A 229,483-nucleotide genomic window follows, 5' to 3' on the forward strand; every position below is an offset into this window, starting at 1 on the left:
GACGGCCGGATCGTCCAGAACGGCTCGGCCGAGGACATCCTCGTACGGCCGTCCAACGACTACGTCGCGTCCTTCATCCAGGACGTCGACCGCACCCGGGTGCTGACCGCCGGCGCGATCATGACGGACGTGGCGTCGGTGCTGGGCAGCAAGGACGCCGACGGCACGGAGATATCCACCGCCGAGCAGTTCCGCGCCGCGGCGCCCGCCACGGTCACCAAGGACACCCCGCTCGCCGACCTGTTCGCGCCCTGCTCCGCCAGCGCGGTGCCGGTGGCCGTGGCCGACGCGGCCGGGGAGCTCATCGGCGCGGTACCGGCGCAGCAGCTGATGGCCGCGCTCGGCGAGCCCCAGGCCCAGGACGCCGTCGCCGCCGTCCCCGCGCAGCCCGCCCCCGAGGACGCAAAGCCCGAGGTCAAGGACGAGAAGCCCGAGGCCGAGGACGCAGCGGCCGAGGACACGGACGGCAAGGACGCCGACGAGAGCAAGGTGATCGCCGGTGCCTAGGATCGAGATCGGCACGTGGGCCGCCGACGCCGTCAAGTGGCTGCAGTCGAACGTCGACTGGCTCTTCGGCTTCATCACCCATGTGCTCAACGCCGTCTACGGCTTCTTCCACATGGTGCTCGCCGCGTCCGAGCCCCTGATGCTCGCGGGCATCCTCGCGGTACTCGCCTGGTGGCTGCGCGGCTTCCTCGCCGCGGCCCTCACCTTCCTCGGCTTCGCACTGATCGACTCGATCGAACAGTGGGGCGCCACCATGGAGAGCCTCTCCCTGGTCCTGGTGGCCTGCCTGGTCATCGTGGTCATCTCGGTGCCGCTGGGCATCTGGGCCGCCCGTAACCGCGCGGTCAGCGGCGCGGTGCGCCCGGTGCTGGACCTGATGCAGACGATGCCGGCGATGGTGTACCTCATCCCGGGCATCCTCTTCTTCGGCCTCGGCGTGGTCCCCGGCATCGTGGCGACCATCGTCTTCGCCATGCCGCCCGCCGTCCGCATGACCGAGCTGGGCATCCGGCAGGTCGACGAGGAGCTGGTGGAGGCGGCCGACGCGTTCGGCACGCACCCGCGCCGCACGCTGTTCCGCGTGCAGATCCCGCTCGCGCTGCCCACGATCATGGCCGGTATCAACCAGGTCATCATGCTGGCGCTGTCCATGGTCGTCATCGCCGGCATGGTCGGCGGCGGCGGTCTGGGCTCCTCCGTCTACGACGCGATCAGCTCCGTCGACGTGGGCCTGGGCACCGAGGCCGGTCTCGCGGTGGTCATCCTCGCGATGTACCTGGACCGCATGACCGGCGCCCTGAATCAGAGGGTCTCGCCGCTCGGCCGGCGCGCGCTGGCCAAGGCGCAGGCCGCGCTCGGCGGTCTGAAGTTCCTGCAGTGGCGCCCGGCGACCTCGCTGGCGATGTCCGGTGTGGTCGTGCTCGCGCTGGCCGCGGGCGGCATGAACGCCTTCGGCTCCAAGGGCGAGGGCGGCGCCGCGAGCGTCGGCAACGGCCACCAGATCAACCTCGGCTACGTCAACTGGGACGAGGGCAAGGCCACCACGTACCTGTGGAAGGAGCTGCTGGAGCAGCGCGGCTACCAGCCCAAGGCGCAGGCCCTGGAGGCCGGCGCGCTCTACACGGGCCAGGCCCAGGGCGACATCGACGTCCAGACCAACTCCTGGCTGCCGGTCACCCACGAGTCCTACTGGAACAAGTACAAGGACAAGCTGGAGGACTACGGCGCCTGGTACGACAAGACCTCGCTGGAGATCGCCGTACCGTCCTACGTCAAGGGCGTGAAGACGCTCGACGACCTCAAGGGCAAGGGCAAGGAGTTCGGCGGCAAGATCGTCGGCATCGAGCCGGGCGCCGGCGAGATGAAGATCGTCAAGGACAAGGTCCTCAAGGACTACGGCCTGGACGGCGAGTACAAGCTCCAGTCGTCCAGCACCTCCTCGATGCTGGCCGAGCTGGACCGCTCCATCAAGGAGAAGAAGCCGGTCGCGGTGACCCTGTGGTCCCCGCACTGGGCGTACAGCAAGTACAAGCTGACCAAGCTCAAGGACTCCAAGGGCTCCTTCGGGTCCGGTGACGGCATCCACACGCTCGGTCGCAAGGGCTTCGCCAAGGACGAGCCGCAGGTCGCCTCGTGGATGAAGAACTTCCACCTGGACGAGAAGCAGCTCACCAGCCTCGAAGCGGAGATCCAGGACGCCGGCAAGGGACACGAGCAGGACGGCGTCAAGGCCTGGCTGAAGAAGAACCCGGGCATGGCCGACAAGCTGGCTCCCGCGCCGGGCGCGTACGCCAAGGGCAAGGACGCGGGCGCCGCGCCGAACATCGGCTACCCGTCCTGGGACGAGGGCATCGCCACTTCGTTCCTGTGGAAGTACGTCCTGGAGCAGCGCGGCTACAAGCCGAAGATGCGCAACCTCGACGTGGGTCCGATGTGGACCGGGCTGTCCACCGGCCAGGTCGACGTGGAGATGGACGCCTGGCTGCCGGTCGCGCAGAAGCAGTACTGGGACAAGTACAAGAAGGATCTCGTCGACCTCGGTGCGTGGTATGACAAGACGTCTCTGGAAATCGCGGTGCCTTCCTATGTGAAGGGCGTGAAGACCATGGACGACCTGCGCAAGCACAAGGACAAGTTCAAGGGCAAGATCATCGGTATTGAGCCGGGCACCGGCCAGATGAAGCGCCTGAAGAGCAAGGTCCTGCCCGCGTACGGCCTGCAGAACATGAAGGTCACCGAGGCCGGTACCAGCGCCATGCTCGCCGAGCTGGAGCGGGCGATCGGCAAGAAGGAGCCGATCGCGGTCGTCCTGTGGTCGCCGCACTGGGCGTACGACAAGTACGACCTGACCAAGCTGAAGGACCCGAAGGGTACTTGGGGCGCCAACAACCAGATCAAGACGCTGGCGAACAAGAAGTTCCCCAAGAAGTACCCCGAGTTCAGCAAGTGGCTGAAGGACTGGCACATGGAGCCCGAGCAGCTGGCGAGCCTGGAGACGGCCGTCAACGAGGCGGGCACCGGCCACGAAGAGGAAGGCGTCAAGAAGTGGGTCGACGCGCACCCGGGCATCGTCGATGAGATGGCCCCGGTGAAGTGACGCGGTACCGGTACTGACCGGCCGTCACGCCCCTTCCGGAACGGGCCCCGCCACCGCAGTTCGGTGGCGGGGCCCGTCCGCGTACGGTGGTGCGATGACCTATGGCGCTCCTGTACGCAAGGTGGTCTCGCTCGTCCCGTCCCTGACCGAGGCGGTCGCCGTCACCGCGCCGGAGCTGCTGGCCGGTGTCACGGACTGGTGCAGCCACCCCGCCGGTCTGGACGTGCCGCGCATCGGCGGCACCAAGAACCCCGACACCGCGCGGATCGCCGCCCTCGCCCCCGATCTCGTGATCGCCAACGAGGAGGAGAACCGCCCGGCCGACCTCGCCGCACTGCGCGCCGCGGGCCTGAATGTCCTGGTCACCGAGGTCCGCGACCTGCCGCAGGCGTTCCGCGAACTGGACCGCGTACTGGTGCGCGGCTGCGGGCTGGCCCGGCCGGACTGGCTGGACGCGGCCGAGGCGGCGTGGCGGGAGCTGCCGGCGCTGTCGGTCGGGGAACCGCGGTGGGCCGCCGTGGTGCCCATCTGGCGGCGGCCGTGGATGGTGCTCGGCCGGGACACCTTCGCCGGTGACCTGCTGGCGCGGCTGGGCGTACGCAATCTGTACGCGGATCACCCCGACCGCTATCCGCGCATCCCCTTGGACGAGCTGAACGACCGCGGTGCCGACCTCGTCGTACTCCCCGACGAGCCGTACCGCTTCGCCGCCGACGACGGGCCCGAGTCCTTCCCCGGCCTGCCCGCGGCGCTGGTCAGCGGGCGCCATCTCACGTGGTACGGGCCGTCGTTGGTGGAGGCGCCGGGGGTGTTGGGGGCGGAGTTGGGGGCGGCGGGATAGCGGAACGGCGGTGCGCTGGGGGCGGTGGCATGGCTGAACGGCGGTGCACCGGGGGCCGTGGGTCGGTGCACCGCCGGTATACGGGCGCGGTTGCTCAGACGGTCGCTCAGACGGTCGCCGGCTTCGGGGCCGGGGCCGACGCGGGCGGGGCGAGGAGCGTGCCGCGGAAGAGGCCGCGCGCGGTGTACGTGAAGGCCGTCAGCCAGCCCGCCACCAGGAGCAGGTACAGCCCGACGGTGAGCCAGTCGTACAGGCCCAGCCCGGTGTGGCCGGCCAGCCCGGCCGCGCCGGTGACACACGTACCGACGGGGAACGTGAAGGCCCACCAGGTCATCGAGAAGCGCATCCCGCTCCGGAAGGCGCGGACCACCATGGCGGCGGACAGCCCCAGCCACAGCAGCGCGAAGCCCATGACCGGCACGCCGTACAGCACGGAGAAGGCGGTCATCGCGTCGGCGTAGGAGGAGCCGGCGGCGGGCGCGGCGTTCGCGAGGTTGCTCACCGCGGTCGTGGACTGGCCGAGCGGGCCGAGGACCAGGATCAGCGCGGGCGTCGCGGCGAGCGGCAGCGGCCCGTGGTGGATCAGCCGCGAGAGCACCAGCGGCAGCATCGCCAGCACGGTCAGCAGCGACAGTCCGAACATGGCGTAGCAGCCGAGCAGCATCGCGGAGCGCCATTGGCCGGTCGGCAGATGCGGGATCAGGCCGGGGCCGATGGCCGCGGAGACCATCGGGGCGACGATCGGCAGCAGCCAGGCGGGGGAGGCCGTCCCCGCGTCTATCCGGTGCCGGGTCACCATCAGGTACGGAATGGCCGCCGCGGCGACCAGGCCGGTGATGGTCCCCGCGACCCACAGCACGCCATCGACCGCTGCCGCAGCGGACACGCCGATCACATCCTTGCCGACGGCGAGCGTGCCGCCGCCGACCGCCAGCATGGCCATCGCCAGACAGCCGTAGAACGGCGCCACCATCGGGTCGAGCAGGTGGGCCCTGGCCTGGTCGGTGTGGCGTACCCAGTGCGCTGCGCGGGCGACGAGCAGCACCACCAGCATGACGGCCGACAGCCCCCAGACGACCTCGTACACGGCATGCAGCACACCACTCTGCACCGGGAGCGTGGCGCCGGCATTGGCGATGATCGCCGTGCCCATGACAGCCGCGTACCAGTTGGGGCCGAGGTGCCGTACTGAGCCGCGGGTGCGGCCTTGGGGGCCCGTCACGGGGCGGGAGCGAGGTTGCGCGAGGGTAGCCATGCCTCCAGAATTCCGTCGCCCGCCCGCCCCCACCAGGGACATCAGGTCTATGAGGGCATAACCTGGTTTTATGAGCGAAGCGGAACGGAGACCGGGAAACGGCGCTACGGAGGGGACGGCGGAGGGGACTGTGAAGCGCATGGCGGAAGGGACCGGGACGCAGGCGGCCGGGGCGGAAGGGGCGGCGGGACCGCAAGGATCGCCGGGACCGCCGGGACCGCCGGGACCGCAAGGGGCGCCGGACGGACGGCTGGCATACCGCGTCCCGGACCTGGCAGCCCTGGAGCTGCTGCTCGCCGTGGCCCGGCTGGGCAGCCTCGGCCGGGCCGCCAAGGAACTGGGCATCTCCCAGCCCGCCGCCAGCAGCCGAATCCGCTCCATGGAACGCCAGTTGGGCGTCGGACTCGTCGAACGCTCACCCCGCGGCTCGCGCCTGACCGACGCGGGCACACTCGTCACGGACTGGGCCCGCCGCATCGTGGAGGCGGCCGAGGCATTCGACGCGGGCGCCCAGGCGCTGCGCGGCCGCCGCGACTCCCGCCTCCGCGTGACCGCGAGCATGACCATCGCCGAGTACCTCCTGCCCGGCTGGCTGATCGCCCTGCGCACCCAGCGCCCGGACACCGCGGTGTCACTCTTCGCGGGCAACTCCGCGGTGGTCGCGGAACGCGTCCTCTCCGGCGAGGCGGACCTGGGCTTCGTAGAGGGCCTGGACATACCCTCCGGCCTGGACGGCGCAGTAATCGGCCACGACCGCCTGGTAGTGGTAGCCGCCCCCTCCCACCCCTGGTCCCGCCGCCGCACCCCCCTAACGGGCCGCGAACTCGCCGCCACCCCCCTGATCCTCCGCGAACAGGGCTCCGGCACCCGCCAGGTCCTGGACGCAGCCCTAGCCGCCTGCGGCCCCCTGGCACCCCCCCTCCTCGAACTGGCCTCCACCACCGCAGTAAAAGCCGCAGCGGTCAGCGGCGCCGGCCCCTCAGTCCTCAGCGAACTCGCGATCGGCGAGGAACTGGCAGCGCGGCGGTTGGTGGAGGTACCGGTCCCGGGCATCCGCCTGGGCCGCGACCTGCGCGCGGTATGGCCAGCGGGGCAACGGCCTTCGGGGCCGGCGCGGGAGTTGTTGGGGTTGACTCGGGGGGTGGGGTGATCCTTCGGCCGAGCACCGCTCTCCTGATGCGAAAGGCAAGGATTCGGTTAGGCGGCTGAGTGAAGGGGAAGCCCCAGGGGGTCGGCCGACCCTGGGGCTTCCTTTCTTCCCTTGCTCAAAACCAGTACGCAGCGACGTTCACTGGTGCATCATCACACCATGCTTGCGAGTCTGCTTCCAGGGTTCCGGCACTTCAGAACACCGTTCGCTGTTGGCGTCCTGTGTGTGTTCCAGGTTTGGATGCTCTTCGGAGACGTCATACCTAAGCGTGACGAAGCATCTGGGGTCATTCAACGCCTATACACCCTTGGGAATTTAGTCGGACGCCCCATAGTGGTGGCCTTCATCGCCTTCGTTTTATATCTGATAGGCGACATTATGAAGCTGTCACCAATACAGGTAGCCGCATGGACCTCCGAGCGCAGGCATGCACGCTGGCTACCCCAGTCAGTGCGTCGGTGGCTGTTTCGCCAATCGCCAATCTCGGTAGGTACTTTCCATTTGCTGCACGAGTTGGCGAACAGGGTCCGCGATGACAGGGACACCTACCCAGCGGATCTGGTTGATAACCTATTGCGCGAGTTGCCTGAAGTAAGAATGCGCCTCATTGCGAACCATTTAGACGTTTACCTGGAGCACGATCGCCTCAACTCGGAATCTGAGTTCCGGGTTAACCTCGCGATCTTCTCTGTCACCTTATGGATCGTACTGGCGGCAACCTTGTCCCCTTGGCTTCTGCTCGGGTTCGTCGTCTCGACAGTGCTGTTTCTGAATGGAATACGGGCCCTTCGGGAGGCGAACGCAATACTTGTGCAGGGGCTTGTGGCGGGCGTCGTGGATTCGCGCGTTTATGCGGAAGAAGTGCATCGACATCACTCGCATTCGCACGGTGAATAAGACCGCGCCAACGCTATCTGTTGGCGGTCCCGGTCGGATACCTGCGATCATCGCCAGGTGCATTCAGTGGAATCGGCCGAGGCTCGCTCGATCGCGGTATTGCATGATTGGCGCCAGGCTGATGACGCCGCTGGCCAGCCTGGCACCCTCGATTGGCATTGTTCCGTCCACCGCCCCTGACGGCAGTTGTCGACGGCAACCGCGGCGCACGTCGCCACACCGAGGAACCTTCCGCACATGCGCGGGGCAGGGCCGGGACACGCAACTTCAGCCCCGAAGGCTCTCAGAAAGAACTCCTGAAGCGGGTGTCGCAGATTCGAGGACTGCCTGGGCCGGTTTTGATCCGGCGAAAGGAGGGCGGGGAGGGGAGTCCCCCGCCGCCAGGTCACGGCACTTGTGCCTGCACGATGAGGGTTCCGATGTGGTTCTCTTTCGGTGCGTTCAGCACGGTCGCCGATGCGGTGGCGAAGCCCGCGCCGGTCAACAGCCGTTCCCAGACCGCGGGTCGGTAGCTGTAGCGGTAGGTGAACATCGCTTTGCCTGCGAAGCCGCCCTTGTACATGCCCTGCGGGCCGTAGGCGCCTGGGATGGCGGGCGGTTGGGAGAAGGCGAATACGCCGCCCGGGTTGAGGCGGGCGCGTACGAGTGGAAAGAGCCGGCCGGGGTCGGTGAACCAGGCGGCTCCGAACACCGAATAGATGGCGTCGTACGTGGCATCATGCGCCGCGAGGTGTTCCAGCACGTCGCCGTGGTGGAACGTCGCGCCGGTGTCCGCCCACCGTTCCGATGTCTTCTTGACCATGACCGGGGACAGGTCGACCCCGTGTGCCTCGACACCGCGTGAGGCGAGGTAGGCAAGAGCGCGACCGGTGCCGCAACCGATCTCCAGTACGGCCGTCGGCTTGCCGAGGAGTTCCGGGCCGGGGCCGTGCCCGGTGTACTGCGTCCAGTTGAAGACCGGCTCGGCGTCTTTCTTGAACGCCGACTCGGCGTAGGCGTCCCACAGTTCGGCTTCTGCGGCGAGGTCGTGAGGTACGGGCATGGAGTCCCCTCGGAGTCGTACGGACGAAGGTGCCCCTGCTCCGCGGCGAGGCGGCAGCAGGGGCACCGTATCGGGCATCAGTGGCTGTCGGGGACCTTGTTGTCGCACGGCGAGCAGTCGGAGCCGTCGATCTCCCACAGCTCTTCGTCGATCGCGAACCCGATCGACTTCAGGAAGTCGGCGGTACGCAGGCACAGGCCGTCGCCGCGGCGCTCGATGAACGGGGCGTGGTGCTTGTAGGCGCCGCCGTTGTAGACGTCGCAGATCGCCCACCAGACCGGCGTGTCGAGGATGAGCTGATGTACGCCGATGTCCACGAGCTTGCCGACGCCGAGGTGTACTTCGGGGTGCTCGATCGAGGCCATGGTGTACATCACCGCGTTGCCGAGGATGCGCTCGGCCATGTCGCGGACCATGGTGTGATCGCGCAGCAAGAGTGCAATCTCGCGATCCCACAGGGCCATACCGCTGTCGAGGACGTTGACGGTGAGGTGACTGATGTGCGGCTGTACGGCGTTGAGCAGTTCCTTCGGGTCCCGCGTACGCGTGACCGCAGGGTCTTCGAGGGTGATGGTCATCGGTGTGTCTCCTACTAGGTGAGATGTAGAAGTGCTGCATTTGCCGACACGCAGCTCGGCGCGTACGTGCTTTCCCCAGTGGCGGATATCGGTCTTCCAGCAGTCCGCCATCACATCCACCAGGTAGAGGCCGCGCCCGCCTTCTGCGTCCTGCTCTGGGATCTGGCAGGCCGGGAGTTTCGTCGACCTGTCCGAAACGGTGATGAGGACCGACTCGGGCTGTGGGCGGGTGATGCTCACCCGCACGGCTCGGGACTGGCTGTGCTCAACCGAGTTGGTGACCAGCTCGGACACGATGAGCTCTCCCCGGTCCACCAAACATTCGAGTCCCCAGGCACTCAAAGCTGCATTGACCAGGCGTCGAGCACGGCCGACCGTCTGTGGCTCACAACGCCACGTCTCGCTGTAGCCAGGAGGTCCTGTCGTGTGGGGCCGAGTCACGGTCGTGGTCACGGGGCTTCCCTCCGGGGTGGTGGAACGCCCGCTGGGCGCAGCCGGGGCGCTCTCCTCCGACACCGGGCCGGGCCCGGCGGCATCACGTGGATGCGGGAACGAACGTAGAGCGCGCCGGAAGCAACCCCCAAGGAGATTGCGGGAGTTTGCAGCACCAAGTTTGACGGGGTTGAACCCCTGCTCGACCATCGCTGTCACGCGCAAATCAGCGCAAGGCAGGAGACAGGAGATCGACCATGCAGCTACGGTTCCTTGGTAAAGACTCCAAGAGCGGAGACTGCCCGACCCTCTATGCCACGGATCGTGGCACCTACCTCGTCCAGGGTTGGAGAATCTTCGCGAACGACCTGCTGATGCAGCTCACCGTCCCCGAGGGCGAAACGGCCGTGGAGGTGCCCACCGAGCTGTTCGACCACCTGAAGAAGGACGGCTTCCCTTCCGGCGAGTTCAGGCGCCTCGAAGACCCCCTCATGGTCCTCACTCCCGGGGGCACGTACGTTGTCCAGGGCCTGGAGGTGACCGACCGCGAGGCCCTGGCCCAGATGAATATTCCGGACTATGAAACCGTGGTCGAGGTCTCCAAGGCCGCGATCACCGCGCTACTGGAGGAACCGCGTGGAGCTGATCTCCAGCGACGAGCGCAACCAGCTCTTTGAGAGCTTCGCGCACGACGCCTTCCATTTGGAGCTGAGGGACGATTACTCAGTCCCGAATGAGGAGGGCCCGTTCGAGAGCTGGCTCGCCGGGGAAGACGACGACGACTCGTTCATGGAGCCGTGGTTGCAGCTCATGAAGCGCGTCACCGACTCCGGGAGGACCGTGCGCCGAGTGCGAGTCGTCACGGAGCCGCACACTCCGTACATTCAGTGGGAGCACGCCACCACTGATCTCAACGAAGAGGCCGGCGAGTCCATCCGCTGGCTGCCGCGCCACAAGCTGCCCGAGGGCCTGGTGTTCCCCGTAGCAGGTAACGACTGGTGGCTCTTCGATAACAAGCTCTTGGCTGTGGGGCATTTCGACAACGAAGGGCGCGTCCTGGGTTCGGAGATCATCGAGACCCCCTCCGTTGTCGCAGAGTGCATCCGAGTCCGGGACCTGCTCTGGGACATGTCCATCCCGACCAACGAGTACAAGCCCTGAGCGTTCAGTGAGCAACCAAGCACAAGAGACCCGCGAGGCATTGGGGGCCCGACTGCGCGGATTCCGCAAGGATGCGGGGTTCAGCAGTGGCCGGACCTTCGCCGCGGCGACTGGATGGCAGGAATCCAAGGTCTCGCGCATCGAGAACGGCAAGCAGAACGCGAGCGAGGACGACATTCGCCTGTGGTGCCGGCTGACTGGTCACGAGGCCGACGCCAACGACCTGATCGCGACAGTCCGCCACATTGACGAGCTGTGGATGGAGTGGCGCCGTATGCTCGCGGCCGGGGCCGAGAACCGCCAGAAGCGGTCCTTGCCGCTTTACCAAAAGGCCAAAGTGTTCAGGATCTGGGATCCCGCTTGCATCTGGGGCACCATCCAGACCTCCGAGTACGCGGCGAACATCTTCCAGCAGTCATCGAGTTTTCACGAGTCGCCGGCCGACACGGAAGCCGCCGTTGCACGGCGCCTCGAACGGCAGAAGTACCTCTACGAGGGAAGCCGGATCTTCAACGTGCTCCTTGGTGAGCAGGCCCTTTACTCGAATCACGGTGGTTCGGAGGTCATGAGGGCTCAGCTCGATCGACTGATGGCCGTGATGGCGCTCCCTCGTCTCAGCCTGGGTATCGTCCCGCGGTCTGCTCCCCTCGCCCTCTGGATCGGGGAAGCGTTTTCGATGTTTGATGACAAGCTGGTGCAAGTCGAGACGTATTCCGCGGAAATGACCGTTACGCAGCCGAGGGAAGTCGAGCTTTACCGCAAGGCATTTGAGCTTCATCGGCAGTCAGCCGTGTATGGACAGGCCGCTAGGGACCTCATATTGACTGCTGTCGACCACTTCGAGCGCATGGGACGGGAAGGTCGGGGCTGACCAGCGCGGACAGCGTGTGCCGGGGGACGTTGAGTCAGTCGGCACACGCTGTCCAGTAGCGGTCGTCATGCGCAAGGGTCTCGCCGAGTGGGTGCCGGCCTACCTTCGGTGCCGGGTGAACAAGGCCGTAAGTACCACCGCCGTGATCGCCCCCGCAGGTACCCCGCTGCCGAAGAGGGTGCGGGCCCAGGTCGGTAGGGGGGTGTAGAGGTCGGGGGAGAGGACGGGGAGGAGGCCGGCGAGGAGGGTTAGGGCGATGATGGTGGTTGTTGGGCCCTCGAAGGTGGGGGTGCGGCGGAGCATGCCTATGCCCATGGTGGCGATGACGGCGTAGATGACGAGGCCGGCGCCGCCGACTACTGGGGTGGGGAGGGTGGCCAGGAGGCGGGAGACGGGGGCGAGGAGGCCGATGAGGACGAGTAGGGCGCCGGCGGCGGCGGTGACGAAGCGGCTGCGGACGCGGGTGAGTTGGACGATGCCGATGTTTTCCGCGCTGGTCACCATGATGGAGGTGCCCAGCAGGCCCGCGGCGAGGGAGGTGAGTGCGTCGGCGCGGACCGTGCGGGGGACGTCGCGGGCGGGGTCCGGTTCGCGGCCCACCGCCTCGCTGTTCAGGACCGTTTGGCCGGTGGCCTCGGCGAGCGAGGCGAGGGTGAAGACGATGAGGGGGACGGCGGCGAGCAGGTCGAAGTGGGGGGCGCCGTAGGGGAAGGGGTGGGGGAGGGCGATGAATGGGCCACTGTTGGAGACAGTGTTCATGCCCGTACCGGACAGGAGTGCGGTTGCCGTGCCTGCGGCTATGCCCACCAGTACGGACATCTGGCGCCATACGCCGGGCAGTACGAGGTAACAGAGTGCCGTGGCGCCGATGGTGACCAGGGCGAGCCAGGTGTCGTGGGCGATCATCGGCGCGGTGACGTTGATCATGTTGATGCCGATGAGGAGGACCGTGGTGCCGAGGACGACCGGGGGGAAGAAGCGGACGATGCGACCGTAGAGGGGGAGTACGGCGAGGAGGAAGGCGGCCGCGATGAGGACGGCGCCGGAGGCGGTGGCGGGGCCGTGTTCCTCGGCGGTCTGGAGGAAGATCGCGACGGCGGCGCCGCCCGGCAGCATGACGAACGGCAGTCGGGCGCCGATGCGCAGGACGCCGAAGGATTGCAACAGCGCCCCGGCGCCGCACAGTACGAGGGTCGCGCTGAGGAGCGCTGCTGTGCGGTCTGGGGGCAGGTCGAGGCCGGTGGCGATCAGGAAGGCCGTGGAGACCGGGGCCGCGAGCATCGCGAGGACGTGCTGCGCGGCCAGGGGGAGGAGGCGGAGCAGCGGGAGCCGCTCGTCCACCGGGTGGACCGACCGGCCGCCGGGGCCGGGCGGTCCGCCGTCAGGGGTGTCGCCTCCGGTACGGGTGGTGCCGGCGGGGGCGGCCACGGCTCATCCCCGACCCGGCAGCCAGGGCAGGTCCTCGGCGCCGTAACGATACGCGCGGAACAGGGCGTTGTGCTGGGCCGGGAAGATCCGGCCGACCTCCGGCTCGCGGTAGCCGCCGAAGTGCGGGACGACGTACTCCCAGCAGAGGTACCCGTCGGCGGTGACCTCGAAGATCCGGCCGGCGGGGGAGTCGCAGATCAGGGTATTGCCGTTCGGGAGGCGCTGCGCGCTGCCCATGAAGGGGGCGAAGAACGCCTCGCGGGCCGGGTCGTGGTACTCCCAGACGATCTTCCCCGACGACCGCTCGACCTCGATGACGCGGGAGAAGGGGACGTCCCAGTGCGGGCGGAAGACGCCGTTGTCGAAGATGAGGATGTTGCCGTTGGCGAGCTCGGTGGGGTTGTGCTGCTGGGAGACGACGCCGGGCTCGGTGCGCCAGAGGATGTCGCCGGTCCCGCGGCTGATGACGATGACCGCTGAGGCGCTGCGGAGGCTGGCCAGGATGTTGCCGTCGGCGAGCGGGAGGACGGCGTTGATGAGGGGGTAGTGCTCGCGGGAGTAGTCGGGGTGGAGGGGGTACTCGTCGCGGTCGAGGTGGTCGGAGACGCGCCAGGACCACAGCTCGTTGCCGTCCGCGTCGACCTCCTTGATGGTATCGGCCCAGACGGTGGGGCCATCGTCGGTGACCGGCTCGGAGCCGGGGACGCCGCCGCGTACCGCTGCCGCGCGCTCGCCGGTGAGCGGTTCGAGGGCGGCGTAGAGGATCCGGCCGTCGCCGCAGTGGTGTGCGTCGTGGTGCTGGAGCGGGTCGATGTGCTCGCGGACGACGGTGCCGTCGGGGGTGATCTCCTGCATCACGCCGCCGCGGTACTTGTGCCACATCGGGAACAGCGCGTCCTGGTCCGGGAGCACGCCGTTGTAGGCGAGGTTGCCGTTGGGAAGTATGCGGGCGTGCCGGCCCGGACGGTAGGGGAGGTTCCACTGGTGGACGACCTCGCCGTGCAGGTCGACGAGGTAGACCTCGCCGGTGCCGGTGAGCGGTGCGTAGAGCGTGTAACCGGGGTACGCGGCGTCCTCGTCGAGGGCGAGCAGGCCGGTGCCGCGGCGGCGGCGTGTGTTTTGATCGACAGCGGTCATGGCGGGTCCCTTGCTTCTCGGCTTGTTCAGCTGCTCATCAAACTTTGTTTGATGGCGTCAAACAGGTTCGAGGGTAGGGGCTGCTTGTTGCAATGCCGTGAACGTGGCGATAAAGGGGAGAGGGAGTGCGGAATGCGTGAAGATCAGGAGGCGCCGCGGGTCGGCCGGGCGGTGCGGCGCCGCCGTCGCGCGCTGGATCTGACGCTCGCCGAGCTGGCCGGCCGTACCGGCCTGTCCAAGCCCTTCCTGAGCCAGGTGGAGAACGACCGGGCCCGCCCCAGCATGCGCTCGCTCCAGCGCATCGCCGACGCGCTGGGGACCACGGCGGTCCAGTTGCTCGGCGCGGCGGAGGACCGCCGGGCCGTCGACGTGGTCCGCGCGGAGACCGGGGCCGCGCTGGAGGACGGCGCGGCGAGTACGGTGCGGCCGCTGGTCCGTGGTCAACAGCAGCTGCACGCACTGGAGTTCACCGGCGCGCATGAGTGGGGGCGGGAGTTCCGGCACCCGCACGACGAGCTGCTGTATGTCGTCGAGGGGGCCGTGGAGGCGGAGGCCGAGGGGGAGCGGTACGAGCTGGGGCGCGGCGACACGCTCTACTGCACGGGTGGGGTGACGCACCGCTGGCGTGCCCTGGAGGCGGGCACGCGGGTGCTTCTGGTCGGCGTCGCGGACGACTTCAATACCTGACAGTGCGTCAGTGAGTCAGTGGGCGGTGGCCGCCGATACCAGGGCGTCCATGACCCGGGTGTCCGTGCCTGCCTCGGGGTGCCACTGCACGCCCAGCGCGAAGGCCGGTGCGTCCGGCACTTCGAGCGCCTCGACCGTGCCGTCCTCGGCGTACGCGGAGGCCAGCAGCCCGCGGCCGAGCCGGTCGACGGACTGGTGGTGGTACGTCGGTACGGAGACGGGCTCGGGCAGGATGCCGGCGAGCCGGCTGTCCGGCACGGTGGTGACCTTGTGGTGGTCGAAGACGCCGGGCGGGCCGCCGTGGCCGTCCAGGTGCTGGTGGAGCGTGCCGCCCAGCGCGACGTTCAGCAGCTGCATGCCGCGGCAGATGCCGAGGAGGGGTGTGGCGGAGTCGAGGGCCGCGTGGATCAGCGCCGTTTCCCAGGCGTCGCGGGCGAGGGCCGGTGGGCCGGTGCGCGGGTCGGTGTCGGCGCCGTAGCGGTCGGGTCGCACGTCGGGACCGCCCGCGATCACGATGCCGTCGAGGCGGGCCACGACCGCGGCCGCCGCTTCCTTCGCCTCGTCCCGGTCGAGGTCCGGCTCGTGCGGCGGCAGCATGGCGGCGAGGCCGCCGGAGTTCTGTACGAGGCGGTGGTAGCCGGCCGGGAGGAGTGCGGCCGGGAGGGTCCAGACGCCCCAGCGGGCCTCGGCCTCCAGATAGGTGCTGATGCCGATGAGGGGCGGTGTGGGCACGGGGCCTCCTTGAGGTGGGTGGGGGGCGGTGCTGTTCGTTGGGGCTGCTCGACGTGACGATGTCCTCAAACACCGGACGGGCTTGAATGTGCCCGGACGGGCTTGATTTTGCCGGGCTTGATTATTTGTCCAGTTCGGCCTCCGCAGCCGCCAGGGCCGCGAATTCCTCCTCCGGGGCCGCCGCCACCAGTCGGTGGCGGGAGTAGAACGCGAAGTACGCCAGTGCCACCGCGTACACGCCGAGTGCGATGACCGCGGCCGTCACGTCGACCAGGAACGTCGCCACCAGTGCGGAGCAGGCGAGGACGAGGGCGACGGCGGAGGTCACGGCCCCGCCGGGGGTGCGGTACGGGCGGGGGAGTTCCGGCTCGCGGCGGCGGAGGACGATGTGGGAGAGGGCCATCAGGGCGTAGGAGATGGTGGCGCCGAAGACGGCGACGTTCAGCATCCGGGCGCCGTCGCCGGTCGCGGCGGCGAGGGCGAAGCCGAGTGCGCCGGGGACGAGAAGCCCCAGGTAGGGGGCCTTGCGGCGGCTGGTGAGGGAGAGGAAGCGGGGCAGGTAGCCGGCTCGGGAGAGGGCGAAGAGCTGGCGCGAGCCCGCGTAGATCAGGGAGAAGAAGGACGCGACCAGGCCGGCCAGGCCCGCGTAGTTGACGATGCGTGAGGTGACCGTCGGCTCGCCGTGCGGCTGCAGGGCCTGGACCAGCGGGTCGCCGACGGACTGGAGTGCGGCGGCGCCGCGCGCTCCGGTCGCGGTGAGGAAGGTGACCAGGGCGAGGAGGAGCAGGATGCCGATCGCGGCGGCCATGGCCTTCGGCAGCGTACGGGCCGGGTCCTTGGTCTCCTCGGCGGCCAGCGGCACACCCTCGACGCCGAGGAAGAACCACATGCCGAAGGGGAACGCCGCCCAAATGCCGAGTATCCCGAAGGGCAGCCAGGAGGAGGCGCCGAAGGCGTCCTTGTCGGCGGGGATGTCGTTCAGGGCGCTGACCTGGAAGTCGGTGACCGCGGCGAGCGCGAAGACGACCAGCGCGGCGACCGCGATCGCGGTGACGATCAGGCTGAAGCGGAGCGCCTCGCCGACGCCCCACAGGTGGATCCCGATGAAGATCACGAAGCAGGCGAGGTAGACCGGCCAGCTGGACGTCAGGCCGAAGAGGCCGAGGGACTCGACGTAGTCGCCGATGAAGATGGAGATCGCGGCGGGCGCGAGGACGTACTCGATGAGGATGGCGGTACCGGTCAGGAAGCCGCCCCAGGTGCCGAGCGCGCGGCGCGCGAAGCCGTAGCCGCCGCCCGCCGTGGGCAGCACGGACGCCAGCTCCGCGAGGGCGAAGACCAGACAGGTGTACATCAGGCCCATCAGCAGGGCCGCCAGCGCCAGGCCGCCGAAGCCGCCCTGGGCCAGGCCGTTGTTCCAGCCGGAGAAGTCGCCCGAGACGACGTACGCCACGCCCAGACCGGTGAGCAGCAGCGGCCCGGCGCTGCCCCGGCGCAGCGAGCGCTTCTCCAGGTAGGCGTCATCGGGCGCGGCCCCGGGTGGCGGGGGAGTGGGCGGTGCGGTGCGCGGTTCCGTGCTGTCGGCCATGAGCCGCTCCTGCCTCGGCGGGATAAAGGTTTAGCGCCATACCTTTGTCGTCGGGGGCGGAAGGCGCAAGACCTGCGCCGTAAAAGAACGGTTACGGCGCAGGCGGCGGGCCCGTGAGGAAGCCGCGCAACAGGGCCGCGGTGCCGCAGCAGTGCTCCCGCATGACTTCCCGCGCCCCGTCCGCGTCACCCTCCAGCACCGCCTCCACCAGCGCGGTGTGCTGCGCCTGGGAGTGCTCCAGGTTCCGCACCAGCAGCGGGATGCAGTCCAGCAGGTCGTTCACGGTCGCCCGGACGGCCGCGTACTGCGCGGCGAGCGTGGCCGAGCCCGACAGCTCGGCCAGCGTCAGGTGCAGCAGCGTGTCCCGCCGCCGGTAGTCCGAGAGCGGCGCGTCGTGCGTGGCCGCCAGCGCGTCCCGCAGCCGCTCCGCCTGCTCCCCGTCCAGCCCGTACGAGGCGCACAGCCCGGCCGCGCCCACCTCCAGCACCTCGCGGAACCGCAGCGTGTCCTCGACGTCGACCTGCGCGATGCGGCGGCGCAGCTCGTCCTCGCCGGGGGTCTCGGCGCGTTCCCGTACGAACGTGCCGCCGTACCGGCCGCGTCTGCTCACCACCAGCCCCTCGTCCTGCAGCACCTTCAGTACCTCGCGCAGGGTGACCCGGCTGATCTGCAGCCGCTCGGCCAGTTCGCGCTCGGCCGGCAGCCGCTCGCCCCGGGGGACCAGCCCCAGCCGCACGATCTGGAGTATCTGCTCCAGCGCCTCCTCGAAACCGTTGCCCGCCCGCACCGGGCGCAGCACCGGCGCCAGCCGGTCCGCCGCTCCGTCCACCGCTACCCCTTCCCAACCAATGGTTCGTGTGCCTACCTTATGACCTCCGGATGCAGCGACAGGAGGCACCACCGTGGCAGACCGCACGCCCCCGCTCTCGGTCGAGGAGCTGAGAAGGCTCGTCGACACCGGGGAGATCGACACTGTCGTCCTCGCCTTCACCGATATGCAAGGCAGGCTCCAGGGCAAGCGGTTCGCGGCCCGGTTCTTCCTCGACGACGTCCTGGCCCATGGCTCGGAAGGGTGCAACTACCTCCTTGCCGTGGATGTCGACCTCAACACCGTCGACGGCTACGCGATGTCCTCCTGGGAGCGCGGCTACGGCGACTTCTGCATGCACGGTGACACCGCGACGCTGCGCCGCACGCCCTGGGCGCCCGGTACCGCGCTGCTCACCGCCGACCTCGCCTGGCACGACGGCAGCCCCGTCGTCGCCTCCCCGCGGCAGATCCTCCGCCGCCAGCTGGACCGGCTCGCCGAGCGCGGCTGGCGCGCGTACGCCGGTACCGAGCTGGAGTTCATGGTCTTCAAGGACACCTACGAGGACGCGTGGCGGCGCGGATACCGGGACATGAGCCCGGCGAACCTCTACAACGTCGACTACTCCGTGCTCGGCACCAGCCGCGTCGAGCCGCTGCTGCGCCGCATCCGCAACGAGATGGGCGCGGCCGGTATGACGGTGGAGTCCGCCAAGGGCGAGTGCAACCTCGGCCAGCACGAGATCGCCTTCCGTTACGACGAGGCGCTCACCACCTGTGACCAGCACGCCGTCTACAAGACCGGCGCCAAGGAGATCGCCGCGCAGGAGGGCATGGCGCTCACCTTCATGGCGAAGTACGACGAGCGCGAGGGCAACTCCTGCCACATCCATCTCTCGCTGCGCGACGAGGACGGCGCCCCGGTGCTGGCCGACCCGGACGGCGAGTACGGCATGTCGCCGCTGATGCGGCACTTCCTCGCCGGGCAGATCGCCGCGATGCGCGACTTCACGCTGCTGTACGCGCCGAACATCAACTCCTACAAGCGCTTCCGGCCCGGCTCCTTCGCGCCCACCGCGGTCGCCTGGGGCCCGGACAACCGCACCTGCGCGCTGCGCGTCATCGGCCACGGCCACGCCCACCGCTTCGAGAACCGCCTCCCCGGCGGCGATGTGAACCCCTACCTGGCGGTGGCCGGCATGGTCGCGGCCGGGCTGTACGGGATAGAGCACAAGCTGGAGCTGCCGGACGCCTGTACCGGCAACGCGTACACCGGCGACGCCCAGCACGTGCCCACGACGCTGCGCGAGGCCGCCGACCTGTGGGAGAAGAGCCCGATCGCGCGCGCCGCCTTCGGTGACGAGGTCGTCGAGCACTACCTCCACATGGCCCGGGTGGAGCTCGACGCCTACGACTCCGCCGTGACCGACTGGGAGCGCTTCCGCTCCTTCGAACGCATGTGAGGACCAGTCACTTGCTTTCCGAGCACGAGAACCCTGCCGAGCACCAGATCCTGAACCCGGCCACCGAAGAGGTCATCGCGACCGTCCCGGCCACCACCCCCGCCGAGGTCGACGCCGCCGTCGCACGGGCCGCCAAGGCCCAGGCACAGTGGGCCGCGCTCGCGCCCGGCGACCGCGCCCGGCTGCTGCGCCGCTTCGCCGCCACCGTCGACACCCACCTCGAAGAGCTCGCCCAGCTGGAGGTACGGGAGGCCGGCCACCCGGTCGGCAACGCCCGCTGGGAGGCCGGCAACGCCCGCGACCTGCTCGAATACGCGGCCGGCGGCATCGAGCGGCTGACCGGCACGCAGATCCCGGTCGCCGGCGGCCTGAACATCACGCTCCACGAACCGCTCGGCGTCGTCGCCGTGATCGCGCCGTGGAACTTCCCGATGCCCATCGCCGCCTGGGGCACCGCGCCAGCCCTCGCCGCGGGCAACGCCGTCCTCCTCAAGCCCGCCGAGACCACCCCGCTCACCGCCCTCCGCCTCGCCGAACTGGGCCTCGCGGCGGGCCTCCCCGAGGGCCTCTTCCAGGTACTGCCCGGTGCCGGGCCCGTGGCGGGCAACGCGCTGGTCGAGCACCCCGGCGTCGCCAAGGTCGTCTTCACCGGCTCCACCGGCGTCGGCAAGCAGATCATGGCCAAGTGCGCCGACGGCGTGAAGCGGGTAACCCTCGAACTCGGCGGCAAGAGCCCCAACATCGTCTTCGCCGACGCCGACATCGAGAAGGCCGCGGCCGCCGCGCCCGGCTCCTTCCTCGACAACACCGGGCAGGACTGCTGCGCCCGCAGCCGCATCCTCGTCCAGCGCTCCGTGTACGACCGCTTCCTGGAACTGCTGGAGCCCGCCGTCAAGGCCGTCACCGTCGGCGACCCGGCCGACCCCGCCACCGGCATGGGCCCGCTGATCTCCGCGGCCCAGCGCGAGCGTGTACGGTCCTACGTCCCCGACGGCGCCCCGGTCGCCTTCCGCGGCGAGGCCCCCGAGGGCAAGGGCTTCTGGTACCCCGCGACCGTCCTGGAGGGCCGGCCCGAGGACCGCGCGGCCACCGAGGAGATCTTCGGCCCCGTCGCCGTCGTGCTGCCCTTCGAGGACGAGGCCGAGGCCGTACGGCTCGCCAACGCCACCGACTACGGGCTCTCCGGCTCCATCTGGACCCGCGACGTGGGCCGCGCGCTGCGCGTCTCCGGCGCCGTCGCCGCCGGGAACCTCTCCGTCAACTCGCACAGCAGCGTCCGCTACTGGACCCCGTTCGGCGGCTACAAGCAGTCCGGCCTCGGCCGGGAGCTGGGCCCCGACGCGCTCGCCGCCTTCACCGAGACCAAGAACGTCTTCATCAGCACCGAGGAGCAGTGACATGACCGACCAGACCGCTGAGACCCCCGTGTGCCGCCGACTGGTCGGCCGTACCGCCGTGATCACCGGTGCCGGCAGCGGCATCGGCCTGGCCACTGCCCGCCGCCTCGCCTCCGAAGGCGCGAATGTCGTCTGCGCCGACATCGACGAGACCGCGGGCAAGGCCGCGGCGGCCGAGGTCGGCGGCCTCTTCGTCCAGGTCGACGTGACGGACGAGGAGCAGGTCGAGGCGCTGTTCAAGACCGCGTACGACACCTACGGCTCGGTCGATGTCGCCTTCAACAACGCGGGCATCTCGCCGCCCGACGACGACTCCATCCTCACCACCGGGCTGGATGCCTGGAAGCGGGTCCAGGAGGTCAACCTCACCTCCGTCTACCTGTGCTGCAAGTACGCCCTCCCGTACATGCAGCGCCAGGGCAAGGGCTCCATCATCAACACCGCCTCCTTCGTCGCCGTCATGGGCGCCGCCACCTCCCAGATCAGCTACACCGCCTCCAAGGGCGGCGTACTGTCGATGTCCCGCGAGCTGGGCGTGCAGTTCGCCCGCGAGGGCATCCGCGTGAACGCGCTCTGCCCCGGGCCCGTCAACACCCCGCTCCTCAAGGAGCTGTTCGCCAAGGACCCGGAGCGTGCCGCGCGTCGTCTGGTGCACGTACCGGTGGGCCGGTTCGCCGAGCCCGAGGAGATGGCCGCCGCGGTCGCCTTCCTCGCCAGCGACGACTCCTCGTTCGTCAATGCCTCCGAGTTCCTCGTGGACGGCGGCATCGCGGGGGCATACGTCACGCCGATGTAACCCACAGGTAAGGTCCGAGACCGACCGGGACCGGCGGCACGCGCGTGCCGCCGGTCCCGGCGTTACTGTCGCCTGAATCCGGAGAACGCATGCGAAATCGGCACACCGTCGCCACCGTCCTGGCCCTGGCCGTCACCGCGTCCCTGGCGGCCGCCGTCCCCGCCACCGCGGCCCCGACCGACGCGCCCGGCACCTGCCCGCAGCTCTCGAAGAGCCTGAAGTGGTACGGCGAGAACCGCGAGCAGCTGCAGGAGATGATCGACGAACGGGGCAGCTGCTCCGACCCGTCCGGTCCCCGCCCGGTCGCGGCGTTCGACTGGGACAACACCATCGTCAAGAACGACATCTCCGAGGCCACCCTCGCCTGGACCCTCAAGCACGACAAGCTCCTCCAGCCGGCCGACTGGCGCGCCACCAACAAGTGGCTGACCGCCGCCGCCGACCGGGCGCTCACCGAAGCCTGCGGAACCGATGTCCCCGCCGGCGAGCCGCTGCCCACCTCCAAGGACACCGGCTGCACCGACGAGATCCTCGACATCTACAACACCGCCGAGACCTCCGACGGCAAGCCCGCCTTCGAGGGCGAGTGGAACCACCGCCGCACCGTCCCCGAGTACGTCTGGCTCACCCAGCTGTTCGCCGGACTGAAGCCGGCCACCCTCACCTCGTACGCCCGGCAGGCCCGCGCCGAGAACCTCGCCGCGCCCATCGGCCACGAACAGACCGTCGGCACCCACAAGATGGCCGGTTACGTGCGCTACTACGAGCAGCAGCGGGACCTCATCCGCACGCTGCGCAAGGCCGGCTTCGACGTGTACGTCATCTCCGCCTCCATGGAGCCGATCGTCGACGCCTGGGCGGGCGGCGCCGGCTTCGACCGCGCGCACACCATCGGCATCCGCAACCTCGTCGAGGACGGCAAGCTGGGGTACGACGTCGAGGGCTGCGGCGACGTGCCCGACGGCGGCGGCGAGGCGCTGACGTACATGGACGGCAAGCGCTGCTGGATCAACCAGGAGATCTTCCACGTCAAGGGCGCCGACGCCTGGAAGAAGCAGGACCGGGCGCACCGCATCGCCTTCGGCGCCGGGGACGCCGAGACCGACGTCACCTTCGTCGACGACGCGACCGCAGGGCACCTCGCGATCAACCGCAATAAGCCCGAACTCATGTGCCGCGCCTACGACAACGCCGACGGACGCTGGCTGGTGAACCCCATGTTCATCGAGCCGCTGCCGCGCAAGTCCGGGACGTACCCCTGCTCCACCGAGGGGTACGCCGAGCCCGAGGGCGGCTCCGGGCCGATGCACCGCGCCGACGGCAGCGTGGTGCCCGACCAGCGGGACAGTGTGTACGGCGGCTGATTTCGCGCCATAAAGTGTCCGGCGTGAGCATGACGACACCGCCGGGCTGGTACCCGGACCCCGGGCACACAGGCAACGGTCCCGCGCCCGAACGCTGGTGGGACGGCTCGGCCTGGACCGACCACACCCGCGCGGCACAGGCTGCCGCCCCGGCGGCGTACGGGTATCCGCAGCAGGGCACGCCGGGCGCCTACGGGTATCCGCAGCAGCAGTCGGGCTACGGATACCCGCAGGGCGCGCCCGGCGGGTACGACCCCGCGCAGCCTGGTGGTCCGGGGCAGGGCGGCGGTGGCCGGAAGCGCGGCCCGATGATCGCCGCGATCGCCGGTGCCGTGGCCGTCGTGGCCGCCGCCGGCATCGGCATCGCCGTCGCGCTCGGCGGCGACGAGCCGCACGACGACCCGAAGCCCCGCCCCACGGCCACGGCGAGCGAGAGCCCGTCGCCCGAGCCCGCCACCACCTCCGCGGCGCCCGAGCCGGCCCCCACCGACGACGAGGACACCCTCGTCGACGCGCTGAACAGCATCGCCATCCCGGTGCTGGACGGCTGGCACAAGGACGACTTCGGCAACGAGATGGACATGTACATCGGTCCGTACGAGTGCAAGGGCGACTTCACCGAGCAGTGCATGCGCGGCAAGGTCCTCTCCGAGACCGCGGCCGGCTTCACCGAGACCACCGCCAAGGGCATCGCCAAGGCCGACATCGAGAAGCACGTCGAGGAGACCTACGGCAAGGACCAGTACGACGACAAGGACAAGTACGGCGGCATCGACCAGCACGAGGAGCTGAAGTCGGAGAAGGTGACCGTCGCGGGCCGGCAGGGCTACCTGGTGCGCTGGAAGGTCACCAACAAGAAGGGCCCGGACGGCATCGCCCAGTCCGTCGCCTTCCCCTCGCCCGGCGGCTCCGGCTCCATGGTCGTCGTCCGCTTCCACTTCGACGTCGGCGGCCAGGCCCCGCCGCTCGCCGACATGGACAAGATCCTCAAGGGCATCAAGCCGACGGTGTGACGCGTACGGGGCGGCCCGCGCCGCCCCGTCCCGCGCCCTACAGGAACGTCTGCCCCTCGCCCCGGTACGTCGGTACGGTCGCCACCACCCGGTCCCCGTCCACCAGCCGCAGCGCGTCGAAACGCTCGCACAGCTCACCGGCCTTGGCGTGCCGGAACCACACCTTGTCCCCGATCCGCAGCCGGTCGGCGGCCGCGCCCAGCAGCGGGGTCTGCACCTCGCCGGCCCCCTCCTGCGGGTCGTACGCCAGCCCCGCCGGCAGATACGGCTCCGGCAGCCGGTCCGGGCCCGCCACGCCGGACGCCGGATAGCCGCCGCCCAGTACGGTCACCACGCCGGGCCCGGGGCGCCGTACGACCGGCATCGCGAACAGCGCCGCCGGACGCCCGCTGAACGAACGGAAGTTGTCGAACAGCCGCGGCACATACAGCCCCGAACCGGCCGCGACCTCCGTCACCGCCGCCTCCGCCGCGGTGTGCTGCACGCTGCCCGTCCCGCCGCCGTTGACGAACTCCAGGTCCGGCGCCTCGGCCCGCACCGCGCGCACCGCCTCCCAGCGCCGCCGCGCCAGCTCCTTGCGCGCCGCGGCCTGCATGACGCGCACCGAACGGGAGAAGAGCGGCCGCCCCGCCACCGCGTCCCCCACGCCCGCCACATGCCCCTCGTACGCCATCAGGCCGACGACCTTGAAGCCCGGGCGGCGCGCCACCAGCCGCGCGAATTCAGCCAGTTGTGCCGGGTCGCGCAGCGGCGAGCGGCGGGCCCCCACCCGTACCCGGCCGCCGCCCGTCCGGAAGGACGTGTCCAGCTCCAGACACACCCGGATCTCCGCCCGGCCGCCGCCCCGCGCAGCGTCGATCAGCTCCAGCTGCGCCACGTCGTCGACCAGTACCGTCACCGCGGCGGCCAGCTTCGGGTCGCCCGCCAGCTCGGCGAACGCGGCCCGGTCAGCGGACGGATAGGCCAGCAGGACGTCGTGGAAGCCGGAGCGGGCCAGCCAGAGCGACTCCGCGAGCGTGAAGCTCATGATCCCGGCGAACCCGACCCGGGCCAGCACGCGTTCCAGCAGGGCGCGGCAGCGTACGGACTTGCTCGCCACCCGCACCGGCTTGCCGTGCGCGCGCCGCACCAGATCCGTGGCGTTGGCATCGAACGCCGCGAGGTCGACGACGGCGAGCGGTGCGTCGAGATGAGCGGTGGCCCGGTCGTAACGGGCCCCGAGATCATGGGAATCTGAGGAGAACCGGTGCATGACGGCAGCCTGCCAGACCGCATTACCGCAGGGTAGGGGAGAGATCGCGACAGACCGGACACACCCAGGGGACCGGTACCGGACACGAGTTGCGGCAGGGGGCGCGACAGCCCGTAAAGTGGCGCAGGCCGCGGCCCGCAGACCCGCGGCACCTGGTCTGATCCATATGACGTCCCGCCCCGCACGCCGCCCGGGCACGGGGCAGAACTGCGCGAGGGGGAGCGCGGGTGAGCACCGAAGCGAACTACGTCGGCCGGCGCCGCGTGCCCTCGATACCTCCGCCACCGCCGTACCGGCCGGCAGCCGCCCCGGACGCCGCCCGCGAGGAATCCGCACCGGACACCACCGCCGTGCCGCCCCCGCCCCCGGTCCCGCCGAAGCCCAGCCGTCCGGCGCCGCCCGGCTACCGGGACACCGCGTCCTTCCACCTCGCCCAGGGAGCGGCCAACTGGCACGGCGCGAAGGGCGCCAAGGCACCGGCCGCGAAGGCCGCACCGGCCGCGCAGCCGGCCGGACCGCCGGTCGGACCGCCTCCAGCGGAAACGTCCCCCCAGAGGCAGCGCGCCGCGTCGCGCGCGCCGCTGCCGCCGGAGAAGGGACCGCTCGGCAATCCCGCCGCCCCGCCCGTCACGCCGCCGACTGCCCCCGTCCCGACTGCCACCGCGCCGACCGTGGTCGCCCCGTCGCGCCGCCACGCGCTGCGCACGGCCGCCGCCACCGCCTGCCTCGTCCTCGGACTCGGCCTCATCGGCGGGGCCGCGGCCGGCAGCTGGCTCGCCGGGGGACCGGGCGGGGACCAGGCCGCGGCCGCCGCGTTCACCGACGCCCGCGACCTGTGGCACAGCGTCCCCGTGCGCGCGCTCTTCCCGCAGACGCTGCAGGGCACGGCCGCCGGTCCCGGGGGCGCGGACCGCACCTGGCACCGCATCGCGGTCGCGCCCGACAGCGGCTGCACCAAGGCGTTCGACCCGCTGCTGGCCAAGGCGCTGGCCCCGGCCGGCTGCAAGCGCCTGCTGCGCGCGGACTACGTGGACGCCACCCACAGCAGCGTGATCACCGTCGGAGTGGTCACCACCAGGACCGACCTCGCCGGGATGCGCGCCCTGAACAAGCGGTTCAGCACCGAGCGGCTGGCCGCCCGCCGCGACCTGATGCCCCGCCCGTACACCGCCCCGGGCACCCCCGCCGCGGACTTCGGGCCCGACCAGCGCGCCAGCTGGCGCGTCCAGGTGCTGCCCGACGCGCCCTTCGTCGTGTACGCGGTCTCCGGCTTCGCCGACGGCCGCGCCGTACCCGACCCGCGCCCGGCCGACGAGGCCACCCGTACCGGCGCCACCTCCGCGCCCGCCCAGGCAGGACTCGGCCACGACGCCGCCGGGGTCGCGGACGGCATCGAGCGCACCTTCCGCGCGCAGCTGGCCAAGGCCACGGAGGCGGACGGATGACGCTCCGGACCCGCGCCGTCCGGCGCACGCCCCGCGCGCTCGCCGTCGCGCTCACCGCCACCGCCGTGGCCGCCCTGACCGTCGCCCCCGCCCGGGCCGACGGCATCCGCACACAGGAATGGGCGCTGGACGCCCTGCACGTCGAAGATGCCTGGGGGACGACCAAGGGGGACGGCATCACGGTCGCCGTCCTCGACACCGGCGTGGACGCCACCCACCCCGACCTCAAAGGCCAGGTGCTCCCCGGCAAGGACCTGATCGGCTTCGGCGCCGAGCGCGGCGACAAGACCTGGGCGGACCACGGCACGGCGATGTCCGGGATCATCGCCGGGCACGGCCACGGCCAATCCGACGGCGTGCTCGGCATCGCGCCCGAGGCGAAGATCCTGCCGGTCCGCGTGATCCTCGAAGACGCGGACCCGGAGCGGAAGAAGGCCCGCACCGAGCGCGCCAACGCCCTCGCCGACGGCATCCGCTGGGCCGTCGACCACGGTGCCGACGTCATCAACCTCTCCCTCGGCGACGACAGCGACTCGGCGCACCCGGAGCCGCGCGAGGACGCCGCCGTCCAGTACGCGCTGCGCAAGGGCGTCCCGGTCGTCGCCTCGGCGGGCAACGGCGGCCAGCACGGCGACCACGTCTCCTACCCGGCGGCCTACCCCGGCGTGATCGCGGTGACCGCGGTGGACCGCTACGGCACCCGCGCCCGCTTCTCCACCCGCCGCTGGTACGCCACGGTCAGCGGCCCCGGCGTCGACGTCGTCATCGCCAACCCGGACCGCAAGTACTACGAGGGCTGGGGCACGAGCGCGGCCTCGGCCTACGTCTCCGGCGCGGTGGCCCTGATCCGCGCGGCCCACCCCGGCCTGAGCCCCGCCCAGGTCAAGGAACTCCTCACCGAGACCGCCCAGGACACCCCCGCACACGGCCGCAACGACGACGTGGGCGCGGGCCTGGTGGACCCCGCGGCGGCCATCAAGAAGGGCGCCCCCACCGAGCTCCTGAAGAGCGCCCGCACCACGTACACGAAGCGCTACTTCGGCGCGGGCCCCGACGGCCACTCGTCGAGCAGCACCGGCTCCTGGCTCCCCTGGACCGCGACGGCCGCGGGCGCCGCCCTGGTGGCCACGTCAGTACTGCTCTGGCGCCGCCGCGTCTGACCCCGTCCGGCCGCCGACGGCGCGGCCGATAGGCTCAAGCGCGTGACGCTGAAGAACATCCCCGACCCCGGCTTCTCCGACGACGACGGCACCGCCGATCCCGAGCTGACGGCGGCCCTCGCCGCCTGGTCCGGTGACCGTACGGACCCCGCCGCCGAGCCCCGGCTGCTCGCCGCGCTCAAGGGCGCCCGGCTGCTCGTACCGGTGGTGGCCCTGCTGGGAGAGGTGGAGACCGGACCGGACGGGCTCCAGCGCGAGAAGACCAGCGACATGGCCGTGCCGACCCTGCAGGCCCCGGACGGCCGCCGCGCGCTCCCCGCCTTCACGTCGATCGAGACCCTGCACCGCTGGCGCCCGGACGCCCGCCCCGTCGCCGTACCGCTCCAGCAGGCACTGCTCGCCGCCTCCCACGAGAAGGCCGACACGATCGTCGTGGACGTCGCGGGCCCCGTGACGTACCCGCTGACCGGCGCGGCCCTGCGCGCCCTCGCCGAGGGCCGGACCACCGGCGATCCGCTCGCCGACCCCGCCGTCACCGACGCGCTGCGGACGGTCCTCGCGAACGAGCCGGGGGTCCGGGTCGCCCATCTGGCGGCGTCCGCCGACACCGATGCCACGCTCGCCCTCGGCCTCGCCCCCGACGCCCCCGCCGGCGAGGTCGCGCAGCGCCTGGCCAACGCGCTGGCCTCGGACGACGTGCTGCGCGAGCGCCTGGTGAAGGGCCTCGACCTGGCCCTCCTGGCGCCGGACGCGACCCCGCAGGGCGCCCCGCTCTTCAGCCGCTGACCGGCCGCCACCAGGCGCTTCGGGCGGCGCCTCGAGAGGCGGTGACCTCGGAACGGACGCACAATCGCAGCAGGTGCAAGATCCATTCGAGGAAGGCCCTGCATGGACACCATGGACACCCCGGAGACCCGCTCGGTCGTGGCCGAGTTCCTCGGCACGCTGCTCCTGGTGTTCTTCGCGGTCGGCTCTGCCGTGCTGGCCGGGGAGTACATCGGCACCTTCGGCATCGCCCTGTCCTTCGGCTTCACACTGCTGGCCCTGGCCTACGCGCTCGGCCCCATCTCCGGCTGCCACGTCAATCCCGCGGTGACGCTCGGGATGCTGGTGGCCCACCGCATCACCGTCCGTACGGCAGTCGAGTACTGGATCGCCCAGCTGCTGGGCGGCATCGTCGGCGCCGCGCTGCTCTTCCTGGTGGCCAAGCAGGTGCCGGGCCTGAAGACCGACGGCGCCTTCGGCAGCAACGGCTTCGCCGACCGCTCGGCGGTGCACATCAACCTCGGCGGCGCGTTCGTCGCCGAGATCGTGCTCACGTTCCTGCTGGTCTTCGTCGTCCTCGCGGTGACCCACAAGGTGGCCCTGGTCGGCTTCGACGGCCTGGCCATCGGCATCGCGCTGGCCACCATCCACCTCATCGGCATCCCGCTCACCGGTACGTCCGTGAACCCCGCCCGGAGCTTCGGCCCGGCGCTCTTCGCGGGCGGCGGCGCGCTCTCCCAGCTCTGGCTGTTCATCGTGGCGCCGCTGATCGGCGGCGTGCTGGCGGCCCTGGCCCACCGGCTCACCCACACCCCGTACAGCCCGCTGCATCCGGCGGACGAACCGCCCGCGGACGAACGCTCGGCGATCTGACCGCCCACACGACGGTGGCCCCCTGATCCACGCACTCCGTGGATCAGGGGGCCACCGTCATACCGTCTCCGGCGGGCCGCTCAGCCGAACACCGGCCCGGTGTACTTCTCGCCCGGCCCCTGGCCCGGCTCGTCCGGCACCACCGAGGCCTCGCGGAAGGCCAGCTGCAGCGACTTCAGCCCGTCCCGGAGCGGCGCGGCGTGGTACGAGCCGATCTCCGTGGCGCTCGCGGTCACCAGCCCGGCCAGCGCGTGGATCAGCTTGCGTGCCTCGTCCAGGTCCTTGTGCTGCTCGCCCTCCTCGGCGAGGCCGAGGTTGACCGCGGCCGAGCTCATCAGGTGCACCGCGACCGTCGTGATCACCTCGACGGCCGGCACGTCCGCGATGTCGCGGGTCATCGCGTCGAAGTCCGCGGGCTGCGCGTCCGGGGCGGCTGCGGAGTCGGAGGAGGGAGGGGTGGCGTCGCTCATGGCTCTCTATCTGTCCGTACGATCGGTGCGCCCGCTCCGTGCGGCCGGTGCGCTGCCCTCAGAGTAGGCCCCGGCGCGCCCGCGCCCGCGCGTGGGGCGGCGCCCCGCGCGCCCGCCGGAGGCCGTACGAGCGGAGGCCGGTACAGGTCCCGCCCGGGTCATGTACCATTGACTTCGACCGGCCGGTCACCTATGTGTCCGGCCCACAAGTGGAGGCTCCGATCTCCCACCCGATTCCAGCCCCCAGGGCAGGCGGGTCACGGTCAGGCTGCGCCCCGCGGTGACATCGCGGCGGTGCTCCCCGATCTTTTTGAGGAGCCCCGCGTGTGTCCCGTCCGGGGCGTTTTTGCGTGTTCCGGCGAGATGGTCACACCGAAAAGACGTTACGCGGCTGTCCGCCAGGCGGTCGTGTGGTGCTAAACCGAGGAGGATCCATCAGCGCCGAGCCCCGCATCAACGACCGGATTCGCGTCCCCGAGGTGCGACTCGTCGGTCCCAGTGGCGAGCAGGTCGGCATTGTGCCGCTTGCCAAGGCCCTGGAGCTTGCGCAGGAGTACGACCTCGACCTGGTCGAGGTGGCGGCGAACGCCCGTCCGCCGGTCTGCAAGCTCATGGACTACGGAAAGTTCAAGTACGAGTCGGCCATGAAGGCCCGTGAAGCGCGCAAGAACCAGGCGCACACGGTCATCAAGGAGATGAAGCTCCGGCCGAAGATCGACCCGCACGACTATGACACCAAGAAGGGTCACGTCGTCCGGTTCCTCAAGCAGGGTGACAAGGTCAAGATCACGATCATGTTCCGTGGTCGCGAGCAGTCCCGTCCGGAGCTCGGTTTCCGGCTGCTGCAGCGGCTCGCGGAGGATGTCCAGGACCTCGGTTTCGTCGAGTCGAACCCGAAGCAGGACGGCCGGAACATGATCATGGTCCTCGGTCCGCACAAGAAGAAGACCGAGGCGATGGCCGAGGCCCGCGAGGCGCAGGCCGCCCGCAAGGCGGAGCGCCAGGGTGTTGCCCCTGCCGAGCAGGAGCAGGCCGCCGAGGAGCCCGCCGAGGCGTGATCCAGGGGCGTACGCCCCGGAGAGCGCCGGGGTCACCGCCCCGGACACCAACCGAAACAACTGACGCTCCCGTATGCCGGCCCACCGGCCGGCGGGAGCGCCACCGACGAGGAGAGAACGGCGCATGCCGAAGAACAAGACGCACAGCGGCTCCAGCAAGCGCTTCAAGGTCACCGGCTCCGGCAAGGTGCTGCGCGAGCGCGCCGGCAAGCGCCACCTGCTCGAGCACAAGTCGTCCAAGCTGACGCGTCGCCTCACCGGCAACGCCGAGATGGCCCCGGGCGACGCCAAGAAGATCAAGAAGCTTCTCGGCAAGTGAGTCGCCGCGCCCCTGGAAAGGCGGCGCGCGACCTCGACCGGGACCTGAATCGAATCGGGCCGTGTGCCGACCACCACGGCCCCGCTACAAGGAGTTAACAAGTGGCACGCGTCAAGCGGGCAGTCAACGCTCACAAGAAGCGCCGGGCGATCCTCGAGCAGGCCAGCGGCTACCGCGGCCAGCGGTCGCGCCTCTACCGCAAGGCCAAGGAGCAGGTCACCCACTCCTTCGTCTACAACTACAACGACCGCAAGAAGCGCAAGGGCGACTTCCGTCAGCTGTGGATCCAGCGCATCAACGCCGCTGCCCGCGCCAACGGCATGACCTACAACCGCTTCATCCAGGGTCTGAAGGCCGCCAACATCGAGGTGGACCGCAAGATCCTGGCCGACCTCGCGGTCAACGACCAGAACGCGTTCGCCGCGCTGGTCGAGGTGGCGCAGAAGGCGCTGCCGAGCGACGTGAACGCTCCCAAGGCTGCCTGAACCTCAGCCTGAGGAAGTCGTCGAGCGGACCCGCAGGCCCCCGGCCTGCGGGTCCGCCGCCGTTTTGCACCACCACCCCTTACGACGAAGTGAGCCGCCGCCCATGGGCACCCCCGAGCTGATCTCCCCGCGTTCCGCACGCGTCGCCGCCGCCCGGCGGCTGGCCCGCCGCAATTTCCGCGGCAAGGAGCGCCGGTTCATCGCCGAGGGACCGCAGGCGGTCAGAGAGGCCGTCCGGCACAGCAGCGGCGGCGAGCCGACGCTGATCGAGGTCTTCGCCACGCCCGAGGCGGCCGAGCGGCACGAGGCGATCGTGGCCGCGGCGCAGGACGCCGGGGTGCGCGTCCTGCTCGCCGACGACGACACCATCGCCGACCTCTCGCAGACCGTGACCCCGCAGGGCCTGGTCGGCGTCTGCCGCTTCCTGGACTCGCCCTTCGAGGAGATCCTCGCCGCCCGGCCCAAGCTGGTCGCCGTACTGGCGAACGTCCGCGACCCCGGGAACGCCGGCACGGTACTGCGCTGCGCGGACGCCGCGGGCGCCGACGCCGTGGTGCTGACCGATGCCTCCGTGGACCTGTACAACCCCAAGTCGGTACGGGCCTCCGTCGGCTCGATCTTCCATCTGCCGGTCGCCGTCGGCGTCCCGGTCGAGCGGGTCGTCGACGGGCTCAAGGGCGCGGGCGTACGCATCCTGGCGGCGGACGGCGCGGGGGAGGACGATCTGGACGCCGAGCTGGACGCGGGCACGATGGGCGGCCCGTCGGCCTGGATCTTCGGCAATGAGGCATGGGGGCTCCCGGAGGAGACCCGGGCGCTGGCCGACGCGGTCGTGCGCGTCCCCATCCACGGCAAGGCCGAGAGCTTGAACCTCGCGACCGCGGCCGCGGTGTGCCTGTACGCCTCCGCGCGCGCCCAGCGCACGCCCGGAGGGTGCCGCTCCGCCGTCGCGGGCTAGTAGGGTGGCGTGCCCACATCGGAAGGGGGCAGCGGGATGAATGTGCGGACTTCCGGCACTCGCGCGTCCGTGGTGGACATCTGCCTCTCCGGCGACCCCGGCGAGAACCCTCCGCTCCCGTACGACCCGGCAGGGCCGGCCGCCGGGCTGGATCCGGACGAGCTGCCCGACGGCCTGGTGGTGGCCGACGAGAGCGGCCGGGTGGTGTGCTTCAACGCCGCCGCCGCGCGGCTGACGGCCGTCGACCCCGGTGACGTACTCGGGCTGCCTCTGGAGAGCGCGCTGCCGCTGCAGGACATCGAGGGCCGCCGCTGGTGGCAGCTGACCGACCCGTACGGCGGGCTGGCCATCCGCACCGGCCAGCCGGAGCGCAATCTGGTGCTCGGCGGCCGGGAGCTGCTGGTCTCGGCACGGTACGTACGCGACCGGCCGCTCGGCTCGGTGCGGCGCCTGGTCGTCACGCTGCGCGGCACCGAGGCGCGGCGGCGTACGGAGCTGAGCCATGCCGAGCTGATCGCCACCGTCGCGCACGAGCTGCGCTCGCCGCTGACCTCCGTGAAGGGCTTCACCGCGACCCTGCTGCAGAAGTGGGAGCGCTTCACCGACGATCAGAAGCGGCTGATGCTGGAGACCGTCGACGCGGACGCGAACCGGGTGACGCGGCTGATCGCCGAGCTGCTGGACATCTCGCGGATCGACTCGGGGCGGCTGGAGGTGCGCCGGCAGCGGGTCGACATGGCCTCGGCGGTACGGCGGCACGTCCAGGCGCAGATCACGGCGGGCCAGCGCCCGGACCGCTTCCTGATCCGCATGCTGGAACCGCTCCCCGACATGTGGGCCGATCCGGACAAGGTCGATCAGGTACTGGGCAACCTGCTGGAAAATGCGGTGCGGCACGGCGAGGGAACGGTCACCATCGAGGTGGCACCGACACCCATGACGACCGGCACGGAGGGAACGACCGTCACCGTGAGCGACGAGGGCCCCGGCATCCCCGAGGAGTCGATGAGCCGCGTCTTCACCCGCTTCTGGCGGGGCAGCAAGCGCGGCGGCACCGGCCTGGGCCTGTACATCGTCAAGGGCATCGTCGAGGCCCACGGCGGCACGATCACGGTCGGCCGGGCCCCGGCCGGCGGCGCGCAGTTCCGATTTACCCTGCCCGTCGGCACCCCGGCCTTCATGGCCTGAGCGGGACCGACGGGCGCCGTCCTGCCAGGGGCGTCGGTGAGGCGTGGCAGCGATGCCCCTTAGACTTGACCTTTGGCACCTTTGGCATTCAAGCGTCGGGGGCAAGCCGCGCGCCAAGACCACCGGAAGCACGGGAAGAGATGTCCGCACCCAATAAGTCGTACGACCCTGTTGAGGTCGAGGCCCTGAAACCGGAAGAGATCGAGCGCATGACGGACGAGGCGCTCGCCGCGTTCGCCGCCGCGACCGACCTCGACGAGCTCGCTCACGCGAAGACCGCCCACACCGGCGGCACCTCGCCGCTCGCGCTCGCCAACCGGGAGATCGGCGCCCTGCCCCCGCACGCCAAGGCGGACGCCGGCAAGCGCGTCGGCCAGGCCCGCGGCCGCGTGAACCAGGCCCTCAAGGTCCGCCAGGAGGAGCTGGAGGCCGAGCGGGACGCCCGCGTGCTGGTCGAGGAGGCGGTGGACGTCACGCTGCCGTACGACCGCGTACAGGCCGGCGCCCGGCACCCCCTCACCACGCTCTCCGAGCGCATCGAGGACGTCTTCGTGGCGATGGGCTACTCCGTCGCCGAGGGCCCCGAGGTCGAGTCGGAGTGGCTGAACTTCGACGCGCTGAACATCGCCCCGGACCACCCGGCCCGCACGATGCAGGACACCTTCTTCGTCGAGTCGGCCGCCGACGGTGACGAGAAGCAGACCGGTGTGGTGCTGCGCACGCACACCTCGCCGGTGCAGATCCGCTCGATGCTGGACCGCGAGCCGCCGCTGTACGTGATCTGCCCGGGCCGCGTCTACCGCACCGACGAGCTGGACGCGACCCACACCCCGGTCTTCAACCAGGTCGAGCTGCTCGCCATCGACGAGGGCCTGACCATGGCGGACCTCAAGGGCACCCTGGACCACATGGTGCAGGCGCTGTTCGGCGAGGGCATGGAGACCCGGCTGCGCCCGAACTACTTCCCGTTCACCGAGCCGTCCGCCGAGATGGACATGGTCTGCTACGTCTGCCGTGGCGCGTCCGTGGGCGACCCGGAGAACCCCTGCCGTACGTGCTCCAGCGAGGGCTGGATCGAGCTGGGCGGCTGCGGCATGGTCAACCCGCGGGTGCTGACCGCCTGCGGCGTCGACCCGGAGAAGTACAGCGGATTCGCCTTCGGGTTCGGCATCGAGCGGATGCTGATGTTCCGCCACAACGTCGAGGACATGCGAGACATGGTCGAGGGTGACGTGCGCTTCACCCGGCCTTTCGGGATGGAGATCTGATGCGGGTCCCGCTTTCTTGGCTGCGGGAGTACGTCGACCTGCCGGCCGAGGTAACCGGCCGTGACGTGCAGACCAAGCTGATTGCCTCCGGTCTGGAGGTGGAGACCGTCGAGCAGCTGGGCGCCGGCATCGAGGGTCCGCTGGTCGTCGGCCAGGTGCTGACGATCGAGGAGCTGGAGGGCTTCAAGAAGCCGATCCGCTTCTGCACGGTCGACGTCGGCCAGGCCAACGGCACGGGCGAGCCGCAGGAGATCGTCTGCGGTGCCCGTAACTTCGCCGTCGGCGACAAGGTCGTCGTGGTCCTCCCGGGCGCCACGCTGCCCGGCGGCTTCAAGATCTCCGCGCGCAAGACGTACGGCAAGAAGTCGCACGGCATGATCTGCTCCGGCGACGAGCTGGGCATGGGTGACGACGGCTCGCACGGCATCATCGTGCTGCCGCCCGAGATCGAGGTCGGCACCGACGCGATCCAGCTCCTGGAGCTGGTCGACGAGGTACTGGACATCGCGGTCACCCCGGACCGGGGCTACTGCCTGTCCATGCGCGGCGTCGCCCGCGAGACCGCGACCGCGTACGGCCTGCCGCTGCGCGACCCGGCGCTGCTGGACGTGCCGCCGCCGAACAGCTACGGCTACCCGGTCAAGGTCACCGACCCGATCGGCTGCGACCGCTTCACCGCGCGTACGGTCGTCGGCCTCCAGCCCGAGGCCCGCTCGCCGATCTGGCTGCAGCGCCGCCTGCAGAAGGCCGGCATGCGGCCGATCTCGCTCGCCGTCGACGTCACCAACTACGTGATGCTCGAACTGGGCCAGCCGCTGCACGCCTACGACCGGTCCCTCGTCGAGGGCCCGATCGGGGTCCGCCGCGCCGAGCCCGGCGAGAAGATCACGACGCTGGACGGCACGAAGCGCGTCCTGGACGCCGAGGACCTGGTCATCACGGACAACCGCGGGCCGATCGGCCTGGCGGGCGTCATGGGCGGTGCCAACACCGAGATCGCCGACCACGTAGAGGGCCAGGGCACGACCGAGGTCGTCATCGAGGCCGCGCACTTCAACGCGCTGACCATCGCGCGCACGGCCCGCCGCCACAAGCTGTCCTCCGAGGCGTCCAAGCGCTTCGAGCGCGGCGTCGACCCCGAGGCCGCGTCCGCCGCCGCGCAGCGGACCGTCGACCTGCTCGTGCTGCTCGCGGGCGGCACCGCCGAGGCCGGCGTGACGGAGATCGTGGCGCCCAGCGGGCCGCACACGATCACCATCCCGGCGGACCACCCGGACAAGGTCGCGGGCGTGGCGTACGGCCGCGAGACCGTCGTCCGCCGCCTGCAGCAGGTCGGCTGCGACGTGTACGGCCAGGACGAGCTCATGGTCACGGTGCCGTCCTGGCGCCCCGACCTGACCGACCCGAACGACCTCGCCGAAGAGGTCATCCGGCTGGAGGGCTACGAGAACCTGCCCTCCACGCTGCCGACGCCGCCCGCGGGCACCGGCCTGACCGAGCGGCAGCGGCTGCACCGCCGGGCCGGCCGCGCGCTGGCCGGCGCCGGGTACGTCGAGGCGCTGAACTACCCATTCATCGGCGAGGCGGTGCTCGACCAGCTCGGCATCGAGGCGGACGACCCGCGCCGCCGTACGGTGAAGCTGGTCAACCCGCTCTCGGACGAGGAGCCCTCGCTCCGTACGACGCTGCTGCCGGGCCTGCTGTCCGCGCTGCGGCGCAACGACGGCCGCGGCGCGCACGACCTGGCGCTCTTCGAGACCGGCCTGGTCTTCCGGCCGACCGGTGACGAGAAGCCGGCCGCCCGGCTGCCCGTCGACCGCCGCCCGACCGACGCGGAGATCGCCGCGCTGAACGCCGCGCTGCCCGAGCAGCCGCGTCGCGCTGCCGTGGTCCTCGCGGGCGCCCGCGAGCAGGCCGGCTGGTGGGGCAAGGGCCGCCCGGCGACCTGGGCCGACGCCGTCGAGGCGGGCCGCCTGGTGGCCCGTGAGGCGGGCGTGGAGCTGATCGTCCGCCAGGACCAGCAGGCGCCCTGGCACCCGGGCCGCTGCGCCGCGCTGCTCGCGGTCGTGGACGGCGCGGAGGTGCTCGTCGGCAACGCCGGTGAGCTGCACCCGCGCGTCATCAAGGCGCTGGGCCTGCCGGAGCGGACCTCCGCCATGGAGATCGACCTGGACCGCCTGGAGCGGGCCGGTGCGGGCGTGGTGCCCGCCCCGCGCATCTCGACCTTCCCGGTCGCGACCCAGGACGTCGCCCTGATCGTCGACTCCGCCGTCCCGGCGGCCGACGTCGAGGCGGCCCTGCGCTCCGGCGCCGGCGAGCTCCTGGAGGACCTGCGCCTCTTCGACGTCTTCACCGGCGAGCAGGTCGGCGAGGGCAAGAAGTCCCTGGCGTACGCGCTGCGCTTCCGCGCGGCCGACCGCACGCTGACCGCCGACGAGGCCAGCGCGGCCCGTGACGCGGCGGTGGCGGCGGCCGTCGAGCGGACGGGCGCGAGCCTGCGCGCGTAAGGACGTCGTCCTTCCGCGCGGAGCACCGCGATGGTCCCGGTGGCGGGCCCCCGACTCAGGTCGGGGGCCCGCCACCGGCGTTTTCAGGACCGGGGAAGCGTCAACTCCGCGTGTCACTCGATCGGGTGAGAGGGCGGCGGTGGACGGCGGCCCCGGCGCCCCGCGTCGCCACAATCGATCACGCCGCGCGGCATTTATGCGCCGGCACGCGACCACGCGACGGCACGGCGGAGGGGAACCATCCGGATGAACCGCAGCTGGGCGCGGTGGCGCGGCACGGCCCGCCACTGCGTCCGGGCGTGGCGCCCGCTGCCGCCGGTGGAGGACGAAACGTTACGCGGCTTCGTCCGCCGGCTCTTCGTCCTCGTCCTCCCCGGGATCTGGGTCGCCGTGATCCTCACCTGGGAGCTGACCGGTACCGGCCACGCCCAGCCCCTCCAACTGCTCGCCGCGGCACCGGCCATCGCCTGCGCAGGGACCGGCCGCCGGGAGTGCGTCGTACTCGGCGGCCTGTGCGCGCTGATCGCCCTCGTACCGCTCGGCGCGGCCGGCCAGGACACCGCGACCGCGACCCGGCTGGGCACCTGCGCCGCCATCCTCGTCGTGGTCGCGGCCAGTTACCTGACCGCGGGGCGGCGGGCGCGGCTGCTCCGCGAGCTCGCGCGCACCCGGGACGTCGCGGAGGCGGCGCAGCGGCTCGTGCTGCGCCCGCTCCCGGAGCGGATCGGCCCGCTTCGGGTCGCCGCCGGGCACCTGTCGGCGGGCGAGGGCACGCTCATCGGCGGCGACCTGTACGACGCGGTGCCGACGCAGTACGGCCTGCGGGTCGTCATCGGCGACGTACGCGGCCACGGCCTGGCGGCCGTCGGCACGGTCTCCGCCATGCTCGGCTGCTTCCGCGAGGCCGCGCACGACGAGCCGGAACTGTCCGGGGTGTTACGCCGCCTGGACCGCGCGCTGGCCCGCCACCTGGCCGAGCCGGGCGGCCGCCCGGCGGCGGAAGCGGCGGAGACCGCCGAGGAGTTCGTCACCGTACTGCTGCTCCAGGTCGCCCCCGGCGGCGAGTACACCGCACTGAACTGCGGGCACCCCTGGCCGTACCGCTTCAGCAGCGGTACGGCCGAGCCGCTCGCCGAGGACGAACCGCTGCCCCCGCTCGGCCTGTTCCCCCTCCCGGACCGGCTTCACCCGCTCTCCGGGCGGCTGGCCGACCGCGAGGGGCTGCTGCTCTACACGGACGGCGCCGAGGACGCCCGTGACGCGCACGGGGCGTTCTTCCCGCTCCGCACCGAACTGCTCGCGTGCCTGTCCGAGGCCGCCCCGCACCCGCTCGCCCCCGGCGCCCTCGTCGCCGCCGTGCGCGACCGGATCGTCCGGCACGCGGGCGGCCGCCTCAGCGACGACGTGGCCCTGCTGGCCCTCACCGGCCCACAACTTTCACACCCCGTGTGAACTCCCGCTGTTTACGCTGGTGATGAGGCGAAGCGCGCCCGCGACGAGCCAGGGCGCGGATCAGGAGGGGGCCATGGAGCCCAACACCCTGCTCGATGCGATCCTGGACGAGGCGGGCATCTCGCACGCCGGGCTGGCCGTGCACATCAACCAGCTCGGCCGCCGGCGCGGCCTGTCCCTGCGGTACGAACACACCGCCGTGGCCCGCTGGCTGAAGGGCCAGCGGCCGCGCGGCCAGGTCCCCGACCTGATCTGCGAGATCCTCAGCGACCGGCTGCACCGCCCGGTCGGCCTGGACGACATCGGGCTGAGCAGGCCCGGGACCCGCCGCGCCGCCGACACCCCGCTCTCCGGCTTCGTCGAGCGGGCCACCGCGCTGTGGCGCTCCGACGAGCAGCAGCGCCCGCACGTCCTCAGCGCGCCCGCGCTGACCGGGACTTCGGCGGTCATGCCCGTATGGGAGTGGGAGAACCCACCGGAGGACTCCGACGTCTCGCGCAGCGGCCTGACCCGGGTGTCCATGGCCGACATCGAGATGCTGCGCTCGGCGCGCACGCACTACGAGCAGATGTACCGCAAGGCCGGCGGCGTCGCGACCAGAGCGCGCATCGTCGGCTTCCTCAACACCGAGGCGGCGCCGCTGCTGCGCGGCAGCTACACCGACGCCACGGGGCGCCAACTCCACCGCGCCACGGGCGGGTTGGTGGCCGTCGCGGGCATCTGCGCGTACGACTCGGACGCCTTCGGGCTCGCGCAGCGCTACTTCCACCAGGCGCTGCGGCTGGCCAAGGCGAGCGGCGACCGGGGGCTCGGCGCGTACATCATCGCGCTGCTGGTGAACCAGTCGCTGTTCACCCGCGAGTACCGCCAGGCGGTCGCCTTCGCCGAGGCGGCGCTGCGCGCCGCGGGCCCGCACATCACCGCGGCGCTCGCCGCCGACCTGTACGCGATGCAGGCGAAGGCGTACGCGCGGCTGGGCGACGGCGCCGGCGCGCTGTCCTGCATCCGCCGGGCCGAGGCCGCGGCGGAGCGGATCCGGCCGGGCCTGGAGCCGGACGAGACCGGCTACGTCCAACCGGGCCTGGTCAACGTACAGGTGGCGGAGGCGCTGCTCAGCCTGGGCGACCTGCGGGCCGCACAGGAACAGGCCACCGCCGCCGTCGACACCCCCGCGCACGACCGCGGCCGGGTGCACCGGCTCGCCATGCTCGCGCACATCGAGCTGAGACAGGGAGAGGCCGAAAAGGCCGTGGCCAGCGCGACGCAGATGGCGGAACAGGCACGGGGCATGGAGTCGCAGCGGTTACGGGACCGCCTGCGGGCGGTACGCGAACTCCTTGCCGGAACCGGAAGCAGCGCCACCGACGCCGCGGCCGACTTGATCGATGAGGCGTTGCGCGTTCCGCTCTGACGGATGGCTCGTGTCCACGTGCCATCTCTTCGGCGGAAGGTGGCAGGCACGTGCGATGGAAAAATCTCATGGAGCAGACCGTGTACGAGAACCGCTGGTTCCGGGTCAACCTCGCTGATGTGGAGCTCCCGGACGGGCGGCATCTGGACCACTACCTGATCCGGATGCGGGCGGTCGCGGTGGCCACGGTGGTCAACGAGGCGAACGAGGTGCTGCTGCTGTGGCGGCACCGATTCATCACCGACACCTGGGGCTGGGAGCTGGCCGCCGGGGTGGTCGAGGACGGCGAGGACGTCGCCGTCGCGGCCGCCCGCGAGATGGAGGAGGAGACCGGCTGGCGGCCCGGCACCCTCCAGCACTTGATGTCCGTGGAGCCGTCCAACGGCCTCACGGACGCCGTGCACCACATCTACTGGTCCGACCGGGCCGAGTACGTCGGCCACCCCGAGGACGACTTCGAGTCCGACCGCAGGGAGTGGGTACCGCTCAAGCTCGTGCCGGACATGGTGGCGCGGGGTGAGGTGCCGGCCGCCAACATGGCGGCGGCGCTGCTGATGCTGCACCACCTCCGCCTGGGCTGAGCCCCGGCCGGGCGCGCCCGTCAGGGTCCTGGGCGGGCGCCGCCCGGCGCCGGTCGTTCTCGTGGCGCCGGGCACCCGTCAGTTCGTCAGGACCTGCCACACGGCGACCGCCAGGGCCGCGATCCCGGTGAGCGCGGCGACGGACGGCAGTGGCCACCGTCCGTGTTCGATGCGCGTGAGCCTGCTGGCGAGCTCCTCCGCGTCGCGCTCGTAACTCTCGGTGCGCTGCGCGAGCAGGGCGAGCTGGCCGTCGACGCGTGCGGTGCGCACGTCACAGCAGCGCCTGAGCTCCGCCACATCGGTGGCTACTAGGTCGGTTTCAGGGTGGGCGGTCACTGTCCGCTCCTCATTCCTCTCGGAAACTCGGTGTTTTGCGTACTACAGACAGTGAACAGCCTTGTGGGGCAGGGCGGGAGAGTGTGCGGGAGGAATATGCGTGTCAACGCCGCACACCCCGTGTGAATTCAGTGCGGCCGATGCCGGGGCGAGGGGTGCGCGGACTTCACACGGGGTGCGAATCGCGCACCCGAACCGGGGCCTTTCACACGGTGCCGACCATGGCGGCCGAGGAGTTGACTCAACAGGGCCACGGGGGCAACAGCCGGCGGAACGGGCGCCCGCCGGCGGAGTCCGACCGCCGTCTTTCCCCCGAGCGGCGGCGGACGGCCGGACGGCCCACGCCTTCTGACGCCGTCCGGCGCCCCCGTGGATCAGGGACTCAGTACGGGTAGAAGCCCGAGCCCGTCTTGCGGCCCAGCCGGCCCGCGTCGACCATCCGCTGCAGCAGCGGGGGAGCGGCGTACAGCGGCTCCTTGAACTCCTCGTACATCGAGTCGGCGACCGAGGCGACGGTGTCCAGACCGATCAGGTCGGCCAGCTTCAGCGGACCCATCGGGTGGGCGCAGCCCAGCTCCATGCCGTTGTCGATGTCCTCGCGGTTCGCGGTGCCCTGCTCGAACATCCGGATCGCGGAGAGCAGGTAGGGGATCAGCAGCGCGTTGACGACGAAGCCGGAGCGGTCCTGGGCGCGGATGGCGTGCTTGCCCAGGTGGTCGTGGACCAGCGCCTCGGCGCGCTTGATGGTCTCCTCGCCGGTGGTGAGCGCCGGGATGATCTCGACCAGCTTCTGCACCGGTGCCGGGTTGAAGAAGTGGATGCCGATGACCTGCTCCGGGCGGGAGGTCGCGACGGCGAGCTTCACCAGCGGGATGGAGGAGGTGTTGGAGGCCAGGATCGCGTCGGGGCGCGTCACGACCTGGTCGAGCACCTGGAAGATCTCGGTCTTGACCTGCTCGTTCTCCACGACCGCCTCGATGACGAGGTCGCGGTCGGAGAATTCGCCGAGGTCGGTGGTGAAGCTGAGCCGGCCGAGCGTCGCGTCGCGCTCCGCAGCGGTGATCTTGCCGCGCTCGGCCGCCTTGTCGAGGGAATTGGTCAGGCGGGTGCGGCCGATTTCCAGGGCCTCGCCGGTGGTTTCGGCGACCATGACCTCCAGGCCGGCCCGCGCGCATACCTCGGCGATGCCGGCGCCCATCTGGCCGCAGCCGACCACTCCGACGCGTTCGATGTCGGTCACATCGTGCCTTTCGCTGATCTTCGGGACCGGCGGGGGCCGTAAGGGTGCGACGCCCGCCTCGGCCCCGACGTTACTCCGCGCGCTGGTGCGCAGGGGCGGGCGGGGCGGGCATTCTGAGCGAGGAGAGCCGGACGCACCGGACGGAAGGGGCGGCGCTATGCGACGACGGCGAATAGGTGAAATCGCCTGGAGTGGTGCTACACGGAGAGGCTTCACGGTGGCGGCGCTGGGGGCGGCGTCCTCGATGCTGTGGACGCCGGGCGCGGCGGCGAGCACACCGGGCGGGGCCGGGAACCCTGTCGAAAGCGCAGGTCAGGGGCGGGGGAGGGGTGGCGCGGCCGGCCGCAGGCCGGAGTTCCGGGGGATGTGGCTGGCGACCGTGGTCAACCGCGACTGGCCCTCCAAGCCGGGCCTGACCGCCGCCCAGCAGCAGGCCGAGCTGGTGGCCTACCTCGACAAGGCGGCCGCCACCCGGCTGAACGCGGTGATCTTCCAAGTACGCCCCACCGCCGACGCGCTGTGGCCCTCCCCGTACGAGCCGTGGTCGCAGTACCTCACCGGCGTCCAGGGCCGCGACCCCGGCTGGGACCCGCTGGACTTCGCCGTCCGGGAGGCCCATGAGCGCGATCTGGAGCTGCACGCGTGGTTCAACCCCTACCGCGTCGCCAACCACACCGACCCCGCGAAGCTCGTCCCCACCCACCCCGCCCGAGTGCACCCGGAATGGGTGCTGCCCTACGGCGGCAAGCTCTACTACAACCCCGGCCTGCCGGAGGTCCGCGCCTTCGTCCTCGACGCGATCATGGACGCGGTGCGCCGCTACCCCGTGGACGGCGTCCACTTCGACGACTACTTCTACCCCTATCCGGTCGCGGGCCAGGTCTTCGACGACGACGCGGCGTACGAGGAGTACGGGGACGGCTTCCCGGACCGGGCGAGCTGGCGCCGCGACAACATCGACCAGCTGGTGCGCGAGCTGGGCGAACGGGTCCGCGGCACCCGGCGCACGGCCCGCTTCGGCGTCAGCCCGTTCGCCGTCTGGCGCAATCAGGCCACCGATCCGACGGGCTCCGACACCCGAGCGGGCGTACAGACGTATGACGATCTCTACGCCGACACCCGGAAATGGGTCCGCGAGGAGTGGCTCGACTACGTCGTCCCGCAGGTGTACTGGAACATCGGCTTCGCCGCCGCCGACTACGCCAAGCTCGTGCCCTGGTGGGCCCGGACCGTGGACGGCACCCGTGTGCACCTCTACATCGGCGAGGCGCTCTACAAGGCCGGCGACCCGGCCCAGCCGGCGCCCTGGCAGAACCCGAAAGAGCTCTCCCGCCACCTCACCTTCGACGCCGGCTACCGGCAGGTGCGCGGCAACGTCTACTTCTCCGCGAAGGAGGTGGCCACGGACCGTACGGGGGCGATGGCCCGGGTGGTGGCCGACCACTATCCGTCACGGGTACGGCCGCCGCGCTGACCGTACGTGACCCGGCCGGCGCCGCTCCGGTACGCCGATGGCCGATCGCAGACGGCGCCCGGAACGGACTCCGGGCCTAAACTGGCCGTAGGGCGCGCGGCTCCCCCAGCGGCACGGCTCAGCGCCCGCGACGACTGCGTGCCGGCGTGTCCGGGCGCATACCGACCATCCGGACGGAGGTCATCTCTGATGGAGGCCCAGAAAGGCGACCGGCTGTTGATGCACGGCAGGATCGTCGGCCAGCACGACCGGGTCGCCGAGGTCGTCGAAGTACTCGGCACAAACGGGACCCCGCCGTACCGCGTCCGCTTCCAGGACGGCCACGAAACGATCATGTCGCCCGGCCCCGACACCGTCGTACAGCACGAGAAGATGGCGGACGGCTGACGGCGACCGACAGCGAGCTACCAGGCAGGGGCCCGGCGGGAGACCGCCGGGCCCCTGTCCTGTACCGGCCCACGGGGTGGGAAATCCGCTCGACGGTCCGGTGACCGTGTGCCAGGCTCCGGCCATGATCGACAGCCCCGGCCCGCCGCTGCCCGCCCCCGACGGCTACGACATCTCCACCGACCCCGCGCGCCTGGACCGCGACCTGGTCCACCACTGGCTGGCCACGGACGCGTACTGGGCGCTGGGCCGCAGCCGCGAGAAGCAGGACCGGGCGATGGACGGGTCCGTGAACTTCGGGGTGTACGAGACGGCGTCGGGCCGCCAGGTCGGGTACGCCCGGGTGGTCACCGACCATGCCACCTTCGCCTGGCTCTGCGACGTCTACATCGACCGCGCCGCACGCGGCAAGGGGCTGGGCGGCGCGCTGGCCGCCGCCGTCCGCGACCACCTGGCGCCCGGCGGACTGCGCCGGATCATGCTCGCCACGGAGGACGCGCACGGCGTGTACGAACGCGTCGGCTTCCGGCGGGTCGCGGACACGGAGAAGTGGATGACGCTCGGGGCGGAACATCACGCTCCGGCGGTCAATGCCGAACATGCCCCGTAAATATGTGACTTCACGGGTTCCCGGCGGCGAGAGCGCTCTTACCATCACCGAATGACTGTTCGCCTCACGCTGGTCGCTGCCGGGCGCAGCTCCTCGTTACTCGAAGCGCGCTTCGACGACGACCGGCCGCTGGACGCGATGGGGTGGCACGAAGTCGAGCGGGCGGCGCCCGCGCTGAGCCCGCTGGCCGCCGCCGAGCTCCGCTACTGCTCGCCCTCGGCCCGCAGCCGCGAGACCGGCGAGCTGCTCGGCCTCACCCCACTGGTGCAGCCCGCGCTGCGCGACTGCGACATGGGCCGCTGGCGCGGGCGCACGCTGCGCGACGTGGCGGCCGCCGAGCCGCAGGCCGTGGACGCCTGGCTGGCCGACCCGCGCACGGCCCCGCACGGCGGCGAGTCCCTGCTCGCGTTCATCATCCGGGTCGGCAACTGGCTGGACACCCGCCCGGTCGGCGACGGCGGCAGCGCCCTCGCCGTCGCCGACCCCGGGGTGATCCGCGCCGCCCTCATCTACGCCCTCAAGGTCCCGCCCCACGCCTACTGGCGCCTCGACGTCCTGCCCCTCTCGGTGACCGCCCTGCACGGCCACCCGGGCTCCTGGACCCTCGTACTGTCGTCCTGAGAGCCCGCACTGCTCTGCGCTCTCAGAGCGTGACGTCGACCGTGAGCGGCGCCGGGCCGGGGCGTTCTTCCGTACGTGCGATCCGTCCCGCCGCGCGGACATCCGCGGCGACCAGGGCGAACGCCTCCAGCGCCGGGGCCGGCCCGGTGATCGCCGCCCCCGCCACCGTCGTCCGCATGGACACCTTGGCCGCGGACTTCGCGCGGCGGACCGCGGTGAGGACCTCCGTCGCCGTGTCGAGAAGCGCGGGGTCCGCGCCGCCCGCGAGCGCGCGCAGCGGGTCCGCCGCCGGCCAGGGCGCGCGGTGCACCGAGCCGGGCGCCCACCACGACCGGACCTCTTCGGTGACGAACGGCAGGACGGGTGCGAAGAGGCGCAGGAGGGTGTCCAGCGCGGTGGTCAGCGCCGCCCGCGCCGAGGCCGCCCCCGCGGCACCGGCGTCCCCCGTCCCGTACGCCCGGTCCTTGACCAGCTCCAGGTAGTCGTCGCAGAAGCGCCAGAAGAACCGTTCCGTGTGGTCCAGCGCGCGGGCCTGATCGAAGTCCTCGAAGGCGGCGGTGGCTTCCTCGACCGTCGTGGCCAGGGCGGCGAGCAGCGCCCGGTCCAGCGGCTCGGTGACCGGGGTGCCTTCCTCGACCGGCGGGAAGCCCAGGACGAACCGGCTCGCGTTGAGGATCTTGCTGGCCAGCCGACGGCCGATCTTCATCTGGCCGGTGTCGAAAGCAGTGTCCGTGCCGGGGCGCCCGCTCGCCGCCCAGTACCGCACCGCGTCCGATCCGTGCTGCGCCAGCAGGTCCAGCGGTGTGACGGTGTTCCCCTTCGACTTGGACATCTTCTTGCGGCCCGGGTCGAGGATCCAGCCGGAGATCGTGGCGTGCCGCCAGGGCAGCGTGCCGTGCTCGGCGTGCGCGCGGACGACGGTGGAGAACAGCCAGGTACGGATGATCTCGTGCGCCTGCGGCCGGACGTCCATCGGGAAGACCCGCCCGAAGAGATCGGGGTCGGCCGGCCAGCCGCCCGCGATCTGCGGGGTGAGGGAGGAGGTCGCCCAGGTGTCCATGACGTCCGGGTCGCCGATGAAGCCGCCCGGGGCGCCGCGCTGCGCCTCCGTGTACCCGGGCGGTGCCTCGGCGCTCGGGTCGACGGGCAGCGCCGCGGTGTCGGGGACGAGGGGCTTGTCGTAGTCCGGCGCGCCCGTGCCGTCCAGCGGGTACCAGACCGGGATCGGCACGCCGAAGAACCGCTGCCGGCTGATCAGCCAGTCGCCGTTCAGGCCGCCGACCCAGTTCTCGTACCGGACCCGCATCCGGTCGGGATGCCAGCTCAACTCCGCGCCGCGCCGCAGCAGTTCCTCGCGCAGCTCAGGGTCGCGGCCGCCGTTGCGGAGGTACCACTGACGGGTGGTGACGATCTCCAGCGGCTTGTCGCCCTTTTCGTAGAACTTCACGGGGTGGGTGACCGGGCGCGGCTCGCCGATCAGCGCACCGCTCTCCCGCAGCAGGGCGACGACCCGCTCGCGGGCGGTGAAGGCCGTGGCCCCGGCCAGCTCCGCGTACGCCGCCCGGGCCCGCTCGCTCTCCAGCGCGGCCGGCGGTTCCGCGGCGAACCGGCCGTCCCAGCCGATGACCGGGCGGGTCGGCAGCGCCAGCTCGCGCCACCACGTCACGTCCGTGGTGTCGCCGAAGGTGCAGATCATGGCGGCGCCGGTGCCCTTCTCCGGGTCGGCGAGCCGGTGCGCGAGGACGGGCACCTCGACCTCGAAGAGCGGGGTGCGCACGGTCTTCCCGAACAGCTCCTGATAGCGCGCGTCGTCCGGATGCGCGACGACCGCGACGCAGGCGGGCAGCAGTTCCGGACGCGTCGTCTCGACGAGGAGGGGCGCGCCGGTGGCCTCGCCCGTGCTCGCGAACGCCAGCCGGTGGTAGGCGGCGGGCCGCTCCCGGTCCTCCAGTTCGGCCTGGGCGACCGCCGTACGGAACGTGACGTCCCACAGCGTGGGCGCCTCGGCCAGGTACGCCTCGCCGCGTGCGAGGTTCCGGAGGAAGGCGTACTGGGAGACCGTCCGCGCCGTGTCACCGATCGTGCGGTACGTCCGCGTCCAGTCGACCGACAGGCCGAGGCGCCGCCACAGCTCCTCGAAGGCCTGCTCGTCGACGGCGGTCAGCCGCTCGCACAGCTCGATGAAGTTCCGCCGGGAGACGGGTAGTTGACGCTTGCCGGGCTTCTCGGGCGGGGCGAACTCCGGGTCGTACGGCAGCGACGGGTCGCACCGCACCCCGAAGTGGTGCTGGACGCGCCGCTCGGTCGGCAGCCCGTTGTCGTCCCACCCCATCGGGTAGAAGACCTCCCGGCCGCGCATCCGCTGGTAGCGGGCGACCGCGTCGGTGTGGGTGTACGAGAAGACATGGCCGATGTGCAGCGAGCCGCTGACCGTGGGCGGCGGGGTGTCGATCGAGAAGACCCGCTCCCGCGGGACGGAGCGGTCGAATACATAGACGCCCGAGGTCTCCCAGTGTGCGGACCACTTGTCTTCCAGCCCGTCGAGGACGGGCCGCTCGGGAACGGCGCGCGGGCGCTGCGGGAGCTGAGGGGGCGTCATGCGGATCCATGCTAGTGACGCCCCCGCGCCCGCCGCCCGGCAATTTCCGCCCCGCGCGCCCTCAGCCCAGCTGCCGCACCGGCGCCCCCGCCACGAACGCCGCGATGTCCTCCACCGCCTGCTGGAAGTACCCCTCGTAATTGCGTCGCGTCACATAGCCCAGATGCGGTGTGGCCAGCAGATTCGGCAGCGACCGGTACGAATGCCCGGCGGGCAGCGGCTCCTGGTCGAACACATCGACCCCCGCGCCCGCGATCCAGCCGCCGCGCAGCGCCTCCGCGAGCGCGTCCTGGTCGACGATCGCGGCCCGCGAGGTGTTGACGAGGTACGCCGTCGGCCGCATCCGCCGCAGCTCCGCGGCGCCGAGCAGCCCCCGCGTCCGCTCCCCGAGCACCAGGTGCACGGAGACGAAGTCGCTGCTCTCCAGCAGCTCCTCCTTGCTCGCCAGGCGCTGCACCCCGGCCGCCCGTGCCCGCTCCTCCGTCAGGTTCTGGCTCCACGCCGCCACGTCCATCCCGAAGGCCTGCCCGACCGCGGCCACCCGCGTCCCGGTCTTCCCCAGTCCGAGGATGCCGAGCCGCCGCCCGTACAGATCGGCGCCCACCGTGCTCTGCCACGGCCCGCCCTCCCGCAGCGCGGTGTTCTCCTGAACGAGGCCGCGGGCCAGGCCGAGCAGCAGCGCCCAGGTCAGCTCGACCGGCGGCTCCGTATTGCTGGCCGTACCGCAGACGGTCACGCCGTGCCGGGCCGCCGCTGCCAGATCGATCGCGGCGTTGCGCATACCGGAGGTGATCAGCAGCCGCAGCCGGGGCAGCCGCGCGAACAACTCCTCGGGGAACGGGGTGCGTTCCCGCATCACGACGAGGATCTCGCAGTCCCCGACCGCCTCGACCAGCCGGTCCCGGTCCCCGATGTACTCCCGCACGACGCGTACGTCGACGTCCTCGGCCACCGCGCTCCAGTCCGCCATGGACAGCGCGACGCCCTGGTAGTCGTCGAGCACCGCACACCGCAGCTTCATCCCGGCCCCTCCCATGTCGATCTTCGTCTTGGTTATGTGGAGACACTACAACATCCGCTGGCCGGACTCCGTTGATCGCGCTATCTGTCGTTCCGTAATTCCCTTGGCAAAGTGGCTGATGAGCCGACAGCTCGCCCCGTCTCGGGTCTGTTGGGCCGCACGGGGAGTTGTCTCGTTACTACAAAGGGGACCCGCTCATGAGCATGAACACCCACAACGTCGTGGTCACCGGTCTGGGCGCCACCACGCCGCTCGGCGGGGACGCCGCGTCGACCTGGAACGCGATGCTCGCCGGACAGTCCGGCATCGGCCCGCTGGAGGAGGAGTGGGCGGCCGCACTGCCCGGCCGGATCGCGGGCCGGCTCGCGGTCGAGCCGACCGAGGTACTGGACCGGGTGCAGGCCCGCCGGATGGACCGCTGCGAACAGGTCGCGCTCGTCGCGGCCCGCGAGGCATGGGCCGACGCGGGCACGCCCGAGGTCGACCCGGAGCGGCTGGCCGTGGTGATCGGTACGGGCACCGGCGGCGCGCTCACCCTGCTGGGCCAGGACGACGTACTGGAGGCGTCCGGTGTGCGCCGGGTGTCGCCGCACACCGTCCCCATGCTGATGGCGAACGGCCCGGCCGCGATGGTCAGCATCGAACTCGGCGCCCGCGGCGGCGCCCACACCCCCGTCAGCGCCTGCGCGTCCGGAGCCGAGGCGATCGCCATGGGCCTGGACCTGATCCGGCTCGGCCGCGCCGATGTGGTCGTCGCGGGCGGCGCCGAGGCGTGCATCTGCGGGCTGACGATGGCGGGCTTCGCGCAGGCCAAGGCCCACTCGACGCGCAACGACGAGCCGCAGCGCGCGTCCCGCCCCTTCGACGTGGACCGGGACGGCTTCGTCATCGGCGAGGGCGCGGCCGTGGTGGTACTGGAACGCGCGGAGTTCGCCGCCGCCCGGACGGCCCGCGCCCACGCCGCCCTCGCGGGGGCCGGTGTCACCTCGGACGCCTTCCACATCACGGCCGCGCACCCGGAGGGCCAGGTCCGGGCCATGCGCCGGGCGCTGGCCGAGGCCGGGCTCACGCCGCAGGACATCGGGCTCGTGCACGCCCACGCGACCTCCACGCCCAAGGGCGACCTCGCCGAGGCGCAGTCGGTCACCGAGGCGATCGGCAGCCACCCGGCCGTCACCGCGACCAAGTCGATGACCGGTCACCTCTTCGGCGCGGCGGGCTCCCTCGGCGCGCTCGCGACGATCCTCGCGGTGCGCGACGGCGTCGTGCCCGCCACCCTGAATGTCGAGGCGCTCGACCCGGAGGTGAAGCTCGACGTCGTCACCGGTGCCGCGCGCCGGGTCGCCGTCCCGGCCGGCCTCACCAACTCCTTCGGCTTCGGCGGCCACAACGCGTCGCTGGTCTTCACACCGGCGCCCTGATCCCCGAGGTCGGCCCCCGTTTATTCCGTCGCCCCGCGGGCCCCCACGACTCAGAATGGGGGCCATGACGACCAGTACCCCCACCACCTCCGCCTCTTGGCGTACCCGTCCCGAGGCGTCCGGCGACGCCGCCGCCGTACGGAAGGTCAACCTCGCCGCGTTCCCCACCGCCGAGGAGGCCGACCTCGTCGACGCGTTGCGCGCCGACCGGGACGCGTGGCTCGACGGCCTGTCGTGGGTGGCGGAGGCCCCGGACGGCACGGTGGCCGCGCACGCGCTGCTCACCCGCTGCCACGTCGGTGGGGAGCCCGCGCTGGCGCTCGCCCCGTGCGCGGTGCTGCCCGAGCACCAGCGTGCGGGGGCGGGCTCCGCGGCCATCCGTGCCGCGCTGGACGCCGCCCGGGCGCGCGGCGAGCGCCTCGTGGTGGTGCTCGGGCACCCCGGCTACTACCCCCGGTTCGGCTTCCGCCCGGCTTCCCGCTGGGGCATCAGCGCCCCGATGGAGGTCCCCGACGAGGCGATGATGGCCCTCCCGCTGGACGCGCCCGGCACGGATCCTGCACGGCCGGTCCCCGCCGGAGTCATCCAGTACGCGACCGCCTTCGGCCTCTAGAGGGGCCACTCAAGGGGCTGCTCAGAGGGGTTACTGGGGCGGTGCCAGCAGCCCGGTGAGGACCCGGCGCATCGTCCGCTCGAACAGCGCCTGCGGGTCCTCCGCCGGGCCGGCTCCGGGCCGTTCCGCCAAGGCGGCCGCGAGGTGCGGATGGTCTCCCCGGGCGGCCGCCGCGCTCAGATAGGCGGCCTGCGCCGCCCGGCGGCCGCTGTCCGCGCCGCCGCCCTGCAGCTCTGCCCGGGCGAACTGCGCTACCAGGGCGTTCAGCAGGGCGACGACCTCCAGCCCGGTCCCGCCCGGCAGCCCGGCGGGTGCCATCGCCCGCAGCGCGTACTCCAGGTAGTCCAGCCCCCGGGGGCCCAGCCGGAGCGGTTCCGGCGGGATGTCGGACAGCCAGGGGTGCCGCAGCTGGACGGCCTTGGTGCGGGCCGCCAGGGCGGCCAGATCCGCGACGGGATCACCGCTGAGCGGGACGTCGAGGTCGATCTCTCCGGTCACCGCGTCCGTCATCAGGTCGAGCAGATCCGCACGGCCGGCGAGATAGCGGTACAGCGAAGCCTGGCCCGTGCCCAGCGCCTTGGCCACCTGCCGCATCGACACCGCCGACAGGCCGCTCCGGTCCGCCAGCTCGACGGCGACGGCGGTCAGCTCGGCGCGGCTGTGCACCGCCGCCGGGCCGCGGGCGCCGCGCTCGGGCCGCGCCCAGACGGTCACAGGTTCCCGGTCCACTCCGCCACCCGCTTCCTCCCGTTCCCACGCTGCATCCCCTATCCTAGAAACTGCGAACACCGATCGCAGTTACGGGAGGTTCTCATGTCCGCATCGCCGACGGATGCGCCGACGACATCGCCGACGAACCCGTGGAGCCCGGTCCGCTGGGCCGAGAACGGCCCGGTGCGACTGGCCTTCGACCAACTGGCCGAAGGGGCCGACGGCGAGCCGCTGCTGCTGGTCACGGGGCTGGGTGTCAATCGGCTGTGGGTTCCCGACGGACTGTGCCGGCTGCTGGCCGCGCAGGGGTTCGCGGTGGCCCGGTACGACCAGCGCGACGGCGGGGAGTCGACCCATCTGCCGCCCGCCGCCGCGGGCAATCCGCTCTCCGCGCTGTTCGGCAGGCGCGGCGAGGCGTACACCGCCGAGGACATGGCGGACGACGCCGTCGCGGTCATGAATGCGCTGGGGTGGCGGTCGGCGCACCTGCTGGGCGTCTCGCTCGGCGGCGCCGTCGCGCAACGCGTGGCACTGCGCCACCCGGACCGGGTCCGCACGCTCACCACGATGGCCGCCGTCCCCGCGGACGTCTCCGGGCTGCGGACCCTGCGGTACATAGGGAAGCGGACCCTGGCGAAGTTCGCCCGGCTGAGGTTCCCCGACACACGCGAGGGGGCAGTCGCGGCCGGCCTCGGCGTCTCCCGGCTCCTCGCCTCGCCGCACCGCCCCTTCGACGAGCGGGCCGCCCGGGAGGCCGCCGAGCGCAACGCCGACAGCGGCATGCACGACCGGCAGGCCCAGAGCCGCCAGATCGGCGCCCAGTGGCACGGCCCGCCGATCAGCACCATCGCACGCCCCACGCTCGTCCTCCACGGCGCGGACGACCCCCTCATCAAGCCCACCGCAGCCCGGGCAATCGCCTCCCGGATCCCCGGCGCCCGCCTGGTCCTGCTGCCCGGCGTCGGCCATGAACTCCCGGAACACGCGTGGGACGGCCTCGTCACCGCACTCCGCGGGCCGGCGGACGCCTCTCGCCGCTTGTGACGGAGGCCGATCGCGACGCTGCCGCGCGGCGGGGGAGCAGCAGCGGGGTCGCCAGCAGGAGCACGCCGGCCAGCCCGATGGCCGCACGCGGACCGAGGAGACCGCCCAGTACGCCCCAGACGGCCGTCAGGAGCGCGGTCGAGGCCTTGGTCGTCACCGTCCAGGCGGACAGCGTGCGGACGACCCGGTCGGTCGCGGTGCGTTCGAGGCGGTAGGTGGCGTATACGGGGTTGAAGACGCCGCAGCAGAAGATGAGCCCGAGCTCGACGCCGATGACCAGCAGCAGCCCTCCGGTGCCCGGCCCCACGAAGGCCAGGCCGACGGGCCAGATCGCGCGCAGCGCCCCGGTCGCGACCAGGACCCGGTGCTGGCCGAACCGGGTGACGAGCGGCCGGGCCAGCCGCGAACCGAGCAGCCCGGCGATCGAGGGTGCGGCGAAGGCGAGGCCGTACTGCCACGGTGCGAACCCGAGCCGGCCGAGCATCAGGACGGCCAGCAGCGGCTGGGTGGCCATGACCAGGCCGTTGAACAGCGCGGTGTTGAAGAACAGTGGACGCAGCGCCGCGTCGGTGAGGATGTGCCGCCAGCCGTCGAGCAGGTCCCCGGCCCGCAGGCGCGCGGCCTCCCGGCGCTCGGGCCGCGGCTCGTGCCCGCCCGCCGCGCGGATGCCCAGGGCCGAGAGCAGGTAGCTGACCGCGTCGGCCAGCACCGTCGCCACCGGGCCGAGGAGCCCGATCGCCGCGCCGCCCAGCGGCGGTCCGATGATCGTGGTCGTCCAGGTCGTGGACTCGAACCGGGCGTTGGCGACGAGCAGGTCCTCGGCCGGCAGCAGCGTCTTCAGGTACGCGCCGGAGGCGGCCCGGAAGGAGATGTCGGCCGCCGCGACGACGACCGAGACCAGCAGGAGCTGCAGGAAGGTGAGCGCGCCGAGCGCGTACGCGGCCGGGATCGTCAGCAGCGCCGCGCACCGGACCAGGTCCATCGCGATCAGCACCGGCCGCTTGCGGCGGAACTCCACCCACGGGCCGAGCGGCACCGCCACGAGCGCGCCCACCGCGGCCCCCACCGAGGAGAGTGCGGCGACCTCGGCCGGTCCGGCGTGCAGCACCTGGATGGCGATCAGCGGGAACGCACCGAAGGCGAGCCACGTGCCGAGCGCGCTGGTCCCGTACGCCCCCCAGAGCCACCCGAACGGCCGCCCCAGCCGGTGCCCGCTCCCCATGCCCGCCGCCCCTCGCTTCCGGGGACGCCCAGGCTTACCGTTTCGCCCCGCCCTTCCCCCATGGGGGTGTCGCGGGTCCCCTTCTCAACACAGTACTGGGGGTCACTGACATCGAAGCGAGCACCATAACTGGCGATCGATCCGATGCCCCCGCCCACCTACATTGCATAAACGTGCCGCGGTCCGTATAGTCATGCCATCGATGAGGAGGGTTCGATGACTGTACGAGCGGCCGTGGCCGGGGCCAGTGGGTATGCGGGCGGGGAAGTCCTGCGGCTGCTGCTGGCGCACCCCGAGGTCGAGATCGGGGCGCTGACCGGGAACTCCAACGCGGGACAGCGACTCGGCGCGCTCCAGCCGCACCTGCTGCCACTGGCCGACCGGGTGCTGGAGCCGACCACCACCGAGGTGCTGGCCGGGCACGACGTCGTCTTTCTCGCGCTGCCGCACGGGCAGTCCGCCGCCGTGGCCGAGGAGCTCGGCCCGGACGTGCTGATCGTGGACTGCGGAGCGGACTTCCGGCTGACGGACGCGGGGGACTGGGAGAAGTTCTACGGCTCGCCGCACGCCGGTACCTGGCCGTACGGCCTCCCCGAGCTTCCCGGGGCGCGCGCCGCGCTGGAGGGGTCCAAGCGCATCGCCGTTCCGGGTTGTTACCCGACCGCCGTCTCGCTCGCGCTGTTCCCGGCGTACGCGGCGGGGCTGGCCGAGCCGGAGGCCGTGATCGTCGCGGCGTCCGGCACCTCGGGCGCGGGCAAGGCGGCCAAGCCGCACCTGCTCGGCTCCGAGGTCATGGGCTCGATGAGCCCGTACGGCGTCGGCGGCGTGCACCGGCACACCCCCGAGATGATCCAGAACCTGAGTGCCGCGGCCGGCGAGCCGGTCAGCGTGTCCTTCACGCCGACCCTCGCGCCCATGCCCCGCGGCATCCTCGCGACCTGCACGGCCAAGGCGAAGCCGGGGCTGACGGCTGCGGACCTGCGGGCCGCGTACGAGAAGGCGTTCGGCGACGAGCCCTTCGTGCAGCTGCTGCCCGAGGGGCAGTGGCCGGCCACCGCGGCCGTGTACGGCTCGAACGCGGCACAGCTGCAGGTCGCGTACGACGCGGCCGCCGGGCGGATCATCGTGATCTGCGCCATCGACAACCTCGCGAAGGGTACGGCCGGTGGTGCCGTACAGAGCATGAACATCGCCCTCGGGCTCCCCGAGGACACGGGACTTTCCACGATCGGAGTCGCGCCGTGACGGTTACGGCAGCCAAGGGATTCACGGCGGCGGGCATCGCCGCCGGGATCAAGGAGAACGGGAACGCGGACCTCGCCCTCGTGGTGAACACCGGTCCGCGACTGGCCGCCGCCGGCGTCTTCACCGCCAACCGCGTCAAGGCGGCGCCGGTCCTGTGGTCGCAGCAGGTGCTCAAGGCCGGGCAGGTCAGTGCCGTCGTACTGAACTCCGGCGGGGCGAACGCCTGCACCGGGCCGAAGGGGTTCCAGGACACCCACGCGACCGCCGAGAAGGTCGCCGAGGTGCTCGGCCAGAACGCCGGGGAGGTCGCGGTCTGCTCGACCGGGCTGATCGGCGAGCTGCTGCCGATGGACAAGGTGCTGCCGGGCATCGAGAAGGCGGCCGGTGAGCTGAGCGCGCACGGCGGCGAGAAGGCCGCCATCGCGATCAAGACCACCGACAGCGTGCACAAGACGGCGTTCGCGGAGCGCGACGGCTGGGTCGTCGGCGGCATGGCCAAGGGCGCGGGGATGCTCGCGCCGGGGCTGGCCACCATGCTCGTCGTGCTGACGACGGACGCCGACGTGCCGGCGGAGCAGCTGGACACGGCGCTGCGCGGCGCGACCCGTACGACGTTCGACCGGGTCGACTCCGACGGCTGCATGTCGACCAACGACACCGTGCTGCTGCTCGCCTCGGGCGCGTCCGGCGTGACCCCGGAGGCCGCGGAGTTCGCCGCCGCCGTCACCGAGGTCTGCGACGACCTCGCGCGGCAGCTCATCGGTGACGCCGAGGGCGCCAGCAAGGACATCCGTATCGAGGTGATCAACGCGGCGAGCGAGGACGACGCCGTGGAGGTGGGCCGGTCCATCGCCCGGAACAACCTGCTGAAGTGCGCCATTCACGGCGAGGACCCGAACTGGGGCCGGGTGCTCTCGGCGATCGGTACGACGTCCGCCGCCTTCGAGCCGGACCAGCTGAACGTCGCGATCAACGGCGTGTGGGTCTGCAAGAACGGCTCGGTGGGGGAGGACCGCGAGCTGGTCGACATGCGGTACCGGGAGGTCCGGATCACCGCCGACCTCGCCGCGGGCTCCGAGTCCGCGGTCATCTGGGCCAACGACCTCACCGCCGATTACGTCCACGAGAACAGCGCGTACTCCTCATGAGCGAACCGACCACCGCACGCAAACACACCGCGCTGCCCAAGGCCCGCATCCTCATCGAGGCGCTGCCCTGGCTCACCCGGCACCACGGCAAGACCGTCGTCATCAAGTTCGGCGGCAACGCCATGATCGACGAGGAGCTGAAGGCCGCCTTCGCGCAGGACGTGGTGTTCCTGCGGCACGCCGGGCTCCGCCCGGTCGTCGTGCACGGCGGCGGCCCGCAGATCAGCAAGCAGCTCGACGCGCTCGGCATCGAGTCGGAGTTCAAGGGCGGGCTGCGGGTCACCTCGCCCGAGGCCATGGACGTCGTACGGATGGTGCTGGCCGGGCAGGTCCAGCGGGAGCTGGTCGGGCTGCTCAACCAGCACGGGCCGCTCGCCGTCGGCATGACCGGCGAGGACGCCCACCTGATGACCGCGACCAAGCACTACGCGGACATCGACGGCGAACTGGTGGACATCGGCCGGGTCGGCGAGATCTCCGCCATCGACCCGGGCGCGGTCCAGGCGCTGCTGGACGACGGCCGGATCCCGGTGATCTCGTCCATCGCCCGGAGCGCGGACGACGGACACGTGTACAACGTGAACGCCGACACCGCGGCCGCCGCGCTCGCCGCCGCGCTGAACGCCGAGACCCTGATGGTCCTCACCGACGTCGAGGGCCTCTACGAGGACTGGCCGAACAGCGACGAGGTGATCTCCCGGCTCACCGCGACCGAGCTGGAGAAGCTGCTGCCGGACCTGGCCAGCGGCATGGTGCCCAAGATGCGCGGCTGCCTGCACGCGGTACGCAACGGCGTGCACACCGCCCGGGTGATCGACGGGCGGGTCCAGCACTCGATCCTGCTGGAGATCTTCACCGACGAAGGCATCGGCACGATGGTCGTGCCCGACGCGCACGAGGACGAGGGGGCGGCATGACGAACGGACCGGGCAACGCGGCGCTCACCCAGCGGTGGCAGGGCGCCATGATGGACAACTTCGGCACGCCCCGCGTCCCGCTGGTACGCGGCGAGGGCGCCAGGGTCTGGGACGCCGACGGCGCCGAGTACCTCGACTTCCTCGGCGGCATCGCGGTCAACGCGCTCGGCCACGCGCACCCGGCCGTCGTCCGCGCCGTCTCCGACCAGGTCGCCACCCTCGGCCACGTCTCGAACTTCTTCGTCGCCGAGCCGACCGTCGCGCTCGCCGAGCGGCTGCTGCAGATCGCCGGCGGCCGCCCGGGCCGGGTGTACTTCTCCAACTCCGGCGCCGAGGCCAACGAAGCCGCCTTCAAGATCGGCCGGCTGACCGGCCGGACCCACATCGTCTCCACCACGGGCGGCTTCCACGGCCGGACCATGGGCTCCCTCGCGCTGACGGGCCAGCCCGCCAAGCAGGACCCGTTCCGGCCGCTGCCCGGCGACGTGACGTACGTACCGTACGGCGACACCGAGGCGCTGCGGGAAGCCGTCACCACCGAGACGGCGTTTGTGATCCTGGAGCCGGTGCAGGGCGAGAACGGCGTCATCGTGCCCCCGGCCGGGTACCTCCAGGCCGCGCGCGAGATCACCGCGGCCACCGGCACCCTGCTCGTCCTGGACGAGATCCAGACCGGCATCGGCCGGACCGGGCACTGGCTGGAAGCGCAGGCCCAGGGCGTCGAGGCGGACATCGTCACGCTCGCCAAGGGGCTGGGCGGCGGACTGCCGATCGGCGCGACCCTCGCGTACGGCAGGGCCGCCGAGCTGCTCACGCCCGGCGCGCACGGCTCCACGTTCAGCGGAAACCCGGTCGTCTGCGCCGCCGCGCTGGCCGTCCTGGACACCATCGAGGCGGACGGGCTGCTCGATCACGTGAAGCGGGCCGGGGAGCGGCTGCGGGACGGGATCGGGGCGCTGGAGCACCCGCTGGTCGGCTCGGTCCGCGGCGCGGGCCTGCTGCTGGGTATCGTCTTGACGGGGCCGCACGCGCCGAAGGTGCAGCAGGCCGCCCAGGACGCGGGTCTCCTGGTGAACGCCTGCGTGCCGGACGTGGTCCGGCTCGCGCCGCCGCTGATCGTCTCGGACGCTGAGGTGGACACGTTCCTCCAGAAGCTCCCCGGTGTCCTGGACGCGGCCGCGGAAGCGGCCGACGGGGAACGACGATCCGGAGACTGAGCAGAACGATGACCGAGGCGCAGGACAACGATTCGCTGCACGGCCCTGCCGTACCGCAGACACGGACCGCCCGGCACCGCCGGATCGTGGACATCCTCAACCGCGAGCCGGTCAGGTCCCAGAGCCAGCTGGCCAAGCTGCTGGCCGACGACGGGCTGAGCGTCACTCAGGCGACGCTCTCCCGGGACCTGGACGAGCTGGGCGCGGTGAAGATCCGCAACACCAACGGCGAGCTGATCTACGCGGTACCGAGCGAGGGCGGCTTCCGCACCCCGAAGGCGCCGCTCGGCGAGTCCGCCAAGGAGGAGCGGATGCGCCGCCTCTCCGGGGAGCTGCTGATCTCCGCGGAGGCGTCGGCGAACCTGGTGGTGCTGCGTACGCCGCCCGGTGCGGCACAGTTCCTGGCCTCGGCCATCGACCAGGCCGAGCTGCACGTCATCCTCGGCACCATCGCCGGTGACGACACGCTGCTGCTGATCAGCCGCGACCCGGACGGCGGCCAGGCGCTCGCCGACCACCTGCTGCGACTGGCACAGCGCAACGGCTGAGCCCGGCACGCCACGGCCCGCTCCCCTCGGGAGCGGGCCGTACGCATGTCAGGAGGACGGCAGCGGGGGCAGCGGCAGGGGCAGCCCCGGCAGCCCGTCGATGCTCTGCGCGATGTACTCCTTCTTCTCGAAGTACGCGCTCAGGCTGTCGTCCGTCTCCCGTGCGAAGCGCGAGGCGTGCAGCGTCCGGTCCTCGTCGTAACTCATGAACGGCACGCCGTAGCCGCAGGTGTCCCGGACCAGCTGGGCGGTGACGACGATGATCGCGCGCAGGCCGTGCGCGGACCCGTCGATGCCGGGGAAGTGCGCGAGCAGGTCGCCCCACCGCGGGTCGTCGCGGAAGACGGGCTCGCCCTTGCCGTGTACGCGGACGATGTTCGGCGGCCCCTCGAAGGCGCACCACATCAGCGTGATGCGGCCGTTCTCCCGCAGGTGCGCGATGGTCTCGGCGTTGCTGCCGGCGTAGTCGAGGTACGCGACGGTGTGCTCGTCGAGGACCGCGAAGGACCCGGACAGGCCCTTGGGTGAGAGGTTGACCGTGCCGTCCCCCGAGAGCGGCGCGGTCGCGGTGAAGAAAATCTTCTGCGCCTCGATAAAGGTGCGCAGCCTGCCATCGATGCGTTCATATTCTTTCCCCATACGCCCCAGTATCCGCCCGGCCGCAACGGAGTTGGGACGGCCGTAAACCTTCGCTCCGGAAACGCCTGCCACCCGAGGCTCTCCAAAACCTCCCGACCGTGGCAGAGTGTGCGGACACCCGCCCGAGTGGCGGCGGATCAGGTCGGCGCTTCCGGGCGGCGAGCCGAACGAGGAGGCAGCGGCATGGACCGGCGGATGCGCCCCGCGGCCGCCCTGCGGGCACTGCTCGCGGTCTTCGCGCTCGTCTTCAGCGGGCTGACCCCCACCGCGGCGAACACGACGGACCCGTACGCGGACCTCGCGTCGTACGTCTCCCTGAACCCGGAGGGCCCGCCGCACGCGCACGACGGGTCGGCGCACCCCGCGCACCTGAACGCCGTCCTCCGGACCGGCGGCCGCACCGCGCCGGCCGAACAGCACGTCGCCCACCCGGCACCGGGCCTCGGCCCGGCCGGCCGCCACACCGCCCGGCCACGGGCCCTGTCCTGGCTGCCGGTGAGCCGGGACACCACCGACGGGCACCAGTTCTCGGCCGGCCGCCGCCCGGCCCGCGCCCCGCCGCTCTCCAGCAGCTGACACCTCCCACCACGGCACCCCTGACCCGGCCATCGGCCGCGGGGGCGTTCGCCGTGCTTCCCGCCGTGCCCGTACGAACCGGTTGCGGCGTTCCCCGCCGTGCCCGCACGCCCGCGCGTGCCGGTACGGATCTCCGCCGCGCCCGTACGCAACGAGCCGCGCGGCACCGCCTGCTGGAGGCCCCTTCCCATGAAACGCGCATCGAGGCTGCGCGCGCTGCTCGCGCTCGCCGTCCTCGCCCTCTCGCTCTACCTCTCCCTCACCCAGACCCCACGCCTCGGGCTCGACCTGCGCGGCGGCACCCAACTCGTCCTGGAGACCCGGGACTCGCCCACCACGAAGGCCGACCGCGCGGCCACGGAACGCACCCTCGAAGTACTGCGCCGCCGCGTCGACGGCCTCGGCGTCTCCGAGCCGAACCTCGCCCGCTCCGGCGAGAACCGCATCGTCGTCGAACTCCCCGGAGTCCAGGACCCCCGCGAGGCCGCCGAGGTCCTCGGCCGCACCGCCCAGCTCACCTTCCACCCCGTGCTCGGCGCGGACCCGCAGGGCCCCGGCAACCCCGGCCCCAAGGACAAGCGGACCCTGCGCGACGAGTCCGGTCAGCCGCTGCGCGTCGGCCCGGCCGCACTCACCGGCGAACAGGTCGACGGCGCCGAGGCCGGCTTCGACGCCGAGCGCGGCAGCGGCTGGTACGTCACCGTCGACCTGCGCGGCAGTGGCGAGCAGAAGTGGGCGGAGCTCACCGGGGACGCCGCCTGCAAGCCGATGGGCGACCCGGCACGCCGGGCCGCCATCGTCCTGGACGACAAGGTCATCTCCTCGCCGCAGGTGAACGAGTCGGTGGCCTGCGGCACCGGCATCACCGGCGGATCCACTCAGATCACCGGCAACTTCACCCAGCAGGAGGCCCAGGGCCTCGCGCTGCTCATCAAGGGCGGCGCGCTGCCCGTACCGGTCGAGCTGATCGAACAGCGGACCGTCGGACCGACGCTGGGCGCCGACGCCATCGAGGCCAGCGCCGAGGCCGCGGTCATCGGCATCTCCCTCACCGCGCTCTTCATCACCGTCGTCTACCGGCTGCTCGGCATCCTCGCCGCGCTGGCCCTGGGCTGCTACGCGCTGATCTCCTACGCCGCGCTGCTCGCGCTCGGCGCCACCCTCACCCTCCCGGGCCTGGCCGGCTTCGTGCTGGCCATCGGCATGGCGGTGGACGCCAACGTCCTGGTGTTCGAACGCGCCAGGGAGGAGTACGCGGCCGGGCGGAAGAAGAAGCGGCGCGGCGGCGCGGACAACGGCGCGCCGCCGAACATCCGCACCGCCCTGACCGCCGGCTTCCGCAACGCCTTCAGCGCCGTCGCGGACTCCAACATCACCACCCTGCTCGCCGCCGGACTGCTGTTCTTCTTCGCCTCCGGGCCGGTGCGCGGCTTCGGCGTCACCCTCTCCATCGGCGTCCTCGCCTCGATGATCAGCGCCCTGGTCGTCACCCGCGTCCTCGCCGAATTCGCCCTCGCCCGTGACCTCGTACGGGCCGCGCCGCGCCTCACCGGGCTGGCCGACGAGGGCCGGGTCCGCACCTGGCTCACCCGCCGCGGCCCCGACCTGATGCGCCACCGGCGCCGCTGGCTCGCCGCCTCCGCGCTCGTCCTCGCCCTGGCCGCGGGCGGGATCGGGCTGCGCGGGCTGGACTTCGGCGTGGAGTTCACCGGCGGCCGGATGGTCGAGTACGCCACCGCCACCCAGGTGGACCCCGGCGCCGCCCGGAAGGCGCTCGCCGAGGCCGGCTTCCCGCGCGCCGTGGTCAACTCCTCGGGCGAGGGCGATCTCACCGTACGCACCGAGAAGCTGACCGCCGCGCAGGAGGACGAGGTCCGCAAGACCGTCGCCGGGCTGGGCGGCAAGACCGAGAAGGTACGGGACGAACTGATCGGGCCGAGCCTCGGCGACGAACTGCGCCGCAACGCACTCATCGCCCTCGGCGTCGCGCTCCTCGCACAGCTCGCCTACCTGGCGGCCCGCTTCCGCTGGACCTTCGGGGCCTCCGCGGTCGCCGCGATGGCCCATGACGTACTGATCCTGGTCGGCGTCTTCGCGTGGCTCGGCAAGCCGGTGGACGGGGTGTTCCTGGCGGCGCTGCTCACCGTCATCGGGTACTCCGTCAACGACTCCGTCGTCGTCTTCGACCGGGTGCGCGAACTGTGGGGCGCCAACCGCAAGGCGCCGTTCGACCGGATCGCCAACTCCGCGATCCTGCAGACCCTGCCGCGCACGGTGAACACGGGCATCGGCGCCGTGCTGATCCTCGCCGCGCTCGCCTTCCTCGGCGGCGACTCGCTCACCGACTTCGCGGTGGCGCTGCTGATCGGCATCGGAGTCGGCACGTACTCGTCGCTGTTCACGGCGATGCCGCTGGCGATCGAGCTGGAGGCACGCAGTACGGCGCCGCCGCCGCGGCCGGCCGGGCGGGCGAAGTCCGCGCTGTCGCCGACCGGGCCCCGGCGCCGTGCGGGGGCCCGGCGGGCCGATGACTCGGGGGCGGTGGTCTGACGTACGGACACCTGGGTGCGGGCCGTATCCGGTACGGCCCGCACCCAGGTGTCGGCCGTATCCGGTACGGCCCGCGTTCCGGTCAGGCGCGGGGAGCCTTCGCCTCCGTCGCCGAGAGCGCCGTGGCTCCCGTGCTCGGCAGGTCGACGGGCGTCTCTTCCGGCGCCTCGGCCGCAGCCCCGCCCGGCCCCCGCTTCCGGTACGCGCGCACCGCGTACGCCGCGAGCACCACCACGAGCGTGAGCGCGCTGGCCGCGAAGTCCATGCGGGTGGAGGGCAGTACGGCCATCGTGACGATCACGACCGCCATCGCGGCCACTGTGAACCAGCTCAGGTAGGGGTACCACCACATCCTCAGCTGGAGGGAGCCCGGGTCCTCGCGCTCCAGGCGGCGGCGCAGCCGCAGCTGGGAGAGGGCGACGAGCAGGTACACGAAGAGGGCCACCGCGCCGTAGGAGTGCACGATGAAGGAGAAGACCGCGTCCGGCGAGACATACGCGATGATCACCGAGACATAGCCGAGGGTGGTCGCGAGGAGGATCGCGCGGCGCGGCACGCCCCGCTTGCTGAGCTTGGTCAGACCGCGCGGCGCGTCGCCGTTCCTGGTCAGCGCGAAGACGATGCGGGAGGCGCTGTAGAGCCCGGCGTTCAGCGAGGAGAGCACGGCGACCAGGACGAGGATCCGCATCAGGGTGCCGGCGGCGGGGATGCCGATCTCCTGGAGGGCCGCGACGTACGGGCCGTCCGCCACCTCCGGCTTGTTCCACGGCACGATCGCGATGACCAGGAAGATCGAGCCGACGTAGAAGAGCAGCACGCGCAGTACGACGGAGTTGGTGGCCTTGGCGACGTTGCGGCGCGGCTCGCTGGACTCCGAGGCGGCCAGCGCGGCGATCTCGGCGCCGGTGAAGAAGCCGACGGCCGGAATGACGGCGGCGAGCACCGGGCCGATGCCGTTCGGCGCGAATCCCTGGTGCGCGGTCAGATTCGAGACGTCCGCCTCATGGGCACCCGGCCACATCCCCAGGACGAATACCAGACCGAGGACGAGAAATACGGTGATGGCGGCGACCTTGATGGAGGAGAACCAGTACTCGAACTCCCCGAAGGACTTCACCGAGAACATGTTGACCCCGGTGAGGATGACCATCAGGCAGAGGCTGATGACCCACAGCGGAATACCGGGCAGCCAGGCGTGCAGCTGGCTCGCGCCGGCCACCGCCTCCAACGCCACCACATTCACCCAGAAATACCAGTAGAGCCAGCCGATGGTGAATCCGCCCCAATTGCCCAGGGCGAGACGGGCGTACGCGTAGAAGGAGCCGACCGAGGGCCGGGCCACCGCCATTTCGCCCAGCATCCGCATCACGAGGATGACCAGCCCGCCGGCCAGCAGGAACGAGATGATGGCGGCCGGTCCGGCGTCCTCGATGACCACGCCGCTGCCCACGAAGAGGCCCGCGCCGATGACTCCGCCGAGGGCGATGAGCTGCATATGGCGCTGCTTCAGTTCGCTGCGCAGCCCTGAGCTTTCGGTGGTTTCTGTAGCTTCCGTAGCTTTTCTGGCTTCTACTTCGGTGTTCTTCTCTCCCACGGGGACCCCATTTCCTTGGGTAATCGGCATTGTCGGGGATGATGGCCGCCCGGTGAACTCCAAAGAAAGCGCCAGGAAGCAGCGTTATCGCAGTACCAGAGGGGAGCCTAGAACGTGCGCATGACGCGCGTGTTGCACCGCCATTGCACGGTGATCGTTTTTGGGTACGCCAAGGGAGGCGGGCGTGTCCGCGCCGCCTCCTTTGGGTAACCCCCTGCTGGGGGGACGAGTTTGTTCGAGCCGCCCCGTATACGCGGCGGTGGCGTCAACTCAGTACGGTCGCGTCAGCCCAGGACCGCTCGCTGTACGTCCGCGATCATCACGTCCACGCCGGAGAGCAGTTCGCCGAGCACCTCGCGGTCGGCGACCAGCGGCGGCGAGATCATCAGCATCGTCGCGCCCCGGTCGTCGGGGCGCAGGATGACGCCGGTGCGCTTGAAGGCGGTCGGCAGCACCTCGCGGAGCACCTTCGTCGACTCCTCCTCGGTCAGCTCGCGGCCGGTCTCGCTGTCGGCCATCAGCTCCACCGCGTAGAAGAAGCCCATGCCGCGTACGTCCTTCACGACGCGGTAGCGGTCCTTGAGGGTCTCCAGCCCGGCGCGCAGCTCCGGGCCGAGGGTGCGGACGTTGCCGAGGACGTTCTCGTCCCGCATGGCGGTGATGTTGGCGACCGCGACCGCGGTGGAGACCGGGTGGCCGCCCCAGGTAGCGCCGTGCGTGAACGTACCGCCCTTCGGCGACTCGAACAGCCCGCGCACCAGCGGCTCCCGGGCGATCATGCCGCCCAGCGGCGCGTACCCGGACGTGGACCCCTTCGCGAAGGTGATCATGTCGGGCACGACGCCGAAGTACCCGCTGCCGAACCACTCGCCGAGCCGCCCGAACGAGCAGATCACCTCGTCGGCGACCAGCAGCACGCCGTACTTGTCGCAGATCCGCCGCAGCTCGCGCCAGTACCCGTCCGGCGGCACCAGCGCGCCGCGGCCGTTCTGCACCGGCTCGGCGAAGACCGCGGCGACCGTCTCCGGGCCCTCCTCGACGATGGCCTGCTCGATGGCGCGTACCACGTCCAGCTGGTCCGCCGGGCCGCAATCGCCGGTGAAACCAAGCGTGTTGGGTACGTGCCGGATGCCCGGCAGCAGCGGCTGGAACGGGTCGCGGATCTTGGGCAGCCCGGTCACGGACAGGGCGCCGAGCGTGACGCCGTGGTAGGCCATGCTGCGGCTGATGATCTTCGTGCGCTCCGTCGCGCCCTGGCTCTTGTGGTACTGCCGGGCGAACTTGATCGCCGTCTCCACGGCCTCCGAACCGGAGTTGACGAACCAGGTGACGCTCAGGTCCCCGGGCGCCAGGTCGGCTATCAGGCTCGCCGCCTCGACGGCCGGCGGGTGCGCCGCGCCCCAGTTCGTGGCGTACGGCAGCGTCTCCATCTGCTTGGAGGCGGCGGCCACGATGTCGCCGCGGCCGTGGCCCATGTTGACGCAGAACAGCCCGGCCAGGCCGTCCAGGAAGCGGCGGCCGTGCTCGTCGTAGAGGTGGCAGCCCTCGCTGCGGACGAAGACCGGCAGGCCCTCGTCCTGCCAGACGTCGTTACGGGTGAAGTGCTGGCCGAGGTGGGCCTGCGCTTTGGCGCGGAGGGAGGAGTCGGTGCTCACGGTGATCCTTCCGGAAGGGGAGCGGGTGGGGCGGTCGGACGGTCCGGGCCCGCGCCGCGGTCGGGCGGGCCCGGCGCGTGCCTCAGACGAGGACCTCGTCGACGTCGACGTACTTCAGGTCGTGCGCCTCGGCCACCGGCTGGTAGGTGAGCTGGCCGCCCACCACGTTGATGCCGCGCTTGACGGCGGGGTCGGCGGCGGCCGCGGCGGCCAGGCCGTTGTCGGCGATGGCCAGGACGTACGGCAGGGTCACGTTGGTCAGCGCGTACGTGGAGGTGTTCGGCACCGCGCCCGGCATGTTCGCGACGCAGTAGAAGACCGAGTCGTGGACCCGGTAGATCGGGTCGGCGTGCGTGGTCGGGTGGGAGTCCTCGAAGCAGCCGCCCTGGTCGATGGCGATGTCGACCAGTACCGAGCCCTCCTTCATCCGGGAGACCAGGTCGTTGCTGATCAGCTTGGGGGCCTTGGCGCCGGGCACCAGCACCGCGCCGATGACGAGGTCGGCCTCCAGGACCGCGCGCTCCAGCTCGAAGGCGTTGGAGGCGACGGTCTTGATCCGGCCCTGGTACATCCGGTCCGCCGCGCGCAGCTTCTCGATGTTCAGGTCCAGCAGCGTGACGTCGGCCCACATGCCGGTGGCCACGGCCACCGCGTTCATGCCGGAGACGCCCGCGCCGACGACCACGACCTTGGCCGGGGAGGTGCCGGAGACCCCGCCCATCAGGACGCCGCGGCCGCCTGCCGCGCGCATCAGGTGGTACGCGCCGACCTGCGGCGCGAGCCGGCCGGCCACCTCCGACATCGGGAAGAGCAGCGGCAGCGAGCCGTCGGCGGGCTGCACCGTCTCGTACGCGACGCCGGTGATCCCGGACTCCAGCATCGCCTGCGTGCACTCCTTGGAGGCCGCGAGGTGCAGGTACGTGAAGAGCAGCTGCCCCTCGCGCATCCGGTGGTACTCCTCGGCGATGGGCTCCTTGACCTTCAGGATCATGTCGGCGGTGGCCCAGACCTGATCGGCGTCCCGCAGCAGGGTGGCACCGGCAGCGGCGTACTCGGCGTCCGGAATCGAGGAGCCGACGCCGGCGCCCTCCTCGATGTACACCGAGTGGCCGTGCCGGACCAGCTCGTGGACGCCCGAGGGGGTGATGGCCACCCGGTACTCGTGGTTCTTGATCTCGCGCGGGATTCCGATCTTCACGAAGAACTCCCATCGGTAGGGGCGGGCGCGGGCAGGGCGCCCGGTGACATTCGGTGTCCGGGGCGGCGGCGCTCCGTCGTGATGCGTTGTTGCGTTAGCGTGCGGGGCCAACTGGTCCGGGCGTAAGCGCCAGTTCTCCGGCTTCTGATGGGTCCAGGGCCGGGAGCCCCGAAACCGGCCGGGCCGGGCAATTTCTCCGGTCCGACCTCTTGGGCAGGGGCCCGGACGCGGTTACGATCCCGTCAGCTGGCACCCCACGACAAGGCGAATCCGGTCAATCCGATGGGGGCAGTGCCGCCCCGCCTGCCGGCCCCCGTCCCGCTGCCGTACACGCCGGTGCAGCACTTTCCCCCGCCGTCCGCCATCGCAGGAGGCAGGCATTCCACGCACACTGATCGAGATCGACCGGGACTCCGCCGAGCCGCTGTACCGCCAGATCCGCAAGGCCATCGAGCACGGCATAGCCGTCGGCACCATCGACGCCAGCAGCAGGCTGCCCTCGTCCCGGGAACTGGCCCGTGAGCTGGGCCTTTCCCGTAACACCGTGAACGCCGCGTATCAGGAGCTGGTCGCCGAGGGCTTCGTCGAGAGCCGGGTGCGGCAGGGCATCTTCGTCAACCGCGACATGCGGCCGTACTGCGCCGCCGAGCAGCGCCCCGCGCACGAGCCGTTCGACTGGCGCTCACGGCTGCGCGGCCACCCCGAGGACACCCTCCCGCACATCGAGAAGCGCGCCGACTGGGCGGAGTATCCGTACCCCTTCCTCGCCGGCCAGGTCGACCTGCGGGCCTTCCCCGCCCGCGACTGGTCCCGTGCGCTCAACGAAGCGCTGTACCAGCCGCACGCCCGCTACAGCCTCCAGGACAGCATCGCCTTCGACGACCCGCTGCTGGTCGAGATGGTCTGCAGCCGCCTCCTCCCGGCCCGCGGCGTCGAGGCCACCCCCGAGGAGGTCCTCGTCACCGTCGGCTCCCAGCAGGGCCTGGACCTGCTCAGCCGTGCCCTCCTCGGCCCCGGCTCCGTCGTCGCCGTCGAGGACCCCGGCTATCTCGATGCCCGGCACATCTTCGTCCGCGCCGGTGCCCGTCTGATGCCGCTCCCCGTGACCGCCGCCGGGCTCACCCCGCCGCCCACCCTCGCCGGTGTCGACCTGCTGCACGTCACCCCCAGTCACCACCACCCCACCAACGTCACGCTCGGCATCGGCCGCCGCCGCGAACTGCTCAACCTCGTGCGCGAGAGCGGCACGGTCATCGTCGAGGACGACTACGACAGCGAGTTCCGTTACCAGGGCAGCCCGACGCCGGCCCTGAAGGGCCTGGACACCACCGACCAGGTCGTCTACCTCGGTACGTTCTCCAAGTTCCTGGCCCCCGGCCTGCGCCTGGGCTACCTCGTCGGCGCCAAGGAGCTCATCCGCGAACTCCGCGACCTGCGCCGCTACTCGGTCCGCCACCCCTCGGGCCACACCCAGCGCGCGCTGGCCCTCCTGATCCAGTCCGGCGAGTACCACCGCGCCGTCCGCCGCTACCGCGGCCAGCTCATGCGCAAGTGGGAAGCCGCCTGCACGGCGGTCAACACCCACCTGCCGTGGCACACGACCCCGTCACCGGGCGGCGTGAGCCTGTGGATGACCGGCCCCGAGCAGCTCGACTGCCGGCGGCTGGTGGAGCGCGCGCAGCGGCACGGCGTCCTCATCGAGCGCGGCGACATCTACCACCTCGGCGAGGACCCGCCCCTGAACAACTTCCGCATCGGCTTCGCCGCGCCGCCGCTGCACGCCATCGACCCGGGCATCCGGATCCTCGGCCGCCTGGTGGAGCGCCAGCTGGCGGGCCAGTAGCTCCGACCCAGTAGCGCCGGCTAGGGGGTCAGTAGCGCCAGTACCTCGCGGAAGATGCCGTTCCCGGTGTCGTCCGCGAGGTCCAGGACGCGCGAACGGCGGTAGTACGGGCTCAGGTCCAGCCCCACGCCGACCCCGTAAATCTCCGTCCCGGCCCCGTGCCGCGCCACCACGTCCCGCAGGTGATGGTCGAGATAGTGGCGGTCGTTGGCGAGGTTCGTCGCGGTGTCCATGGGGCTGCCGTCGGAGACGACGAGCAGCACCCGGCGGCCCTCGGGCCGGTCCGCGGCCCGCGCCAAGGCCCACTCCACCGCCTCGCCGTCGAGGCCCTCGCGGAAGAGGTCGGGCTTGAGGAGGGCCGCGATGTCGCGGCGGGCCCGGCGCCAGGGGGTGGCCGCGTCCTTGAAGACCAGGTGGGAGCGTTCGTTGAGGCGGCCGGGGTGGGGCGGGCGGCCGGCCCGCAGCCAGTCGCGGCGGGCCCGGCCGCCGTTCCAGGCGCCGGTGGTGAAGCCGAGGATCTCGCAGGCCGCGCCCGCCTGGTCCAGGGCGCGGGCGAAGACATCCACCAGCATCGCCACGGACTCGGCGTGCGCCTTCATCGAGCCCGAGCAGTCGATGAGGAAGGTGACCAGCGCATCGGCCACCGGTGCGGTGCGTTCGGTACGGAAGAGCCGCCGCTCGGTGGGTGAGGTGATCAGCCGGGTGAGGCGGCCGCCGTCGATGTGCCCGGCTTCCTGGCCGCCGTCCCAGCCGTCCGGCGCGCGGGTGGCGAGCAGCAGTTGCAGCGCGCGGGCGAGCCGGGGGACGTTGACGCCCTGCGCGGCGATGCGGCGGTCCAGGCGGTCGCGGTACTCGTGCAGCAGCTCGGCCCGGACGCGCGCGGCGGCGGGGCCCTCGCGGTCGTAGGCGGTGGTGAAGACCCGGTAGCCGCCGGGGTCGTCGGCCAGGACCCGGCTGCGCCCCGACGCGGCGGTGGCGGTCTCCTCGACGGACTCGGAGTCGAGAGCGAGGAGGGCGGTGAAGGGGGAGAGGTCGTCGTCCTCGGGCGGGTCCTCCGCGTCGTCCTCCGTGCCCGGTCCGTCGGCCGTCGCGAGCAGCTCGGCGACCGTGCGGGCCAGGGACAGCGCGGGCGGCGCGAAGGCGTGCTGGTCGGCGCGGTACCGGCGCAGCGCGGCCAGATCGTGGCCGGTCAGCGGGGCGAGCGCGGCACGCGTGGCCTCGATGGGGTCCTCGGCGTGCGCGGGGACCGGCTCGCCGGTGATCCGGGAGCGCGCGACCTGCGCGACGGTGAAGAGCAGCAGGCCGCGCGCCGTCTCGGTGAGGCCGGACTCCTCGCACGCGCGGGACCAGCGGACGAAGCGGTGGCGGAGGTTGGTGCGGACGCCGGTCAGCGGGGCGGGCGCCATGGCTTCCGTACGGAACTGCTCCAGCAGCTCGAAGACCAGGCGCGCCGCCGGATCGTCCGTGGGGCACACCTCGGCGTGCAGCCGGGGGTCCGAGCCGCGCAGCCGCAGCGCCAGGCCGTCGGCGGCGCCGCGCAGGGAGGCGAAGTCGGGGTCGTCGGGGGAGAGCCGGGCGTGCGGCGCGTGCACCGGGACCGGGCGCGGGCCGCGCCAGGGCCGCCCGCCGCGGTAGTGCACCTGGGGGTCCGCGCTCAGCGCCCGTACCGCCGCGGCGCACAGCTCCTCCGCCTGCTGCCGGCGGCGCACAGCCGCCTGCGTCCCCGTCCCCGCCCCCGTCACGTCGCCGCCAGCGTGTACGACTCGGGCAGCTCGCGGTCGAAGCAGCGCTGGAAGTACTCGGCGACCAGCGGGCGTTCGGCCTCGTCGCACTTGTTGAGGAAGGACAGCCGGAAGGCGGGCGCGGGGTCGCCGAATATCTCGGTGTTCTCCGCCCAGGTGATGACCGTACGGGGGGACATCAGGGTCGAGAGGTCGCCCGCGCGGAAGCCGTGCCGGGTCAGCTCGGCGACCGCGACCATGGCCGCGACCGTCGTCCGGCCGTTCTCGTCCTCGAAGGACGGGACCCGCGACCGTACGATCGCCGCTTCTTCCGCCGCCGGGAGATAGTCCAGCGACGCGACGATGTTCCAGCGGTCGATCTGGGCGTGGTTCAGACGCTGGGCGCCGTGGTAGAGCCCGTTGAGATTGCCCAGGCCCACGGTGTTGGCCGTGGCGAAGAGGCGGAAGGCGGGGTGCGGGCGCAGCACGCGGTTCTGGTCCAGCAGGGTCAGCCGGCCGTCCCGTTCCAGCATCCGCTGGATCACGAACATCACGTCCGGGCGCCCGGCGTCGTACTCGTCCAGGATCAGCGCCATCGGCCGCTGCAGCGCCCAGGGCAGTACGCCCTCCTGGAACTCCGTCACCTGCTTGCCGTCCCGCAGCACCACCGCGTCCTTGCCGACGAGGTCCAGGCGGCTGAGGTGACCGTCGAGATTGACGCGTATGCAGGGCCAGTTGAGGCGGGCTGCGACCTGCTCGACGTGGGTGGACTTGCCGGTGCCGTGCAGGCCCTGGACCAGGACGCGGCGGTCGCGGGCGAAGCCGGCGAGCAGCGCGAGGGTGACGTCCGGGTTGAAGCGGTACGCGTCGTCCACCTCGGGCACATGCTCGGTGGGCTCGCGGAACGCGGGGACGGTGAGGTGCGAGTCGATGCCGAAGACGTCCTTGACGGCGACGGTGGTGTCGGGGCTTGTTGTCACGGGCGGGGAACTCCTCTGGGTAGTACTCGGTCAGGAAGCGGCCGCGTCCTCCGGCGTGCCCTCGGCCTCGATCCGGCTGATCGCGTCCGCGGCCCGCTGCAGGGCGGGCAGCAGCGACAGCGCCTTGTCGGCGGTCAGCCGCATGACCGGCGCCTGGACCGCGACGCACATGTTGGAGCGCCCGCCGTCCACGGCCGGTACGAGCACCGCGACGCACACCAGTCCCGGCAGGAACTCCTCGTCGTCCAGCGCGAAGCCGTCCCGGCGGATGCGCTTGAACTCCTCTTCGAGGGCGTCGAGATCGGTGATGGTGCTGGGCGTGTACTGCTTGAGCGGGGCGTGCGCGAGCAGCTTGCGGCGCTGGGCCGGGCTCATCTGGGACATGATCATCTTGCCGCTGGCCGAGCAGTGCGTGGGGACGCGCGAGCCGGGCCGCAGATAGAAGCGGAGCGGCTCGGGCGTCTCCACGCGGTCCAGATACACCACCTCGTTGCCGGAGAGCGTGGTGATGTTGCAGCTCTCGCCCAGCTCCTCGACCAGGCTGCGCAGGACGGTGTGGCGCGCGCCGTGGTGGGTGGCGTTGAGCAGCAGGTTCTCGGCGAGCCTGCGCAGCCGGTTGCCCGTGCCGTAATGCCGCCCGTCGCTCTGCCGCACGAGCAGCCCCGCGCTCTCCAGCTGCTGGAGCATCCGGTGCAGCGTGGGCTTGGGCAGCCCGGTCTCCTCGACCAACCCCTGCAGCGAGACCAACTGGTCCTTGGCGGCGATCAGTTCGAGCAGGGAGAAGAGGCGCATGGTCGGCGTGTCGCCGTTCACCGCGCCGGGATCGGGCTCGCGTGGCGGGATCACGGTACCTCCAGGGCTGTACGTGTACCAGTCGTCATCCGGGTCGGATTCCATAAACAAGCTATCACCGTCTCGTTTTCCTGAACGATCCATTGACGGCGGCGAGCATCACTCCTATGGTCCAGCCAGATCCTGATTTCAGGAACGCCTCGTACCGATTTCAGAAACGAAGCCGTTGAGCTCGGCGTCTCGGAGGAGTGGAACCATGGGCGAGAAGAAGACGGCGGACGGCCGCACGGTCGTGAGCGGCCAGCAGAAGATGACGCCCTCGGAGGCTTTCGTCGAGACCCTCGTGGCCAACGGGGTGACCGACATCTTCGGCATCATGGGCTCGGCGTTCATGGACGCCATGGACATCTTCGCGCCGGCCGGCATCCGCCTGGTCCCGGTGGTCCACGAGCAGGGCGCGGCCCACATGGCCGACGGATACGCCCGGGTCAGCGGCCGGCACGGCGTCGTCATCGGCCAGAACGGCCCCGGCATCAGCAACTGCGTCACCGCGATAGCCGCCGCGTACTGGGCGCACAGCCCGGTCGTGATGATCACCCCCGAGGCGGGGACCATGGGCACGGGCCTGGGCGGCTTCCAGGAGGCCAACCAGCTCCCGATGTTCCAGGAGTTCACCAAGTACCAGGCGCACGTCAACAACCCGAAGCGGATGGCGGAGTACACCGCGCGCGCCTTCGACCGGGCCCTCTCCGAGATCGGCCCGACCCAGCTGAACATCCCGCGCGACCACTTCTACGGCGAGATCGAGACCGAGATCCCCGACCCGCAGCGGCTGGACCGGGGCCCCGGCGGCGAGAAGAGCCTGGCCGAGGCCGCCGAGCTGCTCGCCACCGCCGAATTCCCGGTGATCATCTCCGGCGGCGGGGTCGTCATGGCCGACGGCGTCGAGGAATGCAAGGCGCTCGCCGAGCGCCTCGGCGCGCCGGTCGTCAACAGCTACCAGCACAACGACTCGTTCCCCGCGAGCCACCCGCAGTGGTGCGGCCCGCTCGGTTACCAGGGTTCCAAGGCCGCGATGAAGCTCATCTCGCAGGCGGATGTGGTGATCGCGCTCGGTACGCGCCTCGGCCCGTTCGGCACCCTGCCGCAGCACGGCATGGACTACTGGCCCAAGAACGCGAAGATCATCCAGATCGACGCGGACCACAAGATGCTCGGCCTGGTCAAGAAGATCACCGTCGGCATCTGCGGCGACGCGGCGGCCGCTGCTACGGCGCTGACCGACCGGCTGGCGGACCGCACCCTGGCCTGCGACGCCACCCGCGAGGAGCGTGCCGCGCGCATCAAGGCGGAGAAGGACGCCTGGGAGCAGGAGCTCTCCGAGTGGACCCACGAGAAGGACCCCTACTCCCTCGACATGATCGCCGAGCAGGAGCAGGAGGACGGCAACTGGCTGCACCCGCGCCAGGTCCTGCGCGAGCTGGAGAAGGCCATGCCGCCGCGGGTGATGGTCTCCACCGACATCGGCAACATCAACTCCGTCGCCCACAGCTACCTGCGCTTCGAAGAACCGCGCTCCTTCTTCGCGCCTATGTCCTTCGGCAACTGTGGCTATGCCCTCCCCACCATCATCGGCGCCAAGGCCGCGGCGATGGATCGCCCGGCGATCGCGTACGCGGGTGACGGTGCGTGGGGCATGAGCATGGTCGAGATCATGACGGCCGTACGCCACGACATCCCGGTGACGGCCGTCGTCTTCCACAACCGCCAGTGGGGCGCCGAGAAGAAGAACCAGGTCGACTTCTACAACCGCCGGTTCGTCGCGGGCGAGCTGGAGAGCGAGTCCTTCGCGGGTATCGCCCAGGCGATGGGCGCGGAAGGCATCGTCGTCGACAAGCTGGAGGACGTCGGCCCGGCGCTCCAGCGCGCCGTGGACGCCCAGATGAACGAGGGCAGGACCACGGTCATCGAGATCATGTGCACGCGTGAGCTGGGCGACCCGTTCCGCCGCGACGCGCTCCAGAAGCCGGTGCGGCACCTGGAGAAGTACCAGGACTACGTCTGACCGGCGCCCGAGTACGTACCGGCCGCATCCGGTACGGCCCGGCCGGGTGGACGCCGTGCGGACGGCGTCCACCCCTGGCCGCGGCTCCCGCCGCCCGGCTGCCCTGACGGGCGGCGGGAGCCGCGCACCGGTCCGGCGCCGCGCGTGACCCTCAACGCGCGCGGCGCCGGTCCGGGCCTGGGCCCGGGGTTCTCCGGCTCGCCCTCCGGGGTGCGCCTGGGGTTTGCCGGGGGCTCGCCCTCCGGGGTGCGCCTGTTCCGCCGTCGGCGAGTGCGCCACCGTTGTGGCCGCTCGCGCAGTTCCCCGCGCCCCTGAGCTGCCGCTTCGCGCAGCTCCCCACCCGCTGTGGGCAGTCGTTCCGCAGGGCGGAACGGGTGGGCACAGCGGAACCCCCACCGGCGGGCAGCCGGGAGCATCCCCCAGCCACCCAAGGAGCCGCGCCATGCCGACGGACCCCGCCCAGACCCTGATCACCACCTGGGCCGACAGACTCCGCGACGCCCAGCACAAACCCCGCATCGCGCTAGCCGAGGGCACCGACCCCCGCGCCCTATGGGCCGCCGCCCACCTCGCAGAACAGGGCACGGTCACCCCCGTACTCACCGGTAACCCCACCCGCATCCGCGACCTCGCCGCCGACCTGGACCTCAAGCTCCCCGAGGACCCCGACGCCCTCGACATCCTCGACCCGGCCGCGCTCGCCGCCGACCCCCGCTGCGCGGACGCGCTCGGCGAGGCCCTGGAGGCGCGCCGCCGCCTCACCTCCCACGACCGCCGCGAGCTCGCCGCCGACCCCCTCTTCCTCACCGCCACCGCGCTCCGCCTCGGCGACATCGACGGCTGCGTCGCGGGCAGCAACCGCCCCACCGCCGACGTCCTGCGCGCCGGCCTCTACGTCGTCGGCCTCGCCCCCGGCATCCGCACGCTCTCCAGCAGCTTCCTGATGGTGCTGCCCGACGGCCGCGCCCTCGGCTACGGCGACTGCGCCGTCGTCGTCGACCCCACCTCCGCGGAACTCGCCGACATCGCCCGCGCCACGGCCACCACGTACGAGCAACTCACCGACGACCGCGCGCGCTTGGCGCTGCTGTCCTTCAGTACGAAGGGCAGCGCGCAGCACCCTCAGGTCGACCGGGTCCGCGACGCGGTACGGCTGCTCCGGGCGGCCGATCCGGGCCTGGAGGTGGACGGCGACCTGCAGTACGACGCGGCCTCGGTACCGGCGATCGGCCGCGCCAAGGCCCCCGCCTCGACCGTCGCGGGTCAGGCCAACACCTTCATCTTCCCGGGCCTGGCCGCCGGCAACATCGGCTACAAGATCGCCCAACGCGTGGGCGGCGCCACCGCCATCGGCCCCCTCCTCCAGGGCCTGGCCGCCCCCCTCCACGACCTCTCCCGCGGCTGCTCGGGCCCAGACATCGCCGCCCTGACCCTGGCCACAGCCGTACAGTCCACCGTCAGCAGCCCTCTGCGGTCACATACGAAATGAGCCCACGCCACGAGCCACCCGAAACCCGCAACTCGGGCCCGCCTATGGCCTTCGAGTCGCGTATGTGCACGGTGTCCGTCCCGGGCGCCGCAGCGACCTCCACACAGTCCCCGCCATTCGTGCCGCTGTAGCTGCTCTTGAACCAGACGAGTTCGGTGCTCATAGCTCCCCTGCCAAGCGTTCGATGAGGGACGCGGAATCCTCCGTACGACCGTCAGCAGCCCCTTGCCGTCACATACGAAATGAGCCCACGCCACGAGCGACCCGAAACCCGCAACTCGGGCCCGCCTATGGCCTTCGAGTCGCGTATGTGCACGGTGTCCGTGCCGGGCGCCGCAGCGACCTCCACACAGTCCCCGCCATTCGGACCGCTGTAAGTGCTCTTGAACCAGACCAGTTCGCTGTTCATGGTTCCCCTGCCACGCGCTCGATGAGTCGCGCAGACTCCTCCGGGCCGAGGCCTGCGAGCGCAGCATCCTGCCTTTGCGGGGCGTCTGCCCTGCTCCACAGAAGCCACGTGCTCGTACGAGTAGTCCACCGCTTCCGAGAGTTGCTGCTGCGTCAGACGCGCTCGCTCGCGGAAGAGTTTCAGCAACTTTCCGTAGCCGACCCAGATGGCGGGTCGCTCGCCACTCTCGTTTCCCATGCGGCGACGCTAGCCGGGGGTAACGACCGATTACTCTCCGAAGTCGTCAATTGTCACTGGCACGTTCGATGTCGAGCGGGTCACCCACGGCCTTGATCGGTTTTTCGTACCTGCAGGACCGTTGACGGGTAGTTGAAAGCTGATCCACAGTAGCCAGCGCAGCACCAAACCGGGCGGTTGGTCCGTAAGAGCCGGCGTGGGAAGGCGTGTTTTCGATGACCGACATCACGATCACGACCATGGAAGAGCTGCTCCGCGATGCCCCCACCAACTGGGGCAAGTGGGGGCCGGACGACGAGGTGGGCGCGCTGAACTACCTCGACGCGGCCGAGGTGTTGCGCGGCGCGGCGCAGATCCGGTCCGGGCAGGTCTTCACCCTGCAGCGGCTGATCGGTGATCCGAAGGGCGACCCCGTGTGGCCGGGCCGGGCGCCCGCCGAGCGGACCATGATCATGGACGAGTCCCATTGGGACGGCGCCGACGCCCCCGCCGCCCCCGGCGGCCTGCACTACGCCGATGACAAGATCGACGCCTTTCTGCAGGGGTCCACGCAGTACGACGCGCTCGGCCACGTCTGGTACGGCGGGCAGCTCTGGAACGGGTACGACGCCCGGACGACCATCGGCGGGCTGGACAAGGCGAGCGTCGCGCCGATCGCCGAGCGCGGCGTCGTCGGCCGCGGCATCCTGCTCGACATGGCGCGCTTCCGCGGCAAGAAGACCCTGGAGGCGGGGGAGACCTTCACTCATGAGGACCTGGAGGCGTGCGCGGCGGCGCAGGGCACCGCCATCGAGCCGCACGACATCCTCCTCGTCCGCACCAACTTCCTGGCGCTCTTCCATGAGCGAGGCGATGCGTTCTATGACGACTTCTGCGAGCCCGGCCTGACGTACAGCCCGGAGCTCGTCCGTTGGTTCCAGGCCATGGAAATCCCCAACCTCGTCACGGACACCATCGCGAACGAGCGGACCGTCGAGCCCGAGACCGGGGTCGCGCTGCCGCTGCACTGCGCCCTGATGCGCAACCTCGGCATCGCCCTCACCGAAATCTGCGACCTGGAGAAGCTCGCCGCGAGCTGCGCCGAGGACGGCCGGTACACCTTCCTCTACACCGCGGCGCCGCTGAAGGTGCACCGCGCCACCGGCGCCCCCGTCAACCCCGTGGTGATCAAGTGAGTGCGTACCGGGAGCGCCCGTGGCTGGCGCGGTACGCCGAGGGCACTCCGGCCGACATCACTCCCGAACACCCCACCCTCCTGCACGCCTTCCGGGCCTCCGTCGCCCGCGCCCCCGGTGCCGAGGCGATCCGGTACTTCGACGGCGTCCTGACCCTCGCGGAGCTCGACGCCGCTTCCGACGCGCTCGCCGTCGCCCTGGACGAGCACGGTTTCGCGCCCGGCGACCGGCTCGCGCTGTACCTCCAGAACGACCCGGCGTTCGTCATCGGCCTGCTCGCCGCCTGGAAGGCCGGCGGCGCCGCGGTCGCCGTCAATCCGATGAACAAAGCGCGCGAGCTGCGGTACTTGCTCGTCGACTCCGGCGCGAGCGCGCTGCTGTGCCTGGATGAGCTGTACGAGGATGTGGCCAGGGGGGTCATCGGCGGGGGTGCCACGCAGGTCGCCACCGTTGTCAGCTGCTCGCCGCTGGACTGGCAGACGCGCGACGATCCGCGGCTGTTCGACGGTGCGCGGCGGAGGAGTCGTCCGCGGGGGACGCTTGACCTCCGTACGCTCGTCGGGCGTTACGCGGGCCGGGCCCCCGAGCCCGCGTCGCCCGCCCCGGGCGACATCGCCGTTCTCACCTACACCTCCGGCACCACCGGAGAGCCCAAGGGCGCGCTGAACACGCACGGCACGATGCTGTTCAACGCCTGTACGTACCGGGAGTGGATGCGGCTCAGCGAGGACGACAGCATTCTGGGCGTCGCGCCGCTGTTCCACATCACCGGGCTGATCGGGCATCTCGCGCTCGCCCTGCTGCTGCCCTGTCCGCTCGTCCTCGCGCACCGTTTCCATCCGGGCGTCGTCCTGGACGCACTGCGCGAGCACCGCCCGACGTTCACGGTCGGCGCCATCACCGTTTTCATCAGCCTGGCCGGCGACCCCGGCGCCACCCGCGAGGACTTCGCCTCGCTGCGCGTCGTCTACTCCGGCGGTGCGCCCATCGCCCCGGCCGTCAACGAGCAGTTCGAGAAGGCGACCGGGCGGTACATCCACAACATCTACGGGCTGACGGAGACCAACTCGCCCTCGCACGCCGTCCCGCTCGGCGCGCAGGCGCCCGTCGACCCGGTCTCCGGTGCGCTGTCCGTGGGCGTGCCCGTCTTCAACACGGTCGTGCGGATTCTCGACGAGGCGGGGGAGGAGGTGCCGGTCGGGGAGACCGGGGAGATCGCCACGTCGGGGCCGCAAGTGGTGCCCGGGTACTGGAACAAGCCCGAGGCCACCGCGGCCGCGCTGCCCGGTGGGGAGCTGCGTACCGGGGACGTGGGCTTCATGGACGCCGACGGTTGGTTCTACCTCGTGGACCGCAAGAAGGACATGATCAACGCGGCCGGGTACAAGGTCTGGCCGCGCGAGGTGGAGGACGTTCTGTACGGCCATCCGGCGGTCCGCGAGGCGGCGGTGGTCGGCGTGCCGGACGCGTACCGGGGCGAGACGGTGAAGGCGTTCGTGTCCGTCAAACGGGGTGAATCCGTCACGGAGGAGGAGCTGATCGGGTACTGCAAGGAGCAGATGGCAGCCTACAAATACCCGCGTTCCATATCCTTCCTGGATGATCTGCCGAAAACTGCCACGGGCAAGATCCTCCGCCGTGAGCTGCGGGAAACGCCGGGGTAACGCGAAACGTCACGGAAACACCGACGTTCGAAAGCGGAAATTGCGGCGGGTCACTCTCTTCCCTGGCCCGGCGACGCCCCCTGTCACCACCGCCGGGCGGGAAGGTTGAATTACATGCCTGCCGGAATCGACTCCGGGGACACCGCCTGGCTGCTGGCCGCGACGGCCCTGGTCCTGCTGATGACGCCGGGCCTGGCGCTCTTCTACGGCGGCATGGTGCGTTCCAAGAGCGTGCTGAACATGCTCATGATGAGCTTCGTCGCGATCGCCGTCGTGACCGTCGTCTGGCTCGCGATCGGATACAGCCTGGTCTTCGCTCCGGACACCGGACTCGGCCTGATCGGCGGCCTGGACCACCTCGGGATGCACGGCATCGGCCCGAAGAGCGTCACCGGAAACATCCCGACCGCCCTCTTCGCCGCCTTCCAGCTCACCTTCGCGATCCTCACCGTCTCGCTGATCAGCGGCGCCATCGCGGACCGCGCCCGCTTCGGCGCGTGGGTGGCCTTCGCCGCCCTCTGGACGCTCATCGTCTACGTACCGGTCGCGCACTGGGTCTTCGCGCCCGGCGGCTGGATCCTGGACCGGCTCGGCGCGCTGGACTTCGCGGGCGGCACCGTCGTCGAGGTCAACTGCGGCGCGTCGGGGCTGGCGCTCGCGCTGGTACTGGGGCCGCGGCTCGGCTTCGGCAAGGAAGCCATGCGGCCGCACAGTCTGCCGCTGGTGATCCTCGGCGCCGGTCTGCTGTGGTTCGGCTGGTTCGGCTTCAACGCCGGGTCGGCGGTCGCCGCCGACGGCAAGGCGGCCATGGCGCTGCTGAACACCCAGGCCGCGGGCTGCACGGGCCTGCTCGGCTGGCTGCTGGTGGAGAAGCGCCGGGACGCGCACGCCACGACGCTCGGCGCGGCCTCCGGCGCGGTCGCCGGGCTCGTCGCGATCACCCCGTCCTGCGGCTCGGTCGGCATCTGGGGCGCGCTGGCCATCGGCCTGGTCGCCGGTGTGGTCTGCTCGTACGCCGTGAACTGGAAGTTCCGCTTCGGCTACGACGACTCCCTGGACGTGGTGGGCGTCCACCTCGTCGCCGGCGTCATCGGCACCCTGCTCATCGGCTTCTTCGCGACCTCGGCCATGACGGACGGCCCGGCCGGGCTGTTCTCCGGCGGCGGCGCGGGCCAGCTCGGCAAGCAGCTCGTCGCCGTCCTCGCCACCGGCGCGTACGCCTTCCTCGTCAGCTACGCCCTCGGCAAGGCCATCGACAAGGTCATGGGCTTCCGTGCCGACCCCGACCACGAACAGGCCGGTCTCGACCTCACCGTCCACGCCGAAACCGCCTACGACCACGGCGTACTGGGCCACGGCACGGTCGGCCGCCGCGACCCGGCCACCCACCTCCCCGGCGGCGCCACCACCGTCATGCACCGCGCGGACCGGGAACCGAACGACTGAGAGCCCCTGCCCCACGCGCCTCGCCCGAAGGCCGCGGGGCCCGCACAGCCCGGCTCCTGGTGACAGGACCCGCGCCACTCCGAAGACAACCGGGCAGATTCCGTCCTGTTGCGGTCAAGGCGCCGTTGAGCACCTCGTTCGGGAGAGGGTGGGTCGGACCAGACCGTCGCCCGAGACCCGACCGGGGACGGGACGGTCCATCGCTGCACCACTCGCCTCCGGGGGAGCAGACCATGACGGTCACCTGTGTGCCGGGGCGGCGGCAACGCCCGCTGCCCCTGCTACCGGTAGCGGCGGGCGTCTGCCTGCTGATCGCCGTACTGGACGCGCTGATCGGCGTGCAGCTCGTCGCGCTGCTGGTCATCGGCCCACTGCTGGCCTGCACGCGGCTCTCCGCGCGGCACACCGCGCTCGTCTGCTGCTGGGCGATTGCGCTCGGCACGGCGACCGGCCTGGCCGACGGCACCCTTCTGACGGCCCCGTTCGTCCTCCGGTGGTGCGGGCTGCTGACCGGCTGCGCCCTCACCGTGTACGTGGCGTGGCACCGGACCGCATCGGAGCGGGCGCTGAAATCGCTGGCCCACAAGGCCGTACGGGCCGCTCGGGACAGGGGCCTGCGCCCCGTCTCGCTGCACCTCGACGGCACGCACGTGTGCGCCGTCCGCAGCCGCCGCTTCGCACAGCAGGCCCGGGGCAGCGGGCTGTGCGATGCCGTGCGGACGCCTTTCGGACTGCGGATCATCGTCGGCGACGTCCAGGGCGACGGCCCGGACGCGATACGGCTGACCGCGGCCGCGGGCGCCGGCTTCCGCGAGCTGGCCCGCACGGCGGAGGACCTGCCGGGGCTCGCCGCCGCGCTCGACGCGCAGCTCGCACCGCAGCTCGGCCCGGAGGGCTGCGTCACCGCGGTGCTCGCCGAGTTCGCGCCCGACGAGGTACGGCTGGTCAACTGCGGTCATCCCGCTCCGCTGCGCTCGGGGCGCGGCGTCGCTCACCTGGAACCCGCGGTGGCCACCCGCCCCTTGGGCCGGCAGCCGGACCCGCGGCAGTACCGCTGCCGCCTCCGGACCGGCGAGCGGCTGCTGTTCTACACCGCCGGCCTGACCGAGGCCCGCGACCCGCACGGCGCGCCCTTCCCCGTGCTCCGCGAGGCGACGGCCGCCCTGGGCGTGCCGTCCGCCGAGGAGGCCCTCGACTCCCTGTGCACCCGGCTGCTCCTGCACACCGGACAGCGGCCCGACGCCGGCCTGTCCCTGATGCTGTGTCAGCCCACCGGCGCCGCCGGAGCGAGCGGATCCGCGGCGGCCCGGCCCCGGCAGGACTCGCCGCCGGGCGGCGGACCGCACGAGGTCAGGGACGGCTGGTTCCGTACCCTGCTGAAAACGGCGCCGGACGCGACGGTGATCGTCGACGTGACCGGCGCCATCCAGCTGGTCAACGCCCAGGCCGAGATCCTGTTCGGATACCAGCGCGCGGAGCTCCTCGGACGGCCGGTGGAGATCCTGGTACCGGAGCGCTTCCGCAGCCTGCACGTCCTGCACCGGCACGGCTACGCCCACAACCAACAGGTCTGCCCGGTGGGGGCGGAGCTGGACCTGTACGGACTGCGTAGCGACGGCACCGAATTCCCCGTCGAGATCAGCCTCAGCCCGATCGAGACGGCCGACGGCACCCTGGTGGCCGTCACCGCGCGGGACGTCACCGACCGCAAGTCGGCCGAGGAGCGGATCGTCGGACTCGCCGACCTGGTCGAGTCCTCGCACGACGCGATCCTCGCCAAGACCCTGGACGGCCGGATCACGTACTGGAACGCCGCGGCACAGCGGCTGTACGGCTACACGCCCGAGGAGGCGATCGGCGCCCACGTGTCCATGCTCGCGCCGCTCGACCGCGCGGGCGAGGTCGACGAGCTGCTCGAGCGGCTCCGCCGCGGCGAGAAGATCGAGCACTTCGAGACCCTGCGGGTCACCCGGGCGGGCCGGCGGATCGACGTGGATCTCACCCTCTGGCCGACCCGTTCCCTCGACGGGAGGATCACCGGCGCCTGTGCCATCGCCCGCGACGTGACCGAGCAGAAGCGGGCCACGGCCGAGCTCACCGCCCTGTACGAACAGCAGCGGCACGTCGCGCTGACCCTGCAGCGCAGTCTCATGGGCACCCCGCCCGAGGTGGCAGGGCTGCACACCGCCCACCGCTATCTGCCCGCCACTCAGGGCGCGGGCGTCGGCGGCGACTGGTTCGATCTGGTGCCGCTGGACGCCGGCCGGGTCGGCGTCCTGATCGGCGACGTCATGGGCCGCGGGCTGGAGGCGGCCGCCGTGATGGGGCAGCTGCGCGCGGCCGCGCACGCGCTGGCCAAGAGCGGGATGCCCCCGCGCCGGCTGATGCACACCATGGAGGCGGTGGTGGCCGACCTGCCCGACCAGTTCGTCACCTGCTGCTACTTGGAAATCGACCCGGAAGCGGGGCAGGCGGACATCTGCTCCGCCGGACACCTCCCCGTCCTGCTGGTCACCCCCGACGCCGAGGTCAGCACCCTGCCGGTCCCGGTGAACATGCCGCTCGGCGTCGGAATGACCCGCCACGAGCAGGTCACCGTCCCCCTTCCGCCCGGCTCCACGCTGGCCGTGTACACCGACGGCCTGATCGAGACGCCCGGCTGCGACATCGAGGCCCGGATCGACGCCCTCGCGCGGACCCTGGCCGGCGCGGTCGCCACCGCGCCGGGGCTGGAGGAAGCAGCCGACGGCGTCCTGGCCGGCCTGCTGCCCGACCCCGACGGCTGCGACGACGACGTCACCCTGCTCCTCGCCCGCATGCCGAGCCTCCCGCTGCTGACCGCCGGCCGCGAACTGGACGCCGCGCCCGCCGCGGTGCCCGCGGGCCGTGCGTTCCTCGCCACCACCCTGGACGCCTGGCAACTGGCCGGCTTCACCGACGACGCCCAGCTGCTCACGTCCGAGCTGCTCACCAACGCCGTCCAGCACGGCAGGGGACCGGTCCGGCTGCGGCTGTGCCGCACCGAGTCGGGACTCACCGTCGAGGTGACCGACCGCGACCCGCGGCTGCCGCGCCCGCGGACCGCCGGCACCGGCGACGAGTCCGGCCGCGGCCTCGCGCTCGTCGACGCGCTCGCCGACTCCTGGGGCACCCGCCCCGCCGAGGACGGCAAGACCGTCTGGTTCACGCTGACTGACGCGGAATCGCTACGGAGGGGCGCGCGGGCGTGGTCCGAGGGCGGATGACCGCTCAGCTCGTTGCACAAGGGGGCTTACCGCAACGAGGGGACCGCGCCGCGGCGCGCCGTCGTGCTTCCGGGGCTCCCGGTGCCGTCCGTCCGTGAGCAACCCGGGTGAAGTGAGGGGCCGTCTAGCTCCATGTCATACGACGTATGACACTTCATATCACAGGGGGATGCCTCATGGCATTACGGACATACGATGTGGTGGCGCTTCAAGTTCCGATTGTGTACGACACGTGGGGGGACCACGACCCGGACGGAATGATCTACGCGCTCGCGGCCGACGAGCCCGAGCTGCGCCGGGTCAGGGAGCAGTTCCCGGACCCGTTCCCGCACCCGATCGAGGAGCCGGACCGGCTCCCGAAGCCGCACCCGCTCGTCCGGCCGCTCGTCCTGCGCGCCAACGTCGGCGACAAGGTCGTGGTGCGGTTCCGCAATGAACTGCCGCAGCGCGCCGGCATTCACGCCCAGGGCGTCGGCTACGACGTCCTCGACGCGGACGGCGGCAAGGTCGGCAGGAACCCGGACTCGGCCGCCGACCCGGACGGGGGCCGCCGCACCTACGTCTGGCGGTGCGACAACGAAGGCACGTTCTTCTTCGGCGACCTCGCCGACCTGCGCGGCGCCGAGCACGGCTCCAACGCGCACGGCCTGTTCGGCGCGCTGATCGTGGAGCCGCGCGGCGCGACCTGGACCGACCCGGTCACCGGCGGGCCGCTGGCCTCCGGCCTGTACGCGGACGTGCACCTGCCCGGCGAGCCGAGCTTCCGCGAGTACGCGATCTTCATGCACGACGAAACGCACAACCACAATCCCGTCCTGCCGCCGCACCCGCGGTACCACTGCGACCTGCCGCGCCCGCACACCCACTCCGTCGCCGCCGGCGGCGAACGGCTGGCGCCGGACATCTTCGGCGACCAGGACCCGGAGCACGGCGAGCACGACGACGGGCACGCCGCGTCGATGATGCTGATGAGCTACCGCACCGAGCCGATGGGCTGGCGCGCCTTCGCCTACGAGCGGATGCTCGCCAACGGGGAGATCGACCCGGTGCGCGACCAGATCGTCGGCGAGGAACAGCACCACAGCTCCTGGCTGTTCGGCGACCCGTCGACCCCGCTGCTGCGCGCCTACCGGGGCGACCGTACGCGGATCCGGCTGGTGCACGCCGGGATCAAGGAGACCCACGTCTTCCATCTGCACCTGCACCAGTGGCGGGCGGTGCCCGGCAACGACGATTCGCCGCTGATCGACTCCATCTCCATAGGCCCGCAGCAGGCGTTCACCATCGAGACGGTCGCGGGCTCGGTGCAGCGCGCCACCGGCGACGCGATCTTCCACTGCCATCTGTATCCGCACTTCCACTCCGGGATGTGGGGGATCTGGCGGATCTTCGACAAGCTGCAGGAAGGGTCGGGGCATTACCCCGACGGCACGCCGATCGTGGCCCTGCGGCCGCTGCCCGGCAATGCCGAGCAGCCGCAGCCGCCCACCGCCGAGCGGCCCGGCTTCCCTGCCTTCATCCCCGGCGAATTCCCGCAGAAGTCGCCCCGCCCGCCGCGCACCCCGCACATGCCGGAGGGCATGGGCCGGGAGCCTACGGCCCTGGAGCGCGCGGCGTTCGTCGACGACCCGCAGCCGGGCGAGGCGTTCACCAAGGTGACGCCCGCGGGTGTCACCCCGCCGGTCCGCCGCTACCACCTCGTCGTGCTGGAGGCGCCGGTCACGTACTTCGACGGCGGCGACGGCCACCCGGGCGGGGAAGCCGGGCACGGCAGCCGGTGGTACGACCCGCGCGGTCATCTCTTCGCGCTCAAGGAGGAGATCGACGAGGCCGGCGGCGTCGAGGAGTTCCGGCGGCAGCTGGCCGAGGGCCACCGGCAGGTCCAGCCCATCGCGATCCGCGGGCGCAAGGGCGAGGTCCTGGAGTTCACGCTGACGAACGCGCTGCCCATCGGCTGCCAGGAGGAGACCGCCTTCGACCAGGTGCTGCCCTTCCAGCCCGAGTGCGGTCTGCACGTACACCTGGTGAAGTTCGATCCGCTGGTGGCGGACGGCGCCAGCGTCGGGTGGAACTACCTCTCCGGTACCACCACCACCGACCAGGGCGCGGAGGACTTCGCCCGGTACAACTCGTGGATGTACCGCTGGTACTGCGACGAGGAGTTCGGCGTCGTCTTCTTCCACGACCACCTGCTTGCCAACGAGCGGCAGCGGCACGGCCTGTTCGGCAGCATGATCGCCGAGCCGGAGGGCGCGGTGTGGGTCGACCCGCACGACCACGACCGCGAGGTGCGCAACGCCAACCAGGCGGTGGTGCGGCTCCCGGACGGCACGGCCTTCCGCGAACAGGTCCTCGCCGTCGCCGACTTCGTCCCGCTCTTCGAGCGCAAGGAAGGCCGCGACGATCCGATCAACCCGCCCGAATTCCCCGGCCAGCTGGAGGACCACGGCGCGATGGCCGTCGGCTACCGCTGCGAACCGCTGCACGAGAGGGGGGACGAACCGGCCGACTGGTTCTCCAGCGACAAGCACGGCGACCCCGGTACGCCACTGCTGCGCGGCTACCCGGGCGAACCGGTCCGGCTGCGGCTGTACCAGGGCTCCCACGAGGAGCAGCACGGCCTGATGGTGCACGGCATGCGCTGGCGGGCCTGGCGCGACGACCCGGCGTCGCCGCTGCGCGACCACCAGACGCTGGGCATCTCCGAGGCGTTCAGCTTCCACCTCGACGAGCACCGCGGCCCTGGCGACTACCTGTGGCTCTTCGCGGGCATCGACGACACCTGGATGGGGTGCTGGGGGCTCTTCCGGCTGCACGAGGAGGAACAGCCGGACCTGCCCCCGCTGCCCGGCCGCCGCACCGCTGACCCGCTGCCGCCGTTCCGCGCCTCGCGGGCCCGGCGCTACCGGGTGCGCGCCCGCAGCAAGGAGCTCCGCTACAGCGACCAGCGCTCCGACCCGTTCGGCGTGGAGTACCGCACCGACGGCCAGCCCGAGAACGAGCCGCTGATCATCCGCTGCCGCGTCGGCGAATGGGTGGAGATCCGGCTCCGCAACGAGCTGGCGGTGCCGCTGACGCCCACCCCGTTCGACCCGCCGCTGCCCGCCAAGGACGACCCCGCGACCCGGGAGATCTCCCAGCGGGTGTCGCTGCACGCGGGCGGCCTGGTCCGCTACGACGTACGGACCGGCGACGGGGCGCACATCGGACGCAACCCCGACGGCACGGTGGGCCCGGGCGACGAGATCGTGTACCGCTGGTACGCCGACACGCCCGGCGCCGTCCTCCTCCAGGACCGCGCCGACCTGCGCACCCACGGCCACCGCGGGCTGGTCGGCGCGCTGATCGTCGAGCCGGCCGAGGTCACGCCCGAGCGGTGGACCGGGGCGCGGACCCTGCTGCGCGGGCCGGACGGGCCGCCGGTCCACGAGCTGGTCCTGATCGTCCAGGACGGCATGCGGCACTACCACGACGGCGACCCCGACCAGCCGGTGCGCGATCTGCAGGACGACCCCGAGGACGCGGGCCAGAAGGGCATCAACTACCGCAGCGCCCACCTGGTGCCGTCCCGGCCGTCCCTGGCCGACCCGCGGCCGCCGACGCCGCTGCTGGAGTGCCGGGAAGGCGACCGCGTCCGGCTGCATCTCGTGTTCGGCACGGACAAGCCGCGCAACCACAGCTTCGAGGTGCACGGCGCGACCTGGCCGATGGAGGAACACCTGCGGCAGCCACGGGTCGGCTCCCTCGGCGCGCTGAGCCCCGGCAGCGTACGGACCCTGGACCTGACGGCCGGCGGCCCCGGCGACTACGCGTACCGCAGCGGAGTACTGCGCTGGACACTGTCGGAGGGGGTGTGGGGACTCATCCGCGTCCGCGGCTGACCCGGTCCGTACGGCCGCAGTAGGCCGGAAACGCCTCAGGGGCTCTCCGAAGAGAGCCCCTGAGCTGCAAAAACACCGTCGGGACGACAGGATTTGAACCTGCGACCCCTTGACCCCCAGTCAAGTGCGCTACCAAGCTGCGCCACGTCCCGGTGCTCTGCACCGTTCCCGGGCGGGCCCGGTCGGTGCGTGCAGAAGAAAAATACCTGTCCGCGGCCCGGAATCCAAAACGGGGTCCTGTGGAGGTCCGTCCAGGGTCCGGGCGCGGCGCCGCGCGCGGTGTTTCAATGCCGCCATGGGCAAGGACGTAACGGTACGAATGCGGCGCGTGTACGACGCCGTGGACCCCGATGACGGGGTGCGGGTGCTCGTCGACCGGCTCTGGCCGCGCGGGCTCGCGAAGGACGCGGCGCGGCTGGACGAGTGGCTGAAGGACGTGTCGCCGTCCAATGAGCTGCGCAAGTGGTACGGGCACCGGGCGGAGGCGTACGAGGAGTTCGCCGAGCGGTACCGCGCGGAGCTGGCCGGGGAGCCGGGGTGCGGCGCGCTGGAGCGGCTGCGGGGGCTGGCGGCGGACGGGCCGCTGACCCTGCTGACGGCGACCAAGGAGCTGGAGCTCAGCCATGCGGCGGTACTGCTGAATCTGCTCCGAGAGGACGCCTGAGGCGCCTGAGGCGTCTTGCGCGCCACCTCTGACCAGCACGGTTGACGAAACATACGGAGGACTGCATAGTTATACCCATCAGCGTATGCACCGTAAGGAGAAACCCGTGACCGAGCGCGTCGTACTCGCCTATTCAGGCGGTCTTGACACCTCCGTCTGCATCGGCTGGATCGCCGAGGAGACGGGCGCCGAGGTCATCGCCGTCGCGGTGGACGTCGGCCAGGGCGGCGAGGACCTGGACGTCATCCGCAAGCGCGCGCTCGCCTGCGGTGCGGTCGAGGCCGAGGTCGCGGACGCCAAGGACGAGTTCGCCGACGAGTACTGCCTCCCGGCGATCAAGGCCAATGCGCTGTACATGGACAAGTACCCGCTGGTCTCCGCGCTCTCCCGGCCGACCATCGTCAAGCACCTGGTGGCCGCCGCGAAGAAGCACGGCGCGACGACCGTTGCGCACGGCTGCACCGGCAAGGGCAACGACCAGGTCCGCTTCGAGGCCGGGATCTCCTCCCTCGCGCCCGACCTGAAGTGCATCGCCCCCGTCCGCGACTACGCGATGACCCGGGACAAGGCGATCGCCTTCTGCGAGGAGAAAAACCTCCCGATCGCGACCACCAAGAAGTCGCCGTACTCGATCGACCAGAACGTCTTCGGGCGGGCCGTGGAGACCGGCTTCCTGGAGGACATCTGGAACGCGCCGATCGAGGACGTGTACGAGTACACCGCCAACCCGGCCACGCCGCGCGAGGCCGACGAGGTCGTCATCACCTTCAAGGAGGGCGTGCCGGTCGCGATCGACGGCAAGCCCGTCACCGTCCTCCAGGCGATCCAGCAGCTCAACGAGCGGGCCGGCGCGCAGGGCATCGGCCGGATCGACATGGTCGAGGACCGGCTGGTCGGCATCAAGAGCCGTGAGGTCTACGAGGCGCCGGGTGCGATCGCGCTGATCACCGCGCACCAGGAGCTGGAGGCCGTCACCGTCGAGCGCGAGCTGGCCCGCTACAAGCGGCAGGTCGAGCAGCGCTGGGGCGAGCTGGTCTACGACGGCCTGTGGTTCTCGCCGCTCAAGCGCGCACTGGACGGCTTCATCGCCGAGGCGAACCAGGCCGTCTCCGGCGACATCCGGATGACCCTGCACGGCGGCCGCGCCGTCGTGACCGGCCGGAAGTCCGACCAGTCGCTGTACGACTTCAATCTGGCGACGTACGACACGGGCGACACGTTCGACCAGTCGCTGTCGAAGGGGTTCATCGAGCTCTTCGGCATGTCGTCGAAGATTGCCGCCAAGCGCGACCTCGCCTGACGAGTAACGTCCGGTACCACGCAGCCGCCTCCTCGCCGACCGGCGAGGGGGCGGCCGTACAAGACATCAGCTTTGAGGAGCAGACCAAGTGAGCAACGGCAACAGCGGTGACGTCCGGCTGTGGGGCGGCCGTTTCGCCGACGGACCGGCGGAGGCCCTCGCCAAACTGTCGGCGTCGGTGCACTTCGACTGGCGGCTGGCCCCTTACGACATCGCCGGGTCCCGTGCGCACGCCCGCGTGCTCCACAAGGCGGGCCTGCTGACCGCCGACGAGCTGGAGCGGATGATCGCGGGGCTGGACCGGCTGGAGGCCGACGTCGCCGACGGCTCCTTCACCGGCACCATCGCCGACGAGGACGTGCACACCGCGCTGGAGCGCGGCCTGCTGGAGCGGCTCGGCCCGGACCTCGGCGGCAAGCTGCGGGCCGGCCGGTCCCGGAACGACCAGGTCGCGACGCTCTTCCGGATGTACCTGCGGGACCACGCGCGGATCATCGGCGGCCTGCTCGGCGAGCTCCAGGAGGCGCTGATCGGGCTGGCCGAGGCGCACCCGGACGTCGCGATGCCCGGCCGCACCCACCTCCAGCACGCCCAGCCCGTCCTCTTCGCGCACCACGTCCTCGCGCACGTCCAGGCGCTGTCCCGGAACGCCGAGCGGCTGCGCCAGTGGGACGACCGTACGGCCGTCTCGCCGTACGGCTCGGGCGCGCTGGCCGGTTCGTCGCTGGGCCTGGACCCGGAGGCCGTGGCCAAGGACCTCGGGTTCGAGCACGGCTCCGCCGGTAACTCCATCGACGGCACGGCGTCCCGCGACTTCGTCGCCGAGTTCGCCTTCATCACGGCCATGATCGGCGTCGACCTCTCCCGGATCGCCGAGGAGGTCATCATCTGGAACACGAAGGAGTTCTCCTTCGTGACCCTGCACGACGCCTTCTCGACCGGCTCCTCGATCATGCCGCAGAAGAAGAACCCGGACATCGCCGAGCTGGCGCGCGGCAAGTCCGGCCGCCTCATCGGCAACCTGACGGGCCTCATGGCCACCCTCAAGGCCCTCCCGCTCGCGTACAACCGCGACCTCCAGGAGGACAAGGAGCCGGTCTTCGACTCCTGCGACCAGCTGGAGACCCTGCTCCCGGCCTTCACCGGCATGATGGCCACCCTGACCGTCAACCGCGAGCGCATGGAAGAGCTGGCCCCGGCAGGCTTCTCGCTCGCCACCGACATCGCGGAGTGGCTGGTCAAGCAGGGCGTGCCGTTCCGCGTCGCGCACGAGGTCGCGGGCGAGTGCGTGAAGGAGTGCGAGGCGCACGGCATCGAGCTGGACCAGCTCACGGACGAGCAGTTCGCCAAGATCTCCGAGCATCTGACCCCTGAGGTGCGCACCGTGCTCAACGTGCCCGGCGCGCTCGCCTCGCGGAGCGGCCGCGGCGGCACGGCGCCCTCGGCGGTCGCCGTCCAGCTCGCCGAGGTCAAGGCGGACCTGGCCACGCAGCAGGCTTGGGCCACGGCCAAGCAGAAGTAGTACGCGATACGCGGCAGCGGCCGCCGTCCGGTCTTCCCGACCGGGCGGCGGCCGTTTTTGTGTGCTTATGGTGGGCCGGCGGTGAGACGGGGGCGAAGTTGATGAGACATTGACGTCTCATTCGCGTACGATCTGTCTCATGGCCGTGGACAGAGAACGCGTACTGAAGGACGCCGCAGCGCTGCTCACACGGCGGAGCACCGCCTCGATGGACGACATCGCGCGGGCCGCCGGGATCAGCCGGGCGACGCTGCACCGGCACTTCGCGGGGCGGGACGCGCTCATCCGGGCGCTGGAGGAGCTGGGCATCAAGGACACCGCGCGGGCGCTGGACGCCGCCCGGCTGGAGGAGGGCGGCGCGGATGCCGCGCTGCGCCGGCTGATCGGCGAGCTCGAATCGGTCGCCGGGGTGCTGGCCTTCCTCTACACCGAGAACCAGCTCTTCGAGGGCGAGGCGATCAACGAAGGCTGGCTGGCGCTCGACGCCCGGATACACGCGCTCTTCCGGCGGGGGCAGGAAGAGGGGACCTTCCGTATCGATCTGACCCCGGCCTGGCTGACCGAGGCGCTGTACGGGCTGATCTGTGCGGGCGCCTGGTCGGTGCACGAGGGCCGGCTGGCCCGCGCCGACCGCAACCACTCCATCGCCGAACTGCTGCTCGGCGGCGTACGAAGGGAAAGCACACGATGACCGGGGCCGTGGCTGCGGGGACAGCCGGGAAGGCAACAGTGGAACAGCCGCGTCCGGGGCGCTGGCTCGCGCTCGCCGTGCTGGTCCTCGCGGTGCTGCTGGTCGGCGTGGACGCCACGGTGCTGGGTCTGGCCGCGCCGTATCTCAGCGAGGATCTGCGCCCCTCGGGCACCCAGCTGCTGTGGATCGGCGATGTGTACTCCTTCGTGATCGCCGGTCTGCTGGTCTCGATGGGCAGTCTGGGCGACCGGATCGGGCGCAAGAAGCTGCTGCTGACCGGCTCGGTGGCGTTCGGCGCGATGTCGGCGCTCGCGGCGTACGCGACGACGCCGGAGATGATGATCGCGGCGCGGGCGCTGCAGGGCGTGGCCGGTGCGACGCTGATGCCGTCCACCCTCGCGCTGATCCGCAACCTCTTCCACGACCCCCGCGAGCGCAGCCTCGCGGTGGGCATCTGGGGCGCGGCGGCCTCCGCGGGCACGGCCGTCGGCCCGGTGCTCGGCGGCTTCCTGCTCGGTCACTTCTGGTGGGGCTCGGTCTTCCTGATCAACCTGCCGGTGATGGTGGTACTGGTCGCCGTCGGCATCAAGGTGCTGCCGGAGTCCCGCAATCCGGAGCCGGGGCCGTGGGACCTGGTCAGTGTGGGGCTGTCGCTGGTCGGCATGATCGGCGTGGTGTACGCCGTCAAGGAGGCGGCGGCGCACGGCATCGGGATCGGGGTCGCCCTCGCGGCCGTCATCGGTGTGGCCGCGCTCGTCGGCTTCGTACGCCGCCAACTGCGGCTGCCCACGCCGCTGCTGGACATGAAGCTCTTCAGCAACCGGGGCTTCTCCGGCGCCGTGCTCGCCGACCTGCTGACCATCCTGGGCCTGGCCGGGCTGCTCTTCTTCCTGTCCCAGTTCCTGCAGATGGTGCAGGGGCGCTCGCCGCTCAACGCGGGACTGGTCGAACTGCCCGCCGCCGTCGGCGCGATGGGCGCGGGGCTGGCCGCCGGGCCCGTCGCGCGCCGGCTGTCGGTACGGATGGTGGTGTCCGGCGGGCTGGTACTGGTGGGGCTCGGGCTCGGGGCGTGCGCCTGGGTGAGCGCCGACACCGCGACGCCGGTGCTGGGCGCGATCCTCTTCGTGGTCGGTGTCGGCGCGGGCTTCTCCTTCACCGTCACCGCCGACGTGATCCTCTCCAGCGTGCCCAAGGAGCAGGCGGGCGCCGCCTCGGCGGTCTCCGAGACGGCGTACGAACTGGGCTCCGCGCTCGGTATCGCGCTGCTCGGCTCGATCGTCACCGGCGTGTACCGGGACTTCACGGCGCCCGAAGGGGTGCCGGGAGACGCGGTGGGCGCGGCGCGCGAGTCGCTGGGCGGCGCGGTCGAGACGGCGGGCGACCTGCCGCACCGTACGGGCGAGGCACTGCTGTACGCCGCGCAGCGGGCGTTCACCGACGGCATGGAGGCCGCCGCGGTGGCGGGCGGCGTCATCTCACTGGGCGCCGCGGTCGCCGCGTGGATACTGCTGCGCGGCCACCGGCTGGAGGGCGGCGAGGACTGACGCCGACGTGGCGCGCCGCGTACGGAGACCGGCGGCGCGGCGCGCGCCCCACGGCCGGGTGCGGGTCCGCGCCGGTAGCCTGCGCCGTGCCAGGACTTCGAGCGCTTCCGGAGGAGGACCGTCATGGCACTGGCCGCCGAGGACCGCACCGCCATCGCCGAGCTGCTCGCGCTGCACGGGCACCTGTTCGACGAGGGTGAGCTGCACCGGCTGGACGAGCTGTTCACCGCCGATGTCGTCTACGACGTCAGCGATTTCGGGCAGCCGCCGTTGAAGGGCGTGCGGGCCATCAGCGAGGCGGCGTTCGCGCTGGGCGAGGCCATCCCGGTGGGCCACCACGTCACGAACATCGTCCTCACCGAGCTGCCCGACGGCGGCGGGGTGCACGCCCGCTCCAAGGGCATCGGCGTCAACGCGGACGGCACCTGCGGGACGGTCACGTACGAGGACACCGTCGTACGGGCCGCCGACGGCTGGCGCATCAGCCACCGCAGGGTCCTCGCACGCCGCGCCCCGCTGGGCGGCCGCTGACGCCGCAACACACTGACACGAAAACAACGGGCCCCCTGTCGCCGACAGCGACAGGGGGCCCGGGGGCGTTGGCTGACAGTGCGTCAGGCCGGTGCGTCAGGCCGCCTTGGCCTTGGTGGCGTACACGTCGACGTACTCCTGGCCGGACAGCCGCATGACGTCGCTCATGACCTCGTCGGTGACCGCGCGCAGGACGTAGCGGTCCCGGTCCATGCCGTCGTACCGGCTGAAGTCCAGCGGCTCACCGAAGCGGCAGGTCACCGGCGCGACGCGGGGCATGCCCTTGCCGCCGGGCTGCACCTTGTCGGTGCCGATCAGCGCGAAGGGGACGACCGGCGCGCCGGTCATCAGCGTCAGCCGGGCGATGCCGGTACGGCCCCGGTACAGCCGGCCGTCGGGGGAGCGGGTGCCCTCCGGGTAGATGCCGAAGACCTTGCCCTGCTCCAGGACGCGGCGGCCGGTCATCAGCGCGGCGACGCCGCCGTGCCCGCCGTCCCGGTCGACCGGGATCATGCCGGCGGTGGTGAAGAACCAGGCCATCAGGCGGCCCTTGATGCCCTTGCCCTTGACGTACTCGTCCTTGGCGATGAAGTACACCTGGCGCTTGGTGCGCTGCTCCACGATCAGCGACAGGAACAGCGAGTCGATGAACGTCACGTGGTTGCCGGCCAGGATCACCGGCCCGCTTCCTGGGATGCCCTCCACGCCCTCGACCTTCGGGCGGAACAGGACACGCATGACGAATCCGAGAGTCGCCTTCAGCAGAATGCGGGACAACGGGCCCTCCGGTTTGACTGGTCAGTGCAGGAGTCTGCAGGTGGGGACGATACTCGCGGCTCAACCTCGATCGCACATCGGGTTCATGGGACCGATACGCAGAGTTGACACGCCCTTCCGCTGCGTCACGGGTGGTTAACCGGGCCGTCATGCGAAGAACGCAGGGGCCGTGTCTACACCGCTTGCGGGACAGATGATGCGTACGGATGTTCGCAGGTGGCCGGAAGGGATCACCCATACGTCACGCACGTTCACCCGCGTGTTCGGTCGGATGTCTCCCGTCGGAAAGGTGTACGGGCCTACGATCGGCCCCGCACCGGCAGGTGCGGCACCTCACAGAGCCACAAGGAGTCGGGGACATATGGACAAGGCGCAGCGACCCGGGCGGCGGACCGTACTGAGCGTTGCGGCGCTCGGCGCCGGAGCGGCGGTGCTGGGCGGGACCGGTACGGCCGTCGCGGCCGGCCGCGAGCACGGCGGTCACGGCGGTGATGAGCTGCCCGTCCCGCTGGTCGTCGGCCACCGCGGCGCGAGCGGCTACCGCCCCGAGCACACCTTCGGCTCCTACCAGCTCGCCCTGGACATGGGCGCCGACGTCATCGAGCAGGACCTCGTCCCCACCAAGGACGGCCACCTGGTCTGCCGGCACGAGAACGACATCACCGCCACCACCGACGTCGCCGACCACCCGGAGTTCGCGGGCCGCAAGACGACGAAGACGGTGGACGGGGTAAAGATCACCGGCTGGTTCACCGAGGACTTCACGCTCGCCGAGCTGAAGACCCTGCGCGCCAAGGAGCGCATCCCGCAGACCCGCCAGCACAACACCCTCTACGACGGCCGCTGGGACGTCCCCACCCTCGAAGAGGTCTTCCAGTGGGCCGAGCGCGAGGGCAAGAAGCGCGGCCGCCGCATCTGGCTGCACATCGAGACCAAGCACCCCAGCTACTTCCGCAAGCTGGGCCTCGGCCTGGAGGAGCCGCTCGCCAAGCTGCTGCGTCAGTACGGCCGGCACAAGAAGGGCGCCCCGAACTTCCTGCAGTCCTTCGAGCCCAGCAGCATCCAGCGGCTGGACAAGCTGGTCGACTGCCCCAAGGTCGTGCTGCTCAGCACGCTCAAGAGCCAGCCGTGGGACTTCAAGGAGGCCGGTGACCCGCGCACCGTCGCCGACCTGGTCAAGCCCGAGGGGCTGCGCTGGATCGCCTCCTTCGCGCAGGGCATCGGCCCGGACCTCAGCGTGATCATCCCGCGTACCGCCGACGGCAAGCTCGGCACGCCCTCCTCGGTGGTCAAGGACGCGCACGACGCGGGCCTGGTCCTGCACCCGTACACGGTCCGCAACGAGAACACCTTCCTGCCGGTGGATCTGCGCAAGGGCAGCGACCCGGCCGCGTACGGCGACTCCCTGGCCTACTTCAAGGCGCTCTACGCGACCGGCATCGACGGGCTGTTCTCCGACAACCCGGACACGGCGCTGCTGGCGGCCGCGGAGTTCCGCAAGCGCTGACGGGCGGGTCGACGGCGGGCAGGGCCCCGGCCCGCCGTGCACCCGAATGGCCGAGCCTCGGCCCTCGATGCCCAGCAGCATCGAGGGCCGCTCGCTGTTTCGGTACAACTGCCCACCCGTTGGCCCGAGTTGGGGCGCGCCCTGTCGGTGGGCGGCGTTCCGGCCTACCGTGAGTTCTCATCTGAGTTGGGAATGTCACAGGAGAGCATGGGGCCGCTGCGTTCCCGTTGTCCGGCATGTCTGCGCAGAATGCTGACGGCGGAGGTTGGGCTTCCTGAACTCCGGGGAAAGGAGCGTTGACCCCGCCATGGCGGCGCCGCGCATCCCGTGGTGCCATCAAGTCAGGGCAGATCCGTCCGGGCGCCGCACCACACCCTCATGGCACCCGGGCTCACCGAACCGAAAAGGGGAGGCCAGCACGCATGGGCATGAGCGTGACCATCTCTGCGGCGACCGACAGCGACGCCGAGCAGATCCTCAAGCTGCAGTACCTGTGCTACCAGTCCGAGGCCGCGCTGTACGACGACTACTCGATCGAGCCGCTCACGCAGACGTTCGATGAGCTGCGCGCCGAGATGCGCGACGGATGCGTGGTGGTCGCCCGCCTCGGCGACGAGGTCGTCGGTTCCGTGCGCGGTGCGGTCGACGCCGACGGCGTGGGCAGCATCGACAAGCTGATCGTGCATCCTCGGATGCAGCGGCACGGTCTCGGCAGCCGGCTGCTGGCCGCCGTCGAGGAGCGGCTGACCGCCGAGCACGCGGTCACCCGCTTCCGGCTGCTGACCGGCCATCGCAGCGAGGGCAACCTCCGGCTGTACCGCAGCCGCGGCTACGCCCAGGTCGGCACCGAAGAGGTCAGCCGCCGGCTCAGCCTGATCACGCTGGAGAAGGACGCGACGGCGCAGGCTTACGTGGCGAGCGCCTGAGTCTCCCCATATGTATGCCGCGGGCCCCGTATGTGCAGCTGCACGTACGGGGCCCGCGGCCGTGAGCGAGGCGGTCAGTCCGCGCGGCGGCCGCGCCGCAGCCAGAGCAGCCCGGTGACCGGCAGGAAGATCGGGATGAAGAGGTAGCCGTAGCCGTATCCCGACCAGACCGTGGAGTCGGGGAAGGCGGCCGGCTCCAGCAGCGTCCACGTGCCGACGCCGAGCACACCCAGCAGCTCCAGGCAGCAGCAGACCAGCCCCACCCTGCGCGCCTTCTCCCCGCCGCGCACCAGCGAGAACAGGATGACGGCGTACACCACGGCGGAGACCGCGGACAGGATGTAGGACAGCGGCGCCCGGTCGTACTGGGCGATCAGCTGGTACACGGCGCGCGACCCGGCGCCGACGGTGAAGACGCCGTACAGCCACACCAGCAGCCGGCCGGGGCCCGTGCCCAGCGAGAGCCGGCCCCCGGCGGAGGCGTTCTTCGTGGTGCTCGCCGCGGGCTCAGCCATGGCCGCCTCCCCAGATGTCGTACAGCCGTACCTCCAGCACGGCCAGCACCACGGCGCCCGCGGCGACGGTCACCGAACCCCAGCGGGTCCGCTCCGACAGCGACAGGAACCCGGCGGCGGGCACGCACGCGGCGGCACCGATCAGATACGCCAGGAAGATCGCCGTACCGTCGTCCGGCTTCTCCCCGCCCGCCAGCTTCACGATGCCGATCACCAGCTGCACGAGCGCGAGCAGCGAGACGACGGCCATCCCGATGAAGTGCCAGTCCTTGGTCGGTTCGTCGCGGTACGCGGCAAAGCCGCACCAGGCGGCCAGTACGAGGGCGGTCACGCCGACCGCGACCGTCAGCGCGTCGATCACCGGGACCTCCGCGCGGCGGCGCGGCTGCGCGCAGTGGGGCTGTGGGGCATGTCCCCGACTTTAATCGGCGCCCGCCGCCCGCCCGCGCGCGGCCCCGGCCCGGTGGGCAGCGCCGCGCACCCCGTACGCTCGGCGACCATGAAGCTCTCGGTTGACGCCCTCCTGTTCGACAACGACGGCACGCTCGTCTCCTCCATGGACTCGGTGCAGCGCTGCTGGGCGCGGTGGGCCGAGGAGTACGGCGTCACCGAGGAATTCGCCCGCGTCGAGCTGCACGGCCGGCCCGCCGCCGACATCGTCGCCGACCTGCTGCCCGCCGGCCGCGTGCCCGAGGCGCTGGCCCGCATCGAGGAGCTGGAGACCGGGGACGTGGACGGCGTGGTGCTGCTGCCCGGCACCCGAGAGCTGCTGGACTCCCTCCCGGCCGACCGCTGGGCCGTGGTCACCTCCGCCACCCGCAAGCTCGCCGAGGCCCGGCTCGCCGCCGTCGGCATCCAAGCCAAGCACCTGATCACCGCGGACGACATCACCCGTGGCAAGCCCGACCCCGAGCCGTTCCTGCTCGCCGCCCGGCACCTGGGCGTCGACCCGGCCCGCTGCGCCGTCTTCGAGGACGCGCCGGCCGGGCTCGCGGCGGGCCGCGCGGCCGGCGCGACGACCGTGGCGTTGACCACAACGACCGGACCGGAGGAGCTGGTGGCCGATGTGGTCGTACCGGACCTGTCGGCCGTGTCCGCGCAGGCCACGGCCGACGGCGTGGAGATCACGACGGCGGACTGAGCCGGTGTCCACGGACCGGTCGGCCGAGTCCGTCATGCGGACTGGCTTGATCGGTCCGTACGCGTGTCTGGTTTACTGGCCAGCATGACCACGACGAGCTGCCGCACCCCTGCGACCGAGGCGCACCCGACGCCCGGTGCTCGTTGCCTGTGTCGAATGTGTGACCGCTGAGGGCCCCCGCCTGAGCCTCGCGCCCCGAAGCGAGACCCGTATGTGCCGGACGACCCGTACAGAAGCGCCCCGTACCTCCCGTACGCACGCGCTCCGTACGCACTCCCGGCCGCCCCGCGTCACCGGACCCCGGAGCCGGGCGCCCGCCGCCCGCGTGCCTCCGCGATCCCCATGCCGCACTCCGCAATGAATGCCCCGTGCCCGGCGGACGAGCCGCCGAGCACTCAACCGTGACGGACATCCCTGTGATCACCACTACAGGCCTCACCAAGGTCTACCGATCGGGCGACCGCGAGGTCACCGCGCTGGACGGCGTCGACCTGCACGTCCGCGAGGGCGAGGTGTACGGCGTCATCGGCCAGAGCGGCGCCGGCAAGTCGACGCTCATCCGCTGCGTGAACCTCCTGGAGCGCCCCACCTCGGGCACGGTCACCGTGGCCGGCCAGGACCTCACCGCGCTCGCCGGACGCGGCCAGCGGGCGAACCCCGCACTGCGTGCCGCGCGCAGCCACATCGGCATGGTCTTCCAGCACTTCAACCTGCTGTCCTCGCGCACCGTGCAGGACAACATCGAACTGCCGCTGGAGATCCTCAAGGTCGGCCGCCGCGACCGCGCCCGCAAGGCGCTGGAGCTGCTGGACCTGGTCGGCCTCGCCGACAAGGCCAAGGCGTACCCCGCCCAGCTCTCCGGCGGTCAGAAGCAGCGCGTCGGCATCGCCCGCGCGCTGGCCGGCGACCCCAAGGTGCTGCTCTCCGACGAGGCCACCAGCGCGCTGGACCCCGAGACCACCCGCTCCATCCTCCAGCTGCTGCGCGACCTCAACCGCCAGCTGGGCCTGACCGTCCTGCTCATCACCCACGAGATGGACGTCGTGAAGAGCATCTGCGACTCCGCCGCGCTGATGAAGGGCGGCCGGATCGTCGAGCAGGGCACCGTCTCCGAGCTGCTGGCCACGCCCGGCTCGGAGCTGGCCACGGAGCTGTTCCCGGTCACCGGCGAGGCCACCGCCGAGGACCGCACCGTCGTGGACGTCACCTTCCACGGCGAGGCCGCCACCGAGCCGGTCATCTCGACCCTCTCGCGGACCTACAACGTCGACGTGTCGATCCTCGGCGCCGCCATGGACACCGTCGGCGGCAAGCAGATCGGCCGGATGCGCATCGAGCTGCCCGGCCGCTTCGAGGACAACGTCGTACCCATCGGCTTCCTGCGCGAGCAGGGCCTCCAGGTCGACGTCGTGGGGCGCACCGCTCCGCAGACGCCGGACGCCGCCGTGCTGACCAAGGAGGTCGCCAAGTGAACTGGAACGACATGCAGCCGGTGCTGCAGGCCGGCATCCTCGACACCCTCTTCATGGTGTGGTGGTCCACCGTCTACACCGTGATCGGCGGCCTGATCCTCGGCGTCCTGCTGGTCCTCACCGACCGCGGCGGACAGCTGCAGAACACCGTGGTGAACAAGGTCGTCAGCGTCGTCGTGAACATCGGCCGGTCGCTGCCCTTCATCATCCTGATGATCGCGATCATCCCGTTCACCCGCTTCGTCGTCGGCACCTCCATCGGCCCCTCGGCCGCGGTCGTACCGCTCGCCGTCGGCGCCGTCCCCTTCTTCGCGCGCCTGGTGGAGACCTCCCTGCGCGAGGTGGACGGCGGGCTCGTCGAGGCCGCCCAGTCCATGGGCGGCGGCACCTGGACCATCGTCTTCAAGGTGCTGCTCCCGCAGGCGCTGCCCTCGCTGGTCGCCAGCCTGACCAACACCGTCATCACGATCATCAGCTACTCCGCGATGGCCGGCGCTCTCGGCGCCGGCGGCCTGGGCAGCGTGGCGATCACCTACGGCCAGCAGCGCTACGACACGCGCTTCATGCTCGTCACCGTGGTACTGATCATCCTGATCGTGACCGTCATCCAGCTCATCGGCGACCTGGTGGTCCGGCGGCTCGCCCGCCGCGGCGCCCGCGCCGCCGCCCCCGTACGCCTGCTGAAGCTGCCCAAGGCCCGCGAGACCGCGGACGAGGCGGCCTGACACAAGCGCTGAGCCACCACCCCGAGCCCGGACCCTTTGCCGGGCGGTACACCCCCTGTAAGAAAGGCACTCTTCGTGCGTAACACCGTCAAGCTCACCGGCGCCGTCGCGGCCGCCGCCGCGCTCGCCCTCGGCCTCGGCGCCTGCAGCGCTCCCTCGGACCCGGACACGGAGAAGAAGGACGACGCGAGCGCCCCGCTCGTCGTCGGCGCCACCTCCGTCCCGCACGCCGAGATCCTGGAGTACGTCAAGAAGGACCTGGCGCCCAAGGAGGGCCTCAAGATCCAGGTCAAGACCTTCGACGACTACCAGCTGATCAACCCGGCGACCAAGGACGGCAGCCTGGGCGCCAACTACTTCCAGACCGAGGAATTCCTGGACGACTGGAACAAGAAGAACGACGGGGACATCGAGCCCGTCGTCAACGTCCACGTCGAGCCGATGGGCGTCTACTCCAAGAAGTACGACGAGCTCTCCGAGCTGAAGTCCGGCGACACCGTCGGCGTGCCCAACGACGCCAGCAACGAGGCCCGCGCCCTGAAGCTGCTCGACAAGGCCGGCGCGATCGAGCTCAAGGCCGACGCCCCCGCGATCCCCGGTCTGAACGACATCGCGGACAAGAAGGGCCTGACCATCAAGGAGTCCAAGGCGGAACTCCTGGCCCCGCAGCTGAGCGACTACGACGCCGCGGTCATCAACGGCAACTACGCCATCGCCGCCAAGCTCAGCCCCAAGTCGGACTCCCTGGCCATCGAGTCGGCCAAGAACAGCCCGTACGCGAACTTCCTCGCCGTCAGCAAGAGCGAGAAGAACGACGCGCGCGTGCAGAAGCTCGCGAAGCTGCTCAACTCCGACCAGGTCAAGAAGTACATCGAGACCCACTACAAGGACGGCTCGGTGCTGCCCTCCTTCAGCAAGGCGAGCTGACCGGCACAGCTCCCTGCCCATGACGGCCCGTACCTGCCTTATCTGTGCAGCTACGGGCCGTCATACTTGGCACATTCGCAGGCAGATGCTGCATGCTTGTGCACTCAAGACGGGCCGGAGCGCCCGAACGTACTCGCGGAGCTTTACGGAGCTTTACGGTCCACGGCGTGGGAGCAGCTGCATGACATCCACCTTTCCGGACATCTCCATCAGCACGGAGCGTCTGGTACTGCGGCCCTTCGACGACACGGACATCCCCGCGCTCGGCGACATGATGAACGACGAAGCCGTCGCCGCCTGGACCGCCCACCCCTTCCCGTACACCACGGCACACGCCCGGGAATGGGTCACCAGCGGCGCCCCGGCCGTACGCACCTCCGGCCGCGGACTCGCCTTCGCCGTCACCGAATTCCTCACCCAGCGGCTGGTCGGCTCGGTCCGTATCGACCACACCGACTGGCGGATACGCGGCGCCGAGCTCTCCTGCATCACCGCCCCCTGGGCCCGCGGCGAGGGTTACGCCTGCGAATCCGCGCTCGCCGTCGCACAGTGGCTCTTCCGCGACCAGAAGTTCGAACGCCTGGAGCTGCGCACGCCCGCCGACAACTCCGCAGCCCAGCAGGTCGCCCAGAAGCTCGGCTGCATCAGCGAAGGCGTGCTCCGCAACGCCTGGATAGCCCGCTCCCGCACCGAGGACGGCGGCTGGACGGACATCCGTACCGACCTCCTCGTGTGGAGCCTGCTGCCCGAGGACTTCGACGGCCCGCCGGACCGGACGGAAGACGTGGGCGGCTTCGCGTATCCGGAGTGGCGCTGAAGAACGGTGGCGAAGGGCGTCGCGGTACGGCCGGGCGCCCGGGGTACCCTCACCTGATCCACGCCCGTACGACGGACGGCTCGCACCACGGACCGGCCGTACGGGCCGCCCGCACGACGAGACCAGGAGACCTCCGCAGATGGCCGACCGCGTCACCGTGATCGGGTGGGACGGCTCGCCTCTGACCGCCGCCGCGCGCTCCGCACTGGGCGCGGCCACCCTGGTGGCCGGCGCCGCCCACCACCTGGCACTCAAGGAAGTACCGCCCGCCGCCGAACGCATCAGGCTCGGCAGCGTCTCCCTCGCAGCCCGCCGGATCGCCCAGCACCGCGGCACCGCCGTCGTACTCGCCGACGGCGACCCCGGCTTCTTCGGCGTCGTCCGCACCCTGCGCGCACCCGAACACGGCCTCGAAGTCGAGGTCGTACCGGCCGTCTCCTCCGTCGCCGCCGCCTTCGCCCGGGCCGGTATGCCCTGGGACGACGCCCAGATCGTCGTCGCCCACAGCCGCGACCTGCGGCGCGCCGTCAACGTCTGCCGCGCCCACACCAAGGTCGCCGTCCTCACCTCACCCGGCGCCGGCCCCGCCGAACTCGCCCTCCTGCTGCGCGGCGTGCACCGCACCTTCGTCATCTGCGAGGCGCTGGGCACCACCCAGGAACAGGTGACGGTGCTCACCTCCGACAAGGCCGCCGACCACGTATGGCGCGACCCCAACGTCGTCATCGTGGTGGGCGGACCGGCCGGCAGCGCCGCCACCCAGGGCACCGGCTGGCTCGCCGGCCGCGAGATCGGCTACCCCTCCGGGCCGCGCGGCTGGGGCCTCTCCGACAGCGCCTACGGAGGCGGCCTGACGGAGGGGGAGTCCGGCCAGCTGCGCACCGCCCAGCTCGCCCGCCTCGGGCCCGCCGTCGGCGACCTGGTCTGGGACATCGGCACGGGCTCCGGCGCGGCCGCCGTGGAAGCGGCCCGCTTCGGCGCGGCCGTCATCGCCGTCGACGCCGACGAGGACGCCTGCGCCCGTACGACGGCCGTGAGCCGCCGGTACGGAGTACAGCTCCAGGTCGTGCACGGGCGCGCGCCCCAAGTACTCGAAGACCTCCCGGAGCCGGACGTCGTCCGCATCGGGGGCGGCGGCACGGCCGTCGTCACCGCGTGCGCGGCCCGCCGCCCCGAACGCATCGTCACCCACGCCTCGACCCGCGACGAAGCGGAGGCGCTCGGCCGCGCGCTGGCCGACGGGGGTTACGAAGTCGAGTGCGCGCTCCTGCAGTCGGTCGAGCTGGACACCTCCGTATGGGTGGAGCGGGAGCGGGCGGTCGTCTTCCTCGTGTGCGGTTACCGCGTGCATCACCCGTGACCGGATCAGTCACCCGCGGGAGGTAGGCTGGCGGATCGTTGCGCCGCCGTTCCGCGATCGGAGTCGTGCGTCAATATCCGGAAAAGTCCGAGGTTTTGGCCGCACAAGATGCTCTTGAGGGCGGACGTGCCGCGAGGCGCGCTCGCTCGTTCTAGCTATGGGGGCGGTCGGCGCGTGCCGCGGTCGAGCGCGTCGGACGAGCGGTTGGAAGGAGCACTACCGATGGGCGAGGGGTACGCATGACCGACACCGGCCAGGTCCCGGGCGAGGGACTGCCGGAGAACGCAGGCGGACATCCCGGAGGGCCGCTCCCGGCGGCCGCTCCCGCCCCTGCCGACGCCGGCCGGCAGCAGCCGCCGCACGACGCCTACGCGTACCTCGACGCCGCCGACCCGGCCGAGGACGACGACCTGCTGATGCCGGGCGCCCAGGGCGCCTGGGGCAGCGAGCAGCAGCCGCACGGCGAGCCGCAGGCCCCGTACGTCGACTACACCCCGGGCCGGGGTGCGGTGTACGACCCGGTGGCGGCGTACGACCCGACTCCGTACGAAACGGTGACGTACGGCGAGGAGCGGGCCGCGGGCAGCCCGGAGGCGCAGCCGCAGCCCGCAGCCCCGCAGCCGGAGGCCGCCGCGCCGCAGCCGGGCGCGACGCCGCCCGGCGCCATGCCCGGGCAGGGCGCGCTCCCGAAGCAGAGCACGCCCGCGCGTCGGCCGCTGCACATGGGACCGCCCGTCCCGGAGGCCCACACCGGCGGCGTGGTGCGCTCGCTGGCGGACCGCGGCCCGGCGGGGACGCCGCAGCCGCCGGCGCGGCAGGCGGGGCCGCCTACGGTGGGGCCGGAGTACTTGGATGTGCCTCGCGAGGATGCGCCGGGTGAGGACGTAGCGCGCGAGGATGCACCGGTGGCCGATGCGCCGGGCGAGGAGCCGGGCGCGCTGCCGGAGGCGGTGCCTGGGCCGCTGCCGGAGGAAGGCGCGCAGGCCGCAGGCCCGATGCCGGAGCCGCAGCCCGAGCAGCCCGCGCAGCCCGCGGGCGCGGCCATTCCGGCGCAGATGCCGGCGTTTGGGGCTGAGCCGGTGGGTGGTGCCCAGGCCGGTACGCCCGAGGTCGGTACGCCTGTGGTCGGTACTGAGGCCGGTGCGGCTGAGGCTGCCGGTGCGGCTGTGGCGGACGAGGTGACCGAGAGCGCCGACGTGGCCGAGGAGCCGGCCGGCGCGGAGCAGGCCCCGGCGGATGCCGAGGCGCCGGGCGAGCAGGAGCCCGTCGAGCACGGCGTCGCGGCGCCGCCCGCCGAGACGGAGGCCGCGGGGCACGACGCGCCGGAGCCGGCCGCCGAGGCCACCGCCGACGCACAGCAGAACATCACCGAGGGCGAGCAGGGCCCCGTCGAGGCCGCACCGGCCGGTGCGGAGCAGCCCGCTGCGGAGCCCGTAGCAGAGGAACTTGTGCACAACGAAGAGCAGGCCGTGACCGAGCCCCAGGCGCCCGTCGCCGAGGCACAGCCGGTCCAGGCCGCCGCGCCCGCCGAGGCGCAGGACGCCGCCGAGCTGCTGCAGCTGGGCGACGAGGGTCCGGAGGACCCGGAGAGCACCGGGGACGCGGAGAGCGCTGAGCCTGCCGAGGTGGCCGAGCCTGCCGAGGCGAAGGTGCCGCGGGCTCGGGGCTCGCGGTCGGCGGCCAAGGCGAAGGCCGCCAAGGCCGCGATCGACGCGGCCTTCGCGGAGGACACGGCCCCGCAGCCCACTCCGGAGGCCGCCGCCGAGGCCGCCCCGGAGGCAGCCGTTGTGACCGCTGAGGCCGCTGAGGCCGTACCGGAGAACGCCGCGCCTGAGGCGGAGGCCGCCCCGGAGGTTGCTCCGGAGGCCGAGGTGGCCGCGCAGCCTGAGGAGGCGCCCGTAGCGGACGAGACTCCCGTGGAGGCCGAGCCCGTGGCGGCCGAGCCCGTCGCGGACGCGGCCCCCGAGGTCGCTGAGCCGGAGCCCGAGGCCGCGCCCGAGGCGGAGACGGCGCCCGAAGCCGTCGCCGAGGAGCCCGCTCCCACGAGCGAGGCGGAAGAGGCCACGCCGGCCCCCGAGGCCCCCGAGGCCGACAGCGAGGCCCCGGCGGAGGCCGAGGCCGACACCGCGCCCGCGGAGGAGACGACCGAAGCCGCCCCGGCGGCCGAGCCCGCGCCGGTACCGACGGCCGAGTCCGCCCCGGTAACGGAGACCGAGCCCGCCCCCGAGGCTGAGGTCGAGCCCGCCCCAGCCCCCGAGGCCGAGCCCGTCGCCGAAGCCGAGCCCACCCCGGTACCGGAGGCCGCCGCTCCCGAAGCCGAGCAGGCCCCGGCTCCCGAGGTCGAAGAGCCCGTCGCCGAGGCCGTACCGGAGGACGCCGCCCCCGAGGCGCAGCCCGAAGCCCAGCCCGAGGCGGAGCCCGCTCCGGCCCTCGAAGCCGAGCCCGAGGCTGAGCCCCAGCCCGAGGCTGAGCCCCGGCCCGAGGCTGAGCCCCAGCCCGAGGCTGAAGCCCAGGCCGAAGGGGGCGCCCCAGAAGCGGCTCCGGAAGCGGACGCCGAGACCGGGACGGATGCCGCCCCGGAGGCCCAGCCCGAAGCCGCCCCCGACGCCGAAGGCGAGTCCGCCCCCCGCCCCGTAGACCCCGCCGCCGGTTACGCCGACGACGAGCGGGCCGCCGTGCACCGCGTGATGCGGGAGCGCCGCGACATCCGCAACGGCTTCCGTAACGACCCGATCCCCAACGACGTACTGCTGCGCGTCCTGGAGGCGGCGCACACCGCCCCCAGCGTCGGCCACTCCCAGCCCTGGGACTTCGTCGTCATCCGCTCCGCCGAGACCCGCGAGCGGATGCACGAGCTGGCGATGCAGCAGCGCGACGCGTACGCGGCGTCGCTGCCCAAGGCGCGCGCGAAGCAGTTCCGCGAGCTGAAGATCGAGGCGATCCGCGACACACCGGTCAACATCGTCGTCACGGCGGATCCCACCCGCGGCGGCCGCCACACGCTAGGCCGGTACACCCAGCCGCAGATGGCCCCGTACAGCTCCGCGCTCGCCGTCGAGAACCTCTGGCTCGCCGCCCGCGCCGAAGGGCTCGGCGTCGGCTGGGTCAGCTTCTTCGACGAGCGCGAGATGGTCCGCGAGCTGGGCCTGCCCGAGCACCTGGAGGTCGTCGCGTACCTCTGCGTGGGGTACGTCGACGAGTTCCCCGAGGAGCCCGAGCTGATGCAGGCCGGGTGGTCCAAGCGCCGCCCGCTGTCCTGGGTCGTGCACGAGGAGACGTACGGGCGGCGCGCGCTGCCCGGCGCCGAGCCGCACGACCTGCTCCAGGAGACGCTGCAGGGCATTCGCCCGCTGGACGCCAAGGCGCTCGGCGACGCGTGGGAGCGGCAGAAGCGGATGACCAAGCCGGCCGGCGCGCTCGGCATGCTGGAGATCATCTCGGCGCAGCTGTGCGGCCTGTCGCGGAAGTGCCCGCCGCCCGTCCCGGAGCCCGCCGCGGTGGCGATCTTCGCGGGCGACCACGGCGTACACGCCCAGGGCGTCACCCCGTGGCCCCAGGAGGTCACCGGCCAGATGGTCGCGAACTTCCTCGGCGGCGGCGCGGTCTGCAATGCCTTCGCGAACCAGGTCGGCGCCGAGGTCTGCGTCGTGGACGTCGGCGTGAAGTCCGAGCTGCCGGCCACGCCCGGCCTGCTGCCTCGCAACGTACGCCCCGGTACGGACGACATGACCGCCGGGCCCGCGATGTCCCGCGACGAGGTCCTCAAGGCCATCGAGGTCGGCATCGAGACCGCCCGCGACCTGGTGTCCGCCGGGAACAAGGCGCTGCTCACGGGCGAGATGGGGATCGCGAACACCACCGCTTCGGCGGCGCTGATCTCCGTGTACACCGGTACCGACCCCGCCGAGGTCACCGGGCGCGGCACGGGCATCAACGACGAGACGCACGCCCGCAAGGTCGACGTCGTCCGCCGGGCCCTGGAGCTGCACCAGCCGGACCCGTCCGACCCGATCGGCGTGCTGGCGGCCGTCGGCGGCCTGGAGCACGCCGCGCTGGTCGGCCTGATCCTCGGCGGTGCGTCGCTGCGTACGCCGGTGATCCTGGACGGCGTCAGCACCGGCGCCGCGGCCCTGGTGGCCCGGGCCATCGCCCCCGAGGCGCTGGCCGCCTGCATCTCGGGCCACCGCAGCGCCGAGCCCGGCCATGTCGCGGCCCTGAACAAGCTGGGCCTGCGCCCGCTGGTCGACCTCGACCTGCGCCTCGGCGAGGGCACCGGCGCGCTGCTCGCGCTGCCGATCGTGCAGAGCGCGGCGCGCGCGATGCACGAGGTTGCCACGTTCGACTCCGCCGGCGTCACCGAAAAGGGCTGACCCGGCCCCGGGCCCGGGCAGCTGTCCGGGCCCGCCCGGAGGCCCGGCCGGCAGGCCCGGTCACCCGGGTCGTACGGCCCGCCCGCGCATGACCATCGGCCCGCAGCCAAATAGGCTGTGGGCCGGGACGCGTGGCCGCCGCACCGGCCGCACCACCACCCTCACGCCGCTCCAGCGCCGAAGCGGCCCCGCATCACCCGCACAAGGAGCCGTACCGCCATGGCCGTTCCCTCCGAGCACGCCGCTTATCCCGTCGGCCTGCGCCTGACCGGTCGCCGGGTCGTGGTGCTGGGCGGCGGCCAGGTCGCCCAGCGCCGGCTGCCCGCGCTGATCGCCGCCGGCGCCGACATCCTGCTGATCTCGCCGTCCGCCACCCCCTCCGTCGAGGCCATGGCGGACGCCGGCGAGCTGACCTGGGAGCGGCGCGGGTACCGGCCGGGCGACCTCGCGGACGCCTGGTACGCGCTGATCTCCACCGACGACGACGCGGCCAACGCCGCCGCCTCCCAGGAGGCCGAGGAGAACCGCGTCTGGGCCGTACGCTCCGACGACGCCGAGGCGGCCACCGCCTGGACGCCGGCCACCGGCCGCAGCGAGGGCGTCACCGTCGCCGTCCTCAACACCGAGGGCGCGGGCCGGGACCCGCGCCGCGCCGCCGCGGTCCGCGACGCCATCGTCGAGGGCCTCCGGGACGGCACGATCGCCGCGCCGCACCACCGCCGCCGTACTCCCGGCGTCGCGCTGGTCGGCGGTGGCCCCGGCGACCCCGATCTGATCACGGTGCGCGGCCGCCGGCTGCTCGCCGAGGCGGACGTGGTGATCGCCGACCGGCTCGGCCCCCGCGACCTGCTGGACGAGCTGCCGCCGCACGTCGAAGTCATCGACGCGGCGAAGATCCCGTACGGCCGGTACATGGCCCAGGAGGCCATCAACCAGGCGCTCATCGAGCACGCGCAGGCCGGCAAGGCCGTGGTGCGCCTCAAGGGCGGCGACCCGTTCGTCTTCGGGCGCGGCATGGAGGAGGCCGAGGCGCTGGCCGAGGCGGGCATCACTTGTACGGTCGTGCCCGGCATCTCCAGCTCCATCAGCGTCCCCGGCGCGGTCGGCGTGCCGGTCACGCACCGCGGCGTGGCCCATGAGTTCACCGTGGTCAGCGGCCACGTCGCACCGGACGACCCGCGCTCGCTCGTCGACTGGGCGTCGCTCGCCAAGCTGCGCGGCACGCTGGTGATCCTGATGGGCGTGGACAAGATCGCATCCATCGCCGCGGCCCTGACGCAGCACGGTCGCGCCGCCGACACCCCGGTCGCCGTGATCCAGGAGGGCACGATGGCCACCCAGCGCCGCGTCGACGCCACGCTGGAGACCGTCGGCGCCCGGGTCAAGGAGGAAGACGTCCGCCCGCCGGCCGTGATCGTCATCGGCGACGTGGTGCACGCGGCAAAGACCTTCGCCCCGGGAAGCCACAGCTGAAGCGCCGCTCCCTGGCCCGCCCCCCCGCTGAAGTGACGGTTCGCCACTTGGTCCCCCTTTGACTGGGGTTATACAGGAGGCGCGAGCGCGGGCAGCGAGTTGTCCACAGGGCAGTTGTCCACAGGGCCGCCGTTCCGCTTCCGTACGGCGGCCCTTCCGGCCGCTGCCCGTAACCGCTGGTAACAAATGCGGTCCCCGGCATGGGAACCGCGACGACGACAAGGCACGATCGACCCGTGGCAGACATCATCACCGTCGACGATCCCGACGACCCCCGGCTGCGCGACTACACCGGCCTCACCGACGTGGAGCTGCGGCGGCGCCGTGAGCCGGCCGAGGGGCTGTTCATCGCCGAGGGCGAAAAGGTGATCCGGCGCGCCAAGCACGCCGGGTACGAGATGCGGTCCATGCTGCTCTCGGCCAAGTGGGTCGACGTCATGCGGGACGTGATCGACGAGGTACCGGCCCCGGTGTACGCGGTGGACCCCAAGCTCGCCGAACAGGTCACCGGCTACCACGTGCACCGCGGCGCGCTCGCCTCCATGCAGCGCAAGCCGCTCCCGGAGGCGGGCGAGCTGCTCGCCTCCGCGCGCCGCGTCGTCGTCATGGAAGCGGTCAACGACCACACCAACATCGGCGCGATCTTCCGCAGCGCGGCGGCGCTCGGCATGGACGCCGTACTGCTCTCGCCGGACTGCGCCGACCCGCTGTACCGGCGGTCGGTGAAGGTGTCCATGGGGGCGGTGTTCTCCGTACCGTACGCACGCCTGGAGCAGTGGCCGCGCAGCCTGGAGACCGTACGGGAGGCGGGCTTCAAGCTGCTGGCCCTCACGCCCGACGAGAAGGCCACCCCGATCGACGAGGCCGCGCCGCACAGCCTGGAGCGGGCCGCGCTGATGCTCGGGGCCGAGGGCGACGGGCTGTCCCGGCAGGCCCTGGTCGCGGCGGACGAATGGGTCCGCATCCCGATGGCGCACGGCGTCGACTCACTGAACGTCGGCGCGGCCGCGGCGGTCGCCTTCTATGCGGTGGCGACGGGGCGGCCGGGCACCACCTGAGCCCATCACCTACGGGATGGCCTGAGCCTCGTACTACGGGAGAGCCTCGTACTACGGGTGAGCCTCGGCGTCCGCCGACGTACCCGGCACGTGCGCGTCCGTCGCGTGCGTACCCGGCACACGAGCGTCCGTCGCATGCGTGCCCCCGCCGTGCGCCGAGCCCAGCACGCCCAGCCCCCGCGTAGGCCCCTGGCAGCCCTGGGCCGCCGCGATGCCGAGTGCCACGAGCAGCGTCACCGTCACGAACACGATGAGCCGCTGGCGCAGCAGCCTGCGGTCCGGGCCCGGCGGGCGGCGGCCCCCCGAGGTCGTCCTGGCCGGACGTGAACCGTTTCGCCCGGCCGAGCGCGCCCCGGGCACGCGGCCCGAGGACCGGCCGCCGGAGCGCCCGTTGGAGTGCCCGTTGGAGTGCGGGCCCGAGGACCGGCCGTTCGAGCCGGGGCCCGCTGACCTGCCGTTGGAGCCTGGAGAGGCCGAGCGGCCGTTGGAGCCCGCGGGTGCCGTCCTGCCGTTGGAGCCCGGGGCGGCCGTACGCCCGTTGGAGCCCGCGGGCGTGGACCGGCCGTTCGAGCCGGAGGACGCCGAGCGGCCGTTGGAGCCTGCCGGTGCCGACCTGCCGTTGGAGCCCGCCGTCGGCCGCCCGCCGTTCGCGCCCGGCGCCGGGGGCCAGCCGTCGTGCGTGCCCGCCGTCGACCGCGAACCGGCCGGACGGGAGACCGAGGGGCGCGAGGAGGACTGCGGACGCGGCGTGCCCGTGCCGTGCCCCGGCGTGTGCCGCTCGTCCGCGCGCTGGCGTACGAAGTCCTCAGCCCGGCGCCCGCCGGGCCGCTCGGGCCCGCCCCGCTCCGTACGGAGCAGCGTCTCGCCGGGCAGCCCGTCCACCGGGCCGTCCGACAGCCCGTGCGCCTCCCGCGCGGCGATCTCCTTCAGCCGCAGCGACAGCGTCAGCGTGCTCGGCCGCTCGGCCGGGTCCTTGGCCAGGCAGCCGGCCACCAGCGGCGCCAGCGACTCCGGCACCCCGGCCAGCTGCGCCTCCTCGTGCACCACGCGGTACAGCATGACCTCGGAACTGCCGTGCCCGAAGGGCGAGTCCGCGGTACAGGCGTACGCCAGCGTGGCCCCGAGCGCGAAGATGTCCGTGGCGGGCGTGACGGCCGCGCCGCGCACCTGCTCGGGCGCGAGGAAGCCGGGCGAGCCGACGGCCGTGCCGACGTGCGTGAGCGTGCTCGCGCCGGTCGCCCAGGCGATGCCGAAGTCGATGATCCGCGGCCCCTTGGGGGACAGCAGGATGTTCGACGGCTTCAGGTCACGGTGGACCACGCCCGCGTCGTGGACGGCGAGCAGCCCTTCGGAGAGCGCGGCGCCGATCGTGGCGACCTGCGCCGGGGGCAGTGGGCCCTCGTCGTTGACCTTGTCGTGCAGGGAGGGGCCCGGGACGTACTGCGTGGCGAACCACGGCCGATCCGCGTCCAGGTCGGCCGCCACCAGCCGCGCCGTACAGCCGCCCCTGATACGCCGCGCGGCCTGCACCTCGCGCGCGAACCGGGAGCGGAACTCGTGGTCCTCGGCCAGATCCGGGCGGATCACCTTCAGGGCCACCCGCTGGCCGCGCTTGTCCGACCCGAGGTAGACCACGCCCATCCCGCCGGCGCCCAGCCGGCGGTGCAGCCGGAACGAGCCGACGACCCGCGGATCCTCGCGCCGGAGCCGCATCATCGCCATGTCCGTCCCCTACCTGCGGTGGGGAGGCCCCACTCCGCTGCATCCGTCTGACGTGCCACAGCTTACGGATTGACGGGGCGTCGCGCTGTCAGGCCGCGCATGCGTCGGCCATGGATTGCCGGCGGCGCGCGTGCGGCGTGCGCGACGGACCCGGAATCGGCGTCCCTGCGCGCCGAGTTCCGCGCCGCGTTCCCAAGCGTCGGGCACAGCAGGGAGTTTGGTGCGCGGACGAGTGGCGGTCCGCCGGCGGTGCCGCCTCGGGGGTACGGGAACGGCGCGGCCCGGTGCGGCACGGCGGTCCCGCCCACGGACCTGGTCGGCGGCCCGAGGGGGAGCGGCGCGCGTGACTGAAGTCACGCGAAAGGGGCGTCACCGGGCGCAGTCGGGCGCCTCCTCCGGGTTCTCCCCGAGAGCCGGTACTGGATCTCCACCCAGGGGAGTAGATGCGGGCCCGCGACCTCATCCTCCCGGAGGCCCGACTATCGGTACGTCGGGCTGACGTACCGGGCCCGTCGGCTGCCTAATGTGGAGGTCAGGCGGTGGGCGCAAGCACTCGTCCCCCGAGGTTGGACGCCCACCGCTGACAGGACGAACGGGAGACGGGGCGATGGCGGACACGGCGGGACGCACGGCTCTCCGTACGCAGACGGTCCTCCGTACGCACGCGGTTCTCCGTCTGCATACGGTCTTCCGTACGCAGGGGCGCAGGATGGCTGCCGCGTCCGGCGGCCGGCAGCCGTCCGGCACCCGCCATCCGCTGGTGGCGGTGGCCATGGTGCTGCCGCTGGCGGCGCTGCTGACCGTCGTTTTCGGCGGCTGGGAAGCCGTCGTCACACAGGCGTCGTCCGTGGCCGGAATGCTGGGGCGCTGAACGCGCCCGGTCCCGGAAGAGCGGTCCGGGACCGGAGGCGTACGGCACTCCGGGGACAACACCTCCGGCCGATTGAACCCCGTGGGGACGGGGGTGCGGCGGACGGCACGAACGGCCGGGCATCTGGGGAGATGCCCGGCCTTCGCGCGTCCGGAGCCGACCGGCCGACCCGCCGCCCTGCCGACCGCCGGGTGCCGGACGCCAGGCACTCACGCACGCCCAGGCCCCTCGCGTACGTCCAGGCCCCTCACGTCCGTACCCCCAGCTAGCGCTGCGTACGATCCCTGCGGCGGGGCCGACCGGCGTGCTCTGCGCCCACCGCGTCCGTACGCACCGAGAGGGAACGATGTCCCGCGCCCTGATACGCCGCCTGGCGGCGCTCTCCGAAGCTGCCGGGCCCGAGGCGCCCGAGACCCCCGTCGTCCTCGCCGACCGTCCCGACGGCACCGTGGTGCGCGGCGGGCGGACCGTCGCCAAGGCGCACGCGTCCGACTGCGACGCCGCCGCGCTCGCCGTACGGCTGCGCATCGCCGCCCACCCCCGCCTGCACGGCACGCTGCTGCCCCCGCTGCCCGTCACCGGCCCGGACGGCTACCTCGTCCGATACGAGGACGGCCGCCCGCTCACCCGCTGGCCGTACGGCAGCCCCGTCGCGCCGGACGATCCGGACGCCGCGCCCTGGGAGGACGCGGCCCGGCTCCTCGCCCGGCTGCACGCCGTGGACCCGGACACGCTGCCCGGCCCGGTCCCGCCGATGCGCGGCCCGGCCAAGGCCGCCCGCGCGCTGGCCCGGATGCGGAGCGCGCCCGCCGCCGCCGTGCCGTCTCTGGCGGCCGCCGCACGCGCCGTCGAGGTCGGCTGGGCCGCGCTGCCGCCCTGGGCGCGCGACGAGGCGCCCGCGCCGGGCCCCGGCCTGCTCTGCCACGGCGATCTGCACCTGGGCCAGCTGGTGCGGCACCCCGTGCCGGACGGGCGCTGGCTGCTCATCGACGTCGACGACCTCGGCGTGGGGGAGGCCGGCTGGGATCTCGCCCGGCCCGCCGCCTGGTTCGCGACCGGCCTGCTCGCCCCGGAGGTGTGGACGCGGTTCCTCGGCGCGTACCGGGCCGCCGGCGGCCGTGCCGTACGCCCCGACGACGACCCTTGGCCGGAACTCGACGTCCCCGCCCGCGCCCTGACGGTCCAGACCGCCGCCCTGGCCATCGCCAAGGCCGCCCCGGAGGGCCGCCCGCTGGACGAAGTGGAGACCGCGCTCGTGGACTCTTGTGCGCGCATGGGCCGGTGACCAGTGCACCGGTCACCAGGGCACTGGTGACAAGCTGTTACGTACCGGGTCAGTTGTGGCGCGATTCGAGTCGTAGGGTGAACGGACCAACGGCGGACGGAGGTTCCGTCGCCGCCGCCGTGCGATCAGTAGGAGTTGAGCCGACATGCAGTGTCCCAAGTGCCATGCGCCGATGCACACGTACAACCGCAACGGGGTCCAGATCGAGCAGTGCGCGGGCTGCCGGGGGATCTTCCTGGACTACGGCGAGCTGGAGTCGCTGACCCGGCTGGAGTCCCAGTGGTCGCAGCAGGCCCCGCCGGCCCCGCCCGCCGCCCCGGCTCCCGCCCCGCAGGCGTACCCGGCCGCGCCGGCCTGGGGCGCCCCGCACCACGGCCAGCATGGCCACCACGGACATCACGGGCACCACGGCCACCGCAGCTTCGGCCGGATGCTCTTCTCCTCCTGAGGAGCCGGGGAACGCAGAAGGGCCGGAGCGGATGCTCCGGCCCTCTTGCTTGCCGTGTGGACGATACTGGGATTGAACCAGTGACCTCTTCCGTGTCAGGGAAGCGCTCTCCCGCTGAGCTAATCGTCCTCGGGACCACGGTCACTCCGAGGAGCCGACCATGGGCACTGCGTGCGCGATACTGGGATTGAACCAGTGACCTCTTCCGTGTCAGGGAAGCGCTCTCCCGCTGAGCTAATCGCGCGGGGGTGATCCGTATTAGATCATGGTCTTCGCGGACCGTGATCCGTGGGGATCGTGGTCCTTGCGGACCAGTGGACGATACTGGGATTGAACCAGTGACCTCTTCCGTGTCAGGGAAGCGCTCTCCCGCTGAGCTAATCGTCCTTGGAGGTGGAGACGGGATTTGAACCCGTGTAGACGGCTTTGCAGGCCGTTGCCTCGCCTCTCGGCCACTCCACCTGGAGTGCAGGGGTTCGGGAAGATCCCCCACTCAGAGCGGACAACGAGGCTCGAACTCGCGACCTCAACCTTGGCAAGGTTGCGCTCTACCAACTGAGCTATGTCCGCAGGTGCCTCCCTCAGACTACCGCCTGAGAGCTGCTGTCTTCGGTCGGCTTCCGCTTTTCGCTTCCGCGTCCCGGCGACGTGTTGAACTCTAGCGGATTCCTGGGCCAGTACAAAAACGCGTTTGTGCAGCGTGCTGCGGTGCGAGCTCAACCGGGGCGGCGGCGGGGGCGCCGTCCTAGACTCAGCGACGTGCCCGATCTCCCTCCTCTGGCCCGCTTCGGCGGCCTGATCGCCTCCGACCTGCGCGATGTCACCAGTGACCCCGCCGCCCTGGACTCCACCGGCTGGTGGGCAGTGGTGGCCGACTTCGAGGGCCGCCTCGTGTGCGCGCGCTTCGGAGACGTACGGGAGGACGCGGGCGGCATCGCAGGCCCGACCGCCCGCGGCGCGTGGCGCGGACCCGCGCGCGACGCCTGGACCAGCTCCCTGGACCGCACGGCCTACACCGCGGGCGTACGCCGGATACGCGAGCACATCGCGGCCGGCGAGGTCTACCAGGCGAACCTCTGCCGAATCCTCTCCGCACCGCTGCCCGACCCCGAGCGCACGGACGTGGACGCGCTGACCGCGCTGCTGGCCCGGGGCAACCCCGCGCCGTACGCAGGAACGGTCCGCCTCCCCGCGCACGGCGTCGAGGTCGCCACCGCCTCGCCCGAGCTCTACCTGCGCCGCGACGGCCGCACCGTCGAGTCCGGCCCCATCAAGGGCACCGGCCGCACCGCCGATGACCTGCTGGAGAAGGACCACGCCGAGAACGTGATGATCGTCGACCTGGTCCGCAACGACCTGGGACGGGTCTGCGCCACCGGCTCGGTCACCGTCCCCGCGCTCTGCGCCGTCGAGGCCCACCCCGGCCTGGTCCACCTGGTCTCCACCGTCCGCGGCGAACTCCGCGCCGGCGCCGGCTGGCCCGAGCTGCTGATCGGCACCTTCCCGCCCGGATCCGTCACCGGCGCGCCCAAGCGCAGCGCCCTGGACATCATCGAATCCCTGGAGACCGCGCCGCGCGGCCCGTACTGCGGCGGCATCGGCTGGGTCGACGCCGACCGCGGCACCGGCGAGCTCGCCGTCGGCATCCGCACCTTCTGGATCGACCGGCAGGCCGCCGCCGGGCCCGTCCTGCGCTTCGGCACCGGCGCCGGCATCACCTGGGGCTCCGACCCCGACCGCGAATGGGACGAGACCGAACTCAAGGCGGCCCGGCTGCTGGCGGTAGCGTCGGAGACGTACGAGACAACTGGAGGAGCGACGCGATGAAGATCTGGCTCGACGGGGAGCTGCGGGACGCCGACAGCGCCCGGGTCTCCGTCTTCGACCACGGACTGACGGTCGGCGACGGCGTCTTCGAGACCGTCAAGGCGGAGCACGGCCGCGCCTTCGCGCTCACCCGGCACCTCCACCGGCTGACCTCGTCGGCGCGGGGCCTCGGCCTGCCCGACCCCGACGAGGACGAAGTACGCCGCGCCTGCGACGCCGTGCTCGCCGCCAACCCCATGCCGCTCGGCCGGCTGCGGATCACGTACACCGGCGGCCACTCGCCGCTCGGCTCCGACCGCGGCGAGGCGGGCCCCACCCTCGTCGTCGCGCTCGGCGAGACCACCCGCAGGCCGGACACCACGGCCACCGTCACCGTCCCCTGGACCCGCAACGAACGCGGCGCGCTCACCGGCCTGAAGACCACCTCGTACGCGGAGAACGTCGTCGCGCTCGCCCGCGCCCGGCAGCACGGCGCCTCCGAGGCGCTGTTCGCCAACACCGTGGGCCGGCTCTGCGAGGGCACCGGCTCCAACGTCTTCGTCGTACTCGACGGCGAACTGCACACCCCGCCGCTGGAGTCCGGCTGCCTGGCCGGCATCACCCGCGCGCTGACCGTCGAATGGACCGGCGCCAAGGAGACCGACCTGCCGTTCGCCGCGCTGGAGCAGGCCGAGGAGATCTTCCTGACCTCCACGCTGCGCGACGTCCAGGCGGTCACCCGCAACGACGCCCGGCAGCTCGGCGACGCTCCCGGCCCGGTCACCGCCAAGGCCATGCGGATCTTCGCCGAACGGTCCGCGGCGGACTTCGACCCGCGCTGAGGAAGGGCCAGGAAGGTCACGGAACGGGGCGCCGACGGCGGCTGACCAGGCCGATGACTGAGCGGCCGCACGCGGGATAGAACAACAGCGTGACCACAACGCTGCGCCCCACCGGACCGGAAGAGCGCCAGGAGGGCGGCGCCCGGGCCCGTACGTACGACGTCTGCGTCAACAGCCGCCCTGTGGGACGGCTGCGGCTCGCCACCGACCCGCGCGCCGCGCTGCCCACGGGCCGCCTCGCCGACCTGTGGATCGACGAGCCCGACCGGCGCCGCGGCCGCGCCACCGTGGCCGCCCTGGCCGCCGAGGAAGTGCTGCGCGGCTGGGGCTGCCGGCGCATCGAGTTCCTCGTGCCCGCCGATGCCACGCCCGCGCTGCGGCTGAGCGCGGCGCTCGGTTACACCGAGCGCGCCCGCCGGCTGCGCAAGGAGCTCACCACCCCGCCCGCGCTGCCTCCCGGGAGCGTCGACCGGCCGCTGGACGACGCGGAGTACCCGGCCTGGCTCGCGGCCGCGCAGGACGAGTACGTACAGGCCATGGTCCGGCAGGGCGCGTCCGCCGAGCGCGCCGCCGAGCTGGCGGACGCCGACCACCGGCTGCTGCTGCCGGACGGCCCGCACACCCCGGGGCAGAGCCTGCGCGTGCTGTGCCACGAGGGCACGGACGTGGGCACGGTCTGGACCGCGCTGCACGCACCGGGGCAGCCGGGCGGTTACGTGTACGACGTGCGGGTCGCGCCCGAGCACCGCGGACGCGGCCACGGGCGCACCCTGATGGGGATAGCCGAGCGGGAGTGCCTGGCGGCGGGCAGCCGCCACCTCGGCCTCAACGTCTACGCCGACAACCCGACAGCACGCGGCCTGTACGAGTCCCTCGGCTACCGCGTCGTGGACCACCGGCTCTCGAAGCCGCTGATCTGAGCGGCCGCCGGGCCGCCCGGCGGTGAACGGCCGCTGCGGCTACTCGGCGGCGCTGAACGACCGCTGAGCTACTCGGCGGCCAGCAGCCGGTCCGCGATCTCCTCGATGCGGGCGCGCAACCCCTCCTGGCTCTTGCCGCCGTCCAGCCGCTCGCCGCCGATGACGTACGTGGGCGTGCCCGTGACGCCGATCGCCTTGCCCTCGGCCTGGTCCGCATCGACGATCAGCAGATGCCGGCCGTCGATCAGCGCGGTGTCCAGCTCCTCGGCGTCCAGGCCCAGCTCCCCGGCCACCTTCACCAGCAGCTTCTCGCCCTGCTTCGCCAGCTCCTCGGTGCGCCCGAGGACGGCCTCCACGTACGCCCAGCCCTGCCCCTGCTCGATGGCCTCTTCAGCGGCCTGCGCGGCGGCGTAGGCGTGCTTGTGCTTCTCCAGCGGGAAGTGGCGCAGCCGGATCTCCAGCCGGTCGCCGTAGCGCTCGCGCAGCGCGCGCAGGTCCTCAAGGGCGGCGTGGCAGTCGGGGCACTGCAGCTCGCACCACACGTCCAGGACGGGGGCGGCGGCTGCGGGGGAGGAGGCGTCGTTCATGGGGCCAGTCTTCCAGCCCGCGCGGCCCCCGCCGAACCGGTACCCGCGGAGGATCCAGGCCCCGAGATGCCCCCGAGCACGGGCCGGGCCATGGCCCCCGCGCCGGGCGAGGGGGCACGATGGGGGGAGAACCGTCCACCGCAGGAGGACCCCATGCTGACCTCGACCGTCTGCGCCGTGCTGTCGGTGGCCGGCCTGGGCATCGCCGCGCTGACCGCCTTCCGCCGGCGCTTCCTCGCCGCGACGCGCATCGCCGCCTTCGCGCTGATCCCGGCCGGCCTGGTCATGACCGGTGTCATCGACTGGATCACGGACCTGGTCTTCAAGCCGACCGTATGGGCGGGCTTCGGCGTACTGGCCCTCTCGGCCCTGCTGTTCCTGGTGACCCGCGCGGCCGAGCGCCGCTCCATGAGCCGCAGGGAACGCCGCGCGGCGGCCAAGGCGGCGGCCTCCGGTGCGCCGAACGCCGGCCTGTCGGCTGCCTACGGGGCGAATCGAACGAACCAGTCCCCCCAGCAGGGGGTTACCCAAGGGCGGGGCGCGGAAATCCAGTCGGGTGGCCGGTCCGGTGACCGCTCCGGTGCTGCCGGCGCCGGTGATCGCTCCGGTGGGGCGGACGACTTCTCCGATATCGAAGCCATCCTGAAAAAGCACGGGATCTGAGGAACTCCCCCTCCTGCGGGGGAATCTCCGGCCCTCGCGCTGATCAGCTGCGCCATGATCTCCGCGAGATGAACGATGAGTGCGCCCTGACCCGGGAGAACACCACCCGGGCCCCCGAATCCCGCGGCTGCCTGTTCGCCCTGTCCCAGCCGCCCCTGATGCTCTTCCTCACCGTGATCGGCGTCCTGCTCCTGCTGGGCGCCGTGTACGACCTCTTCGTGCTGTAGGAGCCGCCAGAGCGGCTCAGCTCGCGGCCTCGCGGCGGCGTGCCCGGTACGCGGCGACATGCAGACGGTTGCCGCAGGTCCGGCTGTCGCAGTAGCGGCGCGAGCGGTTCCGGGAGAGGTCGACGAAGGCGTGCCGGCAGTCCGGCGCCTCGCAGCGCCGCAGCCGCTCCCGCTCGCCGGCGACGACCAGGAACGCCAGCGCCATTCCGCCGTCCGCCGCGAGGTGGTCGGCGACCGAGGCGCCGGGCGCGAAGTAGTGCACGTGCCAGTCGTACCCGTCGTGGTCGGTCAGCCGCGGCGTCGTGCCGGCCGCCGCCACCAGCGAATTCAGCAGCTCGGCGGCGCTGCGGTCGTCGTCCGCCGCGAAGACCTGCGCGAATCTCGCCCGTACGGAGCGTACGGACGCCAGGTCCCGTTCGGTCAGCGTGCCGACGTCGCTGAAGGCGTTGCGGGCGACGAACTCGTGCAGGGACGGCACGTCGCTGAGGGCGTCCGGGGCCGATGTGGCCCCGCCCTCGGGCGCGGTGTTCAGGAGGTCGACGACCGCCTCCAGTGCGCACCGGGTGTCGTGGGTGATCATCACGGGTTGCTCCCAGGCCGGGAGGGGCGGATTCTGCCGCCCCCCGGGATCCATGGCCGGTGGCCGGTGATCTCCAGCGATCGACCGGCCGCCCCCATGCCGAATGGTCGCCGACTCTAGCGCCTCCAACAAGGCCCGGCGGCCACCGGTGCCGCAGGTTTCCCCGGCTTCCCGGCGCCCGTCCGGGCCGGTCAGCACGAAGATGGCGCCCGCTCCGTACGGAAGCGGCGCCGCCGCCGCGGTGGTCTCCGCGGCGACGGCGCCGGTGCTTGCCGTATGAACTTGTCCGTCCTGCGCCGTCTCCCCGAGTCGGACGGCGCGAGTGGTGAGCGGTTGACGCGGTACGCGGCCGCGGGTCTCCTCAGCTCTCCGCGAGGATGTGGGAGAGCTCCGTGTCGAGATCGAAGTGTCGGTGCTCGGTGCCGGGCGGGACCGCGGCATCCGTGCGCTTGAGGAAGGATTCCAGAGCCCGCGCCGGGGCTTCGAGCAGCGCCTCGCCTTCCGGAGAGCTCAGGGCGATGCAGACGACTCCCTGTCCGTGACTCCGGGACGGCCAGACGCGGACGTCGCCGGTGCCGGTGGGCCGGTGCAGGCCCTCGGCGAGGAGATCACGAGCGAAAACCCACTCGACGGTCTCCTCGGCTCCGGTGTGGAAGGTGGCGTGCACGGCATAAGGATCGGCCGTGTCATACCGCAGGCCCGCAGGTACAGGCAGTGAGGACTCGCTCGACACAACGAGGCGCAGGTGCAGCTCGCAGCTGACCGTGGTGTTCATACGCCAGGGCCTTTCGCTCAGTGTGCGCTCGGGGGTTCGCACGTCGGCGAAATCGACATGCCACCTACGGTGGCGTTGTAAACCCCTCTGACTGTTTTGGGTGGCTTCGAGTACCTCTTACGGCGGAGTCCGGGATCCTCCCGAGCGTTCATGCGGGGGTGCCGAGCGTCGGGTAGGTTTGCGGGTATGAATGCGGAGAGTGACGAGCGTCAGGGAGCCCCCGGCGGCGCGTCGACACAGGGGGCGACGGCGATCCCGCAGAAGCTGGGGTCCAAGGCGCCGCATTTCGTGAAGCGCTCCCGGACCCTGCACATGAGCTGGCAGGTCGGGATCTTCATCGTCGGCCTCGCGGTGGTCGTCGGCGGCATCATCATGCTGCCGCTGCCCGGCCCCGGCTGGCTGGTGATCTTCGCCGGCATGGCGATCTGGGCGACCGAGTTCGTCTGGGCGCAGCTCGTGCTCCGCTGGACCAAGCGCAAGGTCACCGAGGCCGCCCAGAAGGCCCTGGACCCCAAGGTCCGGAGACGCAACATCATCCTCACCACGATCGGCGTCGTGATCGTCGCCGCGGCCCTCGCGGTGTATGTGTGGAAGTTCGGCTTCGAGATGCCCTGGCGCATAGCCGAGTGAGCCCGGCCCGGCCGCACCGTGGTCGGAGACCCCGCTGACATGGGGTAATGTTGGCGGTGCGCCAGGCCGCGAGGCACCGGCGCCCCGGGCGATTAGCTCAGTGGGAGAGCGCTTCGTTCACACCGAAGAGGTCACTGGTTCGAACCCAGTATCGCCCACCCGGTCCAAGGGTCCGGAGGTTTCTTTTTTGAACCTCCGGGCCCTTCGGCGTTCCCGGCGCGGCACACTGGGCTCATGCCTGTCCGGCCGTCCCGCCTCCGACCCCACCACTACCGCTTCCGCAGTGTCTGGCTGCTGGATGCCGCCCCCGGCGTCGTCTACGCCGTCCTCGAACGGACCGAGTCCTACCCGCGCTGGTGGCCCCAGGTCGCCGAGGTGCACCGGACCGACGACCACTCCGGTGCAGCGCGCATCCGCTCCGTACTGCCGTACAGCCTGCGCGTCACCGCCCGCGAGACCCGTCGCGACCCGCGCGCCGGCGTCCTGGAGACGGCGCTGCACGGCGACATCGACGGCTGGGCGCGCTGGACGGTACGCCCCTACGGCACCGGGACCCGCGCGCTGTACGAGCAGGAGGTCGAGGTGCGCAGGCCCTTCATGCGGCTGCTGGCCTACCCGGGGCGGCCGTTCTTCCGCCTCAACCACACGCTGATGATGCGGGCCGGGCGGCGCGGACTGGCGGCCTGGCTGGACGGTCACCAAGAAATTTGAACCGGGGGGCCCGCGACCTGTATTGTTCACTTCGTTCGCGGGGGACCCCGAGGAAACCCCGAACGAATCCCGGGCGATTAGCTCAGTGGGAGAGCGCTTCGTTCACACCGAAGAGGTCACTGGTTCGAACCCAGTATCGCCCACCCGGAGAGAAGGCCGGACCGTCAGCAACGGTCCGGTCTTTTTCGTACGTTCACGTTCCTCGTCCGAGGACGGTCATGCCGCGGCCGGCAGGTCCGGGCGGAGCGGCCAGTGCGGGTCCACCGCCTCCTCCGTGCCGTTGCGCGCGAACCACGCCTGCAGGCCCCGCGCTTGGGCCGCATGCCACACCGCCTGCAGCGCGTGCAGCTCCGCGACGCTCAGCCCTTCAAGGCGCGTCGCGAACGTCTGCCCCAGTGCCCGTACGACCTGCAGTGACGCCGTCGCGTCCGCCGCCGCCTCGTGCGCCCCCGACAGCTCGACGCCGTAGTGCTCGCACAGGTCCGTCAGCGTCCGGCGGCCCTTGCGGTACCGGTCCAGATGCTTGTCGAGCACCCGCGGATCCAGTACGCACAACGACTGCGTACCGAGATACGCCGCCAGCGACGACGCGCGGTGCCGACGCAACTCGCGGTCCAGCAGCGTCAGATCGAACGGCGCGTTCATCACCACCAGCGGCCGCCCCGCCATCGCCTGCTCCGCCAGGGCCCGCGCTATCTCCTCCATCACCGGCGCCGGCCAGCGGCCGTTCATCTGCAGATGCCCGGCCGTCAGGCCGTGCACCGCCGTCGCCGCCTCCGGGATGTCCACTCCCGGATTGACCAGCCAGCGCGTGACCCGCGGAGTCGAGCGCGGCGTCTCCTGGACGACCAGGGCGGCGGAGACGATGCGATCCTCTTCGACATCGATCCCCGTGGTCTCGGTGTCGAAGGCAGCCAGTGGGCCGTCGAACCAGCTCGGCATTGTCCCAACTCCTCGTGCTCCTGCGGCGGGTGGCCTGCCCCGGGCCGCCCGAGCTGGTGATACCCGGCCGCCACGGTTGTCGAACCGCCATTGTTTGTTGACCACTTGACACGGAGACAACACAGAGGGGGCCACACCCCCGCCACACCCCCCACGCACCCGACCGGCACCACCGCACGCCCGGAAGGCACTTGAGCGATGACGCTCGCACAGCCCGAGCCGGGTGGGTTCCTGCCCGAGGAACCGGTACCGCTGCGCGGCCAGCTCGCCACCACCGCCTCCATGGAGACGCTCCAGGTGGCCTACCTGCACGCCGTGGCCGCGGCCGCCGGCTGTTCGCTCGCGCAGCCCTTCCCGGACAACGGCATCGACTGGCACGTCAGCCACGGCTCGACCGGCCACACCATCGACGACGAAGTCACCATCAAGGTGCAGCTCAAGTGCACCTATCAGGTCCCGCCCCGCCCGCCGGGGCCCAGCTTCGGCTTCACGCTGGACAACGACCACCTCGTGAAGCTCGCCCGTACCCCCGTCGCGGTGCACAAGATCCTGGTCGTGATGCTCGTACCGCGCACCCCCGAGGAATGGCTCCGCGCGAGCCACGACCGGCTCGAACTGCGGCACTGCTGCTACTGGATCAACCTGGCCGGCCAGCAGGCCACCGGCAGGCGCAAGACCACTGTGCGGATTCCGACCACGCGGATCTTCGACGACCGTGCGCTCGCCGAGATCATGACGCGGGTCGGGGCGGGAGGGAGACCCTGATGTACCGGCCGACCGACGAGCACCCACTCCCCGTTCCCGACCCCGCCCGGGTCGACCCGGCCGTCCTCACCGCCCTGCTGGGCCGGCACGGCTGGCACCGCCGCGGCGGTACGCAGGGCCAGTACGGCCGCTGGACCCCGCCCGGCGGCACCGCCGGGACCAGCCTCCTGGTGCCCGAGTCCGCCCGCTATCCCGACAGCACCGACCTGCTCGCCGAGGCGCTGACCGCGCTCGCCCGCAGCGCCGCGCCCTCGGCCCGCGAGGTACTGGTCGGCCTCGCGCTGCCCAGCGATGAGGTGCGCTGGGAGCGCGACATCCCCGACGAGGGCTCCGGCGCGACCCTGTGGACCGCACAGGAACGGCTGCGCGCCGCCGCCCGCTCCCTGCTGGCCGCCGGTGCGCTCGGCACGTTCGGGCGGGCCGGCTACCACGGCGCCCGGCACAAGCGGCAGGCCGACGCACTCCTGGACCAGGTGCTGGTCGGCCCCGCGCCCGCGGGCCGTACCCTCACCGCGTACGTCCCGGTCAGCGCGGGCCGCGGCACGGTCGCCGGCCTCCAGCGGGCGCTGCACGCCGCCCGCGACGCCACGGACTACCAGCGCGCCACCGGCGGCATGGAGGCATACGAGGCCGCCGTCGAACTGGGCGTCTGCCACGAGCTGACCGAGGCGCTGATCTCCCTGGTGCGCGGCGCCGAAGGGGTACGCATCGTGATCCAGTGGTCACCGGCCGAGGGTCCGCCGCCGGGCTGCCCGGCCCGCCCCGAGCCCGTCGAGTTCACCCCCGGCGACCTGCCCGCACTGCGGCAGGCCGCCCAGCAGTACGTCCAGGACGAGCCCTCGCTCGCCGTGCGGGTGACCGGCACGGTCGTACGGATGCGCCGCGAGCGGCCCGACGGCGCGGGCGCGGTACGGCTGCGGGTGCTGGCCGGCGCCGACGTGGCGCAGGTCAGGGTCGCCCTCGGCGAGGAGGACTACCGGATCGCGGGCCACGCCCACCTGCTGGGACTGCCGGTACGGGTGACCGGGCGGCTGGAGAGCCGCGGCGGCTTCCGGCGGATCACGGGCGCGAGCGGCGTCACGCCCGTACAGGTCGACGAGGCGGAGCGGGACCGGCTGCTGAAGTCGCTCCAGGAGAACCTGGACCACTTCGAGGAGGCGTGCGGGGGAGAGTGAGCGCCGCAGCGCCGCCGCGAGTCAGCGGTGCGCGTACAGATCACGCAGCAGCGCGATCTCCGCGCCGTGGTGGATGACCTCGCGGTTGATGTGCAGCACGAGCGTGGCCATCGGGTACTCGCCGTACGGCCCCTCGGCCGGACCGCAGGGCCGCGCCAGGTCTTCCTCACTGAGCCCCCGCACGCCCGTCTGCCACCCGGCGTACACCTCGTCCAGCTGCTCCAGCGCTTCCCGGGCCGTGCCCGCGTACGCGAAGCTCTCGTAGTCCGTCTTCGGGCCGCCGAAGTGGCTCGCCACGCGCGCGCCGAGCACCCCGACGATGATGTGGGCCAGCCGCCAGGCGATGGTCGTCACCGGCGGCGGCACCGGCTCGGGGAAGGCGAAGTCGACCGTGAAGTCGCCGGACCCCGCGGCGATGGGCGCGCTGCTCGTCCCCCGGGGCCGTACGTTCCAGGCGCCCGGCGCGGGCTCCCAGAAGTACTCCTCGTCGCTCAGCCCGGACAGCCGCTCGCGCAGCTGATGGCGCCAGTGAAAGTCGAGCTGCTCGGACAGCTGGTCGTTCCAGTCGATGGTCATGACGCGACAGTACGGGCGCGGGGCCCGGCACGCCCGGAAATGCCCGGATCGGGTCCCGGCAAACAACCGTTTCGCGAGGCGGGCCCGTGGCTCGGTACGATTCGGGGAGCGCAGCGATCGCTGCCGCCCAGCAGACATACGTCAGGAGAGACCGGTGTCAGACGTCCGTGTGACCATCCAACGCGATTCCGAGCGGGAAGAACGCGTGGTGACCACGGGCACTACGGCCGCCGACCTCTTCCAGGGCGAGCGCAGCATCGTCGCCGCGCGGGTGGCCGGAGAGCTCAAGGACCTCGCGTACGAGGTCGCCGACGGCGAGACCGTCGAGCCCGTGGAGATCACCTCCGAGGACGGCCTGAACATCCTGCGGCACTCCACCGCGCACGTGATGGCGCAGGCCGTTCAGGAGCTGTTCCCGGAGGCCAAGCTCGGCATCGGCCCGCCCATCAAGGACGGCTTCTACTACGACTTCGACGTCGAGAAGCCGTTCCACCCGGACGACCTCAAGCGCATCGAGAAGAAGATGCAGGAGATCCAGAAGCGCGGGCAGAAGTTCGCGCGCCGGGTCACCACCGACGAGGACGCCCGCGTCGAGCTCGCCGACGAGCCGTACAAGCTGGAGCTCATCGGCCTCAAGGGCAACGCCGCGGAGGCCGCCGAGGGCGCGGACGCCGAGGTGGGCGGCGGCGAGCTGACCATCTACGACAACCTCGACGCCAAGACCGGTGACCTGTGCTGGAAGGACCTCTGCCGAGGCCCGCACCTGCCCACCACCCGGAACATCCCGGCGTTCAAGCTGATGCGCTCCGCCGCGGCGTACTGGCGCGGCAGCGAGAAGAACAAGCAGCTCCAGCGCATCTACGGCACCGCCTGGCCGACCAAGGACGAGCTGAAGGCGTACCTGGAGTTCCTGGCGGAGGCGGAGAAGCGCGATCACCGCAAGCTGGGTGCGGAGCTGGATCTGTTCTCCTTCCCGGACGAGCTGGGCCCCGGCCTCGCGGTCTTCCACCCCAAGGGCGGCGTCATCCGCAAGGTGATGGAGGACTACTCCCGCAAGCGGCACGAGGACGCGGGCTACGAGTTCGTGAACACCCCGCACATCTCGAAGGAGCAGCTCTTCGAGACCTCGGGGCACCTCCCGCACTACGCGGAGGGCATGTTCCCGCCGATCGAGTTCGACGGGCAGAACTACCGCCTCAAGGCGATGAACTGCCCGATGCACAACCTGATCTTCAAGTCGCGCGGCCGGTCCTACCGTGAACTGCCCCTGCGCGCCTTCGAGTTCGGCACGGTGTACCGGTACGAGAAGTCGGGCGTGGTGCACGGCCTGACCCGCTCGCGCGGCTTCACCCAGGACGATGCGCACATCTACTGCACCAAGGAGCAGATGCCGGAGGAGCTGGACACGCTCCTGACCTTCGTGCTCGACCTGCTGCGCGACTACGGCCTGACCGAGTTCGAGCTGGAGCTGTCCACCCGCGACCCCGAGTCGGACAAGTTCATCGGCTCGGACGAGGACTGGGAGGAGGCCACCGAGGCGCTCCGCCAGGCGGCCGAGAAGCAGGGGCTGCCGCTGGTCCCGGACCCGGGCGGCGCCGCGTACTACGGCCCGAAGATCTCGGTCCAGGCGAAGGACGCGATCGGCCGCTCCTGGCAGATGTCGACCCTGCAGGTCGACTTCAACCAGCCCAAGCGGTTCGGCCTGGAGTACACCGCGGCGGACGGCTCCAAGCAGCAGCCCGTCATGCTGCACCGGGCCCTGTTCGGCTCGATCGAGCGGTTCTTCGGTGTGCTCCTGGAGCACTACGCCGGCGCCTTCCCGGTCTGGCTGGCCCCCGTCCAGGCCACCGGCATCCCGATCGGCGACGCGCACGTCCCGTACCTGGAGGACTTCGCCGCGGAGGCCAAGAAGCAGGGCCTGCGCATCGAGGTCGACTCGTCCTCGGACCGCATGCAGAAGAAGATCCGTAACGCCCAGAAGTCCAAGGTCCCGTACATGATCATCGCGGGTGACGAGGACGTCGAGAAGGGCGCGGTCTCCTTCCGGTACCGCGACGGCTCGCAGGAGAACGGCATCCCGAAGGACGAGGCGATCGCCAAGATCCTCAAGGCGGTCGAGGAGCGCGCCCAGGTCTGATCCGGGGCACGACGCGAGGTTTCGAGGGGCGGTCCACAGGGCCGCCCCTCACCGCGCGCGTACCAGGGAATATGCTGCGTTTCATGACGACTGAGCCGGAGCAGCAGATCGGAGTCGGGACACAGGACGCCTTTCAGCGACTGTGGACGCCGCACCGGATGGCCTACATCCAGGGTGAGAACAAGCCCACGGGCCCGGGGGCCGACGACGGCTGTCCGTTCTGCACGATCCCGGCGAAGTCGGACGAGGACGGCCTCGTCGTCGCCCGCGGCGAGCACGTGTACGCGGTGCTCAACCTGTACCCGTACAACGGCGGGCACCTCATGGTGGTGCCCTACCGGCACGTCGCCGACTACACCGAGCTGGACGAGGCCGAGACGGCGGAGCTGGCGAAGCTCACGAAGCAGGCGATGGCGGCGCTGCGCGCGGCGTCCGGCGCGCACGGCTTCAACATCGGCATGAACCAGGGCGGGGTCGCCGGCGCCGGCATCGCCGCCCACCTGCACCAGCACGTCGTCCCCCGCTGGGGCGGCGACACGAACTTCATGCCCGTGACGGCGCACACCAAGGTGCTGCCGCAGCTGCTGGCGGACACCCGCGCGATGCTGGCGGACGCCTGGCCGACGGTGTAACGGCGGGTATTGCGCCTGGATGCGCCCGGGGCCCGTACGGAATTCCGTACGGGCCCCGGGCGCATCTGCCGCGCGCAGCGGTTACGCGTCGTACACGTCCGCCTTCTTCGGCGCCGCGTCCTGGACCGCGCCGCTGAGGGCCAGCGAGCGGTTGTCGAAGCGCTCGGTGTCCACGCCGTTCTCCTTCAGGACGCTCATCGCGGCGGAGTGCACCACGCGCAGCACGGGCGTGGCGGCGCGCAGCGCGTCGTCCGCCATGAAGCGGTGCCGCCAGGGCTTGTCGGCCCAGGCGTGGCGCAGGCCGAAGGGCTCGGGCAGGGCGAGCTTGCCGCCGAGGAAGTCCAGGACCGGCGGGAACCAGGTCAGGGGGGCGCGGGCGGCGAGTCGGACGACCTCTTCGGCGTCGATGAGGGGCAGTTCGCGGGTCCTGGTCTCCCAGAACTTGACCGTCTTGTTGACCGTGACGGTCTTGGGGCTGGGCTTCGTCGTGAACAGGCCGTTGACCGGGCCGAGGGCGTGGCCGGTGACCTCGATGCGCAGCGTCTCGTGCAGCACGGTCACGGTGATCATCAGAGTGAGGACGAGCTGGCCGTCCCAGAGGACGAACTGCACGCCCAGATAGTGGCGGTTGCCGCTGCCGAACTGCTGCTCGTTGCAGATCCGCTCTATCTCGTGCGGGCGGATCTGGAAGGCGTCGGTGTCGGTGCCTTCGGGGCGGGCGACGCTGTCGGCGTTCTCGCCGATGGGGGAGACGATCCAGTGGCGTACGGAGGGGGGCTGGCCGAAGCCGCCGGTGTGCAGCGGGCTGCGCTCCAGGAGCTTGAGCCGGTCGTGGATGACGCGGATGACGTCCCAGCTGCGGAAGGGGTGGATCTCGCCGTCCGGGTCCGCGGGGCGCAGCTCCTCGGCGAGCTGCCAGCTGCCCCAGCGGGTGCCCATGCCGAGTATGCCCTTGGGGCCGGCGTAGAAGACGACGTTGCTGGCCTGCTCGGCGGTGAGCTTGGCGAGGTTCTGGCGGAGGCGTTCGGCGGCGGTCTCGTTCGGGTCCTGGGGCACGGCTTCGGGGATCCTGGCGCCGACGCCGCCGCCTTCGAGGAGGCTCTTCCACGCGCCGCGCATGTCGGTGGCGGTGCGCTCGCAGATCCGCTTGGCCCACCACCAGCCTATGACCGGGGCGATGAGCATCAGGCGAAGGTAGACCGTCCAGAAGCTGTCGAACGGGAGCTTGAGCAGGAAGATCAGGCCGATGCCGCAGAGCGCCACGAGCAGCGCCGTGCCCAGCGCGCTCTTCCCCTTGCTGGTGGCCTTGTCCAGGATCTTCTTCAGCTGGAAGCCGCCGAACCAGAGGAGGACGCCGGGCAGGAAGAGCACGCCGAAGACGACCATGAGGATCGTCAGTTTCGTGTCCCGCTCCTTGCGGATACGGTTGGCGGCGAGGCAGTGCTCCACGACGGTCTGCGGCTCGGTGCCGAAGGACTGGATGAGCGCCTTGCGGCCGCCGCCGAGCAGCCGGACCTGCACGGCGCGGGAGAACGCCTCGCCGAGATTGGGCTCGAACAGCGAGAGCCGGGGCTTCTTGATGTCCGACTTGGCGGTGTCGGAGTCGGCTTTGGAGATCTCGGAGAGCTTGCAGTCCCGGTACGCGGCCGAGGCCAGCGCCTGGGTCGCGGCGGTCTGGCCCGCGCCGCCGGCAATCGGGACCTGCGCTCCCGGACTGAAGTCGAACCCGTCAATCGTCGTCACCAAGGCCCCCTCGCCGCCGTCTGCCCCTGCTGTGGGGCGTGCCCCTGCCGTGGGGCCTGCCCCGGAGAACGCCCCTAGGCGCCCTTCCCACCGGCCGCCTCCGGCACACCTCTGAGCTGCGTCCTCAGCGTACAGCCGACATACAGCCGGCGTACCGCCCAAGGGAGTTGAGACCTGTCCCCGGGCCGTACGCCGGCCGTTCCGCTGCTCGTCGGGAGGTGTACTAGCCGCCGTTCTCCGGCTTTTCGCGGTCTTCGCGGATCTTGGTGGCGAGCTGCGGCGGCATCGGTTCGTGCCGTGCGTAACTGCGATGGAAGCGACCGGTGCCGTGCGAAAGTGACCGGAGATCGACGGCGTAGCGGCCGATTTCGATCTCCGGGACCTCGGCGCGCACCAACGTCCGGCCCGCACCGGACTGTTCGGTGCCCACGACCCGGCCGCGCCGCCCGGAGAGATCGCTCATCACCGGGCCCACGAAGTCGTCGGGGATCAGGACGGTGACCTCGGCGACCGGTTCCAGGAGGTCGATCCGGGCGTCGGCGGCGGCTTCGCGCAGGGCGAGTGCGCCCGCGGTCTGGAACGCGGCGTCGGAGGAGTCGACGGAGTGCGCCTTGCCGTCGAGGAGGGTCACCCGGATGTCGACGAGCGGGTACCCGGCCGCGACCCCGCGCGCCGCCTGGGCCCGTACGCCCTTCTCCACGGACGGGATGAACTGCCGGGGCACGGCGCCGCCGACGACCTTGTCGACGAATTCGATGCCGCTGCCGCCGGGGAGCGGCTCGACCTCGATCTCGCAGATCGCGTACTGGCCGTGGCCGCCCGACTGCTTGACGTGCCGGCCGCGCCCGGCGGCCTTCGCGCCGAACGTCTCGCGCAGCGAGACCTTGTGCGGTACGGCGTCGACCTGGACTCCGTACCGGGCGCGCAGCCGCTCCAGCGCCACGTCGACGTGTGCCTCGCCCAGGCACCACAGGACGACCTGGTGGGTGTCGGGGTTCTGCTCCAGGCGCATCGTGGGGTCCTCGGCGACGAGCCGCGCGAGGCCCTGGGAGAGCTTGTCCTCGTCGGCCTTGCTGTGCGCCTGGATGGCGACAGGGAGCAGCGGGTCGGGCATGTCCCAGGGCGCCATCAGCAGCGGCGCGTCCTTGGCGGAGAGGGTGTCGCCGGTCTCGGCGCGGGAGAGCTTGGCGACGCAGGCCAGGTCGCCGGCGACGACCTTGGTGACCGTGCGCTGCTGCTTGCCGAAGGGCGCCGACAGGGCGCCGATGCGTTCGTCGACGTCGTGGTCCTCGTGGCCGCGGTCGGCCAGCCCGTGCCCGGAGACGTGCACCGTCTCGTCGGGGTGCAGGGTGCCGGAGAAGACCCGTACGAGGGACAGCCGGCCGACGTACGGGTCGGAGGAGGTCTTGACGACCTCGGCGGCCAGCGGCCCGGCGGGGTCGCAGGTGAGGGCGGGGCGGGGCTTGCCGTCGGGGGTGGTGACCGGCGGGACCTCGCGCTCGGCGGGTGCGGGGAAGCCCCCGGTGATCAGCTCCAGCAGTTCGATGGTGCCCAGGCCCTCCTTGCTGCCGTCGGCGGCGGGCGCCGCGGCCAGTACGGGGTGGAAGCTGCCGCGTGCGACGGCGGTCTCCAGGTCGCCGATGAGGGTCTTGATGTCGATGTCCTCGCCGCCGAGGTAGCGGTCCATCAGGGACTCGTCCTCGCTCTCGGCGATGATCCCCTCGATGAGGCGGTTGCGGGCCTCCTCGATGAGGGGCAGCTCGCCGGACTCCGGGTCGCGCTCCTTACGGGCGCCGCCGGAGTAGTCGTACACCCGCTGGGAGAGCAGGCCGATCAGGCCGTGCACGGGGGCGTGGCCGTCGGCGCCGGCCTCGCCGTACAGCGGGAGGTACAGCGGCAGCACGGCGTCGGGGTCCTCGCCCCCGAAGGCGCTGCGGCAGGTCTCGGTCATGCCGTCGAAGTCGGCGCGGGCCGCTTCGAGGTGGGTGATCACTATGGCGCGGGGCATCCCTACGGCCGCGCACTCGTCCCAGACCATTTGGGTGGCGCCGTCCACGCCGTCCGCCGCCGAGACAACGAAAAGGGCCGCGTCCGCTGCCCGCAGACCGGCCCTCAGCTCCCCGACGAAATCGGCGTATCCGGGGGTGTCCAGTAGATTGATTTTGATCCCGTCCCATTCGACCGGGACCAGGGATAGCTGTACGGAGCGTTGCTGCCGGTGCTCGATCTCGTCGTAGTCGGAGAGGCAGCCGCCGTCCTCCACCCGGCCCGCCCTGTTGACCGCGCCCGACGCGAGCGCGAGGGCTTCGACCAGGGTGGTCTTCCCCGATCCGCTGTGGCCGACCAGCACCACATTCCGTACGGAGGAGGGGTGGTCGACCGCCGCTGCCCTGCCGGCGGCTCCTGGATGTGTGCTCGTCTTGTCACCCATGTTCTGCCTCCAGGTCGACACTCTGCGGTGTTCCGAGCTTTCCACCGAGGTCATGGTGCGTCCATACATCGCACAAGGGACGATAAGGGATCTTGGGGGTGACCGGGGATCATGCGGGGCAAGTCCTGGCGGGGGCGGGGAGGCTCCGGCGCGCCGCGGGGGCGGTCGTGAACCGTGGTGCGTTCGCAAAGCGCCGAGGACGCCTGGCTACGATGGGCCAGCCGGTGGCCCCACTGACCGCGCGGCCCGCACACAACCTCCGGGAAGGCCATGCTGAACAAGTACGCGCGTGCGTTCTTCACGCGTGTTCTCACGCCGTTCGCCGCCCTGCTCATCCGCCTCGGCATCAGCCCCGACGTGGTCACCGTCCTCGGTACCGCCGGAGTGGTCGCCGGCGCGCTGGTCTTCTACCCGCTGGGCGAGTTCTTCTGGGGCACCGTCGTCATCACCCTGTTCGTCTTCTCGGACCTGGTCGACGGCAACATGGCACGGCAACTGGGCCGCTCCAGCCGCTGGGGCGCCTTCCTGGACTCCACCCTCGACCGGGTCGCCGACGCCGCGATCTTCGGCGGCCTCGCCCTCTGGTACGCGGGCCGCGGCGACGACCTGCTGCTCTGCGCGGTGACGATCTTCTGCCTCGCCTCCGGCCAGGTCGTGTCGTACACCAAGGCGCGCGGCGAGAGCATCGGCCTCCCGGTAAACGTCAACGGCCTGATCGAGCGCGCCGAGCGCCTGGTGATCTCCCTGGTGGCCTGCGGCTTCTCCGGCCTGCACAAGTTCGGCGTGCCCTGGATCGAGAACCTGCTGCCGATCGCCCTGTGGATCGTGGCCATCGGCAGCGCGGTCACCCTGGGCCAGCGGGTGGTCACCGTACGCCGGGAGTCCGCCGAGGCGGACGCCGTGGGGGGAGAGAGCGCATGAAGCTCGGCAAACTGCCCGGCCTCAACAGGCTGGACACCGGGAAACTGACCGACGCGCTGTACGGCCTGGGCTGGGCCACGGTCAAGAAGCTGCCCGAGCCGGTCGCCGTACGGCTGGGCGAACGCATCGCCGACACCGTCTGGAAGCGGCGCGGCAACGGCGTACGGCGCCTGGAGGCCAACCTCGCGCGGGTCGTCCCCGACGCCTCCCCGCAGGCCCTCGCCCGGCTCTCCCGGGCCGGTATGCGCTCGTACATGCGGTACTGGATGGAATCCTTCCGCCTGCCGGCCTGGAGCCGCGAGCGGGTGGCGGAGAGCGTGGACGTCACCGATGTCCACCGCCTCACCGACGCGCTGGACAGCGACCGCGGCGTCATCCTCGCCCTGCCCCACATGGGCAACTACGACCTCGCGGGCGTCTGGGTCACCCGCGCCCTCGGCGTGCCCTTCGCCACCGTCGCCGAACGCCTGAAACCCGAATCGCTCTACGACCGGTTCGTCGCCTACCGCGAGAGCCTGGGCATGGAGGTGCTGCCGCACACCGGCGGCGCGGCCTTCGGGATACTCGCCCGGCGACTGCGCGCCGGCGGCCTGATCTGCCTGGTCGCCGACCGCGACCTGTCCGCCTCCGGCATGGAGGTCAAGTTCTTCGGCGAGGCCGCCAAGATGCCCGTCGGGCCGGCCATGCTCGCGCTCCAGACCGGCGCGGTGCTGCTGCCCGTCACCTTGTGGTACGACGGTACGCCCGTCATGCGGGGCCGTGTGCACCCCGGGATCGAGGTACCCGAGACCGGTACGCGCACCGACAAGGCCGCCGCGATGACCCAGGCCCTGGCCGACGCCTTCGCCTCGGGCATCGCCGAGCACCCGGAGGACTGGCACATGCTGCAGCGACTGTGGCTCGCCGACCTGGAGCCGCGCGGTGCGGGCGCCCGAGAGACGGAGACGCCTTGAGGATCGGGATCGTCTGCCCTTACTCGTGGGACGTCCCGGGCGGCGTCCAGTTCCACATCCGCGACCTCGCCGAGCATCTGATCCGGCTCGGCCACGAGGTCTCCGTACTCGCACCGGCGGACGACGAGACACCGCTCCCGCCGTACGTCGTCTCCGCCGGACGTGCCGTACCCGTCCCGTACAACGGTTCGGTTGCCCGGCTCAACTTCGGCTTCCTCTCCGCCGCGCGGGTACGCCGCTGGCTGCACGACGGCGCGTTCGAGGTCATCCACATCCACGAGCCGGCCTCCCCGTCCCTCGGCCTGCTGGCCTGCTGGGCGGCGCAGGGACCCATCGTGGCGACCTTCCACACCTCCAACCCGCGCTCCCGCGCCATGATCGCCGCGTACCCGATCCTCCAGCCGGCGCTGGAGAAGATCAGCGCGCGGATCGCGGTCAGCGAGTACGCCCGCCGCACGCTCGTCGAACACCTCGGCGGCGACGCGGTCGTCATCCCCAACGGCGTCGACGTGGACTTCTTCGCCCGCGCCGAGCCGAAGAAGGAGTGGCAGGGCCGGACCATCGGCTTCATAGGCCGCATCGACGAGCCCCGCAAGGGCCTCCCCGTCCTGATGAAGGCCCTGCCCGCGATCCTCGCCGAGGTCCCCGACGCGCGCCTCCTGGTCGCCGGCCGCGGCGACGAGAAGGAAGCCGTCGCGGACCTTCCCGCGGAGTTCCGCGACCGCGTCGAGTTCCTCGGCATGGTGAGCGACGAGGACAAGGCCCGCCTGCTGCGGAGCGTCGACCTGTACGTCGCCCCGAACACCGGCGGCGAGTCCTTCGGCATCATCCTCGTCGAGGCGATGTCGGCGGCGGCGCCGGTGCTGGCCAGCGACCTCGACGCCTTCGCCCAGGTCCTGGACCAGGGGGAGGCGGGCGAACTCTTCACGAACGAAAACGCGGACGCACTGGCCGCCTCGGCGATCCGGCTGCTCCGTGACCCGGCCCGGCTGACCGAACTCCGGGAGCGCGGCAGCCGCCATGTACGCCGCTTCGACTGGTCGACGGTGGGGGCTGACATCCTGGCGGTGTACGAGACGGTGACCGACGGGGCGGCTTCGGTGGACACGGACGAGAGGGTGAGCCTGCGGGCGCGGTGGGGGCTCAAAACAAGCCCGTCCGGCGATTGAGGACGAGCCCGAAGGGCGATAAAGGGGCGCGGGGCGTGTCGATCTGCGGCTGCGCCGCGTGGGCGCGACCGGCCACGACGGCGCGGCACTGGGCAACGGACCCTGCCGGGCACGGCACCGCACCCCGTCGGCCCGGGCCAAGCGCAGCGGACGGGTAACGTGACGCCCCGTGACCACTCTCATCTGGATCCTCGCGGCGCTCATCGTCATCGGGGTGTACCTGAGCTGGACGGCCGGCCGTCTGGATCGGCTGCACGCCCGCATCGACGCCGCCCGTGCCGCGCTCGACGCGCAGCTGCTGCGCCGCGCCTCCGTAGCGCAGGAGCTCGGTACGTCCGGCGTCCTCGACCCCGCCGCCTCGATCGTCCTGTACCAGGCGGCCCACGAGGCACGGCAGGCCGAGGAGGACCAGCGGGAGGTCGCCGAGAGCGCGCTCAGCCAGGCGCTGCGCGCGGTCTTCGACGAGGCCGAGCAGACCGACGCCGTACGGGAGGCCCCCGGCGGCGAGCAGACGCTCGCGGAGCTGAACGCGGCGGTGCGGCGCGTCCCCATGGCCCGCCGCTTCCACAACGACGCCGTACGCGCGGCCCGCGCCGTCCGCCGGCACCGCGTCGTACGCTGGTTCCGGCTCGCGGGCCACGCCCCGTTCCCGATGGCCTTCGAGATGGACGACGAGGCCCCGGCGGCCCTCGGGGAGCGCACGGCGGCCTGAGCTCCGTACCAGTACGGAGGCGAGGGGCCGCCCAGGCCACCCCAAGAGCCACCGCCCTGCAATTGGCCCTTTTCACCTGCCGTACACAAACGGTTCTCTAGGTGCAGCAGCACAACCACCCGCACTTAGTGAGGTCAATCGTGTCCACCACGCCCACCACGCCCCAGTCCCCGGAGACCGGAACCGCCCGCGTCAAGCGCGGCATGGCCGAGCAGCTCAAGGGCGGCGTGATCATGGACGTCGTCACGCCGGAAGAGGCGAAGATCGCCGAGGACGCCGGTGCCGTGGCGGTCATGGCCCTCGAGCGCGTCCCCGCGGACATCCGCAAGGACGGCGGCGTGGCACGGATGTCCGACCCGGACATGATCGACGGCATCATCAACGCCGTCTCCATCCCCGTCATGGCCAAGTCCCGCATCGGCCACTTCGTCGAGGCCCAGGTCCTGCAGTCCCTCGGCGTCGACTACATCGACGAGTCCGAGGTCCTCACCCCGGCCGACGAGGTCAACCACTCCGACAAGTGGGCCTTCACCACCCCCTTCGTCTGCGGCGCCACCAACCTCGGTGAGGCCCTGCGCCGCATCGCCGAGGGCGCGGCCATGATCCGCTCCAAGGGCGAGGCCGGCACCGGCAACGTCGTCGAGGCCGTCCGCCACCTCCGCCAGATCAAGGGCGAGATCGCCAAGCTGCGCGGCTGCGACAACAACGAGCTGTTCGCCGCCGCCAAGGAGCTGCGCGCCCCGTACGAGCTGGTCAAGGAGGTCGCGGAGCTGGGCAAGCTGCCGGTCGTCCTCTTCTCCGCCGGTGGCGTCGCCACCCCCGCCGACGCCGCGCTCATGCGCCAGCTCGGCGCCGAGGGCGTCTTCGTCGGCTCCGGCATCTTCAAGTCCGGCGACCCGGCCAAGCGCGCCGCCGCCATCGTGAAGGCCACCACCTTCTACGACGACCCGAAGGTCATCGCCGACGCCTCCCGCGACCTGGGCGAGGCCATGGTCGGCATCAACTGCGACACCCTCCCCGAGGCCGAGCGGTACGCCAACCGCGGCTGGTAAGGCACTGACAGATGAGCAACAGCACCCCCACCATCGGCGTGCTGGCGCTGCAGGGCGACGTACGCGAGCACCTCACGGCGCTCGCGTCCGCCGACGCCCTGGCGCGCCCGGTACGCCGCGCCGAGGAACTGGACGAGCTCGACGGCCTGGTCATCCCCGGCGGCGAGTCCACGACCATCTCCAAGCTGGCGGGCGTCTTCGGCATGCTGGAGCCGCTGCGCGCCTTCATCCGGGCGGGCAAGCCGGTGTACGGCACCTGCGCGGGCATGATCATGGTCGCGGAGAAGCTCCTGGACGGCCGGGACGACCAGGAGACGTTCGGCGGCATCGACATGATCGTGCGCCGTAACGCCTTCGGGCGGCAGAACGAGTCCTTCGAGGCGGCGGTCGACGTCGCCGGGATCGACGGCGGACCGGTCGAGGGCGTCTTCATCCGCGCGCCCTGGGTCGAGTCGGTCGGCGCCGAGGTCGAGGTACTGGCCGAGCACGGCGGTCACACCGTGGCCGTCCGGCAGGGTAACGTCCTCGCCACGTCCTTCCACCCGGAACTCACCGGCGATCACCGGGTCCACGCGTTCTTCGTGGACATGGTGCGTCACGCCGCGTGACACGCCGCTCCCGGGGCCCCGGTAGGATCTAGGCGTTCGTTTTCAGAAATTGGTTACGCGAAGGAGACAGGCGGATGTCCGGCCACTCTAAATGGGCTACGACGAAGCACAAGAAGGCCGTGATCGATGCCAAGCGCGGCAAGCTCTTCGCGAAGCTGATCAAGAACATCGAGGTCGCGGCCCGCATGGGCGGCGTGGACGTCGAGGGCAACCCGACGCTGTACGACGCCATCCAGAAGGCGAAGAAGCAGTCGGTCCCGAACAAGAACATCGACTCCGCGGTCAAGCGCGGTGGCGGTCTTGAGGCCGGCGGCGCCGACTACGAGACGATCATGTACGAGGGTTACGGCCCGAACGGTGTCGCGGTGCTCATCGAGTGCCTCACCGACAACCGCAACCGTGCCGCCTCGGACGTGCGCGTCGCCATGACCCGCAACGGCGGCTCGATGGCCGACCCGGGCTCGGTGTCCTACCTGTTCAACCGCAAGGGCGTCGTCATCGTCCCCAAGGGCGAGCTGACCGAGGACGACGTGCTGGGCGCGGTCCTGGACGCGGGCGCCGAGGAGGTCAACGACCTCGGTGAGTCCTTCGAGGTGCTCAGCGAGGCCACCGACGTGGTCGCGGTCCGCACCGCGCTCCAGGAGGCCGGCATCGACTACGACTCGGCCGACACCAACTTCGTCCCGACGATGCAGGTCGAGCTGGACGAAGAGGGCGCGAAGAAGATCTTCAAGCTGATCGACGCGCTGGAGGACAGCGACGACGTCCAGAACGTCTTCGCCAACTTCGACGTGTCGGACGAGGTCATGGCGAAGGTCGACGCGTAAGCACCACGCACGGCGACGGCCACAGCCACGGCATCGGCTGACTTGACGGGCCGGCAGGGAACACGCCTGCCGGCCCGTCTCGCGTTGTCAGTGGCACCCGATACTGTGCTGAGCAGGGGATCTCCGCTCCCCCGTGGTGGGGGTGGAGGGACGAAACGGTACGGCGGCGGTGGTGACAGCGCGGCATGAGGGGAGGGGGACACCCGTGAAGGTGCTCGGTGTGGACCCGGGGTTGACGCGTTGCGGGGTCGGCGTGGTCGAAGGGGTGGCCGGGCGGCCGCTCAAGATGGCGGGGGTAGGCGTGGTCCGCACCCCGGCCGACGCCGATATCGCGCACCGCCTCGTCCTCATCGAGCGCGGCATCGATGAGTGGCTCGACGAACATCGGCCCGAGTACGTCGCCGTGGAGCGCGTGTTCAGCCAGCACAACGTCCGTACGGTCATGGGCACGGCCCAGGCCAGCGCGGTCGCCATGCTGTGTGCAGCGCGCCGCGGGCTGCCCGTCGCGCTGCACACCCCCAGTGAGGTCAAGGCCGCCGTCACCGGCTCGGGCCGCGCCGACAAGGCGCAGGTCGGGGCCATGGTCACCCGGCTGCTGCGGTTGGACGCGCCGCCGAAGCCCGCCGATGCCGCGGACGCGCTCGCGCTCGCCATCTGTCATATCTGGCGCGCGCCCGCCGTGAACCGCCTTCAGCAGGCGCACGCGGCCAACCGGCTCCAGCAGGCCCAGGCCGCCGCCGCCCGGCGCACCCCGTCCGCCGCGCGCCCCGTCGGCACGCCTCGGACTCCCGCTCCCGTACGTACAAACCAGCGCACCCCGAAGGGCACGTCATGATCGCCTTCGTCTCCGGCCCGGTCGCGGCCCTGGCTCCCGATGCCGCCGTCGTGGAGGTGGGCGGCATCGGCATGGCCGTCCAGTGCACCCCCAACACGTTGTCCGGGCTGCGCATGGGCGAGCAGACGAAGCTCGCCACCTCCCTCGTCGTACGGGAGGACAGCCTCACGCTGTACGGCTTCGCGGACGACGACGAGCGGCAGACCTTCGAGCTGCTGCAGACGGCGAGCGGCGTCGGGCCCCGGCTCGCGCAGGCGATGCTCGCGGTGCACAGCCCGGACGCGCTGCGGCGCGCGGTCGCCACGGGCGACGAGAAGGCGCTCACGGCCGTGCCCGGCATCGGCAAGAAGGGCGCGCAGAAGCTGCTGCTGGAGCTGAAGGACCGGCTCGGCGAGCCGGTCGGCAGCGCCGGGCCCGCGGTCGGCAGCCCGGTCACGGCCGCCTGGCGCGATCAGCTGCACGCCGCGCTGATCGGCCTCGGATACGCCACCCGGGAGGCCGACGAGGCGGTCGGCGCCGTTGCCCCGCAGGCCGAGGCAGCTGTGGCGGAGGGCGCGCAGCCGCAGGTTGCGCAGCTCCTGAAGGCGGCCCTGCAGTCCCTCAACCGGGCCCGCTGACCGGGCGTCCGCCCGGGTACCCCTACGACGACCCGCACCCCACCCACCCGACGACGCGAGGCAGTACGCAGTGAACTGGGACGACAGCACCGACACCGCGGACGGACAGGACCCCGGCCTGCCGCCGGGCGGCGCCGACCGGCTGGTGGGCGCGGACGCCGACGGCGAGGACACGGCCGTCGAGGCCGCGCTGCGCCCGAAGGACCTGGAGGAGTTCGTCGGCCAGGAGCGGGTGCGCGAGCAGCTGGACCTCGTACTGCGGGCAGCGCGGGCGCGCGGGGCCACCGCCGATCACGTACTGCTCTCGGGCGCGCCGGGGCTGGGCAAGACCACGCTCTCGATGATCATCGCCGCCGAGATGGGCGCCCCGATCCGCATCACCTCCGGCCCGGCCATCCAGCACGCCGGCGATCTCGCCGCGATCCTCTCCTCGCTCCAGGAGGGCGAGGTGCTTTTCCTGGACGAGATTCACCGGATGTCGCGGCCCGCCGAAGAGATGCTCTATATGGCGATGGAGGATTTCCGGGTCGATGTGATTGTGGGGAAGGGGCCGGGCGCGACCGCAATTCCGCTGGAATTGCCGCCGTTCACGCTGGTGGGGGCCACGACGCGGGCCGGGCTGCTGCCGCCGCCGCTGCGCGACCGGTTCGGATTCACCGGGCACATGGAGTTCTACGCCCCGAATGAGCTGGAGCGGGTCATCCACCGCTCGGCGGGACTGCTCGATGTCGACATAGAGACCGAAGGCGCCGCCGAAATCGCCGGGCGGTCGCGCGGTACGCCCCGTATCGCCAACCGCCTGCTCCGTCGCGTACGGGACTACGCCCAGGTCAAGGCGGACGGCCTGATCACCCGCGAGATCGCGGCGCAGGCGCTGGACGTGTACGAGGTCGACGGGCGCGGCCTGGACCGGCTGGACCGCGCGGTGCTCACGGCGCTGCTCAAGCTGTTCAGCGGCGGCCCGGTGGGCCTGTCGACCCTGGCGGTGGCCGTGGGGGAGGAGCGTGAGACGGTCGAGGAGGTCGCCGAGCCGTTCCTCGTGCGCGAGGGGCTGCTCGCGCGCACCCCCCGTGGCCGCATCGCCACGCCTGCCGCATGGGCGCACATGGGGCTGGTGCCGCCGCAGCAGATGACGGGCGGAAACGGACAGCAGGGGCTGTTCGGGACGTGACGGCGCGGGGACTCGCCGGGTCAGGAACTGCGGTGCGATGCTGGGCGTTGTTCCACTGGTGCGGACTCGCTTAGACTCCGCCGATGCCGTCCGTACGGTCCGGCATATCAACCCCCGAATACCAGGCCGCGCCTCCGCGGTCGTGCGAAGGAATGTCCGTCCCGTGAATATCATGACTCTCCTCCCGTTCATCGTGCTCATCGGGGCCATGTTCCTGATGACGCGCTCCGCCAAGAAGAAGCAGCAGGCGGCAGCGCAGATGCGGAATGAAATGCAGCCCGGCACCGGCGTCCGCACGATCGGAGGCATGTACGCCACCGTCAAGGAAATCCACGAGGACGCGGTCCTCCTCGAGGTGGCCCCGGGCGTCCACGCGCTCTACGCGAAGAACGCCGTCGGCGCCGTGCTGCCCGACGACGAGTACAACCGCATCATCGACGGTGCCGAGCAGGGCTCCGTCGTCCCGGACGACGTGTCCTCCTTGACCGGCGCCTCGTCCGTCAACGACGGCGACGACGACACCACCGGTAAGGGTGACGTCGCCGAGAAGATCGACCTGGGCAAGGACGCCGCTGCCGAGAAGGCCGACGAGCCGAAGGCCGAGGAGACCAAGGCCGAGGAGCCGAAGGCCGAAGAGGCCGCCGAGGCGAAGGACGTCAAGAAGGACGCCAAGAAGGACGGCGACGCCGACGCGAAGTAGGCGCGCGCTTTCACGGAACCGCGGTGCACCCGGAGCGGCGCCCGCGGTTCCGGGACCGTCTAGGCTCCGGCGGGGGCACGTCCCCACAAGACTTCGTGGCCGTCCGGCACTGACCTGACTCGGGCGGTTGGACAGGGAGATACGAGAAGGTGGCAGCACCGAACAAGGGCCGAAGGTCGCCGGCGGCCCAGAGCAGGCCGGGGCGCGCCCTGGTCCTGATCTTGGTCGTCATCGCGGCGCTGGTCGGGGGGATGTTCTACTCCGGCACCATGACGCCTCGACTGGGCATCGACCTCGCGGGCGGTACGAGCTTCACGCTGGAGGCGCAGAACCAGCCGGGCAAGCCCAACGCGATCAACGAGACCAACATGAAGACCGCCGCGGGCATCATCGAGCGGCGCGTCAACGGTCTCGGCGTCTCCGAGGCCGAGGTCCAGACCCAGGGCACCAACCACATCATCGTGAACATCCCCAAGGGGACGGACGCGAAGCAGGCCCGCCAGCAGGTCGGTACGACTGCCCAGCTCGGTTTCCGTACGGTGCTGACCGCGGCGGCCGGTACGAAGACGCCCGCGCCGGGTGCCTCCGAGAGCCCGAAGGCCGGCAGCGGCGAGAAGGAGAAGCAGGGCGGCGCCGGCGCGTCGGCCACCCCCTCCGGCAGCCCCACCACGCAGGGCCGTGCCGTCAGTGACGCGCTCAAGAAGGACGACGCTCCGTCGCCCTCCGGCAAGCCCACCGGTTCGCCGAGCGCGCCCCCGGTCCAGCAGCCGCCGCAGGGTGCCGACATCCCCGCCGCGCTGCAGAAGAAGCTCGCGGCTCTGGACTGCTCCACCAAGGAGAGCCGTTCCGCCGCTGCCGAGCAGGCAGCGCGCGCCAAGCCCAGCGACTCGATCGTGTCCTGCGAGGACGACGGCAAGACGAAGTACGCGCTCGGCCCGGTCAAGGTCGAGGGCACGGACGTGGACGACGCCAAGGCCAGCTTCGACCAGCAGGGCGGCCAGGGCTGGCTCGTCCAGATGAACTTCACCTCCGCCGGCGGCAAGAAGTTCGCCGACGTGACCGGTGACATCGCCACCAAGGCCCCGCCGCAGAACCAGTTCGCGATCACCCTGGACGGCGAGGTCGTCTCGGCCCCGCAGGTGAGCAGCGCGATCGCGGGCGGCAACGCCCAGATCACCGGCGGCTTCACCCAGCAGACCGCCGAGGACCTGGCGAACATGCTGTCCTACGGTGCGCTGCCGCTCTCCTTCAAGATCGCGGACGAGACCACCGTCACCGCCGCCCTCGGCGGCGAGCAGCTGTCCGCGGGCCTGATCGCCGGTGCCATCGGCCTCGCGCTGGTCGTCATCTACCTGGTCGCGTACTACCGCGGCCTGTCGCTGGTCGCGCTCGCCAGCCTCCTGGTCTCGGCGGCCCTGACGTACACGATCATGACGCTGCTCGGCCCGGCCATAGGGTTCGCGCTGAACCTCCCGGCCGTCTGCGGTGCGATCGTCGCGATCGGCATCACGGCCGACTCGTTCATCGTGTACTTCGAACGCATCCGGGACGAGATCCGCGAGGGCCGTACGCTGCGGCCCTCCGTCGAGCGGGCCTGGCCGCGCGCCCGGCGTACGATCCTGGTCTCCGACTTCGTGTCGTTCCTGGCCGCCGCCGTGCTCTTCATCGTCACCGTCGGCAAGGTCCAGGGCTTCGCGTTCACGCTCGGCCTCACGACCCTGCTGGACGTCGTGGTGGTCTTCTTCTTCACCAAGCCGCTGATGACGCTGCTGGCCAAGCGGAAGTTCTTCCACTCGGGCCACCCCTGGTCGGGTCTGGACCCCACGCGTCTCGGCGCGAAGCCGCCGCTGCGCCGCGGCCGGCGCACCTCCGCCCCCATCGAGACGAAGGAGGCGTGAGATGTCCAAGCTCGGCAACATCGGCGCCCGGCTGTACCGAGGCGAGGTCGGCTACGACTTCATCGGCAAGCGCAAGATCTGGTACGCCGTCTCGATCCTGATCACCATCACGGCGATCGTGGGCCTCGGGGTGCGCGGCCTCAACATGGGCATCGAGTTCTCCGGCGGCGCGGTCTTCACCACCCCGAAGACCTCCGTCTCCTCGACCCAGGCCCAGCACGACGCGGAGGCCGCTTCCGGCGGCCACCAGGCCACGGTCCAGAAGCTCGGCAACGGCGGGCTGCGGATCCAGATCAGTGAGCTGGACACCAAGGAGTCCGTGCCGGTCCAGGAGAAGCTGGCCAAGGACCTGAACGTCCCGGTCGAGGACGTCAACACCCAGCTGGTCGGCCCCAGCTGGGGCGAGGAGATCGCGAACAAGGCCTGGCTGGGCCTGGGGATCTTCATGATCCTCGTGGTGCTCTACCTCGCCATCGCCTTCGAGTGGCGGATGGCGCTGGCGGCCCTGATCGCGCTGATCCACGACCTCACGATCACGGTCGGCGTGTATGCGCTGGTCGGCTTCGAGGTCACGCCCGGCACGGTCATCGGCCTGCTGACCATCCTCGGTTACTCGCTGTACGACACGGTCGTGGTCTTCGACAGCCTCAAGGAAGCCTCCCGGGGCATCACCAAGCAGTCGCGCTACACCTACGGGGAGATCGCCAACCGGTCGATCAACTCCACGCTGGTGCGGTCGATCAACACCACGGTCGTGGCGCTGCTCCCGGTGGCGGGCCTGCTCTTCGTGGGCGGCGGCTTCCTGGGCGCGGGCATGCTGAACGACATCTCGCTGGCCCTGTTCGTGGGTCTCGCGGCCGGTGCGTACAGCTCGATCTTCATCGCCACCCCGCTGGTCGCCGACTTCAAGGAGCGCGAGCCGCAGATGAAGTCGCTGGCCCGGCGGGTCCGTGCCAAGCGCGCCTCCGCCGCCGCCAAGGAGGACTCCCGCGAGGGGTCGGCCGAGGGCGGCGCGGAGTCCGGCGAGGAGCCGCAGGACGACGCCCCGGCGGCGGCCGGCAGCTCGTCGGCCGGCCCGCGCAGCCAGCCCGCGTCCCGCACCCGCGGTCGCGGCCGTCCGTCGGGCAAGCGCCGATGAGCGCCCCCGCGGAGCTGCGCGAGCTCCTGCTCAGCAAGATCGCGGACGTACCGGACTACCCGCAGGCGGGGGTCGTCTTCAAGGACATCACGCCGCTGCTGGCCGACCCGGACGCGTTCGGGCAGCTGACCGACGCGCTGGCCGGGGTCTGCGCGGAGTTCGGCGCGACGAAGATCGTGGCGCTGGAGGCCCGCGGGTTCATCCTCGCGGCCCCGGTCGCGGTCAAGGCGGGCGTCGGCTTCGTGCCCGTACGGAAGGCGGGCAAGCTCCCCGGGGCGACGCTCGGCCAGTCGTACGCGCTGGAGTACGGCCACGCCACGATCGAGATCCACGCCGACGCGCTGGCCCCGGGTGACCGGGTGCTGGTGATCGACGACGTGCTGGCCACGGGCGGTACGGCCGAGGCCTCGCTGACCTTGATCCGCCGCTCCGGCGCCGAGGTCGCGGGCGTCGCGGTCCTGCTGGAGCTGGGCTTCCTCGACGGCCGGGAGAAGCTGGCGGCGGGGCTCGACGGGGCGCCACTGGAGGCGCTGATCACGGTCTGAGGCCGCGGTAACCGCCTCGCGCGGCGCCGTGTACGGCGTTCGAATGCCAGGCAAAGTGCAGGTAAAAGGGCATCCGGCATAAATGCGGGTGCCCTTTTGCTGTGACCACAGGAGCAGCGGCCCGCGGGCGAGCCGTGGCTGCCGGCATGGATACCATGGCAGCCCGGCCACTTCGTGGACCGGTGGTCCGGCACCGCTCTTTTCCGCCCGTTCACCGGCGGGAAAGGTCCCAGCGAGGAGTTGCTCTTGCCAGACGAGGCCCAGCCGCTCTCCCCCCGCACGCCCGGGGGCAGCCCCGCCGCGCGCCCGGACGACCGGCCCGCGGGCGGCGCCGCGGACGCGCCGAAGAACGGCGGGAAGGAAGCGCCCGCGGGGCCCGTCCCGGCGGTTTCCGGGCCTCCCGCCACGGCGCCCAAGCCCACCCCGCCCTCGGCCCCCAAGCCGCTGCCGCCCGGCCACACCGGCCAGCCCGGCGGCCGCTCCGGCTCCTCCAACCGCGTCCGCGCCCGCCTGGCCCGCCTCGGCGTGCAGCGCCAGAGCCCGTACAACCCGGTACTGGAGCCGCTCCTGCGCATCGTGCGCAGCAACGACCCCAAGATCGAGACGGCCACGCTGCGCCAGGTCGAACGGGCCTACCAGGTCGCCGAGCGCTGGCACCGCGGTCAGAAGCGCAAGAGTGGCGACCCGTACATCACGCATCCGCTCGCGGTGACCACGATCCTCGCCGAGCTGGGCATGGACCCGGCGACGCTGATGGCCGGGCTGCTGCACGACACCGTCGAGGACACCGAGTACGGCCTGGACACCCTGCGCCGGGACTTCGGCGACCAGGTCGCGCTGCTGGTCGACGGCGTCACCAAGCTGGACAAGGTCAAGTTCGGCGAGGCCGCGCAGGCCGAAACCGTGCGCAAGATGGTCGTCGCGATGGCCAAGGACCCGCGCGTCCTGGTGATCAAGCTCGCCGACCGCCTGCACAACATGCGCACCATGCGCTACCTCAAGCGCGAGAAGCAGGAGAAGAAGGCGCGCGAGACCCTGGAGATCTACGCGCCGCTCGCCCACCGCCTGGGCATGAACACCATCAAGTGGGAGCTGGAGGACCTCGCCTTCGCGATCCTCTACCCCAAGATGTACGACGAGATCGTCCGGCTGGTCGCCGAGCGGGCGCCCAAGCGCGACGAGTACCTCGCCATAGTCACCGACGAGGTCCAGGCCGACCTGCGCTCGGCGCGCATCAAGGCCACCGTCACCGGACGGCCCAAGCACTACTACAGCGTCTACCAGAAGATGATCGTCCGTGGCCGCGACTTCGCGGAGATCTACGACCTGGTGGGGATTCGTGTCCTTGTCGACACGGTGCGTGACTGTTACGCGGCGCTGGGCACGGTGCACGCGCGATGGAATCCGGTCCCGGGCCGGTTCAAGGACTACATCGCGATGCCCAAGTTCAACATGTACCAGTCGCTGCACACGACGGTCATCGGGCCCAACGGCAAGCCGGTCGAGCTGCAGATCCGCACCTTCGACATGCACCGCCGCGCCGAGTACGGCATCGCCGCGCACTGGAAGTACAAGCAGGAGGCCGTGGCCGGCGCCTCCAAGATCCGCACCGACGTGCCCAAGGGCAAGGCCGGCAAGGACGACGCGGTCAACGACATGGCGTGGCTGCGGCAGCTGCTGGACTGGCAGAAGGAGACGGAGGACCCGGGCGAGTTCCTGGAGTCGCTGCGCTTCGACCTCTCCCGCAACGAAGTCTTCGTCTTCACGCCCAAGGGCGATGTCATAGCGCTGCCGGCCGGTGCGACGCCCGTGGACTTCGCGTACGCGGTGCACACCGAGGTCGGCCACCGCACGATAGGCGCGCGCGTCAACGGCCGCCTCGTACCGCTCGAATCGACCCTCGACAACGGCGATCTGGTGGAGGTCTTCACCTCCAAGGCGCCGGGCGCCGGGCCGTCCCGCGACTGGCTGGGCTTCGTCAAGTCCCCGCGGGCCCGCAACAAGATCCGCGCATGGTTCTCCAAGGAGCGCCGCGACGAGGCGATCGAGCAGGGCAAGGACGCCATCGCGCGGGCCATGCGCAAGCAGAACCTGCCGATCCAGCGCATCCTGACCGGCGACTCGCTGGTCACCCTCGCGCACGAGATGCGGTATCCGGACATCTCGTCGCTGTACGCGGCGATCGGCGAGGGCCATGTCACCGCCCAGTCCGTCGTGCAGAAGCTGGTGCAGGCGCTCGGCGGCCAGGACGAGGCCACCGAGGACATCGCCGAGTCCACGCCGATCCGCCGCTCCAAGCGGCGCTCCAGCGCGGATCCGGGCGTGGTCGTCAAGGGCGTCGAGGACGTCTGGGTGAAGCTGGCCCGCTGCTGTACGCCGGTGCCGGGCGACCCGATCATCGGCTTCGTGACTCGCGGCTCCGGAGTCTCGGTGCACCGCGCGGACTGCCTCAATGTCGACTCGCTGTCCAAGCAGCCGGAGCGGATCCTCGAAGTCGAGTGGGCGCCGACCCAGTCCTCGGTCTTCCTGGTCGCCATCCAGGTCGAGGCGCTGGACCGCTCGCGGCTCCTCTCGGACGTCACACGGGTGCTGTCCGACCAGCACGTCAACATCCTGTCCGCGGCCGTCCAGACCTCCCGCGACCGGGTGGCCACCTCCCGCTTCACCTTCGAGATGGGCGACCCCAAGCACCTGGGGCACGTCCTGAAGGCGGTACGGGGTGTGGAGGGCGTGTACGACGTGTACCGCGTGACCTCGGCGCGCAGGCCCAACTAGCCGCTGTACAACGCGAGGAGGGCCCCGGTACGCGATCCGTACCGGGGCCCTCCGTCGTGACGGACGCTCGCTCAGCCGCCGAACTCGTGCAGGCCCTTGAGAGCCTGGTCCAGCAGGGCCTGGCGGCCCTCCAGCTCGCGGGCGAGCTTGTCGGCCTTGGCGTCGTTACCGGCGGCCCGGGCCGTGTCGATCTGCTTCTGGAGCTTGTCGACGGCGTCCTGGAGCTGACCGGTCAGCCCCGCGGCACGCGCCCGCGCCTCGGGGTTGGTACGCCGCCACTCGGCCTCCTCGGCCTCCTGGATGGCGCGCTCGACGGCGTGCATCCGGCCCTCGATCTTCGGGCGGGCGTCCCGCGGCACATGGCCGATGGCCTCCCACCGCTCGTTGATCGAACGGAACGCGGCCCGCGCGGCCTTGAGGTCCGAGACCGGGAGCAGCTTCTCGGCCTCGACGACCAGCTCCTCCTTCTTGGTGAGGTTCTCCCGCTGCTCGGCGTCCCGCTCCGCGAAGACCTCGCTGCGGGCCTGGAAGAAGACGTCCTGGGCGCCGCGGAAGCGGTTCCACAGGTCGTCCTCGTGCTCGCGCTGGGCGCGGCCCGCGGCCTTCCACTCCTGCATCAGCTCGCGGTACCGGGCCGCCGTCGGGCCCCAGTCCGTCGAGCCCGAGAGCGCCTCGGCGTCCGCGACCAGCTTCTCCTTGATCTGCCTGGCCTGCTCGCGCTGCGCGTCCAGCGACGCGAAGTGGGCCTTGCGCCGCTTGGAGAACGCGGAGCGGGCGTGCGAGAAGCGGTGCCACAGCTCGTCGTCGGACTTGCGGTCCAGCCGCGGCAGCCCCTTCCACGTGTCGACCAGGGCGCGCAGCCGCTCGCCGGCCGCCCGCCACTGCTCGCTCGCCGCCAGCTCCTCGGCCTCGGCGACCAGCTTCTCCTTGGCCGTCCTGGCCTCGTCGGCCTGCCGGGCCTTGGCCGCCTTGCGCTCCTCGCGGCGGGCCTCGACCGTCTGGACGAGCGCGTCCAGACGCTTGCGCAGGGCGTCGAGGTCGCCCACCGCGTGGTGCTCGTCGACCTGCTGCCGCAGATGGTCGATCGCGGTCATGGCGTCCTTGGCCGACAGGTCGGTGGTCTTGACCCGCCGCTCGAGGAGGCCGATCTCGACGACCAGGCCCTCATACTTGCGCTCGAAGTAGGCGAGGGCCTCGTCGGGCGATCCTGCCTGCCACGATCCGACGACCTTTTCGCCGTCGGCGGTACGCACGTACACGGTCCCCGTCTCGTCGACGCGGCCCCATGGGTCGCTGCTCACAGCGCCTCCTCCACATGATGCCGGCGGGACACCGGGGTCCCGGGCATCGTCCACAGTTTCTGTCCGGCGGGACCGCGCCCCGGCCGGTCCGACGGACTGTTCTTGCGGGTGAGGGTGGCAGCCGTCGGAGCAGGCACCCTACCCAACGCCAATCTAGGCGACCGGCGGCCCGGCTGTCCGCATCCCGCACGACCGAAATTCCGTGGTCCCGGCGCGGACGGCCAGGGCCGCGGCACAAAACTGTCAGGACTTGGTGACGCGGGCCCGGTCGATGACGACGGTGGCGTTGGGCACGGTGTTCTGCGTCTGCGGGTCGGGCGTGGACCCGGCCTCGGCGATCTTCTTCAGTACGTCCATGCCCTGCGTGATCGTCCCGAACGGCGTGTAGTTGGGCGGCAACCGGCTGTCCTGGAAGACCAGGAAGAACTGGCTGCCGCCGGTGTCCCGGGTCTTCTCGCTCTGCCCGTCGTAGCGGTTGGCCATCGCGACCGTGCCCGCCGGGTAGACGCCGCCCTTGAGCCGCGGGTCCTTGAGGTTCTCGTCCGGAATCGTGTAGCCCGGGGTGCCCTGGCCGGTACCGGTCGGGTCGCCGCACTGCAGGACGTGCAGGCCGTCGTCGACCAGGCGATGGCACTTGCTGTGGTCGAAATAGCCCTGTTCCGCCAGGAATTTGAACGAGTTGACCGTGTGCGGGGCCTTCTTCGCGTCCAGCTTCATGGCGATGTCGCCACACGTGGTGGAGAGCTTCGCGGAGTACGAAGCGGAGGTGTCCACCGTCAGCTTCGGCTCCTTCTTCCACTGCTTCTTCGACGGCTCGCCCTTGGCGGGCGTCCCGCACGGGTCCTTGGGCCGCTGCTCCGCCGCCGTGTTCTTGCTGTCGCCGCCGACCAGCCCCGCCGTCGCGTACACGGCCCCGCCCGCGGCGAGCGCCACCGCGAGCACCGACGCGATGATCACGTTCCGGCGCTTGGTCTTCCGCTGCGCGGCCGTCCGCCGCTGGAGCTGACGCTCGTACTTCTGGCGCGCGAGCTGCTTGCGCCGCTGATCCCCCTTGACCACCAGGCCGTCTCCTTGGTCCGCATGATCTGCCGTGGCCCGTACCGTATACGGGTTCGCTCCGGCGGGAGTCCCGCCGGTAGGCTCTGAACAGCAGAGATCTTGCAGCATGTTTCTGTGAGATCCGCCAGGGCCGCTGCCAGGGCCTGCCAGGATCTGTCCGCCGGACGATTGATGAGGACGAACGTGCTGATTGCCGGGTTCCCCGCCGGGGCCTGGGGCACCAATTGCTACTTGGTCGCCCCCGCCGCGGGTGAGGAGTGCGTGATCATCGACCCCGGCCACCAGGCCGCCGACGGTGTCGCGGAAGCGGTGAAGAAGCATCGCCTCAAGCCCGTCGCCGTCGTCCTCACCCACGGCCACATCGACCACGTCGCCTCCGTGGTGCCGGTCTGTGGCGCGCACGACGTCCCCGCCTGGATCCACCCCGAGGACCGCTACATGATGAGCGACCCGGAGAAGGCGCTGGGCCGGTCGATCGGGCAGCAGCTGATGGGCGAGCTGACGGTGGGAGAGCCGGATGACGTCAAGGAGCTGGCGGACGGCGGCAAGCTTGCGCTTGCCGGAATGGAATTCGCCGTCTCCCATGCGCCGGGCCATACCAAGGGGTCGGTGACCTTCAGGATGCCCGAGCAGGCCGACATTCCGCCGGTCTTCTTCTCGGGCGACCTGCTCTTCGCCGGCTCCATCGGACGCACCGACCTGCCCGGCGGCGACCACGCCGAGATCCTCCGGTCGCTGGAGCGCGTATGCCTCCCGCTGGACGACTCGACCGTGGTGCTGTCCGGCCACGGCCCCCAGACCACCATCGGCCAGGAACGCGCCACCAACCCCTTCATGCGGCAGGTGGCCGCCGGCCTCGGCGCCGAGGCGCAGCCTCGGGCGCCACGACGAGGAATGTGACGAAAGCTTCCGTGAGCACCTTCAAGGCCCCCAAGGGCACCTACGACCTGATCCCGCCGCAGTCCGCGACCTACCTGGCGGTCCGCGACGCGATCTCCGGACCCCTCAAGCGCTCCGGCTACGGCTACATCGAGACGCCCGGCTTCGAGAACGTCGAGCTGTTCGCGCGCGGCGTCGGCGAGTCCACCGACATCGTCACCAAGGAGATGTACGCCTTCGAGACCAAGGGCGGCGACCAGCTCGCGCTGCGCCCCGAGGGCACCGCCTCCGTGCTGCGCGCCGCGCTGGAGGCCAACCTCCACAAGGCCGGCAACCTCCCGGTCAAGCTCTGGTACTCCGGCTCGTACTACCGCTACGAGCGCCCGCAGAAGGGCCGCTACCGGCACTTCTCGCAGGTCGGCGCGGAGGCCATCGGCGCCGAGGACCCGGCGCTGGACGCCGAGCTGATCATCCTGGCCAACGACGCGTACCGCTCGCTGGGCCTCAAGAACTTCCGCATCCTGCTCAACAGCCTCGGCGACAAGGAGTGCCGCCCCGCCTACCGGGCCGCGCTGCAGGACTTCCTGCGCGCCCTGGACCTGGACGAGGACACCCGCCGCCGGATCGAGATCAACCCGCTGCGGGTCCTGGACGACAAGCGCGCGGACGTGCAGAAGCAGCTGGTCGGCGCGCCGCTGCTGCGCGACCACCTCTGCGAGAACTGCAAGGCGTACCACGAGCAGGTACGCGAGCTGCTGACCGCGGCGGGCGTCGCGTACGAGGACGACCCCAAGCTGGTGCGCGGGCTGGACTACTACACCCGTACCACCTTCGAGTTCGTCCACGACGGGCTGGGCTCGCAGTCCGCGGTGGGCGGCGGCGGCCGGTACGACGGCCTGTCCGAGATGATCGGCGGCCCCGCGCTGCCGTCCGTCGGCTGGGCGCTGGGCGTGGACCGTACGGTCCTGGCGCTGGAGGCCGAGGGCATCGAGCTGGAGATCCCCGCCAGCACGGCCGTCTTCGCGGTGCCGCTGGGCGAGGAGGCCCGCCGGGTGCTCTTCGGCACGGTCACCGAGCTGCGCAGGGCCGGTCTCGCGACCGACTTCGCGTACGGCGGCAAGGGCCTGAAGAACGCGATGAAGTCCGCGAACCGCTCCGGCGCGCGGCTGGCGATCGTCGCCGGCGAGCGCGACCTCGCCGAGGGCGTGGTCCAGCTCAAGGACCTGGAGAGCGGCGAGCAGTCGCCGGTCGCGCTGGACAAGGTGGTCGAGGAGGTCCGGCGGAAGCTGGGCTGAGTGAGCCCCGTTTTGCGGCTAAACCGCCGCCGCTCTCGCGGAGCTGGTGCTCGCCATGTGGGTTCCTCAATTGATGGCTGATGTGCCGGATGCGAGGAGGGCCTGGCACGAGATGCCGGGCCCTTCGTCGTATGAAAGCACTGTTCGCGTGCGGGTGGCTTTATGTCCTTCCGACGGTGAGCGGTGGGGCGGTTGCGGCACAATGTGAGGCTCCACGGCCCTACTGACCACCGGATCGACGGAAACGGCGATATGACGACGACTACGCTTGATGACGTGCCCACCGACCACGCCGCTGACGGCGTCGACGACCGCACCATCGGAGCGGGTCGCCCCTTCGCCCTGCTCCTGGTGATCACCAGCGCCCTGGGCCTGCTCTCGGCCTGGGTCATCACGCTCGACAAGTTCGAGCTGCTGAAGGACCCGAACTTCAAGCCGGCGTGCAGCATCAACCCGATCATCTCCTGCGGCAACATCATGAAGAGCGCGCAGGCCGAGGTGTTCGGCTTCCCGAACCCGATGGCGGGCCTGGTCGGCTTCGGCGTCGTGATGGCGATCGGCATGGGCCTGCTCGCCGGTGCCCGCTTCCGCCGCTGGTACTGGATCGGCCTGAACGTGGGCACGTTGCTCGGCACGGTCTTCTGCATGTGGCTGATGGCGCAGTCGCTGTACGTCATCAACTCGCTGTGCCTGTGGTGCACGCTGACCTGGCTGATCACCATCCTGATGTTCTGGTACACCACGGTCCACAACATCAAGCACGGGATCATCCCGGCCCCGGCGGGCCTGCGGAACGCCGTCCTGGAATTCCACTGGGTCGTCCCGGTCCTCTGGTACGGCGTGATCGGGCTGCTGATCCTCACGAAGTGGTGGACGCAGTACTGGAGCACGCTGCTGTAGGCAGCAGTCGCGTTGTCAGTGGGGTGACATAGTCTCGGGAGCGTGGAGCCCGACCTGTTCACCGCCGCCGCCGAAGACCGCCAGGAGAAGGACCCCGCGGGGTCCCCGCTCGCCGTACGGATGCGCCCGCGCACCCTGGACGAGGTGGTCGGCCAGCAGCATCTGCTCAAGCCCGGATCGCCGCTGCGGCGGCTGGTGGGCGAGGGGGAGGGCGGACCCGCCGGGCCGTCCTCGGTGTTCCTGTGGGGCCCGCCCGGCATCGGCAAGACCACCCTCGCGTATGTCGTCAGCCAGGCGACGAACAAGCGCTTCGTGGAGCTCTCCGCGATCACCGCGGGCGTGAAGGAGGTGCGGTCCGTCATCGACGGCGCCCGCCGCGCCTCCGGGGGATACGGCAAGGAGACCGTCCTCTTCCTGGACGAGATCCACCGCTTCAGCAAGGCCCAGCAGGACTCCCTGCTCCCGGCGGTGGAGAACCGCTGGGTGACCCTCATCGCGGCGACGACGGAGAACCCGTACTTCTCGGTGATCTCCCCGCTGCTCTCCCGCTCGCTGCTGCTGACGCTGGAGCCGCTCACCGACGACGATCTGCGCGGGCTGCTGCAGCGCGCGCTGACCGACGCGCGCGGGCTGGCGGGCGCGGTGACGCTGCCCCCGGACACCGAGGCGCATCTGCTGCGCATCGCGGGCGGCGACGCGCGCCGGGCGCTGACGGCCCTGGAGGCCGGTGCCGGGTCCGCGATCTCCAAGGGCGAGAAGGAGATCAGCCTCCGGACCCTGGAGGAGTCCGTCGACCGGGCGGCGGTGAAGTACGACCGGGCCGGTGACCAGCACTACGACGTGGCCAGCGCGCTGATCAAGTCCATCCGCGGCTCGGACGTGGACGCGGCGCTGCACTATCTGGCGCGGATGATCGAGGCGGGCGAGGACCCGCGGTTCATCGCCCGGCGGCTGATGATCTCCGCGAGCGAGGACATCGGGCTGGCCGATCCGACCGCGCTGCAGACCGCGGTGGCCGCCGCGCAGGCCGTCGCGATGATCGGCTTCCCCGAGGCCCGGATCACGCTCAGCCAGGCGACGATCGCGCTGGCCCTCGCGCCCAAGTCGAACGCGGCGTACATGGCGATCGACGCGGCGCTCGCGGACGTGCGCGCGGGCCTGGCGGGCCCCGTACCGATGCATCTGCGCGACTCGCACTACAAGGGCGCGGAGAAGCTCGGCCACGGCAAGGGCTATCAGTATCCGCACGACCTCCCCGGCGGCATCGCGGCGCAGCAGTACGCGCCGGACGAGGTGCACGGCAAGCGGTACTACACCCCGACGCGGTACGGCTCCGAGGCGCGGTACTACGACGTGGTGGAGCGGGTGCGCAGCAGGCTGGCGGGGGAGGCGGGGCCGTCGGGGGAGTGAGGCGGGCGCGGAAGCGGCCGTTCCGGCACCGCTCGGCAGGGCCCTGTCGAACGGGGGCCGCTCACGAGATATCTTGATGTCGAGCAATGTTGCAGACGTGGAGCGGAGCACCGGTGACTGACTCGACCATCATCTATACGCACACCGACGAGGCCCCGGCCCTGGCGACGTATTCGTTCCTGCCGGTGATCGAGGCCTACGCCTCGACGGCCGGTGTCGCCGTGGAGAGCCGTGACATCTCGCTGGCGGGCCGGATCATCGCCAGCTTCCCCGAGCGTCTTCGGGAGGACCAGCGCATCGACGACGCGCTCGCCGAGCTCGGTGAGCTGGCGAAGACGCCCGAGGCGAACATCATCAAGCTGCCGAACATCTCGGCCTCGATCCCGCAGCTCAAGGCCGCCGTCGCCGAGCTGCAGGAGCAGGGTTACGCGCTCCCGGACTACCCGGACGACCCGAAGACCGACGAGGAGCGCGACATCCGCGCCCGCTACGACAAGGTCAAGGGCAGCGCCGTCAACCCGGTCCTGCGCGAGGGCAACTCCGACCGCCGCGCCCCCGCGTCGGTCAAGAACTACGCCAAGGCCAACCCGCACCGCATGGGTGCCTGGTCCGCCGACTCCAAGACGAACGTCGCGCACATGACCGGCGACGACTTCCGCTCCACCGAGAAGTCGGTCGTCATCGCCGAGGACGGCGCGCTGAAGATCGAGCTGGTGGGCGACGACGGCACCACCACGGTGCTGCGCGAGTCGGTGCCGGTGCTGGCGGGCGAGGTCGTGGACGCCTCCGTCATGCGCGTCGGCGCGCTGCGCGAGTTCCTCAAGGAGCAGGTCGCCCGCGCCAAGGCCGAGGGCGTGCTGTTCTCGGTGCACCTCAAGGCCACGATGATGAAGGTCTCCGACCCGATCATCTTCGGTCACGTCGTGCGCGCCTTCTTCCCGAAGACCTTCGCCAAGTACGGTGACGTGCTCGCCGGCGCGGGCCTGACCCCGAACGACGGTCTCGGCGGCATCTGGAAGGGCCTGGAGTCCCTGCCCCAGGGCGAGGAGATCAAGGCGTCCTTCGACGCCGAGCTCGCCGAGGGCCCGGACCTGGCGATGGTCGACTCGCACCGCGGCATCACCAACCTGCACGTCCCGAGCGACGTCATCGTCGACGCCTCCATGCCGGCCATGATCCGCACCTCGGGCCACATGTGGAACAAGGACGACCAGGAGCAGGACACCCTCGCGGTCATCCCGGACAGCTCCTACGCCGGCATCTACCAGGCCGTCATCGACGACTGCAAGGCCAACGGCGCGTACGACCCGTCGACCATGGGCTCGGTGCCGAACGTCGGCCTGATGGCGCAGAAGGCCGAGGAGTACGGCAGCCACGACAAGACCTTCGAGGTGCCCGCCACGGGCACCGTGCGGGTCCTCGACGGCAACGGCACCGCGCTGCTGGAGCAGGAGGTCAGCGCCGGCGACATCTTCCGCGCCTGCCAGACCAAGGACATCCCGATCCGCGACTGGGTCAAGCTGGCCGTCACCCGCGCCCGCGCGACCGGCGACCCGGCCGTGTTCTGGCTGGACGAGGGCCGCGCGCACGACGCGAACCTCATCGCCAAGGTCAAGCAGTACCTCCCGGAGCACGACACGGAGGGCCTGCAGATCGAGATCATGTCCCCGTTCGAGGCGACCAAGTTCTCCGTGGAGCGCATCCGCCGCGGCGAGAACACGATCTCCGTCACCGGCAACGTGCTGCGTGACTACCTCACCGACCTGTTCCCGATCCTGGAGCTCGGCACGAGCGCCAAGATGCTCTCGGTGGTGCCGCTGATCAACGGCGGTGGCCTCTTCGAGACCGGTGCCGGCGGCTCCGCGCCCAAGCACGTCCAGCAGCTGGTCAAGGAGAACTACCTGCGCTGGGACAGCCTGGGTGAGTTCCTCGCGCTCGCGGTGAGCTTCGAGCACCTCGCGCAGAAGACGGGCAACGCGCGCGCCCAGGTGCTCGCCGACACCCTCGACCGCGCGACCGGCACGTTCCTCGCGGAGAACAAGTCGCCCAGCCGCAAGCTCGGCGGTATCGACAACCGCGGCAGCCACTTCTACCTCGCGCTGTACTGGGCGCAGGAGCTGGCCAAGCAGACCGAGGACGCCAAGCTGGCCGAGGCGTTCGCCGAGCTGGCCAAGACGCTGGCCGAGCAGGAGCAGACGATCGTGGACGAGCTGGTCGCCGTCCAGGGCAAGCCGGCCGACATCGGCGGCTACTACCAGCCCGAGGTGGCCAAGGCCGCGGCCGTCATGCGGCCGTCCGCCACGCTGAACAAGGCGCTCGCCTCGCTCAGCGCCTGACGCGCCCCGCGGGCGGCAGCCCGTACGCGTACCGCCCCGGCCGGTCTACGACCAGCCGGGGCGGTCCCGTTGGGGCGCTCACGCTCTCACGCCGCGGCGTCGAAGAGGTGGTGCATCGCCCGCCGCAGCTCCATCAAGTCGCGCACGGGCGAGGGGAAGTCGAAGCGGGCGTCGAAGACCTGGTGGCCGGGGTCGGCGAAGCGGACCCGCAGTCCGAAGCGGTCCAGCGCCACCGGTACGACGCTGCCGCGCGCCGCGCACACCTGCTCGGCCCGGTCGCCGAGCAGCCCGCACAGGTCGCGCACCTGCTCGCCGTGCGAGGAGTGCAAGTGCTGCAGCAGCTCGGCCTCGTGGCCCGCTACGGGGTCCGGAGCCGCCTGCGTGAATTCCTCGGGCTCGACGGAGTCCGCGCCCCACAGATCGTCCACGGTGGCCTCGCCGACCTCCAGGCGCAGCATCATCCAGGCGCCTCGCCCGTCGGTGCCGGGCAGCGGGTCGGGGCGCAGCGCCTCGCCGATGCCGAGCAGCTCGCCGACGGGGTGCCGCTCGGCGAGCAGCCGGGCGGCGTGGGCGCGGTCGTCGCCGCGTACGGGGGTCAGCCAGCCGGCGATCCAGGCCCGTCCGCGGATGCGATGGGGCACCGAAACGGGCGCGACGTCCGTGAGTTCCATCACTGCGGTGACGTCGTCGTCCTGGGCGTGTGCGGCGGCTCGGGCGGCCGCGGAATCCCCAGGAACCAGTAGTAGCACGTCTCCTGAGGCGTCGACCGTTCTGCAGGCGGGCGCTGCGAAGCCGGCTTCGTCGAGATCGTGGACTCCGGGAATGGTCAGAGACGCCATAGCATGGGAATCCACGAGGGTTCGCACACGCTCGGCGGCGGTCGGCTGCTGGGCGTCTTCCGTGGGACGCGGCTGACCCGCCTCGGTGCTCTGGCCAGCACTGGGCAGGGGGTTCCCAGGTCGATACATGCGGTCTCCTCGCGCTGCTAAGGTAAGCCTCACCTAACTTACATGGAGGTCCGTTCCACGTGAACCAGTCGCGTCCCAAGGTCAAGAAGTCCCGCGCGCTCGGCATCGCGCTGACTCCGAAGGCCGTCAAGTACTTCGAGGCCCGTCCGTACCCGCCCGGCGAGCACGGCCGCGGTCGCAAGCAGAGCAGTGACTACAAGGTCCGGCTGCTGGAGAAGCAGCGGCTGCGCGCCCAGTACGACATCAGCGAGCGCCAGATGGTGCGTGCCTACGACCGCGCCCGCAAGGTCGACATGAAGACCGGCGAAGCGCTGATCATCGAGCTCGAGCGCCGCCTCGACGCCCTCGTCCTGCGCTCCGGCCTGGCCCGCACGATCTACCAGGCCCGCCAGATGGTCGTGCACGGCCACATCTCGGTGAACGACCGCAAGGTCGACAAGCCGTCCTTCCGCGTCCGCCCCGGCGACGTCGTGATGGTCCGCGAGCGCAGCCGCGAGAAGCACCCCTTCCAGGTCGCGCGTGAGGGTGGCTACGCCCCCGACGGCGAGACCCCGCGCTACCTGGAGGTCAACCTCCAGGCGCTGGCGTTCCGCCTGGACCGGGACCCCAACCGCAAGGAGATCCCGGTCATCTGCGACGAGCAGCTGGTCGTCGAGTACTACGCGCGCTGAGCGAGCCGCCCGGCAGCGCAACGGCCCGCGCGCCGCATTCCGGCGCGCGTCCGCCTCTCAGCCCGCCGTCTCTCCGCCGTTCGCGGCAGGGGACACGGCGGGCTCGCCGGTTCCCGGGGGCCTGCCGCCCGACCCGCCGCGCGGGCGGGGGAGGCCGCCCAGGATCCGTGTGACGGCCGCTTCGAGGTCCAGCGCCCGGCCCCGCCGCACGGCCGCCTCGTACTCCGCGTCGCCCAGCTCCCCGCGGGCCCGCCGCTCGCACAGCTCGTGCGGCTGGTGGAAGTACTGGGAGCCGAACAGCGGCGGCCCGACCGACGGCCAGATCCGCGCCGCCGCCCCTTGTAGCACCGCCGCCTCCGCCGCGTCCCCCTCGTCCAGCGTGATCAGCGCCAGCAGCTCCACCGTCAGCACCGTGCCCAGCAGATCGTGGAAGGCATGGTCGATCAGCAGGCACTCGGTCAGCAGCCGGCGCGCGCCCGCCAGGTCCCCGCGCGTCCAGGCGGCGTACGCCAGGACGTACAGCGCGTACGCCTGTGCCCACCGCTCGCCGTGATCCGCGCACACCTCCCGGACCTCGGCGCACAGCTCCTCGGCCGCCGCCAGATCGCCGCCGAAGGCCACCGCCATGGCCAGTTCGACCTGCGCCATCAGCACGTTGCTGTTCAGCTCGCCGATCTCGCGGTAGGCCGCCAGCGCCGCCCGCAGCAGCGATTCGGCGCGCGGCATGTCGTCCCCGGTCAGCGCCAGACAGCCCAGACGGTGCTGCGCATAGGCCGCGGCCCGCGCGTTCCCCGCGCGCTCCGCCTCCGCACGGCACTGCTCCAGCGCGAACAGCGCACCGGCCGGATCGCCCTGGAGCACCGCGACATAGCCGGTCACCCACAGCGCCTTCAGCCGCGCGTCCTGATGGTCGGCCGGCAGCTCCAGGGACCGCTCCAGCCAGTGCCGCCCCTCCGACAGCCGGCCGCAGCCGACCCAGAAGAACCACAGCGTCCCGGCCAGGAACTGCCCCAGATACGCCTCCTCCGGCACCTCCAGGCTGTGCTCCAGCGCCAGCCGCACATTGGGCAGCTCCACATCGAGGCGGGCGGCCACCTCGTCCTGCCGGGGCCCGAACCAGTCCAGCTCGCACCAGGTCGCCAGGCCCACGTACCAGTCGCGGTGCCGGCGCCGCAGCCGCTCGGTGTCGTCCAGCGCCGCCAGCCAGTCCGCGCCGTAGGCCCGTACCGTGTCCAGCATCCGGTAGCGCACCCCGACCGGCGTCTCCTCGCGGACCACCACCGACTGCGCGACCAGCTCGGCCAGCACGTCCAGCAGCTCGTCGGCGGGCAGATCGGGGCCCGAGCAGACGTACTCGGCCGCCTCCAGGTCGAACTGCCCGGCGAACACCGAGAGCCGCGCCCACAACAGCCGCTCCTGCGGCGTGCACAGCTCATGACTCCAGCCGATGGCCGTGCGCAGCGTCTGATGGCGCGGCAGGGCGTCCCGGTCGGTGCCGGTCAGCAGCCGGAAGCGGTCGTCGAGGCGCTGCAGCACCTGCTCCACGGAGAGCGCGCGCAGCCGCCCCGCGGCCAGCTCCAGGGCGAGCGGGATGCCGTCGAGGCGTTGGCACAGCTCGGCGACCGCCGCGCTGTTGGTCTCGTCGACCGTGAAGCCCGGGACCACGCACGCGGCCCGGTCGGCGAAGAGCTCGCCCGCTTCCGGGTCCGGCAGCGGCGGCAGCGGGTAGGTCCGCTCCCCGGGCAGGCCCAGCGGACGCCGGCCCGCGGCCAGCACCCGCACGCCGGGCGCCCGCCGCAGCAGCTGCCCGATCAGCGGCGCGCACTCGGCCACCAGGTGCTCGTAGCCGTCCAGGACGAGGAGCAGGTCGCTGTCGGCGAGGTCGGCGCAGAGCGTCTCGCGGGCCGGGCGGCCGCTGTGGTCGGCCAGCGCCAGCGACTCGGCGACGGCGAGGTCCAGCAGGTGCGGCTCCCGCACGGCGGACAGCTCGATCAGCCACACCCCGTCGCGGAAGCCGTCCGCCAGGGCCCGGCCGGCCTGCGTCGCGAGCCGGGTCTTGCCCACCCCGCCCATGCCCGTGAGCGTGACCAGCCGCGCGGCCGCCACCATGTCGGTCAGCGCGGTCAGTTCGTCCGCGCGTCCGACGAACCGGTTCAGCTCCGCGGGCAGATTGCCCGGCGCGGGCGAGCGGTGGCAGCGGTCTCGGAAAGCGGGGTCCGGTCCCCGGGAGCGTCGCATGGCACACGGAGCGTACTCGTAGGTGTGCGGACCGTACAATCGCGCCGCTCTGTCCCGGATACGTGCTCCGGCGTACCGAGGCCGCCCCGGAAAGCGGCGGTGGCACACGGGAACACGGTGCGGAGCGGGAGCCCCGGCGCGATAGGGTCGAAGTCTGCCGATCGAGCAGGACGAGACAAGCAGAGAACCAGTCGGAAAGTGGTGTGCGCGTGTCCGGTGGAGAGGTGGCCGGGATCCTCGTGGCCGTCTTCTGGGCGATCCTCGTGTCGTTCCTCGCCCTCGTGCTGGTGAGGCTCGCGCAGACGCTCAAGGCGACCACCAAGATGGTCTCCGAGGTGTCCGAGAAGGCCGTGCCGCTGCTCGCCGACGCGTCCGCGACCGTCCGCTCCGCGCACACCCAGCTCGCCCGCGTCGACGCGATCACCTCCGACGTCCAGGAGGTCACCGCCAACGCCTCCGCGCTCTCCTCGACCGTCTCCTCCGCCTTTGGAGGCCCGCTGGTCAAGGTCGCGGCGTTCGGCTACGGCGTCCGCCGCGCGCTCGGCAAGAAGGGCGCGCCCGAGCCCGAGCACACCGTCGTCGTCGGCCGCACCCTGCCCGCCGCCCGCCGGAGCGGGCGCCGCACCCGTCGCTCCAAGGACTGATCACGCGATGTTCCGCCGCGCATTCTGGTTCACCACCGGCGCAGCCGCCGGGGTGTGGGCCACCAACAAGGTCCACCGCAAGCTGCGCAAGCTCCAGCCCGACAGCCTCGCGGCGCAGGCCGCGGACAAGGCGGTGGAGACCGGACACCGGCTGCGTCAATTTGCATTGGACGTACGCGACGGAATGGCGGACCGTGAAGAGCAGTTGCACGAAGCGCTCGGTCTGACGGAGACCGGAGCGGCGCGCGAATTGCCGCCTGCCCGCCCGACCGCCGCGCTCGAACCGCACCACCCCACGACACGCATCACCCGGACAACCGGACCGAACCGAAACGAGGACCACTGATGGAGTCGGCTGAAATCCGCCGCCGCTGGCTGAGCTTCTTCGAGGAGCGCGGGCACACCGTCGTGCCTTCGGCGTCGCTCATCGCGGACGACCCGACGCTGCTGCTGGTCCCCGCGGGCATGGTCCCCTTCAAGCCGTACTTCCTCGGCGAGGTCAAGCCGCCCGCCCCGCGCGCCACGAGCGTCCAGAAGTGCGTGCGCACGCCGGACATCGAAGAGGTCGGCAAGACCACCCGGCACGGCACGTTCTTCCAGATGTGCGGCAACTTCTCCTTCGGCGACTACTTCAAGGAAGGCGCCATCAAGTACGCCTGGGAGCTGCTGACCAGCTCCCAGGAGGACGGCGGCTACGGCCTGGACCCGGAGAAGCTCTGGATCACGGTCTACCTGGACGACGACGAGGCCGAGCGCATCTGGCACGAGGTCGTCGGCGTGCCCAAGGAGCGCATCCAGCGCCTGGGCAAGAAGGAGAACTACTGGTCCATGGGCGTGCCGGGCCCGTGCGGCCCGTGCTCCGAGATCAACTACGACCGCGGCCCCGAGTTCGGGATCGAGGGCGGCCCGGCCGTCAACGACGAGCGGTACGTGGAGATCTGGAACCTGGTCTTCATGCAGTACGAGCGCGGCGCGGGCACCTCCAAGGAGGACTTCGAGATCCTCGGCGAGCTGCCCAGCAAGAACATCGACACCGGTCTGGGTCTTGAGCGCCTCGCCATGATCCTGCAGGGCGTACAGAACATGTACGAGACCGACACCCTGCGCGTGGTCATCGACAAGGCCACCGACCTGACCGGGGTCGCCTACGGCGCCGGCCACGACACCGACGTCTCGCTGCGCGTCGTCGCCGACCACATCCGTACGTCCGTCATGCTCATCGGCGACGGCGTGACGCCCGGCAACGAGGGCCGCGGTTACGTGCTGCGCCGCATCATGCGCCGCGCCATCCGCAACATGCGCCTGCTGGGCGCCACCGACCCGGTCGTCGCCGACCTCATCGACGTGGTCATCAAGACGATGGGCCAGCAGTACCCGGAGCTCCTCCAGGACCGCAAGCGCATCGAGACCGTCGCCCTCGCCGAGGAGGCCGCCTTCCTCAAGACGCTGAAGGCCGGCACCAACATCCTCGACACCGCCGTGACCGAGACCAAGGCCGGCGGCGGCACGGTCCTCTCCGGCGACAAGGCGTTCCTGCTCCACGACACCTGGGGCTTCCCGATCGACCTCACCCTCGAAATGGCCGCCGAGCAGGGCCTGTCGGTGGACGAGACCGGGTTCCGCCGCCTGATGAAGGAGCAGCGGGAGCGCGCCAAGGCCGACGCCCAGGCCAAGAAGCACGGCCACGCCGACCTGTCCGCCTACCGCGAGGTCGCCGACAGCTCCGGCTCCACGGTCTTCACCGGCTACACCAACACCCAGGGCGAGTCCTCCGTCGTCGGCCTGCTGGTCGACGGCGTCTCAGCGCCGGCCGCCCACGAGGGCGACGAGGTCGAGGTCGTCCTGGACCGTACGCCGTTCTACGCCGAGGGCGGCGGCCAGCTCGCCGACATGGGCCGCATCAAGACCGACACCGGCGCCGTGATCGAGGTGCGCGACGTCCAGCAGCCGGTCCCCGGCGTCACCGTGCACAAGGGCTCCGTCCAGGTCGGCGAGATCACCGTGGGCTCGCCCGCGTACGCCTCCATCGACGTCACGCGCCGCCGGGCCATCGCCCGCGCCCACAGCGCCACGCACCTCACGCACCAGGCGCTGCGCGACGCCCTCGGCCCGACGGCCGCCCAGGCCGGTTCGGAGAACTCCCCGGGCCGCTTCCGGTTCGACTTCGGTTCGCCGACCGCCGTGCCCGGCACGGTCCTCACGGACGTCGAGCAGAAGATCAACGAGGTCCTCTCGCGCGAACTGGACGTCACCGCCGAGGTGATGAGCATGGACGACGCCAAGAAGCAGGGAGCCATCGCCGAGTTCGGCGAGAAGTACGGCGACCGCGTGCGCGTGGTGACCATCGGCGACTTCTCCAAGGAGCTGTGCGGCGGCACGCACGTCCACAACACCGCCCAGCTGGGCCTGGTGAAGCTGCTCGGCGAGTCCTCCATCGGCTCCGGCGTGCGCCGCGTGGAGGCCCTGGTGGGCGTCGACGCGTACAACTTCCTCGCCCGCGAGCACACGGTCGTCTCGCAGCTCACCGAGCTGGTCAAGGGCCGGCCCGAGGAGCTGCCCGAGAAGATCTCCGGCGTGCTGGCCAAGCTCAAGGACGCCGAGAAGCAGATCGAGCAGTTCCGCGCGGAGAAGGTCCTGCAGGCCGCCGCCGGGCTCGCCGAGGGCGCCAAGAACGTGGGCGGCATCGCGCTGGCCTCCGGCCAGGTGCCCGACGGCACCTCCGCCGACGACCTGCGCAAGCTCGTCCTGGACGTGCGCGGCCGCATCCCGTCGGACCGCCCGGCCGTGGTCGCCCTGTTCACGGTCACCAACGGCCGCCCGCTGACCGTCATCGCCACCAACGAGGCAGCGCGTGAGCGCGGCATCAAGGCCGGCGACCTGGTCCGTACGGCCGCCAAGACCCTCGGCGGCGGTGGCGGCGGCAAGCCGGACGTCGCCCAGGGAGGCGGCCAGAACGCCGCGGCCGTGCCCGAGGCCATCGAGGCCGTCGAGCGCCTCGTCGCCCAGGCGGGCTGAGGCGCGTGAGCACCATGCGACGCGGCAGGCGGATCGCCGTCGACGTCGGGGACGCCCGCATCGGGGTCGCCTCGTGCGACCCCGACGGGGTCCTCGCGACCCCGGTGGAGACCGTGCCGGGACGCGATGTCCCGGCCGCCCACCGGCGCCTGAAGGCGATCATCGAGGAGTACGAGCCGCTGGAGGTCGTCGTCGGCCTGCCCCGCTCCCTGAACGGGGGAGAGGGGCCCGCCGCGGCCAAGGTGCGGGCTTTCGCGCAGGAGCTGGCGAAGAACATCGCGCCCGTGCCCGTACGGCTGGTGGACGAGCGGATGTCGACGGTCACCGCGGCTCAGGGCATGCGCGCCTCCGGCGTGAAGGCCAAGAAGGGACGTTCCGCCATCGATCAGGCGGCGGCCGTCGTCATCCTTCAGAGCGCGCTGGAGACCGAACGTACCTCCGGTCAGGCGCCTGGAGAGAGCGTCGAGGCGGCCGGCTGATCGCGGTACGGTAACGTTCCGCGCGTCCGGCCGCGTTCGAACAGTGGCGCGTGCAAGAAGAGGCGGTCAGTACGTCAGGCGCGCTGCCGGCGCGGAGCGCACCGCCTCGCGGCTCTAGGGGATCGATGACTGAGTACGGCCGGGGCTACGGCTCCGAACCCTGGCATCCCGAGGACCCTCTGTACGGAGAGTCCTACGGTGACCAGGGCGCCTACGGCGGCCAGGCTTCCTACGGGAACCAGGACCCCTACGCGGGGCAGCAGCAGGGCTGGGGTGCCCCCGGGCCGGAGCAGCAGCATCCGTACGAGCAGCAGCACTACGACGCGTACGCGCAGGCGGGGCAGCCCGGCGGCGTGCCGTACGACCCGTACGGTCAGCAGCCCGATCCGTACGGCGGCGCGGCGCCGGACTACTACGGCACGCACGACGGCTATCCGCCCCAGCACCAGCCCCAGCACCAGCAGCTGCAGCACGACCAGACGGCGCAGATGCCCGTCGTGCCGCCGGGGCCGCCGCAGGCCGGCGACTGGCAGCCCGCGGGGCACGACGAGCCCTGGCAGGACGAGGCGGCGCCGGCCCGGCCCGAGCCGGAGCCCGAGCACGCCTTCTTCGCCGGCGGTGACCCGGACGAGGAGCCCGAGGACGCCCCCGCGCCGCGCGGACAGCGCCGGTCGGGGCGCGACGGCCGCGGCAAGGAGCGCCGCGGCCGGGACGAGCGCCCGAAGCGGCGCGGCCGCGGGCTCGCCACGGTCGTCGTCCTCGCGGTGCTCGCCGGCGGCGGCTACCTCGCCTACGACCGCTTCGGGCCCGCGCCGGACTACGAGGGCGCGGGCACCGGCAGCGTGCAGGTGGAGATCCCGGACGGCTCGCCGGTGATGGAGATGGGGCTGCTCCTCAAGAAGGAGGGCGTCGTCAAGAGCGCCGACGCGTTCACCGCGGCGGTCACCGAGAACGCCAAGGCCGAGGCGGGACTCCAGCCGGGCGTCTACACGCTGCGCAAGGAGATGTCGGCGGCCTCGGCGGTGGCGCTGATGCTCAGCCCGGAGAGCCGCAACAACCTGACGATCCCCGAGGGCTCGCGCGCCGTCGCGGTCTACGAGCGCATCGACAAGAAGCTCGACCTGAAGACCGGTACGACCCAGGGCGTCGCCAAGAGCCAGGCGAAGAATCTCGGCCTGCCGTCCTGGGCGGACAACGACCCCGACATAAAGGACCCGCTGGAAGGCTTCCTGTACCCCTCGACGTACGAGGTGAACAAGAAGACGAAACCGGCGGACGTGCTCAAACAGATGGTCGAGCGGGCCAAGCGCAACTACGCCCGTTACGACCTGGCCGGGCAGGCGAAGAAGCTGGGTCTGGATTCGCCGCTGGACGTTGTCACGGTCGCCAGCCTCACCCAGGCCGAGGGCACCTCGCACGACGATTTCCGCAAGATGGCCGAGGTCGTCTACAACCGCCTGGATCCGGGCAATACCCAGACCTACGGCAAGCTCGAATTCGACTCGACGTACAACTACATAAAGAACCAGAGCGAACTCGACATTCCGATCAGCGCCATCAAGAACTACGACAACCCCTACAACACGTACTTCTACAAGGGGCTGCCGCCGGGGCCGATCGGTAATCCGGGCGAGGACGCGCTGAAGGCGTCGATCAATCCGACCCAGGACGGCTGGTACTACTTCGTCGCCATCAACGGGAAGACGTCGTTCGCCAAGACCTACGCCGAGCACGAAAAGCTCGTCGAGGAATTCAACAAGACCCGCTAGACCAAGACCCGCTAGAACGCTGAGGACGGACCGGTGTCGGCAACCCACCACAAGGCGGCGGTCCTCGGATCGCCCATCGCCCACTCGCTCTCGCCGGTGCTGCACCGCGCCGCGTACGACGAACTGGGCCTGGCCGGCCGGGAGTACGGCCGCTTCGAGATCGACGAGGCGGCCCTGCCCGGCTTCCTGGCGGGGCTGGACGACGCCGAGTGGGCGGGCCTGTCGCTCACCATGCCGCTCAAGCGCGCGGTCATCCCGCTGCTCGACGAGGTCAGCGACACCGCCGCCGCCGTCGAGGCGGTCAACACCGTGCTCTTCACCGAGGACGGCCGCCGCGTCGGCGACAACACCGACATCCCCGGCATCCAGGAGGCGCTGCGCGAGCGCGGCGTGACCACCGTCGAGGAGGCCGCGATCCTCGGCGCCGGCGCCACCGCCTCCTCGGCGCTGGCCGCGCTCGCCCGCATCTGCACCGGCGAGGTGACCGTGTACGTCCGCAGCCAGGCGCGCGCGGACGAGATGCGCGGCTGGGGCGAGCGGCTCGGCGTCCCCGTGCGCACCGCCCTCTGGGACGCCGCCGCGAGCGCCTTCGCCGCGCCCCTGGTGATCGCCACCACCCCGGCCGGGACCACGGACGCGCTGGCCGGCGCGGTGCCCGAGCGCCCCGGCACCCTCTTCGACGTGCTGTACGAGCCGTGGCCCACCGCGCTCGCCGCGGCCTGGTCCGCGCGCCGCGGCGCCGTCGTCGGCGGCCTGGACCTCCTGGTCCACCAGGCCGTCCTCCAGGTCGAGCGGATGACCGGCTGTGCGCGGGCCCCGCTGGCCGCGATGCGCAAGGCGGGCGAGGCGGCGCTGGCCGCCCGCTGAGACCCGTGTCCGGGCCGCCCCGGCGTCCACCGGGCGTTCCGTCTGCTGGACGGGCCGCGGGCCGCGGCGCCGGACGTGGGAGGATCAGGGGAAGACCGTACGCGCAGTACACGAGGAGCACCGTTGAGCAGGTTGCGCTGGCTGACGGCGGGGGAGTCGCACGGCCCCGCACTGGTGGCGACGCTGGAGGGCCTTCCGGCCGGCGTCCCCGTTACCACGGACATGGTGGCGGACGCCCTGGCCCGTCGCCGGCTCGGCTATGGCCGCGGTGCCCGGATGAAGTTCGAGCGCGACGAGGTGACCTTCCTCGGCGGCGTCCGGCACGGCCGCTCGCTCGGCTCGCCCATCGCGATCATGGTGGGCAACACCGAGTGGCCCAAGTGGGAAAAGGTCATGGCGGCCGACCCGGTCGACGAGGCGGAGCTGGCCGAGCTGGCCCGTAACGCGCCGCTGACCCGCCCCCGCCCCGGCCACGCGGACCTGGCCGGCATGCAGAAGTACGGCTTCGACGAGGCCCGCCCGGTCCTGGAGCGCGCTTCGGCCCGCGAGACCGCGGCCCGTGTCGCGCTGGGCGCGGTGGCCCGCTCCTTCCTCAAGGAGACGGCCGGCATCGAGATCGTCAGCCACGTCGTGGAGCTGGCCGCGGCCAAGGCTCCGTACGGCGTGTACCCCAAGCCCTCCGACGTCGAGAAGCTGGACGCCGACCCGGTGCGCTGCCTGGACCAGGACGCGTCGAAGGCGATGGTCGCGGAGATCGACCAGGCCCACAAGGACGGCGACACCCTCGGCGGCGTGGTCGAGGTCCTGGCGTACGGCGTACCGGTCGGCCTCGGCAGCCACGTCCACTGGGACCGCCGTCTGGACGCCCGGCTGGCCGGTGCCCTGATGGGCATCCAGGCGATCAAGGGCGTCGAGGTCGGCGACGGCTTCGACCTGGCCCGGGTGCCCGGCTCGAAGGCGCACGACGAGATCCTGGCCACCGACGACGGCATCAAGCGCGCGTCGGGCCGCTCCGGCGGTACCGAGGGCGGCCTGACCACCGGCGAGCTGCTGCGCGTGCGCGCCGCGATGAAGCCGATCGCGACCGTGCCGCGCGCGCTCGCCACCATCGACGTGACCACCGGTGAGGCCGCCGCGGCCCACCACCAGCGCTCCGACGTCTGCGCCGTGCCGGCCGCCGGCATCGTGGCCGAGGCCATGGTGGCGCTGGTCCTCGCGGACGCCGTCGCGGAGAAGTTCGGCGGCGACAGCGTGCCCGAGACCCGCCGGAACGTCGAGTCGTTCCTCGAGAACCTGGCGATCCGGTGACCGGTCCGGCCGTCGTCCTCGTCGGCCCCATGGGGGTGGGGAAGACCACGACCGGAATGGCGCTCGCCGAGCGGCTGGGCACCACCTTCCGGGACACCGACGCGGACATCGTCGCGGGCGCGGGCAAGCCGATCTCGGAGATCTTCATCGACGAGGGCGAGCCGCACTTCCGCGAGCTGGAGCGGCAGGCGGTACGCGCCGCGGTGGCCGAGCACGCCGGGGTACTGGCGCTCGGCGGCGGCGCCATTCTGGACGCCACCACCCGTGAGCTGCTGTCCGGACTGCCCGTCGTCTTCCTGGAGATGGGCGTGGCCGAGGCGGTCAAGCGGGTCGGCCTGGACGCGCCGCGCCCGCTGCTGGCGGTCAACCCCCGGCAGCGCTGGCGCGAGCTGATGGCCGAGCGCCGCCCGCTGTACATGGAGGTGTCCCGCGCCGTGGTGTCCACGGAGGGCCGTACCCCCGAGGACGTCGCCGAGGCCGTCCTCGACGCATTGGAGCTGAGGAAAGCATGACCGACGCACCCATCCGCATCCAGGTCGGCGGCTCGGCCGGTTCGGACCCGTACGAGGTCCTCATCGGCCGGCAGCTGCTCGGCGAGCTCCCGGGCCTGATCGGCAAGCAGACCAAGCGCGTCGCGGTACTGCACCCCGAGGCGCTGGCCGCCACCGGTGAGGCGCTGCGCGAGGACCTCGCGGGCCAGGGCTACGAGGCCATCGCCATCCAGCTGCCGAACGCCGAGGAGGCCAAGACGGCCGAGGTCGCGGCGTACTGCTGGAAGGCGCTGGGCCAGACCGGCTTCACGCGGTCGGACGTCATCGTGGGCGTCGGCGGCGGCGCCACCACCGACCTGGCGGGCTTCGTGGCGGCCACCTGGCTGCGCGGGGTGCGCTGGATCGCCGTACCGACGACCGTACTGGGCATGGTCGACGCGGCTGTCGGCGGCAAGACGGGCATCAACACCGCCGAGGGCAAGAACCTCGTCGGCGCCTTCCACCCGCCGGCCGGTGTGCTGTGCGACCTGGCCTCGCTGGACTCGCTGCCGGTCCACGACTACGTCTCGGGGCTGGCCGAGGTCATCAAGGCGGGCTTCATCGCCGACCCGGCCATCCTGGAGCTCATCGAGGGCGACCCGGAGGGCGCGAAGCGCCCCGACGGCCCGCACACCGCCGAGCTGATCGAGCGCGCCATCCGCGTCAAGGCCGAGGTGGTCTCCGGCGACCTCAAGGAGGCGGGCCGCCGGGAGATCCTCAATTACGGGCACACCCTGGCGCACGCCATCGAGAAGAACGAGCAGTACAACTGGCGTCATGGCGCGGCCGTTTCGGTCGGCATGGTCTTCGCCGCCGAGCTCGGCCGGATCGCCGGCCGGCTGGACGACGCGACCGCCGACCGGCACCGTGCCGTGCTCGGCGCGGTCGGCCTGCCGCTGACCTACCGGGGCGACCAGTGGCCCAAGCTGCTGGAGACCATGAAGGTCGACAAGAAGTCCCGCGGCGACCTGCTGCGCTTCATCGTCCTGGACGGGCTGGCCAAGCCGACCGTGATGGAGGGCCCCGACCCGGCCATGCTCCTCGCGGCCCACGCCGAAATCGCCGCCTGACCGTACAACGGGCACTTCCAGCCGCCCCCGGCCGTTCCCTCAACTACGGCCGGGGGCGGTACTGTTCGATACCGTTCCAGCACCTCACCCCACGAGACGGAGAGCCACCGGATGCAGCACCCAGGGGGGGTTCCGCTGCCACCGCGTCATCTGCCGGGCAGCGCCGGGACCTGGACCGACCCCCAGGCCCGCTCCATACCCTCCGGGCCGCAGCGGCCCCCGGCACCGGCCGGCCCGCCCCCGCCGCCGCAGGGCGCCCCGACCGGTCCGCCGCCGCCCCCGCAGGGCGCGCCCGCGGGCTGGGCCGGTACGCAGCAGACGCCGCGGCCGGAGTCCACGGGCCACATCCGGCTGCCCGACGGCAATCCCGTCGCGCTGCCCACCCCGCCGCCCGGTGCGGCCGTGCCCGACGCCGCGCACACCGCCGTCGCCGTGCTGCTCATCGGCCCCGCGGGCGCGGGCAAGACCAGCGTCGCCCGGCACTGGGCCGACCTCCGCCCGGTGCCCACCGCGCACATCAGCCTGGACGACGTACGCGAATGGGTGCGGTCCGGGTTCGCCGACCCGCAGCAGGGCTGGAACGACCACTCCGAGGCGCAGTACCGCCTGGCCCGCCGCACCTGCGGCTTCGCCGCGCGCAACTTCCTCGCCAACGGCATCTCCTGCATCCTCGACGACGCCGTCTTCCCCGACCGCCCGGTCGTCGGCCTCGGCGGCTGGAAGCGGCACGTGGGCCCGGGGCTGCTGCCCGTCGTGCTGCTCCCGGGCCTGGAGATCGTCCTCGAACGGAACGCCCAGCGCAGCGGCAACCGTCGGCTGACCGACGAGGAGGTCGCCCGCATCCACGGCCGGATGGCCGGCTGGTACAGCTCGGGGCTGCCGATCATCGACAACTCCAGCCACGACGTGGCGACCACGGCCCGGATGCTCGACGACGTCGTGGCCCGCAGCCTGGCCAGCCCGCCGTCCTGGTGAGCGCGCGCCGCTGAGGCGGCACCGGCCGGTGCCGCCCGCACCCGGCCGGCGCGAAACCCCCACAGACGCGCTCAAAGGGCGCGAGGCCCATCGCACCCGTACGCTCGGTACATGCCAGACATGTACGCAACCCGACGCGCCCGGTTGCGTGACCGCTACGCCGCGGTCGGCACCGGCGCGGGCGCCACCGACACCGCCGCGGCACTCGTTTCGAGCCCCGCAAACATCCGCTACCTCACCGGCTGCGCCCCGCGCGGCGCGGCCCTGCTGCTGCACGACGGCGGCGACACGCTGCTGTGCCCCAGCGCGCCCACCGGCGACCCCTCGGAGGGCAGGCCCGCCGAGGACCTCCGGATCAGCCTGCTGCCCGCGCACACCGGCGACCCGGCCGTCGCCGCCGCCGACCTCGCCGCCAAGTCCGGCGCCCGGGCGCTCGCCGTGGAGGAGCACCACCTCACCGTGGCCCGCCACCGCGCGCTGCGCTCCGTCGCGCCCGAACTGCGTCTGGCGGACCTGGGCTGCGCGGTCGAGGCGCAGCGGCTGGTCAAGGACCAGGACGAGATCGCCTGTCTGCGGATCGCGGCCGAGATCACCGACCAGGCCCTCGGCGAGCTGCTCGAATCGATCCTCGTGGGCCGTACCGAGCGCCATCTCGCGCTGGAGCTGGAGCGCCGGCTCGTCGACCACGGCGCGGACGGCCCGGCCTTCCCGACCTCCGTCGCCACCGGCCCGCACTCCGGCCGGCCGGGCCATCTGCCCACCGACCGGCGGGTCGAGGAGGGCGATTTTCTCACCGTGAGCCTGGGTGCCGACTACCGCGGATACCGGTGCGAGATCGGCCGTACGTTCGTCATCGGCACCACGCCCGCCGACTGGCAGATCGAGCTGTACGACCTTGTCTTCGCAGCCCAGCGGGCCGGCCGGGAGGCCCTCGCGCCCGGCGTCGAGTGCCGCGAAGTGGACCGCGCGGCCCGCCAGGTGCTGGCCTCCGGGGGCCACGAAGAGGGCCTCGGACCGTGGACCGGACACGGCGTCGGGCTCGAAATCGCCGAGGACCCTCAGCTGTCACCTGCGGCCATGGGTAAACTGGACGCTTGCGTGCCGGTCACCGTCGATCCTGGGGTACACCTCCCGGGCCGCGGCGGCGTCCGGATCGACGACACACTCGTCGTCCGCCCCGAGGCGGACGGCGGGCCAGAGCTACTCACGATCACGACCAAGGAGCTGCTCGCCCTCTGAGCCGTACGGTGGTAAGGCCGTACGGACACAGCGCGTGCATCTTCGGGGTCCCCACCACCTGCAGTCCAGGAGATACCGCAACCGTGGCATCCACGAACGACCTCAAGAACGGCATGGTGCTCAAGCTCGAAGGGGGCCAGCTGTGGTCCGTTGTCGAGTTCCAGCACGTCAAGCCCGGCAAGGGCCCGGCCTTCGTCCGTACCAAGCTGAAGAACGTGCTCTCCGGCAAGGTGGTGGACAAGACCTTCAACGCCGGCGTCAAGGTCGAAACTGCCAACGTCGACAAGCGCGGGATGCAGTTCTCGTACATGGACGGCGAGTACTTCGTCTTCATGGACATGGACACCTTCGACCAGCTGCACATCGACCGCAAGACCGTCGGTGACGCCGCGAACTACCTCATCGAGGGCTTCGAGGCGGTCGTGGCGCAGCACGACGGCGAGGTGCTCTACGTCGAGCTGCCCGCCGCGGTCGAGCTGTCCATCAAGGAGACCGAGCCGGGCGTCCAGGGCGACCGCTCCACCGGCGGCACCAAGCCCGCCACGCTGGAGACCGACCACGTCATCCAGGTCCCGCTCTTCATCACCACGGGTGAGAAGATCAAGGTCGACACCCGCTCCGGCGAGTACCTCGGTCGGGTGAACAGCTAACCGTGGCTGCCCGTAACAAGGCCCGTAAGCGCGCCTTCCAGATCCTCTTCGAGGCCGACCAGCGCGGCGCCGATGTGCAGACCGTGCTCGCGGACTGGATGCGGCACGCCCGGACCGACACCCGGCAGCCCCCGGTCAACGAGTACACCCTCGAACTGGTCGAGGGGTACGCGGACCACGTCGAGCGCATCGACGAGCTGATCGCCACGTACGCGGTCGGCTGGACGCTCGACCGGATGCCGGTCGTCGACCGCAACATCCTGCGGCTCGGCGCCTATGAGCTGATCTGGGTGGACGAGACTCCGGACGCGGTCGTGATAGACGAGGCCGTGCAGCTGGCCAAGGAGTTCTCCACCGACGATTCGCCGTCCTTCGTGAACGGCATGCTCGGCCGCCTGAAGGACCTGAAGCCGAGCCTGCGCCGGTCCTGACGGCCGCCCCGCCAGGCCCTGTACGCACCACCGGGCCCGGAGACGGAAGACGGTTCTGCCGCTTCTCTCTCCGGGCCCGGTGCCGTTTTTCCGGGGCGCCGGCCTGCTCCGGGGCGGCGGCCCGCCGCGCCCGTACGCCGCTCGCCCGCTCACCGGCCGTGAGCGCGCGCCCCGAACGCGCGGGCGTGCTGCGCCCGTAGTGCTCCGCCTCGCGACGGCGCACGCCGTCTGAGGGGCCACCAGGGCCCGCCAGGGACTGCGGGGGGTGACTGGCCCGGCCGGCGGCCCGCCGTGCCGGTACGACGTCGGTACGACAACGCCTCGGGGCGGGAACCGTACTGGCTCCCGCCCCGAGGCGTGTCGTTTCTGCTGTGAGCCCGCCGGGCTCAGATGTCCTCGTGCTGGACCGCGCGGCGCGCGTCGGCGTCCAGGACGCCCCAGCTGATCAGCTGCTCGGTGAGGACCGAGGGGGACTGGTCGTAGATGACCGCGAGCGTGCGGAGGTCGTCCTGGCGGATCGAGAGGACCTTGCCGTTGTAGTCACCGCGCTGGCTCTGGATCGTCGCGGCGTACCGCTGCAGCGGGCCGGCCTTCTCCTGGGGGACGTGGGCGAGCCGCTCCAGGTCCAGCACCAGCTTCGGCGGCGGCTCGGCGGCGCCGCCCGGGGTCGTGCCCGGGAGCAGCTCCTGGACCGGCACGCCGTAGAAGTCGGCCAGCTCGGCGAGGCGCTGCACGGTCACGGCACGGTCGCCGCGCTCGTACGAACCCACCACCACGGCCTTCCAGCGGCCCTGGGACTTCTCCTCGACACCGTGGAGGGAGAGGCCCTGCTGGGTGCGGATGGCGCGGAGCTTGGCCCCGAGCTGTTTAGCGTATTCGCTGGACATAAAGCTCCCCAGACAACTGTGTCGATATGCGGCTCCGCCGCGGACTGGTAACTCACTGTGAGGTTACGCAGCGTAATTTGGCTTCGTCAAGCCGAATGAGGCATACCGCTGACCGTCGGGGGTGCTTACGGCCGATGCGTGGGCCCCTGGTACCGTGAATGCGGTAAATCCGACGTCCTTTAAGGTCCGTCCCGTGAGGCGGAGAAGGAGGTCCGTTTCGTATGGACGCAACACCTGCGACTCCGGCGCGCCCCGTTCTGGAAGGCCCGGACATCGCGCGCATGCTGACCCGCATCGCCCACGAGATCGTGGAGCGCGCCAAGGGCGCCGAGGATGTGGTCCTGCTCGGCATTCCCACCCGCGGCGTCTTCCTCGCCCGCCGGCTCGCCGCCAAGCTCGAAGAGATCACCGGCCGCGCGGTCCCCGTCGGCTCGCTGGACATCACGATGTACCGCGACGACCTGCGCCTGGGCCCCGCCCGCACGCTCGCGCGCACCGACATCCCCGGTGACGGCATCGAGGGCCGTGTGGTCCTCCTCGTCGACGACGTGCTCTTCTCGGGCCGCACGATCCGTGCCGCGCTGGACGCCCTGAACGACATCGGCCGGCCGCGTGCCGTGCAGCTCGCCGTCCTGGTCGACCGGGGCCACCGCGAACTGCCGATCCGCGCCGACTACGTCGGCAAGAACCTCCCCACGTCGCTGCGGGAGACGGTCAAGGTCCAGCTCGCCGAGGAGGACGGCCGGGACGCCGTGCTGCTCGGCGTCAAGCAGACCACCCCGGCCGGCGAGCGCTAGCGCATCCCGATACGGACCCGGTGTGCCCGGGTGCGTACCCATGCCCGCTCGACGGACATTCCCGTACACCTGCCTCACTCACGGAGATACCCGGATGAAGCGCCACCTCATCTCGGCCGCCGATCTCTCGCGCGATGACGCCGTCCTGATCCTCGACACCGCCGAGGAGATGGCCCGGGTCGCCGACCGGCCGATCAAGAAGCTCCCCACCCTGCGCGGACGCACCGTGGTCAACCTCTTCTTCGAGGACTCCACCCGCACCCGCATCTCCTTCGAGGCCGCCGCCAAGCGGCTCTCCGCGGACGTCATCAACTTCTCCGCGAAGGGCTCCTCCGTCTCCAAGGGCGAGTCGCTGAAGGACACCGCGCTGACCCTGGAGGCGATGGGCGCCGACGCCGTCGTCATACGGCACCACGACTCCGGCGCGCCGCACCGCCTGGCCACCTCCGGCTGGATCGGCGGCTCGGTGATCAACGCGGGTGACGGCACCCACGAGCACCCCACCCAGGCCCTGCTGGACGCCTTCACGATGCGCCGCCGGTTGGCAGGTGGCGAGGGCGACCTGAAGGGCCGCCGCATCACGATCGTCGGCGACATCCTGCACAGCCGCGTCGCCCGCTCCAACGTCCACCTGCTGACGACGCTGGGCGCCGAGGTCACGCTGGTCGCGCCGCCCACCCTGGTCCCGGTCGGCGTCGAGACCTGGCCCTGCGAGGTCTCGTACGACCTGGACTCCGTGGTCGCCAAGTCCGACGCGGTGATGATGCTGCGCGTCCAGCGGGAGCGGATGAACGCGGCGTTCTTCCCGACCGAGCGGGAGTACGCACGCCGGTACGGGCTCGACGGCGAGCGGATGGCCCGGATGCCCGAGCACGCGATCGTGATGCACCCCGGCCCGATGAACCGCGGCATGGAGATCACCGCCGAGGTCGCCGACTCGCCGCGCTGCACCGCCGTGGAACAGGTCACCAACGGTGTCAGCATCCGCATGGCGGTCATGTACCTGCTTCTGGGCGGCAACGAGCCGGCCATCACCACCAGCTCCACCACCGAGGAGAACAAGTAATCATGGGCAAGACTCTTATTCGCGGTGCGAAGGTCCTCGGTGGCGAGGCGCAGGACGTACTGATCGACGGCGAGACGATCGCGGAGGTCGGCACGGGTCTCAGCGCTGACGGCGCCGAGGTCATCGAGGCCGACGGCAAGATCCTGCTGCCGGGCCTGGTCGATCTCCACACCCACCTGCGCGAGCCGGGCCGCGAGGACTCCGAGACCGTGCTGACCGGCACGAAGGCCGCCGCGGTCGGCGGGTACACCTCCGTACACGCCATGGCCAACACCTTCCCGGTCGCCGACACCGCCGGCGTCGTCGAGCAGGTCTGGCGGCTCGGCAAGGAGTCCGGCTACTGCGACGTGCAGCCGGTCGGCGCGGTCACGGTCGGCCTGGAGGGCAAGAAGCTCGCCGAGCTGGGCGCCATGCACGAGTCCGCCGCCAACGTCCGGGTCTTCTCCGACGACGGCAAGTGCGTCGACGACGCGGTGATCATGCGCCGCGCCCTGGAGTACGTGAAGGCCTTCGACGGCGTCGTCGCGCAGCACGCCCAGGAGCCGCGCCTCACCGAGGGCGCGCAGATGAACGAGGGCATCGTCTCCGCCGAGCTGGGCCTGGGCGGCTGGCCCGCCGTCGCCGAGGAGTCGATCATCGCCCGCGATGTGCTGCTCGCCGACCACGTCGGCTCCCGCGTGCACATCTGCCACCTCTCCACCGCCGGCTCCGTCGAGATCGTCCGCTGGGCCAAGTCCCGCGGCATCGACGTGACCGCCGAGGTCACCCCGCACCACCTCCTCCTCACCGACGAGCTGGTGCGCACGTACAACCCGGTCTACAAGGTCAACCCGCCGCTGCGCACCGAGCGCGACGTCATGGCGCTGCGCGAGGCGCTGGCCGACGGCACGATCGACGTCGTGGCCACCGACCACGCCCCGCACCCGCACGAGGACAAGGACTGCGAGTGGGGCGCGGCGGCCATGGGCATGGTCGGCCTGGAGACCGCGCTGTCCGTGATCCAGCACACGATGGTCGACACCGGCCTGCTGGACTGGGCGCAGGTCGCCGACCGGATGTCCTTCCGGCCCGCGGCCATCGGCCGCCTGGAGGGCCACGGCCGTCCCGTCTCGGCTGGCGAGCCCGCCAACCTCACCCTGGTCGATTCCGCTTACCGTGGAGCTGTGGACCCCGCAGGGTTCGCCTCCCGCAGCCGGAACACCCCGTACGAGGGCCGTGAGCTGCCGGGCCGCGTGACCCACACCTTCCTGCGGGGCCGGGCAACGGTCGTGGACGGGAAGCTGGCGTGACACCTCTTGTAATCCGACTCGCCGAAGCGCCGCATTCGGCCGAGGTCACCAACTGGCCCGCGCGGATCGGCTGGGTCGTCGGCCTGCTGCTCTTCGTCGCGCTGCTGTACTGGCTGATGCGCGAGGGCTGGAAGTGGCGCGGCACGCTCCAGGGCGACCTGCCCGAGCTCCCCGTCACCCCGGAGGAGCTCGGTGAACCGCGGCTCACGATGAGCGGCCGGTACCACGGCTCCACCACCGCGGGGCAGTGGCTCGACCGGATCGTGGCGCGCGGGCTCGGCACCCGCAGCCGGGTGGAGCTGACGCTCACCGACGAGGGCCTGGACGTCGTACGCCCCGGAGCGACGGACTTCTTCGTCCCGGCCGCCGCGCTGCGCGAGGCCCGGCTCGACAAGGCCATCGCGGGCAAGGTCCTGCCGGAAGGCGGCCTGCTCGTCCTCACCTGGGCGCACGGCGACAAGCTGATCGACTCCGGATTCCGCTCCGACCAGGCGGCCGAGCACGCCGCCTGGGTCGAGGCCATCAACTCCATGAACCCATCCACCAAGACGGAAGGCGCACGATGACGACCTCCACCAGGGGAGCCACGAAGGTTCCCGCCGTACTCGTCCTGGAGGACGGCCGCAGCTTCCGCGGCCGTGCTTACGGGGCCGTGGGGGAGACCTTCGGCGAGGCGGTGTTCTCCACCGGGATGACCGGCTACCAGGAGACCCTGACCGACCCCTCCTACCACCGCCAGGTGGTCGTCATGACCGCCCCGCACATCGGCAACACCGGCGTCAACGACGAGGACCCCGAGTCCCAGAAGATCTGGGTCTCCGGCTACGTCGTCCGCGACCCCGCCCGCGTGCCGTCCAACTGGCGCTCCGTCCGCACCCTGGACGACGAACTCACACGGCAGGGCGTGGTGGGCATCAGCGGCATCGACACCCGCGCCCTCACCCGCCACCTGCGCGAACGCGGCGCGATGCGCGTCGGCATCTTCTCCGGTGACGCGCTGCCCGACGAGGGCACGCTGCTGGCCAAGGTCCGCCAGGCCCCCGAGATGAAGGGCGCGAACCTCTCCGCCGAGGTCGCCACCGAAGAGGCGTACGTCGTTCCGGCGATCGGCCCCGACGGCGGAGCCGTCCCGATCGGTACCGCGAGGTTCACCGTCGCCGCGATCGACCTGGGCATCAAGGGCATGACGCCGCACCGGATGGCCGAGCGTGGCATCGAGGTGCACGTGCTGCCCGCCACGGCGACCGTCGAGGACATTTACGCGGTCAAGCCGGATGGCGTGTTCTTCTCCAACGGCCCCGGTGACCCGGCCACCGCCGACCATCCGGTCTCCCTGATGCAGGCGGTGCTGGAGCGGCAGACCCCGCTGTTCGGCATCTGCTTCGGCAACCAGATTCTGGGCCGCGCGCTCGGCTTCGGCACCTTCAAGCTGAAGTACGGCCACCGCGGCATCAACCAGCCGGTGCAGGACCGCGTCACCGGCAAGGTCGAGGTCACCGCGCACAACCACGGCTTCGCCGTCGACGCGCCCCTCGACAAGGTCTCCGAGACCCCCTACGGCCGCGCCGAGGTCTCCCACGTCTGTCTGAACGACAACGTGGTGGAGGGGCTCCAGCTCCTCGACCGGCCGGCTTTCAGCGTCCAGTACCACCCCGAAGCGGCGGCCGGCCCGCACGACGCCGCCTACCTGTTCGACCGCTTCGTTAGCCTGATGGAGGGCCAGCGTGCCTAAGCGCACCGATATCCAGTCCGTCCTGGTCATCGGCTCCGGCCCGATCGTCATCGGCCAGGCCGCCGAGTTCGACTACTCCGGTACCCAGGCGTGCCGCGTCCTCAAGTCCGAGGGTCTGCGGGTCATCCTGGTGAACTCCAACCCGGCGACGATCATGACCGACCCGGAGATCGCCGACGCCACCTACGTCGAGCCGATCACCCCCGAGTTCGTCGAGAAGATCATCGCCAAGGAGCGCCCCGACGCGCTGCTGCCCACCCTGGGCGGCCAGACCGCGCTGAACACCGCGATCTCCATGCACGAGCAGGGTGTGCTGGAGAAGTACGGCGTGGAGCTGATCGGCGCCAACGTGGAGGCGATCAACAAGGGTGAGGACCGCGACCTGTTCAAGGAGGTCGTGGAGGAGGTCCGTAAGAAGATCGGCCACGGCGAGTCCGCGCGCTCCTACATCTGCCACTCGATGGACGACGTCATGAAGGGCGTCGAGGAGCTCGGCGGCTACCCCGTTGTCGTCCGTCCCTCCTTCACCATGGGTGGCGCGGGCTCCGGTTTCGCCCACAACGAGGAGGAGCTGCGCCGCATCGCCGGGCAGGGGCTGACGCTCTCGCCGACCACCGAGGTGCTCCTGGAGGAGTCCATTCTCGGCTGGAAGGAGTACGAGCTGGAGCTGATGCGCGACAAGAACGACAACGTCGTGGTCGTGTGCTCCATCGAGAACTTCGACCCGATGGGCGTGCACACCGGTGACTCGATCACCGTCGCGCCCGCGATGACGCTGACCGACCGGGAGTACCAGATCCTGCGGGACGTCGGCATCGCGATCATCCGCGAGGTCGGGGTGGACACCGGCGGCTGCAACATCCAGTTCGCGGTCAACCCGGTGGACGGCCGCGTGATCGTCATCGAGATGAATCCGCGTGTCTCCCGTTCCTCCGCGCTGGCCTCGAAGGCCACGGGCTTCCCGATCGCCAAGATCGCCGCCCGGCTGGCCGTCGGCTACACCCTCGATGAGATCCCGAACGACATCACGGAGAAGACTCCGGCGTCCTTCGAGCCCACGCTCGACTATGTCGTGGTCAAGGTGCCGCGCTTCGCCTTCGAGAAGTTCCCGGCCGCCGACGCCACGCTGACGACCACGATGAAGTCGGTGGGTGAGGCGATGGCCATCGGCCGTAACTTCACCGAGGCGATGCAGAAGGCGCTGCGCTCGACCGAGAAGAAGGGCAGCTCCTTCACCTTCACCGGCGACCCCGGTGACAAGGCCGAGCTGCTGGTCAAGGCGCAGGTCCCGACCGACGGCCGGATCAACACCGTCATGCAGGCCATCCGTGCCGGGGCGACCCCGCAGGAGGTCTTCGACGCCACCAAGATCGACCCGTGGTTCGTCGACCAGCTCTTCCTGATCAAGGAGATCGCCGACGAGATCGCGGCCGCCGACAAGCTCGGCCCCGAGATCCTCGCGGAGGCCAAGCGGCACGGTTTCTCCGACGCCCAGATCGCGGAGATCCGTGAGCTGCGCGAGGACGTTGTCCGTGAGGTCCGGCACGCGCTGGGCGTCCGTCCGGTCTACAAGACGGTGGACACCTGCGCCGCGGAGTTCGCCGCGAAGACGCCGTACTTCTACTCCTCCTATGACGAGGAGACCGAGGTCGCGCCGCGCGAGAAGCCCGCGGTGATCATCCTGGGGTCCGGGCCGAACCGGATCGGCCAGGGCATCGAGTTCGACTACTCCTGCGTCCACGCCTCCTTCGCGCTGTCGGATGCGGGCTACGAGACCGTGATGGTCAACTGCAACCCGGAGACCGTCTCCACCGACTACGACACCTCCGACCGGCTGTACTTCGAGCCGCTCACGCTCGAAGACGTGCTGGAGATCGTGCACGCCGAGCAGGTCGCGGGCCCGGTCGCGGGCGTCGTCGTGCAGCTCGGCGGGCAGACTCCGCTGGGGCTGGCGCAGGCGCTGAAGGACAACGGGGTGCCGATCGTGGGCACCTCGCCCGAGGCCATCGACCTGGCCGAGGAGCGCGGCGCCTTCGGCCGCGTCCTCACCGAGGCCGGGCTGCCCGCGCCCAAGTACGGCACCGCCTTCTCCTACGACGACGCCAAGAAGATCGCCGCCGAGATCGGCTACCCGGTCATGGTCCGCCCGTCCTACGTGCTCGGCGGCCGCGGCATGGAGATCGTCTACGACGAGCCGTCGCTGGGCGAGTACCTGGAGCGGCACGCGGGCCTGATCGACCAGCACCCGGTGCTGATCGACCGTTTCCTCGACGATGCGATCGAGATCGACGTCGATGCGCTCTACGACGGCTCCGAGCTCTACCTCGGCGGCGTGATGGAGCACATCGAGGAGGCCGGCATCCACTCCGGCGACTCCGCCTGCGCGCTGCCCCCCATCACCCTGGGCGGCTTCGACATCAAGCGGCTGCGCGCCTCCACCGAAGCCATCGCCAAGGGCGTCGGCGTCCGCGGCCTGATCAACATCCAGTTCGCCATGGCCGGGGACATCCTCTACGTGCTGGAGGCCAACCCGCGCGCCTCCCGTACCGTGCCCTTCACCTCCAAGGCCACCGCGGTCCCGCTGGCCAAGGCCGCGGCCCGCATCTCGCTGGGCGCCACCATCGCCGAGCTGCGCGCCGAGGGCATGCTGCCCAAGACCGGTGACGGCGGCACGCTGCCGATGGACGCGCCGATCTCGGTCAAGGAGGCCGTGATGCCCTGGTCGCGGTTCCGCGACATGCAGGGCCGCGGCGTGGACACCGTGCTGGGCCCGGAGATGCGCTCCACCGGCGAGGTCATGGGCATCGACTCGGTCTTCGGCACCGCCTACGCCAAGTCGCAGGCCGGCGCCTACGGTGCGCTGCCCACCAAGGGCCGCGCGTTCGTGTCGGTGGCCAACCGGGACAAGCGCGCGATGATCTTCCCGGCCCGGGAGCTGGTCCAGCACGGCTTCGAGCTGCTGGCCACCTCCGGCACCGCCGAGGTCCTCAAGCGCAACGGCATCAACGCCACGGTGGTACGCAAGCAGTCCGAGGGCGAGGGCCCGAACGGTGAGAAGACCATCGTCCAGCTCATCCACGACGGCCAGGTCGACCTGATCGTCAACACCCCCTACGGCACGGGTGGCCGCCTGGACGGCTACGACATCCGCACCGCCGCGGTGGCCCGCTCCGTGCCCTGCCTGACCACGGTCCAGGCCCTCGCGGCCGCCGTCCAGGGCATCGAGGCCGTCTCCCGCGGCGAGGTGGGCGTCAGGTCCCTGCAGGAGCACGCGGAGCACCTGACCGCGGCCCGCGACTAAGCAGCCAGCCGATCGAGGGGGACACCGACCACCACGGTGTCCCCCTCTCCCATGAGGACATTCCTGTGTACAAGCTGTTCTTCGATCTGTTCTTCAAGCGGATGGACCCCGAACAGGCCCACCACCTGGCCTTCGGCTGGATCCGGCTGGCCGCTCGTATCCCCGTCCTGCGGACCTTCGTGGCCGCCGTGCTCGCGCCGCGCTACAAGGAGCTGCGCGTCGAGGCCCTGGGGCGCCGGATGCACGGCCCCTTCGGGCTCGCCGCGGGCTTCGACAAGAACGCCGTCGCGATCGACGGCATGACCATGCTCGGCTTCGACCACGTCGAGATCGGCACGGTCACCGCGCAGCCGCAGCCCGGCAACCCCAAGAAGCGCCTCTTCCGCCTCGTGAAGGACCGCGCGCTCATCAACCGCATGGGGTTCAACAACGAGGGTTCCGCGGCCGTGGCGGCCCGCCTGGCGGCCCGCAAGGCCGCCTTCCGGACGACGCTCGGCGTCAACATCGGCAAGACCAAGGTCGTACCGGAGTCCGAGGCGATCGGCGACTACGTGACCTCGACCGAGCGGCTGGCCGGCCACGCCGACTACCTCGTCGTCAACGTCTCCTCGCCGAACACCCCGGGCCTGCGCAACCTCCAGGCCGTCGACCACCTGCGCCCGCTGCTCTCGGCCGTACGCGAGGCCGCCGACCGCACGGTCACGGACCGCCGGGTCCCGCTCCTGGTCAAGATCGCCCCCGATCTCGCCGACGAGGACGTCGACGCCGTCGCCGACCTCGCCCTCGAACTGGGCCTGGACGGCATCATCGCCACCAACACCACCATCGCGCGCGAGGGCCTGGGCCTGAAGTCCGACCCCGCGCTCGTCCAGGAGACCGGCGGGCTCTCCGGCCGCCCGGTCAAGGAGCGCTCCCTCGAAGTGCTGCGCCGCCTGTACGCCCGCGTCGGCGACCGCATCACCCTCATCGGCGTGGGCGGCATCGAGAACGCCGAGGACGCCTGGCAGCGCATCCTGGCCGGTGCCACCCTCGTCCAGGGCTACAGCGCCTTCATCTACGAGGGCCCCTTCTGGTGCCGCGCGATCCACAAGGGCCTGGCCGCGCGCCTGGCCACGAGCCCGTACGCCACCCTCGCCGAGGCCGTCGGCGCCGAGCACAAGAAGGTGACCTCATGACCCTGCAGCCTTTTGGTGCGCGTCTGCGCCGCGCCATGGACGAGCGCGGCCCGCTCTGCGTGGGCATCGACCCGCACGCCTCGCTGCTGGCCGACTGGGGCCTGAACGACGACGTCGCGGGCCTGGCCCGGTTCACCCGTACCGTCGTCGAGGCGCTCGGCGAGACGGTCGCGGTCTTCAAGCCGCAGGCCGCGTTCTTCGAGCGCTTCGGGTCGAAGGGCATCGCCGTACTGGAGACCGCCGTCGCCGAGGCCCGTGAGCGGGGCGCGCTGGTCCTCATGGACGCCAAGCGCGGCGACATCGGCTCCACCATGGCCGCGTACGCCGAGACCTTCCTGGCCAAGGACAGCCCGCTCTTCTCCGACGCGCTCACCGTCAGCCCGTACCTGGGCTACGGCTCCCTGAAGCCGGCCGTGGAGCTGGCCAAGGAGAACGGCTGCGGCCTCTTCGTACTGGCGCTGACCTCCAACCCCGAGGGCCAGGAGGTACAGCACGCCGTACGGGCCGATGGCCGCACCATCGGGGCCACCATGCTCGCCCACCTCAAGGAGGAAAACGCGGGCGCCGAGCCGCTGGGCTCCTTCGGGGCCGTCGTCGGTGCGACGCTGGGCGACCTGTCCTCGTACGACCTCGCCGTGAACGGGCCGCTGCTCGCGCCCGGTATCGGTGCGCAGGGAGCGACCCCCGCGGACCTTCCCGGGGTCTTCGGGGCCGCCGTGCGCAATGTGGTGCCGAGCGTCAGCCGGGGTGTTCTGCGTCACGGTCCGGACGCCGCAGGTCTGCGCGATGCGGCGGCGCGATTCGCCGAGGATGTGGCCGCAGCGGTCGGTTAGTGACAGCCACCGGCATTTTCCCCGGTGGTTTGGTACCGAAATGTCCTGGTCGGCAGAGGCTGACCAGGACTTTTCGTCTGTTCTCGCTGACTCTGGCGCCCTCGCCCGCTAGTCTCCGACGAGAGCACCGCACGTAAGCGCGTTGTTCGTTGCTCCGCAGGTGCGGGGCGACTAGGTTCCACACCGGTCCGTATCCGACAGTTCGACATCCGAGGTGACGTAGGCGTGGCTCTTCCGCCCCTTACCCCTGAACAGCGCGCAGCCGCGCTCGAGAAGGCCGCCGCGGCTCGCCGGGAGCGCGCCGAGGTCAAGAATCGGCTCAAGCACTCCGGTGCCTCCCTCCACGAGGTCATCAAGCAGGGCCAGGAGAACGACGTCATCGGCAAGATGAAGGTCTCCGCCCTCCTTGAGTCCCTGCCCGGCGTCGGCAAGGTCCGCGCCAAGCAGATCATGGAGCGGCTCGGCATCTCCGAGAGCCGCCGTGTGCGCGGTCTCGGCTCCAACCAGATCGCGTCTCTTGAGCGTGAGTTCGGCAACGCCGCTTCCTGAGGTGCTCAGGCATCCCCGGGGAGCTGGAATAATCGCTGCATGAGTTCTGCAGTCTCCCGGGGGGCGACCCCGGCAACCCCGGACAGACAACCGCGGCTGACCGTGCTCTCCGGCCCCTCCGGGGTCGGCAAGAGCACGGTCGTCGCCCATATGCGCAAGGTCCACCCCGAGGTATGGCTCTCGGTGTCGGCCACCACCCGCAAGCCGCGTCCCGGCGAGCGGCACGGCGTCCAGTACTTCTTCGTCGACGACGAGGAATTCGACAAGCTGATCGCCAACGGTGAGCTGCTGGAGTGGGCGGAATTCGCGGGAAATCGCTACGGCACCCCGCGTCAGGCGGTCCTGGACCACCTGGCGGCGGGCGAGCCGGTTCTCCTGGAGATCGACCTCCAGGGCGCCCGGCTGGTCCGTGAGTCCATGCCCGAGGCGCGGCTGGTCTTCCTGGCCCCGCCGAGCTGGGAGGAGCTGGTCCGCCGGCTCACCGGCCGGGGCACGGAGTCGGCCGAGGTGATCGAGCGCCGGCTGGCGGCCGCGCGTATCGAGCTGGCCGCCGAGAAGGAGTTCGACGAGACGTGTGTCAACACCTCCGTCGAGGACGTCTCCCGTGAGCTGCTAGCCTTGATGCTGAATAACTCCGGAGAATGATCTTCGCAATGTTTGTCGCGGATTTTCCGGAAATTCCCTGATCAACCCCTTCGGAAGGCAGAGAGTGTCCTCTTCCATCTCAACGCCCGAGGGCATCATCAACCCGCCGATTGATGAGCTTCTCGAGGCCACCGACTCGAAGTACAGCCTCGTGATCTACGCCGCGAAGCGTGCGCGCCAGATCAACGCGTACTACTCGCAGCTCGGCGAGGGCCTGCTCGAGTACGTCGGCCCCCTGGTGGACACCCACGTCCACGAGAAGCCCCTCTCGATCGCGCTGCGCGAGATCAACGCGGGTCTGCTGACCTCCGAGGCCGTGGAGGGCCCGGCCCAGTAAGGCCGCGGTAGTTTCACTCACCAAGGGCCCGGCAGAGCTCCTGCCGGGCCCTTGATGTGTCATGGGGTAGGTACACCTGTCTCAGTGGGGAGCAGCGAAGACGATGGACAAGCCGGAGCAGCCCAGGGTCGTCCTGGGGGTCAGCGGCGGGATCGCCGCGTACAAGGCGTGCGAGCTGCTGCGGCGGCTCAGCGAGTCGGGCCACGACGTACGGGTCGTGCCGACCGCGTCGGCGCTGCATTTCGTCGGCGAGGCGACCTGGGCAGCCCTCTCCGGCAACCCGGCCTCGACCGAGGTCTGGGAGTCCGTCCACGAGGTCCCGCACGTCCGCATCGGGCAGGGCGCCGACCTGGTCGTCGTCGCCCCGTGCACGGCCGACATGCTGGCCAAGGCCGCGCACGGCCTGGCGGACGACCTCCTCACGAACACGCTCCTCACCGCCCGCTGCCCGGTGATCTTCGCCCCCGCGATGCACACCGAGATGTGGGAGCACCCGGCCACCCAGGAGAACGTCGCGACCCTCCGCGCCCGCGGCGCGATCGTCATCGAGCCCGCTGTCGGGCGGCTGACCGGCGTCGACACCGGCAAGGGCCGCTTCCCCGACCCGGCCGAGATCTTCGAGGTCTGCCGCCGGGTGCTGGCGCGCGGCCCCGAGGCGGTCACCGCGGACCTCGCGGGCCGGCACGTCGTGGTCAGCGCCGGCGGCACCCGCGAGCCGCTGGACCCCGTCCGGTACCTGGGCAACCGTTCCTCCGGGAAGCAGGGATACGCGCTGGCCCGTACGGCAGTGGCGCGCGGCGCCCGCGTGACGCTGGTCACGGGGGAGACCGGGCTGCCCGATCCGGCGGGCGTGGACGTGGTCCACATCGGTACGGCCGTCCAGCTGCGCGAGGCGGTGCTGAAGGCGGCGGCCGACGCCGACGCCGTGGTCATGGCGGCCGCCGTGGCCGATTTCCGCCCGGCCCAGTACGCCCCCGGCAAGATCAAGAAGCGGGACGACGTGGAGCAGCCGCCGATCGAGCTGGTGCGCAATCCCGACATCCTCGCGGAAATCTCCGCCGAGCGGGCGCGTCCCGGGCAAATCGTCGTCGGGTTTGCCGCCGAGACGGATGACGTTCTGGCGAACGGTCGGCAAAAACTTGCCCGCAAGGGCTGTGACCTGCTGGTCGTCAATGAGGTCGGGGAGCACAAGACCTTCGGGTCGGCCGAGAACGAGGCGGTCGTACTGGCCTCCGACGGCACCGAGACCCCCGTGCCCCACGGGCCCAAGGAGGCCCTGGCCGACACGGTCTGGGACCTGGTCGCCGAGCGAATTTCCTGATCACTCGATGAGCCCATTCCGGCCCGGTGGCCACCGCAAACACCCTTGTTGTGGCATACCGTTGAGCGGCGCCCGAGGGCCGGATGGCAGGGTGTCCCTGGTCACGGCGCATCCACAGAACGAGACTGCGTGCCCGAACGGGACGCCTGACCGATAAACTGGCCGTGGATCGCGCCGAGCGCAGCTCTCGGCAGGTCCGTCAATGATCAGACAGCAGCCGCTGCAACCCCAGGGAGCGATGTGTCCCGCCGCCTGTTCACCTCGGAGTCCGTCACCGAGGGCCACCCCGACAAGATCGCTGACCAGATCAGCGACACCATCCTCGACGCGCTCCTGAAGGAGGACCCGGCGTCCCGGGTCGCCGTCGAGACGCTGATCACCACCGGCCTGGTGCACGTGGCCGGCGAGGTGACCACGAAGGCTTACGCCGACATCCCCACCCTCGTGCGGAACAAGATCCTGGAGATCGGTTACGACTCCTCCAAGAAGGGCTTCGACGGCGCTTCCTGTGGTGTCTCCGTATCGATCGGCGCGCAGTCCCCGGACATCGCCCAGGGTGTCGACACCGCCTACGAGAAGCGGGTCGAGGGCGACGAGGACGAGCTGGACAAGCAGGGCGCCGGCGACCAGGGCCTGATGTTCGGGTACGCCTGCGACGAGACCCCGGAGCTGATGCCGCTCCCGATCAACCTCGCGCACCGCCTGTCCAAGCGCCTGTCCGAGGTCCGGAAGAACGGCACCATCCCGTACCTCCGCCCCGACGGCAAGACCCAGGTCACCATCGAGTACGACGGCCACAAGGCGGTCCGCCTGGACACCGTGGTCGTCTCCTCGCAGCACGCCTCGGACATCGACCTGGACTCGCTGCTCGCTCCCGACATCCGCGAGTTCGTCGTCGAGCACGTCCTGAACGAGCTGATCGAGGACGGCATCAAGCTCGACACCGAGGGCTACCGCCTGCTGGTGAACCCGACCGGTCGCTTCGAGATCGGCGGCCCGATGGGTGACGCGGGCCTCACCGGCCGCAAGATCATCATCGACACGTACGGCGGCATGTCCCGCCACGGCGGCGGCGCCTTCTCCGGCAAGGACCCGTCCAAGGTCGACCGCTCCGCCGCGTACGCCATGCGCTACGTCGCGAAGAACGTCGTGGCGGCGGGCCTGGCCCAGCGCTGCGAGGTCCAGGTCGCCTACGCGATCGGCAAGGCCGAGCCGGTCGGTCTCTTCGTGGAGACCTTCGGCACCGCCACCGTCGACGTCGAGAAGATCGAGCAGGCCATCAGCGAGGTCTTCGACCTCCGCCCGGCCGCGATCATCCGCGACCTCGACCTGCTCCGCCCGATCTACGCCGAGACCGCCGCGTACGGCCACTTCGGCCGCGAGCTGGACGCCTTCACCTGGGAGCGCACGGACCGCGTCGACGCCCTCCGCAAGGCGGCGGGCCTCTAAGCACCCGTACTTCCTGCCTCCGGGCCCGTACCACTGCGGTGGCACGGGCCCGGAGGCGTTTCCGGCCGTACGCAGGGTCAGCGGTCAGGATCTTCGTCATCCGGCGGTTCAGGGGCATCGAACCGGTCCCTGATCTGTTCGGACAGATCGGGTCGGCCGGCTGCCGCCAGCCCGTCGGCGACGCGGCGGCTGAATAGCGCGGTCTCAGCTGAGCCCTCGTCGAATCCGGCCTGCTTGATGAGGTCCCCGAGTACGGTTGTGATGTCGGGTTCGGGCGGCTCGTCAGAGAAGGCGAAGCCGTCGCCGTGCGCCTCCCCAGAGCCGTCCGTCTGCCCCCGGTCATCCAGGTACTCCGGCTCCGACACGATCCGCATCCCGTCCCAGAGCCCAGTTGGTTCTTGCGGCAGGCGGGCCCCGGGCACCAAATGCCGGAACGTCTCGTCGATCTCCGTGTTGTTGGCGGCGGAGGAGAGCTGCGCGAGCGGCCCGATCAGGTCGACGGTCTTTTCGATCTGATCGTCGTGGTTCGCCATCCACCACACCACGGCGCTGCCGGTGTCCTTGAGCACATCATCACCGAGATACGCCCTCTTGTTCCGTTCATACTTGCGCTCGTGCTCCCAGACGTCCTCGTCCTTGCGGACCGTGGCGAGCTTCTCCAGCCGGTTCCGGTCAGCCTCGGTGAGCGTGAGAGCCACCCCTTCGGCCATGGCTGTGAGGCGGCCGGACGGGTCCGGCTTCATGGTCCCGAGCGCGCCGTTGAGCCGGTACTGGGCGAGTGCACAGCGTTCCGGTGACTGCTGCACGGTGATCGCACGTGCGCGTTCCAGTATCGATTCGATGGCGATGCCCGCTTCATTGATCGGCGGGGCGTCGGACGGCGTGTCTACGGGCTTCCACTGGACGAGCGCAGAGAACTGGAAGTCGTAGTCAGGCATCGCACTGGGTAGCGCCACCTGCGTCACCAGCTGCTCCCACCGCTCCGGAGGCGGGATCGGCAGGTCAGGCTCCAGCCGAGTCGTCGGCGGGAAGTGGGTGTCGGGTGGCCCGCTGAATTTCACCGCCAGAGCTGTTGCGCCGGCCAGTACGGCGATGGCAGCGGGCCAGGCCCAGAGCGGCCAGTCCGTCGAGAGGCCGACAATGACGACCAGCAGTGTGCAGATGATCGCAACGAAACCTGTCATGGTCTTGTGTCCCGAGCTCATGACGCCTCTCCCGTTGTCTGCTGCGAGGAGAACGGAGTGGTGTCGATGCCCTGGGCGACATCGATGTGCTGATTGAGGCGGGCGGCGACGCTGCAGCGTTCCCGCGTGTCCGCAGGTGAAGAGTGGGCCCAGTCGCGCGCGATGACGTGGAGTCTGGCAGGTACGCCGGGATGGCGGCAGGCGGATTCGGCGAGCAGGCGCAGCAGGGCCTCGCGGTACGGCTCGGCGACGCCTGCCGCCGCCAGCCAGCCGCGGACGTGCTGCGCCCAGACGGTGTGGTCATGACCGAAAGCGTCCGACCAGCCGTCGGCCAAGCGGGTACGGACCGTCGGGTTCGAGTACAGACGCCGTTGCCCGACGACGGCACTCGCGACCTTGAGGAAGATCTTGGCGTCCGCCAGCCACTCGGCGGGGGAGAGGCGACCGAGCAGTACGAGGAGGAGTCGGTCGGCCTTCGTGGCCAGCCGGAAGACAGCATCGGCCGCCGTGGACGGCGTTCCCTCCTCCCGGCGGGCCATGTGATGCAGACGGACCAGAGCTTGGTCGGGATGGCGCAAGGACATCACGTTCTCGCACACCACCACGAGCACGTTCTTCAGTACGTCGGACAGACCGGAGTCGATCGCCCGGAAGTAGATCTTCTGGCGAAGTGCCCGACCGTGCCTGTCGTCTGCCAGCCACTCGGCTAGCGCCTGCGTCGCGTCCGGGAGGAGTCGAGTGCCGTGTTGCTCGGTCCACTGCTCCGCCAGCCACCAAAGGTCCTCGGGGCAGCCGGCTGCCAGGCAGTCGGCTGCGAAGCGGGAGACGAGGTCCGATCGTTCCTGTTGTTTCCATGACGGCCACGCCACCAGTTGCCCCGTCCAGTCGCGGAAGGTCTCGCGAAGGTCGGGAGAGTACGTCCAGAAGTGGCTGCGCACGGCGACGTCGTACCTGGGGGCACCGAAGGTGACGGTCCCGTTCTCCCCTTTGGCGGCACCGATGGCCCTGAGCTCGGCGGCGAAGTCCGCCTGGTCCAGTCGTGGCTGCTCGATGTCAGGGTGATTCAGCAGGTCGAGCAGGGTGGTCGCACCGTCGAAGATCTTGTCGGGGGCGGAGCCGTGGAGCATCGCGACGGTGAACATGAGCGCGCGCCTGCGGCCGTCGGTCAGCTTCGCCAGGTCCGCCGCCACTGTGTCACTGCGGTCGGTCGCCTGCCCGAGTGCCCGCTTCAGCCACGTCGAAAAGGTCTCCTCCGGCCCTGCTGAGTCCCGGGCAGCGCAGATCTTGGCTGCGAGCACGGCTACGTCTGTCACGGTCGCATGAGCAAGGTAATCCGTCAGGTCGTGTGTGATGTCTGCTGGCCCAGGGCGGATTCCCTCGACGCGTAGATGGCGCAGCAGTACCTCGCGTGCCGGCGGGATTCCGATTTCTGCTGTGAGGGGATGAAGTCCTGCTTCGTGGCGGTGCATGAGCTGCAGCGGCAGTACGACGACGAGACAGGCCGAACGTTCTGCCAGCACGCTGCGGAACGCCGAGAACTCCTTCTGCACCGTTGCGTACTGCTCGACGTCCACGCCCGAAAGGTCGAGAAGGAGGCGGTCACGCTCTCCGATCATCGAGGGGTCCAGCGCTCGGTTCTGCTGGTTGTCGTCCCAGGTGTCCGGCAGTTCGTGGTAGTTGCCCGCGCCCTGGGACAGTTCGTGCAGGAGCACCAGGGCGGCGGCCCGCCGTCCGCTCCCGGGACTGCCGGTCAGGAGGACGGTGCCTTCACGTTTCAGGATCTCTCGTGCCCGCCGGAATCCTGGGGGGTACACGAAACGCTGAAAGAGACGCGAGCGGTCGTTCGCGGCGATGGCCAGCGGGTCCTGCCCACGTACGCCGATGCGGGAGGCCGCTTCCTTCATCTGGAAGATCAGCTGATCGCCACTGCCCGCATGCACAGTGGAAGCCTGTGCGATGTGGGAGCTGTTCCATTCGGTCACCGCTCGCCGTCCCGCGGATGACGAGGGACGCCGAACTCCTGGCGGATGGGGCCACGGGTGTTGTAGTTGGTGCCGTCCCCGTTGATCTCCACACTGCCGACCTTGTCTCCGGCGACCTGGTCACCGGAGCCTGTATGCAGCGAACCGTGCGACTCATTCACGAAGGTGCCGACCGTCCCACGAAGTCCACCCATACCGCCCGACTGACCGGTGTTGCGCACGATCGTGTCTGCTTGAGGCGTGGTCGCCGTCGTCTCCTTGCCGTTCCGTTCGCGCGCGGCGAGGTCCGGTACCTGTTGGGCGAGGCGGTCGCCGATCCTGGCCAGGTCGGATTCCGCGGTACGCAAGGAGAACCGCTCCAGCTGGCACTCGGCGAGCTGGGCGATCGAACGCGGTAACCGTCGAGGGTCGAGCTGATCCGTCTGCCGTTCCAGAAGGACGGGAACAACCAGTACCCCCCAGTCGAAGGCTTCCTCGAGCTCGCGACGTACCCAGTCTTTCGGATCGGTGAGGGCCCGGCGCTCCGGCCGCCGGCGATCAGGGGAATCGAGCCAGTCGTGGTGGACCAGAGCGAGCAGCGCGCTGCTGCGGCGGACCGATTCGTCGAGTACGTCGGCGTAGTTGTGCCCCAGGGGGATGGATTTGGCGGCGAGGAATGCGGCGCCCTCGCCGAAGCGCTGCGTCAGGTACTCATAGAAGCGGTAGGCGGCGTCTTTGCCGCCCCTGGTGCGATAGTTGATGAAGATTTCGGGCATGGCGAAGGAAACCCTTCTACGTGTCAATGGATGAGGAGCGCGGTGGATCGAGGAGAGCGAAGGATCACACGGCGGTGGACGCCAGCAGTGCGGAGAGCTCCGGATCCAGTTCGCGGACGGCGTTCACCCGCGGGTGACGCCGTAAGGTGCGGGCGAGGCGGTGCAGATCGGCGGTGATCGTCGCCGAATGGACCACCGCCACGGACCCGAGCAGGCTTCGCGCCACGCTGCAAGCCTGGTCGATGTCGCCTGCTGTCGCGTGGGCAAGGGCCTGGCGTACGCCGTAGCGGGACCGGCTCCGCAGGGCGTGGTCGGGGAGGCGGGCGGTCTGGGCTCCGAGCGTCTCGGCTGCTTGGTCGGGTCGGCCCAGTTCCTGGAGGCACCAGCCGGTGAACATGGAGACCACGTCGGGGAGGTGGGAGGCCCCGATGACGGGCTGCGTCGAGTCACCCGAGTCCTCTGCGAGCAGTTCGCGGGCCCTGTCGAGGCTGCGCATGCAGGCGTCGTAGTTCCCGGCCACCGCGTGGGCCTGTGCGAGTTTCTGTGCCGCGAGTCCCCGTACCCGCGGCGCGGCGTCGCTGTCGAGTGCTCGTCCGGCCAGCTCAACGGCCTCGGCGGAATCGCCGCGGAGGAGGCTGATGAGCGCCCGCCGGGCAAGCCCATAGATCGCGAGATCGTGATCGCCGCCGGCTGCCGCCAGTTCCGCGGCCTGCTTGGTCCACCACAAGGCGGCCTCGTCGTTCCCCGATTCCTGGGCCATCCAACCCGCGTACTCCGCGTAGCGAGAAGCCAGGACGAGCAGGTCGCGTCGCGTACGGGAGCCGTTGTGTGCCGCCATCTGCCGCAGGCTGTGCGTCTGAGCGATCAGCGAGGGCAATAACGTGCCAGGCGCTGTCGTCTGTCCCATGCGGCGGAATTCACGGAACAGAGACCGTGAAGCGTCCACGAGAGTGGCTGCACCGGTGTCCACGGAAATGTTCACGTTCACGGAGCTGAAGCTCAGCAGGGAAGCCGCTCCGGCGCTGAGCAGGCTCCGTCTGTTCACGGTATGGAACGTATTCGCCCCATCCTGTCCCAATTGCATCAACCACACCTCACCGTCATGAAGGGAATGCGTGCTGCCGACTTCCGCCGTTTCCGCCGGGGCCAGGGCGGCCAGTGCACCGTCGGCCTTCAGTTGCTCGTCGCACAGGCGGGCGAGCGTGGAGGTGGCCGGCTTGAGGCCCCGTTCAACCTTGCTCAGCTGCCCTTTGCTGTAGTGGACGAGCGCGCCCAATTGCTCCAGCGAGATATTGGCGGCCAACCGCCTTCGGCGGAGTTCCCGGCCGAACGCGTGCGGCTGCTGCGGCATCTTCAACCTCCATGACCGTCCGCCCAGCAGCCGGCGTGCTCGCGAATCAGCGTGCGGCAGGGCGGCGGAGCGGAACAAGGCGAATCGGTGGGTTTCCCGTTTCCTGTTCAGCTTTCCTGTTCGGCAGCGAAGCGGACACGCCCGTGTCTGTCGAGGTGGCCTACTGCTCGGACAGGCCACCGCTCGGCCGGGCGTTGTCAGTGCCGTCTGCTAAGACTGAGGGTGTGAGCAGCGAGAACGGGGCGGGGGCCGGGGAGCAGGGGGAGCAGCTGGCCCTGATCCGGGAGACCGTGCGGGAGGCCAAGAAGAAGGCGCCGAAGGCCAGGCCGCGGACCTGGCGCGGCGCCGAGCTGGCCAAGGACCGGCCGGTGGCCCGGGTCCTGGTGGACAAGGGCCCGGTGCATCTGGACAAGCTCTGGGACTATGCGGTGCCCGCCGCGATGGACGAGGAGGCGCAGCCCGGCGTCCGGGTCCGGGTGCGGTTCGGCGCGGGGACGAGCAAGGTGCGGGAGGGCCGGCGCGAGGGCGGCGGCCTGCTCGACGGGTACATCGTCGAGCGCATCGCCGAGTCCGACTACCGAGGCCCGCTGGCGGCCCTCGCCCAGGTCGTCTCCCCGGAGCCGGTCCTCAGCCCGCCGCTGCTGGCGCTGTGCCGCGCGGTGGCCGACCGGTATGCGGGCTCGCTCGCCGATGTACTGCAGCTGGCCATCCCGCCGCGGCACGCCAAGGCCGAGGCGGAGCGCTTCCCGGCGCCGCCGCCCCCGCCCGCGGTGCCCGCCCTCGCCAGCTGGGAGCGGTATCCGGACGGGCCCGGGTTCATCGAGGCGCTGGCGGGCGGCGGCTCGCCGCGTGCCGTGTGGACCGCGCTGCCGGGGCCGCACTGGCCCTGGGAGCTGGCCGCCGCGGCGGCGGCGACGCTGGCTTCCGGCCGCGGCGCGCTGGTCGTGCTGCCCGACGGGCGGTCGGCGGCCCGGGTGGACGCCGCGCTGACCGAGCTGGTGGGCCGCGGGACGCACACGCTGCTGACGGCGGACTCCGGCCCCGAGGAGCGGTACCGCCGCTGGCTGGCGATACGCCGGGGCGCGGTGCGCGCGGTCGTGGGGACGCGCGCGGCGATGTATGCGCCGGTGGCCGATCTGGGGCTGGTGGCGGTGTGGGACGACGGGAATTCCAGCCACAGCGACACCAATGCGCCGTATCCGCACGCGCGGGACGTACTGCTGCTGCGTGCGGTGCACGAGAAGGCGGCGTGCCTGATCGGTGATCTCGGGCGCACGGTCGAGGCCGCGCAGCTCGTGGAGAACGGCTGGGCGCGTTCCCTGGAGGCCGGGCGCGACCAGGTGCGCGCGGCGGCGCCGCTGGTCCGCACGATCGGGGACGCGGAGACGGCGCGCGACGAGGCGGCGCGCGCGGCGCGGCTGCCGTCGCTCGCCTGGCAGACCGCGCGCGCCGGGCTGGCCCGCGGTCCGGTACTGGTCCAGGTGCCCCGGCGCGGATACGTACCGCGGCTGGCCTGCGCGCGGTGCCGCGAGCCCGCGCGCTGCCGGCACTGCGCGGGGCCGCTGGAGGCGCCGGACCAGGACAGCGCGCTGTGCTGCGGGTGGTGCGGTACGGCCGCGCCGGACTGGCACTGTACGGAGTGCGGGCACGGGCGGCTGCGGGCGCAGGTCGTGGGGGCGCGGCGGACGGCGGAGGAGCTGGGGCGGGCGTTTCCGGGAGTACCGGTGCGGACGTCCGGGCGGGACCATGTGCTGGACACGGTGCCGGACCGGCCGGCGATCGTTGTCTCCACGCCCGGCGCGGAGCCGGTCGCGGCGGGTGGCTATGCCGCCGCGCTGCTGCTGGACGGGTGGGCGCTGTTGAATCGGCCCGATCTGCGGGCCGGGGAGGAGGCGTTGCGGCGCTGGCTGGGTGCGGGGGCGCTGGTGCGCGGTGCGGAAGCCGGGGGCGTCGTGGTGGTGACGGGGGAGCCTACGCTGCGGCCTGTGCAGGCGCTGGTGCGGTGGGATCCCGTGGGGCATGCGGTGCGGGAGCTCGCGGAGCGGGCGGAGCTCGGGTTTCCGCCGGTGTCGCGGATGGCGTCTGTGGCGGGGCGGCCGGAGGATGTGGCCGAGCTGGTGCGGGGGGCGGATTTGCCGGCGTCGGCCGAGGTGTTGGGGCCGGTACCGGTACCGGCCCCCTCCGGGGGGCGCCCGCGGCGGGCTGGGGAGCCGCCGGTGGGCGAGGCGTGGGAGCGGGTGCTTGTCCGGGTGCGGCCGGGGGAGGGGGCGGCGATGGCCTCGGCTTTGAAAGCGGCTTGGGCGGCTCGGATGGTGCGGCGGGAGGGGGACGCGGTTCGAGTGCGGGTCGATCCGCTGGATCTGGGATAGCCGGTTCTGTTGCGCTGGTGCCCCAGCGGTGCGGTTTCGTCGGGGTGCGCCCCGTCGACGGTGTCCTCAAACGCCGGACGGGCTGGGTGCGTTTCGGCGCGGTGACGGACCTCCGCGGGTGGGTGTTCGGACTGCTTCGCTTTACGTCCGAACACCCACCCGCTGCGGCCCGCCCCCTCCCGTAGTGGGGGAGGGAAGGGATGGGTGGGGGCTGGTGTCCGTAGCCTGTCGGCGGGGCTGCGGAGGGTCAGCCGTTGCGCGGGCCCGGGAAGGCGTTGGGGCGGTCCTGGGCGGGCTGGGTCGGCATGGTGCGGGCGGCGGGGACGGACGCCGGCGGGATGGCGGGGGCCACGGAGACGGCGCGGGCAGCTGCGGGGTCGGGCGTGCGGGGGGTGTCCTGGGCGTCGGCCGGGGGCTGGGGGGTGGCGCGGCGGGCGCCGTAGCGGCGGTGGACCGCCTGCTTGGTGACGCCGAGGGCCGAGCCGACCGCGTCCCACGAGAAGCCGAGCGAACGGTCGAAGTCGACCGCGGCCGTGACGAGCGTTTCGACGCTGTCCCGCAGCTCCTGGGCGAGGCGCACCGTGGGTGCCGGGGCGCGCCCGTACACGACGAAGCCCGTGGACGGGCCGGTGCGCCGCGGACGGTAGACGTTGCCGAGCTGTGCGGTGAGCGTGCGCAGTGCGTCCACCTGCCGGCGGACCCGCTCGATGTCCCGCACCAGTAGATGAAGACTGGCGCGTGCCTGGGCGTCGTGGGTTGCGTGGTCGGCCATGAACAAGCCTCTCGAACCGGCGTTGAAGCGGAAGAAGACGGATTTCGTGGACCGGGTCAGCGGTCCGGTGTGGTCAATGTCGTTTGACCAACGCGACAGCGCCGGGTGGGGTCACGGTATGGGGGCGTACGAGCTTTCAGCTGGGGCGTGCGGTGACCCGTACGCCCCTGCTTCTGACGCCCCATAGACTGGTGTGTCTTTCCGCAGCGCTGAGAGGTAGTACGCCACCCATGAGGCTCGTCTTCGCCGGTACCCCCGAGGTCGCCCTGCCCGCCCTGGACGCCCTGATCGCGTCGGACCGGCACGAGGTGGTGGCCGTCGTGACCAGGCCGGACGCCCCGGCCGGGCGCGGCCGCCGGCTCGTCGCCAGCCCGGTCGCGCAGCGCGCCGAGGAGGCCGGCATCGAGGTGCTCAAGCCGGCCCGGCCGCGCGACGAGGACTTCCAGGCCCGGCTGCGCGAGATCGCGCCCGACTGCTGCCCGGTCGTGGCGTACGGCGCGCTGCTCCCGAAGTCGGCGCTGGAGATTCCCGCGCACGGGTGGGTGAACCTGCACTTTTCGCTGTTGCCCGCGTGGCGTGGCGCGGCGCCCGTGCAGCACGCGGTGCTCGCGGGTGACGAGGTGACCGGTGCGTCGACGTTCCGGATCGAGGAGGGGCTGGACTCGGGACCGGTCTACGGCGTGCTGACCGAGGAGGTCCGGGCGACGGACACCAGCGGTGATCTGCTGACCCGGCTGGCGTTCGCGGGGGCCGGGCTGCTGGCCGCGACCATGGACGGTATCGAGGACGGCACGCTGCAGGCGGTGCCGCAGCCGGCCGAGGGCATCACGCTCGCGCCGAAGATCGAGGTCGAGGACGCGAAGATCGACTGGTCGGCGCCCGCGCTGCGGGTGGACCGGGTGGTCCGCGGCTGCGCCCCCGCGCCCGGCGCCTGGACGCTCTTCCGGGGCGAGCGGCTGAAGGTGATGTCGGTGGCGCTGGTACCCGACCGTACGGACCTGGAGCTGGCGCCCGGCGAGATCGCGGCCACCAAGAAGGCCGTGTTCGTGGGGACCGGCAGCCACCCCGTACAGCTGCAGTGGGTGCAGCCGCAGGGCAAGAAGCCGATGGCCGCGGCGGACTGGGCGCGCGGCGTGCGAATCGAGGCCGGGGAGCGCCTGGACGGCTGAGGAAGGCCGCGGAGGGCGATTAATCAAGTTTGATGAGTGGAGGGGCGGGTATTACCCTGCCGGTAGGTAGTCAAGTTTGATTAGAGGGGGAGCGGTATGACGGAGTTCGTGGTGCCCGAGGCGGGGGCGTACGTGCCTACGGAGCAGGACCTGCGGGAGATCGAGGAGTGGTTCGCGCGGTACGACGCGTTGAGTGCGGAGGTGGATGTCGAGCGGATGGCGGACATGGCCGTCTTCCCGCTGAACCTCGTCAGTGATGACTCGAAGGGCAACGGCTGGGCCGGGCAGTGGAGCCGGGCGGAGTTCATGCGGACGATGAGGGAGGTCATGGGGGGTGAGGAAGACGTGTCGTTCGAGTCGACGCGGACGCCGCATTTTCTGAGCGCGTCGCTCGCCGTGGTCTTCACGGACGCCGTGTTCACCGTCGGCGGGCGGTCGCAGGCGGTGCGGTATGCCGATGTGCTGGTGAAACGGGACGGCGCTTGGGCGTTCCAGACCATGATCCAGGGCGGCTGGGGGGATCTGCTGCGACGGTAGGCTGGGTGGGATTCGTCCTCGTCAGCAGCGGAGCACCTTTCTCGTGAGCGACCAGCCTCGTCGTCGTCCCGGCAGCAAGCCCCATCGGAGGCCGAAGAAGGACCCCGTACGCATCCTCGCGTTCGAGGCCCTGCGTGCGGTCGACGAGCGGGACGCGTACGCGAACCTCGTCCTGCCGCCGCTGCTGCGCAAGGCGCGCGAGGCCGGGAACTTCGACGCGCGTGACGCCGCGCTGGCGACCGAGCTGGTCTACGGGACGCTGCGCCGGCAGGGCACGTACGACGAGATCATCGCGGCGTGTGTGGACCGGCCACTGCGGGAGGTCGACCCGCCCGTGCTGGACGTGCTGAGCCTGGGCGCGCACCAGTTGCTCGGTACGCGGATTCCCACGCACGCCGCGGTCAGCGCGAGTGTGGAGCTGGCGCGGGTGGTGCTCGGTGACGGGCGGGCGAAGTTCGTCAACGCCGTGCTGCGGAAGATCGCGGCGGATGATCTGGACGGGTGGCTGGAGCGGGTCGCGCCGCCGTACGACGAGGACCCGGAGGACCACCTCGGGGTCGTGCACTCGCATCCGCGGTGGGTCGTCTCGGCGCTGTGGGACGCGCTGGGCGGCGGCCGGGCCGGGATCGAGGACCTGCTGGAGGCGGACAACGAGCGGCCCGAGGTGACACTGGTCGCCCGGCCCGGCCGGTCCACCCCCGAGGAGCTGCTCGATGCGGTCGGCGAGGAGAACGGGCTGCCGGGGCGCTGGTCGCCGTACGCGGTACGGCTCACCGAAGGCGGCGAGCCGGGCGCGCTGGACGCCGTACGGGAGGGCCGTGCGGGTGTGCAGGACGAGGGCAGCCAGCTGGTGGCCGTCGCCTTGGCCAATGCGCCGGTGGACGGGTCCGACGCGCGCTGGCTGGATGCCTGCGCGGGGCCCGGCGGCAAGGCGGCGCTGCTGGGTGCGCTGGCGGCGGAGCGCGGTGCCGCGCTGCTCGCCGCGGAGAAGCAGCCGCACCGCGCGCGGCTGGTCGCGCGGGCGCTGGCGGGCAACCCGGGGCCGTACGAGGTGGTGGCCGCGGACGGTACGCGTCCGGTCTGGCGGCCCGGCTCCTTCGACCGGGTCCTGGTGGATGTGCCCTGTACGGGGCTGGGCGCGCTGCGCCGCCGCCCGGAGGCGCGCTGGCGCCGCCGCCCCGAGGGCCTGGACGGCTTCGCGCCGCTCCAGCGCGATCTGCTGCGGCAGGCGCTGCGGGCCGTACGGGTCGGCGGGGTCGTCGGGTACGCGACCTGCTCGCCGCATCCGGCGGAGACCCGCGCCGTCGTCGACGACGTACTGAAGGAGCAGGGCGTGGATGCCGAGTTCATCGACGCCCGGCCGCTGATGCCCGGAGTGCCCGCCCTCGGCGACGGCCCGGACGTCCAGCTGTGGCCGCATCTGCACGGTACGGATGCGATGTACCTGGCGCTGCTGCGTCGCACGGCGTGAGAAGGCGGTGCGTTCCGGGTTAGGGAACGCTCTGGGTTCTAACTCGGAGAGGTGCCTGGCCTTGCGGGGCAGGGAGAGATTGGTGATCGGGAACAGAGTGTTTCCGTTGAAGTATTGACCGGGTGGGTGGGCCGTCGTACGTTGTTGGCCGTCGGCGGGGATCCGCCGGCCTCTCTCCCCTTGCCGCTGCGGAGTGCACCATGAGTTCGCGTCGTACCCCGAAGACCGAAGCAGCCCGCGGCGGCCGTCCCAAAGACCCCGAGCTGGACGGCAAGGTCCTGGACGCCGCGGCCGGGCTCCTGGCGGAGCTCGGCTATCTGGAGCTGACGATCGAGAAGGTCGCGGCCCGGGCCGGCGTCACCCGTAAGACGGTCTACAACCGCTGGGCCAACAAGTCCGCGCTCGTCGGCGAGCTGCTCATCCGTAACGCCGAGGTCGACCACATCCCCGACCTCGGGGACACCCGCGCCGAGATGCGGGAGCTCTTCGCGCAGATCGTGCGGGACGTGGGGGAGAGCCGCGGCAGGCTGCTGTCCTCCCTGTGGGCGACCATCGGCGACCCGGTCGTACTGCACCGCTTCCGTACTGAAGTACTGGGCCCGCGGCGGCAGTTCGCGCGCGCGGCGGTCCAGCGCGGGGTGGCCCGCGGCGATCTGCCGGCGGACATCGACGTGGACCTGCTGATCGACATGTGGTCGGGCACGGTGATGTTCCGTACCGAGGTCCGTTCGGACGCGCTGCTCGCCTCCCAGGCCGAGGCCATGGTCGACCTGGCGCTGTCCGGGGCCGTGCCGCGGCTGCCGAAGCCCGGCACCGATTCCTGAATCCTCCTTTACTTCTTTCTTCGGTACGCCTCCGGGCGCCGCTCCGGCCTGCCCTGATGCGCGTACCGCCGCCTTCTGAACCGAGGTCTCTGTCATGAACAGAACAACAAGACCCGTGCGTCCGCTCGGCCCCCGCGCCATGCTCGCCTCGATGGCCCTCGTCGAGGTCGCCAGCGGCGCCACCCAGCAGTACCTGCCGCCGATCCTGCCCGGGCTGGGTACGCAGGCCGGTTTCGGCACCGCACAGCAGAACTGGATCATCGTGGTGCAGATGGCCAGCTGTGCCGTGCTCACGCCGGTCCTCTCCCGGCTCGGCGACGGCTTCGGCTACCGGCGGCTGCTGCGTGCCTCGATCGTCATGGTCGTGCTCGGCTCGCTGGTGATGGCGCTGTGGCCCACGCTGCCGTTCCTGACCCTCGGCGCGGCGCTGCAGGGTGGCGTCGTCGGCTTCATGCCGCTGATGATCGGCATCCTCCGCCACCAGCAGGGCGAGGCGGCCTCCCGGCGCGGCATCGGCGTCCTGGTGGGGGCGCTGCTGCTGGCCGTCGGCTGCGCCGGCATCGTCGCCGGTGCGGTCGGTGCGCGCGACGCCCGGCTCGGCCTGTGGATCGGCGTGGGCGCCGGTGTACTGGGGCTGGTCGCGGGGTGGCTGCTGCCGGACGGTGCGACGCCGGCCCCCGAGGCGCGGCGGTTCGACGTACCGGGCTTCGTCCTGCTCACCGTCGGGCTGGTCGGTGTGGTGCTCGCCCTCGCGCAGGGCGCCACCTGGGGCTGGGCGTCGGCCGCGACCGTCGGCTGCGGGCTGGTGGGTGCGGCCGCGCTGGCCGGCTGGTGGGGGCTGGAGCTGCGGGTGGCGCAGCCGCTGGTGGACGTACGGATGTTCCGCAATCCGCGGGTGGCCGTGCTGAGCGTGGTGACCTTCTGCGTCGCGGCGGTGACCATCGGGTCGATCGCCTTCAACGCCACCTTCCTGGGTGCCGCGCCGGCCACCGTGGGCTACGGCATCGGCCTGAACGCCACCGCCATCGGCTGGGCGCTGCTCCCGATGACCGTGGCCAGCGTCGCCGCCTCGGCGCTCAGCCCGGTGCTGCTGCGACGGCTGGGGGAGCGGGCCACCGTGGCGGCGGCCGGTGTCACCGCGGCCGTCGGTTTCGGCCTGCTCGTCGCCCTCCACACCGCACTGACCCACTACCTGATCGCCTCCCTGTTCATCGGTGTCGCGCTGGGCCTCTTCGAGTCCGTCACCCGCACGCTGACCGTCGAGGCGGTCGCCCCCGAGGAGACCGCCACCGCCGCCGGCGTCAACGAACTGGTGCTGTCGCTCGGCGCGGCCGTCGGCTCCGCCGTGCTCGGCGCGGCGCTCGCGGCGCACACCGGCCCGGCCGGCCATGTCGCCCTCGGCGGCTACACCACCGGCTGGGCACTGTGCGCCGCCGCCGGGCTGGCCGCCGCGCTGGCCGTCCTGAAGCTGCGCCCCGCCGCGCCCGCCGCCTCGTACGCCGCCGTCCCCGAAGGAGCGCATCAGTGAAGCTCACCGCCCACCACCGCACCGCGCGCGACGCCGCCGAGTCCTGGCGCGAGGAGCTGCTCGGCCTCAGCCACCGGCTGCACGCCGACCCCGAACTGTCTTTCGAGGAACACCGGTCGGCCGCCGCGCTGGCCGGGCTCGCTGAGCGGGCCGGGTTCAGCGTGGAACGCGGCGTGGCCGGGCTGGACACCGCCTTCACTGCCGTGCGCGGCAGCGGTGACCTGGTCATCGGGGTGTGCGCGGAGTACGACGCGCTGCCCGGCATCGGTCACGCCTGCGGCCACAACGTCAACGGCGCGGCGGCGCTCGGCGCGGCCCTCGCGCTCGGTGAGGTCGCCGACGACCTCGGCATCACCGTCAAGTTGCTCGGCACCCCGGCGGAGGAGGACGGCGGCGGCAAGGTGTACGTGATCGAGGACGGGCTCTTCGACGACGTGGCCGTCGCGATGATGGTGCACGCGAACGACGCCGACACCGTGGGCAACGGCTCCCTCGCCATCGGCTCCTGGAACCTCACCTACACCGGCCGCTCGGCGCACGCCGCCGCCGCTCCCTGGGAGGGCCGCAACGCCCTGGACGCGCTCACCGTGGCCCAGACCGCGCTCGGCCTGCTGCGCCAGCAGCTGCCCCCGGAGAGCGTCGTGCACGGCATCATCACGGACGGCGGCCAGGCCGCGAACGTCATTCCGGCCAGGACCGCCGCCCGGTACGAAGTGCGCTCGCCCACGATGGAGTCGCTGCGCGCGCTCCAGGAGCGGGTACGGGCCTGCTTCGAGGCGGGCGCGCTGGCGACCGGTACGGAACTGCGCATGGAGCCGCACGGGCACGACTTCGCCGATCTGCGCCAGGACACCGCCGTCGCCGAGCTGTACGCGGGTGCCGCCGAGGCCCTCGGGCGTACCGTCGGGCGCGCGCCGGAGCGCGCCGGCTCCACCGACATGGGCAACGTCTCCCACCTGCTGCCCACGATCCACCCGATGATCGGCTACGACACCGGCGGCGCCCGCCAGCACACGGAGGAGTTCGCCGCCGCCGGCACCTCCGAGGGCGCCGACCGGGCGGTCCTGGACGGCGCCGTCGCCATGGCCTGGACGGGCGTCTCGCTGGCCGCGGACCCCGGGCAGCGTGATCGACTGCTGGGCGCGGTGCGCGGTCGCGCCGCCGTACAAGAGGGTGTGGCGTGACCCGCTTATGGATGTCGGCGCGCTCACGACATACTGGTGTCATGGCCTTGATCAACCCCAGCATTCTGTCCGCCGACTTCGCCCGGCTCGCCGAGGAGGCGAAGGCCGTCGAGGGCGCGGACTGGCTCCATGTCGACGTCATGGACAACCATTTCGTGCCCAATCTGACGCTCGGCGTCCCCGTGGTGGAGTCGCTGCGCAAGGCGACGGACACGCCCCTCGACTGCCACCTGATGATCGAGGACCCGGACCGCTGGGCGCCGCAGTACGTCGAGGCCGGTGCGGGTTCCGTCACCTTCCACGCGGAGGCCGCGGCCGCGCCGGTCCGCCTCGCGCGGGAGATCCGGGCCAAGGGCGCGCGGGCCTCGATGGCGCTGAAGCCCGCCACGCCCATCGAGCAGTACGAGGACCTGCTCCCCGAGCTGGACATGCTGCTGATCATGACGGTTGAGCCGGGCTTCGGCGGGCAGGCGTTCCTGGACATCATGCTTCCGAAGATCCGCCGCACCCGCGCGCTGATCGCCAAGCACGGTCTGGAGATGTGGCTGCAGGTGGACGGCGGGGTGTCCGACAAGACGATCGAGCGCTGCGCCGAGGCGGGCGCCGACGTCTTCGTCGCGGGCTCCGCGGTGTACGGCGCCGAGGACCCGGCGAAGGCCGTGCGGTCGCTGCGGGACAAGGCCGACGCCGCGACCGCGGCGGCCGGCTGGGGCTGCGCGCACTGACGCGGCCGGGCCGCGCGGGCGCGCGGCCGGGTCGTGCGAGTGTGCGGCCGGGGTCGCGTGCAGGCGCGGCTGGGTCGCGCCAAGGCGCGGCCACCACCCGGGGCAGCGAGGATTGACCTCGTGGCCACGCAGCGTTCATCGCGGGCCGAAGGGTCATGGCCCACGGCGACCTCGGGTTTCTGGAAGGATGAGCGCAGAGTCGATCAGGTGCGCAGTAGGGGAGATTTTCGTGGTTGCCAGCCGCCCACATTCCGGGATGGGCCCCGCCGAGCTGGTGCAGGCTGCGGCCATGGCCCGGCGGTTCTATCTCGAGGGCAAATCCAAGATCCAGATCGCCGAGGAGTTCGGCGTCAGCCGCTTCAAGGTCGCGCGGGTGCTGGAGACGGCACTGGAGCGTGACCTCGTACGCATCGAGATCCGCGTCCCCGCCGAGCTGGACGCCGAGCGCTCGGACGCGCTGCGGGCCCGGTACGGCCTGCGGCACGCCGTCGTGGTGGAGTCGGCCGCCGACTCCGACGACGCGCCGGATCCGGAGAACCTCGGCGATGTCGCCGCCGACCTGCTCGGCGAGCTGGTCGCCGAGGGCGACGTGCTCGGCATCGCCTGGGGCCGCTCGACGATCCACATGGCGTCGGCCCTGCACCGGCTGCCCCCGTGCACAGTGGTCCAGCTGACCGGTGTGTACGACGCGGGGACCGCCGACAGCGGCTCGGTGGAGGCGGTCCGCCGCGCCGCCGACGTCTCCGGCGGCGAGGCGCACCCCATTTACGCGCCGATGCTGCTGCCGGATTCGGCCACAGCGGCGGCGCTGCGGGGCCAGACGGGTATCGCGCGGGCGTTTGATTACTTCGACAAGGTCACCGTCGCGTGCGTGTCCATCGGCTCCTGGGCGCCGGGCATCTCGACGGTGTACGACATGCTCTCGGAGGACGAGCGCGAGCACTACGCCTCGCTCGGCGCCACCGCGGAGATGTCCGCGCACCTCTTCGACGCCGAGGGCCGGCGCATCGGCCGGGACCTGGGGGAGCGCTGCATCACGGTCGAGGCCGACCGGCTGCGCCGCATCCCCGAGGTGGTCGCCATCGCGGGCGGCCACCGCAAGGCCGCCGCGATCGGCGCCGTACTGAAGTCCGGCCTGGTCACGAGCCTGGTCACGGACACCGCTGCGGCCGATCACCTCCTCCTGGAGTCCGCTCCGGGCCCGCGCCCGGCGCTGGACCGCGCGGACCCGGATTCCTGACCCCGCCCGCACCGCAGTGCGCCGTACGGACGCCGTTCGTCCGGCGCGGCGGCCGGGGCTGTGACAGCATCGCGGCATGCCAGATTCCCCCGGAGTCCCCGGCCAGGCGGGTGCCGGCCGGCGTGCCGCCGCCCCCGGCCCCGCGCCGGACGGCGTGCCCAGGCCGCTGGCCGCGGTCCTCGACGGGCGGACGCCGCCCGGCGTGCTGTCCTGGCCCGCGGGCCGGCCCGTCCAGGAGGCACTGGACGCCGCGCTGACCGCGGGCTGGCAGGGCACCGTGCTCGACCTCGAAGGGGTCGCGGACAAGGCCGAGTTCATGACGCGGGCCGCGGCGGCGCTGCGGTTGCCTTCGTGGTTCGGGCGGAACTGGGACGCGCTCGCCGACTGCCTCGGCGATCTCTCCTGGTGGCCGGCGGAGCACGGCGGCCGGCTCCTGGTCGTACGGGCCTGGCAGGGCTACGCCGCGGCGGAGCCGGAGGAGTGGCGGGTGGCCGAGTCGGTCCTCGCCGACGCGGTGGCGCACTGGCGCGACACGGACACCGGACTGGCCGTACTGCTGACCCGCGACGCGGGCGGCACGGCGCGGGCCCGTACGTAGAAGCCGCGGCGCGGGCCCGCACGTAGAAGCTCGCCGTAGGGGCCCGCCGATGAAAGCGGCTGTCCACAGCTGAAAGCGGCCGCCTACAGCACCCGCTCGAAGCACCAGGAATCCTCGACGCCCGCGTACGCCCCGAAGTTGGGGATGCGGACGTACCCCGAGCGCGTATAGAAGCGGACCGCGGCGTGCTGCCGGTCGCCCGTCTCCAGCCGGAGGCGCGTCCAGCCCCGGCCGCGCGCCCACTCCTCCAGCGCACCCAGCACGGCGGCCGCGGCACCCGAGCCGCGCCGGTCCGGCAGTACGTACATCCGCTTGACCTCGCCGGTCCCGTCGCCGAGGTCGCGCAGCCCGCCGCAGCCCACCGGTATGCCGTCGTCCTCGTACGCCACGAAGAACGCCGTGATGTCCGCCGCCGAGGGCGGGACCCCGGGCTCACTGTCCGGGGTCCCGTAGATCTCGGCGATCTCGCTCCGCTGCTGCGCCCGCAGGACGGCGGCATCCGGGTCGTCCCAGGCCACCTGTTCGATCTTCATGCCCAGGATTCTGCCGAGGCCCCGTTTCGTACGCGTAACGCGTCGGACCGGAGTCAATGAGGCTTCTGTAGCCTGGCGTTGTCCGTGCGCCGGGGGGAGCCGAAACCGTGGAAAACGTCCTGACCGTGGCCATCGGTGCCGGCCTGGGCCTCATAGGGGCCGTGTTCGGTGCGTGGTTCACCGCGCGCCGGCAGGACCGCATGTGGCTCCGCGAACAGAAGCTCAAAGCCGGGGTCGCCTTCAACACTGCCGTCACCCAGCTGATCGACTACCTCCGGGACGCACAGCTGAGTGACGACGGCCCCGGCGCCAACGAGCTGGCGGGCCGGATGCAGGAAGCACGCTCCGCCCTCTTTCTCCTGTGCGACGACGACACCGTCGACCTCGCCAATGCGCTGGCCCGCCGGGTCTGGAAAGCCCGGCCCAGCGAAGGCAGGGACGACCGCCGGGCCGAGCACCACGAGACGCTGGCCCTCCTCCGCCGCTTCACCCAACAACTCCGGCAAGAGATCGCCAGTTCATAGTCCCCTCGGCACACCCGGACCAGACGTGTCCTAGCTGCGGCCCACCAGTGTCGTCACGTACGGCAGGAGTCCCTGCCGGGTGTAGAAGCGGATGGCGTCCGCGTTGCTGGCGATGACAGCGAGCTGGAACTCCCGCGCTCCCCGGTGCACGAACTCGGCACGGACCGCCTCGAACAGGCGCGTCCCGACCCCGCCGCCCCGCTGGTCGGCCCGTACGGAAAGGCTTTCCAGGACACCGGTCCTCGCTCCCCGCTCCCAGGACCCCGGCTGCTGCTCCTCCACGCGGGCCATGGCATAGCCGACGAGTTCGCCCTCGGCCTCGGCGGCCAGGGCGAAGGCGTCCGGGGAAGCGAGCCAGGTCTCGTACTTGGCCCGGCGATTCCGCCACGACGCTTCGGGGGACAGCGAAGGCGAGAGCTCTTCCAGATGCCCGGCAACGGCTACATGGTGCCGATGCAGCGCCTTCCACAGGGGCTCGAGGTCGTCGAGACGGTCAGCGGGTATGTGCTTGATCGAGAGCTGATTCATCCGGACACCGTACGAGAACGGGCCGGCGCGCCGGCCGTGATGCCGGTGCGCCGACCCCGCCGAATCGGCGTACTACGGGAATCGACGTACTACAGGCGGTCGCACAGGACCGAGCCGCCGAAGTCCTCGTCGTCGGTGCCCCACAGGGCGTGGTCGCCGTCCGGGAGCAGGGCGACCGCCTCGATCTTGCGGTTGTCCGCCGTGGTGTAGCGGCTCACCTCTTCCGGCTTGCTCAGCTTCAGGGCGGGGCGTCCCTTGGCGACCGTGAGCCGGCCCGCCTCGTACACCGCGGAGCTGAACGGACCGGAGTTCTTGTTCGGGTCCTGGGCCGCGGAGAGCACCACGGTTCCGTCCGGCGCGATCTTCAGGTCGCTGATGTGCCGCACCTCGTCCTGCGCCGGCCACGGCGCGCGGAACGCCGCCGGGGCGCTGACCTGCCCGAAGACCTTGTCCGCTGAGGCCGCGGACGGGTCGAAGGCGGCGGTGCGGACCTGGGAGGCGGTGCCGTTGCTGCCGCGGGTGGCCCAGATCGCCACGTACTTCTTCGTGGCCCGGTCCCGGTGGAGGGCGAACGCCTCGTAGTTCTGCGAGTCGTCGCCCGCGTACTTCTCGGTGCCCGGCAGCGGCGCCGACCAGCGGACCATCGCCGTACCGCCGCTCACCTTCACGCCGTACACCGTCGGGCGGAACTTTCCGCTGTCCCCGCTGCTCACGGTGGTGTACTCGCCGGGCCGCCCGGGCACCGCGTCCAGCGACTCCAGGTCCTTGGGCACCTCGCTCCCGGCCCACTTCAGGTCCCGGACGGCGGGCGCATGGCCGGGCGCCAGCCGTACGGACGAGATCCGGGGCTGGCCGGGCTCCTTGTTGTCCCGGGCCACGAGCAGGTCGGTGCGGTCGCCGTCGGTCCTGGAGACGACCATGCCGCTGACGCCGCCGGTCATCCCGTCGCCGACCTTCTGCCAGGACGGGGCGGGGGTGGCGGGGCGGTCCGTGCCGTCCGCGACGGCTACGGCGGCGACGGAGGCGAGGCACACACCGGCGACACCCGATGCGAGGAGTGCTTTTCTGATCATCGCTGCACGTTAAGGGAGGCTCCGGCGTCGGAAGAACTCTCTATGCACAGCGTTTACCTCGGCCGACGCAATTTCAGGGGAAAACACAGCCGACGGCGGCGCCGCTCGGGTGATGCCACAGAACCTGCCGGATCGGCTCCCCGAAGCTCGTCATTCCGGCACCGGATCAGCGATGATGTACTAGGAGCTTGATGCCTGATCCGCTGTTGGCCGATCTGTATCCGCTGTCGGACCGGTGCTGACTCCCCGCCCGCTACCCAAGCAAAACCGCAGGTGAGAGAGTTAGCATGCGATTTCTGAACGATTCGAAGCCGCCGTACGACCTGACGTACGACGATGTGTTCATGGTGCCGAACCGCTCCGCGGTCGGCTCCCGGCAGGGCGTGGACCTTTCCTCGCCGGACGGCACGGGCACCACCATCCCGCTGGTCGTGGCGAACATGACCGCGATCGCCGGACGCCGGATGGCCGAGACGGTCGCCCGTCGCGGCGGTCTCGTCGTCATCCCCCAGGACATCCCGATCGACGTCGTCACCGAGGTCGTCAGCTGGGTCAAGCGGCGCCACCTCGTCCTCGACACCCCGATCGTGCTGTCGCCGATCGCGACCGTCGCCGACGCGCTGTCCCTGCTGCCCAAGCGGGCGCACGGCGCGGGCATCGTCGTCGAGGGCGGCCGCCCCATCGGCGTCGTCACCGAGCACGACCTGGCCGGCGTGGACCGCTTCACCCAGGTCGCCGAGGTCATGTCCAAGGACCTGCTGGTCCTGGACGCCGACATCGACCCGCGCGAGGCGTTCAACCAGCTCGACGCCGCCAACCGCAAGCTCGCCCCCGCGGTCGGCAAGGACGGCCAGCTGGTCGGCATCCTCACCCGCAAGGGCGCGCTGCGCGCGACGCTCTACACCCCGGCCACCGACGCGAACGGCAAGCTGCGCATCGCCGCCGCCGTCGGCATCAACGGTGACGTGGCGGGCAAGGCCAAGCAGCTCCTCGACGCCGGCGTGGACACGCTCGTCGTGGACACCGCGCACGGCCACCAGGAGTCCATGATCAGCGCGGTCAAGGCCGTCCGGGCGCTGGACCCGCAGGTCCCGATCGTGGCGGGCAACATCGTCGCCGCCGACGGCGTGCGCGACCTCATCGAGGCCGGCGCGGACATCATCAAGGTCGGCGTCGGACCGGGCGCCATGTGCACCACCCGCATGATGACCGGCGTGGGCCGCCCGCAGTTCTCCGCGGTCCTGGAGTGCGCCGCCGAGGCCAAGAAGTACGGCAAGCACGTCTGGGCGGACGGCGGCGTGCGGCACCCGCGCGATGTCGCCATGGCGCTGGCCGCCGGCGCGTCCAACGTCATGATCGGCTCGTGGTTCGCCGGTACGTACGAGTCGCCCGGCGACCTGCAGCACACCGCCGAGGGCCGGCCCTACAAGGAGAGCTTCGGCATGGCCTCGGCGCGCGCGGTGCGCAACCGCACGAGCGAGGAGTCGGCGTACGACCGGGCCCGCAAGGGTCTCTTCGAGGAGGGCATCTCCACCTCGCGGATGTTCATCGACCCGGCCCGCCCCGGCGTCGAGGACGTGATCGACTCGATCATTGCGGGCGTGCGGTCCTCCTGCACCTACGCGGGCGCCTCGAACCTCGCGGAGTTCGCCGACAAGGCCGTCGTCGGCGTGCAGAGCGCGGCCGGCTACGCCGAGGGCAAGCCGCTGCACAACAGCTGGTAGGCGACGCGCCTCGGCGCTTCTGAGGGCCCGGCCCCGCACGTCCTGCGTGCGGGGCCGGGCCCGTCTGCGTTTCCGGGCGCAGGAGAGGCAGGGCGCCGGGCGCCGGAGCGCTCCCTCCCGGCCCGCGGAGACGCGTGAGATCGCTTACTTTCGGCCGCGTTCGCCCGTCCGGTCGAAATGTCTCCCCTTCGAATCCATGGCCCCAACGCGCCCTGGGCGCGCAACAAATGGCCGCCGTAACGCTTCGTGCGCAAGGATCATGCGCGTATGCGCAAAGAACCCGCATTACGGCAGGTCACGCGCGGGCCTTAAGGTCAGGCAAGTTAGTTACGTGGAGTGGCGGGGACCGTCCGCTCGGCGGGTCCCCGTGCGGGTTGCCTTGTGCTGCCCGTGTACGGGCCGCCGCGGTCACCGCCGCCGGACCGGCAGCGATAAAGGAGCCACCCCAGTGTTGGACAACGGCGCAGCCCCTCCCGCAGAGGGCAGCGAGTCCCAGCCGCAGCAGCCCCCGTCCCCCTCCGGGCCGCTCGGCACGCTGATGCGACGCAAGCCCGTCGAACGTCTGGTGGCCGAAGGCGGCCAGGGCGAGGGCGGCACACTGCGCCGCTCCCTCGGCATGTGGCAGCTGACCATGATCAGCATCGGTGCCACCCTCGGCACCGGCATTTTCGTGGTGCTGGGCGAGGCGGTGCCGGACGCGGGCCCCGCGGTCGTCATCTCGTTCATCATCGCGGGCATCACCGCGCTCTTCTCGGCGCTGTCCTACGCCGAGCTGGCCGGCACCATCCCGGTCTCCGGCTCCTCGTACTCCTACGCGTACGCCACCATGGGCGAGCTGGTCGCCTGGATCTGCGGCTGGTGCCTGATCCTGGAGTACGGCGTGTCCGTGGCCGCGGTCGCGGTGGGCTGGGGGCAGTACCTCAACGAGCTGCTGTCCGGCACGCTCGGCTTCACCATCCCCGACGCGATCGCCGCGCCGCCCGGTGACGGCGGCATCTTCAACCTGCCCGCGCTGCTGGTCGTGCTGCTCTCGATGGCCTTCCTGCTGGGCGGCGCGAAGGAGAGCGCCCGGGCCAACACGATCATGGTCGCGGTGAAGATCGCCGCGCTGCTGCTCTTCTGCGGCGTCGCCTTCATGGGCGTCCGCGCCGGGAACTACGCCCCCTTCATGCCGCTCGGCATGGCGGGCGTCAGCGCCGCCGGCGCCACGCTCTTCTTCTCCTACATCGGCTTCGACGCCGCCTCCACGGCCGGCGAGGAGGCCAAGAACCCGCAGCGCGACCTGCCCCGCGCCATCATGCTCTCGCTGGTCATCGTCACCGCGCTGTACTGCCTGGTCGCGGCGGTCGCCGTGGGCGCGCTGCCCTGGAAGCAGTTCGAGGGCACTGAGGCCGCGCTCGCCGGGATCATGAAGGACGTCACCGGACAGAGCTTCTGGGCCGTCCTGCTCGCGGCCGGTGCCGTGGTCGCCATCGCGTCCGTCGTGCTGACCGTGCTCTACGGCCAGACCCGCATCCTCTTCGCGATGTCCCGCGACGGCCTGGTGCCCAAGGTCTTCTCCAAGGTCCACCCGAAGACCGGCGCGCCCCGCGCCAACACCGTCATCGTCTCGCTCTTCTGCGGCATCCTCGCCGCCGCCGTGCCGCTCGGCCAGCTGGCCGACGCCACCAGCATCGGCACGCTCTTCGCGTTCGCGCTGGTCAACATCGCGGTCATCGTGCTGCGCAAGACCCGCCCGGACATGCCGCGCAGCTTCCGCACGCCGCTGTCGCCGCTCTTCCCCGCGATCGGCTTCCTGCTCTGCATCTGGATGATGGGCAGCCTCGACGCCGTCACGTGGACGGTCTTCGGAGTCTGGATGGTGGCGGGTCTCGTGTTCTACTTCGCTTACGGCATGCGCCGCTCCCGATTGGCCACCGCAGAGAAGTGAACCACCCCCTGTGCGACTGAACGACCTCGACGAACGCATCGTCCACGCCCTGGCTGAGGACGCCCGCCGCTCCTACGCCGACATCGGTCAGGAGGTCGGGCTCTCGGCCCCGGCCGTCAAACGCCGGGTGGACCGGCTGCGTGAGCAGGGCGCCATCACCGGGTTCACCGTACGGGTGGACCCGGCGGCGCTCGGCTGGGAGACCGAAGGCTTCGTCGAGCTCTACTGCCGTCGCAACACCTCGCCCGAGGCCATCCACCGTGGCCTCGCGCGCTATCCCGAAGTGGCGTCCGCCTCCACCGTGACCGGTGAGGCGGACGCCATCGTGCAGGTCTTCGCCTCGGACATGCGCCATTTCGAGCGCGTCCTGGAGCGCATCGCCGGCGAGCACTTCGTCGAACGGACCAAGTCCGTGCTCGTCCTCTCGCCCCTCCTGCGGCGCTTCTCCTCCGGCTCCCCGGTCTGACGCGCTGCCCCTGGGTCCCGGCGCCGCGGTGCGCGGCAGGGGCGCAACGAATCGCCGCGAGCGGCTCGTAAGGCGCAACGAATCGGTACGTGAAGCGCAATGGTGCAGCCTTGTACCACTTGCGCCCCGGACCGTACCGTCTTTACGTCTTCCGAAAGCCCGTACGCACCGTACGCACCAACCGAGGGGTCCCATGTCTTCGCTGCGCACCGCCCTGCTCCAGAGTTCGGGACGGCCCGGCGACGTGGCGTACAACCTCAAGGCGCTGGAGCGGGTCGCCGCGGACGCCGCGGCGGCCGGTGCCGGGCTGCTGGTGACCTCGGAGATGTTCCTGACCGGCTACGCGATCGGCGCGGACGTGCCCCGGCTGGCCGAGCCCGCCGACGGTGACAGCGCCGACGAGGTGGCCCGGATCGCCGCCGAGCACGGCATCGCCATCGCCTACGCCTATCCCGAGCGCGACGGTACGGCGATCTACAACGCCGTCCAGCTCATCGGCCCGGACGGCACCCGGCTCGCGAACTACCGCAAGACCCACCTCTTCGGCTGCTTCGAACGCGAGTCGTTCACGCCCGGCGACTCGCCCGTCGTCCAGGCCGAGCTGAACGGTGTCCGCATCGGCCTGCTGATCTGCTACGACGTGGAGTTCCCGGAGAACGTACGGGCCCATGCGCTGGCCGGCACCGACTTCCTGGTCGTGCCCACCGCGCAGATGCATCCGTACCAGTTCGTCGCCGAGTCGGTGATCCCCGTACGGGCCTTCGAGAGCCAGCTCTACGTCGCGTACGTGAACCGGACCGGCCCCGAGGGCGAGTTCGAGTTCGTCGGACTCTCCACGCTGGCCGGGCCCGACGGGGTCGTCCGGGCCCGCGCCGGACGCGGCGAGGAAGTGGTGTACGGGGACGTCGACCCCGGCCTCCTCGCGGCCTCCCGCGAGGCGAACACCTACCTCGCCGACCGTCGCCCGGGCCTCTACGGCTCGCTGAGCTGACCCCACCGCATCCCGGCCGCGCGCCCCGACCGCGCCCGGCCCGGTCCCGCCTGCCCGCTTTCCCCTCGTTTTGTACTGCTTCGCAAGGAGTCTCGCCCCCATGACGTCCACGGTGCCCACCGCCGTCCAGCACACCGACGCGCAGCCGCCGATCACCATGTTCGGACCGGACTTCCCCTTCGCGTACGACGACTTCCTCGCCCACCCGGCGGGCCTGGGCCAGATACCCGCGACCGAGCACGGCACCGAGGTCGCGGTCATCGGCGGCGGCCTCTCCGGCATCATTACCGCCTACGAGCTGATGAAGATGGGCCTCAAGCCCGTCGTCTACGAGGCGGACCGGATCGGCGGCCGGCTGCGCACGGTCGGCTTCGAGGGCTGCGACTCCTCGCTCACCGCCGAGATGGGCGCCATGCGCTTCCCGCCGTCCTCCACGGCGCTGCAGCACTACATCGACCTGGTGGGCCTTACGACCAAGCCGTTCCCGAACCCGCTCGCGCCCGAGACGCCCTCCACCGTTGTCGACCTCAAGGGCGAGTCGCACTACGCCGAGACCGTCGACGACCTGCCCGACGTCTACCGCCAGGTGGCCGAGGCGTGGAACGCCTGCCTGGAGGAGGGCGCCGACTTCTCCGACATGAACCAGGCCCTCCGCGAGCGCGATGTCCCGCGCATCCGGGAGATCTGGGCCAAGCTCGTCGAGAAGCTCGACAACCAGACCTTCTACGGCTTCCTCTGCGACTCCAGCGCCTTCAAGTCCTTCCGGCACCGGGAGATCTTCGGGCAGGTCGGCTTCGGCACCGGCGGCTGGGACACCGACTTCCCCAACTCCATCCTGGAGATCCTCCGCGTCGTCTACACCGAGGCGGACGACCACCACCGCGGCATCGTCGGCGGCAGCCAGCAGCTCCCGCTGCGCCTCTGGGAGCGCGAGCCGGAGAAGATCGTGCACTGGGACCGGGGCACGTCCCTCTCCGCGCTGCACGACGGCGCGCCGCGCCCGGCCGTGACCCGGCTGAACCGCACCGCCGGCAACCGGATCACCGTCACCGACGCCTCCGGCGACATCCGTACCTACCAGGCGGCCGTCTTCACCGCGCAGTCCTGGATGCTGTTGTCAAAGATCGAGTGCGACGACGCGCTGTTCCCCATCGACCACTGGACGGCGATGGAGCGTACCCACTACATGGAGTCCTCCAAGCTCTTCGTGCCGGTCGACCGGCCGTTCTGGCTGGACAAGGACGAGGACACCGGCCGGGACGTCATGTCGATGACGCTGACGGACCGGATGACCCGTGGCACCTACCTCCTCGACAACGGGCCCGACGAGCCCGCCGTCATCTGCCTCTCCTACACCTGGTGCGACGACAGCCTGAAGTGGCTGCCGCTGGACGCCAACGAGCGCATGGAGGTCATGCTGAAGTCGCTCTCGGAGATCTATCCGAAGGTCGACATCCGCAAGCACATCATCGGCAACCCCGTGACCGTGTCCTGGGAGAACGAGCCGTACTTCATGGGCGCGTTCAAGGCCAACCTGCCGGGGCACTACCGCTACCAGCGCCGGCTGTTCACGCACTTCATGCAGGACCTCCTTCCCGAGGACAAGCGTGGCCTCTTCCTCGCCGGTGACGACATTTCCTGGACCGCCGGCTGGGCCGAGGGCGCCGTGCAGACCGCGCTGAACGCCGTGTGGGGCGTGATGCACCACTTCGGCGGCGGCACGGACGCCACCAACCCGGGCCCGGGCGACCTGTACGACGAGATCGCCCCGGTGGAACTGCCGGAGGACTGACCGGAGCGGCGGCATCGGGCCGGGGAGCCGCGGCGGCCGGGGGAGCCGCGGCTCGCCGGTGGGGGAGCTGCGGCGGGCTCCCCCACCGCGGCCGTCATATCCCGGCCGCGCGCGCCGCTTCGTACACCTCCGCCGCCAGGTCCTTCAGCTCCTCCGCGTCCCGGGTCCGGCCCTGCAGGTCGAGCAGGATCTCCTCCAACCCCACCTCGGCGTGCGCCGCGAGGTCCTCGACGATCTGCGCGACGCTGCCCTGGAAGGGGGCGCGGTCCTGGCCCTCGTACGGCTTGGACGTGTGCTGCGCGTTCACCCGCAGGACGTTCTGGAACGGGGCCGTGCGGCCGCGCTCACCGGCCAGGTCCTGTATCTGCCGCCACTGCTCGGCCAGCTTTTCCGCGCCCATGCCCACCGGCATCCAGCCGTCCGCGCGGTCCACCAGGCGGCGCAGCGCCCGCGGGCCGGTGGCGGGCAGCAGCACCGGGATCGGCCGGGCCGGCTTGGGGCCGACCTCGGACGGCGCGATCGTGGTCAGCTCGCCCTCGTACGCCACCGGATCCGGGCCCCACACGGCCCGGCACACGTCCAGTAGCTCGTCCAGGACCTTGCCGCGCCGCTCGAACGGGGCCACCGCGGCCGCCGCGTACTCGTCCAGGGACCAGCCCGTGCCGAGGCCGGCGATCACCCGGCCCCCACTGGCCGCGTCCAGCGAGGAGAGGCTGCGGGCGAGCTGGAAGGGCACGTGCAGCGGAGCGACCAGCACGCTCGTGCCCAGCCGCGCCCGCTCCGTCACCCCGGCGGCCAGCGTCAGCGTCACCAGCGGGTCGGCCACCGAGCGGTACTGATCGGGCCAGGGGAGGCCCGGTATGCCGTACAACCCCTGGGTCGCGGGCTCGGGGAAGAGCACACGCTCGAAGACCCAGAGGCTTTCGTAACCGGTCTGCTCGGCGGCGCGCGCCACGTCCGGCACGTCGCGCCCGAGGTCGTACTGCCGCATCTGCGGAAGGCCCAGCCCGAGTCGGACAGCCATGTCTGTGCTCCTTCGGATCCGTTCGCCGGCGGTGTACAAGCGATCAACGCCCGCCGGTGCCACGGGAGTTCCGGCCGCAGGGGGCGCAATGGCGCGCGTCCCCGGCGCGCGCTGATCGTTAGCCCGATCCGGTCACGCGTCGCCGCGCCGTACCTGCCCGGCCCCCGGCCCTGCCACCCTGACCGCATGACGACGATGCAGCCGACGGGTGCGACAGCAGACGCGACGGCAGGCGTGGCGAAGATCGTGACGCGGATGCGCGCGCTGGACGCGGAGCTGCCCCCGCGCGACGGCGTCGCGGTGTTCAACCGGGTGTACTTGCAGGTCACCGAGGAGGTCGCGCGGCAGATCGGCGCGGGCGGCTTCCGGGACGCGGCCGCGGCCGCCGAGCTGGACGTGCGGTTCGCGCTGCGGTACTTGAGCGCGGTGGACGCCGGCACGGCCGGGCTGCGGCCGCCGGCCTGCTGGCGCCCGCTGTTCCAGCTCCGCTGCCACCCCGGCGTCAAGCCGCTGCAGTTCGCGCTCGCCGGGATCAACGCGCACATCGGGCACGATCTGGCGCTCGCCCTCGTGGACACCTGCCGGGCCCTGGAGTGCGAACCGGCCGCGCTGGAGGCGGACTTCGACCGGGTGGGGCGGGTGCTGACCGGCCTGGAGGAGCGGGTGCGCGAGCGGCTGATGCCGGGCCCCGACCTGCTGGACATCGCCGACCCGCTGACCCACCTGGCCGGCTCGTGGAGCCTGGAGGCGGCCCGGGACGGCGCGTGGGCGGCGGCCCGGGTCCTGTGGAGCGTACGCGGACTGCCGGACGTGGCGGAGGAGTTCGCCCAACGCCTGGACGCGGGCGTCGGCCTGGTCGGCCAGATGCTGCTGACGCCGTTGCGGGGCTAACGCCATTGCGGGGCTGATGCCACTGCGCGGCCGAGGGGCTGTGCGGCCGACGGGCTGTGCGGCCGAGGGGCTGCCCGGCCGGCGGCCGGTTCGCCGCCTGCCCGCTGGGGTAACCCCCCGGTGGGGGCCTCCGGGGTGCGCGCCTGTATGTGCGCCGCGCCGCCGGCAAACCCCCAGCCGGCCAACCCCGCCAGCCGGCAGCACGCGCTACGAAGCCGCGCCCCCGCCCTTCCCCTCGCCCGACTTTCCGTCCGACTCCTCGTCGTAAGCCGAAGTCCCCTCGTCCAGCAGCGGTTCCTGTGTCTTCAGGTGGGCCGGGGCCAGTGCGCGCAGTACGTGGTAGCCGGAGAGGACGACGATCGTGCCCAGGGCGATGCCGCCCAGTTCGAAGTTGTCGGAGATCTTCAGGCTGACGCCGCCGACGCCGATGATGACGCCCGCGGCCACGGGGACGAGGTTCAGCGGGTTCCGCAGGTCCACCTTGTTGTGGACCCAGATCTGCGCGCCGAGCAGGCCGATCATGCCGTACAGGATGACCGTGATGCCGCCGAGGACGCCGCCGGGGATCGCGGCGACGACCGCGCCGAACTTCGGGCACAGGCCGAAGAGGAGGGCGAAGCAGGCGGCGGCCCAGTAGGCGGCGGTCGAGTAGACGCGGGTGGCCGCCATGACGCCGATGTTCTCGGAGTACGTGGTGTTGGGCGGGCCGCCGAGCGCGGTGGAGAGTACCGAGGCGGCGCCGTCCGCGGAGATCGCGGTGCCGAGCTTGTCGTCCAGCGGGTCGCCGGTCATCTCGCCGACCGCCTTGACGTGTCCGGCGTTCTCCGCGACCAGCGCGATCACCACCGGCAGCGCGACCAGGATCGCGGACCACTGGAAGCTGGGTCCGTGGAAGGACGGCAGGCCCACCCAGTCGGCCTGGGAGACGGCCGAGAAGTCCAGCCGCCAGTGGTCGGTGACCTTCCCGGCGGCGTTCTGCGAGTGGATCATCCCGAAGACGAGGTCGAAGACCCAGGAGATGAGGTACCCGAAGACCAGCCCCAGGAAGATCGCGATGCGCGACCAGAAGCCGCGCAGACAGACCACGGCCAGCCCGGTGAAGAGCATGGTCAGCAGCGCCACCCACTGGTCCTGCGGCCAGTACGTGCTCGCGGTCACCGGCGCGAGGTTGAAGCCGATCAGCATGACGACGGCGCCGGTGACGACCGGCGGCATCGCCGCGTGGATGATCCGCGCGCCGAACTTCTGCACGGCGAGCCCGATGGCGAAGAGCGCCGCGCCGACCACGAGGACCGCGCCGGTCACCGTGGCACTCGTACCGCCCTGGGCCCGGATGACCGCCGCGACGCCCACGAAGGAGAGGCTGCAGCCCAAGTAGGAGGGCACCCGGCCGCGGGTCGCCAGCAGGAAGATCATCGTCGCGACGCCGGACATCATGATCGCGAGGTTCGGGTCCAGGCCCATGAGGACCGGCGCCACGAAACTCGCCCCGAACATCGCGACCACGTGCTGCGCGCCGAGGCCCGCGGTACGCGGCCAGCTCAGCCGCTCATCGGGCCGAACCACGGCTCCCGGCGCCGGGGTCCGTCCGTCTCCGTGGAGGGTCCAGCGCACGCCGAGGCCCATGAATGCTCCCGTTCTCGTCAAGTGATCATCAGGTCACCGACCGGCGGCGACCGGCCAATGTTAGTGGGGGCCGGGTCCGCTTCCTCCGGCTACGGGTGGATGGGCAGCGTATGGCCTCGGTCACTCGGCCCGGCGCGGCAGCAGTCTAAGCACATGCTTACGATGGGATGGTTCAACTTTTGAACACATCTGCACCGCCGCTATACATACTTGCCCGCACCGCACCACCAGGAGTACGACCGTGAGCGCCCCCGCCCCGTATACCGCCGAGACCCTGCCCTTCGGGGAGCTGGTCCCCGTGACGGTCCACTTCGACGACCTCGACGCGCTCGGGATGCTCCACAACTCGCGCTTCCCGCTGCTCGTCGAGCGCGCCTGGGGCGAGTACTGGCACGGCCACGGCTTCGGTTACACGGGCGACTGGGCGACCGCGGGCGACATGGCCAACGTCATCAAGGAGATGCGCGTCTCCTACGAGGCGCCGATCACCCGCCCCGGCACCTACGCCGCGCACCTGTGGGTCGAGAAGCTGGGCCGGACCAGCCTCACCTACGGCTTCCGGGTCTGCTCGGCGGACGGCGCCACCACGTACGCGCAGGGCCACCGCATCCTGGTTCGCGTGGACGCCGCGACCCTGCGGCCCACGCCCTGGACCGACGAGGCCCGCGCGATCGCCCGCAAGCTCGCCCGCCCGGAGGCGCTGCCGGACGCGAGCTGAGCGCCGGCCACCGCCGACGGGGCCGGGTCGCGACTTCAGCCCCGCATCACGACCCCTTCAGATCGAACGTGGCCGAGCTGACCGACGCCCGGCGCTCCGGTACGCGGAGCACGCCCGCGCCCGCTATCAGCCCCAGCGCCAGCACCGTGACCAGCACGAACGAGCCGGTCAGCGAGGTGGCCTGGGCGATCGAGCCGATCGCGGAGGGGGCGATGAGGCCCGAGGTGTACGTGATCGTCGCGACGCCCGCGATGGCCTGGCTCGGCGCCGGGCCGCTGCGGCCCGCCGCCGCGAAGGCCAGCGGTACGACCACCGCGATGCCCAGCCCGATCAGTGCGAAACCCGCCACCGCCATGGCCGGGTGCTGTGCCGTGACGATCAGCAGTCCGCCCGCCGTGGCCAGTACGCCGCTCGCCCGTACTGTGCGAACCGCCCCGAAGCGGGCCACCACGTGGTCGCCCGCCAGCCGGGCCGCCGCCATCGTGCAGGCGAACGCGGTCGTCGAGCCGGCCGCGAGCCCCGCCGACGTACCCAGCACGTCCCGCAGGTACACCGCCGACCAGTCCAGGCTCGCGCCCTCGGCGAACACCGCGCAGAACCCGACCGCGCCGATGACCAGCGCGGACTTCGGCGGCAGCGCGAACCGCGGCGGCGGATGCTCGTCCGGGGTGCTGCGCAGATCCAGTACGCCCTGGCAGAAGACCGCGCCCAGTACGGTCAGCACGCCCGCGGCGAGCGCGAGGTGGACGCGGGCGTCGATGGCGGCGTGCGCCGCGACCGTACCGGCCGCCGAGCCCAGCAGCGCGCCCACGCTCCACATGCCGTGCAGCCCCGACATGATCGGTTTGTCCAGCCGGTTCTCGATCTCCACGCCGAGCGCGTTCATGGCGACGTCCGACATCCCGGCCGTGGCGCCGTAGACCAGCAGCGCGCCGCAGAGCGCGTACAGGTTGGGGGCGAGGGCGGGCAGGGTCAGGGCGAGCGTCCACAGGGCGAGCAGGCCGCGCAGCGCCGTACGGGCGCCGAAGCGGTGGCTGATCCGGCCGGCCAGCGGCATCGCCAGGGACGCGCCGATCGCCGGGAACGCGAGCGCGAGCCCGAGCTGCCCGGCGCTGACGCCGGTGTGCTCCTGGATCCAGGGGACGCGGGTGGCGAAGTTGCCGGTCACCGAGCCGTGTACGAGGAAGACCAGCGCCACCGACCAGCGGGCGCGGCGCAGTTGGCGGGGGAGCGCGGACGGGACGGAACCACCGTTGGCGGGCATGGCCGCCAAACTAGCAGGGACCCTGCCTATTAATCTCCGATTATTTCTCCGGTTATTTGCGGGGCGGGTGCTCGGGTTATTTGTGGGGTGGGCGCTCTGGAAGGATTCCGCCATGCCTGACACCTCCGCGCGGACCGGCCGTACGGCGTCCCGTATCGCGTCGCCGCGCACCGCGCGGGCCATCAACGACCGCATTGCCCTTCAACTTCTTGAAGCCGACGGCCCGCTGACGGCCTATCAGCTCAGGGAGCGGACCGGGCTGTCCCGGCCCACGGTGGCCGATCTGGTCGACCGGCTGCGGGCCGCCGGGCTGATCGCGGTCGTCGGCGAGGCGGGCGCCGACCGCCGCGGCCCCAACGCCCGGCTCTACGGCATCGTCGCCGACCGCGCCCACCTCGCCGGCATCGACGTGCGCACGCACGGCGTCACCGTCGCCGTCGCCGACCTGCTCGGCGCCGTCCGCGCGCAGGAGTCCGTGCCGGTCGCTGAGGGCGCGGCCCCGGAGGACGCGGTGGCCGGGGCGTACGCCGCGCTGGACCGGGCGCTGGCGCGCGCCGGCGGGGTACGCCCGCACACCGTCGCGGTCGGCGCCCCCGGCCTCGTCGACCCCGCCACCGGGCGGCTGACCGGCACCGGAACGTTGCCCTCCTGGCACGGCGCGCTGGTCGCCGGGCTGCGCGACCGCCTCGGAGCGCCGCTGCTCCTGGAGAACGAGGTCAACCTCGCGGCCATCGCCGAATGCCGGGACGGCGCGGCCCGGGACCGCGACACCTTCGTACTGCTCTGGCTGGGCCACGGGGTGGGCGCCGCGGTGTTCCTGGACGGCAGGCTCCGCCGGGGCGCTTCCGGCGGCACGGGCGAGATCGGCTTCCTGCCCGTGCCGGGGGCGCCGTCGCTGCCCACCGCCGCGGGCTGCGACGGCGGCTTCCACGCCCTCGCCGCCTCGCCCGCGATCGTGGAACTGGCGAGGGAGTACGGCTTCGCCTCCGCGCACACCGAAGGGGACCTCGACACCGATCCCGACGCCGGCCCCCGTACGGACGCGGATGCCCCGCCCGCCGAACACGTCGTCCGCGCGGCCGTGGCCGCCGGACCGGTCGGCGCTGCCTTCCTCGACGCCCTGGCGGAGCGGATCGCGGTGGGCGTGGCCGCCGTGGCCGCCGTGCTCGACCCCGGCTGCGTGGTGCTCGGCGGCGAGATCGGCCGGGCGGGCGGCGCGGCGCTCGCCAGCAGAGTGGCCGCCCGGACGGCCGGGATGTCACCACTGCACACCGAGGTGCGCGCCGGCACGGTGGGCGGCGGCGCGGTGCTCCGCGGCGCCGTACTCGCCGCCAAGGACGCGGCCCAGGACGACCTCTTCGGACCGGACGGCGCGCGGTACTGATTCAGCACCGGCCCTGCGGCCACGGCGACGCGTCGGCGGCCCACCGGGCCAGCAGCCGGTCGAGGGCCGTGAGGGTCAGCGGCTTGGCCAGGTGGGCGTCGAACCCGGCGCGGGCCGACCGTTCGCGGTCGGCCTCCTGGCTGAAACCGGAGACGGCGACCAGCCGGGTCCGGTCGGCCGGGAGTGCCGCGCGCAGTCGGCGGGCGAGGTCGTGGCCGTGCATGTCGGGGAGTGCCAGATCGCTCAGTACCAGGTCGAAGGGGGCGGCGCGGGCGGCGGCGAGGCCGGCCCCGCCGGTGTGACACACCGTCACACGGTCGCCGCGCCGCGCCAGCAGGGTGCGGTAGGCGGTGGCCAGGTCGGCGTTGTCCTCGATCACCAGGACGCGCAGCGGCGGACGGTGGGCTGCCGCGTCCGGCTCGCCGGATCCGCGGGCGGGCGGTGGCGCGGGGGAGGCCAGCGGGAGGCGGACCCGGAAGCACGCGCCGCTGCCCGGGCCGCCGCTGTCGGCCCGCACGGTGCCGCCGTGCAGTTCGGCGACGCCGCGGACGATGGGCAGGCCGAGCCCGAGCCCGCCGGTCGTGGTGTCGGCGGCCGGCGCGGCCCGGACGAAGGCTTCGAAGAGGGCGTCGGCGGTGGCCGGGGCGAATCCGATGCCGTCGTCGCGCACTGTCAGGAGAGCGTGGCCGGCCTCCGTCTCCAGTACGAGTGCCACCGTGCCGTCCGGCCGGGTGTACTTGCAGCCGTTGCCGAGCAGGTTGGCGGTCAGCTGCGCGAGCCGGACGCGGTCCCCCTCGACGGGCACCGGTTCAGCGGGCACGGTCACCAGCAACGTGCGCCGCGTCCGGGCGTATTCGGGCCGGATGTCCTCGGCGGCGGTGGTGACCACGTCGCGCAGGTCGAGCCGTTCGCGGACCAGTTGCAGCCGGCCGGCCAGTGCCCTGGTCGCATCCAGCAGATCGTCGGTCATCCGCACCATGTGCGTGATCTGCCGTTGCAGGACGGCCAGCGCGGGGTGCCCGGCCGGACTGTCCAGGGCGAGCAGTTCACCGGCGGCCTGCAGGGCGGCCAGGGGGTTGCGCAGTTCGTGCGAGAGGGTGGCGATGAAGCGGTCCTTGGCCTCCTGCTGCTCGCGCAGCGCCGCTCCGGCCGCCGTCAGCGCCTCGTTGGCCTGCGTCAGCCGCTGGTTGGCCGCCTGCACCTCGCGGCTGCGGGCGATGAGTTCGCCCGCCATCCGTTCGGCGCGCTGCTGCTGCTCGGCGGCGACCCGCTGCTGGCGTTGCCCCGCACTGTGCAGGCGTACGAACTCGGTGACGTCCTCGACCCGGTGGATGATGTGGGTGATCGCGCCGGTGCCGTCCAGGACGGGGGTGTTGACCGGACACCAGTACCGCTCCACGAAGGCACCGTCCGTGCCGGCCGGAATGTCGTAGCGCTGCATGGCCATGGTGTCGCGCCGCCCGGTGGCGAGCACGGTGCGCAGGGAGCGGGCCAGATTCCGGACGCCGTCCGCTGCCGGGTCGGCCGGGTTGTCGGGGAACACCTCGAAGATCGGGCGGCCGAGGATGGCGCGGCGCTCGGTGAGGGTGGCGGCCAGATACGCCCCGTTGACCTCGACGATGCGCAGCTCGGGGTCGAGGATCAGGTAGGGCGCCGGTGTCGCGTCGAACAGCGCCCGGAAGTCGAGGCCGGGCGCCGTGCGGCGGGCGGCGCCTTCCTCTTGGTGCGGGTCTGCGGCCATGGCATGTCACCTCGTGCGGTCGTCATGCGTCCGGATCGGCCGGCACGTCCAGCCGGTAGCCGAAACCGCGCACCGTCGTGATCCGCGGCGCCCCCACACCGGCGGCCAGCAGCTTGCGCCGCACCCGGTAGACGTGTTCCGTGACGGTGGCCGGGGCCTGCCAGTCCGCTCCGTCCCACAGCCTGCCCAACAGCTGGCCGGGGGAGAAGGTTTGGCCCGGGGTCGCCGCGAGGAACTCCAGTAACGCGTACTCGCGCGGCGTGAAGGCGATCGGGCCGCCCATCGTGCGTACTTGGCGGGCGCCGGTGTCCACGACCAGGTCGCCCAGCCGGAGGACCGGGGGTCTTTCGTCGCCCGGCCGGTCCTGCCGGGGCGCCGCCCGGCGCAGTACGGCCCGTATGCGGGCGGCCAGTTCCCGTTGGGAGAACGGTTTGACCACGTAGTCGTCGGCGCCCAGCTCCAGCCCGAGCACCCGGTCGAACTCGTCGCCGCGCCCGGTCACGATGATCACCGGCGGGCCCCCGTCCTCGCGCACCCCGCGCAAGAGGTCCAAACCGTTGCCGTCCGGCAGCCCCAGGTCCAGTACCACCAGATCGACCGGTGCGCCGCGCAGCACGGTCCGTCCCGACCGGGCGTCGGGCGCGCTCAGCACGGTGAAGCCCTCGCGTTCCAGATACGCCCGGGACATCGCCAGGAGATCGGGCTCGTCCTCGATGAGCGCGACCACCGGCCGGTTTGCGGGCGGCACGCGGTCTCCCGCCGCGGCGGCTGCGCGGCGGTCCAGAGGGGGCCCGGAGGGAGACGGCACGGCGGACTCCACGAGGATCGACAGTGTTGAGACGGTGGTGATCCGGCGTGGAGATGTCGGCCAGCCGGCCGCGCTATTACTGGAACACCGGTCCCTGAAGACCTGTCCCCGGCAGCATCTCACGGACAGGAAAGGCGGTCACGACGAATGGGCATCGATGCGGACGGGTCACCTGCTCCGGTCCTGCTCGCTGTGCCGGGCCGCCGCCCCCCCCGTTCCGCACACCGATCCCCAGGAACCTCGATGCCTGACCCCACCGACCCCGCACACGGCGAGCAGGAGCCGGCCTTCGCCCGGGCCCTGCTGAACCTGGTCCAGGTGCGCGCCGACACCACCACCGCCACCCTCACCCGGTGCCTGGTCGGGCACTGCCTCGACCTGCTGCCCGTCGACTCCGCCGGCGTCATGCTCGTCGCCCCCGCCATGAAGGCCGGCCCCGCCGCCGAGCGCGCAGCCGTCGAAGTGGCCGCCACCTCCCACGAGGTGCTCCGCCCCATGGAGGCGTACGAAATCGAGAGCGCGCAGGGCCCGTGCATGGAAGCCCTGCGCACCGGCCGCCCGCACAACGTCCCGGACTTCGCCGTCGGCCGTCCCCGCTGGCCCGGCCTCGCGCTGCGCGCCGCGGCCGCCGGCTACCGGGCCATGTGGGCCGAGCCGCTGTGCGACGACGACCGTGCGCTCGGGGTCGTCCACCTCTACCGCCGCACCACGGGGCCGCTGTCGCCGCGGCACCAGGAGCGTGCCCGGTCCCTGGCCCGGGCCGCCGCCGCCGGACTGCTGCTCCAACGGACGCTCACCGACTACCAGTTGAGGGCCGAACAGCTGCAACAGGCTCTCTGGTCCCGCATCCCGATCGAACAGGCCAAGGGCATCCTCGCCGCCCGTCTCGTCCTCTCCCCGAACGCGGCCTTCGGGGTGCTGCGCACCCACGCCCGCGCGCAACAAATGCGCCTGCACGACCTCGCCGGTCTCCTCATCGACGACCCCGCCGGTCCCTGGCCCCCGCCCCCGCCGAGACCGAACGGACAGGGGCGGTGACCGGGCGGGCGGCCCTCAGCCGCCTGCGGTGTCGCCGCTCCGTACCACCCGTACCCCCGCGACCCGGCCACCCCGTTCCGCCAGGAAGTCCGTGTAGCGGAGCTTGCCGGTCGCCTGGTCCGGGGCGAGGTTGCCGCCCGCCCGCAGG

203 protein-coding genes, 8 tRNA genes and 2 pseudogenes (2 of these 213 cut by a window edge) are annotated in these 229,483 nt (G+C 71.5%); 151 read left to right on the forward strand and 62 right to left on the reverse strand.

The window, feature by feature from the left end:
* From AB0I82_RS19910 to AB0I82_RS19920, 3 genes are all read left to right on the forward strand, one after another.
* Nucleotides 1–507 carry the end of a glycine betaine/L-proline ABC transporter ATP-binding protein gene (locus AB0I82_RS19910; RefSeq protein ID WP_363258617.1) on the forward strand. It extends 711 nt beyond the left edge of the window, so 507 of the gene's 1,218 nt are visible here — the last part of the coding sequence; the start codon falls outside the window, past its left edge; it ends in the stop codon at nt 505–507.
* Complete coding sequence (locus AB0I82_RS19915; protein ID WP_363258618.1) at nt 500–3,103, forward strand: ABC transporter permease/substrate binding protein; 2,604 nt, start codon at nt 500–502, stop codon at nt 3,101–3,103. Before AB0I82_RS19910 ends, AB0I82_RS19915 begins: the two co-directional genes overlap by 8 nt.
* A 94-nt stretch (nt 3,104–3,197) precedes the next feature.
* The gene (locus AB0I82_RS19920; protein ID WP_363258619.1) at nt 3,198–3,944 is read left to right on the forward strand and encodes a helical backbone metal receptor; all 747 of its coding nucleotides are present in this window, start codon (nt 3,198–3,200) and stop codon (nt 3,942–3,944) included.
* 106 nt (nt 3,945–4,050) lie between these two features.
* Here the strand turns inward: AB0I82_RS19920 and AB0I82_RS19925 are convergent, their stop codons facing one another.
* Nucleotides 4,051–5,199, reverse strand: coding sequence for a TDT family transporter (locus AB0I82_RS19925; protein WP_363258620.1), 1,149 nt, complete (start codon nt 5,197–5,199; stop codon nt 4,051–4,053).
* 250 nt (nt 5,200–5,449) lie between these two features.
* Between AB0I82_RS19925 and AB0I82_RS19930 the strand changes: the two genes are divergently transcribed.
* A complete protein-coding gene (locus AB0I82_RS19930; RefSeq protein ID WP_363259067.1) occupies nt 5,450–6,349 on the forward strand; it encodes a LysR family transcriptional regulator in 900 nt (299 codons plus the stop codon).
* A 336-nt stretch (nt 6,350–6,685) separates the two neighbouring features.
* On the forward strand, nt 6,686–7,246 hold the full coding sequence (locus AB0I82_RS19935) for a hypothetical protein (protein WP_363258621.1): 561 nt from the start codon (nt 6,686–6,688) through the stop codon (nt 7,244–7,246).
* Between the two features lie 385 nt (nt 7,247–7,631).
* Here AB0I82_RS19935 and AB0I82_RS19940 read toward each other — a convergent pair whose 3' ends face one another.
* The 3 genes and pseudogenes from AB0I82_RS19940 to AB0I82_RS19950 all read right to left on the reverse strand — a co-directional run.
* On the reverse strand, nt 7,632–8,288 hold the full coding sequence (locus tag AB0I82_RS19940; protein WP_363258622.1) for a class I SAM-dependent methyltransferase: 657 nt from the start codon (nt 8,286–8,288) through the stop codon (nt 7,632–7,634).
* Between the two features lie 77 nt (nt 8,289–8,365).
* Nucleotides 8,366–8,866: a hypothetical protein gene (locus tag AB0I82_RS19945; RefSeq protein ID WP_363259069.1), complete on the reverse strand. Its 501-nt coding sequence runs from the start codon at nt 8,864–8,866 to the stop codon at nt 8,366–8,368.
* 90 nt (nt 8,867–8,956) lie between these two features.
* Nucleotides 8,957–9,508, reverse strand: a pseudogene (locus tag AB0I82_RS19950) (ATP-binding protein); the annotation flags it as partial.
* A gap of 47 nt (nt 9,509–9,555) precedes the next feature.
* Between AB0I82_RS19950 and AB0I82_RS19955 the strand changes: the two are divergent.
* From AB0I82_RS19955 to AB0I82_RS19965, 3 genes are read left to right on the forward strand one after another with little or no spacing between them, the layout of a single operon-like run.
* Nucleotides 9,556–9,975: a hypothetical protein gene (locus AB0I82_RS19955; protein ID WP_363258624.1), complete on the forward strand. Its 420-nt coding sequence runs from the start codon at nt 9,556–9,558 to the stop codon at nt 9,973–9,975.
* Complete coding sequence (locus AB0I82_RS19960; RefSeq protein WP_363258625.1) at nt 9,935–10,459, forward strand: DUF6879 family protein; 525 nt, start codon at nt 9,935–9,937, stop codon at nt 10,457–10,459. Before AB0I82_RS19955 ends, AB0I82_RS19960 begins: the two co-directional genes overlap by 41 nt.
* A 7-nt stretch (nt 10,460–10,466) precedes the next feature.
* Nucleotides 10,467–11,330, forward strand: a complete 864-nt coding sequence (locus tag AB0I82_RS19965; RefSeq protein WP_363258626.1) for a helix-turn-helix transcriptional regulator — start codon at nt 10,467–10,469, stop codon at nt 11,328–11,330.
* A 99-nt stretch (nt 11,331–11,429) separates the two neighbouring features.
* Here AB0I82_RS19965 and AB0I82_RS19970 read toward each other — a convergent pair whose 3' ends face one another.
* Entirely contained in the window at nt 11,430–12,758 is a 1,329-nt protein-coding gene (locus tag AB0I82_RS19970; protein ID WP_363258627.1) for a solute carrier family 23 protein, read from the reverse strand.
* 3 nt (nt 12,759–12,761) lie between these two features.
* Nucleotides 12,762–13,895 (reverse strand): aryl-sulfate sulfotransferase, encoded by a 1,134-nt coding sequence (locus tag AB0I82_RS19975; protein WP_363258628.1) that lies wholly within the window; start codon nt 13,893–13,895, stop codon nt 12,762–12,764.
* 132 nt (nt 13,896–14,027) lie between these two features.
* Between AB0I82_RS19975 and AB0I82_RS19980 the strand changes: the two genes are divergently transcribed.
* On the forward strand, nt 14,028–14,582 hold the full coding sequence (locus AB0I82_RS19980) for an XRE family transcriptional regulator (protein WP_363258629.1): 555 nt from the start codon (nt 14,028–14,030) through the stop codon (nt 14,580–14,582).
* 15 nt (nt 14,583–14,597) lie between these two features.
* On the opposite strand, the gene AB0I82_RS19985 is transcribed toward AB0I82_RS19980, so the two are convergent.
* The 3 genes from AB0I82_RS19985 to AB0I82_RS19995 all read right to left on the reverse strand — a co-directional run bounded on the left by AB0I82_RS19985 (nt 14,598) and on the right by AB0I82_RS19995 (nt 17,731).
* Nucleotides 14,598–15,314 (reverse strand): gamma-glutamyl-gamma-aminobutyrate hydrolase family protein, encoded by a 717-nt coding sequence (locus AB0I82_RS19985; protein ID WP_363258631.1) that lies wholly within the window; start codon nt 15,312–15,314, stop codon nt 14,598–14,600.
* Between the two features lie 121 nt (nt 15,315–15,435).
* Nucleotides 15,436–16,902 carry an ethanolamine permease gene (gene eat / locus AB0I82_RS19990; RefSeq protein ID WP_363258632.1) on the reverse strand — a complete coding sequence of 489 codons (1,467 nt, stop codon included), beginning with the start codon at nt 16,900–16,902 and terminating at the stop codon, nt 15,436–15,438.
* Nucleotides 16,903–16,993: 91 nt separating this feature from the next.
* Nucleotides 16,994–17,731 carry an FCD domain-containing protein gene (locus AB0I82_RS19995; RefSeq protein WP_363258633.1) on the reverse strand — a complete coding sequence of 246 codons (738 nt, stop codon included), beginning with the start codon at nt 17,729–17,731 and terminating at the stop codon, nt 16,994–16,996.
* Nucleotides 17,732–17,804: 73 nt separating this feature from the next.
* Here AB0I82_RS19995 and AB0I82_RS20000 point away from each other — a divergent pair, with 73 nt between their 5' ends.
* The 5 genes from AB0I82_RS20000 to AB0I82_RS20020 all read left to right on the forward strand — a co-directional run bounded on the left by AB0I82_RS20000 (nt 17,805) and on the right by AB0I82_RS20020 (nt 23,742).
* The gene (locus tag AB0I82_RS20000) at nt 17,805–19,172 is read left to right on the forward strand and encodes a glutamine synthetase family protein (protein ID WP_363258634.1); all 1,368 of its coding nucleotides are present in this window, start codon (nt 17,805–17,807) and stop codon (nt 19,170–19,172) included.
* Between the two features lie 11 nt (nt 19,173–19,183).
* Complete coding sequence (locus AB0I82_RS20005) at nt 19,184–20,569, forward strand: aldehyde dehydrogenase family protein (protein WP_363258636.1); 1,386 nt, start codon at nt 19,184–19,186, stop codon at nt 20,567–20,569.
* A gap of 1 nt (nt 20,570) precedes the next feature.
* Nucleotides 20,571–21,365: a 3-oxoacyl-ACP reductase gene (locus tag AB0I82_RS20010; RefSeq protein WP_363258638.1), complete on the forward strand. Its 795-nt coding sequence runs from the start codon at nt 20,571–20,573 to the stop codon at nt 21,363–21,365.
* A gap of 89 nt (nt 21,366–21,454) precedes the next feature.
* On the forward strand, nt 21,455–22,729 hold the full coding sequence (locus tag AB0I82_RS20015) for a haloacid dehalogenase-like hydrolase (protein WP_363258640.1): 1,275 nt from the start codon (nt 21,455–21,457) through the stop codon (nt 22,727–22,729).
* Nucleotides 22,730–22,758: 29 nt separating this feature from the next.
* The gene (locus AB0I82_RS20020) at nt 22,759–23,742 is read left to right on the forward strand and encodes a DUF2510 domain-containing protein (RefSeq protein ID WP_363259070.1); all 984 of its coding nucleotides are present in this window, start codon (nt 22,759–22,761) and stop codon (nt 23,740–23,742) included.
* A gap of 37 nt (nt 23,743–23,779) precedes the next feature.
* Here AB0I82_RS20020 and AB0I82_RS20025 read toward each other — a convergent pair whose 3' ends face one another.
* Nucleotides 23,780–24,994: an amino acid deaminase/aldolase gene (locus AB0I82_RS20025; RefSeq protein WP_363258642.1), complete on the reverse strand. Its 1,215-nt coding sequence runs from the start codon at nt 24,992–24,994 to the stop codon at nt 23,780–23,782.
* Between the two features lie 227 nt (nt 24,995–25,221).
* On the opposite strand from AB0I82_RS20025, the gene AB0I82_RS20030 reads away from it, so the two are divergent.
* The 4 genes from AB0I82_RS20030 (at nt 25,222) to AB0I82_RS20045 (ending at nt 29,237) form a co-directional block, all read left to right on the forward strand.
* Nucleotides 25,222–26,439, forward strand: coding sequence for a hypothetical protein (locus tag AB0I82_RS20030; RefSeq protein ID WP_363258644.1), 1,218 nt, complete (start codon nt 25,222–25,224; stop codon nt 26,437–26,439).
* Entirely contained in the window at nt 26,436–27,599 is a 1,164-nt protein-coding gene (gene mycP, locus AB0I82_RS20035) for a type VII secretion-associated serine protease mycosin (RefSeq protein WP_363258646.1), read from the forward strand. The genes AB0I82_RS20030 and mycP overlap by 4 nt, the downstream gene beginning before the upstream one ends.
* Nucleotides 27,600–27,641: 42 nt before the next feature.
* Entirely contained in the window at nt 27,642–28,385 is a 744-nt protein-coding gene (locus AB0I82_RS20040) for an SseB family protein (protein WP_363258648.1), read from the forward strand.
* Nucleotides 28,386–28,487: 102 nt separating this feature from the next.
* Entirely contained in the window at nt 28,488–29,237 is a 750-nt protein-coding gene (locus AB0I82_RS20045) for an MIP family channel protein (RefSeq protein WP_363258650.1), read from the forward strand.
* 80 nt (nt 29,238–29,317) lie between these two features.
* Here AB0I82_RS20045 and AB0I82_RS20050 read toward each other — a convergent pair whose 3' ends face one another.
* Entirely contained in the window at nt 29,318–29,707 is a 390-nt protein-coding gene (locus AB0I82_RS20050) for a DUF1844 domain-containing protein (protein WP_030251939.1), read from the reverse strand.
* A 410-nt stretch (nt 29,708–30,117) separates the two neighbouring features.
* On the opposite strand from AB0I82_RS20050, the gene infC reads away from it, so the two are divergent.
* The 10 genes from infC (at nt 30,118) to AB0I82_RS20100 (ending at nt 40,934) form a co-directional block, all read left to right on the forward strand.
* Entirely contained in the window at nt 30,118–30,765 is a 648-nt protein-coding gene (infC, locus tag AB0I82_RS20055) for a translation initiation factor IF-3 (protein ID WP_223734011.1), read from the forward strand.
* A gap of 124 nt (nt 30,766–30,889) precedes the next feature.
* On the forward strand, nt 30,890–31,084 hold the full coding sequence (gene rpmI, locus AB0I82_RS20060; RefSeq protein WP_030616321.1) for a 50S ribosomal protein L35: 195 nt from the start codon (nt 30,890–30,892) through the stop codon (nt 31,082–31,084).
* A 101-nt stretch (nt 31,085–31,185) separates the two neighbouring features.
* Nucleotides 31,186–31,569 carry a 50S ribosomal protein L20 gene (gene rplT / locus AB0I82_RS20065; RefSeq protein ID WP_030251930.1) on the forward strand — a complete coding sequence of 128 codons (384 nt, stop codon included), beginning with the start codon at nt 31,186–31,188 and terminating at the stop codon, nt 31,567–31,569.
* 103 nt (nt 31,570–31,672) lie between these two features.
* Nucleotides 31,673–32,527, forward strand: a complete 855-nt coding sequence (locus AB0I82_RS20070) for an RNA methyltransferase (RefSeq protein WP_363258653.1) — start codon at nt 31,673–31,675, stop codon at nt 32,525–32,527.
* A gap of 36 nt (nt 32,528–32,563) precedes the next feature.
* A complete protein-coding gene (locus tag AB0I82_RS20075; protein ID WP_363258654.1) occupies nt 32,564–33,715 on the forward strand; it encodes an ATP-binding protein in 1,152 nt (383 codons plus the stop codon).
* A 140-nt stretch (nt 33,716–33,855) separates the two neighbouring features.
* A complete protein-coding gene (gene pheS / locus AB0I82_RS20080) occupies nt 33,856–34,983 on the forward strand; it encodes a phenylalanine--tRNA ligase subunit alpha (RefSeq protein WP_363258655.1) in 1,128 nt (375 codons plus the stop codon).
* Nucleotides 34,983–37,490 carry a phenylalanine--tRNA ligase subunit beta gene (pheT, locus tag AB0I82_RS20085; protein WP_363258656.1) on the forward strand — a complete coding sequence of 836 codons (2,508 nt, stop codon included), beginning with the start codon at nt 34,983–34,985 and terminating at the stop codon, nt 37,488–37,490. The genes pheS and pheT overlap by 1 nt, the downstream gene beginning before the upstream one ends.
* 246 nt (nt 37,491–37,736) lie before the next feature.
* Nucleotides 37,737–38,942 (forward strand): PP2C family protein-serine/threonine phosphatase, encoded by a 1,206-nt coding sequence (locus tag AB0I82_RS20090; protein ID WP_363258657.1) that lies wholly within the window; start codon nt 37,737–37,739, stop codon nt 38,940–38,942.
* A 73-nt stretch (nt 38,943–39,015) separates the two neighbouring features.
* Nucleotides 39,016–40,353, forward strand: a complete 1,338-nt coding sequence (locus AB0I82_RS20095; RefSeq protein WP_363258658.1) for a transcriptional regulator — start codon at nt 39,016–39,018, stop codon at nt 40,351–40,353.
* A 68-nt stretch (nt 40,354–40,421) separates the two neighbouring features.
* Entirely contained in the window at nt 40,422–40,934 is a 513-nt protein-coding gene (locus AB0I82_RS20100) for an NUDIX hydrolase (RefSeq protein WP_363258659.1), read from the forward strand.
* A gap of 78 nt (nt 40,935–41,012) precedes the next feature.
* Here the strand turns inward: AB0I82_RS20100 and AB0I82_RS20105 are convergent, their stop codons facing one another.
* The gene (locus AB0I82_RS20105; RefSeq protein WP_363258660.1) at nt 41,013–41,270 is read right to left on the reverse strand and encodes a hypothetical protein; all 258 of its coding nucleotides are present in this window, start codon (nt 41,268–41,270) and stop codon (nt 41,013–41,015) included.
* A 382-nt stretch (nt 41,271–41,652) separates the two neighbouring features.
* A complete protein-coding gene (locus AB0I82_RS20110) occupies nt 41,653–42,510 on the reverse strand; it encodes a 3-hydroxybutyryl-CoA dehydrogenase (protein WP_363258661.1) in 858 nt (285 codons plus the stop codon).
* Nucleotides 42,511–42,754: 244 nt separating this feature from the next.
* Here AB0I82_RS20110 and AB0I82_RS20115 point away from each other — a divergent pair, with 244 nt between their 5' ends.
* The 4 genes from AB0I82_RS20115 (at nt 42,755) to AB0I82_RS20130 (ending at nt 45,602) form a co-directional block, all read left to right on the forward strand.
* Complete coding sequence (locus AB0I82_RS20115; protein ID WP_363259071.1) at nt 42,755–43,984, forward strand: family 10 glycosylhydrolase; 1,230 nt, start codon at nt 42,755–42,757, stop codon at nt 43,982–43,984.
* Nucleotides 43,985–44,173: 189 nt separating this feature from the next.
* A complete protein-coding gene (locus tag AB0I82_RS20120; protein WP_363258662.1) occupies nt 44,174–44,371 on the forward strand; it encodes a DUF1918 domain-containing protein in 198 nt (65 codons plus the stop codon).
* Nucleotides 44,372–44,495: 124 nt separating this feature from the next.
* Entirely contained in the window at nt 44,496–44,981 is a 486-nt protein-coding gene (locus AB0I82_RS20125; RefSeq protein WP_363258663.1) for a GNAT family N-acetyltransferase, read from the forward strand.
* Nucleotides 44,982–45,032: 51 nt separating this feature from the next.
* On the forward strand, nt 45,033–45,602 hold the full coding sequence (locus AB0I82_RS20130) for a histidine phosphatase family protein (protein WP_363258664.1): 570 nt from the start codon (nt 45,033–45,035) through the stop codon (nt 45,600–45,602).
* 22 nt (nt 45,603–45,624) lie between these two features.
* On the opposite strand, the gene valS is transcribed toward AB0I82_RS20130, so the two are convergent.
* On the reverse strand, nt 45,625–48,201 hold the full coding sequence (gene valS / locus AB0I82_RS20135) for a valine--tRNA ligase (protein ID WP_363258665.1): 2,577 nt from the start codon (nt 48,199–48,201) through the stop codon (nt 45,625–45,627).
* Nucleotides 48,202–48,262: 61 nt separating this feature from the next.
* Nucleotides 48,263–49,222: a D-2-hydroxyacid dehydrogenase family protein gene (locus AB0I82_RS20140; RefSeq protein ID WP_363258666.1), complete on the reverse strand. Its 960-nt coding sequence runs from the start codon at nt 49,220–49,222 to the stop codon at nt 48,263–48,265.
* A 197-nt stretch (nt 49,223–49,419) separates the two neighbouring features.
* Between AB0I82_RS20140 and AB0I82_RS20145 the strand changes: the two genes are divergently transcribed.
* On the forward strand, nt 49,420–50,643 hold the full coding sequence (locus tag AB0I82_RS20145) for a beta-ketoacyl-ACP synthase II (protein WP_363258668.1): 1,224 nt from the start codon (nt 49,420–49,422) through the stop codon (nt 50,641–50,643).
* A 64-nt stretch (nt 50,644–50,707) separates the two neighbouring features.
* Nucleotides 50,708–51,256, forward strand: coding sequence for an N-acetyltransferase (locus tag AB0I82_RS20150; RefSeq protein WP_363258669.1), 549 nt, complete (start codon nt 50,708–50,710; stop codon nt 51,254–51,256).
* Between the two features lie 30 nt (nt 51,257–51,286).
* Here the strand turns inward: AB0I82_RS20150 and AB0I82_RS20155 are convergent, their stop codons facing one another.
* Nucleotides 51,287–51,985 carry a TetR/AcrR family transcriptional regulator gene (locus AB0I82_RS20155; protein ID WP_363258670.1) on the reverse strand — a complete coding sequence of 233 codons (699 nt, stop codon included), beginning with the start codon at nt 51,983–51,985 and terminating at the stop codon, nt 51,287–51,289.
* A gap of 84 nt (nt 51,986–52,069) precedes the next feature.
* Here AB0I82_RS20155 and AB0I82_RS20160 point away from each other — a divergent pair, with 84 nt between their 5' ends.
* Complete coding sequence (locus tag AB0I82_RS20160) at nt 52,070–53,011, forward strand: alpha/beta hydrolase (protein WP_363258671.1); 942 nt, start codon at nt 52,070–52,072, stop codon at nt 53,009–53,011.
* Here the strand turns inward: AB0I82_RS20160 and AB0I82_RS20165 are convergent.
* A complete protein-coding gene (locus tag AB0I82_RS20165) occupies nt 52,968–54,233 on the reverse strand; it encodes an MFS transporter (RefSeq protein WP_363258672.1) in 1,266 nt (421 codons plus the stop codon). The two genes, AB0I82_RS20160 and AB0I82_RS20165, sit on opposite strands and share 44 nt — an antisense overlap.
* A gap of 216 nt (nt 54,234–54,449) precedes the next feature.
* Between AB0I82_RS20165 and argC the strand changes: the two genes are divergently transcribed.
* The 5 genes from argC to AB0I82_RS20190 are packed head-to-tail and all read left to right on the forward strand — an operon-like array spanning nt 54,450 to nt 59,308.
* Nucleotides 54,450–55,478: an N-acetyl-gamma-glutamyl-phosphate reductase gene (gene argC, locus AB0I82_RS20170; protein ID WP_363258673.1), complete on the forward strand. Its 1,029-nt coding sequence runs from the start codon at nt 54,450–54,452 to the stop codon at nt 55,476–55,478.
* The gene (gene argJ, locus AB0I82_RS20175; RefSeq protein ID WP_363258674.1) at nt 55,475–56,626 is read left to right on the forward strand and encodes a bifunctional glutamate N-acetyltransferase/amino-acid acetyltransferase ArgJ; all 1,152 of its coding nucleotides are present in this window, start codon (nt 55,475–55,477) and stop codon (nt 56,624–56,626) included. The genes argC and argJ overlap by 4 nt, the downstream gene beginning before the upstream one ends.
* A complete protein-coding gene (gene argB / locus AB0I82_RS20180; protein WP_363258675.1) occupies nt 56,623–57,543 on the forward strand; it encodes an acetylglutamate kinase in 921 nt (306 codons plus the stop codon). Before argJ ends, argB begins: the two co-directional genes overlap by 4 nt.
* Nucleotides 57,540–58,760 (forward strand): acetylornithine transaminase, encoded by a 1,221-nt coding sequence (locus AB0I82_RS20185; RefSeq protein ID WP_363258676.1) that lies wholly within the window; start codon nt 57,540–57,542, stop codon nt 58,758–58,760. The genes argB and AB0I82_RS20185 overlap by 4 nt, the downstream gene beginning before the upstream one ends.
* An 8-nt stretch (nt 58,761–58,768) precedes the next feature.
* Entirely contained in the window at nt 58,769–59,308 is a 540-nt protein-coding gene (locus tag AB0I82_RS20190; protein WP_030251868.1) for an arginine repressor, read from the forward strand.
* Nucleotides 59,309–59,356: 48 nt separating this feature from the next.
* Here the strand turns inward: AB0I82_RS20190 and AB0I82_RS20195 are convergent, their stop codons facing one another.
* A complete protein-coding gene (locus AB0I82_RS20195) occupies nt 59,357–59,947 on the reverse strand; it encodes a pyridoxamine 5'-phosphate oxidase family protein (protein WP_363258678.1) in 591 nt (196 codons plus the stop codon).
* Nucleotides 59,948–60,130: 183 nt separating this feature from the next.
* Between AB0I82_RS20195 and AB0I82_RS20200 the strand changes: the two genes are divergently transcribed.
* Entirely contained in the window at nt 60,131–60,523 is a 393-nt protein-coding gene (locus AB0I82_RS20200; RefSeq protein ID WP_363258679.1) for a hypothetical protein, read from the forward strand.
* Between the two features lie 189 nt (nt 60,524–60,712).
* On the forward strand, nt 60,713–63,073 hold the full coding sequence (gene secD / locus AB0I82_RS20205) for a protein translocase subunit SecD (protein ID WP_363258680.1): 2,361 nt from the start codon (nt 60,713–60,715) through the stop codon (nt 63,071–63,073).
* 82 nt (nt 63,074–63,155) lie between these two features.
* On the opposite strand, the gene AB0I82_RS20210 is transcribed toward secD (AB0I82_RS20205), so the two are convergent.
* The 3 genes from AB0I82_RS20210 to ald all read right to left on the reverse strand — a co-directional run bounded on the left by AB0I82_RS20210 (nt 63,156) and on the right by ald (nt 67,520).
* Complete coding sequence (locus AB0I82_RS20210) at nt 63,156–64,667, reverse strand: amino acid permease (protein ID WP_363258681.1); 1,512 nt, start codon at nt 64,665–64,667, stop codon at nt 63,156–63,158.
* A 284-nt stretch (nt 64,668–64,951) separates the two neighbouring features.
* Complete coding sequence (locus tag AB0I82_RS20215) at nt 64,952–66,322, reverse strand: aspartate aminotransferase family protein (protein WP_363258682.1); 1,371 nt, start codon at nt 66,320–66,322, stop codon at nt 64,952–64,954.
* Nucleotides 66,323–66,404: 82 nt separating this feature from the next.
* Entirely contained in the window at nt 66,405–67,520 is a 1,116-nt protein-coding gene (gene ald / locus AB0I82_RS20220) for an alanine dehydrogenase (RefSeq protein WP_363258683.1), read from the reverse strand.
* A 436-nt stretch (nt 67,521–67,956) separates the two neighbouring features.
* On the opposite strand from ald, the gene AB0I82_RS20225 reads away from it, so the two are divergent.
* Nucleotides 67,957–69,363 carry a PLP-dependent aminotransferase family protein gene (locus AB0I82_RS20225; RefSeq protein WP_363259072.1) on the forward strand — a complete coding sequence of 469 codons (1,407 nt, stop codon included), beginning with the start codon at nt 67,957–67,959 and terminating at the stop codon, nt 69,361–69,363.
* 20 nt (nt 69,364–69,383) lie between these two features.
* Here AB0I82_RS20225 and AB0I82_RS20230 read toward each other — a convergent pair whose 3' ends face one another.
* The 3 genes from AB0I82_RS20230 to AB0I82_RS20240 are packed head-to-tail and all read right to left on the reverse strand — an operon-like array spanning nt 69,384 to nt 72,910.
* A complete protein-coding gene (locus AB0I82_RS20230; protein WP_363258684.1) occupies nt 69,384–71,072 on the reverse strand; it encodes a cobalt chelatase in 1,689 nt (562 codons plus the stop codon).
* A gap of 29 nt (nt 71,073–71,101) precedes the next feature.
* Nucleotides 71,102–72,064: an AAA family ATPase gene (locus AB0I82_RS20235; protein ID WP_363258685.1), complete on the reverse strand. Its 963-nt coding sequence runs from the start codon at nt 72,062–72,064 to the stop codon at nt 71,102–71,104.
* 30 nt (nt 72,065–72,094) lie between these two features.
* The gene (locus AB0I82_RS20240; RefSeq protein WP_363258686.1) at nt 72,095–72,910 is read right to left on the reverse strand and encodes an IclR family transcriptional regulator; all 816 of its coding nucleotides are present in this window, start codon (nt 72,908–72,910) and stop codon (nt 72,095–72,097) included.
* A 202-nt stretch (nt 72,911–73,112) separates the two neighbouring features.
* Here AB0I82_RS20240 and xsc point away from each other — a divergent pair, with 202 nt between their 5' ends.
* Together xsc and AB0I82_RS20250 are read left to right on the forward strand one after the other, a co-directional pair.
* The gene (gene xsc / locus AB0I82_RS20245; protein ID WP_363258687.1) at nt 73,113–74,921 is read left to right on the forward strand and encodes a sulfoacetaldehyde acetyltransferase; all 1,809 of its coding nucleotides are present in this window, start codon (nt 73,113–73,115) and stop codon (nt 74,919–74,921) included.
* Nucleotides 74,922–75,363: 442 nt separating this feature from the next.
* On the forward strand, nt 75,364–76,410 hold the full coding sequence (locus AB0I82_RS20250) for a phosphotransacetylase (RefSeq protein ID WP_363258688.1): 1,047 nt from the start codon (nt 75,364–75,366) through the stop codon (nt 76,408–76,410).
* Here AB0I82_RS20250 and AB0I82_RS20255 read toward each other — a convergent pair.
* Complete coding sequence (locus AB0I82_RS20255; RefSeq protein ID WP_363258689.1) at nt 76,379–76,573, reverse strand: DUF397 domain-containing protein; 195 nt, start codon at nt 76,571–76,573, stop codon at nt 76,379–76,381. The two genes, AB0I82_RS20250 and AB0I82_RS20255, sit on opposite strands and share 32 nt — an antisense overlap.
* A 51-nt stretch (nt 76,574–76,624) precedes the next feature.
* Nucleotides 76,625–77,056: a DUF397 domain-containing protein gene (locus tag AB0I82_RS20260; protein WP_363258690.1), complete on the reverse strand. Its 432-nt coding sequence runs from the start codon at nt 77,054–77,056 to the stop codon at nt 76,625–76,627.
* Nucleotides 77,057–77,271: 215 nt separating this feature from the next.
* Here AB0I82_RS20260 and AB0I82_RS20265 point away from each other — a divergent pair, with 215 nt between their 5' ends.
* The 5 genes from AB0I82_RS20265 (at nt 77,272) to AB0I82_RS20285 (ending at nt 88,467) form a co-directional block, all read left to right on the forward strand.
* On the forward strand, nt 77,272–78,231 hold the full coding sequence (locus AB0I82_RS20265; protein WP_363258691.1) for a cyclase family protein: 960 nt from the start codon (nt 77,272–77,274) through the stop codon (nt 78,229–78,231).
* A complete protein-coding gene (locus tag AB0I82_RS20270) occupies nt 78,228–79,895 on the forward strand; it encodes an AMP-binding protein (protein ID WP_363258692.1) in 1,668 nt (555 codons plus the stop codon). Before AB0I82_RS20265 ends, AB0I82_RS20270 begins: the two co-directional genes overlap by 4 nt.
* A gap of 114 nt (nt 79,896–80,009) precedes the next feature.
* Nucleotides 80,010–81,341, forward strand: coding sequence for an ammonium transporter (locus tag AB0I82_RS20275; protein WP_363258693.1), 1,332 nt, complete (start codon nt 80,010–80,012; stop codon nt 81,339–81,341).
* Between the two features lie 233 nt (nt 81,342–81,574).
* Entirely contained in the window at nt 81,575–84,586 is a 3,012-nt protein-coding gene (locus tag AB0I82_RS20280; protein WP_363258694.1) for a SpoIIE family protein phosphatase, read from the forward strand.
* A gap of 221 nt (nt 84,587–84,807) precedes the next feature.
* Complete coding sequence (locus AB0I82_RS20285) at nt 84,808–88,467, forward strand: multicopper oxidase domain-containing protein (RefSeq protein ID WP_363258695.1); 3,660 nt, start codon at nt 84,808–84,810, stop codon at nt 88,465–88,467.
* 78 nt (nt 88,468–88,545) lie between these two features.
* On the opposite strand, the gene AB0I82_RS20290 is transcribed toward AB0I82_RS20285, so the two are convergent.
* A tRNA-Pro gene (locus AB0I82_RS20290) sits at nt 88,546–88,619 on the reverse strand.
* A 143-nt stretch (nt 88,620–88,762) separates the two neighbouring features.
* Here AB0I82_RS20290 and AB0I82_RS20295 point away from each other — a divergent pair.
* From AB0I82_RS20295 to AB0I82_RS20320, 6 genes are all read left to right on the forward strand, one after another.
* Entirely contained in the window at nt 88,763–89,131 is a 369-nt protein-coding gene (locus tag AB0I82_RS20295; RefSeq protein ID WP_363258696.1) for a DUF488 family protein, read from the forward strand.
* A 106-nt stretch (nt 89,132–89,237) separates the two neighbouring features.
* Nucleotides 89,238–90,431: an argininosuccinate synthase gene (locus tag AB0I82_RS20300; RefSeq protein WP_363258697.1), complete on the forward strand. Its 1,194-nt coding sequence runs from the start codon at nt 89,238–89,240 to the stop codon at nt 90,429–90,431.
* An 88-nt stretch (nt 90,432–90,519) separates the two neighbouring features.
* Nucleotides 90,520–91,953 (forward strand): argininosuccinate lyase, encoded by a 1,434-nt coding sequence (gene argH, locus AB0I82_RS20305; protein ID WP_363258698.1) that lies wholly within the window; start codon nt 90,520–90,522, stop codon nt 91,951–91,953.
* A 139-nt stretch (nt 91,954–92,092) separates the two neighbouring features.
* Nucleotides 92,093–92,644 carry a helix-turn-helix domain-containing protein gene (locus AB0I82_RS20310; RefSeq protein ID WP_363258699.1) on the forward strand — a complete coding sequence of 184 codons (552 nt, stop codon included), beginning with the start codon at nt 92,093–92,095 and terminating at the stop codon, nt 92,642–92,644.
* Entirely contained in the window at nt 92,641–94,188 is a 1,548-nt protein-coding gene (locus tag AB0I82_RS20315; RefSeq protein WP_363258700.1) for an MFS transporter, read from the forward strand. The genes AB0I82_RS20310 and AB0I82_RS20315 overlap by 4 nt, the downstream gene beginning before the upstream one ends.
* A 123-nt stretch (nt 94,189–94,311) precedes the next feature.
* Nucleotides 94,312–94,719 carry a nuclear transport factor 2 family protein gene (locus tag AB0I82_RS20320; RefSeq protein WP_363258701.1) on the forward strand — a complete coding sequence of 136 codons (408 nt, stop codon included), beginning with the start codon at nt 94,312–94,314 and terminating at the stop codon, nt 94,717–94,719.
* Nucleotides 94,720–94,815: 96 nt separating this feature from the next.
* Here AB0I82_RS20320 and AB0I82_RS20325 read toward each other — a convergent pair whose 3' ends face one another.
* The gene (locus tag AB0I82_RS20325; protein WP_363258702.1) at nt 94,816–95,496 is read right to left on the reverse strand and encodes a lysophospholipid acyltransferase family protein; all 681 of its coding nucleotides are present in this window, start codon (nt 95,494–95,496) and stop codon (nt 94,816–94,818) included.
* Between the two features lie 361 nt (nt 95,497–95,857).
* Here AB0I82_RS20325 and AB0I82_RS20330 point away from each other — a divergent pair, with 361 nt between their 5' ends.
* The 3 genes and pseudogenes from AB0I82_RS20330 (at nt 95,858) to AB0I82_RS20340 (ending at nt 97,929) form a co-directional block, all read left to right on the forward strand.
* Nucleotides 95,858–97,003, forward strand: a complete 1,146-nt coding sequence (locus tag AB0I82_RS20330) for a glycerophosphodiester phosphodiesterase (protein ID WP_363258703.1) — start codon at nt 95,858–95,860, stop codon at nt 97,001–97,003.
* A gap of 159 nt (nt 97,004–97,162) precedes the next feature.
* Nucleotides 97,163–97,303, forward strand: a pseudogene (locus tag AB0I82_RS20335) (sigma-70 family RNA polymerase sigma factor); the annotation flags it as partial.
* Between the two features lie 122 nt (nt 97,304–97,425).
* Complete coding sequence (locus AB0I82_RS20340) at nt 97,426–97,929, forward strand: GNAT family N-acetyltransferase (protein WP_363258704.1); 504 nt, start codon at nt 97,426–97,428, stop codon at nt 97,927–97,929.
* Nucleotides 97,930–98,003: 74 nt separating this feature from the next.
* Here the strand turns inward: AB0I82_RS20340 and AB0I82_RS20345 are convergent, their stop codons facing one another.
* Together AB0I82_RS20345 and AB0I82_RS20350 are read right to left on the reverse strand one after the other, a co-directional pair.
* Entirely contained in the window at nt 98,004–98,444 is a 441-nt protein-coding gene (locus AB0I82_RS20345; RefSeq protein WP_363258705.1) for a hypothetical protein, read from the reverse strand.
* Complete coding sequence (locus AB0I82_RS20350; protein WP_363258706.1) at nt 98,437–98,805, reverse strand: hypothetical protein; 369 nt, start codon at nt 98,803–98,805, stop codon at nt 98,437–98,439. The genes AB0I82_RS20345 and AB0I82_RS20350 overlap by 8 nt, the downstream gene beginning before the upstream one ends.
* 138 nt (nt 98,806–98,943) lie before the next feature.
* Between AB0I82_RS20350 and AB0I82_RS20355 the strand changes: the two genes are divergently transcribed.
* The 9 genes from AB0I82_RS20355 to AB0I82_RS20395 all read left to right on the forward strand — a co-directional run bounded on the left by AB0I82_RS20355 (nt 98,944) and on the right by AB0I82_RS20395 (nt 111,787).
* Nucleotides 98,944–99,585 (forward strand): HAD-IA family hydrolase, encoded by a 642-nt coding sequence (locus AB0I82_RS20355; protein ID WP_363258707.1) that lies wholly within the window; start codon nt 98,944–98,946, stop codon nt 99,583–99,585.
* 416 nt (nt 99,586–100,001) lie between these two features.
* Complete coding sequence (locus AB0I82_RS20360; protein ID WP_363259073.1) at nt 100,002–101,057, forward strand: ATP-binding cassette domain-containing protein; 1,056 nt, start codon at nt 100,002–100,004, stop codon at nt 101,055–101,057.
* Nucleotides 101,054–101,782, forward strand: coding sequence for a methionine ABC transporter permease (locus tag AB0I82_RS20365; protein ID WP_363258708.1), 729 nt, complete (start codon nt 101,054–101,056; stop codon nt 101,780–101,782). The genes AB0I82_RS20360 and AB0I82_RS20365 overlap by 4 nt, the downstream gene beginning before the upstream one ends.
* A 75-nt stretch (nt 101,783–101,857) precedes the next feature.
* Complete coding sequence (locus tag AB0I82_RS20370) at nt 101,858–102,709, forward strand: MetQ/NlpA family ABC transporter substrate-binding protein (protein ID WP_363258709.1); 852 nt, start codon at nt 101,858–101,860, stop codon at nt 102,707–102,709.
* Nucleotides 102,710–102,890: 181 nt separating this feature from the next.
* On the forward strand, nt 102,891–103,526 hold the full coding sequence (locus AB0I82_RS20375; protein ID WP_363258710.1) for a GNAT family N-acetyltransferase: 636 nt from the start codon (nt 102,891–102,893) through the stop codon (nt 103,524–103,526).
* A gap of 139 nt (nt 103,527–103,665) precedes the next feature.
* Nucleotides 103,666–104,886 carry a precorrin-6y C5,15-methyltransferase (decarboxylating) subunit CbiE gene (gene cbiE, locus AB0I82_RS20380; protein ID WP_363258711.1) on the forward strand — a complete coding sequence of 407 codons (1,221 nt, stop codon included), beginning with the start codon at nt 103,666–103,668 and terminating at the stop codon, nt 104,884–104,886.
* Between the two features lie 239 nt (nt 104,887–105,125).
* Nucleotides 105,126–109,256, forward strand: a complete 4,131-nt coding sequence (gene cobT / locus AB0I82_RS20385; protein WP_363258712.1) for a nicotinate-nucleotide--dimethylbenzimidazole phosphoribosyltransferase — start codon at nt 105,126–105,128, stop codon at nt 109,254–109,256.
* A gap of 219 nt (nt 109,257–109,475) precedes the next feature.
* Nucleotides 109,476–110,729, forward strand: coding sequence for a uroporphyrinogen-III C-methyltransferase (gene cobA, locus AB0I82_RS20390; RefSeq protein WP_363258713.1), 1,254 nt, complete (start codon nt 109,476–109,478; stop codon nt 110,727–110,729).
* A gap of 236 nt (nt 110,730–110,965) precedes the next feature.
* Nucleotides 110,966–111,787 carry an RNA methyltransferase gene (locus AB0I82_RS20395; RefSeq protein ID WP_363258714.1) on the forward strand — a complete coding sequence of 274 codons (822 nt, stop codon included), beginning with the start codon at nt 110,966–110,968 and terminating at the stop codon, nt 111,785–111,787.
* Nucleotides 111,788–111,838: 51 nt separating this feature from the next.
* On the opposite strand, the gene AB0I82_RS20400 is transcribed toward AB0I82_RS20395, so the two are convergent.
* Nucleotides 111,839–113,509: a protein kinase gene (locus AB0I82_RS20400; protein ID WP_363258715.1), complete on the reverse strand. Its 1,671-nt coding sequence runs from the start codon at nt 113,507–113,509 to the stop codon at nt 111,839–111,841.
* A gap of 607 nt (nt 113,510–114,116) precedes the next feature.
* Between AB0I82_RS20400 and AB0I82_RS20405 the strand changes: the two genes are divergently transcribed.
* The 3 genes from AB0I82_RS20405 (at nt 114,117) to AB0I82_RS20415 (ending at nt 116,113) form a co-directional block, all read left to right on the forward strand.
* The gene (locus AB0I82_RS20405) at nt 114,117–114,380 is read left to right on the forward strand and encodes a hypothetical protein (RefSeq protein WP_363258716.1); all 264 of its coding nucleotides are present in this window, start codon (nt 114,117–114,119) and stop codon (nt 114,378–114,380) included.
* 346 nt (nt 114,381–114,726) lie between these two features.
* Nucleotides 114,727–115,665: a phosphotransferase gene (locus tag AB0I82_RS20410; RefSeq protein WP_363258717.1), complete on the forward strand. Its 939-nt coding sequence runs from the start codon at nt 114,727–114,729 to the stop codon at nt 115,663–115,665.
* 145 nt (nt 115,666–115,810) lie between these two features.
* On the forward strand, nt 115,811–116,113 hold the full coding sequence (locus AB0I82_RS20415; RefSeq protein ID WP_363258718.1) for a zf-TFIIB domain-containing protein: 303 nt from the start codon (nt 115,811–115,813) through the stop codon (nt 116,111–116,113).
* A 57-nt stretch (nt 116,114–116,170) separates the two neighbouring features.
* Here the strand turns inward: AB0I82_RS20415 and AB0I82_RS20420 are convergent.
* The 5 genes from AB0I82_RS20420 to AB0I82_RS20440 form a co-directional block, all read right to left on the reverse strand.
* A tRNA-Val gene (locus AB0I82_RS20420) sits at nt 116,171–116,242 on the reverse strand.
* A gap of 43 nt (nt 116,243–116,285) precedes the next feature.
* A tRNA-Val gene (locus AB0I82_RS20425) sits at nt 116,286–116,357 on the reverse strand.
* Between the two features lie 71 nt (nt 116,358–116,428).
* A tRNA-Val gene (locus AB0I82_RS20430) sits at nt 116,429–116,500 on the reverse strand.
* 1 nt (nt 116,501) lies between these two features.
* Nucleotides 116,502–116,575: transfer RNA gene (locus AB0I82_RS20435), tRNA-Cys, on the reverse strand.
* A 35-nt stretch (nt 116,576–116,610) separates the two neighbouring features.
* Nucleotides 116,611–116,683 (reverse strand) — tRNA-Gly (locus tag AB0I82_RS20440).
* 189 nt (nt 116,684–116,872) lie between these two features.
* Between AB0I82_RS20440 and AB0I82_RS20445 the strand changes: the two genes are divergently transcribed.
* From AB0I82_RS20445 to AB0I82_RS20455, 3 genes are all read left to right on the forward strand, one after another.
* Nucleotides 116,873–117,940, forward strand: a complete 1,068-nt coding sequence (locus AB0I82_RS20445; RefSeq protein ID WP_363258719.1) for a chorismate-binding protein — start codon at nt 116,873–116,875, stop codon at nt 117,938–117,940.
* Nucleotides 117,937–118,761, forward strand: coding sequence for an aminodeoxychorismate lyase (locus tag AB0I82_RS20450; protein ID WP_363258720.1), 825 nt, complete (start codon nt 117,937–117,939; stop codon nt 118,759–118,761). Before AB0I82_RS20445 ends, AB0I82_RS20450 begins: the two co-directional genes overlap by 4 nt.
* 89 nt (nt 118,762–118,850) lie before the next feature.
* Entirely contained in the window at nt 118,851–119,681 is an 831-nt protein-coding gene (locus AB0I82_RS20455) for a GNAT family N-acetyltransferase (RefSeq protein WP_363258721.1), read from the forward strand.
* Nucleotides 119,682–119,749: 68 nt separating this feature from the next.
* Here AB0I82_RS20455 and AB0I82_RS20460 read toward each other — a convergent pair whose 3' ends face one another.
* Nucleotides 119,750–120,268, reverse strand: coding sequence for a DsbA family protein (locus AB0I82_RS20460; RefSeq protein ID WP_363258723.1), 519 nt, complete (start codon nt 120,266–120,268; stop codon nt 119,750–119,752).
* A gap of 153 nt (nt 120,269–120,421) precedes the next feature.
* Here AB0I82_RS20460 and AB0I82_RS20465 point away from each other — a divergent pair, with 153 nt between their 5' ends.
* A complete protein-coding gene (locus AB0I82_RS20465; protein WP_363258725.1) occupies nt 120,422–120,931 on the forward strand; it encodes a hypothetical protein in 510 nt (169 codons plus the stop codon).
* A gap of 68 nt (nt 120,932–120,999) precedes the next feature.
* Nucleotides 121,000–121,158: a hypothetical protein gene (locus AB0I82_RS20470; protein ID WP_363258727.1), complete on the forward strand. Its 159-nt coding sequence runs from the start codon at nt 121,000–121,002 to the stop codon at nt 121,156–121,158.
* 16 nt (nt 121,159–121,174) lie between these two features.
* Here the strand turns inward: AB0I82_RS20470 and AB0I82_RS20475 are convergent, their stop codons facing one another.
* Both AB0I82_RS20475 and AB0I82_RS20480 read right to left on the reverse strand, forming a co-directional pair.
* On the reverse strand, nt 121,175–121,741 hold the full coding sequence (locus tag AB0I82_RS20475) for a CGNR zinc finger domain-containing protein (RefSeq protein WP_363258728.1): 567 nt from the start codon (nt 121,739–121,741) through the stop codon (nt 121,175–121,177).
* Between the two features lie 358 nt (nt 121,742–122,099).
* Nucleotides 122,100–122,513, reverse strand: a complete 414-nt coding sequence (locus AB0I82_RS20480) for an SsgA family sporulation/cell division regulator (RefSeq protein ID WP_003959770.1) — start codon at nt 122,511–122,513, stop codon at nt 122,100–122,102.
* A 186-nt stretch (nt 122,514–122,699) separates the two neighbouring features.
* Here AB0I82_RS20480 and AB0I82_RS20485 point away from each other — a divergent pair, with 186 nt between their 5' ends.
* From AB0I82_RS20485 to AB0I82_RS20500, 4 genes are all read left to right on the forward strand, one after another.
* Nucleotides 122,700–123,143 (forward strand): TIGR02611 family protein, encoded by a 444-nt coding sequence (locus AB0I82_RS20485; RefSeq protein ID WP_363258730.1) that lies wholly within the window; start codon nt 122,700–122,702, stop codon nt 123,141–123,143.
* A gap of 86 nt (nt 123,144–123,229) precedes the next feature.
* Nucleotides 123,230–123,301: transfer RNA gene (locus AB0I82_RS20490), tRNA-Val, on the forward strand.
* 76 nt (nt 123,302–123,377) lie between these two features.
* Nucleotides 123,378–123,854: an SRPBCC family protein gene (locus AB0I82_RS20495; protein ID WP_363258731.1), complete on the forward strand. Its 477-nt coding sequence runs from the start codon at nt 123,378–123,380 to the stop codon at nt 123,852–123,854.
* A gap of 71 nt (nt 123,855–123,925) precedes the next feature.
* Nucleotides 123,926–123,997, forward strand: a tRNA-Val gene (locus AB0I82_RS20500).
* A 73-nt stretch (nt 123,998–124,070) separates the two neighbouring features.
* On the opposite strand, the gene AB0I82_RS20505 is transcribed toward AB0I82_RS20500, so the two are convergent.
* Nucleotides 124,071–124,796 carry a 3'-5' exonuclease gene (locus AB0I82_RS20505; RefSeq protein ID WP_363258732.1) on the reverse strand — a complete coding sequence of 242 codons (726 nt, stop codon included), beginning with the start codon at nt 124,794–124,796 and terminating at the stop codon, nt 124,071–124,073.
* Between the two features lie 198 nt (nt 124,797–124,994).
* Here AB0I82_RS20505 and AB0I82_RS20510 point away from each other — a divergent pair, with 198 nt between their 5' ends.
* Both AB0I82_RS20510 and AB0I82_RS20515 read left to right on the forward strand, forming a co-directional pair.
* The gene (locus AB0I82_RS20510) at nt 124,995–125,561 is read left to right on the forward strand and encodes a DUF4365 domain-containing protein (RefSeq protein WP_363258733.1); all 567 of its coding nucleotides are present in this window, start codon (nt 124,995–124,997) and stop codon (nt 125,559–125,561) included.
* Nucleotides 125,561–126,736: a hypothetical protein gene (locus AB0I82_RS20515; protein ID WP_363258734.1), complete on the forward strand. Its 1,176-nt coding sequence runs from the start codon at nt 125,561–125,563 to the stop codon at nt 126,734–126,736. The genes AB0I82_RS20510 and AB0I82_RS20515 overlap by 1 nt, the downstream gene beginning before the upstream one ends.
* 21 nt (nt 126,737–126,757) lie before the next feature.
* Here AB0I82_RS20515 and AB0I82_RS20520 read toward each other — a convergent pair whose 3' ends face one another.
* On the reverse strand, nt 126,758–127,312 hold the full coding sequence (locus AB0I82_RS20520) for a DinB family protein (RefSeq protein WP_363258735.1): 555 nt from the start codon (nt 127,310–127,312) through the stop codon (nt 126,758–126,760).
* Between the two features lie 154 nt (nt 127,313–127,466).
* Between AB0I82_RS20520 and thrS the strand changes: the two genes are divergently transcribed.
* Entirely contained in the window at nt 127,467–129,449 is a 1,983-nt protein-coding gene (gene thrS, locus AB0I82_RS20525) for a threonine--tRNA ligase (RefSeq protein ID WP_363258736.1), read from the forward strand.
* A gap of 71 nt (nt 129,450–129,520) precedes the next feature.
* A complete protein-coding gene (locus AB0I82_RS20530; protein WP_363258737.1) occupies nt 129,521–130,081 on the forward strand; it encodes an HIT domain-containing protein in 561 nt (186 codons plus the stop codon).
* 81 nt (nt 130,082–130,162) lie between these two features.
* On the opposite strand, the gene AB0I82_RS20535 is transcribed toward AB0I82_RS20530, so the two are convergent.
* A complete protein-coding gene (locus tag AB0I82_RS20535; protein WP_363258738.1) occupies nt 130,163–131,824 on the reverse strand; it encodes a hypothetical protein in 1,662 nt (553 codons plus the stop codon).
* 223 nt (nt 131,825–132,047) lie between these two features.
* On the reverse strand, nt 132,048–134,255 hold the full coding sequence (locus AB0I82_RS20540; RefSeq protein ID WP_363258739.1) for an elongation factor G-like protein EF-G2: 2,208 nt from the start codon (nt 134,253–134,255) through the stop codon (nt 132,048–132,050).
* A gap of 270 nt (nt 134,256–134,525) precedes the next feature.
* Here AB0I82_RS20540 and pgsA point away from each other — a divergent pair, with 270 nt between their 5' ends.
* The 15 genes from pgsA to AB0I82_RS20615 all read left to right on the forward strand — a co-directional run bounded on the left by pgsA (nt 134,526) and on the right by AB0I82_RS20615 (nt 150,176).
* Complete coding sequence (gene pgsA / locus AB0I82_RS20545; RefSeq protein WP_363258740.1) at nt 134,526–135,176, forward strand: phosphatidylinositol phosphate synthase; 651 nt, start codon at nt 134,526–134,528, stop codon at nt 135,174–135,176.
* Nucleotides 135,173–136,129 (forward strand): phosphatidylinositol mannoside acyltransferase, encoded by a 957-nt coding sequence (locus AB0I82_RS20550; RefSeq protein ID WP_363258741.1) that lies wholly within the window; start codon nt 135,173–135,175, stop codon nt 136,127–136,129. The genes pgsA and AB0I82_RS20550 overlap by 4 nt, the downstream gene beginning before the upstream one ends.
* Entirely contained in the window at nt 136,126–137,298 is a 1,173-nt protein-coding gene (locus AB0I82_RS20555) for a glycosyltransferase family 4 protein (protein ID WP_363258742.1), read from the forward strand. The genes AB0I82_RS20550 and AB0I82_RS20555 overlap by 4 nt, the downstream gene beginning before the upstream one ends.
* 169 nt (nt 137,299–137,467) lie before the next feature.
* Complete coding sequence (locus AB0I82_RS20560) at nt 137,468–138,010, forward strand: hypothetical protein (protein WP_363258743.1); 543 nt, start codon at nt 137,468–137,470, stop codon at nt 138,008–138,010.
* A gap of 140 nt (nt 138,011–138,150) precedes the next feature.
* Nucleotides 138,151–139,062 carry a pyridoxal 5'-phosphate synthase lyase subunit PdxS gene (gene pdxS, locus AB0I82_RS20565; RefSeq protein WP_030251686.1) on the forward strand — a complete coding sequence of 304 codons (912 nt, stop codon included), beginning with the start codon at nt 138,151–138,153 and terminating at the stop codon, nt 139,060–139,062.
* 11 nt (nt 139,063–139,073) lie between these two features.
* Nucleotides 139,074–139,670 (forward strand): pyridoxal 5'-phosphate synthase glutaminase subunit PdxT, encoded by a 597-nt coding sequence (gene pdxT / locus AB0I82_RS20570; RefSeq protein WP_363258744.1) that lies wholly within the window; start codon nt 139,074–139,076, stop codon nt 139,668–139,670.
* A gap of 74 nt (nt 139,671–139,744) precedes the next feature.
* Nucleotides 139,745–140,497: a YebC/PmpR family DNA-binding transcriptional regulator gene (locus tag AB0I82_RS20575; RefSeq protein WP_363258745.1), complete on the forward strand. Its 753-nt coding sequence runs from the start codon at nt 139,745–139,747 to the stop codon at nt 140,495–140,497.
* Between the two features lie 205 nt (nt 140,498–140,702).
* Nucleotides 140,703–141,332, forward strand: a complete 630-nt coding sequence (gene ruvC, locus AB0I82_RS20580; RefSeq protein ID WP_363258746.1) for a crossover junction endodeoxyribonuclease RuvC — start codon at nt 140,703–140,705, stop codon at nt 141,330–141,332.
* The gene (gene ruvA, locus AB0I82_RS20585; RefSeq protein WP_363258747.1) at nt 141,329–141,949 is read left to right on the forward strand and encodes a Holliday junction branch migration protein RuvA; all 621 of its coding nucleotides are present in this window, start codon (nt 141,329–141,331) and stop codon (nt 141,947–141,949) included. Before ruvC ends, ruvA begins: the two co-directional genes overlap by 4 nt.
* Before the next feature lie 118 nt (nt 141,950–142,067).
* A complete protein-coding gene (gene ruvB / locus AB0I82_RS20590; RefSeq protein ID WP_363259074.1) occupies nt 142,068–143,120 on the forward strand; it encodes a Holliday junction branch migration DNA helicase RuvB in 1,053 nt (350 codons plus the stop codon).
* Nucleotides 143,121–143,283: 163 nt separating this feature from the next.
* Entirely contained in the window at nt 143,284–143,820 is a 537-nt protein-coding gene (yajC, locus tag AB0I82_RS20595; protein ID WP_363258748.1) for a preprotein translocase subunit YajC, read from the forward strand.
* Nucleotides 143,821–143,969: 149 nt separating this feature from the next.
* Entirely contained in the window at nt 143,970–145,718 is a 1,749-nt protein-coding gene (gene secD / locus AB0I82_RS20600) for a protein translocase subunit SecD (protein ID WP_363258749.1), read from the forward strand.
* A 1-nt stretch (nt 145,719) separates the two neighbouring features.
* On the forward strand, nt 145,720–146,856 hold the full coding sequence (gene secF, locus AB0I82_RS20605) for a protein translocase subunit SecF (protein WP_363258750.1): 1,137 nt from the start codon (nt 145,720–145,722) through the stop codon (nt 146,854–146,856).
* Nucleotides 146,853–147,401 carry an adenine phosphoribosyltransferase gene (locus AB0I82_RS20610; RefSeq protein ID WP_363258751.1) on the forward strand — a complete coding sequence of 183 codons (549 nt, stop codon included), beginning with the start codon at nt 146,853–146,855 and terminating at the stop codon, nt 147,399–147,401. Before secF ends, AB0I82_RS20610 begins: the two co-directional genes overlap by 4 nt.
* A 246-nt stretch (nt 147,402–147,647) precedes the next feature.
* The gene (locus AB0I82_RS20615) at nt 147,648–150,176 is read left to right on the forward strand and encodes a bifunctional (p)ppGpp synthetase/guanosine-3',5'-bis(diphosphate) 3'-pyrophosphohydrolase (RefSeq protein WP_363258752.1); all 2,529 of its coding nucleotides are present in this window, start codon (nt 147,648–147,650) and stop codon (nt 150,174–150,176) included.
* Nucleotides 150,177–150,247: 71 nt separating this feature from the next.
* Here AB0I82_RS20615 and AB0I82_RS20620 read toward each other — a convergent pair whose 3' ends face one another.
* Together AB0I82_RS20620 and AB0I82_RS20625 are read right to left on the reverse strand one after the other, a co-directional pair.
* Complete coding sequence (locus AB0I82_RS20620; protein ID WP_363258753.1) at nt 150,248–151,477, reverse strand: DUF349 domain-containing protein; 1,230 nt, start codon at nt 151,475–151,477, stop codon at nt 150,248–150,250.
* A gap of 243 nt (nt 151,478–151,720) precedes the next feature.
* Nucleotides 151,721–152,536, reverse strand: coding sequence for a peptidylprolyl isomerase (locus AB0I82_RS20625; protein WP_363258754.1), 816 nt, complete (start codon nt 152,534–152,536; stop codon nt 151,721–151,723).
* Nucleotides 152,537–152,719: 183 nt separating this feature from the next.
* Here AB0I82_RS20625 and AB0I82_RS20630 point away from each other — a divergent pair, with 183 nt between their 5' ends.
* From AB0I82_RS20630 to AB0I82_RS20650, 5 genes are all read left to right on the forward strand, one after another.
* Entirely contained in the window at nt 152,720–153,436 is a 717-nt protein-coding gene (locus AB0I82_RS20630) for an MBL fold metallo-hydrolase (RefSeq protein WP_363258755.1), read from the forward strand.
* A gap of 11 nt (nt 153,437–153,447) precedes the next feature.
* Entirely contained in the window at nt 153,448–154,710 is a 1,263-nt protein-coding gene (gene hisS, locus AB0I82_RS20635; protein ID WP_363258756.1) for a histidine--tRNA ligase, read from the forward strand.
* A 252-nt stretch (nt 154,711–154,962) separates the two neighbouring features.
* Nucleotides 154,963–155,610: a vitamin K epoxide reductase family protein gene (locus tag AB0I82_RS20640; protein ID WP_363258757.1), complete on the forward strand. Its 648-nt coding sequence runs from the start codon at nt 154,963–154,965 to the stop codon at nt 155,608–155,610.
* Between the two features lie 42 nt (nt 155,611–155,652).
* Nucleotides 155,653–157,020 (forward strand): replication-associated recombination protein A, encoded by a 1,368-nt coding sequence (locus AB0I82_RS20645; protein ID WP_363258758.1) that lies wholly within the window; start codon nt 155,653–155,655, stop codon nt 157,018–157,020.
* A 113-nt stretch (nt 157,021–157,133) separates the two neighbouring features.
* Entirely contained in the window at nt 157,134–159,356 is a 2,223-nt protein-coding gene (locus AB0I82_RS20650) for an NADP-dependent isocitrate dehydrogenase (protein WP_363258759.1), read from the forward strand.
* Between the two features lie 86 nt (nt 159,357–159,442).
* On the opposite strand, the gene AB0I82_RS20655 is transcribed toward AB0I82_RS20650, so the two are convergent.
* On the reverse strand, nt 159,443–160,195 hold the full coding sequence (locus AB0I82_RS20655) for a DUF2470 domain-containing protein (protein ID WP_363258760.1): 753 nt from the start codon (nt 160,193–160,195) through the stop codon (nt 159,443–159,445).
* 188 nt (nt 160,196–160,383) lie between these two features.
* Here AB0I82_RS20655 and rpsD point away from each other — a divergent pair, with 188 nt between their 5' ends.
* Nucleotides 160,384–160,995: a 30S ribosomal protein S4 gene (gene rpsD, locus AB0I82_RS20660; protein ID WP_030251638.1), complete on the forward strand. Its 612-nt coding sequence runs from the start codon at nt 160,384–160,386 to the stop codon at nt 160,993–160,995.
* A gap of 57 nt (nt 160,996–161,052) precedes the next feature.
* Here rpsD and AB0I82_RS20665 read toward each other — a convergent pair whose 3' ends face one another.
* Entirely contained in the window at nt 161,053–163,233 is a 2,181-nt protein-coding gene (locus AB0I82_RS20665; protein WP_363258761.1) for a regulator, read from the reverse strand.
* Nucleotides 163,234–163,442: 209 nt separating this feature from the next.
* Between AB0I82_RS20665 and AB0I82_RS20670 the strand changes: the two genes are divergently transcribed.
* The 13 genes from AB0I82_RS20670 (at nt 163,443) to nusB (ending at nt 176,210) form a co-directional block, all read left to right on the forward strand.
* A complete protein-coding gene (locus AB0I82_RS20670) occupies nt 163,443–163,877 on the forward strand; it encodes a DUF948 domain-containing protein (protein WP_245654280.1) in 435 nt (144 codons plus the stop codon).
* Nucleotides 163,878–163,884: 7 nt separating this feature from the next.
* A complete protein-coding gene (locus AB0I82_RS20675) occupies nt 163,885–164,223 on the forward strand; it encodes a DUF6167 family protein (protein ID WP_363258762.1) in 339 nt (112 codons plus the stop codon).
* Nucleotides 164,223–166,892, forward strand: a complete 2,670-nt coding sequence (gene alaS / locus AB0I82_RS20680) for an alanine--tRNA ligase (protein ID WP_363258763.1) — start codon at nt 164,223–164,225, stop codon at nt 166,890–166,892. The genes AB0I82_RS20675 and alaS overlap by 1 nt, the downstream gene beginning before the upstream one ends.
* Before the next feature lie 14 nt (nt 166,893–166,906).
* Nucleotides 166,907–167,371 carry a Holliday junction resolvase RuvX gene (ruvX, locus tag AB0I82_RS20685; protein WP_363259075.1) on the forward strand — a complete coding sequence of 155 codons (465 nt, stop codon included), beginning with the start codon at nt 166,907–166,909 and terminating at the stop codon, nt 167,369–167,371.
* Between the two features lie 125 nt (nt 167,372–167,496).
* Nucleotides 167,497–169,140 (forward strand): endolytic transglycosylase MltG, encoded by a 1,644-nt coding sequence (gene mltG / locus AB0I82_RS20690; protein WP_363258764.1) that lies wholly within the window; start codon nt 167,497–167,499, stop codon nt 169,138–169,140.
* 33 nt (nt 169,141–169,173) lie between these two features.
* Entirely contained in the window at nt 169,174–170,007 is an 834-nt protein-coding gene (locus AB0I82_RS20695; RefSeq protein ID WP_363258765.1) for a shikimate dehydrogenase, read from the forward strand.
* A 123-nt stretch (nt 170,008–170,130) separates the two neighbouring features.
* Nucleotides 170,131–171,315 carry a chorismate synthase gene (gene aroC / locus AB0I82_RS20700; RefSeq protein WP_363258766.1) on the forward strand — a complete coding sequence of 395 codons (1,185 nt, stop codon included), beginning with the start codon at nt 170,131–170,133 and terminating at the stop codon, nt 171,313–171,315.
* On the forward strand, nt 171,312–171,827 hold the full coding sequence (locus tag AB0I82_RS20705) for a shikimate kinase (protein ID WP_363258767.1): 516 nt from the start codon (nt 171,312–171,314) through the stop codon (nt 171,825–171,827). The genes aroC and AB0I82_RS20705 overlap by 4 nt, the downstream gene beginning before the upstream one ends.
* Nucleotides 171,824–172,915, forward strand: coding sequence for a 3-dehydroquinate synthase (gene aroB, locus AB0I82_RS20710; protein WP_363258768.1), 1,092 nt, complete (start codon nt 171,824–171,826; stop codon nt 172,913–172,915). The genes AB0I82_RS20705 and aroB overlap by 4 nt, the downstream gene beginning before the upstream one ends.
* A 111-nt stretch (nt 172,916–173,026) precedes the next feature.
* Nucleotides 173,027–173,890 (forward strand): AAA family ATPase, encoded by an 864-nt coding sequence (locus AB0I82_RS20715; protein WP_363258769.1) that lies wholly within the window; start codon nt 173,027–173,029, stop codon nt 173,888–173,890.
* Nucleotides 173,891–174,001: 111 nt separating this feature from the next.
* Entirely contained in the window at nt 174,002–175,129 is a 1,128-nt protein-coding gene (locus AB0I82_RS20720) for an aminopeptidase P family protein (protein WP_363258770.1), read from the forward strand.
* A gap of 83 nt (nt 175,130–175,212) precedes the next feature.
* Nucleotides 175,213–175,779 carry an elongation factor P gene (gene efp / locus AB0I82_RS20725; protein WP_031062857.1) on the forward strand — a complete coding sequence of 189 codons (567 nt, stop codon included), beginning with the start codon at nt 175,213–175,215 and terminating at the stop codon, nt 175,777–175,779.
* Nucleotides 175,780–175,781: 2 nt separating this feature from the next.
* Nucleotides 175,782–176,210 (forward strand): transcription antitermination factor NusB, encoded by a 429-nt coding sequence (nusB, locus tag AB0I82_RS20730; RefSeq protein ID WP_363258771.1) that lies wholly within the window; start codon nt 175,782–175,784, stop codon nt 176,208–176,210.
* Nucleotides 176,211–176,596: 386 nt separating this feature from the next.
* Here the strand turns inward: nusB and bldD are convergent, their stop codons facing one another.
* Nucleotides 176,597–177,097: a transcriptional regulator BldD gene (bldD, locus tag AB0I82_RS20735; RefSeq protein ID WP_030610427.1), complete on the reverse strand. Its 501-nt coding sequence runs from the start codon at nt 177,095–177,097 to the stop codon at nt 176,597–176,599.
* Between the two features lie 221 nt (nt 177,098–177,318).
* Here bldD and pyrR point away from each other — a divergent pair, with 221 nt between their 5' ends.
* The 13 genes from pyrR (at nt 177,319) to metK (ending at nt 191,591) form a co-directional block, all read left to right on the forward strand.
* Nucleotides 177,319–177,894, forward strand: a complete 576-nt coding sequence (gene pyrR / locus AB0I82_RS20740; RefSeq protein ID WP_031062861.1) for a bifunctional pyr operon transcriptional regulator/uracil phosphoribosyltransferase PyrR — start codon at nt 177,319–177,321, stop codon at nt 177,892–177,894.
* A 94-nt stretch (nt 177,895–177,988) separates the two neighbouring features.
* Nucleotides 177,989–178,960: an aspartate carbamoyltransferase catalytic subunit gene (locus tag AB0I82_RS20745; protein ID WP_363258772.1), complete on the forward strand. Its 972-nt coding sequence runs from the start codon at nt 177,989–177,991 to the stop codon at nt 178,958–178,960.
* 2 nt (nt 178,961–178,962) lie between these two features.
* Nucleotides 178,963–180,249 (forward strand): dihydroorotase, encoded by a 1,287-nt coding sequence (locus AB0I82_RS20750; RefSeq protein WP_363258773.1) that lies wholly within the window; start codon nt 178,963–178,965, stop codon nt 180,247–180,249.
* Nucleotides 180,246–180,815, forward strand: a complete 570-nt coding sequence (locus AB0I82_RS20755) for a hypothetical protein (protein WP_363258774.1) — start codon at nt 180,246–180,248, stop codon at nt 180,813–180,815. Before AB0I82_RS20750 ends, AB0I82_RS20755 begins: the two co-directional genes overlap by 4 nt.
* Nucleotides 180,812–181,981: a glutamine-hydrolyzing carbamoyl-phosphate synthase small subunit gene (carA, locus tag AB0I82_RS20760; RefSeq protein WP_363258775.1), complete on the forward strand. Its 1,170-nt coding sequence runs from the start codon at nt 180,812–180,814 to the stop codon at nt 181,979–181,981. Before AB0I82_RS20755 ends, carA begins: the two co-directional genes overlap by 4 nt.
* On the forward strand, nt 181,974–185,282 hold the full coding sequence (gene carB, locus AB0I82_RS20765) for a carbamoyl-phosphate synthase large subunit (RefSeq protein ID WP_363258776.1): 3,309 nt from the start codon (nt 181,974–181,976) through the stop codon (nt 185,280–185,282). The genes carA and carB overlap by 8 nt, the downstream gene beginning before the upstream one ends.
* A gap of 65 nt (nt 185,283–185,347) precedes the next feature.
* On the forward strand, nt 185,348–186,457 hold the full coding sequence (locus tag AB0I82_RS20770; RefSeq protein WP_363258777.1) for a quinone-dependent dihydroorotate dehydrogenase: 1,110 nt from the start codon (nt 185,348–185,350) through the stop codon (nt 186,455–186,457).
* Nucleotides 186,454–187,290 carry an orotidine-5'-phosphate decarboxylase gene (gene pyrF, locus AB0I82_RS20775; RefSeq protein WP_363258778.1) on the forward strand — a complete coding sequence of 279 codons (837 nt, stop codon included), beginning with the start codon at nt 186,454–186,456 and terminating at the stop codon, nt 187,288–187,290. The genes AB0I82_RS20770 and pyrF overlap by 4 nt, the downstream gene beginning before the upstream one ends.
* 225 nt (nt 187,291–187,515) lie before the next feature.
* Nucleotides 187,516–187,839 carry an integration host factor gene (locus tag AB0I82_RS20780; RefSeq protein ID WP_030251572.1) on the forward strand — a complete coding sequence of 108 codons (324 nt, stop codon included), beginning with the start codon at nt 187,516–187,518 and terminating at the stop codon, nt 187,837–187,839.
* Nucleotides 187,840–187,878: 39 nt separating this feature from the next.
* On the forward strand, nt 187,879–188,484 hold the full coding sequence (gmk, locus tag AB0I82_RS20785) for a guanylate kinase (RefSeq protein WP_363258779.1): 606 nt from the start codon (nt 187,879–187,881) through the stop codon (nt 188,482–188,484).
* 64 nt (nt 188,485–188,548) lie between these two features.
* Nucleotides 188,549–188,821 (forward strand): DNA-directed RNA polymerase subunit omega, encoded by a 273-nt coding sequence (gene rpoZ / locus AB0I82_RS20790; protein ID WP_006382157.1) that lies wholly within the window; start codon nt 188,549–188,551, stop codon nt 188,819–188,821.
* Between the two features lie 103 nt (nt 188,822–188,924).
* Nucleotides 188,925–190,142, forward strand: a complete 1,218-nt coding sequence (coaBC, locus tag AB0I82_RS20795; RefSeq protein WP_363258780.1) for a bifunctional phosphopantothenoylcysteine decarboxylase/phosphopantothenate--cysteine ligase CoaBC — start codon at nt 188,925–188,927, stop codon at nt 190,140–190,142.
* Nucleotides 190,143–190,382: 240 nt separating this feature from the next.
* The gene (gene metK, locus AB0I82_RS20800; protein ID WP_363258781.1) at nt 190,383–191,591 is read left to right on the forward strand and encodes a methionine adenosyltransferase; all 1,209 of its coding nucleotides are present in this window, start codon (nt 190,383–190,385) and stop codon (nt 191,589–191,591) included.
* Nucleotides 191,592–191,668: 77 nt separating this feature from the next.
* On the opposite strand, the gene AB0I82_RS20805 is transcribed toward metK, so the two are convergent.
* The 4 genes from AB0I82_RS20805 to AB0I82_RS20820 all read right to left on the reverse strand — a co-directional run bounded on the left by AB0I82_RS20805 (nt 191,669) and on the right by AB0I82_RS20820 (nt 196,863).
* On the reverse strand, nt 191,669–192,796 hold the full coding sequence (locus AB0I82_RS20805) for a hypothetical protein (protein ID WP_363258782.1): 1,128 nt from the start codon (nt 192,794–192,796) through the stop codon (nt 191,669–191,671).
* Complete coding sequence (locus AB0I82_RS20810) at nt 192,793–194,349, reverse strand: hypothetical protein (RefSeq protein WP_363258783.1); 1,557 nt, start codon at nt 194,347–194,349, stop codon at nt 192,793–192,795. Before AB0I82_RS20810 ends, AB0I82_RS20805 begins: the two co-directional genes overlap by 4 nt.
* 404 nt (nt 194,350–194,753) lie before the next feature.
* A complete protein-coding gene (locus AB0I82_RS20815) occupies nt 194,754–195,512 on the reverse strand; it encodes a toll/interleukin-1 receptor domain-containing protein (RefSeq protein WP_363258784.1) in 759 nt (252 codons plus the stop codon).
* A 64-nt stretch (nt 195,513–195,576) separates the two neighbouring features.
* Nucleotides 195,577–196,863 carry a tetratricopeptide repeat protein gene (locus tag AB0I82_RS20820; RefSeq protein WP_363258785.1) on the reverse strand — a complete coding sequence of 429 codons (1,287 nt, stop codon included), beginning with the start codon at nt 196,861–196,863 and terminating at the stop codon, nt 195,577–195,579.
* Nucleotides 196,864–197,087: 224 nt separating this feature from the next.
* On the opposite strand from AB0I82_RS20820, the gene AB0I82_RS20825 reads away from it, so the two are divergent.
* On the forward strand, nt 197,088–199,232 hold the full coding sequence (locus AB0I82_RS20825) for a primosomal protein N' (protein WP_363258786.1): 2,145 nt from the start codon (nt 197,088–197,090) through the stop codon (nt 199,230–199,232).
* 247 nt (nt 199,233–199,479) lie between these two features.
* On the opposite strand, the gene AB0I82_RS20830 is transcribed toward AB0I82_RS20825, so the two are convergent.
* Nucleotides 199,480–200,004: a hypothetical protein gene (locus AB0I82_RS20830; RefSeq protein WP_363258787.1), complete on the reverse strand. Its 525-nt coding sequence runs from the start codon at nt 200,002–200,004 to the stop codon at nt 199,480–199,482.
* Between the two features lie 230 nt (nt 200,005–200,234).
* Between AB0I82_RS20830 and fmt the strand changes: the two genes are divergently transcribed.
* From fmt to AB0I82_RS20875, 9 genes are all read left to right on the forward strand, one after another.
* Complete coding sequence (fmt, locus tag AB0I82_RS20835) at nt 200,235–201,173, forward strand: methionyl-tRNA formyltransferase (protein WP_363258788.1); 939 nt, start codon at nt 200,235–200,237, stop codon at nt 201,171–201,173.
* Between the two features lie 96 nt (nt 201,174–201,269).
* Nucleotides 201,270–201,710: a nuclear transport factor 2 family protein gene (locus tag AB0I82_RS20840; RefSeq protein WP_363258789.1), complete on the forward strand. Its 441-nt coding sequence runs from the start codon at nt 201,270–201,272 to the stop codon at nt 201,708–201,710.
* A 43-nt stretch (nt 201,711–201,753) separates the two neighbouring features.
* On the forward strand, nt 201,754–203,181 hold the full coding sequence (locus AB0I82_RS20845; protein WP_363258790.1) for a transcription antitermination factor NusB: 1,428 nt from the start codon (nt 201,754–201,756) through the stop codon (nt 203,179–203,181).
* 200 nt (nt 203,182–203,381) lie between these two features.
* Nucleotides 203,382–204,005, forward strand: a complete 624-nt coding sequence (locus AB0I82_RS20850; protein WP_363258791.1) for a TetR/AcrR family transcriptional regulator — start codon at nt 203,382–203,384, stop codon at nt 204,003–204,005.
* A gap of 94 nt (nt 204,006–204,099) precedes the next feature.
* On the forward strand, nt 204,100–205,533 hold the full coding sequence (locus AB0I82_RS20855; protein WP_363258792.1) for an MFS transporter: 1,434 nt from the start codon (nt 204,100–204,102) through the stop codon (nt 205,531–205,533).
* Nucleotides 205,530–206,717 (forward strand): M20 family metallopeptidase, encoded by a 1,188-nt coding sequence (locus AB0I82_RS20860; protein ID WP_363258793.1) that lies wholly within the window; start codon nt 205,530–205,532, stop codon nt 206,715–206,717. The genes AB0I82_RS20855 and AB0I82_RS20860 overlap by 4 nt, the downstream gene beginning before the upstream one ends.
* Before the next feature lie 41 nt (nt 206,718–206,758).
* The gene (gene rpe / locus AB0I82_RS20865; protein WP_363258794.1) at nt 206,759–207,442 is read left to right on the forward strand and encodes a ribulose-phosphate 3-epimerase; all 684 of its coding nucleotides are present in this window, start codon (nt 206,759–206,761) and stop codon (nt 207,440–207,442) included.
* Nucleotides 207,443–207,698: 256 nt separating this feature from the next.
* Nucleotides 207,699–208,682 (forward strand): sugar-binding domain-containing protein, encoded by a 984-nt coding sequence (locus tag AB0I82_RS20870; protein ID WP_363259076.1) that lies wholly within the window; start codon nt 207,699–207,701, stop codon nt 208,680–208,682.
* A 154-nt stretch (nt 208,683–208,836) separates the two neighbouring features.
* Entirely contained in the window at nt 208,837–209,280 is a 444-nt protein-coding gene (locus AB0I82_RS20875) for a barstar family protein (RefSeq protein WP_030251535.1), read from the forward strand.
* A gap of 83 nt (nt 209,281–209,363) precedes the next feature.
* Here AB0I82_RS20875 and AB0I82_RS20880 read toward each other — a convergent pair whose 3' ends face one another.
* Entirely contained in the window at nt 209,364–209,813 is a 450-nt protein-coding gene (locus AB0I82_RS20880) for a GNAT family N-acetyltransferase (RefSeq protein WP_363258795.1), read from the reverse strand.
* A 107-nt stretch (nt 209,814–209,920) separates the two neighbouring features.
* Here AB0I82_RS20880 and AB0I82_RS20885 point away from each other — a divergent pair, with 107 nt between their 5' ends.
* Nucleotides 209,921–210,337: a hypothetical protein gene (locus AB0I82_RS20885; protein WP_363258796.1), complete on the forward strand. Its 417-nt coding sequence runs from the start codon at nt 209,921–209,923 to the stop codon at nt 210,335–210,337.
* Between the two features lie 30 nt (nt 210,338–210,367).
* Here the strand turns inward: AB0I82_RS20885 and AB0I82_RS20890 are convergent, their stop codons facing one another.
* Nucleotides 210,368–210,865, reverse strand: coding sequence for a GNAT family N-acetyltransferase (locus tag AB0I82_RS20890; protein ID WP_363258797.1), 498 nt, complete (start codon nt 210,863–210,865; stop codon nt 210,368–210,370).
* Nucleotides 210,866–210,954: 89 nt separating this feature from the next.
* Nucleotides 210,955–211,938, reverse strand: coding sequence for a hypothetical protein (locus AB0I82_RS20895; RefSeq protein WP_363258798.1), 984 nt, complete (start codon nt 211,936–211,938; stop codon nt 210,955–210,957).
* 287 nt (nt 211,939–212,225) lie between these two features.
* On the opposite strand from AB0I82_RS20895, the gene AB0I82_RS20900 reads away from it, so the two are divergent.
* From AB0I82_RS20900 to AB0I82_RS20920, 5 genes are all read left to right on the forward strand, one after another.
* Nucleotides 212,226–213,662, forward strand: coding sequence for a GuaB1 family IMP dehydrogenase-related protein (locus tag AB0I82_RS20900; RefSeq protein ID WP_363258799.1), 1,437 nt, complete (start codon nt 212,226–212,228; stop codon nt 213,660–213,662).
* A 448-nt stretch (nt 213,663–214,110) separates the two neighbouring features.
* Nucleotides 214,111–215,592: an amino acid permease gene (locus tag AB0I82_RS20905; protein ID WP_363258800.1), complete on the forward strand. Its 1,482-nt coding sequence runs from the start codon at nt 214,111–214,113 to the stop codon at nt 215,590–215,592.
* A 10-nt stretch (nt 215,593–215,602) separates the two neighbouring features.
* On the forward strand, nt 215,603–216,058 hold the full coding sequence (locus AB0I82_RS20910) for an Lrp/AsnC family transcriptional regulator (RefSeq protein ID WP_363258801.1): 456 nt from the start codon (nt 215,603–215,605) through the stop codon (nt 216,056–216,058).
* Between the two features lie 193 nt (nt 216,059–216,251).
* Nucleotides 216,252–217,049: a carbon-nitrogen hydrolase family protein gene (locus AB0I82_RS20915; protein WP_363258802.1), complete on the forward strand. Its 798-nt coding sequence runs from the start codon at nt 216,252–216,254 to the stop codon at nt 217,047–217,049.
* A gap of 100 nt (nt 217,050–217,149) precedes the next feature.
* Complete coding sequence (locus AB0I82_RS20920; protein ID WP_363258803.1) at nt 217,150–218,841, forward strand: NAD(P)/FAD-dependent oxidoreductase; 1,692 nt, start codon at nt 217,150–217,152, stop codon at nt 218,839–218,841.
* 94 nt (nt 218,842–218,935) lie between these two features.
* Here AB0I82_RS20920 and AB0I82_RS20925 read toward each other — a convergent pair whose 3' ends face one another.
* Nucleotides 218,936–219,865 (reverse strand): LLM class F420-dependent oxidoreductase, encoded by a 930-nt coding sequence (locus AB0I82_RS20925; RefSeq protein ID WP_363258804.1) that lies wholly within the window; start codon nt 219,863–219,865, stop codon nt 218,936–218,938.
* Nucleotides 219,866–220,060: 195 nt separating this feature from the next.
* Here AB0I82_RS20925 and AB0I82_RS20930 point away from each other — a divergent pair, with 195 nt between their 5' ends.
* On the forward strand, nt 220,061–220,756 hold the full coding sequence (locus AB0I82_RS20930) for a DUF5995 family protein (protein WP_363259077.1): 696 nt from the start codon (nt 220,061–220,063) through the stop codon (nt 220,754–220,756).
* Between the two features lie 207 nt (nt 220,757–220,963).
* On the opposite strand, the gene AB0I82_RS20935 is transcribed toward AB0I82_RS20930, so the two are convergent.
* Nucleotides 220,964–222,382, reverse strand: a complete 1,419-nt coding sequence (locus AB0I82_RS20935; RefSeq protein ID WP_363258805.1) for a solute carrier family 23 protein — start codon at nt 222,380–222,382, stop codon at nt 220,964–220,966.
* 241 nt (nt 222,383–222,623) lie between these two features.
* On the opposite strand from AB0I82_RS20935, the gene AB0I82_RS20940 reads away from it, so the two are divergent.
* Entirely contained in the window at nt 222,624–223,100 is a 477-nt protein-coding gene (locus AB0I82_RS20940) for a thioesterase family protein (RefSeq protein ID WP_363258806.1), read from the forward strand.
* Nucleotides 223,101–223,146: 46 nt separating this feature from the next.
* On the opposite strand, the gene AB0I82_RS20945 is transcribed toward AB0I82_RS20940, so the two are convergent.
* Nucleotides 223,147–224,364, reverse strand: coding sequence for an MFS transporter (locus AB0I82_RS20945; RefSeq protein ID WP_363258807.1), 1,218 nt, complete (start codon nt 224,362–224,364; stop codon nt 223,147–223,149).
* Between the two features lie 112 nt (nt 224,365–224,476).
* Between AB0I82_RS20945 and AB0I82_RS20950 the strand changes: the two genes are divergently transcribed.
* Entirely contained in the window at nt 224,477–225,748 is a 1,272-nt protein-coding gene (locus tag AB0I82_RS20950; protein WP_363258808.1) for an ROK family transcriptional regulator, read from the forward strand.
* A gap of 1 nt (nt 225,749) precedes the next feature.
* Here AB0I82_RS20950 and AB0I82_RS20955 read toward each other — a convergent pair whose 3' ends face one another.
* Nucleotides 225,750–227,489, reverse strand: a complete 1,740-nt coding sequence (locus tag AB0I82_RS20955; RefSeq protein ID WP_363258809.1) for an ATP-binding protein — start codon at nt 227,487–227,489, stop codon at nt 225,750–225,752.
* A 22-nt stretch (nt 227,490–227,511) separates the two neighbouring features.
* On the reverse strand, nt 227,512–228,237 hold the full coding sequence (locus tag AB0I82_RS20960) for a response regulator transcription factor (protein WP_363258811.1): 726 nt from the start codon (nt 228,235–228,237) through the stop codon (nt 227,512–227,514).
* 303 nt (nt 228,238–228,540) lie between these two features.
* On the opposite strand from AB0I82_RS20960, the gene AB0I82_RS20965 reads away from it, so the two are divergent.
* Nucleotides 228,541–229,335 (forward strand): GAF and ANTAR domain-containing protein, encoded by a 795-nt coding sequence (locus AB0I82_RS20965; RefSeq protein ID WP_363258812.1) that lies wholly within the window; start codon nt 228,541–228,543, stop codon nt 229,333–229,335.
* A 15-nt stretch (nt 229,336–229,350) separates the two neighbouring features.
* Here the strand turns inward: AB0I82_RS20965 and AB0I82_RS20970 are convergent, their stop codons facing one another.
* A protein-coding gene (locus tag AB0I82_RS20970; protein ID WP_363258813.1) for an NAD(P)H-binding protein crosses the window boundary here: on the reverse strand, nt 229,351–229,483 show its 3' end. It continues 680 nt past the right edge of the window; only the last 133 of its 813 coding nucleotides appear in the window; its start codon lies beyond the right edge, outside the window — the gene reads right to left on this strand; its stop codon occupies nt 229,351–229,353.

Source organism: Streptomyces sp. NPDC050315, assembly GCF_040655775.1.
In the GTDB taxonomy this organism is placed as follows: domain Bacteria; phylum Actinomycetota; class Actinomycetes; order Streptomycetales; family Streptomycetaceae; genus Streptomyces.

Excerpts from the sequence above, each read along its gene's own strand:
- pheT (WP_363258656.1), top strand. The coding sequence starts at position 34,983 with ATGCGGGTCCCGCTTTCTTGGCTGCGGGAGTACGTCGACCTGCCGGCC.
- AB0I82_RS20950 (WP_363258808.1), top strand. The coding sequence starts at position 224,477 with ATGCCTGACACCTCCGCGCGGACCGGCCGTACGGCGTCCCGTATCGCG.
- pgsA (WP_363258740.1), top strand. The coding sequence starts at position 134,526 with ATGCTGAACAAGTACGCGCGTGCGTTCTTCACGCGTGTTCTCACGCCG.
- cobT (WP_363258712.1), top strand. The coding sequence starts at position 105,126 with ATGACCGACACCGGCCAGGTCCCGGGCGAGGGACTGCCGGAGAACGCA.
- AB0I82_RS20750 (WP_363258773.1), top strand. The coding sequence starts at position 178,963 with ATGGGCAAGACTCTTATTCGCGGTGCGAAGGTCCTCGGTGGCGAGGCG.
- AB0I82_RS20640 (WP_363258757.1), top strand. The coding sequence starts at position 154,963 with ATGACGACGACTACGCTTGATGACGTGCCCACCGACCACGCCGCTGAC.
- bldD (WP_030610427.1), bottom strand. The coding sequence starts at position 177,097 with ATGTCCAGCGAATACGCTAAACAGCTCGGGGCCAAGCTCCGCGCCATC.
- AB0I82_RS20200 (WP_363258679.1), top strand. The coding sequence starts at position 60,131 with ATGGACCGGCGGATGCGCCCCGCGGCCGCCCTGCGGGCACTGCTCGCG.
- AB0I82_RS20450 (WP_363258720.1), top strand. The coding sequence starts at position 117,937 with ATGAAGATCTGGCTCGACGGGGAGCTGCGGGACGCCGACAGCGCCCGG.
- AB0I82_RS20400 (WP_363258715.1), bottom strand. The coding sequence starts at position 113,509 with ATGGCGATGATGCGGCTCCGGCGCGAGGATCCGCGGGTCGTCGGCTCG.
- AB0I82_RS20715 (WP_363258769.1), top strand. The coding sequence starts at position 173,027 with ATGCAGCACCCAGGGGGGGTTCCGCTGCCACCGCGTCATCTGCCGGGC.
- AB0I82_RS20505 (WP_363258732.1), bottom strand. The coding sequence starts at position 124,796 with ATGCCGAGCTGGTTCGACGGCCCACTGGCTGCCTTCGACACCGAGACC.
- eat (WP_363258632.1), bottom strand. The coding sequence starts at position 16,902 with ATGGCCGACAGCACGGAACCGCGCACCGCACCGCCCACTCCCCCGCCA.
- AB0I82_RS20260 (WP_363258690.1), bottom strand. The coding sequence starts at position 77,056 with ATGGGAAACGAGAGTGGCGAGCGACCCGCCATCTGGGTCGGCTACGGA.
- cobA (WP_363258713.1), top strand. The coding sequence starts at position 109,476 with ATGGCCGTTCCCTCCGAGCACGCCGCTTATCCCGTCGGCCTGCGCCTG.
- AB0I82_RS20165 (WP_363258672.1), bottom strand. The coding sequence starts at position 54,233 with ATGGGGAGCGGGCACCGGCTGGGGCGGCCGTTCGGGTGGCTCTGGGGG.
- AB0I82_RS19940 (WP_363258622.1), bottom strand. The coding sequence starts at position 8,288 with ATGCCCGTACCTCACGACCTCGCCGCAGAAGCCGAACTGTGGGACGCC.
- AB0I82_RS20070 (WP_363258653.1), top strand. The coding sequence starts at position 31,673 with ATGGGCACCCCCGAGCTGATCTCCCCGCGTTCCGCACGCGTCGCCGCC.
- AB0I82_RS20540 (WP_363258739.1), bottom strand. The coding sequence starts at position 134,255 with ATGGGTGACAAGACGAGCACACATCCAGGAGCCGCCGGCAGGGCAGCG.
- AB0I82_RS20375 (WP_363258710.1), top strand. The coding sequence starts at position 102,891 with ATGACATCCACCTTTCCGGACATCTCCATCAGCACGGAGCGTCTGGTA.
- AB0I82_RS20465 (WP_363258725.1), top strand. The coding sequence starts at position 120,422 with ATGCTGACCTCGACCGTCTGCGCCGTGCTGTCGGTGGCCGGCCTGGGC.
- AB0I82_RS20900 (WP_363258799.1), top strand. The coding sequence starts at position 212,226 with ATGCGATTTCTGAACGATTCGAAGCCGCCGTACGACCTGACGTACGAC.
- AB0I82_RS20920 (WP_363258803.1), top strand. The coding sequence starts at position 217,150 with ATGACGTCCACGGTGCCCACCGCCGTCCAGCACACCGACGCGCAGCCG.
- AB0I82_RS20840 (WP_363258789.1), top strand. The coding sequence starts at position 201,270 with ATGACGGAGTTCGTGGTGCCCGAGGCGGGGGCGTACGTGCCTACGGAG.
- AB0I82_RS20915 (WP_363258802.1), top strand. The coding sequence starts at position 216,252 with ATGTCTTCGCTGCGCACCGCCCTGCTCCAGAGTTCGGGACGGCCCGGC.
- AB0I82_RS20050 (WP_030251939.1), bottom strand. The coding sequence starts at position 29,707 with ATGAGCGACGCCACCCCTCCCTCCTCCGACTCCGCAGCCGCCCCGGAC.
- AB0I82_RS20160 (WP_363258671.1), top strand. The coding sequence starts at position 52,070 with ATGTCCGCATCGCCGACGGATGCGCCGACGACATCGCCGACGAACCCG.
- secF (WP_363258750.1), top strand. The coding sequence starts at position 145,720 with ATGTCCAAGCTCGGCAACATCGGCGCCCGGCTGTACCGAGGCGAGGTC.
- AB0I82_RS20275 (WP_363258693.1), top strand. The coding sequence starts at position 80,010 with ATGCCTGCCGGAATCGACTCCGGGGACACCGCCTGGCTGCTGGCCGCG.
- AB0I82_RS19945 (WP_363259069.1), bottom strand. The coding sequence starts at position 8,866 with ATGACCATCACCCTCGAAGACCCTGCGGTCACGCGTACGCGGGACCCG.
- AB0I82_RS20410 (WP_363258717.1), top strand. The coding sequence starts at position 114,727 with ATGTCCCGCGCCCTGATACGCCGCCTGGCGGCGCTCTCCGAAGCTGCC.
- AB0I82_RS20575 (WP_363258745.1), top strand. The coding sequence starts at position 139,745 with ATGTCCGGCCACTCTAAATGGGCTACGACGAAGCACAAGAAGGCCGTG.
- secD (WP_363258680.1), top strand. The coding sequence starts at position 60,713 with ATGAAACGCGCATCGAGGCTGCGCGCGCTGCTCGCGCTCGCCGTCCTC.
- AB0I82_RS20665 (WP_363258761.1), bottom strand. The coding sequence starts at position 163,233 with ATGCGACGCTCCCGGGGACCGGACCCCGCTTTCCGAGACCGCTGCCAC.
- AB0I82_RS20010 (WP_363258638.1), top strand. The coding sequence starts at position 20,571 with ATGACCGACCAGACCGCTGAGACCCCCGTGTGCCGCCGACTGGTCGGC.
- valS (WP_363258665.1), bottom strand. The coding sequence starts at position 48,201 with ATGACGCCCCCTCAGCTCCCGCAGCGCCCGCGCGCCGTTCCCGAGCGG.
- AB0I82_RS20405 (WP_363258716.1), top strand. The coding sequence starts at position 114,117 with ATGGCGGACACGGCGGGACGCACGGCTCTCCGTACGCAGACGGTCCTC.
- AB0I82_RS20745 (WP_363258772.1), top strand. The coding sequence starts at position 177,989 with ATGAAGCGCCACCTCATCTCGGCCGCCGATCTCTCGCGCGATGACGCC.
- AB0I82_RS20470 (WP_363258727.1), top strand. The coding sequence starts at position 121,000 with ATGAACGATGAGTGCGCCCTGACCCGGGAGAACACCACCCGGGCCCCC.
- AB0I82_RS19925 (WP_363258620.1), bottom strand. The coding sequence starts at position 5,199 with ATGGCTACCCTCGCGCAACCTCGCTCCCGCCCCGTGACGGGCCCCCAA.
- pdxT (WP_363258744.1), top strand. The coding sequence starts at position 139,074 with ATGAGCAACAGCACCCCCACCATCGGCGTGCTGGCGCTGCAGGGCGAC.
- AB0I82_RS20340 (WP_363258704.1), top strand. The coding sequence starts at position 97,426 with ATGGGCATGAGCGTGACCATCTCTGCGGCGACCGACAGCGACGCCGAG.
- AB0I82_RS20945 (WP_363258807.1), bottom strand. The coding sequence starts at position 224,364 with ATGCCCGCCAACGGTGGTTCCGTCCCGTCCGCGCTCCCCCGCCAACTG.
- AB0I82_RS20355 (WP_363258707.1), top strand. The coding sequence starts at position 98,944 with ATGAAGCTCTCGGTTGACGCCCTCCTGTTCGACAACGACGGCACGCTC.
- AB0I82_RS20100 (WP_363258659.1), top strand. The coding sequence starts at position 40,422 with ATGGAGCAGACCGTGTACGAGAACCGCTGGTTCCGGGTCAACCTCGCT.
- AB0I82_RS20460 (WP_363258723.1), bottom strand. The coding sequence starts at position 120,268 with ATGAACGACGCCTCCTCCCCCGCAGCCGCCGCCCCCGTCCTGGACGTG.
- AB0I82_RS20150 (WP_363258669.1), top strand. The coding sequence starts at position 50,708 with ATGACGACCAGTACCCCCACCACCTCCGCCTCTTGGCGTACCCGTCCC.
- mycP (WP_363258646.1), top strand. The coding sequence starts at position 26,436 with ATGACGCTCCGGACCCGCGCCGTCCGGCGCACGCCCCGCGCGCTCGCC.
- AB0I82_RS20890 (WP_363258797.1), bottom strand. The coding sequence starts at position 210,865 with ATGAATCAGCTCTCGATCAAGCACATACCCGCTGACCGTCTCGACGAC.
- AB0I82_RS20280 (WP_363258694.1), top strand. The coding sequence starts at position 81,575 with ATGACGGTCACCTGTGTGCCGGGGCGGCGGCAACGCCCGCTGCCCCTG.
- aroB (WP_363258768.1), top strand. The coding sequence starts at position 171,824 with ATGACCGACGCACCCATCCGCATCCAGGTCGGCGGCTCGGCCGGTTCG.
- ruvA (WP_363258747.1), top strand. The coding sequence starts at position 141,329 with ATGATCGCCTTCGTCTCCGGCCCGGTCGCGGCCCTGGCTCCCGATGCC.
- cbiE (WP_363258711.1), top strand. The coding sequence starts at position 103,666 with ATGGCCGACCGCGTCACCGTGATCGGGTGGGACGGCTCGCCTCTGACC.
- argB (WP_363258675.1), top strand. The coding sequence starts at position 56,623 with ATGAGCGAACCGACCACCGCACGCAAACACACCGCGCTGCCCAAGGCC.
- AB0I82_RS20965 (WP_363258812.1), top strand. The coding sequence starts at position 228,541 with ATGCCTGACCCCACCGACCCCGCACACGGCGAGCAGGAGCCGGCCTTC.
- pyrF (WP_363258778.1), top strand. The coding sequence starts at position 186,454 with ATGACCCTGCAGCCTTTTGGTGCGCGTCTGCGCCGCGCCATGGACGAG.
- rpe (WP_363258794.1), top strand. The coding sequence starts at position 206,759 with ATGGCCTTGATCAACCCCAGCATTCTGTCCGCCGACTTCGCCCGGCTC.
- argC (WP_363258673.1), top strand. The coding sequence starts at position 54,450 with ATGACTGTACGAGCGGCCGTGGCCGGGGCCAGTGGGTATGCGGGCGGG.
- AB0I82_RS20830 (WP_363258787.1), bottom strand. The coding sequence starts at position 200,004 with ATGGCCGACCACGCAACCCACGACGCCCAGGCACGCGCCAGTCTTCAT.
- AB0I82_RS20925 (WP_363258804.1), bottom strand. The coding sequence starts at position 219,865 with ATGGCTGTCCGACTCGGGCTGGGCCTTCCGCAGATGCGGCAGTACGAC.
- AB0I82_RS20520 (WP_363258735.1), bottom strand. The coding sequence starts at position 127,312 with ATGACCATCGACTGGAACGACCAGCTGTCCGAGCAGCTCGACTTTCAC.
- ruvX (WP_363259075.1), top strand. The coding sequence starts at position 166,907 with ATGCGACGCGGCAGGCGGATCGCCGTCGACGTCGGGGACGCCCGCATC.
- AB0I82_RS20250 (WP_363258688.1), top strand. The coding sequence starts at position 75,364 with ATGCCGACGGACCCCGCCCAGACCCTGATCACCACCTGGGCCGACAGA.
- AB0I82_RS20190 (WP_030251868.1), top strand. The coding sequence starts at position 58,769 with ATGACCGAGGCGCAGGACAACGATTCGCTGCACGGCCCTGCCGTACCG.
- AB0I82_RS20485 (WP_363258730.1), top strand. The coding sequence starts at position 122,700 with ATGAATGCGGAGAGTGACGAGCGTCAGGGAGCCCCCGGCGGCGCGTCG.
- AB0I82_RS20020 (WP_363259070.1), top strand. The coding sequence starts at position 22,759 with ATGACGACACCGCCGGGCTGGTACCCGGACCCCGGGCACACAGGCAAC.
- alaS (WP_363258763.1), top strand. The coding sequence starts at position 164,223 with ATGGAGTCGGCTGAAATCCGCCGCCGCTGGCTGAGCTTCTTCGAGGAG.
- AB0I82_RS20145 (WP_363258668.1), top strand. The coding sequence starts at position 49,420 with ATGAGCATGAACACCCACAACGTCGTGGTCACCGGTCTGGGCGCCACC.
- AB0I82_RS20095 (WP_363258658.1), top strand. The coding sequence starts at position 39,016 with ATGGAGCCCAACACCCTGCTCGATGCGATCCTGGACGAGGCGGGCATC.
- AB0I82_RS20265 (WP_363258691.1), top strand. The coding sequence starts at position 77,272 with ATGACCGACATCACGATCACGACCATGGAAGAGCTGCTCCGCGATGCC.
- AB0I82_RS19975 (WP_363258628.1), bottom strand. The coding sequence starts at position 13,895 with ATGACCGCTGTCGATCAAAACACACGCCGCCGCCGCGGCACCGGCCTG.
- AB0I82_RS20125 (WP_363258663.1), top strand. The coding sequence starts at position 44,496 with ATGATCGACAGCCCCGGCCCGCCGCTGCCCGCCCCCGACGGCTACGAC.
- AB0I82_RS20880 (WP_363258795.1), bottom strand. The coding sequence starts at position 209,813 with ATGAAGATCGAACAGGTGGCCTGGGACGACCCGGATGCCGCCGTCCTG.
- AB0I82_RS20955 (WP_363258809.1), bottom strand. The coding sequence starts at position 227,489 with ATGGCCGCAGACCCGCACCAAGAGGAAGGCGCCGCCCGCCGCACGGCG.
- AB0I82_RS20855 (WP_363258792.1), top strand. The coding sequence starts at position 204,100 with ATGAACAGAACAACAAGACCCGTGCGTCCGCTCGGCCCCCGCGCCATG.
- AB0I82_RS20895 (WP_363258798.1), bottom strand. The coding sequence starts at position 211,938 with ATGATCAGAAAAGCACTCCTCGCATCGGGTGTCGCCGGTGTGTGCCTC.
- AB0I82_RS19980 (WP_363258629.1), top strand. The coding sequence starts at position 14,028 with ATGCGTGAAGATCAGGAGGCGCCGCGGGTCGGCCGGGCGGTGCGGCGC.
- AB0I82_RS20550 (WP_363258741.1), top strand. The coding sequence starts at position 135,173 with ATGAAGCTCGGCAAACTGCCCGGCCTCAACAGGCTGGACACCGGGAAA.
- fmt (WP_363258788.1), top strand. The coding sequence starts at position 200,235 with ATGAGGCTCGTCTTCGCCGGTACCCCCGAGGTCGCCCTGCCCGCCCTG.
- coaBC (WP_363258780.1), top strand. The coding sequence starts at position 188,925 with ATGGACAAGCCGGAGCAGCCCAGGGTCGTCCTGGGGGTCAGCGGCGGG.
- AB0I82_RS20075 (WP_363258654.1), top strand. The coding sequence starts at position 32,564 with ATGAATGTGCGGACTTCCGGCACTCGCGCGTCCGTGGTGGACATCTGC.
- AB0I82_RS20195 (WP_363258678.1), bottom strand. The coding sequence starts at position 59,947 with ATGGGGAAAGAATATGAACGCATCGATGGCAGGCTGCGCACCTTTATC.
- AB0I82_RS20130 (WP_363258664.1), top strand. The coding sequence starts at position 45,033 with ATGACTGTTCGCCTCACGCTGGTCGCTGCCGGGCGCAGCTCCTCGTTA.
- AB0I82_RS20330 (WP_363258703.1), top strand. The coding sequence starts at position 95,858 with ATGGACAAGGCGCAGCGACCCGGGCGGCGGACCGTACTGAGCGTTGCG.
- rpmI (WP_030616321.1), top strand. The coding sequence starts at position 30,890 with ATGCCGAAGAACAAGACGCACAGCGGCTCCAGCAAGCGCTTCAAGGTC.
- AB0I82_RS20610 (WP_363258751.1), top strand. The coding sequence starts at position 146,853 with ATGAGCGCCCCCGCGGAGCTGCGCGAGCTCCTGCTCAGCAAGATCGCG.
- AB0I82_RS20090 (WP_363258657.1), top strand. The coding sequence starts at position 37,737 with ATGAACCGCAGCTGGGCGCGGTGGCGCGGCACGGCCCGCCACTGCGTC.
- AB0I82_RS20805 (WP_363258782.1), bottom strand. The coding sequence starts at position 192,796 with ATGAGCTCGGGACACAAGACCATGACAGGTTTCGTTGCGATCATCTGC.
- AB0I82_RS20120 (WP_363258662.1), top strand. The coding sequence starts at position 44,174 with ATGGAGGCCCAGAAAGGCGACCGGCTGTTGATGCACGGCAGGATCGTC.
- AB0I82_RS20295 (WP_363258696.1), top strand. The coding sequence starts at position 88,763 with ATGGGCAAGGACGTAACGGTACGAATGCGGCGCGTGTACGACGCCGTG.
- AB0I82_RS20720 (WP_363258770.1), top strand. The coding sequence starts at position 174,002 with ATGCCAGACATGTACGCAACCCGACGCGCCCGGTTGCGTGACCGCTAC.
- AB0I82_RS20015 (WP_363258640.1), top strand. The coding sequence starts at position 21,455 with ATGCGAAATCGGCACACCGTCGCCACCGTCCTGGCCCTGGCCGTCACC.
- AB0I82_RS20655 (WP_363258760.1), bottom strand. The coding sequence starts at position 160,195 with ATGGCGTCTCTGACCATTCCCGGAGTCCACGATCTCGACGAAGCCGGC.
- AB0I82_RS20870 (WP_363259076.1), top strand. The coding sequence starts at position 207,699 with ATGGGCCCCGCCGAGCTGGTGCAGGCTGCGGCCATGGCCCGGCGGTTC.
- AB0I82_RS20415 (WP_363258718.1), top strand. The coding sequence starts at position 115,811 with ATGCAGTGTCCCAAGTGCCATGCGCCGATGCACACGTACAACCGCAAC.
- AB0I82_RS20140 (WP_363258666.1), bottom strand. The coding sequence starts at position 49,222 with ATGAAGCTGCGGTGTGCGGTGCTCGACGACTACCAGGGCGTCGCGCTG.
- AB0I82_RS20345 (WP_363258705.1), bottom strand. The coding sequence starts at position 98,444 with ATGGCTGAGCCCGCGGCGAGCACCACGAAGAACGCCTCCGCCGGGGGC.
- AB0I82_RS20850 (WP_363258791.1), top strand. The coding sequence starts at position 203,382 with ATGAGTTCGCGTCGTACCCCGAAGACCGAAGCAGCCCGCGGCGGCCGT.
- pheS (WP_363258655.1), top strand. The coding sequence starts at position 33,856 with ATGTCCGCACCCAATAAGTCGTACGACCCTGTTGAGGTCGAGGCCCTG.
- AB0I82_RS20480 (WP_003959770.1), bottom strand. The coding sequence starts at position 122,513 with ATGAACACCACGGTCAGCTGCGAGCTGCACCTGCGCCTCGTTGTGTCG.
- mltG (WP_363258764.1), top strand. The coding sequence starts at position 167,497 with ATGACTGAGTACGGCCGGGGCTACGGCTCCGAACCCTGGCATCCCGAG.
- AB0I82_RS20495 (WP_363258731.1), top strand. The coding sequence starts at position 123,378 with ATGCCTGTCCGGCCGTCCCGCCTCCGACCCCACCACTACCGCTTCCGC.
- AB0I82_RS20185 (WP_363258676.1), top strand. The coding sequence starts at position 57,540 with ATGACGAACGGACCGGGCAACGCGGCGCTCACCCAGCGGTGGCAGGGC.
- gmk (WP_363258779.1), top strand. The coding sequence starts at position 187,879 with ATGAGTTCTGCAGTCTCCCGGGGGGCGACCCCGGCAACCCCGGACAGA.
- AB0I82_RS20815 (WP_363258784.1), bottom strand. The coding sequence starts at position 195,512 with ATGCCCGAAATCTTCATCAACTATCGCACCAGGGGCGGCAAAGACGCC.
- AB0I82_RS19955 (WP_363258624.1), top strand. The coding sequence starts at position 9,556 with ATGCAGCTACGGTTCCTTGGTAAAGACTCCAAGAGCGGAGACTGCCCG.
- AB0I82_RS20675 (WP_363258762.1), top strand. The coding sequence starts at position 163,885 with ATGTTCCGCCGCGCATTCTGGTTCACCACCGGCGCAGCCGCCGGGGTG.
- AB0I82_RS20045 (WP_363258650.1), top strand. The coding sequence starts at position 28,488 with ATGGACACCATGGACACCCCGGAGACCCGCTCGGTCGTGGCCGAGTTC.
- AB0I82_RS20530 (WP_363258737.1), top strand. The coding sequence starts at position 129,521 with ATGCTGCGTTTCATGACGACTGAGCCGGAGCAGCAGATCGGAGTCGGG.
- AB0I82_RS20510 (WP_363258733.1), top strand. The coding sequence starts at position 124,995 with ATGACGCTCGCACAGCCCGAGCCGGGTGGGTTCCTGCCCGAGGAACCG.
- AB0I82_RS20255 (WP_363258689.1), bottom strand. The coding sequence starts at position 76,573 with ATGAGCACCGAACTCGTCTGGTTCAAGAGCAGCTACAGCGGCACGAAT.
- xsc (WP_363258687.1), top strand. The coding sequence starts at position 73,113 with ATGGGCGAGAAGAAGACGGCGGACGGCCGCACGGTCGTGAGCGGCCAG.
- AB0I82_RS20315 (WP_363258700.1), top strand. The coding sequence starts at position 92,641 with ATGACCGGGGCCGTGGCTGCGGGGACAGCCGGGAAGGCAACAGTGGAA.
- AB0I82_RS20930 (WP_363259077.1), top strand. The coding sequence starts at position 220,061 with ATGCAGCCGACGGGTGCGACAGCAGACGCGACGGCAGGCGTGGCGAAG.
- AB0I82_RS19920 (WP_363258619.1), top strand. The coding sequence starts at position 3,198 with ATGACCTATGGCGCTCCTGTACGCAAGGTGGTCTCGCTCGTCCCGTCC.
- AB0I82_RS20310 (WP_363258699.1), top strand. The coding sequence starts at position 92,093 with ATGGCCGTGGACAGAGAACGCGTACTGAAGGACGCCGCAGCGCTGCTC.
- AB0I82_RS20515 (WP_363258734.1), top strand. The coding sequence starts at position 125,561 with ATGTACCGGCCGACCGACGAGCACCCACTCCCCGTTCCCGACCCCGCC.
- carA (WP_363258775.1), top strand. The coding sequence starts at position 180,812 with ATGACGACCTCCACCAGGGGAGCCACGAAGGTTCCCGCCGTACTCGTC.
- AB0I82_RS20115 (WP_363259071.1), top strand. The coding sequence starts at position 42,755 with ATGCTGTGGACGCCGGGCGCGGCGGCGAGCACACCGGGCGGGGCCGGG.
- AB0I82_RS20820 (WP_363258785.1), bottom strand. The coding sequence starts at position 196,863 with ATGCCGCAGCAGCCGCACGCGTTCGGCCGGGAACTCCGCCGAAGGCGG.
- AB0I82_RS20935 (WP_363258805.1), bottom strand. The coding sequence starts at position 222,382 with ATGGGCCTCGGCGTGCGCTGGACCCTCCACGGAGACGGACGGACCCCG.
- AB0I82_RS20025 (WP_363258642.1), bottom strand. The coding sequence starts at position 24,994 with ATGCACCGGTTCTCCTCAGATTCCCATGATCTCGGGGCCCGTTACGAC.
- AB0I82_RS20320 (WP_363258701.1), top strand. The coding sequence starts at position 94,312 with ATGGCACTGGCCGCCGAGGACCGCACCGCCATCGCCGAGCTGCTCGCG.
- pyrR (WP_031062861.1), top strand. The coding sequence starts at position 177,319 with ATGGACGCAACACCTGCGACTCCGGCGCGCCCCGTTCTGGAAGGCCCG.